At 44.9% G+C, this 230,686-nt stretch carries 208 protein-coding genes, 3 tRNA genes and 1 other RNA gene (2 of these 212 cut by a window edge); 109 read left to right on the top strand and 103 right to left on the bottom strand.

What is annotated here, in order from left to right; genetic code table 11:
• A protein-coding gene (locus tag VL525_RS21715) for a bifunctional alpha,alpha-trehalose-phosphate synthase (UDP-forming)/trehalose-phosphatase (protein WP_325389665.1) crosses the window boundary here: on the top strand, positions 1-2,142 show its 3' portion. The gene continues 63 nt to the left of window position 1, outside the view; 2,142 of the gene's 2,205 nt are visible here — the last part of the coding sequence; the start codon falls outside the window, past its left edge; its stop codon occupies positions 2,140-2,142.
• A 78-nt stretch (positions 2,143-2,220) separates the two neighbouring features.
• Here VL525_RS21715 and VL525_RS21710 read toward each other — a convergent pair whose 3' ends face one another.
• Entirely contained in the window at positions 2,221-4,005 is a 1,785-nt protein-coding gene (locus VL525_RS21710; protein WP_325389663.1) for a glycoside hydrolase family 15 protein, read from the bottom strand.
• Positions 4,006-4,325: 320 nt separating this feature from the next.
• Between VL525_RS21710 and VL525_RS21705 the strand changes: the two genes are divergently transcribed.
• From VL525_RS21705 to VL525_RS21665, 9 genes are all read left to right on the top strand, one after another.
• A complete protein-coding gene (locus VL525_RS21705; protein ID WP_325389661.1) occupies positions 4,326-4,961 on the top strand; it encodes a peroxiredoxin in 636 nt (211 codons plus the stop codon).
• Positions 4,962-5,110: 149 nt separating this feature from the next.
• Positions 5,111-5,308, top strand: coding sequence for a cold-shock protein (locus VL525_RS21700; RefSeq protein WP_325389659.1), 198 nt, complete (start codon positions 5,111-5,113; stop codon positions 5,306-5,308).
• A gap of 100 nt (positions 5,309-5,408) precedes the next feature.
• Positions 5,409-6,668, top strand: a complete 1,260-nt coding sequence (locus tag VL525_RS21695; RefSeq protein ID WP_325389657.1) for an MFS transporter — start codon at positions 5,409-5,411, stop codon at positions 6,666-6,668.
• 39 nt (positions 6,669-6,707) lie between these two features.
• Positions 6,708-7,604 (top strand): oxygen-dependent coproporphyrinogen oxidase, encoded by an 897-nt coding sequence (hemF, locus tag VL525_RS21690; RefSeq protein WP_325389655.1) that lies wholly within the window; start codon positions 6,708-6,710, stop codon positions 7,602-7,604.
• Entirely contained in the window at positions 7,604-7,996 is a 393-nt protein-coding gene (locus tag VL525_RS21685) for a hypothetical protein (RefSeq protein ID WP_325389653.1), read from the top strand. Before hemF ends, VL525_RS21685 begins: the two co-directional genes overlap by 1 nt.
• A 28-nt stretch (positions 7,997-8,024) precedes the next feature.
• Positions 8,025-8,711, top strand: a complete 687-nt coding sequence (locus VL525_RS21680; RefSeq protein ID WP_325389651.1) for a DUF1295 domain-containing protein — start codon at positions 8,025-8,027, stop codon at positions 8,709-8,711.
• Positions 8,712-8,881: 170 nt separating this feature from the next.
• Positions 8,882-11,452, top strand: coding sequence for a DNA gyrase subunit A (gene gyrA, locus VL525_RS21675; RefSeq protein WP_325389649.1), 2,571 nt, complete (start codon positions 8,882-8,884; stop codon positions 11,450-11,452).
• A 29-nt stretch (positions 11,453-11,481) separates the two neighbouring features.
• The gene (locus VL525_RS21670) at positions 11,482-12,675 is read left to right on the top strand and encodes a hypothetical protein (protein ID WP_325389647.1); all 1,194 of its coding nucleotides are present in this window, start codon (positions 11,482-11,484) and stop codon (positions 12,673-12,675) included.
• Positions 12,676-12,678: 3 nt separating this feature from the next.
• On the top strand, positions 12,679-13,962 hold the full coding sequence (locus VL525_RS21665) for a tetratricopeptide repeat protein (RefSeq protein WP_325389645.1): 1,284 nt from the start codon (positions 12,679-12,681) through the stop codon (positions 13,960-13,962).
• A gap of 143 nt (positions 13,963-14,105) precedes the next feature.
• On the opposite strand, the gene VL525_RS21660 is transcribed toward VL525_RS21665, so the two are convergent.
• The 7 genes from VL525_RS21660 to VL525_RS21630 all read right to left on the bottom strand — a co-directional run bounded on the left by VL525_RS21660 (position 14,106) and on the right by VL525_RS21630 (position 17,908).
• Positions 14,106-14,573, bottom strand: a complete 468-nt coding sequence (locus tag VL525_RS21660) for an SRPBCC family protein (RefSeq protein WP_325389643.1) — start codon at positions 14,571-14,573, stop codon at positions 14,106-14,108.
• Positions 14,574-14,660: 87 nt separating this feature from the next.
• Positions 14,661-15,296, bottom strand: coding sequence for a DUF1080 domain-containing protein (locus VL525_RS21655; RefSeq protein ID WP_325389641.1), 636 nt, complete (start codon positions 15,294-15,296; stop codon positions 14,661-14,663).
• Positions 15,297-15,380: 84 nt separating this feature from the next.
• Positions 15,381-15,962, bottom strand: a complete 582-nt coding sequence (locus VL525_RS21650; RefSeq protein ID WP_325389639.1) for a YdeI family protein — start codon at positions 15,960-15,962, stop codon at positions 15,381-15,383.
• 33 nt (positions 15,963-15,995) lie between these two features.
• A complete protein-coding gene (locus VL525_RS21645; RefSeq protein WP_325389637.1) occupies positions 15,996-16,562 on the bottom strand; it encodes a DUF4256 domain-containing protein in 567 nt (188 codons plus the stop codon).
• Between the two features lie 160 nt (positions 16,563-16,722).
• Complete coding sequence (locus tag VL525_RS21640; RefSeq protein WP_325389635.1) at positions 16,723-17,103, bottom strand: DoxX family protein; 381 nt, start codon at positions 17,101-17,103, stop codon at positions 16,723-16,725.
• Positions 17,104-17,110: 7 nt separating this feature from the next.
• Positions 17,111-17,578, bottom strand: coding sequence for an SRPBCC domain-containing protein (locus VL525_RS21635; RefSeq protein WP_325389633.1), 468 nt, complete (start codon positions 17,576-17,578; stop codon positions 17,111-17,113).
• Between the two features lie 6 nt (positions 17,579-17,584).
• Positions 17,585-17,908 (bottom strand): metalloregulator ArsR/SmtB family transcription factor, encoded by a 324-nt coding sequence (locus tag VL525_RS21630; protein WP_325389631.1) that lies wholly within the window; start codon positions 17,906-17,908, stop codon positions 17,585-17,587.
• Between the two features lie 155 nt (positions 17,909-18,063).
• Between VL525_RS21630 and VL525_RS21625 the strand changes: the two genes are divergently transcribed.
• Positions 18,064-18,858, top strand: coding sequence for an SDR family oxidoreductase (locus VL525_RS21625; protein ID WP_325389629.1), 795 nt, complete (start codon positions 18,064-18,066; stop codon positions 18,856-18,858).
• A 431-nt stretch (positions 18,859-19,289) separates the two neighbouring features.
• On the opposite strand, the gene pnp is transcribed toward VL525_RS21625, so the two are convergent.
• The gene (pnp, locus tag VL525_RS21620; RefSeq protein WP_325389627.1) at positions 19,290-21,425 is read right to left on the bottom strand and encodes a polyribonucleotide nucleotidyltransferase; all 2,136 of its coding nucleotides are present in this window, start codon (positions 21,423-21,425) and stop codon (positions 19,290-19,292) included.
• Between the two features lie 125 nt (positions 21,426-21,550).
• Positions 21,551-21,829 (bottom strand): 30S ribosomal protein S15, encoded by a 279-nt coding sequence (gene rpsO / locus VL525_RS21615; RefSeq protein ID WP_325389625.1) that lies wholly within the window; start codon positions 21,827-21,829, stop codon positions 21,551-21,553.
• Between the two features lie 588 nt (positions 21,830-22,417).
• Between rpsO and VL525_RS21610 the strand changes: the two genes are divergently transcribed.
• Positions 22,418-22,831 carry an acyl-CoA thioesterase gene (locus VL525_RS21610; RefSeq protein ID WP_325389623.1) on the top strand — a complete coding sequence of 138 codons (414 nt, stop codon included), beginning with the start codon at positions 22,418-22,420 and terminating at the stop codon, positions 22,829-22,831.
• A 485-nt stretch (positions 22,832-23,316) separates the two neighbouring features.
• On the opposite strand, the gene VL525_RS21605 is transcribed toward VL525_RS21610, so the two are convergent.
• From VL525_RS21605 to VL525_RS21590, 4 genes are all read right to left on the bottom strand, one after another.
• A complete protein-coding gene (locus VL525_RS21605) occupies positions 23,317-23,466 on the bottom strand; it encodes a hypothetical protein (protein ID WP_325389621.1) in 150 nt (49 codons plus the stop codon).
• Between the two features lie 217 nt (positions 23,467-23,683).
• Complete coding sequence (locus VL525_RS21600; protein WP_325389619.1) at positions 23,684-24,481, bottom strand: AraC family transcriptional regulator; 798 nt, start codon at positions 24,479-24,481, stop codon at positions 23,684-23,686.
• 429 nt (positions 24,482-24,910) lie between these two features.
• Complete coding sequence (locus tag VL525_RS21595) at positions 24,911-25,795, bottom strand: SDR family NAD(P)-dependent oxidoreductase (protein WP_325389617.1); 885 nt, start codon at positions 25,793-25,795, stop codon at positions 24,911-24,913.
• 515 nt (positions 25,796-26,310) lie between these two features.
• On the bottom strand, positions 26,311-27,294 hold the full coding sequence (locus VL525_RS21590) for a D-alanine--D-alanine ligase (protein ID WP_325389615.1): 984 nt from the start codon (positions 27,292-27,294) through the stop codon (positions 26,311-26,313).
• Positions 27,295-27,413: 119 nt separating this feature from the next.
• Between VL525_RS21590 and VL525_RS21585 the strand changes: the two genes are divergently transcribed.
• From VL525_RS21585 to VL525_RS21550, 8 genes are all read left to right on the top strand, one after another.
• On the top strand, positions 27,414-28,187 hold the full coding sequence (locus tag VL525_RS21585; RefSeq protein ID WP_325389613.1) for a PASTA domain-containing protein: 774 nt from the start codon (positions 27,414-27,416) through the stop codon (positions 28,185-28,187).
• A gap of 96 nt (positions 28,188-28,283) precedes the next feature.
• Positions 28,284-29,309, top strand: a complete 1,026-nt coding sequence (gene mltG / locus VL525_RS21580; RefSeq protein ID WP_325389611.1) for an endolytic transglycosylase MltG — start codon at positions 28,284-28,286, stop codon at positions 29,307-29,309.
• Entirely contained in the window at positions 29,309-29,716 is a 408-nt protein-coding gene (locus VL525_RS21575; RefSeq protein WP_325389609.1) for a thioesterase family protein, read from the top strand. Before mltG ends, VL525_RS21575 begins: the two co-directional genes overlap by 1 nt.
• An 11-nt stretch (positions 29,717-29,727) precedes the next feature.
• Positions 29,728-30,711, top strand: coding sequence for a YihY/virulence factor BrkB family protein (locus VL525_RS21570; RefSeq protein WP_325389607.1), 984 nt, complete (start codon positions 29,728-29,730; stop codon positions 30,709-30,711).
• Between the two features lie 59 nt (positions 30,712-30,770).
• Complete coding sequence (locus VL525_RS21565; RefSeq protein WP_325389605.1) at positions 30,771-31,253, top strand: GNAT family N-acetyltransferase; 483 nt, start codon at positions 30,771-30,773, stop codon at positions 31,251-31,253.
• 147 nt (positions 31,254-31,400) lie between these two features.
• A tRNA-Ser gene (locus VL525_RS21560) sits at positions 31,401-31,485 on the top strand.
• A gap of 61 nt (positions 31,486-31,546) precedes the next feature.
• Positions 31,547-32,377, top strand: coding sequence for a LytTR family DNA-binding domain-containing protein (locus VL525_RS21555; RefSeq protein WP_325389603.1), 831 nt, complete (start codon positions 31,547-31,549; stop codon positions 32,375-32,377).
• A gap of 129 nt (positions 32,378-32,506) precedes the next feature.
• Positions 32,507-33,676, top strand: a complete 1,170-nt coding sequence (locus tag VL525_RS21550) for a serine hydrolase domain-containing protein (RefSeq protein ID WP_325389601.1) — start codon at positions 32,507-32,509, stop codon at positions 33,674-33,676.
• 80 nt (positions 33,677-33,756) lie between these two features.
• On the opposite strand, the gene VL525_RS21545 is transcribed toward VL525_RS21550, so the two are convergent.
• The 9 genes from VL525_RS21545 to kduI all read right to left on the bottom strand — a co-directional run bounded on the left by VL525_RS21545 (position 33,757) and on the right by kduI (position 41,155).
• Positions 33,757-34,350, bottom strand: a complete 594-nt coding sequence (locus tag VL525_RS21545; protein ID WP_325389599.1) for a dihydrofolate reductase family protein — start codon at positions 34,348-34,350, stop codon at positions 33,757-33,759.
• Between the two features lie 296 nt (positions 34,351-34,646).
• Positions 34,647-35,072 (bottom strand): VOC family protein, encoded by a 426-nt coding sequence (locus VL525_RS21540; RefSeq protein ID WP_325389597.1) that lies wholly within the window; start codon positions 35,070-35,072, stop codon positions 34,647-34,649.
• A 76-nt stretch (positions 35,073-35,148) separates the two neighbouring features.
• Positions 35,149-35,640, bottom strand: coding sequence for an SRPBCC domain-containing protein (locus tag VL525_RS21535; protein ID WP_325389595.1), 492 nt, complete (start codon positions 35,638-35,640; stop codon positions 35,149-35,151).
• Complete coding sequence (locus VL525_RS21530) at positions 35,640-35,957, bottom strand: metalloregulator ArsR/SmtB family transcription factor (protein ID WP_325389593.1); 318 nt, start codon at positions 35,955-35,957, stop codon at positions 35,640-35,642. The genes VL525_RS21535 and VL525_RS21530 overlap by 1 nt, the downstream gene beginning before the upstream one ends.
• Before the next feature lie 194 nt (positions 35,958-36,151).
• Positions 36,152-36,238 (bottom strand) — tRNA-Ser (locus VL525_RS21525).
• Between the two features lie 94 nt (positions 36,239-36,332).
• Positions 36,333-37,115, bottom strand: a complete 783-nt coding sequence (locus VL525_RS21520; protein WP_325389591.1) for a hypothetical protein — start codon at positions 37,113-37,115, stop codon at positions 36,333-36,335.
• 127 nt (positions 37,116-37,242) lie between these two features.
• On the bottom strand, positions 37,243-39,381 hold the full coding sequence (locus tag VL525_RS21515) for a DNA/RNA non-specific endonuclease (protein ID WP_325389589.1): 2,139 nt from the start codon (positions 39,379-39,381) through the stop codon (positions 37,243-37,245).
• Between the two features lie 117 nt (positions 39,382-39,498).
• Positions 39,499-40,314, bottom strand: coding sequence for an SDR family oxidoreductase (locus tag VL525_RS21510; protein WP_325389587.1), 816 nt, complete (start codon positions 40,312-40,314; stop codon positions 39,499-39,501).
• Between the two features lie 10 nt (positions 40,315-40,324).
• Positions 40,325-41,155 carry a 5-dehydro-4-deoxy-D-glucuronate isomerase gene (gene kduI, locus VL525_RS21505; protein ID WP_325389585.1) on the bottom strand — a complete coding sequence of 277 codons (831 nt, stop codon included), beginning with the start codon at positions 41,153-41,155 and terminating at the stop codon, positions 40,325-40,327.
• Between the two features lie 119 nt (positions 41,156-41,274).
• Between kduI and VL525_RS21500 the strand changes: the two genes are divergently transcribed.
• From VL525_RS21500 to gmd, 3 genes are all read left to right on the top strand, one after another.
• Positions 41,275-41,886 carry a YhcH/YjgK/YiaL family protein gene (locus tag VL525_RS21500; protein WP_325389583.1) on the top strand — a complete coding sequence of 204 codons (612 nt, stop codon included), beginning with the start codon at positions 41,275-41,277 and terminating at the stop codon, positions 41,884-41,886.
• A 428-nt stretch (positions 41,887-42,314) separates the two neighbouring features.
• Complete coding sequence (locus VL525_RS21495; RefSeq protein WP_325389581.1) at positions 42,315-45,107, top strand: right-handed parallel beta-helix repeat-containing protein; 2,793 nt, start codon at positions 42,315-42,317, stop codon at positions 45,105-45,107.
• A gap of 183 nt (positions 45,108-45,290) precedes the next feature.
• A complete protein-coding gene (gene gmd / locus VL525_RS21490; protein ID WP_325389579.1) occupies positions 45,291-46,403 on the top strand; it encodes a GDP-mannose 4,6-dehydratase in 1,113 nt (370 codons plus the stop codon).
• A 335-nt stretch (positions 46,404-46,738) separates the two neighbouring features.
• Here gmd and VL525_RS21485 read toward each other — a convergent pair whose 3' ends face one another.
• From VL525_RS21485 to VL525_RS21350, 28 genes are all read right to left on the bottom strand, one after another.
• On the bottom strand, positions 46,739-48,139 hold the full coding sequence (locus VL525_RS21485; RefSeq protein ID WP_325389577.1) for an undecaprenyl-phosphate glucose phosphotransferase: 1,401 nt from the start codon (positions 48,137-48,139) through the stop codon (positions 46,739-46,741).
• Positions 48,140-48,537: 398 nt separating this feature from the next.
• Positions 48,538-49,326, bottom strand: coding sequence for a WecB/TagA/CpsF family glycosyltransferase (locus VL525_RS21480; RefSeq protein WP_325389575.1), 789 nt, complete (start codon positions 49,324-49,326; stop codon positions 48,538-48,540).
• Positions 49,299-50,027 carry a ChbG/HpnK family deacetylase gene (locus VL525_RS21475; RefSeq protein WP_325389573.1) on the bottom strand — a complete coding sequence of 243 codons (729 nt, stop codon included), beginning with the start codon at positions 50,025-50,027 and terminating at the stop codon, positions 49,299-49,301. Before VL525_RS21475 ends, VL525_RS21480 begins: the two co-directional genes overlap by 28 nt.
• Positions 50,028-50,281: 254 nt before the next feature.
• A complete protein-coding gene (locus VL525_RS21470; protein ID WP_325389571.1) occupies positions 50,282-50,827 on the bottom strand; it encodes an acyltransferase in 546 nt (181 codons plus the stop codon).
• A 1-nt stretch (position 50,828) separates the two neighbouring features.
• Positions 50,829-51,737 (bottom strand): sugar transferase, encoded by a 909-nt coding sequence (locus VL525_RS21465; RefSeq protein WP_325389569.1) that lies wholly within the window; start codon positions 51,735-51,737, stop codon positions 50,829-50,831.
• A 24-nt stretch (positions 51,738-51,761) separates the two neighbouring features.
• Entirely contained in the window at positions 51,762-52,949 is a 1,188-nt protein-coding gene (locus VL525_RS21460) for a glycosyltransferase family 4 protein (protein ID WP_325389567.1), read from the bottom strand.
• An 86-nt stretch (positions 52,950-53,035) separates the two neighbouring features.
• Positions 53,036-54,247, bottom strand: coding sequence for a glycosyltransferase family 4 protein (locus VL525_RS21455; RefSeq protein ID WP_325389565.1), 1,212 nt, complete (start codon positions 54,245-54,247; stop codon positions 53,036-53,038).
• 135 nt (positions 54,248-54,382) lie between these two features.
• Entirely contained in the window at positions 54,383-55,645 is a 1,263-nt protein-coding gene (locus tag VL525_RS21450) for a glycosyltransferase family 61 protein (protein ID WP_325389563.1), read from the bottom strand.
• A gap of 12 nt (positions 55,646-55,657) precedes the next feature.
• Positions 55,658-56,524: a glycosyltransferase family 2 protein gene (locus VL525_RS21445; protein WP_325389561.1), complete on the bottom strand. Its 867-nt coding sequence runs from the start codon at positions 56,522-56,524 to the stop codon at positions 55,658-55,660.
• A 19-nt stretch (positions 56,525-56,543) separates the two neighbouring features.
• The gene (locus tag VL525_RS21440) at positions 56,544-57,242 is read right to left on the bottom strand and encodes a hypothetical protein (RefSeq protein ID WP_325389559.1); all 699 of its coding nucleotides are present in this window, start codon (positions 57,240-57,242) and stop codon (positions 56,544-56,546) included.
• 681 nt (positions 57,243-57,923) lie between these two features.
• Positions 57,924-58,547 (bottom strand): acyltransferase, encoded by a 624-nt coding sequence (locus VL525_RS21435; protein ID WP_325389557.1) that lies wholly within the window; start codon positions 58,545-58,547, stop codon positions 57,924-57,926.
• Positions 58,548-58,566: 19 nt separating this feature from the next.
• Positions 58,567-59,928, bottom strand: coding sequence for an oligosaccharide flippase family protein (locus tag VL525_RS21430; RefSeq protein WP_325389555.1), 1,362 nt, complete (start codon positions 59,926-59,928; stop codon positions 58,567-58,569).
• 160 nt (positions 59,929-60,088) lie between these two features.
• Positions 60,089-62,470, bottom strand: a complete 2,382-nt coding sequence (locus VL525_RS21425) for a GumC family protein (RefSeq protein ID WP_325389553.1) — start codon at positions 62,468-62,470, stop codon at positions 60,089-60,091.
• 4 nt (positions 62,471-62,474) lie between these two features.
• A complete protein-coding gene (locus VL525_RS21420) occupies positions 62,475-63,266 on the bottom strand; it encodes a polysaccharide biosynthesis/export family protein (RefSeq protein WP_325389551.1) in 792 nt (263 codons plus the stop codon).
• 447 nt (positions 63,267-63,713) lie between these two features.
• Positions 63,714-64,151, bottom strand: a complete 438-nt coding sequence (locus VL525_RS21415; protein ID WP_325389549.1) for a GNAT family N-acetyltransferase — start codon at positions 64,149-64,151, stop codon at positions 63,714-63,716.
• 103 nt (positions 64,152-64,254) lie between these two features.
• Positions 64,255-67,626, bottom strand: a complete 3,372-nt coding sequence (locus tag VL525_RS21410) for an amino acid adenylation domain-containing protein (RefSeq protein WP_325389547.1) — start codon at positions 67,624-67,626, stop codon at positions 64,255-64,257.
• A gap of 238 nt (positions 67,627-67,864) precedes the next feature.
• The gene (pgl, locus tag VL525_RS21405; protein WP_325389545.1) at positions 67,865-68,590 is read right to left on the bottom strand and encodes a 6-phosphogluconolactonase; all 726 of its coding nucleotides are present in this window, start codon (positions 68,588-68,590) and stop codon (positions 67,865-67,867) included.
• 6 nt (positions 68,591-68,596) lie between these two features.
• On the bottom strand, positions 68,597-70,111 hold the full coding sequence (gene zwf, locus VL525_RS21400) for a glucose-6-phosphate dehydrogenase (RefSeq protein ID WP_325389543.1): 1,515 nt from the start codon (positions 70,109-70,111) through the stop codon (positions 68,597-68,599).
• 21 nt (positions 70,112-70,132) lie between these two features.
• Positions 70,133-71,557 (bottom strand): NADP-dependent phosphogluconate dehydrogenase, encoded by a 1,425-nt coding sequence (gene gndA, locus VL525_RS21395; protein ID WP_325389541.1) that lies wholly within the window; start codon positions 71,555-71,557, stop codon positions 70,133-70,135.
• Position 71,558: 1 nt separating this feature from the next.
• Positions 71,559-72,182, bottom strand: a complete 624-nt coding sequence (locus tag VL525_RS21390) for an HAD-IA family hydrolase (RefSeq protein WP_325389539.1) — start codon at positions 72,180-72,182, stop codon at positions 71,559-71,561.
• A 1-nt stretch (position 72,183) separates the two neighbouring features.
• Positions 72,184-73,281 carry a transaldolase gene (gene tal / locus VL525_RS21385; protein WP_325389537.1) on the bottom strand — a complete coding sequence of 366 codons (1,098 nt, stop codon included), beginning with the start codon at positions 73,279-73,281 and terminating at the stop codon, positions 72,184-72,186.
• Positions 73,282-73,311: 30 nt separating this feature from the next.
• Entirely contained in the window at positions 73,312-74,019 is a 708-nt protein-coding gene (gene rpiA / locus VL525_RS21380) for a ribose 5-phosphate isomerase A (RefSeq protein WP_325389535.1), read from the bottom strand.
• Positions 74,020-74,087: 68 nt separating this feature from the next.
• Positions 74,088-76,091, bottom strand: coding sequence for a transketolase (tkt, locus tag VL525_RS21375; RefSeq protein WP_325389533.1), 2,004 nt, complete (start codon positions 76,089-76,091; stop codon positions 74,088-74,090).
• A 31-nt stretch (positions 76,092-76,122) separates the two neighbouring features.
• Entirely contained in the window at positions 76,123-76,884 is a 762-nt protein-coding gene (locus VL525_RS21370; RefSeq protein WP_325389531.1) for an ROK family protein, read from the bottom strand.
• A gap of 333 nt (positions 76,885-77,217) precedes the next feature.
• Positions 77,218-77,288: transfer RNA gene (locus tag VL525_RS21365), tRNA-Cys, on the bottom strand.
• Between the two features lie 54 nt (positions 77,289-77,342).
• Entirely contained in the window at positions 77,343-77,960 is a 618-nt protein-coding gene (locus tag VL525_RS21360; RefSeq protein ID WP_325389529.1) for a redoxin domain-containing protein, read from the bottom strand.
• Positions 77,961-78,082: 122 nt separating this feature from the next.
• Positions 78,083-78,976: an SMP-30/gluconolactonase/LRE family protein gene (locus VL525_RS21355; protein ID WP_325389527.1), complete on the bottom strand. Its 894-nt coding sequence runs from the start codon at positions 78,974-78,976 to the stop codon at positions 78,083-78,085.
• A gap of 8 nt (positions 78,977-78,984) precedes the next feature.
• On the bottom strand, positions 78,985-80,487 hold the full coding sequence (locus tag VL525_RS21350) for an alpha-L-fucosidase (protein WP_325389525.1): 1,503 nt from the start codon (positions 80,485-80,487) through the stop codon (positions 78,985-78,987).
• Positions 80,488-80,592: 105 nt separating this feature from the next.
• Here VL525_RS21350 and VL525_RS21345 point away from each other — a divergent pair, with 105 nt between their 5' ends.
• The 3 genes from VL525_RS21345 to VL525_RS21335 all read left to right on the top strand — a co-directional run bounded on the left by VL525_RS21345 (position 80,593) and on the right by VL525_RS21335 (position 84,956).
• Entirely contained in the window at positions 80,593-82,758 is a 2,166-nt protein-coding gene (locus VL525_RS21345) for a glycoside hydrolase family 3 N-terminal domain-containing protein (protein ID WP_325389523.1), read from the top strand.
• A 5-nt stretch (positions 82,759-82,763) separates the two neighbouring features.
• On the top strand, positions 82,764-83,225 hold the full coding sequence (locus VL525_RS21340) for a DUF4268 domain-containing protein (RefSeq protein ID WP_325389521.1): 462 nt from the start codon (positions 82,764-82,766) through the stop codon (positions 83,223-83,225).
• 528 nt (positions 83,226-83,753) lie between these two features.
• Complete coding sequence (locus VL525_RS21335) at positions 83,754-84,956, top strand: DUF763 domain-containing protein (RefSeq protein ID WP_325389519.1); 1,203 nt, start codon at positions 83,754-83,756, stop codon at positions 84,954-84,956.
• 340 nt (positions 84,957-85,296) lie between these two features.
• Here VL525_RS21335 and VL525_RS21330 read toward each other — a convergent pair whose 3' ends face one another.
• Positions 85,297-85,851, bottom strand: a complete 555-nt coding sequence (locus tag VL525_RS21330; protein ID WP_325389517.1) for a dihydrofolate reductase family protein — start codon at positions 85,849-85,851, stop codon at positions 85,297-85,299.
• A gap of 82 nt (positions 85,852-85,933) precedes the next feature.
• Complete coding sequence (locus tag VL525_RS21325; RefSeq protein WP_325389515.1) at positions 85,934-86,620, bottom strand: hypothetical protein; 687 nt, start codon at positions 86,618-86,620, stop codon at positions 85,934-85,936.
• Positions 86,621-87,267: 647 nt separating this feature from the next.
• Between VL525_RS21325 and VL525_RS21320 the strand changes: the two genes are divergently transcribed.
• Positions 87,268-88,830: a serine hydrolase domain-containing protein gene (locus tag VL525_RS21320; protein WP_325389513.1), complete on the top strand. Its 1,563-nt coding sequence runs from the start codon at positions 87,268-87,270 to the stop codon at positions 88,828-88,830.
• A 30-nt stretch (positions 88,831-88,860) separates the two neighbouring features.
• On the opposite strand, the gene VL525_RS21315 is transcribed toward VL525_RS21320, so the two are convergent.
• Positions 88,861-89,394 (bottom strand): DUF4142 domain-containing protein, encoded by a 534-nt coding sequence (locus VL525_RS21315; RefSeq protein ID WP_325389511.1) that lies wholly within the window; start codon positions 89,392-89,394, stop codon positions 88,861-88,863.
• A 194-nt stretch (positions 89,395-89,588) separates the two neighbouring features.
• On the opposite strand from VL525_RS21315, the gene VL525_RS21310 reads away from it, so the two are divergent.
• The gene (locus tag VL525_RS21310; protein ID WP_325389509.1) at positions 89,589-89,882 is read left to right on the top strand and encodes an RNA polymerase alpha subunit C-terminal domain-containing protein; all 294 of its coding nucleotides are present in this window, start codon (positions 89,589-89,591) and stop codon (positions 89,880-89,882) included.
• 2 nt (positions 89,883-89,884) lie between these two features.
• Positions 89,885-90,160, top strand: coding sequence for a DUF1905 domain-containing protein (locus VL525_RS21305; RefSeq protein WP_325389507.1), 276 nt, complete (start codon positions 89,885-89,887; stop codon positions 90,158-90,160).
• A 112-nt stretch (positions 90,161-90,272) separates the two neighbouring features.
• Here VL525_RS21305 and VL525_RS21300 read toward each other — a convergent pair whose 3' ends face one another.
• Positions 90,273-92,849 (bottom strand): phosphoenolpyruvate carboxylase, encoded by a 2,577-nt coding sequence (locus VL525_RS21300; protein WP_325389505.1) that lies wholly within the window; start codon positions 92,847-92,849, stop codon positions 90,273-90,275.
• A gap of 192 nt (positions 92,850-93,041) precedes the next feature.
• Here VL525_RS21300 and VL525_RS21295 point away from each other — a divergent pair, with 192 nt between their 5' ends.
• A complete protein-coding gene (locus tag VL525_RS21295) occupies positions 93,042-95,186 on the top strand; it encodes an FUSC family membrane protein (protein WP_325389503.1) in 2,145 nt (714 codons plus the stop codon).
• A gap of 306 nt (positions 95,187-95,492) precedes the next feature.
• On the opposite strand, the gene VL525_RS21290 is transcribed toward VL525_RS21295, so the two are convergent.
• The 7 genes from VL525_RS21290 to fdhD form a co-directional block, all read right to left on the bottom strand.
• Positions 95,493-96,260 (bottom strand): hypothetical protein, encoded by a 768-nt coding sequence (locus VL525_RS21290; protein ID WP_325389501.1) that lies wholly within the window; start codon positions 96,258-96,260, stop codon positions 95,493-95,495.
• A gap of 23 nt (positions 96,261-96,283) precedes the next feature.
• A complete protein-coding gene (locus VL525_RS21285; RefSeq protein WP_325389499.1) occupies positions 96,284-97,621 on the bottom strand; it encodes a PhoH family protein in 1,338 nt (445 codons plus the stop codon).
• Between the two features lie 844 nt (positions 97,622-98,465).
• Positions 98,466-99,224, bottom strand: a complete 759-nt coding sequence (locus VL525_RS21280) for a TIGR03915 family putative DNA repair protein (protein ID WP_325389497.1) — start codon at positions 99,222-99,224, stop codon at positions 98,466-98,468.
• Between the two features lies 1 nt (position 99,225).
• A complete protein-coding gene (locus VL525_RS21275; protein WP_325389495.1) occupies positions 99,226-100,482 on the bottom strand; it encodes a putative DNA modification/repair radical SAM protein in 1,257 nt (418 codons plus the stop codon).
• Positions 100,483-100,543: 61 nt separating this feature from the next.
• Complete coding sequence (locus tag VL525_RS21270) at positions 100,544-102,865, bottom strand: FdhF/YdeP family oxidoreductase (RefSeq protein ID WP_325389493.1); 2,322 nt, start codon at positions 102,863-102,865, stop codon at positions 100,544-100,546.
• A complete protein-coding gene (locus VL525_RS21265) occupies positions 102,862-103,218 on the bottom strand; it encodes a DUF7009 family protein (RefSeq protein ID WP_325389491.1) in 357 nt (118 codons plus the stop codon). The genes VL525_RS21270 and VL525_RS21265 overlap by 4 nt, the downstream gene beginning before the upstream one ends.
• Positions 103,202-104,068, bottom strand: coding sequence for a formate dehydrogenase accessory sulfurtransferase FdhD (fdhD, locus tag VL525_RS21260; RefSeq protein ID WP_325389489.1), 867 nt, complete (start codon positions 104,066-104,068; stop codon positions 103,202-103,204). Before fdhD ends, VL525_RS21265 begins: the two co-directional genes overlap by 17 nt.
• A gap of 235 nt (positions 104,069-104,303) precedes the next feature.
• Here fdhD and VL525_RS21255 point away from each other — a divergent pair, with 235 nt between their 5' ends.
• A complete protein-coding gene (locus tag VL525_RS21255; protein WP_325389487.1) occupies positions 104,304-104,855 on the top strand; it encodes a dihydrofolate reductase family protein in 552 nt (183 codons plus the stop codon).
• Between the two features lie 85 nt (positions 104,856-104,940).
• Here the strand turns inward: VL525_RS21255 and mdh are convergent, their stop codons facing one another.
• Positions 104,941-105,879, bottom strand: coding sequence for a malate dehydrogenase (gene mdh / locus VL525_RS21250; RefSeq protein ID WP_325389485.1), 939 nt, complete (start codon positions 105,877-105,879; stop codon positions 104,941-104,943).
• Between the two features lie 493 nt (positions 105,880-106,372).
• Between mdh and VL525_RS21245 the strand changes: the two genes are divergently transcribed.
• Positions 106,373-107,380, top strand: a complete 1,008-nt coding sequence (locus tag VL525_RS21245; protein WP_325389483.1) for a glutamine synthetase beta-grasp domain-containing protein — start codon at positions 106,373-106,375, stop codon at positions 107,378-107,380.
• A 65-nt stretch (positions 107,381-107,445) separates the two neighbouring features.
• Here VL525_RS21245 and VL525_RS21240 read toward each other — a convergent pair whose 3' ends face one another.
• Together VL525_RS21240 and VL525_RS21235 are read right to left on the bottom strand one after the other, a co-directional pair.
• Positions 107,446-107,805, bottom strand: coding sequence for a hypothetical protein (locus VL525_RS21240; protein WP_325389481.1), 360 nt, complete (start codon positions 107,803-107,805; stop codon positions 107,446-107,448).
• A 128-nt stretch (positions 107,806-107,933) separates the two neighbouring features.
• On the bottom strand, positions 107,934-108,317 hold the full coding sequence (locus VL525_RS21235; protein WP_325389479.1) for a gamma-glutamylcyclotransferase family protein: 384 nt from the start codon (positions 108,315-108,317) through the stop codon (positions 107,934-107,936).
• Positions 108,318-108,444: 127 nt separating this feature from the next.
• Between VL525_RS21235 and VL525_RS21230 the strand changes: the two genes are divergently transcribed.
• The 10 genes from VL525_RS21230 (at position 108,445) to VL525_RS21185 (ending at position 118,323) form a co-directional block, all read left to right on the top strand.
• Positions 108,445-109,803, top strand: a complete 1,359-nt coding sequence (locus VL525_RS21230) for a glutamine synthetase family protein (RefSeq protein WP_325389477.1) — start codon at positions 108,445-108,447, stop codon at positions 109,801-109,803.
• Positions 109,790-110,236: a GxxExxY protein gene (locus VL525_RS21225; RefSeq protein ID WP_325389475.1), complete on the top strand. Its 447-nt coding sequence runs from the start codon at positions 109,790-109,792 to the stop codon at positions 110,234-110,236. The genes VL525_RS21230 and VL525_RS21225 overlap by 14 nt, the downstream gene beginning before the upstream one ends.
• Positions 110,237-110,276: 40 nt before the next feature.
• Positions 110,277-111,341, top strand: coding sequence for a hypothetical protein (locus tag VL525_RS21220; RefSeq protein WP_325389473.1), 1,065 nt, complete (start codon positions 110,277-110,279; stop codon positions 111,339-111,341).
• Positions 111,342-112,175, top strand: a complete 834-nt coding sequence (locus tag VL525_RS21215) for a hypothetical protein (RefSeq protein WP_325389471.1) — start codon at positions 111,342-111,344, stop codon at positions 112,173-112,175.
• A 21-nt stretch (positions 112,176-112,196) separates the two neighbouring features.
• The gene (locus VL525_RS21210) at positions 112,197-113,066 is read left to right on the top strand and encodes an HAD-IIA family hydrolase (RefSeq protein ID WP_325389468.1); all 870 of its coding nucleotides are present in this window, start codon (positions 112,197-112,199) and stop codon (positions 113,064-113,066) included.
• 60 nt (positions 113,067-113,126) lie between these two features.
• Positions 113,127-114,419, top strand: coding sequence for a hypothetical protein (locus VL525_RS21205; RefSeq protein WP_325389466.1), 1,293 nt, complete (start codon positions 113,127-113,129; stop codon positions 114,417-114,419).
• 63 nt (positions 114,420-114,482) lie between these two features.
• The gene (locus tag VL525_RS21200; protein ID WP_325389464.1) at positions 114,483-115,526 is read left to right on the top strand and encodes a glycoside hydrolase family 43 protein; all 1,044 of its coding nucleotides are present in this window, start codon (positions 114,483-114,485) and stop codon (positions 115,524-115,526) included.
• Positions 115,527-115,530: 4 nt separating this feature from the next.
• Entirely contained in the window at positions 115,531-116,601 is a 1,071-nt protein-coding gene (locus tag VL525_RS21195; protein ID WP_325389462.1) for a 1,4-beta-xylanase, read from the top strand.
• 10 nt (positions 116,602-116,611) lie between these two features.
• Complete coding sequence (locus tag VL525_RS21190) at positions 116,612-117,784, top strand: aldose epimerase family protein (protein WP_325389460.1); 1,173 nt, start codon at positions 116,612-116,614, stop codon at positions 117,782-117,784.
• A 59-nt stretch (positions 117,785-117,843) separates the two neighbouring features.
• Positions 117,844-118,323 carry a hypothetical protein gene (locus tag VL525_RS21185; protein WP_325389458.1) on the top strand — a complete coding sequence of 160 codons (480 nt, stop codon included), beginning with the start codon at positions 117,844-117,846 and terminating at the stop codon, positions 118,321-118,323.
• Here the strand turns inward: VL525_RS21185 and VL525_RS21180 are convergent.
• Positions 118,320-118,535, bottom strand: coding sequence for a (4Fe-4S)-binding protein (locus VL525_RS21180; RefSeq protein WP_325389456.1), 216 nt, complete (start codon positions 118,533-118,535; stop codon positions 118,320-118,322). The genes VL525_RS21185 and VL525_RS21180 overlap by 4 nt on opposite strands.
• A 79-nt stretch (positions 118,536-118,614) precedes the next feature.
• Here VL525_RS21180 and VL525_RS21175 point away from each other — a divergent pair, with 79 nt between their 5' ends.
• The 4 genes from VL525_RS21175 to VL525_RS21160 are packed head-to-tail and all read left to right on the top strand — an operon-like array spanning position 118,615 to position 121,837.
• Positions 118,615-119,703 carry an aromatic ring-hydroxylating dioxygenase subunit alpha gene (locus tag VL525_RS21175; protein ID WP_325389455.1) on the top strand — a complete coding sequence of 363 codons (1,089 nt, stop codon included), beginning with the start codon at positions 118,615-118,617 and terminating at the stop codon, positions 119,701-119,703.
• 1 nt (position 119,704) lies between these two features.
• The gene (locus tag VL525_RS21170) at positions 119,705-121,126 is read left to right on the top strand and encodes an APC family permease (RefSeq protein ID WP_325389453.1); all 1,422 of its coding nucleotides are present in this window, start codon (positions 119,705-119,707) and stop codon (positions 121,124-121,126) included.
• A gap of 20 nt (positions 121,127-121,146) precedes the next feature.
• The gene (locus tag VL525_RS21165; protein ID WP_325389451.1) at positions 121,147-121,386 is read left to right on the top strand and encodes a MoaD/ThiS family protein; all 240 of its coding nucleotides are present in this window, start codon (positions 121,147-121,149) and stop codon (positions 121,384-121,386) included.
• 31 nt (positions 121,387-121,417) lie between these two features.
• Entirely contained in the window at positions 121,418-121,837 is a 420-nt protein-coding gene (locus tag VL525_RS21160; RefSeq protein WP_325389449.1) for a molybdenum cofactor biosynthesis protein MoaE, read from the top strand.
• A 60-nt stretch (positions 121,838-121,897) separates the two neighbouring features.
• Here the strand turns inward: VL525_RS21160 and VL525_RS21155 are convergent, their stop codons facing one another.
• The 11 genes from VL525_RS21155 to VL525_RS21105 form a co-directional block, all read right to left on the bottom strand.
• The gene (locus VL525_RS21155) at positions 121,898-122,950 is read right to left on the bottom strand and encodes a HesA/MoeB/ThiF family protein (RefSeq protein ID WP_325389447.1); all 1,053 of its coding nucleotides are present in this window, start codon (positions 122,948-122,950) and stop codon (positions 121,898-121,900) included.
• On the bottom strand, positions 122,950-124,116 hold the full coding sequence (locus VL525_RS21150; RefSeq protein WP_325389445.1) for an NTP transferase domain-containing protein: 1,167 nt from the start codon (positions 124,114-124,116) through the stop codon (positions 122,950-122,952). Before VL525_RS21150 ends, VL525_RS21155 begins: the two co-directional genes overlap by 1 nt.
• Positions 124,097-124,570, bottom strand: coding sequence for a cyclic pyranopterin monophosphate synthase MoaC (moaC, locus tag VL525_RS21145; RefSeq protein WP_325389443.1), 474 nt, complete (start codon positions 124,568-124,570; stop codon positions 124,097-124,099). The genes VL525_RS21150 and moaC overlap by 20 nt, the downstream gene beginning before the upstream one ends.
• Before the next feature lie 2 nt (positions 124,571-124,572).
• Positions 124,573-125,775 (bottom strand): molybdopterin molybdotransferase MoeA, encoded by a 1,203-nt coding sequence (locus VL525_RS21140; protein WP_325389442.1) that lies wholly within the window; start codon positions 125,773-125,775, stop codon positions 124,573-124,575.
• A gap of 3 nt (positions 125,776-125,778) precedes the next feature.
• Positions 125,779-126,768, bottom strand: a complete 990-nt coding sequence (moaA, locus tag VL525_RS21135; RefSeq protein WP_325389440.1) for a GTP 3',8-cyclase MoaA — start codon at positions 126,766-126,768, stop codon at positions 125,779-125,781.
• 127 nt (positions 126,769-126,895) lie between these two features.
• The gene (locus VL525_RS21130; protein WP_325389438.1) at positions 126,896-128,824 is read right to left on the bottom strand and encodes a beta-N-acetylhexosaminidase; all 1,929 of its coding nucleotides are present in this window, start codon (positions 128,822-128,824) and stop codon (positions 126,896-126,898) included.
• Between the two features lie 110 nt (positions 128,825-128,934).
• A complete protein-coding gene (locus VL525_RS21125; protein ID WP_325389436.1) occupies positions 128,935-129,669 on the bottom strand; it encodes a ThuA domain-containing protein in 735 nt (244 codons plus the stop codon).
• Between the two features lie 50 nt (positions 129,670-129,719).
• A complete protein-coding gene (locus VL525_RS21120) occupies positions 129,720-131,435 on the bottom strand; it encodes a GMC family oxidoreductase (RefSeq protein ID WP_325389434.1) in 1,716 nt (571 codons plus the stop codon).
• A 63-nt stretch (positions 131,436-131,498) separates the two neighbouring features.
• Complete coding sequence (locus VL525_RS21115) at positions 131,499-132,881, bottom strand: DUF1080 domain-containing protein (RefSeq protein ID WP_325389432.1); 1,383 nt, start codon at positions 132,879-132,881, stop codon at positions 131,499-131,501.
• A 6-nt stretch (positions 132,882-132,887) separates the two neighbouring features.
• A complete protein-coding gene (locus VL525_RS21110) occupies positions 132,888-133,730 on the bottom strand; it encodes a sugar phosphate isomerase/epimerase (RefSeq protein ID WP_325389430.1) in 843 nt (280 codons plus the stop codon).
• A gap of 1 nt (position 133,731) precedes the next feature.
• Complete coding sequence (locus VL525_RS21105) at positions 133,732-135,048, bottom strand: Gfo/Idh/MocA family oxidoreductase (RefSeq protein WP_325389428.1); 1,317 nt, start codon at positions 135,046-135,048, stop codon at positions 133,732-133,734.
• Positions 135,049-135,152: 104 nt separating this feature from the next.
• Between VL525_RS21105 and VL525_RS21100 the strand changes: the two genes are divergently transcribed.
• The 24 genes from VL525_RS21100 to VL525_RS20985 all read left to right on the top strand — a co-directional run bounded on the left by VL525_RS21100 (position 135,153) and on the right by VL525_RS20985 (position 167,039).
• The gene (locus VL525_RS21100) at positions 135,153-136,031 is read left to right on the top strand and encodes an MOSC domain-containing protein (protein WP_325389426.1); all 879 of its coding nucleotides are present in this window, start codon (positions 135,153-135,155) and stop codon (positions 136,029-136,031) included.
• Between the two features lie 65 nt (positions 136,032-136,096).
• The gene (locus VL525_RS21095) at positions 136,097-136,501 is read left to right on the top strand and encodes a hypothetical protein (protein ID WP_325389424.1); all 405 of its coding nucleotides are present in this window, start codon (positions 136,097-136,099) and stop codon (positions 136,499-136,501) included.
• Between the two features lie 54 nt (positions 136,502-136,555).
• A complete protein-coding gene (locus VL525_RS21090) occupies positions 136,556-136,963 on the top strand; it encodes a VOC family protein (RefSeq protein WP_325389421.1) in 408 nt (135 codons plus the stop codon).
• A gap of 402 nt (positions 136,964-137,365) precedes the next feature.
• Positions 137,366-137,644, top strand: coding sequence for a SelT/SelW/SelH family protein (locus VL525_RS21085; protein WP_325389419.1), 279 nt, complete (start codon positions 137,366-137,368; stop codon positions 137,642-137,644).
• 83 nt (positions 137,645-137,727) lie between these two features.
• Entirely contained in the window at positions 137,728-138,162 is a 435-nt protein-coding gene (locus VL525_RS21080) for an RrF2 family transcriptional regulator (RefSeq protein WP_147033222.1), read from the top strand.
• A 339-nt stretch (positions 138,163-138,501) separates the two neighbouring features.
• A complete protein-coding gene (locus VL525_RS21075) occupies positions 138,502-140,595 on the top strand; it encodes a nitrite reductase (RefSeq protein ID WP_325389416.1) in 2,094 nt (697 codons plus the stop codon).
• On the top strand, positions 140,592-141,383 hold the full coding sequence (gene cobA, locus VL525_RS21070) for a uroporphyrinogen-III C-methyltransferase (RefSeq protein ID WP_325389414.1): 792 nt from the start codon (positions 140,592-140,594) through the stop codon (positions 141,381-141,383). Before VL525_RS21075 ends, cobA begins: the two co-directional genes overlap by 4 nt.
• Positions 141,361-142,875: a TSUP family transporter gene (locus VL525_RS21065; RefSeq protein WP_325389412.1), complete on the top strand. Its 1,515-nt coding sequence runs from the start codon at positions 141,361-141,363 to the stop codon at positions 142,873-142,875. The genes cobA and VL525_RS21065 overlap by 23 nt, the downstream gene beginning before the upstream one ends.
• A 1-nt stretch (position 142,876) precedes the next feature.
• Positions 142,877-143,581 (top strand): phosphoadenylyl-sulfate reductase, encoded by a 705-nt coding sequence (locus VL525_RS21060; protein ID WP_325389410.1) that lies wholly within the window; start codon positions 142,877-142,879, stop codon positions 143,579-143,581.
• 82 nt (positions 143,582-143,663) lie between these two features.
• Entirely contained in the window at positions 143,664-144,569 is a 906-nt protein-coding gene (gene cysD, locus VL525_RS21055) for a sulfate adenylyltransferase subunit CysD (RefSeq protein WP_325389408.1), read from the top strand.
• A gap of 2 nt (positions 144,570-144,571) precedes the next feature.
• Positions 144,572-145,822, top strand: coding sequence for a sulfate adenylyltransferase subunit 1 (locus VL525_RS21050; protein WP_325389406.1), 1,251 nt, complete (start codon positions 144,572-144,574; stop codon positions 145,820-145,822).
• Positions 145,823-146,219: 397 nt separating this feature from the next.
• Positions 146,220-147,359, top strand: coding sequence for a porin (locus tag VL525_RS21045; RefSeq protein WP_325389404.1), 1,140 nt, complete (start codon positions 146,220-146,222; stop codon positions 147,357-147,359).
• 23 nt (positions 147,360-147,382) lie between these two features.
• Entirely contained in the window at positions 147,383-148,360 is a 978-nt protein-coding gene (locus VL525_RS21040; RefSeq protein WP_325389402.1) for a PstS family phosphate ABC transporter substrate-binding protein, read from the top strand.
• A 77-nt stretch (positions 148,361-148,437) separates the two neighbouring features.
• Positions 148,438-149,331, top strand: a complete 894-nt coding sequence (gene pstC, locus VL525_RS21035) for a phosphate ABC transporter permease subunit PstC (RefSeq protein ID WP_325389400.1) — start codon at positions 148,438-148,440, stop codon at positions 149,329-149,331.
• Positions 149,328-150,176 carry a phosphate ABC transporter permease PstA gene (gene pstA, locus VL525_RS21030; RefSeq protein WP_325389398.1) on the top strand — a complete coding sequence of 283 codons (849 nt, stop codon included), beginning with the start codon at positions 149,328-149,330 and terminating at the stop codon, positions 150,174-150,176. The genes pstC and pstA overlap by 4 nt, the downstream gene beginning before the upstream one ends.
• A complete protein-coding gene (locus VL525_RS21025; RefSeq protein WP_325389396.1) occupies positions 150,177-150,938 on the top strand; it encodes a phosphate ABC transporter ATP-binding protein in 762 nt (253 codons plus the stop codon).
• A gap of 1,020 nt (positions 150,939-151,958) precedes the next feature.
• Positions 151,959-153,038, top strand: a complete 1,080-nt coding sequence (proB, locus tag VL525_RS21020) for a glutamate 5-kinase (RefSeq protein ID WP_325389394.1) — start codon at positions 151,959-151,961, stop codon at positions 153,036-153,038.
• Between the two features lie 122 nt (positions 153,039-153,160).
• Positions 153,161-154,411 (top strand): glutamate-5-semialdehyde dehydrogenase, encoded by a 1,251-nt coding sequence (locus VL525_RS21015; RefSeq protein WP_325389392.1) that lies wholly within the window; start codon positions 153,161-153,163, stop codon positions 154,409-154,411.
• A 114-nt stretch (positions 154,412-154,525) separates the two neighbouring features.
• Positions 154,526-155,386, top strand: a complete 861-nt coding sequence (locus tag VL525_RS21010; RefSeq protein WP_325389390.1) for a PAS domain-containing protein — start codon at positions 154,526-154,528, stop codon at positions 155,384-155,386.
• 60 nt (positions 155,387-155,446) lie between these two features.
• Positions 155,447-156,814, top strand: coding sequence for an NAD-dependent succinate-semialdehyde dehydrogenase (locus VL525_RS21005; RefSeq protein WP_325389388.1), 1,368 nt, complete (start codon positions 155,447-155,449; stop codon positions 156,812-156,814).
• Between the two features lie 231 nt (positions 156,815-157,045).
• On the top strand, positions 157,046-158,134 hold the full coding sequence (mnmA, locus tag VL525_RS21000; RefSeq protein ID WP_325389386.1) for a tRNA 2-thiouridine(34) synthase MnmA: 1,089 nt from the start codon (positions 157,046-157,048) through the stop codon (positions 158,132-158,134).
• A gap of 165 nt (positions 158,135-158,299) precedes the next feature.
• Positions 158,300-160,630, top strand: coding sequence for a type I DNA topoisomerase (topA, locus tag VL525_RS20995; RefSeq protein WP_325389384.1), 2,331 nt, complete (start codon positions 158,300-158,302; stop codon positions 160,628-160,630).
• Positions 160,631-160,750: 120 nt separating this feature from the next.
• Positions 160,751-161,155 carry a hypothetical protein gene (locus VL525_RS20990; RefSeq protein ID WP_325389382.1) on the top strand — a complete coding sequence of 135 codons (405 nt, stop codon included), beginning with the start codon at positions 160,751-160,753 and terminating at the stop codon, positions 161,153-161,155.
• A 289-nt stretch (positions 161,156-161,444) separates the two neighbouring features.
• A complete protein-coding gene (locus VL525_RS20985) occupies positions 161,445-167,039 on the top strand; it encodes an alpha-2-macroglobulin family protein (RefSeq protein WP_325389380.1) in 5,595 nt (1,864 codons plus the stop codon).
• A gap of 271 nt (positions 167,040-167,310) precedes the next feature.
• On the opposite strand, the gene VL525_RS20980 is transcribed toward VL525_RS20985, so the two are convergent.
• On the bottom strand, positions 167,311-168,036 hold the full coding sequence (locus tag VL525_RS20980; protein WP_325389378.1) for a glycosyltransferase family 2 protein: 726 nt from the start codon (positions 168,034-168,036) through the stop codon (positions 167,311-167,313).
• Positions 168,037-168,243: 207 nt separating this feature from the next.
• Here VL525_RS20980 and pbpC point away from each other — a divergent pair, with 207 nt between their 5' ends.
• From pbpC to VL525_RS20965, 3 genes are all read left to right on the top strand, one after another.
• Entirely contained in the window at positions 168,244-170,637 is a 2,394-nt protein-coding gene (gene pbpC / locus VL525_RS20975; protein ID WP_325389376.1) for a penicillin-binding protein 1C, read from the top strand.
• A gap of 129 nt (positions 170,638-170,766) precedes the next feature.
• The gene (locus VL525_RS20970; protein WP_325389374.1) at positions 170,767-171,477 is read left to right on the top strand and encodes a 3'-5' exonuclease; all 711 of its coding nucleotides are present in this window, start codon (positions 170,767-170,769) and stop codon (positions 171,475-171,477) included.
• Positions 171,477-173,180: an ABC transporter ATP-binding protein gene (locus VL525_RS20965; RefSeq protein WP_325389372.1), complete on the top strand. Its 1,704-nt coding sequence runs from the start codon at positions 171,477-171,479 to the stop codon at positions 173,178-173,180. Before VL525_RS20970 ends, VL525_RS20965 begins: the two co-directional genes overlap by 1 nt.
• Here VL525_RS20965 and VL525_RS20960 read toward each other — a convergent pair.
• Entirely contained in the window at positions 173,146-174,210 is a 1,065-nt protein-coding gene (locus tag VL525_RS20960) for a DUF2235 domain-containing protein (RefSeq protein ID WP_325389370.1), read from the bottom strand. The genes VL525_RS20965 and VL525_RS20960 overlap by 35 nt on opposite strands.
• 171 nt (positions 174,211-174,381) lie before the next feature.
• Here VL525_RS20960 and rnr point away from each other — a divergent pair, with 171 nt between their 5' ends.
• From rnr to VL525_RS20925, 7 genes are read left to right on the top strand one after another with little or no spacing between them, the layout of a single operon-like run.
• On the top strand, positions 174,382-176,517 hold the full coding sequence (gene rnr / locus VL525_RS20955) for a ribonuclease R (protein WP_325389368.1): 2,136 nt from the start codon (positions 174,382-174,384) through the stop codon (positions 176,515-176,517).
• A 52-nt stretch (positions 176,518-176,569) separates the two neighbouring features.
• On the top strand, positions 176,570-177,544 hold the full coding sequence (locus VL525_RS20950; protein ID WP_325389366.1) for a polyprenyl synthetase family protein: 975 nt from the start codon (positions 176,570-176,572) through the stop codon (positions 177,542-177,544).
• 13 nt (positions 177,545-177,557) lie between these two features.
• A complete protein-coding gene (locus VL525_RS20945) occupies positions 177,558-177,965 on the top strand; it encodes an energy transducer TonB (protein ID WP_325389364.1) in 408 nt (135 codons plus the stop codon).
• Between the two features lie 18 nt (positions 177,966-177,983).
• Entirely contained in the window at positions 177,984-178,463 is a 480-nt protein-coding gene (locus tag VL525_RS20940; protein ID WP_325389362.1) for an energy transducer TonB, read from the top strand.
• A gap of 29 nt (positions 178,464-178,492) precedes the next feature.
• Complete coding sequence (locus VL525_RS20935; RefSeq protein ID WP_325389360.1) at positions 178,493-178,939, top strand: energy transducer TonB; 447 nt, start codon at positions 178,493-178,495, stop codon at positions 178,937-178,939.
• Positions 178,923-180,530, top strand: coding sequence for a M1 family metallopeptidase (locus tag VL525_RS20930; protein WP_325389358.1), 1,608 nt, complete (start codon positions 178,923-178,925; stop codon positions 180,528-180,530). The genes VL525_RS20935 and VL525_RS20930 overlap by 17 nt, the downstream gene beginning before the upstream one ends.
• 3 nt (positions 180,531-180,533) lie before the next feature.
• Positions 180,534-180,953 (top strand): energy transducer TonB, encoded by a 420-nt coding sequence (locus VL525_RS20925; protein WP_325389356.1) that lies wholly within the window; start codon positions 180,534-180,536, stop codon positions 180,951-180,953.
• A gap of 56 nt (positions 180,954-181,009) precedes the next feature.
• Here VL525_RS20925 and rpmA read toward each other — a convergent pair whose 3' ends face one another.
• The 4 genes from rpmA to VL525_RS20905 all read right to left on the bottom strand — a co-directional run bounded on the left by rpmA (position 181,010) and on the right by VL525_RS20905 (position 184,013).
• Positions 181,010-181,495, bottom strand: coding sequence for a 50S ribosomal protein L27 (gene rpmA, locus VL525_RS20920; protein WP_325389354.1), 486 nt, complete (start codon positions 181,493-181,495; stop codon positions 181,010-181,012).
• Positions 181,496-181,546: 51 nt separating this feature from the next.
• Positions 181,547-181,855, bottom strand: a complete 309-nt coding sequence (gene rplU, locus VL525_RS20915; protein WP_090467954.1) for a 50S ribosomal protein L21 — start codon at positions 181,853-181,855, stop codon at positions 181,547-181,549.
• A 66-nt stretch (positions 181,856-181,921) separates the two neighbouring features.
• On the bottom strand, positions 181,922-182,434 hold the full coding sequence (locus VL525_RS20910) for a hypothetical protein (protein WP_325389343.1): 513 nt from the start codon (positions 182,432-182,434) through the stop codon (positions 181,922-181,924).
• A 208-nt stretch (positions 182,435-182,642) separates the two neighbouring features.
• Positions 182,643-184,013, bottom strand: a complete 1,371-nt coding sequence (locus VL525_RS20905; protein ID WP_325389341.1) for a dicarboxylate/amino acid:cation symporter — start codon at positions 184,011-184,013, stop codon at positions 182,643-182,645.
• Positions 184,014-184,439: 426 nt separating this feature from the next.
• Here VL525_RS20905 and VL525_RS20900 point away from each other — a divergent pair, with 426 nt between their 5' ends.
• The 5 genes from VL525_RS20900 (at position 184,440) to VL525_RS20880 (ending at position 187,003) form a co-directional block, all read left to right on the top strand.
• Positions 184,440-184,967, top strand: coding sequence for a hypothetical protein (locus VL525_RS20900; protein WP_325389339.1), 528 nt, complete (start codon positions 184,440-184,442; stop codon positions 184,965-184,967).
• 44 nt (positions 184,968-185,011) lie between these two features.
• A complete protein-coding gene (locus tag VL525_RS20895; protein WP_325389337.1) occupies positions 185,012-185,509 on the top strand; it encodes an RNA polymerase sigma factor in 498 nt (165 codons plus the stop codon).
• Positions 185,496-186,083 carry a hypothetical protein gene (locus VL525_RS20890; protein ID WP_325389336.1) on the top strand — a complete coding sequence of 196 codons (588 nt, stop codon included), beginning with the start codon at positions 185,496-185,498 and terminating at the stop codon, positions 186,081-186,083. The genes VL525_RS20895 and VL525_RS20890 overlap by 14 nt, the downstream gene beginning before the upstream one ends.
• A 100-nt stretch (positions 186,084-186,183) precedes the next feature.
• Positions 186,184-186,708 (top strand): GNAT family N-acetyltransferase, encoded by a 525-nt coding sequence (locus tag VL525_RS20885; protein WP_325389334.1) that lies wholly within the window; start codon positions 186,184-186,186, stop codon positions 186,706-186,708.
• 61 nt (positions 186,709-186,769) lie between these two features.
• A complete protein-coding gene (locus VL525_RS20880; protein ID WP_325389332.1) occupies positions 186,770-187,003 on the top strand; it encodes a hypothetical protein in 234 nt (77 codons plus the stop codon).
• 4 nt (positions 187,004-187,007) lie between these two features.
• On the opposite strand, the gene VL525_RS20875 is transcribed toward VL525_RS20880, so the two are convergent.
• The 3 genes from VL525_RS20875 to dinB form a co-directional block, all read right to left on the bottom strand.
• Entirely contained in the window at positions 187,008-187,421 is a 414-nt protein-coding gene (locus VL525_RS20875; protein WP_325389330.1) for a hypothetical protein, read from the bottom strand.
• A gap of 267 nt (positions 187,422-187,688) precedes the next feature.
• The gene (locus VL525_RS20870) at positions 187,689-188,408 is read right to left on the bottom strand and encodes a hypothetical protein (protein ID WP_325389328.1); all 720 of its coding nucleotides are present in this window, start codon (positions 188,406-188,408) and stop codon (positions 187,689-187,691) included.
• 71 nt (positions 188,409-188,479) lie between these two features.
• Positions 188,480-189,664 (bottom strand): DNA polymerase IV, encoded by a 1,185-nt coding sequence (gene dinB, locus VL525_RS20865; protein ID WP_325389326.1) that lies wholly within the window; start codon positions 189,662-189,664, stop codon positions 188,480-188,482.
• A gap of 184 nt (positions 189,665-189,848) precedes the next feature.
• Between dinB and VL525_RS20860 the strand changes: the two genes are divergently transcribed.
• The 13 genes from VL525_RS20860 to VL525_RS20800 all read left to right on the top strand — a co-directional run bounded on the left by VL525_RS20860 (position 189,849) and on the right by VL525_RS20800 (position 200,630).
• Positions 189,849-190,364, top strand: a complete 516-nt coding sequence (locus VL525_RS20860; RefSeq protein ID WP_325389324.1) for a 2'-5' RNA ligase family protein — start codon at positions 189,849-189,851, stop codon at positions 190,362-190,364.
• Positions 190,365-190,523: 159 nt separating this feature from the next.
• Entirely contained in the window at positions 190,524-191,138 is a 615-nt protein-coding gene (locus VL525_RS20855) for a 2'-5' RNA ligase family protein (RefSeq protein WP_325389322.1), read from the top strand.
• A 179-nt stretch (positions 191,139-191,317) separates the two neighbouring features.
• An RNA gene (ffs, locus tag VL525_RS20850) (signal recognition particle sRNA small type) lies at positions 191,318-191,416 on the top strand.
• 159 nt (positions 191,417-191,575) lie between these two features.
• Positions 191,576-191,869 (top strand): GNAT family N-acetyltransferase, encoded by a 294-nt coding sequence (locus tag VL525_RS20845; RefSeq protein WP_325389320.1) that lies wholly within the window; start codon positions 191,576-191,578, stop codon positions 191,867-191,869.
• 92 nt (positions 191,870-191,961) lie between these two features.
• Positions 191,962-192,921, top strand: a complete 960-nt coding sequence (locus tag VL525_RS20840; protein WP_325389318.1) for a YpdA family putative bacillithiol disulfide reductase — start codon at positions 191,962-191,964, stop codon at positions 192,919-192,921.
• Positions 192,922-193,035: 114 nt separating this feature from the next.
• Positions 193,036-193,686: a hypothetical protein gene (locus VL525_RS20835; RefSeq protein ID WP_325389316.1), complete on the top strand. Its 651-nt coding sequence runs from the start codon at positions 193,036-193,038 to the stop codon at positions 193,684-193,686.
• A gap of 475 nt (positions 193,687-194,161) precedes the next feature.
• On the top strand, positions 194,162-194,884 hold the full coding sequence (locus VL525_RS20830) for a GNAT family N-acetyltransferase (protein ID WP_325389314.1): 723 nt from the start codon (positions 194,162-194,164) through the stop codon (positions 194,882-194,884).
• Positions 194,885-195,007: 123 nt separating this feature from the next.
• Positions 195,008-196,207 (top strand): argininosuccinate synthase, encoded by a 1,200-nt coding sequence (gene argG / locus VL525_RS20825; protein WP_325389312.1) that lies wholly within the window; start codon positions 195,008-195,010, stop codon positions 196,205-196,207.
• Positions 196,200-196,550 carry a cupin domain-containing protein gene (locus VL525_RS20820; RefSeq protein WP_325389310.1) on the top strand — a complete coding sequence of 117 codons (351 nt, stop codon included), beginning with the start codon at positions 196,200-196,202 and terminating at the stop codon, positions 196,548-196,550. Before argG ends, VL525_RS20820 begins: the two co-directional genes overlap by 8 nt.
• The gene (gene argC / locus VL525_RS20815; protein ID WP_325389308.1) at positions 196,531-197,562 is read left to right on the top strand and encodes an N-acetyl-gamma-glutamyl-phosphate reductase; all 1,032 of its coding nucleotides are present in this window, start codon (positions 196,531-196,533) and stop codon (positions 197,560-197,562) included. Before VL525_RS20820 ends, argC begins: the two co-directional genes overlap by 20 nt.
• Positions 197,563-197,721: 159 nt before the next feature.
• Positions 197,722-198,858: an aspartate aminotransferase family protein gene (locus VL525_RS20810; protein WP_325389306.1), complete on the top strand. Its 1,137-nt coding sequence runs from the start codon at positions 197,722-197,724 to the stop codon at positions 198,856-198,858.
• A gap of 123 nt (positions 198,859-198,981) precedes the next feature.
• Complete coding sequence (locus VL525_RS20805; RefSeq protein ID WP_325389304.1) at positions 198,982-199,932, top strand: N-acetylornithine carbamoyltransferase; 951 nt, start codon at positions 198,982-198,984, stop codon at positions 199,930-199,932.
• 86 nt (positions 199,933-200,018) lie between these two features.
• On the top strand, positions 200,019-200,630 hold the full coding sequence (locus VL525_RS20800; protein ID WP_325389302.1) for an FMN-binding negative transcriptional regulator: 612 nt from the start codon (positions 200,019-200,021) through the stop codon (positions 200,628-200,630).
• Positions 200,631-200,636: 6 nt separating this feature from the next.
• Here the strand turns inward: VL525_RS20800 and VL525_RS20795 are convergent, their stop codons facing one another.
• Positions 200,637-201,962: an NAD(P)/FAD-dependent oxidoreductase gene (locus VL525_RS20795; RefSeq protein ID WP_325389300.1), complete on the bottom strand. Its 1,326-nt coding sequence runs from the start codon at positions 201,960-201,962 to the stop codon at positions 200,637-200,639.
• Positions 201,963-202,141: 179 nt separating this feature from the next.
• Here VL525_RS20795 and argB point away from each other — a divergent pair, with 179 nt between their 5' ends.
• Complete coding sequence (gene argB / locus VL525_RS20790; protein WP_325389298.1) at positions 202,142-202,942, top strand: acetylglutamate kinase; 801 nt, start codon at positions 202,142-202,144, stop codon at positions 202,940-202,942.
• Between the two features lie 68 nt (positions 202,943-203,010).
• Positions 203,011-203,829, top strand: coding sequence for a pyrroline-5-carboxylate reductase (proC, locus tag VL525_RS20785; protein WP_325389296.1), 819 nt, complete (start codon positions 203,011-203,013; stop codon positions 203,827-203,829).
• Positions 203,830-203,935: 106 nt separating this feature from the next.
• Here proC and VL525_RS20780 read toward each other — a convergent pair whose 3' ends face one another.
• The 3 genes from VL525_RS20780 to gpmA all read right to left on the bottom strand — a co-directional run bounded on the left by VL525_RS20780 (position 203,936) and on the right by gpmA (position 205,270).
• Positions 203,936-204,208 carry a hypothetical protein gene (locus VL525_RS20780; RefSeq protein WP_325389294.1) on the bottom strand — a complete coding sequence of 91 codons (273 nt, stop codon included), beginning with the start codon at positions 204,206-204,208 and terminating at the stop codon, positions 203,936-203,938.
• A gap of 8 nt (positions 204,209-204,216) precedes the next feature.
• The gene (locus VL525_RS20775) at positions 204,217-204,492 is read right to left on the bottom strand and encodes a hypothetical protein (protein ID WP_325389292.1); all 276 of its coding nucleotides are present in this window, start codon (positions 204,490-204,492) and stop codon (positions 204,217-204,219) included.
• An 88-nt stretch (positions 204,493-204,580) separates the two neighbouring features.
• On the bottom strand, positions 204,581-205,270 hold the full coding sequence (gene gpmA, locus VL525_RS20770; RefSeq protein ID WP_325389290.1) for a 2,3-diphosphoglycerate-dependent phosphoglycerate mutase: 690 nt from the start codon (positions 205,268-205,270) through the stop codon (positions 204,581-204,583).
• Between the two features lie 155 nt (positions 205,271-205,425).
• Here gpmA and VL525_RS20765 point away from each other — a divergent pair, with 155 nt between their 5' ends.
• Positions 205,426-206,013, top strand: coding sequence for an acetate uptake transporter (locus VL525_RS20765; protein ID WP_325389288.1), 588 nt, complete (start codon positions 205,426-205,428; stop codon positions 206,011-206,013).
• Positions 206,014-206,128: 115 nt separating this feature from the next.
• Positions 206,129-206,515: an SRPBCC domain-containing protein gene (locus VL525_RS20760; protein ID WP_325389286.1), complete on the top strand. Its 387-nt coding sequence runs from the start codon at positions 206,129-206,131 to the stop codon at positions 206,513-206,515.
• On the opposite strand, the gene VL525_RS20755 is transcribed toward VL525_RS20760, so the two are convergent.
• From VL525_RS20755 to VL525_RS20740, 4 genes are all read right to left on the bottom strand, one after another.
• The gene (locus VL525_RS20755; protein ID WP_325389284.1) at positions 206,512-207,879 is read right to left on the bottom strand and encodes a DUF6089 family protein; all 1,368 of its coding nucleotides are present in this window, start codon (positions 207,877-207,879) and stop codon (positions 206,512-206,514) included. The genes VL525_RS20760 and VL525_RS20755 overlap by 4 nt on opposite strands.
• A 75-nt stretch (positions 207,880-207,954) precedes the next feature.
• Positions 207,955-208,794 (bottom strand): maleylpyruvate isomerase N-terminal domain-containing protein, encoded by an 840-nt coding sequence (locus VL525_RS20750; RefSeq protein WP_325389282.1) that lies wholly within the window; start codon positions 208,792-208,794, stop codon positions 207,955-207,957.
• A gap of 226 nt (positions 208,795-209,020) precedes the next feature.
• A complete protein-coding gene (locus VL525_RS20745) occupies positions 209,021-210,202 on the bottom strand; it encodes a trans-sulfuration enzyme family protein (RefSeq protein WP_325389280.1) in 1,182 nt (393 codons plus the stop codon).
• Positions 210,203-210,235: 33 nt separating this feature from the next.
• A complete protein-coding gene (locus VL525_RS20740) occupies positions 210,236-210,736 on the bottom strand; it encodes an OsmC family protein (RefSeq protein WP_228462536.1) in 501 nt (166 codons plus the stop codon).
• A gap of 40 nt (positions 210,737-210,776) precedes the next feature.
• On the opposite strand from VL525_RS20740, the gene VL525_RS20735 reads away from it, so the two are divergent.
• The gene (locus VL525_RS20735; protein WP_325389277.1) at positions 210,777-211,250 is read left to right on the top strand and encodes a hypothetical protein; all 474 of its coding nucleotides are present in this window, start codon (positions 210,777-210,779) and stop codon (positions 211,248-211,250) included.
• On the opposite strand, the gene VL525_RS20730 is transcribed toward VL525_RS20735, so the two are convergent.
• The gene (locus tag VL525_RS20730) at positions 211,241-211,672 is read right to left on the bottom strand and encodes a DUF3052 domain-containing protein (RefSeq protein ID WP_325389275.1); all 432 of its coding nucleotides are present in this window, start codon (positions 211,670-211,672) and stop codon (positions 211,241-211,243) included. The two genes, VL525_RS20735 and VL525_RS20730, sit on opposite strands and share 10 nt — an antisense overlap.
• A complete protein-coding gene (locus VL525_RS20725; protein WP_325389273.1) occupies positions 211,669-212,109 on the bottom strand; it encodes a DinB family protein in 441 nt (146 codons plus the stop codon). Before VL525_RS20725 ends, VL525_RS20730 begins: the two co-directional genes overlap by 4 nt.
• Before the next feature lie 66 nt (positions 212,110-212,175).
• On the opposite strand from VL525_RS20725, the gene VL525_RS20720 reads away from it, so the two are divergent.
• The 4 genes from VL525_RS20720 (at position 212,176) to VL525_RS20705 (ending at position 220,105) form a co-directional block, all read left to right on the top strand.
• On the top strand, positions 212,176-213,420 hold the full coding sequence (locus VL525_RS20720) for a nucleoside recognition domain-containing protein (protein ID WP_325389271.1): 1,245 nt from the start codon (positions 212,176-212,178) through the stop codon (positions 213,418-213,420).
• A 307-nt stretch (positions 213,421-213,727) separates the two neighbouring features.
• Positions 213,728-218,647, top strand: a complete 4,920-nt coding sequence (locus VL525_RS20715) for a PKD-like domain-containing protein (protein WP_325389269.1) — start codon at positions 213,728-213,730, stop codon at positions 218,645-218,647.
• 2 nt (positions 218,648-218,649) lie between these two features.
• Complete coding sequence (locus VL525_RS20710; RefSeq protein WP_325389267.1) at positions 218,650-219,684, top strand: PorP/SprF family type IX secretion system membrane protein; 1,035 nt, start codon at positions 218,650-218,652, stop codon at positions 219,682-219,684.
• Between the two features lie 13 nt (positions 219,685-219,697).
• The gene (locus VL525_RS20705; protein WP_325389265.1) at positions 219,698-220,105 is read left to right on the top strand and encodes a hypothetical protein; all 408 of its coding nucleotides are present in this window, start codon (positions 219,698-219,700) and stop codon (positions 220,103-220,105) included.
• Positions 220,106-220,297: 192 nt separating this feature from the next.
• On the opposite strand, the gene VL525_RS20700 is transcribed toward VL525_RS20705, so the two are convergent.
• From VL525_RS20700 to VL525_RS20675, 6 genes are all read right to left on the bottom strand, one after another.
• The gene (locus VL525_RS20700) at positions 220,298-220,915 is read right to left on the bottom strand and encodes a TetR/AcrR family transcriptional regulator (RefSeq protein WP_325389263.1); all 618 of its coding nucleotides are present in this window, start codon (positions 220,913-220,915) and stop codon (positions 220,298-220,300) included.
• A gap of 77 nt (positions 220,916-220,992) precedes the next feature.
• Positions 220,993-221,484: a DUF4126 family protein gene (locus tag VL525_RS20695; RefSeq protein WP_325389261.1), complete on the bottom strand. Its 492-nt coding sequence runs from the start codon at positions 221,482-221,484 to the stop codon at positions 220,993-220,995.
• 203 nt (positions 221,485-221,687) lie between these two features.
• Entirely contained in the window at positions 221,688-225,110 is a 3,423-nt protein-coding gene (locus VL525_RS20690) for an efflux RND transporter permease subunit (RefSeq protein WP_325389259.1), read from the bottom strand.
• 20 nt (positions 225,111-225,130) lie between these two features.
• A complete protein-coding gene (locus VL525_RS20685) occupies positions 225,131-226,240 on the bottom strand; it encodes an efflux RND transporter periplasmic adaptor subunit (protein WP_325389257.1) in 1,110 nt (369 codons plus the stop codon).
• 31 nt (positions 226,241-226,271) lie between these two features.
• The gene (locus tag VL525_RS20680; protein ID WP_325389255.1) at positions 226,272-227,618 is read right to left on the bottom strand and encodes a TolC family protein; all 1,347 of its coding nucleotides are present in this window, start codon (positions 227,616-227,618) and stop codon (positions 226,272-226,274) included.
• A gap of 79 nt (positions 227,619-227,697) precedes the next feature.
• Positions 227,698-228,315: a TetR/AcrR family transcriptional regulator gene (locus VL525_RS20675; protein WP_325389253.1), complete on the bottom strand. Its 618-nt coding sequence runs from the start codon at positions 228,313-228,315 to the stop codon at positions 227,698-227,700.
• A gap of 149 nt (positions 228,316-228,464) precedes the next feature.
• On the opposite strand from VL525_RS20675, the gene purB reads away from it, so the two are divergent.
• Positions 228,465-229,808 carry an adenylosuccinate lyase gene (gene purB, locus VL525_RS20670; RefSeq protein WP_325389251.1) on the top strand — a complete coding sequence of 448 codons (1,344 nt, stop codon included), beginning with the start codon at positions 228,465-228,467 and terminating at the stop codon, positions 229,806-229,808.
• Positions 229,809-229,963: 155 nt separating this feature from the next.
• A complete protein-coding gene (locus tag VL525_RS20665; protein WP_325389249.1) occupies positions 229,964-230,512 on the top strand; it encodes a NifU family protein in 549 nt (182 codons plus the stop codon).
• 80 nt (positions 230,513-230,592) lie between these two features.
• Here the strand turns inward: VL525_RS20665 and VL525_RS20660 are convergent, their stop codons facing one another.
• On the bottom strand, positions 230,593-230,686 hold the final stretch of the coding sequence (locus VL525_RS20660; protein WP_325389247.1) for an inositol monophosphatase family protein. The gene runs 695 nt beyond the window's last position; 94 of the gene's 789 nt are visible here — the last part of the coding sequence; its start codon lies off the right edge, out of view — the gene reads right to left on this strand; the stop codon is at positions 230,593-230,595.

Here is a 230,686-nt window from a genome sequence, read left to right as displayed (position 1 = left end):
TATCAGCTATCGCCCAGTGAAGGCGGGCTGGCAACCGGTTTAGGTTCTATCTACAAACAAAACAACAATTTATGGATCGGCTGGCCGGGCCTGGAGATAACGGATGAGAACGACCGGCAGAAAGTAACGGGACAGTTAAAAGAGCTGAGCCTGGTGCCTGTCTTCCTCTCGCAGGAAGAAATAAACCAATATTACGAGGGTTTTTCCAATTCGGTATTGTGGCCGGTGTTCCACTATTATGTTTCTACCTATGCCAATTATGAGCAATCCAACTGGGATTATTACCAGCGGGTGAATAAGATATTCATGGAGGCGGTGCTCAACGTAGCCGAACCCGGCGATACCATTTGGGTGCACGATTATCAATTGCTGCTGCTGCCTGCGCTTATCCGCAAAGCACAGCCTGATATCTCCATCGGCTTTTTTCTGCATATACCATTCCCTTCGTATGAAATGTTCAGGCTGATCCCATGGCGCGCCCAGCTGCTGGAAGGTGTGCTGGGTTCCGACCTGATCGGCTTTCATACCTACGACGATGTACGGCACTTCATAAATGCTGCTACCCGCATATTGCCGGTCAATTCATCGGCCAATATTATAACCGCAGATGACCGGACCATTGTCGCCGAGGCTTTTCCCATTGGTATAGATGATAAGAAATACAGCTCGCTGCCGGATGACCCCGAAGTACAGAAGAATATTAAACTGATACAGGCCAATTTCGGCAATACGAAGCTGATATTATCAATCGACCGGCTTGACTACAGCAAGGGAATTATACAAAGGCTGCACGCTTTTGAATATCTGCTTAACCATTACCCCGAGGCTAAAGGCAAGCTGACATTTTATATGATCGTGGTGCCATCGCGCGACACGGTTCCGCAGTATGCGCACCTGCGCGAGGAGATAGATAAACTGGTGGGCAATATCAATTCGTTACACCGTACGGTGGAATGGACTCCCATACATTATTTTTACCGTTCGTTCCCGATAGAAATGCTTTCGGCGCTGTATTCATCAGCCGCTGTTTGCCTGGTATCGCCCATGCGCGACGGCATGAACCTGGTGAGCAAGGAGTATGTAGCAAGCCGTGTTTACAACGATGGGGTGCTCATCCTCAGCGAAATGGCAGGCGCATCCAAGGAACTGATCGATGCATTGATCGTTAACCCGAACAATACCGAGGAAGTAGCTAAAAGCATTGTAAAAGCTGCTTATATGCCATTGCAGGAACAACGCACGCGAATGACCCAAATGCGCCAGATCGTTTCAAAATTCAATATCAGTCATTGGGTAAAAATATTTATGGATAAGCTGGAAGAGGTAAAGCAACTGCAGCGCTCCATGCAAACCCGGTATGTGAGCGAAGGCACCGAGCAATCCATCATCAATCGCTATATAAAAACGCGCGATCGTATCATCTTTCTCGATTATGATGGCACTCTGGTCAATTTCAATTCGGATATCGACCAGGCCAGCCCAGATGGTGATTTAAATGACCTGTTGAAAGCCCTCTGCGAGGACTCATCAAATCATGTGGTGCTCATTAGCGGGCGCAAGCACGAGAACCTTGAAAAATGGTTTGATGACTACGATATCGACCTGGTGGCCGAACATGGTGCATGGTTCAAAAAACAAGGCACCCGCTGGCACAAGCTGCCCGGCCTTTCGGCGCAGTGGAAACAGGAAATAGCGCCGATACTGGAAACGTACGTCGATCGCACGCCAGGTTCGTTTATCGAGGAAAAGAGTTACTCGCTGGTATGGCACTACCGCAAAGCGCAAAAAGGTCTGGGCGAATTAAGGGCTGGAGAGTTGATGAACAACCTGAAATACATTGCTATGGACAAAGGTTTGCAGCTGCTGCCCGGTGATAAGGTGGTGGAGATCAAGAATATCGAGATCAATAAAGGTAAAGCGGCGCTTACCATGGTCGATAATGAAAACTATGATTTCATTATGGCCCTGGGCGATGATTATACGGACGAAGATATTTTCAAATCGCTGCCTGATGATGCGATCACCATAAAAATTGGCACTAATGTATCCGCAGCAAAGTTTTACCTGCGTACGCCTGCCGAGGCCCGCAAATTGCTAAAAAATCTTACCGAACACCACCTGGTCGCACATACCGATAAATAGTGGTGAACAGTCCCAATATAACTCTGTTTAAAAAGCAGCAGGTTCAAAAAAACTTTGGAGTTGCTGCTTTTACTTTAGCTACAAAAATATCGGTTTATCCAGCTTCATCGCTATGCGGTAGGCGGCATTCATTAAACCTACATGGCTGTATGCCTGTGGGAAATTACCCCACTGACTACCGTCGTTTTCGTCCACATCTTCGCTGAAAAGCAACAGGTGATTGGAAAATTGCAGCAGGTTCTCAAACTCTTTACGGGCATCATCCAGCCGCCCAACGGTGGCTAACGCCTCGACATACCAAAACGCGCATATCAGGAAGGTGGTTTTAGGTTTGCCAAAATCATCCTTATACAGGTAGCGGTAAAATAAACCCTTGGATGCCTTTAATTCTTTCTCCAGCGCTGCCAGGTGATCTTTGGCCCGTTTTGAGTTGGGATCGAGGTAGTGCATCACGATCAACTGCAATGTACTGGCGTCCAGGTTCGAGCTTCCCGCCGAATTGGTGTAAACTTTTCGTTTCGGATCGTAACAGCTTTCAATGTGTTTTGCCGCCCGTTTTTTTAGCGAAATTGCCTTGCGTATGAGTGGTTTATCGTTGATCGCTATCGCCATTTTTTCGGCCGCCGACGCGCCAGCCCACTGGAACAGGTTGCTGTAACAATGTATATTGGCCATGTTACGGAACTCCCATATCCCGGCATCCTTCTCGTCGATGGTTTTTTCTATTTTCCCAAGCACGAAGCTTATCCACCTGGCCGAATCTTTTCGTTCGGAAAAAATAAAGCGATGGTCAGTATACAAAGGCAGTAACGAGATCATCACCTGCCCGTAAATATCATTCTGAATATGCTCGTAGGCCTGGTTGCCAATGCGCACGGGTTTATTACCCATATATCCGTCCAGGTCCTCAAGGATATTTTCTGTGAGCCTGCTTTTGCCGGTTATGCTGTAAAGGGGTTGGTACCTGAAATCCTCCGATACCGAAATATCCGTCACATAGTTAAAATATTTCTCCATCTCTTCGAAATGGCCTATGTGATTGAGCGAAGTAAGTACATAATAAGTATCGCGCAGCCAGCAGTACCTGTAATCCCAGTTGCGCCCGCTGCCGTCCGACTCTGGCAAACTCGTCGTGCTGGCCGCTATGATGGCGCCGGTATCCTCGAACTGGTGTATTTTTAAAGCCAGCGCCGACCGTATCACATAGGGCTGGTAAAATGTTGCAATAGACGAGTGTTTGATCCAGGTTTGCCAGTACCGCGTGGTCTCGCGCAAAAAATGATCGGCAGTGCTTATCAGCGGCGCTTCCAGCGGTTCGCCGTAGGTCATTACCAGGTATTTGCACTCGTTCAGTACAAAATACTGCTCGTCAAACACATAGCTCACCGGGATATTGGTTGTCAGCCTGATGCGTTCGTCGCCGCCAAGATACTGGATATGGTTGCTTCCCCGGTTTACATCAAGCTTTATCTGCCCATATTCGGATACCGGTTCACATTTCACTTTTATTCGCGGGGTACCTTCCAGGGCCTCTATTTTCCGGATCAGCATCAGCGCTTTATAATAGCGCTGGTTATGGTAAAACCGCGGGGCAAAATCGGTAATGCGGTATTTGCTGCCGTTTTCGGCAGTTATCTCCGTACAAAGTACATTGGTATTTTCAATATAGTATTGGTGCGAGGTAAATTCACCTTCGGGCAAAATGGAAAATTCGCCGCCTTTGTTTTTATCCAGCAGGCCGCCAAAAATGAAGGTACTGTCGAACTTAGGCCAGCAAAGCCAATCGACATTGGTATTTTTATTAATATGGGCAAGATAGGCGCAATTTCCTATGATGCCGGTTTGATAAGTGTGACGTGCCATCAGGTAGTATCGGATTGTAGTTTAAATAAGTTCAACAATAAACAGGGTATAATGTTTAGGCGTGGCGCGCAGCTGTTGATTTTGCTTCCTGGCACAGCCTCCTGAAATCAGAATTGAAAAAATTTACGTCCAAGATTACAAAACTCTTTCTTTAACCTTAAAAAGGGTGGGTAAAACTTCCAAATATAATCCCTGCGTCAATTAAAACTACAAAACACACCAAATTAGTAGTTTATTTTAATTTTGTCTTTTGGATATATCAGTAATCACAGTAACTTTATATTCAAATCATATTTGTAAACCACAAAATCATTAATATTATGAGCTTAAGATTAGGCGACGCGGCCCCAAACTTTAAGGCCAAAACATCAGAAGGCGAGATCGACTTCTACGAATACCTTGGTGATAGCTGGGGTGTATTATTTTCGCACCCGGCAGATTACACACCAGTTTGCACAACAGAGCTGGGCAGAACGGCATCGTTAAAAGACGAATTTGCCAAACGTAATGTAAAAGTTATCGCTTTGAGTGTGGATTCGGTAGAATCGCACAAGGGCTGGATAAACGACATCAATGAAACACAGGGCGTCGAGGTAAATTTTCCTATAATTGGGGACGAGAACCGTGAAATAGCGCTGGCGTACGACATGATACACCCGAATGCTTCACTTACAGCAACCGTTCGCTCGCTGTTTATTATCGCACCCGATAAGACCATCAAACTGATGATAACTTACCCGGCATCGACCGGAAGAAACTTCCAGGAAATTTTACGTGTTATCGATTCGCTTCAATTAACGGCCAATTACAGCGTGGCCACACCGGCCGACTGGAAGGAAGGAGAGGATGTGGTTATAGTGCCCGCGATAAAGACGGAGGACATCCCGGCAAAATTTCCTAAAGGTCATAAGATAATAAAACCATATCTTAGAACTACGCCGCAACCAAATAAATAATTTTATTTTATTTTTTAATTAATTTTATATATTTGGTGTAGTATAGGGTTAATACATGTTGCTTTCTGAGTTACAATACCTTAGTATTTTCAGTTGCGCTATTGTTTTTTTAACTTTTGAACTAATTCTTTTAATACTATAACAATATTATGAAAACTGGAAAAGTAAAATGGTTTAACACACAAAAAGGCTACGGTTTCATCATTACCGATGAGGGCAAAGATCTTTTTGTACATTTTAAAGATGTACAGGGAGGCGTAAATGCCATTAAGGACAATGATAACGTGGAGTATGAAGTGGAAGAAGGCAGAAAAGGATTACAGGCAGTAAAAGTGAAAAAGATATAAAAGACTATTCTGATCAAAACGAGGGAACCTCTTCGCCATGCGGGGAGGTTTTTTTATGTAAAAAATTTTATCAAATTAGCCCAGCCAATTATTGCAATATATGACCGAACAACTCCCTTCCAAACTTACCCGTAACGCCATTTTCCTGGTGCTCGTAGCTTCCTTAGGTTATTTTGTTGATATCTACGATCTTTTGATCTTCTCCATAGTCAGGGTTCGGAGCCTGCGGGAAATTGGGGTGCCCGATAGTCAGCAAGTGCCAACCGGGCAATTTATTATGAACGTTCAAATGTTTGGTTTGCTTCTTGGCGGGATACTTTGGGGCGTTATTGGTGATAAACTTGGGCGCATCAGGGTACTGTTTGGCTCTATTTTATTATACTCCCTTGCCAATTTTGCGAACGGTATGGTACATAATGTAAATACCTATGCCATCATCCGTTTTGTGGCGGGTATTGGCCTTGCCGGCGAATTAGGTGCAGGGATAACACTGGTAAGCGAAACTTTAAGCAAACAAAACAGGGGATGGGGAACAACCATAGTTGCCGTAATAGGTCTTTTTGGGGCCGTTGCCGCCGCAATAGTTGGCAAGCAGGACTGGCGCATAGCTTATTACGTTGGCGGAGGACTGGGTATTATTTTACTATTGCTGAGGTTGGGTACGTTTGAATCGGGCATGTTCAAAAATGTTGCGGAAAAAAATGTATCGAAAGGGAATTTCTTTATGCTGTTCACAAACTGGGGACGCTTTTCGAAATACCTGTATTGCATCCTGATAGGCGCACCATTGTGGTATGTTGTGGGTGTACTTGTCTTTCTTTCACCCGAATTTGGTACGGCCCTGGGTGCAAAAGAAACTTTAAGCGCAGGAACGGGTGTTCTGTATACCTATGTGGGTATATCGGTAGGAGGGGTTTTTGCCGGCATTCTATCGCAGATCACCAAATCTCGCAAACTTACAATGCTGATATTCCTGCTGGTATCTGCCGGAACGGTTGTGGCCTATTTAAGCGCGAGGGGATTAACCAATAACCAATTTATCTGGCTATGTTTTTTTATGGGCTGTGCTGTTGGCTATTGGGCGACATTTGTAACCATTGCTGCCGAGCAATTTGGCACCAATATACGTTCTACCGTAACTACAACCGTCCCGAATTTTGTTCGCGGTTCGCTGATACCGATCAGTGCGCTTTTCAATGTTTTTGTAAAACATTACGGCATGATCACCAGCGGATATATTGTAATGGGCATACTTACCGTTGTTGCACTGCTCTCGCTTAGCCAGTTAAAAGAGAGTTTTCATAAGGATCTGGATTATATTGAGGATATTAACCTGAGTGAGGTGTCAGAAAAAATATAATCCGGGTGGTTTCAGCAATATTTCTGCAAATTTGCGCCGATGATAACCAAGGAACAAATAGCTGCCGATTACCAAACCATACAGGACGAAATATGCCTCGCGCTTGAACTGTGCGACGGAAAAGGGAAGTTTGAAGAGGAACTTTGGCAACGCGACGGGGGCGGCGGCGGCCGCACCCGCATAATGCAAAACGGCAATATTTTAGAAAGGGGAGGGGTTAACTTTTCGGCAGTGGAAGGTAAATTGCCGCCTGTAATGAAAAAAGCTTTGGGCGTGGAGCAAGATGACTTTTTTGCTACGGGCGTATCCATTGTTATCCATCCAAACCATCCGATGGTGCCTATCATCCACATGAATATCCGGTATTTCGAAATGCCGGGTTCAGAAGTGCGGTGGTTTGGCGGTGGTATCGACCTGACCCCTCATTATGTTATTGAAGATGACGCGCGTTTTTTCCATGGCCATTTAAAATCAACCTGCGACAAATACAGCGCTGATTTTTATCCGCGTTTTAAAAAATGGGCCGACGATTATTTCTTTATCAGGCATCGCAACGAAACGCGGGGCATAGGCGGCATATTTTATGACAAGCTTGCGGCGAACAGCGAATTGAGCTGGGATAATATCTTTGAATTTTCCAAAGCCGTCGGTCGTACTTTCGCGCCGGTTTACACCGAACTTATCAACCGCAACCGCGATAAACCGTTTACCGAAGCGCAACAGCAATGGCAGTACCAGCGCCGCAGCCGCTATGCAGAGTTTAACCTGGTTTACGATGCCGGCACCAAATTCGGACTCGAGACCAACGGCCGTATCGAATCGATACTGATGAGCCTGCCCCCAACCGCCAAATGGGTGTATAATTATCAGCCGCAGCCGGGAAGCGGGGAGGAGAAAACATTATCTTTGCTTAAAAAGGGGATAGATTGGGTTTAATGAAAGTATTTGCCGGAATATTTGTTATAGCTGTGTTGGCAGCGTTTTCGGGCCCAAAAACCCTAAAGGGAACATGGCGCTACGCCGGGGGTATTTATAACGGCAAAAAGGAGGGGGCGCCAGCCGGTTATACCCTGCGCCGCAATTACAGCGACACAACTTTCGAAGCCTTTGTAATAGACAAGGGCAGCAAACCCGAAAAATTTGAATCGGGCTATTATTTCCTGAAAAGCGATACCTGTATTGAAACCGAAACATTCAGCAAACAACCTTCTAAACTCACCGGCCGCCCGGTTGCTTATCATTACGAAGTACGCAAAGACTCGCTTATCCTTAGCGGTACACTGCCAACCGGAATGATCATTGAAGAATATTGGAAAAGGGTAAAATAACGCTGCTGCGCCGTTCGTTTATCAGTATATGGACCTGTACGGACAAAAAAACAAAAGCTTACCCCAAAAAATAGTCATCCACCTGCTCGAGGTTGTTTTCCTTTGGCTATCATGGTGGATACTTTTTGGCCCCGGTGGCGAATGGGTGCAACAGCACCTGCATATCCGCAATACCGCAGTTACGGCGCGCCGTTATATCGTTTTTATTTTCAATGTCATCATTTTCATGCGTATGGCTTACACGATGTTTTTCCTGGTGAAGAGAAGGATACCGTGGGGCGAAAGTATCGACGTGCCTTTTGCATTTGCGATGTATTATATTGGGTTTACATTATTTGCGTTGCCGGGTGGGTACGCGGTCGATATTTTCGATTATTTGGCCATCGGCCTGTTTTTTACGGGTTGTGTATTGAACACCGCCGGAGAAACCCTGAGAGATGTTTGGAAAAAGCAGCAGGCGAATAAAGGCAAACTGTATACCGGCGGCTTTTTTAAATACTCCAGGCATATCAATTATTTCGGCGACCTGTTGTGGGTTACGGCTTATGCAATTATATCGCGCAACTGGTACGCTTCGGTTATCCCGCTGTTCCTTTTTTGCTTTTTTGCCTTTTATAATGCCCCAAAATTGGAAAAATATCTTAGGTCGAAGTACTGTAAGGAGTTTGACGAATATGCCAAAAGCACCAGTATGCTTATACCGTTTATTTATTAATATCGTCCGTTTTCCGGCACAGCGATTTTGTTATCTTATTACTCACATTTTGGCTTCAATGTGCATAAAAAACTGCCCGGCAAACCAAGTATTTTCGTAACTTCGCAAGTCGCTTTGGAAAACATCCCATAGCACCGCTATAAACAAATTTTTTCTACACTAATTATACAATGGCTGAAGAAACAGAAAACGGCAATTCCACCCCTGAAGACAGAATAATTCCGATAAATATTGATGAAGAAATGCGATCTGCGTACATTGATTATTCAATGTCGGTGATCGTTTCGCGTGCTTTACCCGATGTGCGCGACGGCTTAAAACCGGTACACAGGCGTGTGTTGTACGGCATGCTCGACCTGGGCCTGAACAACAACAAACCCTACAAAAAATCGGCCCGTATCGTGGGTGAGGTTTTGGGTAAATATCACCCGCATGGCGATACTTCGGTGTACGATGCCATGGTGCGTATGGCGCAGGACTGGAGCCTTCGCTATCCCTTTGTGGAAGGGCAGGGAAACTACGGTTCTATCGACGGCGACGAACCTGCGGCAATGCGTTATACCGAGGCCAGGCTGCAAAAGATAGCGGAAGAAATGCTGGCCGATATCAACAAGGATACTATTGATTACCAGCTTAACTTCGACGATTCGCTCGAGGAGCCTACGGTTCTTCCGGCGAAGATCCCGAACCTGCTTGTAAACGGAGCATCGGGTATTGCAGTAGGTATGGCCACCAATATGGCCCCCCACAATTTAACCGAAGTTATCGATGCTACCCTGGCATTGATAGATAACCGCGAAATAGAGGTGAGTGAGTTGATGAAACACGTAAAGGGCCCCGATTTTCCTACAGGTGGTATTATTTACGGTGTTGATGGCGTTCGTGAAGCTTTAGAGACTGGTCGTGGCAGGATAGTGATGCGGGGCCGTGCCGAGATAGAAGTACATGGTAACGACCGCGAGCGTATAGTTGTTACGGAAGTGCCTTACCAGGTTAATAAATCGACCATGATAGAGCGTACTGCCGAACTGGTTGAAGAAAAGAAAATTGAAGGTATATCCGCAATTCGCGATGAGTCCAACCGCGAGGGTATCCGCGTGGTTTACGAAATAAAACGTGATTCGAACGCGGCTATCGTACTGAACAACCTTTATAAATATACAGCGCTGCAAACATCGTTCAGCGTAAATAATATTGCCCTGGTACACGGCAGGCCGATGATGCTGAACCTGAAGGACCTGATCCATCATTTTGTCGAGCATCGTCACGAAGTTGTTATACGCCGTACCAAATATGACCTGGCTGAGGCAGAGAAGCGAGCCCACATACTCGAAGGCTTATTGATAGCCCTGGATCACCTGGACGAGGTAATAAAACTCATCAGGGCATCGAATACCCCGGAAGAGGCCCGCGATGGTTTGATGACGACTTTTGGTTTATCAGAGATACAGGCACGCGCCATACTGGATATGACCCTGAGAAGGCTGACAGGACTGGAACGCGACAAGATCAAAGACGAGTATGCCGAGCTGATGAAAACCATCGAGTATTTAAAATCTGTTTTAGCTGATGAAGGCTTGCGTATGCAGATCATCAAAGATGAGCTGACGGAGATAAAAGATAAATACGGCGATGAGCGTAAAACCGAGATCGTTTACTCGTCTGCCGAAATGCAGACCGAGGACTTTATCGAGGATGAGGATGTGGTAATAACCATATCGCACGAAGGCTACATCAAACGTACCGCACTTACCGAATACCGCAGGCAGGGCAGGGGTGGCAAAGGATCATTGGGCAGCAATAGCCGTGATGAGGACTTTATCGAACATTTGCTGATAGCATCGAACCATAATTATATGCTGTTCTTTACCGAAGCCGGCCGTTGTTTCTGGCTCCGCGTATTTGAAATTCCGGAAGGTACACGCGTCTCTAAGGGTCGTGCTATCCAGAATATCATCAATATTCCGAAAGAAGAAAAGATCAAGGCTTACATCAAAATTGTAAACCTGAAGGATAAAGAATATCTCGAAAATAACTTTATCATCATGTGTACCAAGAAAGGTACCATCAAAAAGACTTCGCTCGAAGCATACTCACGTCCGCGTGCCAATGGTATCAACGCCATCAACATCAACGAAGGCGATACCCTGCTTGAGGCTAACCTGACCAGCGGAAGCAGCGAGATCGTAATGGCATTGAAATCGGGCCGTGCGATACGGTTTAACGAGGCAACGGTAAGGCCAATGGGCCGCACCGCCACCGGTGTGCGCGGTATCAGCCTGGAGAATGACAGCGATGAGGTTGTAGGCATGATCAGCATCGATAATCCTGAAACGACGGTACTGGTGGTGTCCGAAAAAGGTTACGGCAAACGTACCGATATCGACGACTACCGGGTAACAAATCGTGGCGGCAAGGGTGTAAAAACTTTAAATATTACTGATAAAACAGGAAAACTTGTTGCCATAAAAGGTGTTACTGATAAGGAAGACCTGATGATCATCAACCGTTCGGGTATTATTATCCGCATGGCTATCAGCGAGTTAAGGACGATGGGCCGAGCCACGCAAGGTGTAAGGTTGATAACATTAAAAGAAAATGACGAGATCGCATCGGTTGCGAAAATAGAACATGACGATTCGGAAGATGAAATAAACGAAAACGGGGAGAATGCTGAAAATACCGGCACCACTGAAGATCCGGGAACCGAAGCTTCACCTCATGACACAACGGAAGAATAAATAGTTTAAACTACCTTAATAAACAAACAATGAAACTGTGCGATGCCCCCCTCCAAAAGAGGGGCAGAGTGCCTTTTGCCATCAGCACAGTTATAGGAATAAATATGACAGGCCGCAAGCTCACATTTCTGCTATTGATCTGCTTGTTCCCGGTAACACATGCTTTCGGCCAGTCGGAAGTATTTAAAAGCGTGGTAAATAACCTGGCTTTTTACAAGCAAAAGAAGGACCTCAAATACCTGGCAAGCGCCAAAAAATCGGTCGATAGCCTCATCAAAACGCATAAAGATTCGGTCGATCTGCGCAAAAACGTGTATAAGGCTGTTGTTTATTCAAGCATCGCTTACATCGATTCATTAAATAAGCTGAAAGAACCGGTGACATTTTTCGACCAGGTGTGCCGTGATGTCGATAAGCTGCTGGCCAATAAGCGCATTTATAAGTACCAGCCCGAAATGGATTTTTCGAGACGGTGCCTGGCAAATGTTTTCATACGCCATGGTTTCGGCTATATGCGCTTAACAGATTATTATAATGCCATGTCCGCCTTCCGCCAGGCTAAAAAATATGCACCGGAGTTTAAAGAGCTGAATGCCTATATCGGCTATGCCAACAGTCACCTTGGTAACCTCATTGAATCGGCGAGAAACTATACCGAACTGCTTAAAACCGATAGTACAAAAGCCGACATCATTGAAGCTGCAGCTAATACTTATAAAGCCATCGGCGATACTTCAAAAGCGCTCCAGATATTACAAAAAGGGCGGAAATATCTGCCTGATGACCGGTTCCTGCTGCTGGACGAAGCAAATATTTACAGCAACAAAAGAGATTATAGTTCCCTTCACGGTTTGCTTCCAAAGCTGATGGATCAAAATCCGAATAATGCAGAGGTTGCGTATGTTGCCGCAAATTGTTATGATCATTTGAATGATTTTAATAAAGCAGAATCGCTATATTTACGTTCCATTGAATTGAACAGCGCTTTATATGAACCGGTTTACAACCTTGGTTTGCTTTATTTTAAAGAATCAGTTTCAAAACATGGCGAAGAAGAAAGTAAAGATGTGGCAAGAGCTGCACAGTGGCTGGAAAAAGCAAATGAAATATCGCCTAATGATGTTAAATGCCTCCAGTTATTACAATTGGTATATGCAAAAACCGGCGACCAGGACCAAATAGACAAAATAAACAGTAAACTTAAATTATTAACCAATCAATAAAACATGAAAATCAAAGTTTTGATGACAGCGCTTGTTATGTCGTACACAGCATTAGGCGCTTTTGCTCAAAAAAGAGAATTGGACAACGCCAATGAGAATTATACAAAATTCCAGGGCCTCAGAGCAAATATGACGCTGGCTAAGCCCTCGCTTACCCTGGCAAAAACCAGTATAGACAAAGCCGCGGAAAACTCAAAAACATCCGGGTTACCACAAACTTTCGCCTTGAAAGCAGCTATTTATGCGTCGTTATCTACTACAGATGCCGATGCATCAGCTGCTGCATCTGATTATGCTACTGCCGCCGATGCGCTGAAAAAGGCCCGCGAGCTGGACACGAAGAATGAGAACACCGCCCTGATACAGAATGCAGGCCGCGAAATGGCCCAGGTTCAGTTAGACAAGGGTGTAAAAGCATTCCAGGCCAAAAATTACGACGAAGCCTATAAAGCTTTCGACGAAGGGCGCCAGATACTGCCTGAGGATACCACAATGATCCTTTATTCGGCTATTTCAGCATCCAACGCAAAAAACTATCCTGCAGCTATTACTAATTACAATAAGCTGGTTACCACCGATTATAAAAATAAAGTTCAGGCATATAACGACCTGGTTACCTTGTACATGCAAAATAAGGATACCACAGCAGCTATAAAAGCGATAGGATCTGCGGTAGAGAAATATCCGGCAGATAATGACCTGCGCAAGCGTGAAATAGAAGTTAGCCTGCTGGCAGGCCAGGGAAGCGAACTGATCGGCAAAATTGAAACAGCTATCAAGGCCGATCCGAATAACAAAACTTTGTATTATTATGAGGGTTTAACTTATTCACAAATTGCTGAAACCAAAGCATCGCAGATCAAAAAGATGGAGAAAGCAGCTAAAGGGGCGAAAGCAACCGCACCTGACCCGCAGCTTGTTAAATTGAAACAGGAAAGAAACGACAACCTGACTAAGGCTGCCGAACAGTACAAAAAAGCCGTGGCCATTGATCCGAATTATTTTGAAGCGGTTTTGAACCTGGGATACGTAACCATGGCGCCAGCTATTGACATGTACAATGATGCACAGCAAATACCGGTAACGCAAACCAAAGTTTACGATGCGCAAATGGCCAAAGCAAAGGCACAGTTTGACCAGGCCAAACCATATTTACTAAAAGCGGTTGAATTGAATTCTTCATCGCTTGATGCGCTTACCAATTTAAAATCTTTTTATCTCGGAACACGTGATGAAGCCAATGCCAACGCCGTTCAAAAGAAAATAGAAGCGCTGCCAAAAAATTAATAGTCCCACGATAAAAGGAGGGATATTTTATAAAGCCTGTTAAAAGCAGGCTTTATAAATTTTGATATTACTTAACATAATATTAATTATGAGAAAAATATAGCAAACCGAAAAACTGGCTGTTAATTGGGGTCGTCGCTATGCTATTCGGCCTCGATGGCGTTTTTCATAGCATTCAGCATTTGCTGTATTTGTGGGGCAATTTTTCTTTTGATGTAAAAGTTAAGCAGTTTAACTTTCCATTTTGAACTGGAATAATAATGAGCAATATCAAGCCGCGTGGTATTTTTATCAATTTTTGTGAGGCTGGATTCCACAATATAATCGGGCAGTAATTTTGCCAGGCCCATAGTGTCGGATGGAAAAACAGTTACAATTTTTTTCATCGGCACAATCTCTATATCTTTTTCAATACAAGTGTGCCGGCTGCCAGCAATATGACATTGATACGCTACGCCGGCTTCGCGAAATCGCTTACCCGAAATAAGATCCACCTTATCAACCTGCGGATGATATAAAGGGATATTTGAAAGGTCCTGGTTAAATTCCCAAACTTTTTCGACGGGTGCCTTGATGATAACTTCCTGTTTTGATTGAAATTTGGGTTTCATAAGTCAGGCCCGGGCTGCAACACTGATAAATTTATACGTACAAATGTAACAGCCCAATTGTATTATTTGCAACCGGACAACAACCTGTTAAGGCAGAGGCTTTACCATGATATTCCTGAAAAAAACCAGGCTGTTGGGGTCGTGCCCCTGCAGGGCAAAAGTGCCGCTGGAAAGCACACGTTCGGCATCACCGCCGGTGCGGTGCAGATCGGCAGGTTCGGTATATTCATTTACAACCTTATCATTTATCTTAACAGTGATCGTTTTTCCGCTGACGGTGATATCCATCGTAAACCATTCGTTGTCCTTCACATAAACCTCCTTAATGTCCTGGATGCCGTAAACGCTGCCTGTCCTGCGCCAGTCGGTATGCGAATTATTTACCTGTATCTCGTAGCCTTTTGCCGGCCATCCGCTTTCCTGGTAACCCGTATGGATATAAATGCCCGAATTGGCACCCTGGTGCGTCATAACATCGGCCTTAAATTCGAAATTCTTAAAATTATGGTCCTGCACGTTACCCACGTAAAAAAGGTGGGCCGTTTTTCCGTGAACAATGATCATGCTATCCTTTACCGAAAAAGTTTCGGCATTGTCGCCAACTTTCCAGCCATTGAGGGATTTGCCATCAAAAAGCGATATCCAGCCGCCTTGCTGAGCCTGGCTTTTTACAGAACAAAAAAGCAGGCAGGAAATAAAAAAGAAACGGGTAAGATTTTTCATAAATAGTCAATGGGTTTTTCAAATCTACTATTTCTGATCGGTATTGATCGCTTGGCGGTGTTTTTTAACCCTCAAATAATATCATCATTCGTCGTCGAGCCCTTTTCCGCTGAGTATTTGCGGGATGCATTTTTCAACCCGTGCCTGGCGTGTTTCTGATCGTTTGGCGTGGGAAAAATAAAACAGGTAGCCACGCTGCCTGCCCGGCGTTAATGCCTCAAAAGCAGCTTTCAATTGGGGTATATGATCTAATTTATACTGAAACTCCGCAGGCACTTCATAATCTGAAGTTTTTTTAAGTTCTACTTTTAACCCTGCTTTTTCCACTTCGACGGCCTCTGCAATATACGCTTTCAGGATATTCTCCTGCTCAACAATTTCAAGCAAATTGCTAAATCTTACCTGGCGCGGGCTCTGCACATTTTCGGTTTGCTGTATCAGTATGCCTTCAGGGTCGTTCATCAATGCACCTTTAAAAAACAGCAGGGCGCAATATTCCTTAAATCCGTGAATTAAAACGATGTTTCCGTTGTTATAGGTATAACAGGGCTGGCCCCATTTCAATTCCTCTGTAAGCCCGCAACCGAGGATGATCATTCTCAATTTATCATACTCTTCCTGCCACTGCGAGGGCTTGTTAAAAAACCAATCAACCTTTGGGTTCATACTGCTCATGGTTTACTATTTATTGTACAAATATCAAATTCTTAAACAGCCACGAAAACCCCTCGCCGCATAGTAGGATTCCGCCCCGTTGTGGTAAACAAAAACCGTATTGTAACGGCGGTCGCAAAAGATGGCCCCGCCAAGCTTCCGGATAGTGGCAGGCGTTTGTATCCAGCTTGACGTTTTCAGGTCGAAATTGCCCAATTGCTGCAATTCCCGGTATTGTTCTTCTGTTAAAAGCTCAATTCCCATATCATGAGCCATATCGACAACGCTGTTTTCCGGTTTAAATTCTTTTCTTGCATCCAGCGCCTCACGGTCATAACATAGGCTCCGGCGACCTTTGGGGCTTTCCGAGGAGCAGTCATAAAAGAGGTATTCGCCGGTCTTTGCATCCCGGCCGACCACGTCGGGCTCCCCTCCTGTCCGTTCCATTTCATTAAGCGACCACAGTTTTTCGGCACCAGCTTCCAGCTTTGCCGATATTTTGGCCCATTCAAGACCTTTGTGGCGGGTCATGTTTTTCTCAAAACGGGTTTTCAACGTATCGAGTAATTCTTTGGCCTGTGCCGGAGACAATTCCTTTTTCATGTTGTTCATTTATTGGTTGAAATATCGCTTTGCTAAGCTTGCCCCGGGCATGCATTAAGTTTCGCCTCACCTAAGTCCTCTCCAAAGGAGAGGATTTTAATTCAAAATGTCTATTTTTTCCGGTTTCAGCATCTCTTTTAAAGGGGTTTCGGCTGAGGCTGATACGGCCCTATTTAACCGCAAATATTTTCCGGTCCGCCGGCCTCAGATACCATGACAACACTGTAAATATCGCAAGTATGAACGGAGCTATGATTTGCGCATGAATGTCGTTGCTGGCAATGTGCGAGATCACCGCGCCGGTCATTACAAAAAAGATACCTGCATACGCCCATTCCTTAACCAATGGATAGCCGGGTATCAATATCGCAATTACACCCAGTACTTTCCAAACGCCAATGACCGATATAAAATACGTTGGATAACCAAGCGGTTTAAAACCCTGCACCACACCCTGCAGTTGCATAGTTTGCGCCAGGCCGCCCGAAAAGATGCAAAAGGATAACAATAGCGTAATTATCCAGTACCAAAGTTTTTTTCTCTTTTCCATTTTTTAATTATTTGAGTTTGCTTACTATTTCCTCTAACCGGTTGTGCGCCCAGTTAATGCCCTGGGTAAACGGCAGTTTCAGTACCTCGTCGCGCTGTGCTGCAGATTCGTAGATCACATGCATGCTTATCTTGCTGGTGTCATCGGTGAGGCTTTCAAATTCTGTTACCTCCAGTTGCACGCCAAAAGGTGTGTTCGACATTTCGAATGTCCGGGTTATCTTGTGGTTGGGGATAAACTCATGTATCACCCCGCTGGCCTGGAAAGCTACATTACCTTTGGGGTCTTTTGTTTCGAATTGCCAGCTGCCGTGCTTTTTACTTTCCAGTTTCAGCACTTTAGTTCCCATCCATTGCTCAATAAGTTCGGGCTCCGAAAAAGCCTTGAAAAGCAGTTCCAACGGCAGGTCAAATTCCCTGGTGATCATTATATCCTGCTTGCCGTCTTCGGCATTTACTTTTGTTTTTAGTTCCATATCGGTTTATTTTTTGGTTTTGTATTCTTTCATAATATCTTCCAGCAGGTTAAACCTGTCGTCCCACATTTTGCGGAACGGTTCGATAAATTCGGCTACTTCCTTCATTTTTTTTGCATTGATGTGATAGTGGATCTCCCTTCCATTTTGCTCCTGTGCAAGCAGTTCGCATTCGGTAAGTATTTGTAAGTGCTTTGAAACTGTCGGCCTTGCCGTATCAAAGTTTGCGGCAATTGCCCCTGCTGTAAGCGATTGCGAAGCAACCAGCAGCAGTATGGCCCTCCTGGTTGGGTCGGCTATGGCCTGGAAAACGTCCCGTCGTAAATTCATTATGTAGCTATTTGACTACAAATATAAATGTAGTCATTTAACTACGCAAGTTTTTTTGAAAATTTTCAAAACAGTTTGTCATTGGTTAGGCATCTTTCCATTTGTCAGCCGTTCGTTTTCAAATAAGCATTAATTTAGTATCAAACATTAATACTATGGATCTGCAATTAAAGAACAAAAAAGCCCTGGTTACCGGCTCGACAGCCGGTATTGGTTACTCAATAGCAAAAGCATTGGCCAATGAAGGTGCCGAAGTTTATATCAACGGCCGTACTGCCGAACGCGTTGACACCGCCATTAAAAAATTGAAAGACGAAACCGGCAATCCAAACATTAAAGGTTTCGCGGTAGATTTTGCTGACGGCAGGCAGGTGGAAAATCTTATCAGCCAGTTACCGGAAGTGGACATACTTGTAAATAACGTGGGTATATTCGAACCAAAAGCATTTAAAGATATACCTGATGCCGATTGGATCAAATTTTTTGAAGTGAACGTGTTAAGCGGCGTCCGGCTGTCGCGGGCGTACTTTGATAAGATGATGGCCAATAACTGGGGGCGCATCATTTTTATCTCCAGCGAGTCGGCGGTGCAGATACCGGCTGAAATGATCCATTACGGCATGACCAAAACCGCCCAACTGGCCATTTCACGCGGCCTGGCTGAATTAACTGCCGGTACCAATGTTACGGTAAACACGGTAATGCCCGGCCCCACCTATTCTGAAGGAGCGGGCGATTTTGTGGAAAGCCTGGCTAAACAGCAGGGAAAAAGTGTAGCTGAAATTGAGAAGGAATTTTTCGAGCATGTGCGCCCTACTTCGCTGCTGAAGCGTTTTACCAGCACGGATGAGATAGCCAGCCTGGTGACTTTCGTAGCCAGTCCCCTATCGTCAGCAACCAACGGGGCAGCTTTAAGGGCCGATGGTGGGGTGGTTAAGGGTATTCTTTAACTATATTATTGGGCTAAAGCTATTTTTTCTTTTCATTTGTCCGTTGGCTAAAGCCCAATGTCATTAAGTTAAGGAAAAATGGCGATAATGAACGCGCTCCGTTGACTCACCCCGACGACGCTACGCTGGTCGGCCCTCTCTTTGCTGCGCATAAAGAGGGCATTTAAACCCTCTTTACGAAGTAGAGAGGGTGGTCGAGCGAAGCAACGACCGGGTGAGTCGAGTAGACGACTTGCTTAACTTAATGACATTGGGCTAAAGCCAACGGCAGTGACGGTGTCAAACATGCTTCATTGCCGTCCCATTTATGGGGCGGAATAAGAACAAAGGTAAATTGGCTTTAGCCAAAATTTACCAGCCGTCCACAAAAAAAGCCCTCAAATTTCTTTGAGGGCTCACTGTAGAGAACAAAATCTTGCGTCTCTAACAAATTATTTTGCAGGCTCGGTTCGTTCCGGCTTCGGCAATAAAGCTTTACGCGAAAGCTTCAGTTTACCTTGCTTGTCGATGTCCAGCAATTTCACACGTACTTCGTCGCCAACCTTGAATATGCCATCCATGGTTTCGAAACGTTTGTGATCGATCTCTGATATGTGCAATAAACCATCCTTACCAGGCATAATTTCAACGAACGCGCCAAACGGCATGATCGATTTCACTTTACCTTCGTATATCTCGCCTACTTCCGGACGTGCGGCAATGGCGCGGATGCGCGACACGGCAGCGTCGATAGCGGCTTTGTTATCGGCAAACACCTGTACAATACCCTGGTTGTCTTTTTCCTCGATATTGATAGTAGCGCCGGTTTCACGCTGCATTTCCTGGATGATCTTTCCACCGGGGCCGATAACGGCGCCAATGTATTCTTTGTCGATCTTCAGGGTTACAATGCGTGGTGCATGTGGTTTGTAGTCCTCACGCGGAGCACTCATTGTTTTGCTGATCTCGTTCAGGATATGCAAACGGCCATCCTTGGCCTGATCTAAAGCTTTTGTTAATACTTCGTACGATAAGCCGTTGATCTTCAAGTCCATTTGAACAGCGGTAATACCAGTCGAAGTACCGGTTACCTTAAAGTCCATATCGCCTAAGTGATCTTCATCACCCAGAATGTCGGACAGGATAGCATACTTGGTTCCCATTTCGTTGGTGATCAAACCCATGGCGATACCGGTTACCGGCGCCTTGATCTTCACACCGGCATCCATCAGCGCCAATGTACCGGCGCAAACCGTTGCCATTGATGATGAACCGTTAGATTCCAGGATATCAGAAACTACACGGATAGTGTATGGGTTCTCGTCGTCCGATGGCAATACCTGCTTTAACGAACGCATAGCCAGGTTACCATGACCTATCTCGCGGCGGCCTGCTCCCCTGTTCGGGCGAACTTCGCCGGTTGAGAAACCAGGGAAATTGTAATGTAAAAGGAATTTCTGGTAACCGTTGATAAACGCACCGTCGATCATCTGCTCGTCATCCTTGGCACCTAAAGTAACGGTGGTTAACGATTGGGTCTCCCCTCTCGTAAATATTGCCGAACCGTGCGCCGATGGCAAATAGCCAACTTCGCTCCATATCGGGCGTATCTGGGTGGTGGTACGACCGTCCAAACGTTTGCCTTCGTCTAATACGAGGTTACGGATAGCGTCATACTCTACATCGTGGTAATATTTCTTAGCCAGGAATTTGGTAACGTCGTCTATTTCGCCCAAAGTTTCGATATAAGTATCGCGCACTTCTTTGAACTTAGCCGAACGCTCGTCTTTTGCCGATGCAGAAGCTGCGATAGCGTAAACCTGTTCGTATGTAGCGGCGTAGATAGCCTTTTTCAGCTCTTCGTTGTGGTTTTCGTGGCTATAGGTGCGTTTTTCGGTCTTGCCAACCGCAATGGTCAATTCTCTTTGAATCAGGCAATGGATCTTTATATGCTCGTGGGCAAATTTGATAGCTTCAACCAGTTCAGCTTCCTGAATCTCTTTTGATTCGCCTTCAACCATGTTGATGTCGAATTCGGAACCTGCAACGATGAATTCCAAAGTGGCATTTGCCAGCTGGCTCAGGGTTGGGTTGATCACCAGTTTACCGTCGATCTTGGCAACACGAACTTCGGATATCGGCCCGTTAAAAGGGATATCAGAAACCGCCAGGGCAGCCGAAGCAGCCAAACCGGCCAGGCAATCCGGCATAATATCCTTGTCAGCCGAAATTAACGTGATCATCACCTGCGTATCTGCATGGTAATCATCGGGGAACAATGGGCGCAAAGCACGGTCGACCAAACGCGAGATCAAAACCTCGTAGTCTGATAAACGCGCCTCGCGGCGTAAGAAACCACCGGGGATACGGCCTGTAGAGGCATATTTTTCCTGGTAGTCAACAGATAATGGCATAAAATCAACACCCTCTTTCGCTTCGGGCGATGAAACAACAGTGGCGAGCAACATCGTATCGCCCATTTTTACAACTACAGACCCATCGGCCTGTTTGGCCAGTTTGCCGGTTTCGATCTCAATGGTGCGGCCGTCACCTAAATCGATTACCTTTTTAATTACATTTAAACTCATCTTTTTTTTGTTGTGATGTGCTTTTCATCTTTTGAGCACACCAGTTGTATATATAAATTTTTACTTTTTCAAAAGTAAAAAAGCCACCCGACATTGCGGATGGCTTTTATTGAAAACCTGGAAGTTTACTTAATGATATCCCTTAGCTGTAAAGCCTTAATGATAGCACGGTATCTCTCAATGTCTTTGTGATACAGGTAAGCCAGCAATGCGCGGCGTTTACCTACTAATTTTTGCAGCGAAAGCTGGGTCGAAAAATCATGTTTGTTCTTTTTCAAATGCCCGGTCAGGTGCGCTATACGTGTTGTGAATAATGCTACCTGCCCTTCTGCCGAACCTGTGTCGGTAGCAGCCTTGCCATGTTTTGCAAAGATCTCTGCCTTTGCTTCTTTACTTAAATACATTACCTGAATAATATTAAAGCGTTTATACTTGTGTTAATTGAGGGGCAAAGGTAGTTGTATTATTGCAGAATTACAAGAGTTGCGGCGAGAATAGTTGATTAAATTAAATGGTTGATTGAGCAGTGGTTTTTTAATAAAAAACTATTAAAAATACCCTATTTATTGGTGGGCAATTTTAAATCAAAGCTGTTTTGTATGGCGTTTTAACGCGCTATCCGCTCATACTGCACAGGCGTTATTCCAATATCATTAACTTAAGGAAAAATGGCGATAATGAACGCGCTCCGTTGACTCACCCCGACGACGCTACGCTGGTCGCCCCTCTCTTTGCTGCGCATAAAGAGGGCATTTAAACCCTCTTTACGAAGTAGAGAGGGTGGTCGAGCGAAGCAACGACCGGGTGAGTCGAGTAGACGACTTGCTTAACTTAATGACATTGGGCGTTATTTACGGGCCGGTATACCTGCCTGCCGGCAGGCAGGCGCTTCTATCGTTAACGCGGTGTTTTGATATATTTTTTTCGGATAAAGTGAGTAACTTTCCGACTTTACAACTCCCGGTAGCTGATCGGGGCCAACTTTATAACCAATGCCTGCATATTCCTCCTTCGAAACCGAATTCCGCGTGCGGCCTGATGATATTGATATGTTTCAGCATGTGCACAACAGCAAATATTTCGACTACGTGCTGGCTGCACGGTACGACCAGATGGAGCGCTGTTACGGCATGCCGATGGAAAAGTTTATGGAACGCGGCTTTGGCTGGGTAGTGCGCACCGCCCATGTCGATTATAAACGCGCCTTAGGCATGGGCGACTATTTTATTGTCAAAACCGCTATCGAAAGTATCGACGACAAAGGCTGCCGGGTGATATTTGCCATCACCAACAAGGCCACCAAAAAAATCTGTTGCGACGGCTGGTTCGATTACACCATGATCGACTTGCAAACCGGTCGCGCTGCTAAAGTGCCGGAGGATATTATCGAGCATTACCTGATTTAATGTGTAAATGTACGGATTTCAGATGTGCAGATGAGGATACGACAAACATTTGCACATCTGCACATTTGAAATCTGCACATTCAAAAGCAGGATTGCACAACCCGCCCACCCCGTCCTGCTTAATTAACTCTTAACTGACAGTGATCTATTCTGTTAGTTTCTTATTATCATTACGGTAAGGCCATTTAAAATGCTACAGCCGTGACGTTTAAAATTTTATTTTTAAGAAAATTTCACCCCACCATGTCATTTCGGCGAACGAAGGGGCCAGACGGCTAAGGGTGAGGAGAAAACTTATGCGCCTTACATTGTCGCCTGTTCGCCTGGTTAGGACTTTTATCTCCCACAATTCTGTGCCAGTCCCTCGTTGAAGATTTTTTCGCTCCCGCAAGCCAGGCACTACCCGCTCAAGAAAACAGTTCTCTTTCGCCCCACCTCACACGTCAGCGCTCGCTCTATCGGAATGACATCTTTATTAATTGAGTTTAATGATGCTTGAAATACTGAATTTCCTTTTCGTGCTTTTTGGCGGCTTCCATGGTATCGAATGTGCCCAGATTCCTGCGTTTATGCGTTTCAGGGTCTACTTTCCTGGAGTAGATGCGGTATTGCCCTGATTTTAATTTCCTGATCATAGCTGGTTAAGTTTATTAGTAGGTTAACAAGTTTGTGGGGCGGTGGTTTTGATCTATCTTCGCTGCTTTTAACCAGCCCATTCAAGCGTCCTCCGCTTGAATGCCGGAACTTTTAAGCGTGGACGCTTACAATTATTATTATTCAAGTGTGGACACTTGAACAGGCGCGTAAAGACAGGCGCATTTGCACATCTGCACATTTGAAATCTGTCCATTATCACACCCTCGTCGGTGCCATTCCATATTGTTTTTTAAAGGCAAATGAAAAATGCGATAGGTCCTCGAAACCAAGATCGAGGTAAATATCTGAGGCGGTTTTGCCTTTTTGTTTGATGAGGTAATGTGCTTCCTGCAACCGGCGCTGCTGCAGCCAGCGGCTGGGTGTATTATGGAACAGCTTTTCAAAATCGCGCTTAAAAGTAGCCAGGCTGCGACCGGTAAGGTAGGCAAAGCGGTTCAGGTCGACATTGAAATGGAAGTTTTTGTTCATAAATGCTTCCAGGTCAATCTTTCCCGGTTCGCTGAAATCGAAGAGTATGTCTTTCAATTCCGGGTTTACTTTCAGCAGCAACATTGCCGCTTCGCGTAATTTCAAACCAAGCAGATCCGCGTCTTCTATACCATTCAGCTGCATGTAAGGCATCAGGGAGTCGAAGTAATTTTTGTATAAGGGGTTTGCTTCCAGTTCCAGCACTGCATCCCCGTTAATATGGTGGTCCGACTTATACCCCGCCTCCATGCCGAAATTCCGCAGGAATGGTTGATCGAAATGAACCGACAGTGACTTGAACTCCCCTCCTTCCGGCGGCATTTTGTTGAATTTGATGAGGTTGTTGCGCCTGCTGAAACGGAAACTCCCCGGCCTAAAGAAATACTCCTTGTTGCCGTCATTCATTGTCATGCTGCCGGCAACCTGGTAACTGAAAACAAACTCGGGTATAAACTGCTCCCCTTCCCGGCTGCGGGTTACGTAGCAGGAATAGGCTATGGCGGGTTTTTTAATTGGTGTTGGCATTGTTCAACTGCAAATATCTATAATAAAATATTGTCATTTCGATGATCATGCGTGGGCCGAGTACAGGAGCGAAGAGAAATCTTCGACGCCAGGATGGTTCGAAAAGATTTCTCCTCGCCCCACCACCCGGCTCGTCGAAATGACAAGTTTTCGTTCTATTTTACCCCTCCCGGCCTCCCCTGATTCCAGGGGAGGAGCTTTTGTTTTAATTCAATTCAAAATTCTCTTCCTAAATTTAGGGAGAAATGTCGGCGTAGCCGACAGAGTAGGTAATTATCTCTGCGACGCAAAAAACGCTTTACCCGCCTCATCTATTTTACCCCTCCCAGCCTCCCCTGATTCCAGGGGAGGAGCTTAATAAAGTAAAACAAAATCAACTCTCTCCCTAAATTTAGGTAGAGATGTCGGCGTAGCCGACAGAGTGGGTAATTATTTCTGCGGAGCGAAAAACGCTTTACCCGCCTCTGTTTCCAGGGGATTTTCAGCGTCATCGGCATTGGTGGAAAGGCTGACCGAAAGCCATTTTTCCATTTCCTGGTCGCGCAGGATATTAGCTTGTTTTATCATCCCAATGGCCTCGCCGCCTAATACCAGGTGTACGGGTGGTTCGGAGCTTTCAACCAGTTGCAGCATCGCTTTTGCAGCTTTATCCGGGTCGCCCATTGGGATAAATTGTTCGCTGGTGAACAACGCTTTACGTGCGCCGACGGTTTGCTCATAGCCTTCCACCTCAGGCGCGAAATTTACCGCAGTAGCCAGCCAATCCGTGCGGAAGCCGCCGGGCTCAACACTGGTTACATATATTCCCAGCGGTTTCACCTCTTTTGCCAATGCCTCGGTAAATCCGCCCAAGCCGAATTTAGCTGCCTGGTATATGGTGAGGCCCGGGTTACCTACCCTGCCGCCTATCGAGCTGATCTGTAATATCCTGCCCGAACGCTGCTTACGCATGTGAGGCAATACGGCGCGGGTGATGGCGATGGGAGCATATAAATTGGTATCGAGCTGGCTCAGTACCTGCTCATCTGTATAACCTTCGGCAGCGCCGATAATGCCGAAACCGGCATTGTTAACCAGTACATCAATGCGCCCGAATTTGCCGATGGTATTTTCAATAGCCGTAACTATTTGCTCGTGGCTGGTCACATCCAGCTTTAAGGGAAGTACCTGGTCCGGGTATTTTTCCGTTAGCTCTTTTAATTGTTCGGGGTTGCGTGCCGTGGCGGCTACCTTGTCGCCGGCGGCCAAAACTGCTTCTGTGAGGCTGCGGCCCAATCCGCGGGAGCTGCCTGTTATAAACCAAATCTTTGTCATGTCTTTTTATGTTTTGTTAAAGCAAAGGTCGGTACAATCCGCAGTCTGCGCTTTGTTGAAAAGTTCAAGTTACTTTGCTAAAAAGTTCAAAACAAAAGCTTTACAGACACATAGTGTACCGGTTTTGATATGTCTTATTCAATATCTCCGCCATTTAAGCAACACTAAGCCTTATAAATCACGACATTATATCACAAATATGGCCATTTTCGGCAGTAAATGGACTATTTTGGCCTGGTTTGGAATTACCTGTATTTTACCATGCAAATACAAATTGCTGGTAATGAACTAATATACAGACCGGTGTTCACCAAACAAGTAAAATTGATGCAAAAATGGCACTTAGTGTATTAATTAATACATTGACGACATGCTATTTATGAAATTTCAACAAAAGAAAGGCACCCGCGCGTGAACACTTGGTGTAATGAGTCGTCGGATATGCGAATGAATGATTATGCAGATGCATATCGATTACTCATCATTTGCATATCTGCACATTTGAAATTTGCAGATCAAATAGCGCCTTCAATCAGTTCGCCGTAAAACTCGCCCACATCCATCCCCATGGCCCGCACCTGTTGCGGCACCAGGCTATTGGCCGACTGCCCAGGCGTTGTATTGATCTCGATAAAGTAAAAATCGTCGGTATTTTCAAGTATGATAAAGTCGATGCGTACCATACCCTTGCAGTTCAGCCGCAGGTAAACCTCGGTTACGATATTGGCTATCTTCTCATTCATTTCAGCGCTCAGGTCGGCGGGTGTGATCTCTTTTGACACACCGGGTGTGTACTTGGCTTCGTAATCAAAAAAGTCTTTGGAACTGATGATCTCGGTAGCGGGCAATACGGTGATATGCCCTTTCAATCGTGCCACACCGATACTGAATTCGCGCCCTTTGATAAATTCCTCTACCAAAATCTGATCGTCCTCCTTAAAGGCCCTTTCAAAAGCATCATGCAGACCGGCAACATTTTGCACCTTGCTCATGCCCACGCTGCTGCCACCGTTATTTGGCTTAATAAACAGTGGAAATTTTAAAGATGATACCACATTCGAAGCCTCGTGTATGCCGGTCTTGAATAATTGAATGGAATGCGCGGTATTCAGCCCGTGTATGCCATGTACGATCGCTTTGGTGTAAGCTTTATTCATAGTAATGGCCGATGTGGTGGCATCGCAGGTATTGTAGGGGATGCCAAGCATATCAAAATACCCTTGTAGTTTGCCGTCTTCGCCGGGCGTGCCATGCACGGTTATAAAGGCAAAATCGAATGTTATCTTCTCCCCTTTCAGTGTCAGGCTGAAATCGTTTTTATCTACATCAAACTTTCCGTCTTCCGATTCATGAAACCAGCGGTCGCGGGTGACCAGGATGGTATATACGTTATATTTTGCAGCATCCAGGTTAGCTTTGATATTTTGTGCGCTGTTGATGGAAACTTCATATTCGCCGGTAAATCCTCCGGCAATAAGGGCTATATTTTTGCGTGGCATGTTTTTAATGTCGGTTTGAAATTCCGAAATTAAGTATTAAAGTGACTAAATCCGAAATTGAACATTCGAAATTCGAAATAAATGCCCTATGTTTGATAACTGAATATCTCGCAGATTCAATGAGTAAATTTGGTTCCTACTTAAAAACAAAAAGTTTCCGTAATACCATCCTGTTGGCCATCGGCTCCGTCATCATTGTCGTGATGATCGCCTTTTACAGCCTTAGCTATTATACCCGTCACGGTTCTGGTATCCCGGTTCCAAAAGTAACAGGCATACAGATAAACAAGGCGCTTGATGTACTCAAGGGCCAGGGTTTTGGTGTCAGCATCGACTCCGTTTATGTGCTCGACCAGGCGCCCGGAACGGTTGTTGAACAGGATCCGGATGCAGGTACCAATGTAAAAGAGAACCGCATTATTTATCTGAAGATTGTTAAAAACGTGGCGCCTCCTGTATCCTTGCCGGATATTATGGATGTGTCTTACATATCTGCCGCGGCAACACTTTCTAATTATGGATTGAAGATTGGCGATACCACCTATAAGCCGGATATTGCACGAAACCACGTGTTGGAAGTACTCTTTGGTGGCGAGAAGATAGAAGCCGGAACTAAACTACCCAAAGGTTCAAAAGTGGACCTGGTGCTGGGCGATGGCGCCGGAGCAAGCGAGGTGGAGATACCGGACGTGATGAACCAGGACTTTGATGCGGCAAAATTTGCCATCAAAGGCGCCGGCTTAAACATTGGGCTGATAACCTACCAGGGCACTATCACCGATTCGACCAGCCTGGTAGTGGTTTATCAAACACCGATGAGAACAGATTCGTTGCCTAAAACCGCGCTTGGCACCAAAATAAATCTCACTGTCACCCAGGGGAAAAAGCAATAAATTCAGATCATATCCCGTTGCAAATCAATTTAAAAGTTTAATGGTTATCAATATCATATTATCAAGTAAATGACCGGGGAAAAAACATCGTCAGGTATGACAAAAAAGATCATCATAGCCCTGGTGGTCGTATTAATTTTATCGTTAGGGCTCACAGGTGTTTTCTATTACCTGCGTTATTATGGCCCGAATGTTACCGGTAAACAGGAATACCTGTATATCCATACCGGCGCAACCTATGCCGACGTGTATAAAACCATACAGGATAAGGGAATAGTAAAAGATACTGCTTCCTTTAATGTATCCGCACATAACATGAAATACATTAACCGGGTTAAACCGGGGCGTTATCATTTACATGCAGGCATGGGTAACCGCCGGCTTATTAATATGCTGGCCTCGGGCAGCCAAGAGCCCATACAGCTTTCTTTTCATAACCTGCGACTAAAGGAGGATTTCGCTGGCTTTGTATCCAAAAAGATCGAACCTGATTCAGTTTCCATCCTTCGCCTGCTCGATTCAGATCAATTCCTGCAACAATACGGGTTTACACGCGACAACGTGTACTCGGTATTTATTCCCAACACCTACCAGCTTTACTGGAACACCACGCCCGAGAAGTTTTTCAAGCGCATGTATGCCAATTATGAAAAATTCTGGACGCCCGAACGTAAACAGCAGGCAAAGGAGATCAACCTGACGCCGGTTGAGGTTTCCGTTTTGGCCTCAGTGGTGGATGCTGAAGCGCTGCATGATGATGAAATGCCCACCATTGCCGGTTTATATCTTAACAGGCTAAAAAAAGGCATGAAGCTGGAATCGGACCCGACGGTGATATTTGCGTTGCACGATTTTACCATCAGGCGCGTGCTGAACCGGTATTTATCTTATAATTCGCCATACAATACCTACCTGCATACGGGTTTACCACCGGGGCCTATAATGATGCCATCAGTTAATGCATTGGATGCCGTGCTTAATTACAAAAAGACCGACTACATTTACATGTGTGCCAAGGAGGATTTTTCGGGCTATCATAATTTCGCTACCAACCAGGCCGATCATTTGATCAACGCACGAAAATTTCAACAAGCGCTAAACGAAAGGAACATCAAAAAATAATGTTTGAGCACACTACCAAAGTACGTGTACGTTACGGCGAAACTGACCAAATGGGCTATATGTACTATGGTAACTACGCCGAATTTTACGAAGTCGGCCGTGTGGAAATGTTACGCAGCCTGGGTATGACCTACAGCGGCATGGAAGCATCAGGTATTATGATGCCCGTGCTGGAGATGCATTGCAAGTACCTGAAACCCGCTCTTTACGATGAGGAGATCAGCATTAAAGTGATCATGGCAAAAATGCCGGGCGTGAAAATTCACTTTAAGTATGAGCTGTATAATCCTAATAATGAATTAATTAATATCGGTGAAACCTTATTGGCATTCATCAATATGAAAACCAGTCGCCCTTGCCTTCCCCCGCAGGATTTTATCGACGGACTAAAGCCCTTTTTTCAGTAGATTTGGTTTGAATGAAATGGTTACATCGTTTTTTACGACGGTTTGTGTTTTACCGTTACCTGGTTGAGTGTACCAAGTACATTGAATTTCCGGGATTCAAACCTATCTCACTATACACTGTTGCTGTTTTCTTTTTCGATGAATTGAGCCGTGGAACTGTTGCCAACAAGGCGTCGTCGCTGGCTTATAACTTTATGCTGGCGCTATTCCCGGCAACTATATTCCTGTTCACGCTTATCCCTTACATACCTATTCATCACTTCCAGGATAACCTGCTCAACCTGTTGGAACAAATAATGCCTGGCGATGCCTACGATGCTTTTCAAAATACCATTACGGATATCGTCAAAAATCAGAATGGTAAATTATTTTCGTTCGGTTTCCTTACTACTTTATTTTTTGCCACAAATGGCGTAAACCGCCTTATGCAAGCTTTTAACAAATCATCTTTACAAAATGAAACCCGCAGCTATCTGCGCCGCCGATGGGTTGCTTTGGTGTTAACTGTGGTTATAAGTGTATCGCTGCTGGTGGCTGTGGCCATTATGATAGCAGGGCACAAAATATTGATATTCCTGCAATCGCACATCGCCAGTTCGGCCCATGCCTGGATATTCGTGATAGCGTTGTTAAGATGGCTTATCGTTATACTTATTTTCTTTGTTACTGTTGCTTTGCTTTACCGCTACGGCCCGGCTCATAAACAGCGATGGAAGTTTCTTAGTCCGGGTGCGATAGTTGCAACTGCTCTTGCGGTGCTCACTTCCGTTGGCTTTACCTTTTATATCAATAATTTTTCCTCGTACAACAAGATATATGGCTCTATAGGCACACTTATTGTCGTCATGATCTGGCTCTACCTCAACTCGCTTATCATCCTTATTGGCTACGAGCTGAACGCCAGTATCGAACTCTCCAAACGCAGCATCAAGATCGTCAAACCGAAATTCAACACTTTCCGCACCGGTCATACTGAAAACAAAAGCAGTCATTAGGCTGAAGATGTAAGGAAGTTACAGCACTTGCTACTAATTCCCAGAAAGCGACGTTTTATATGACTTTGGATATTGAAAAGTCCCTGCGAATTGAACGAATAACATCGACAGACAGGATACCATTTGACCTGCTGCTGCTGGCCGACGAAACGATGGAGGCTATTGAGAGATACGTTAATGATTCTGATATCTATGTCGCCAAACAACATAATTCGTGCAATCCGGTTGCCGTATTCGTATTTCAATTGTTAAACCCTGTTGAGCTCGAGATAAAAAATATTGCCGTGGCTGAGAATTTTCAAGGAAACGGTGTAGGAAGCTGGCTAATTAAAAAGATATGGCAAATAGCTATGCAATATGGCAGAGCGATCATTTGGGTCGGTACGCCCGACTGCGCCAGTAGAGAAATCAGTTTCTATGAGAAGAATGGCTTCAAAAAAGCGGGAATGAAAAAGAATTTTTTTATCGATAATTATCCTGACCCGATATTCGACAATGGAGTACAATTGACAGATATGGTTATGCTAAAGATGGAAATCTGATAATCATAACAACTCCGGCTTTCCGTCTTAGCAATACAAGGGCAGGGTAACCTCTATTAATTAACTGTTTTTCAGACAATTACATATTGTTTAAAAAAACTTAATATCATATTTGGCAATTCGGCCCGGTTTTGTACTTTTGCCCCCGGAGAGATGGCAGAGTGGTCGATTGCGGCGGTCTTGAAAACCGTTGACTGTTAAAGGTCCGGGGGTTCGAATCCCTCTCTCTCCGCTAAAATTACCTACCCTGTATTTGCAGGGTATTTCTTTTTGCAGGTAATGAACCCGTTGCCGTGATAATCAAAAAACAGGAAGAAAAAATATCGTACAACGACGTCTCTTTTTTTCTTATTCTTATCCCTCTTATCAATGCGCTTAATTATTACTTGACATATACTGGCATAACGTTCAATACTCACACATTAATAACATTCCTTATCGATACATTTGACGGCTATGCTGCCTGGTGGTGTTTACGGTTAGTGATATTGTACATGGATAAATGCCTGCCGTACGAAAAGGGGCAGTGGAGGCGTATAATAGCGCAGTTATTTTTGACGTCTGCGGCGGGATTAACAGTAATTATTACACTAACCGAGCTGGCAAACCTAATAGCGAAGCATAAGCCTGTCCCGGCAAGCTTTTATCAATTCGACCTATTTATTTTCCTGATCTGGTTCTTCGTCATTAATGGTATTTATATCGCACTTCATTATTACCGGGCTATGCAGCGGTTGGAAAAACTTAGGCAAGAAGAAAAAAAGATCAGGGCGGAAGGTTTTCCAATAAAGGATGGCAGGCAGAATGTACTCCTGGGGTTTGATTTGATAGTCGCTTTTCTTGCGGATGATGATTATACTGCGGTGGTAACAACTAATGGAAACAGGTACTTACTCGACAAATCACTTGATAAAATTGAACGAACACTTCCCTCAGAATTGTTTTTCAGGTTAAATCGGCAATATATTGTTCAACGGAAAATTATCATGGGTTTTGCAAAACTGGAGAACGGGAAGCTCCGGGTTCACCTTTCCGGTTTCGAATATATGCCTGCGCACGTGCAGGTCAGCCGTACAAAGGCTCCAGACTTTAAAAGGTGGCTCGAAATCGAACCATTCGATTAGACATTTGCTGTGTTTCGACCCAAGGCCAATACATTTCAGCGGAAAGTCTGCTACAATTCACCGGAATAGTCAATTCGAGCATTAATAGTAATGCCTTAACGGGATAGTTTTGCCTCAAAAAATATCAAGATGAAAAAAATTTTATTAACTGCGATGGTTATCCTTACTACCGCCATTTTATTGACAGCACAAGACAAAACTACGCCTGTTTGCAATATTGGTATCACCATTAACAATAGTTATTCAAAAGCAGACAGTCTGCAGGCTATTATGAAACGTTACGTGCAAGCAGGGCTACCAGGGGTGGCGATGGCTTTGTGGAACAAAGAGAGTGGCTGGTGGGCTGGCGCGGAAGGTTTTGCCAGTATAGAGCAAAAAAAAGCAATGAAAAATTGCCATCTGCAATACCTGCAGAGCATTTCCAAATTGTACATGGCTGTTGCCGTTATGCAATTGCGTGAACAAGGGAAAATAAGTTTGGATGACGCCATAACCAAATATCTGCCGGAAAAATACGTGCGCGATGTAAGAAATGCTGCTCACATTACGGTGCGCATGCTATTGAACCATACGTCCGGAATAGCGGAATATTCAACTGATCCGGCTTTTGTTTCCTACGTAATGAAACATCCGACACAAAAACTGTCAACCGAATTTGTTTTAGGAACTATCAGGGGCAAACAACCTATGTTTACCCCTGGCACCCGGCATGGTTATTCCAACACCAACTATGAATTACTTGCTGTAATAGGTGATGCGGTCACCGGCAATCACGCGGCTTACATTGCCAAAAACATTTTTGCAAAACTCCGGCTTAACAATACATTTTACCGAAGCGATCCGCATTATCTGCATTACATCAATTTGGTTGACTCGTACTGGGATGTGTTGAATACAGGGCAGCCAGCTAATATTAGTGATATACAACGCGCTAACGTTGCATCCTATATTGGCGATGATGGAATAGTTTGCACGCCGGTTGACGCTGTGGAATTTTTAAAAGGGCTTAACGAAGGAAAACTGGTGTCTGCGGCTTCGTTTAAAGAGATGCAAGAATGGGTAACCGGCGCTGATGGTAAGCCGATCTATGGTTTAGGGCTCGAATTTTTTGAAGCCGGTGGTATACAAGTTTTTGGGCATTCTGGTGGCGGAATTGGAGCCGGATGTATATTATTATATGTTCCCGTCGCCAAAACTTACGTATTTATTTCAACTAATCTTGGAACACTGTTCGCAGGCGATCTCCCTGCAAAAGCCGATCAGCTTAAGAATGAGTTATTATTAACCATATTACGATGATCGTTATTGAAAAGCAAGAAAGACCTTCAGCTAATGCAGGTCCTTCTTGTTTATGCTTTAGCAGACCTTTTTGGACGTTTTTAAGCGCCAACTGTGCCGGTTTTAACTTCCCCGCCGCGTTTGTAGTTGGCCATTATCAAGCCAGTTGGTGTGGAATGGCTTTCAACCAGTTCAAAGGCTGCCGGCATTGCATCGTCACCAAACAATTTTTTACCACGACCCAAAATTACCGGATGGATGTTTAACCAAAATTCGTCCACCAGGTCATGTTTTAATAACAACTGTACCAGCTTACTGCTACCCCATATCTTGATGTCGCCACCGTCTGAGTTTTTAAGTTTTTCGATTTCTGCAACGCTTGTAAGGAACACTACATTTTGCCAATCTGACTTTTTTATAGTATTAGAGAAAGCATATTTTGTGACCTCGTTAACGCCAGGCCAATAATCAGCGTGCTGCGGCCAGTAGCCGGCAAAAATTTCAAATGTTTTTCTGCCCAGCAACAGATCTGCCCGTTCCATCTGTTTTTGCATTACTTTACCGGAAACTTCGTCACTATAAGGTGCGCTCCAGCCTCCGTATTTGAAACCGTCCGACGGATCTTCTTCAGGGCCACCCGGAGCCTGTACTACACCGTCTAATGTTATAAACAATAAAACAATTATTTTTCTCATAATAATTCGCTTTCCTTATTTTTTACTGATCTACATATCGATGTAAATCTCGCGAATAATTGCAATAGCGCTTACGGTGTATATGCGACAAAGCAAGGGTTACTTTGCGACTGATTTCAAGGAACGAGTTTGCGCTTTAATTTGCACAAATTTTCAAAGCGAGCCCCAACTTGTTAATTTAAAAATACGTTATTACCCTAATTTCAATCTTTAAGGGATGCCGGGCTTTACTGTATGACATGGCAGCCCGCCACAACGTTGAGAACCACTTTTTCTTCCGTTATATCTGTCCGTTTTTAACTTGGGTCAAATTCCACAATCCATTCAATGCCATACTTGTCTCTAAACATGCCGGCGTATGTACCCCAGGGGCTGTCACCAATCGGGCCTTCTACTTCCCCGCCTGCCGACAGGCCGTTAAATATATTGCCTGCTTCTTCACGGCTTTCGGCATTCACGTATATTTTAGACCGGTTCTCGTTTTCGCTTACCCGCCCCAAAAATCCGGGAACGTCGTTGGCTATTAACACATTGTTTTTGCCAAGCGGCAAGCCGATGTACATTATTTTGCTTGCGTCTTTTTCGTCGACAGGGATCTCAGCGCTCGCTATGTCCTTAAAACGAATGATCTTTGTGAATTCGCCGCCAAAAACCGACTTGTAAAAAGTGAAGGCTTCTTCGGCATTGCCGTTGAAGTTGATCCAGGGATTAATTGCTCTCATGATTTTTATTATTTTATGGTTATTTTGTACCTACGGTTTTCAGTATGCTTATATGAATACGGTTGGAATTTATTTTTTAAGATAAAGTAGCTAACAGATCTTCCAGATTTTTTAATGTCATGGTAAAACCTATCTTGAAGCCTTCTAATAATTTTTCCATTCGCTCAAACGATTCGTTATAAATGGTTATATTCACTTTGGTTATGCCGTTTTGTTCGCTAAAATTGTGATCCCATTCCGATCCCGGCAGTTCGCGGTTTTCATCTTTATCTGAAAACGCATTGTACATCTTAAAATTCGTTTCCGGTGTAATGGAAGTATATTCCTGGACCGCCCAGCGCTCTTGCCCGTCGGGACTTATCATCGCATAAAACCGACGCCCCCCTACCTTAAAATCCATATACTTTGTTTTGGCGCGCATTGGTGCAGGCGCTCCCCATTGATCCAGTAGTTCGGCTTTGGTAAAGGCATCCCATACTAAAGATTGCCCGGCGTTAAACTCCCTGGTTATATAAACCGTCTTCGCGGTTTTGTCAACATTAAAATCGAATAGCAAATCGTTGTTCATTATTTCTGTTTTTTTATTGTTGTTAATAATTGGTCGAGTTGGTTAAACTGAGTTTCCCAGTTCTGCCTGAATTGTGCTAACCAGCGGTCAAACTCCTGCATTTTTTTTGCATTAAAGTGATAATAAATCTCCCTACCGTTCTGTTCAGGCTTAATAAGTTCGCATTCGTGCAATACTTTAATATGCTTTGATACTGCCTGACGAGTCATATCAAATTTTTCCGCCATTGCATTGGGTGTCAATGCCTGGATAGCGATCAACGTTAAAATAGCCCTGCGTGTTGGATCTGATATGGCCTGAAATATATCTTGTTTCATTGTTAATTGTAAATGCGCAACCTTGAGGTTGCAAATATATATGCAACTTTTGAGTTGCGCAAATTTATTTTCATTTTTTTTGTAGTAAAATGAAGAGAAGCTTAATGGTGATTGTTATTGCCCGCTCGTTCACGTGCACATGTCACTTTTACTGAGCAATAAAAAAGCCCGCCATTGGTTTTTGGTGGGCTGAGCGGAGAGAGAGGGATTCGAACCCCCGGTACCTTTGACAGTACACCTGATTTCGAATCAGGCACATTGAACCGCTCTGACATCTCTCCTGTTAGATTATCGGGTTGCAAAAATAGAAAAATCCCGTTGTTCGCCGAAATAAAAAGAGACGAACAACGGGAAATAAGATCAGGTTCAAATAGCTTAGTGCTTTGTCGGGTCAAACGGCGCCGCATCCTGGCTATCAGGCACACCATCTCCATCTGAATCAAGCTCACCATTACCTGTATAAAGCAACTCATAATCGATAGGCAGGAAAATATTCAGAATTTCATTGCTGAACTCATTAGTCGGCGCCGCCGTTACCGCAATATTGATCTGCTCGGCGCCCAGTCCTGTTTCTGTGGTGATGCTTACGCTCAAAACCGCCGTAAAACCATCAAAGGTGATAAAGGCAGATGCGATATTGGACGAAATTCCGGCCGCACGCGGCAATGTACTTTGCTGGGAACAAACGGTTGCTACGGCGCCGGTACTTCCTAAAAATGCCCTTAATTGCGTTACCTCATTATTAAGCACTTGCGATGCCGAGGCGTTCCCATTATAAAAAATACTGGTATAGCGCCAAATGGCCTTTTGGTCATTCCGGATAAGGTTCACCCCTACCGCGCCTGACGTCCCATCTGTTTGCGGGGTATAACCTGCCGGGTAAATAAAGCTTAACAGTGGGAATTGCGGGTGGCTATAAGTACCGCCAATATTTTTGATAGTAGGTAATCCGCCTAGAATATCTGTACGAGGTATACCATTCATCAGGTCCCAGTAAATAGCCTGAACGCCATTTACCTGCCCGCAAATGTGCGAAGTAGCATTTGCAGCTTGTTTTTGAGGGTCAGTACCTCCTTTTTTGCAGGTATAAAGCCAGCCGCATACACTTAGCAGCAGCATTGAAAGAATAATTCTTCGGAAACTTTTCAGGGTTTTCATATTGTGCACGTTTAAGTATTCTTTGATACTTAATAGCACAAAAACCTAAAATGTCGTCAAGTCCATACATCCAAAAGCAGTCGTTATTTGGCTAGAGGATGTCCTATACTACTGACTACAGACTATTCTATTTATGTTTGCTTACATGGGCTATAACCTCGGCAGCGGAGTTTAAAGGTATGTCAGCGTGCCCTTCGAATGTGTCAAAAGGAATAATGGCTGAAAAATCGATAGATGTATCATCCTGCAACGACTTGATGCTGCATTGAAACTCCTTAAACTCTGTATTCTGATCAAGATCCAGTTCTTCAAAGTCAATGTCGCTAACCAGTAACTGTTGCGATAATTTAAAGGCCGTAGCTTTTAACTTTCCATCGTCCGACAGCCATAATACGATCTTGTAGAAATCCATTGGCACCTGTATGCCTTTATACACGGGGTCGTCGCTTTTAAATATAGGACCGTTGAACACTGATATTTTATTGGTGGAATTAGTTGTTTCAGCTTCCGCGCCTTTTTCAAGTACTATTTTTTCCAGAATACCCCATAGCCCATTTTTCCCGCTTTGGTTGATCTTGGCCACCTGCGGGCAGGCATTGGTGTACATACAGGTAAGGTCAGCATTGCGTTTTGCGTCTTCGGCTGTCGCGCCCCAGTCCGCATCTTCCCTCCTGCTCATGTGACCTCGGTCGAAACCGCTATTTTTATAATAATTGTCACTCAACTGAATATCAAGGCTAAGCCGCTTGTCGCGCAGCCAGGTATCTTTTCTTTCAGCGTTGTCTTTCCTTTTTGCTTTGTCCCCATCAACATTTATCGCACTAACGATCGGCATCATTCGTACCGAGTGAAAAATGGTGCTGTAGTTATAATATCGCAGCACTATGCTATCCGTTCCATTTACCTTGGCGATAAATTTTCGTATGGCGGTTTTTGGCCTCGGAAGTGCTATATGACGGCCGCTGCCCAAAAAACCAGGCTGGTATCCCTTGCAATTTGAAAAATCTGTTGAATCTTCCAACAGTTTTATTTCCAGCAGAAAAGCCTCATCATCCGATAGTGCCGGCGGGGCTACTATAACTTCAGCGGGGGGGACCATTAGGCCCTGGCTAATGGTAATGTTAATATTGCCGTTTCTTTCGACCAATGAAGCCGGAAAAGAAATATTTACATTGTTTGATGTCGTTTCAATATCGCTCATCTCGTTTACTGCTTTGGGTTTTGCATTGGTTTGTTCTTCATTTACGGGAATGGCAACTGTACCGGGCATGGTTTGTAAGCTATCTAATATTTTTTTGTCCGTTATATTATTAAACAGATCTTTAAGTATCACACTCACGCGTATACCCTCATTCGCCTCCCACACTATTTTCGACGTATCTATTTTGCCACCGATCACCGGAATCTCGTTGCCATCTTTATCAATATATCTGCCTGCTTCATTTTTCTTTGCTACTCCCATATGATGCAGCGCGACTACCTGCCATTGGTCGTTAAAAACCGGGCTGCCGCTGCTGCCCGGTGCGGTGTCTGTCTCATACCAAACGGATGTTGATGTGAGTCCCTTAAATAGATTTTCGCGAATAGAAAGCTGCATGTAATCGCCATCCGGATGATGAATTATATTTAGCGCTTCTCCGTCGCCCGCAATTTTACCTAAGGTGGGGTCAAGGAAAATATAGCCTATGTCTTTTATATTTATTTTGCCGGAGATATCCATTGAATTGATGGCAACAAAGCAATAATCCAGGTCTTTATTGGCGTAATAAAACAAATCGCTCCTGAATTTAAACGAAACCGGGTTAGTTGGGTCGCCCGATGTATTCAGTTCATAAAAAAATTGCATTTCGCTGTCTGCTACATCAACTATGGTTTGAAATACATGCCAGTTGGTAAGCACAACATTTTCGGCAACAACAAAGCCGGTGGCATATCCAGTATTCCTGGCGCCCACCTTGATGGCAATGCGGCCAACTTTTCGTTTTGCATTACTGATCAGCTCAACAAAGTTGCTGTATACCGAATCATTTTTACCGATAACGCGCTCAAAAGCAAAATCGAGTGGTTCCGGGCTAACGGTTTCGAGCATTTCCTTTCTCTTTTCAAGATCGCCCTCTGTATCAATTATACTACCTCCAGGTAGCCCTGGCGAAAATTTAATGAAAGTCTCATTGCTCACATCCCCTGCAGCGCCGGCAAGCCCGGGCTCAACGGACGAAGCATAGCGCTCTTCCGACTTTTTCAGTTGATCTACAGATATATACATGGCAAAAAGGTTTATTAAATCTACACAAATGTTATCGTGTATCAGGAGGGTATTTTCACGGTATTTTATTGCCAATAATACGTAAACAGGGACGTGGTTTTACCTAAGGTTGCAGCACTACACGCCACTAAACACTGAGAATCCGCCATCCACGGAAATCATTGCTCCGGTAACAAATGCAGAAGCATCGCTTAACAACCAAACCAATGCCCCTATCAGTTCGTCAGGATGACCGAAACGTTTGAAAGGTGTATTGCGGATAACCGATTCGCCGCGGGGAGTATACCCACCCTCAGGTTTGGTCAATAAATTGCGGTTTTGCTCGGTAAGGAAAAATCCAGGCGCTATGGCGTTCATCCGTATTTTATCGCCATAGCGGTTAGCCAGCTCAACAGCGAACCATTGGTTATAGCAATCCATCGCCGCTTTGCCCATGTTGTAACCCAATACCTTGGTTACCGCCCGCTTGGAGTTCATTGACGAAATGTTGACGATGCTTCCCTTACCGGTTTTGGCAATTTCTTCACCAAATACCTGCGTTGGCAGCAAGGTTCCCCATAAGTTCAGTTCCATTACCTTTTTCATGCCATCAAGATTCATGCTGAAAATATCTTCATCCGGTTGCAAAACGCCTTCCGGCATGTTGCCCCCCGCCCCATTCACAAGCCCGTCTATCCGCCCGAACTGGGCAAGCGCCTTTTCTCTTGCACTTATCAACTGGTTTTTATCCATCGCATCAGCGATCAGCGCAACCGCCTTACCCCCATTTTTATTGATGGCATCGGCTCGTTCATTAGCCACTGCTTCGTTTCGGCCTAAAATACCAACTGTTCCCCCTGCTTCGGCAATGCCTTTTATAAAAGAGTTTCCGAGTATACCTGTACCCCCGGTAACTATAATTACCTTATCTTTTAACGAATAACTATTTTTCATTGGCTTATTTTTATCTAATGTCGGGTATGGTTATCGGGTCCATATCGGTGTAATCCTGGTTCTCACCTGCCATACCCCATATAAACCCATAACTTGCTGTGCCACAACCTGAATGTATGCTCCACGGGGGCGAAACAACGGCTTCATAATTATTAACTGCGATATGCCTGGTCTCATCACCTTGTCCCATATAATGAAATACTTTTTGTCCCTGCGGCAGATCGAAGTAAAAATAAGCCTCCATACGACGGTCATGCGTATGAGGTGGCATTGTGTTCCAAACGCATCCCTCCTGCAGGGTGGTGAGCCCCATCACTAACTGGCAGCTTCGGATACCATCCATGTGGATATACTTATTAATGGTGCGCCGGTTAGCTGTCGATACATCGCCTGCATTTACCCTGGCAGCTTCGTCATGTGTCATCAATGTCGTCGGATAGCCAGTATGAGCCGGTGCTGAAAGCAGATAGAACACCGCTGGCTGCTGGTAGTTCCTGCTCGAAAAGACAATACTTTTTACACCCTTTCCTGCGTAAAGGCAATCGAGTTTATTGACAGTATAAACTTGCCCGTCAACACTGATTTCGCCATCTCCGCCCACGTTGATTATACCTATTTCGCGTCGTTCCAAAAAATATTGCGATCGCAGGTTTGGGTAGTTGCCTAACTCAAGGCTTTTATTCACCGGGTGTGCCGCGCCTATGATCATCCTGTCGTAATGGGTATAAACACAATTGATCTTGTAAGGCTCCGCAAGGTGGTCTATCAAAAACCTCTCGCGTATTTGCTGGGTTTGATACGATCTGAAATCATCAGGATGAACGCTGTGTAATATTTTCAAGGCCGAAAGACTGAATTGATGTTAAGTACACAAACCTTGCAAAAGATTAAATATTTACCAAACAAATAAATTTATATTTTGCAAATTATAGATTTGCTACACCAATTAAACCCACTTAGATGAAAACATTTCGCATTTTCCTTGCCTTGCTACTGGCTGTTGCCTTAAGCAACCTCGTTATGGCACAACATAAAGTTACTACTGAAGATGCCAAAAAATGGGCAGCAAAACGTGCCTGGGCAAAGGGATCGACCCCGAAATTAAGCCCGTCGGTCGATTATATTGAATTTGCAATGCAATATCATGCTAACAAGCGTTACTGGGCCGAAGCCATTGCTTTTTTGAGCGATAAAAAACTGGACACCCTAAAACCAGGGAAATATATCATCGACGGCGACAATGTTTACGCAATGGTAACCGACGCACCTTCAAAGGAATTTGACAAATCGGCCTGGGAATCGCACAAAAATTATATCGACCTGCATTATCTCATTAAAGGGGAAGAAAAAATTGGCGTTGCCCCCGTTGCAACCGCAACAGTTGTAAATCAGTATGATGCCGTCAAAGATGTTGCCAACTACAATGCCGAAGGCAAATATTATATAGCGGGCCCGGGTGAATTTTTTTTATTTTTTCCGGGCGATGCGCATCGTCCTAATATTAAAGTGGACGGCTATGATTCCGTTAAAAAACTGGTTATAAAAATACGATACACAAGCCCGGGCAAGTAGGCTTTTAACTTCCCTATCTAAAATGCACGCCACAAATCATTACATTTGTATTATCTGTATGTTAGCTATTGATTAAAGAATGAAAAAAATCCAGATGTTCAGAAACTTTCTGTGGTTTCCTATCATAAGTATTGCTCTTTTTAATCTGACTTTCAAAATCCAGGATAAAAACTACCACGTTCCACAGCTGCATTATATCATTTTAGGGGTCCTAATACTCCTGTTTTTTGCCACTTTCCTGTTCAAAAAGTCATCGTAAGCATTTTTTTTCTTCGTTAAGTAACATTTTACACCTGCCTAATTCATTGATAGTTATGCAATTAGCATTGTAAAAACACATAGAAAATTCCTTAAATCTCTAAACCAAAAAAGCCAAATTTCGTAAAAAAAGCCACTATTGATTAATTCTACCTCTTGATTTGAGCTATATGTTGCCGAGGTTTATAACATTCACTGCAGTATTTTTGCTGGCTATACAATGCCATGCCATAAATTATTATTTATCGGCAAGCACCGGTAATGATACCTATACCTACCTGCAGGCTCAAAGCAAAACTACCCCCTGGAAAACAATCGCTGCTTTAAATACAAATTTTTCGAGGATGAAACCCGGTGATTCCATCCTCTTCAAATGCGGCGAAACGTTTACCGGAAGCATAAGCATAACAAAATCAGGCATCGCAGGGTCGCCTATTGTTATTTCGTCGTGGGGAACCGGCGCGCGGCCAATCATCACGGGACTTGTTTCAACCGGCGCATGGGTTAGTATGGGCGGCGGTATATACTCAGCAACGTGCCCGTCTGCAGGTGCAACAGTTAATATGGTTACCCTGAACGGCGTTTCGCAAGCCATAGGCAGATATCCCAACGCGAGCGCCACAAATGGTGGCTATCTTAATATTGACAGTCATACAGCCAATACACAGGTGGTAAGCAGCCAGTTAAATACCGCTGTGAACTGGGCCGGCGCCGATATCGTATTTCGGAAAAATCATTGGGTAATAACGCATGGTACGGTAACGACTAACACCGCTACCGTAGTAAACTATACAGAAACGTCTGCATACCAACCTATCAATAACTGGGGGTTCTTTTTCCAAAATCACCCATCAACGCTCGATTCACCCGGTGAATGGTATTACGATGCTGTTAACAAAAAGATACTGATGTATTTCGGCGCAACCACACCGACAAACGGAAGCGTTATGGTTGCAGGCTATGATTACCTGGTAAATTTCAGCGTACAAAATTACATCACGATAAAGGGGCTGGCACTTATTGGAAGTAACTTAAGCTTGATTAATCTGTTCACGTCTACCGGATTTATCGTTTCTAATTGCACCCTGAGTAACGCTGGTCAACATGGTTTGTACGCAAATGTTACCACTAACCTGGTTGTCTCCAATTGCAATGTTCAAAACACCGCCAGCAATGGAATAGTAAGCAGAAACCAGACAAATACAACTGTTAGTAACGATACGCTGACCAATATCGGCATTGTTGCGGGTATGGGCGTTCCTAACGATGCCGCAAGTTATGAGGGTATTATTGTAACCGGGCCAAACACAGGGGCAACCATTTCAAATAACTCCATAGTTAATGTTGGATACAACGGTATCGACTTTGGGGGCGATAATACAATTGTAAAAAATAATTATGTTAATAATTTTGAACTAATTAAGGATGATGGCGGCGCTATCTATACCTATGCAGGCGACGTAGATTCATTAACTAATCACGTAGGTATACAATTAACTGGTAATATTTTAGTCAACACGGTGGGTGCCCCGGCCGGATCGACAGGCGTGTTCCCGGGTTGTGCATCGGGCATATACCTCGACGACAATACTACCGGTGTTACAATGACCGGTAATTCGATAGCCAATTGCTTAACAGGGGTATACTTCCACCATGCGCGCAATAACGTCCTAAATGGCAACACGTTGTTCAATAATAAGCTTTGCCAGGTCCTGTTTCAGCATAATGGAACTAAATATACTATCAAGAATAACACAGTCACAAACAATATCATTTATTCAGCTTATAAAACGCAGTTTACATTATCGTTGCAATCAATTATGAACGACATTCCCCGATTTGCTACCTGGAGCGGGAATTATTATTCAAATACAATAGATAACATATTTCCCATCAGTTATAATGGTGTTTTAATAAACCTGGTTTTATGGCAACACAACTATAACAAGGATATTTCATCATATAATGCTATTTCGCTACCGCTTTATAACGTCACTTTGACCACTAAAAGAACATTTTTTAACAATGGAGCATTTAGCAAAAATATAAATGGCGGTGTGTCATGGTCAGCCAATGGTAACTTTAAGGCAAGCTGGGATAATACCGGCGTATTAGACGCAGGAACATTTAAAGGATATTTCTCCTTTATATCCGGCTCCGCAGGAAATAATCCTATGCTTCAGTTCAACGTAGGGCCGGTTACCACAGCTGCACCCTACATGGTCAAATTCAGCATGAAGTCTACCCATGGTTACAGAAGGCTGGCTATTTTCCTGTTAAACAACAGCGCCCCGTATAACCAGGTGTCCGAAACAAAATACTTATTGCTGGATAGCAACCGGACGGAAAACACTCTTATGATAACGCCAACCTCTGCTTGCGCTAACACCGCAGTAGTGTTAAGGCTTGAGAATGAGGACGTAAGCATTTATCTTGACAATTTGAATTTTTATTCGACCACCGCAACGTTGATCGACCCCAATACGCAATTACTTTTTGCCTACAACAATACCACTAGCAACAAGGTGGTTAAGCTTGCGAGTACCTATGTGGACGCTAAGAATACCGTTTACAAGGTGAGTACAACACTCGCCCCGTTCACTTCGGTCTTATTGATAAAAAAACAGGATACTACCGTTACTAAACCCCCAATCATTTATTCTGAGCCCAAAGCTGCGAACGATATCCTGGCCTTCAATGCAGTGCAAAAGAGTAACGCAACCATCGGGGTTTACCCTAATCCGGCGAGTGAATATATCATTATCAACTTTAACGGTGCTGATGTCAAGAATCTTAACATCAAATTACTGAACACCCGCGGAGACGTGATCATGAATCAGCAGGTGCAGGTAACGGATACCAGTTACCGGCTTGATCTTAACCAAAAGCCCAAACCGGGAACTTACTTTTTGCAACTAAGCGGCGACGGCCTTAACCAGGCGAGCAAAGTCGTTATTATTTAACTTGTTGTATACCAAAAGTTAAGTAATAAAATTTCGTCTCAAATAATTTTTTCGGACAGGATAAAAATTTATCTTCGTAAAAGATAAAGGCGCTTTATTTTGTTATTATGTAAACAAAATTGGTCTTATTACGTAAAAAAGATAATTAAAAAGAATATCCACCTTAGCAAAAAGTAATAAATAATGAAAAAAGCATTAATTACAGGGGTAACCGGACAGGACGGCGCCTATTTAACCGAATTTTTATTAAATAAAGGCTACGAAGTGCACGGTATCAAGAGAAGAAGTTCCCTGTTTAATACTGACCGTATCGACCACCTGTACCAGGACCCGCACGAGACTAATGTAAAGTTTAAGCTTCACTACGGTGACCTTTCGGATTCCACAAACCTCATCAGGATCATTCAGCAGGTACAACCCGATGAAATATACAACCTGGGCGCCATGTCGCACGTGAAAGTGAGCTTTGATACTCCTGAATATACTGCCAATGCTGATGGTATTGGTACACTGCGGTTGCTTGAAGCTATCAGGATACTCGGTCTGGAGAAAAAAACGAAAATTTACCAGGCTTCTACTTCTGAATTGTACGGTTTGGTACAGGCTGTTCCTCAGTCAGAAACTACACCTTTTTACCCCCGTTCGCCTTACGCGGTAGCAAAACTTTACGCTTACTGGATCACGGTTAATTACCGCGAAGCCTATGGCATTTACGCATGCAACGGTATTCTTTTTAACCACGAGAGTCCTTTACGCGGCGAAACGTTCGTAACACGTAAGATCACCAGGGCCGTAGCCAAAATCGCGCTCGGCCTGCAAGGCAGCCTTTTCCTGGGTAATCTTGATGCGCAGCGTGATTGGGGCCATGCAAAAGATTATATTGAAGCAATGTACCTGATCCTGCAACAGGAAGTGCCTGAGGATTATGTAATCGCAACCGGCGTTACTACCCGTGTACGCGAGTTTGTACGCCTTGCCTTTAAAGAAGTGGGTATTGAAGTTGAATTCCGCGGTGAAGGTGTTGATGAAAAAGGATACGTAGTATCTTGCGCTCATCCAGATTATCAATTAGAAATTGGGAAACAAGTTGTAGCCGTCGATCCAAAATACTTCCGCCCTACCGAAGTTGAATTGCTGATCGGCGATCCTACAAAATCAAATACCAAACTTGGGTGGAAACCCAAATACGACCTTGCCATGCTGGTAAGCGAAATGGTTGCAACCGACGTCGACCACTTTAGGAAAGAAAAACTACTGAAAGAATATGGCTACGCTATAAAGAATCAGTTCGAATAAGATTTGTACCTTGTAAATTTTAAAAAAGCCCTTTCGGAGTTTCCGGAAGGGCTTTTTCTTAGGGAAGATTTCCTTTATATTGGTTGATAAATTCGTTCGCCTTAAAGCATTCGCCTAACTTTATTTGCGTGGTCTGCTACACCAGGTTGCAGTTACCAATAAGCAACCGCGTTTATCGTGCACTGGTCACAGGATGCCTTGTCCGTTCGCACCTCATTACTCAAACCAAACTAGCCATCATTAAGTGCCTTAAATGGACAACCCTCACCTTTAAGAGACTGGACATAAATATCCAGCTCAAAGATGAGGGTTTAAAATTGTTATAAAGCGCAGGTTTAGTATGCGTTTTTATCGCCGGTTATCGATTTTAAAAGCGTATTGACTACGATCTTAAGGTCAAGCAGGAAAGTCCAGTTTTCAAGATACCAAACGTCAGCTTCAACGCGTTCAAGCATAGCCTCCGTTGTCCTGGTTTCACCGCGAAGGCCGTTTATCTGAGCCCAGCCCGTAATACCAGGTTTCATAAAGTGACGAACCATAAACTGGTCAATCAACTGTGAATATTGCTCGGTATGGCTAAGCATGTGCGGGCGCGGGCCGACTACCGACATATTGCCCAATAATACGTTAAAGAATTGCGGCAATTCGTCAAGACTTGTTTTACGCATAAAAGTACCGATTTTGGTAATGCGTGGATCGCCCAGGGTTGCTTGCTTGTGCTCAAGATCTTTGTTGATCCGCATACTTCTGAATTTATAGCACAGGAAAGCATGGTTATCGCGTCCCGAACGCATTTGCTTGAAAAATATAGGCCCTTTCGACTCTAATTTGATCAATATAGCAAGGACAGGAAACAACCAACTGAACACGAATAAAATAATCATCAGTGAGAATACAATATCAAAAGCACGTTTCAATGCCCTGTTTAATATATTTTCCAAAGGTTCCGCACGTACAGAAAGAATAGGAATGTTGCCAAGGTTCTGCAAGTATGAGGTATTCTTGAAATATTCATGGTATTCCGGTACAATTTTGAAACGGATAAGGTTTTTGTCCGAATCAGACATTAGCCGTTCAATAGTTTTATGTTCAGAATAAGGTAACGCACAAAATATTTCGTCTACATTGTTCTTCAGCACGTAATCCATGCACAGGCTGGTATTACCCAGGTACAAATGCTGCTGTTTTACTTTTGAAGGTTCATCATCAAAAAATCCAAGCAGATCATAACCCTTCAATACTTTATTGTTAAACTGGTTATAAAGCTCGTTCCCGGCGCGGCTTGCTCCTACTATAATGGCTTTGCGCGAATTGCTAAGCAATACCCTGTCACTTTTTCGCAAAGCAAAAAATACCACTTTCCACGCGCCCAAGAGAACGCCGAATAGCGACATAGAGTAAAACAGGTATTCTTTAGTAATAAAATAAGTTTTGGTGCCTATAACCAGTAATATTATAGTGCAAATTAAGCTTAGGTATAACAGGTATGTTTTAATAGCGCTATGGTAAACTTTAAGATCGTCGTCAGAAACCGAATTATAAAGACTCGTGATATTTGACGATAGCAGCCATAAAAGATTGAACACTAAAACTACAGGAAGATAGCTCTTATTGTTCATCCACGGTATTAGCGAGCTGTCCAATAAATTATACACCACAATCAACGAAATATTGAGAACAAGATAGTCCAGAGTTAAATTGATCGCGTTATAAAATTGTTTGTACCTGTGTACCATATTTTCAAGGGTTTTGTGACTAAGGGTATGCAATAACTATGCTCAAATTAAATTATACCCGTCCTAATACGTTTTTTTTGCATTTTCCCGTAAATACACGCACGGGTTATGCGTAAAAACCGAGTATAGATTTAGCCTTTAATACATACTCCTTATACTCTAACTCGTTGCCTGTATGTGAACTCTGTGTAATAAACTCCCCATTTGAGTAATTTAATACATGATAAAATTAATACTATAAAGTCTATTAAATTAATAGCATTTTTTTAATCCTTACGCAGTTTTATTGCCAGATTGTAAACAAAACAATGTATTAAATACTAAACACCGAAATTGCGAACAGGCAAATTTATGTAAGAACATCTGTGCGAACTAATACGGATTACAGGGTTGTGAGGTTATGATTTGGAGCCGTTAAATACACCACCGACTCTCCTGCTTATGATCATCCAAACAAATGGGGCACCGTAGTATATATATCTTTTACTCATGCGTTTAGGTTCTTTTAACAGCCGGACAAACCACTCGAGCCCCAGCTTTATCCAAACCTTGCCGGGGCGCGTGATGGTGCCTGCATAAAAGTCGAATACCGCCCCTATCGAGCATATTACATTAGCCTCAAGCTTATCTTTATTTTCATCGTTCCATTTCTCCTGCTTGGGTGCCGTCATACCAACGAAAAGTACGTCTGGTTTAAAGTCATTTACAGCGCTGATCATTGCAGCGTTATCCTCGTCGCTAAATTTGGGCTTATATGGTGGGGAATAAAATCCCGCTTTTATATTGGGGTATTCCCGTTCAAGGCGTTCCTTAATCTTTGCAAGCGTTTTCTCTGATGAACCAAGATAAAAACAGCTTCCTCCTTCTGTATTTAACTTTTCAAGCAAATATTTATGAAGATCCGCTCCTGCAACTTTTCTTATCTTTTTCTTCTCCAGTACTTTAGCGGCCACAACAATCCCTATTCCATCCGGGAGCAAAATATCTGAGTTTTGCAACGCTTTTTTGAACGCAGGGTCTTTTTCTGCAATTATATAAGAATATTGGTTTATGGTATTAACAACGCATTTTGCATCGGTCTGTAAAAAGCCGATCTCAGAAGAAAGTATAGAATAATCAAACAGTTCTATTGTTTCGAATGGAGCCATTTCGTTTACGATTACTGATTCTTCAAAAAAGTTATCCATCTTGTTAATGTGTCTTTATCATAGTGATCTTCAAGTAAGCCGGAACCTGAGATCCAGGGATGCAACATCACTTCTACCTTTAAGTTTTTGTCTGCTCGGCTTTTATACTCCAAAAACCTTTCCACCGTTTCAAAACGGTTGGAATAATTACAATTGTTTTTTCTGAAAAGGTTATTGATATATTTCCTGTAATAAAACTTTACATAGCTTCCCTCATTATAAGTTTGGGCGAGCCTGATCTTCAATTTATGTTGTTTGGCAGCCGCCAGAAACAATTTATAAAAAGCAGGTAACGTATGCAGGTGCAAATGCGAGTCGATATGTATAATATTTACTTTTCTTGATAACGCCCTTTCTATTTGCGCGTTTATTTCTTTTGCAAACGCGCTTTTACCCACGTCGCTTAGATTTATCAACACCTTATTTGTTTTGCCGACGTCAAAATTTCCTGCCGGATCCAGGAAATCCTCTTTAAAATCGGTTAACGGCTTACCTTCCGCCAGGTTAACATGGACGCCAACATTTCCGATTATACGGCTTGAATGTATCAACTCCACAGCTTCGTCAAAACCGTCCATATTGGTCATTAACGATGTGCTGTTAATGTAACCCCGTTCAAAACATTGTAAAATGCCTTTGTTTACAAATTCGTCATAGCCCAGGTCATCCGCGTTGGCTATTATATTACCGGGTAACTGCATATTATATTTTAAAACGGTGCTAAAAAGTGATCAAACCTGGTTTAGAGACTTTTCCGAGATATGATCACTGGCCTCAGCCATTCGTCGCCCTCATCGGGCAATTCAAATATACTATCTGAACTCTGAATGTAACAGAAATAGTGCAGACTTGGTTTCAGTATCAGGATATTATTTTTGCGATTAACAGCTACTCTCTGTCTCTTGCCTATTACCTCTTTAATAGATACATAACCTTTACTTTTATACCAGTTTATCTATTGATAATTAAGCTTGTACAATTGTTTATGCTTTTCAAGATCCTCAATTGAATCGAAACGGTCTTTTAACTTTACCGCAGGGCTTCCCGCGTAAATGGAGTACGGTTCCACATCTCTTGTTACAATAGAGCCTGAAGCGATTATGCTTCCAGTACCTATCCATACACCGCCCATTATTACCGTACCATAACCTATCCAAACATCGTCTTCCACAATGATCACATCGTGTAATCCACGCCATTTATAGTCGTTATCCCGCACCTGGCTTGCCAGCCTTATCGGCGTACCTGGTTGTTGGAAGTTATGGTCGTACCTGCCAATCATCGCCACTTTATTACCGAGCATTACATGATTACCTATAATGCAATCGGTTTCTATTAACGAATCGCGTCCAATATAAAAATCATCGCCTATGATCAGCGTGTCGCGGGCCCACAAGCTCACGCGGGCCCCTGCGTGGAATCCTTTCCCTATTTTATATTGCGACCACTTAACTTTCACCAGGTAAAGGTCACGCAGCTTTTTTAAATAGTCGATCAGCATACTATTTGAAAATTTTTCTAAAAATGTTGTTCAACCTATACTTTATTCGCTCCAAAACCCCCATCTTCTTCTGAAACTTACTTTGATAATAAGGATTTATCGCAACTACTTCAGGGAATTTAAACTTTGTCAATTGTTCTGCATCGAGCGACGGAGCAAAGCGATAAGCTGCTCCCGTTGTGTGTGTGGCATACTCATCAAAACCATTATTTCGCACTTTGGAATGAACAGGGTACAGCGTAAGCCCTCCAACTTTATATTGATGATAAAACCAGCGGATGGCCCAGGAATCAATTAAACCGCTCACCTGCCTGTGTAACATAATGTTCAGATCAGTTCCGCCTTTGGCAAATTCTTTTCTCCTGCGTTTATCGTTCTTAAAATTCTCGTAATCCTTTACCTGCCAATCAACATCATCCCACCTGTCCTTCCATGTGCCCCATCCCCATGACCATCCCCTATTGACGAAATAGGCATCGTCCGTGTCAGCTTTACTTTCTCCCAGATCAAATGAGTATGCAGAGACCGAAAAAACCTTTGGTTTACTTGCATAAAAGTCAAGCGCATCATTCATGAAATTCAGGAAATTTGGAGTGGTATACAAATCGTCCTCCAAAACGATTACTTTGTCCGAAAATTTCATAACTGATGTGACACCATCGATTATAGAATTGGCGAGGCCTTTGTTTTTTTCCTGCTCGGTTATTGTTATTTTTTTAAAACCGGTTATCGTCTTTATAAACTCCCGGACCTTTGTTACCTGCTCCAGGTCTTCGTTTTTCTTGCACCCGTCAGAAAAAATATAAAGATCAGATTCTGCAGCAAGAGAATTCTGCTGCAGTGCCTGCACGGTATCCTTTAGGCTTTCAAACCTTTTGTAAGTGAATAATAAAATAGGAGCCAGTTTCATATGTAGATGCAGAAGATTTTAAATTTACAATTTATCCCAGCCCGACGTGTTATACCTGCCGTGCCACCTGTTGATAAGCACCGAAGCTAATGCACTTGGCTTTTTGTTGGGAACTGTTTCCGATCTCGAGAGCGCACAAATTAACTCCTTGCCCATGTTTTCATAATCCATTTCACTTATAATACTGGATGAATTCTGAGACATTTTCCTCTTGTCCTCCAGGCTTAGATCGATGTACCTGATTATATTTTCGGCTATACTTTTTACATTTGACGGCTCGAAACCAAAGCCGTTTACCCCCTCTTTCAAAAGTGTATTTGCGGCGTTTATTTTGTTGCTGATCAGTAAGGGTAAGCCTGAAGCCATAGCCTCGTTTACAACCAAGCCCCAGCTTTCCGAAAGGCTTGGCAAAACAAATGCTGATGAATTATAGAAATAGGTTGGAATATCGCTGTTATTAACTGCGCCAAGGAAAACAATAGTTTTCAGGCCCATGTTCAGGGTCAGCTCATTTAAATTAACAAATTCAGGGCCATCACCAATGATCACCAGGCGGTAATTAGGTCTCCTTTTTTCAATCAGCTTCCAGGCCCTCAGCAGGTAGTCTATATTTTTTATCGGCACCAGCCTGGCAACACAGATAACGGTTGTAAAGTCGATCGATCTTTTTTCTTTGTATCGAAACAAATCGTTATCAATACAATTATACCCATAAAATACAATGGAGTTCTTGTCTATAAACTTTTCGTAAGCTTCATCGTAATCTTTTGAAGGAAGCCAAAGGCCATCAATTTGTTTCGTAATAAGGTCTTTCACCCATTGCACAACAAAGTTTCTTTTTATTTGTGATGGCTTTGCATCATCAAACATGATGAACTTCTTATGATTGTTTTTGGCCCACCGCAAACCTAATGCCCCCGCAAAAAAAACGATCGACCCGGCTATTACAACGTCAGGATTTATTTCATCCAGCTTTTTAAGGAAGGTTTCTTTAATAACACTGATAGAAATTTCATCATAACTCCGGTCCGGGAACAGGCAGGTCCACCATTGTTCTTTGTTCTCGTAAGTATCAAATGAATAAGGCGATCCTTTTCCAAAAAGCTCTATGGCATAAAAATCTATATTTCTATCCGAAAGATAGTTTTTCAGATATAGTAATCTGCCTTTCCAATATACCCTAAAGTCGTTATGTACAATTAAAACTTTCACTTATTATTCAGTTCCTTCCTGATATTCTTTATTTCCGGCTAATTTACTAACCGAAAGGCTTAATTTTAAATAAACCGATCTTTTAATTAAACCGGGTAATGACGCTTTACCAACTCATCGATCCGCGCCGCCCAGGTCTGTTTTCTTGCAAATTCAAATGCAGCCTGGCTCATCTTAGTCACCTTTGCGGGGTTATTATATAAATCCATAATACCCTTTTCTAATTCATTGATAGCTATTTCCGGCGTATCGCAGTTGCAACGGAGACCTGTATCATCGTTTACCACAAACCCCTGTCCGTGAAGGTTTATCGTTACCACAGGCATACCAAAGGCCATTGCTTCGGTAAGTTGAGCGGGACACGAGTCGCGCAGGGAGGTAAAAAAGAAAACATCACAGCTCGAATAGTATTCTCTAACTTGCTCGTATGGGATCATTCCCGTCATTGTCACCGTATCCCCAAGTCCGTCATCATTTATCTTTTTAATGATATCTTCTTTCATTTCCCCATCGCCTACTATGGTAAGCGTAATGTTAGGATATGCTTTCAGCCTGGTCATAACATCAAGCGTCATCAATAAGCCCTTCCTGGGCATAAAACGGCCTACCCACAACATTTTTAGTGTACCGGGCACTGGAATTTTCGGAGTGAATTTTTCCGGGAAAAAGCTATCCGGCAACGCATGGTCGATAGACAATGAAACGTTTTTTGCACCGATATCTTTTACAAATTCCACGGTTTCCTGGTTAGATGCAATAACGGCATGTGCGTTTCTAAGCATTTTTTTGCATGCAGGGTTGTTCTTCACCAAAAAGTCAGAAACTTTCTCTCTTTTTATCTCTGATGCCCAATGGCCAAGGAAATATTTCTTAAAGGCTTCAGGTGCCTTTTGTCCGCCACCTGCAGGGCCAAAAATAAAAGGGATATCCAGTTTATATAAAAACGAACCCATTTGCGGGCTTCCCCAACTAATATGGTGCGCCAGGTCGAATTTGAACTTTTTGTGCAGCCGCTTTGCTATTTTATAGGCAAGCCGTTGCCACATAATGTAATGCAAATAAAGTGTGGGCTGCGACCACCTATGCATTGCCTGCAATTTGAACGGCATCTCAACATAATGGAAATGAAGGTTTGCCGGTGCCTCAACCTCCTCAATAAAAGGACGATTGGTCCGTAGGGTAAGGCAATGTACTTCATAACCTTTATTTGCAAGGCCAATAGCCCAGTTCCAGCCGTTGCTGAACTCTGATCCCTTTTTTGGTTGGCATGCAAATACAGACAGAAGTACTTTTTTCATTTTTCATTATTTATAAATCCTGCCTTTCGTTGCCAAACATCGGTTTTCCAACTTTAGTACGCACTTCCATCAGCAAGAACAGCAGCCATTTATACGGTCAAAATTGAGTTTTAGTTAATAAAAACAGTTAAAAATTTAATTTATAGCCGCCAACGCTAATAAGTCCTTTAGCTTATCTATACTGATGGTCATGTCATTACCGTTTAGATAAGGGTTAACGAAATCGGGCGGAGCATCTCCTTCTGACAGGAGATAATGATATTTGTATCCCATATCGGCGGCTATAGTCCAGTACATTACATTTACAGCACCCGGGTGTAAAAATTCGATAATTGTGGTTCCTGGTTCACTAAATACAATATTGGTCAGCCCGGCTCCGTGCGGTGCTATAATCACCTCGGCCGTTGCCATTACGGCTATCTGCTCTAACAGCGACATTGTTTCGAGGGCTATACTTTCAAAACCGTATTGTTGCAGCAGTTCAACTATTTGAGGTTCATTTGTCACGCGCCGGTGCACCACTTGCCCCCTGTTAACATATATTCTTTTCGAATGATTCTTATTCCTATCGATCTTGGGAAGGAATTCGGCCCTTAAAAAATCACAGGCGTATTTAGGTATACTGCCTGTATCGCCAACCAGCGAGGGAACTATTAACTTTTCGGCCTGTATGTGCGGGTTATACTGGCTCTCCATGATCTTATTCCTTGGTATGCCAATCATATTCAGCGTTTCGATATGGAACCTTGATATATAATTATTTACCAGAAATTTATCGATCTTATTAAAATCGTAGCCAGCATTTCTAAGCAACTGTATCCGTGGTAAAACATCAAACATCCAGTGATAGTATCCCCTTCCCGATGGTGCAGACAATACCGCTATAGTACCCTTTACTTTCTTCAATGGCGGCAGCTCTTTTTTTGAAAATATGGGGTGTTGCGTTAGATCTTTAATATACTCACCTACTTCAATAAATTGTGAGACACTACCGAGCATCAGGTTATCCGGAGTAATAACTATGCCATCATCATATACCCTGCAGTCCTTTAGTTCCATCACATAAGTGGCCGGATCGGTTACGGATTGTTTTTGCCGGAAGTTCCAATGCGGAATTTTATCTATGGTAACAGGAAGGTCCCTGCTAACGCTTATTGGTTCCGATACCTCAGTAAAAGCCGTAACACATGCAAGGTTACCTGTTCCTATGTTATTTTTAAAGTCGGATTTATAGTCGATAATGCCAATCGGGGGTCCGAATGTTTCGGCTCGTGTAATTACGCGTATAGCAAAATCCTTCGTTTTCATAAAAACACCCAGCACGGCCATCGCAGCATTACGTATACGGGGGTTTTTCTTTACAAAGGCGTAGATAGCAGGCTTTAGGCTGTCGAGCATACGGTAAATATCTTATTGCTTTTTAAACTTATCGTAAAGTATCGGAAATAATGTTTTTAACCATGCTTTTACAAATACGCCTGGTAATATCAATGGGAAATGGCGGCGCGTATATAGCAGGTATTCTTTATAGGATATTCCCGTCGGGCTATATAAATAAGCTATCCTTTTTTTCAAGGGAACACTACCAGGCAACCAGCTTTTTCCATGATCGTTAATACAATAACCATAATAGCCCGGCGCCACCCACGCTTTGCCACCACTCTTCACAGCCCGCAACGTATAGTCAAAATCCGCAAGACCATGTGTGAACGAATCCGACAATATACCAATTTTCTCAACAGTAGCCTTATCCACCATCATGATATTCGCATTACCGAGATCGCATTCGAGCAATTCTGTATCGCTTGGCACAACAGTGGTCACCTTTCCGGTTTGCTTTTTAATCAGTTTGTGCCCACCATAAGTAATCGTTAACTTCTCGTCGTCTTTTACAGTACCCACTAAAACATTCTGCTCATATTTTGACAGTTTATAAGCCTCCAAAAGCCTTGCAATAGTATCGTCGAACAAGCGGACATCATCATTCAGCAGAAGATAAAAATCATAATCAGCCCTTTTCCTGGCAACCGCCCATACTGTGCGCATACCCCCTGCCCAATATAACGAGCCGGTACCTTCAACTAAAGTGACGGAAGGAAAATTCGCCCTCACATATTCCGCTGTGCCATCAGATGAATTGTCATCCAGCAAGTACGGGTCTAATGTATATCCGCCCGGGATTTTTTGCGAAAGCAGGCTTTTTAAAAATGCGGCTGTTTTTTCTTTCCTGTTATAGGAGCATGCGAGCGATGCGATCTTTATTGGGGTAGCTGACACTATTATTTTTTTTATCGAATTAATTTGAATTTTTTAAAGATAGATTATCATATTCCACTTCCTCAATTTCATCTTCGTCTTCCTCTTCTTCATTCCATCCCAGAGTCTCCGGACTTACGTAATGGTATAAAAACAAAAACGCCATTGTAAAATTAAATATCAACATTGGCTCGCCAAATGCCAATACAATTATAATCAACACACAATAAATCATGTATTCATTTTTGTGTATAAAACTTTTTAAAAGGAGGATATATTTGTGCATCAGGTATGCGAATCCTACAACCCCGAATTTAGCAAAGAAGTCGACATCGCCATTGGAAATATTAACGTTATGCAACACCGGAGTTACGCCCTGGTAACCATTTGATATTCCCCAAATCAGTTTCCACCGAAAGAGGTTCCAGAGAATGATAGCGCTACCAAAGCGGTTGAGATGGATTTCGCCTTCCCCTGTTTTATCGTACCAGCCTGCCAATTCATCCAGCGAGCTAATATCATGCATATCGCCTGAGTATGTCTTTTCAATCTTATCCAGGAGGAAAGGCAATTGTGTAGCGACAACGGCCAGTATAGGTACGGCAATTACAAGAAATGGCAGAAGTTTGCCGCCACGGACTCGATAGTACAATAAAAAGACACAAAGCAATCCCAGGTAAGCTGTTGTAGATAATGTCGTAATGCCGGATATAACCAATATCCATGCATGCTTGTCCATTTTAAACCTGTTTAATAAAAAATGCAGGAGTAATCCCATTACGATATAGCACCCCCAGGCACCCGGTTCCCACGCGAAACCGCAATTTCGGATATGATGTCCGCCGTCATAAGTAAAAATGAGGAAATTCGTATATTCAGGATTACCAACCCGTGGCGGGAGGTGGATGGCACTCCCTATAGCGAAAACCATTGGTCCGTTGATCAATTGCAACGGGTAAAAGAAAAGCGACACCATGGCGCCATGAACAATGATTTTTGCAAAATACTCAACAGCCTTTTCCTTAAGAACAGCACAATACAAAAAAGCAAATAGAATACGTTTAAATAAAAAACTAAGATCACTGAAATAAAAAAACGAACCGACGTTGTTTAAAAACAAAAACCTCACCGTTATAAAAACCAAATACACTACTGCAAATTTTGCAAAAAGACGAAAATCAGATTCGGTAAATCTCCTTAGTTGTACCCCGGCTACAAAGAAAATACCAGATATGATGATAGGAAATGCCTCGATATAAGAAATGAAGTTCGCTCGAGACGAAACCAGCATAAATAGTATAGTGAGGAAATAATACATAATGATCCGATCATCCAGGCTGTAGCCTTTCTCTATTTCTGATGTTTAACGATTTTGGCGGGTTGTAAGTTTAAATTAATTAACATCGTACAGCTATATAGTTTAATAAGTAACGCTTTTTATAAATTTGGCCGGGTTGCCCGCCCATATCTCATTCTTTGGAACTGATTTTGCAACGACAGATCCGGCACCAATAATTGCACCTTCGCCGATAGTAACACCCTTTAAAATGGTAGAATGTGCGCCAATAAATACATCATCCTCAATAATAACTTTTCTGCTTTGCGTATTTGCTATATCTAATTTCCCATCCCGCCTGTGATATTTATTAAGTGAATGGAAATCAGTATCATAAACGGCCACATTACCGCCAATGCGTACGTTATTCCCAATGCTGATTCCTTTAAAACAAATGAAGGCGCTTCCGCTAATTCCCACGTTATTACCGATTTCCAGCACTGCATTATTATATACAATAAAGTAGCAAGGCTGTTGCCTGCCTATTACATTGAATCTTTTTCCATTATTCATCAGAAAATTTTCACCTATCGAAAACTTGCCTGTATCCCATACATCTATAACAGGAACACCGTTTGACCGGAGACCTTTACCAACCTGCACGTCGTTTACCTTTAATTTGAACCAAACAGGTATTTTTACCCATTTTAAATAGCTAATAATATATATCTTTTTTAACTGCTTATATATGTATACGTGTGTTTTCATTACAATAAGAAGAGTATAGTTATTTATTCCAGACCCCGGCCGCCTTTTGTTTGACTATCAAATTGACCTGGTAGGTAAAAATCACATTCATAAGTAACACCATAACTGTGTTTGCTATCACAGAGCCAGAGACACCTATCCAATGTATCAGTACAATAGACAACGGAATATTCAATATGGCTGTACCGACTACAAATATCAGTTGAATCCGCAATTTCCCAATACCGTTGAGCGTATAGGCGTAAATAGACTGCCAGGCCACTGTCAGAACAAATATGGCCATATTAAGAGATAAAAAATTCGGGACGTCAACTTTGCCATGCAGCCACAGTTGATAAAAAATTGACGAGAACAAATAAAGTATAGTGGTAAGCACACCGACGTATACCCATATCATCCGCATTTTTTTTAACGAGTGCTTTATCCAGCCCCAATCATTTTTGGCAGCGGCATCTGTAAATGCGCTCCAGTAAGGCGTCATAATAATGCTGAATATGACCGAAATAAGCGAAAAATATTTATAGGCTACATTAAAAGTCGTTACTTCGTCGGGACCGAGCGTACGTGTGATCAGGATATTATCGGTTTGATATAATACCACTGCACCCATCTGAATAAAAAAGAATACCCCGCCGGTACTGAGCAGACTTCGGGCGCTGCCAAAGTCGATAAAACTGAATTTGGGCGCATAAAGCTTAAATTCAGTACTGTAAAGATAAATATTAGCAAAAAGGAATACCACCAAGGGCGACCCAGCAACAGCAAAAACCAGGAAAAACAGGCTGCCATGTGTAAACATGGTAAGCAGTAAAATAATAACAAATGTTAAGACCTGGCCCAATAACAGTATCAATGACGACTTAAATGGCTGATGTGCGGCCATCAGCACACTATTTATAGGTTGAAGGAAAAATTGAACGCAAAACGACCCTATTGCGATAAGAACTATCGGCCAAATATTGTAACTCACTGTATCTTTAACATTCAGCATTTGATTCCAATCAAAAAAGGAACCGACTAGAAAGAAAGCTAGAAAGATGGTAACGGATATCAGAAATAAAATAGCGTAAGTAGTGCTGATATATTTTACTATGTTGTCCCGTTCGCCCAGGGCAAGCGAGTGGGCCATTTTGTTTCGCAATCCATTACTTAATCCGATATCGAAAGTATTCATCCACATTACCAGGGAAGCTATGGTGAGCCAGATACCGTATTGACCTTTAGTCACATAACCAATAGTCATGGGGATTAAGATAAACCCTATCAGAACGCCCGCACCTTTTATAAGGAGCGTGTAGATAATATTTCTTTTTATCTTAAGAGTACGCTCATGACCGCCGTTCCAAAAACCCTGCACCTTACTTTTCAAATACGATATCATCAGTTATCTATTAAATTATATATAAGAATCCATCCGCTTTAAATCTGCTACGCTAACTTTTATTACCTGGACATCTGGATGGAAGGCAGTAAAAATCTTCCGGACGTGAATGATGAATCGATACCCAAAGAAAACGGAACACTTGAATTAAGTGCCTTACTTAAAACCTCTTGAAAAAATCACTGAATATTCCCCGTGAATATTTTTTCCTGGCTTCTTTACTTTCAATATAATCCCCGTAACCATATGAAGTATAACCGCTATATCCATACCGTCCTTTTTCGATTCCGTTGAATACGATATTCAATTTCGGAAAATGTTGCTCTTCTTCAAGGTTCTTCATAAAAGGCAGAATGGTTTTCGGCGTATAGCCCTGGCGTACTACATAAAGTGTTACATCAACCAAGCGCGAAAGTATAATTGCATCGGTAACGATACTAACTGGCGGCGTATCCACTATAATATCATCATAGTGTTCCCGAAGCCAATCAAATAACTTAACTGTACTTTCCTGCTCAAGTAATTCCGACGGATTAGTATCGATGGTCCCGCTTCCCATCACATCCAGGTTGGGATACAATTCTGATTTTTGAATAATCTTGGTTTCTGTAGCCTCGCCGATAAGGTAATTTGAAATACCCACATGGTCTTTCTGGATGTCCAAAACGGCGGTAACCCTTGGTTTACGCAAGTCCATTTCCAGGATGATCGTTTTCCTCCCTGATGCAGCCAATGCCACAGCCAGGTTAGTTGCCACAAAACTTTTTCCTTCTGTAGCTATGCTCGAAGTAAGTAATGTCACCCGCCCTTTATCTGTTTTTTCATGCAGATAATGAAGTTTTGTCCGCAGGGTCCTGAATTCTTCCGCAAGTGCAAATTTACCCCTGTCATGTACAACTATAGGGTTTTTCGACTTTTCAAAGGTTAATTCACTCAATATCGGAATGGATACCGCCCTTGTAATATCTTTATTTGTGCTTATCCTGTTACGAAACGTGTGTCTGCCGAGGATCAAACCCGTAGGGATAAACAAACCTAATGCAAGCCCTGCGGCGAGAGGGATCAATCTCTTTGATCCTTTGGGAGGCACCACATAAGCAGTGTCTACTGTTCGTGCATCAACCTGAGTGGAAGCATAGCTTAGTGCTACCTCCTCCCGTTTCTGCTGAAGGTAATTATAAAGTGTTTCTTTTAATTGCTGCGCGCGCATCAGGCTCACTAATTCTTGCTCTTGTTTCGGCACATCCCTTATTTGTGTCTGTGCCTTGTTCCCGTAACTTTGTAACTGACGCTTTTTTGCGAGCAAGGTTGACTTTGTGCTCGCGATATTTTCTTTTATAGCTGAGCGGGCTGCTTTTATCTGGCTGTTTATAGGGTCGAAGATCGGGTTACTTTCAGGGGTGTTAGCCAGCATCCTTTCCCGTTCCTGCTGAAGATCTACCAGTTTTTGCACCAGCGACGACAGTCCCTGGTCTGTTATGCCTGCTGTTGATGGTACGCTTGATCTGCCCGGCGAATTCACATAGCTTTCAATTGCCTGCACTGTACCAAGCTGGATATCAACATCCTGCATATCCCGATCGTTTACCTGAGTATTCTGCAGATATGAATCTGATTGTTTGCTGATATCATTAATACCGCGACTACTTCTGTAGCTTTGCACATCATTTTCCGCTGTCGACAATTCGCCCTTTAGCGAAGCAAGGCGCTTATCTATAAAATCGAGCGTATTTTGTGTAAGGAGATTTTTAGCATTCATATTCTCCTCGTTGTATCGGTAAATCAAATCGTTTACCACATCCTTCCCTCTTTGCGGGAGTTGGTCGGTATAACTTAATTCTATAGTTGAAGCTTGCTTATCTACCAATGTAACCGATATGGCGCCCTGGAAACCATTGGCAACGGCATTAGGGTCTGATACGGTAATATTTATTGTCGAACCAATATAGTCCTTAATATCCTTCGTCGGATTCAATTTCCAGGTACCAAAGCTGTTTGACAGGACGTTCGAAAAATGGAACAATTTTGCCTTATCAAAAGCGCCCTTTAATAAAAATGTACTCGTATCCTGTATAACAACCTGGAACTTATGATCGCCCAAAAGCTGGCCGCTTAGCAATTCGAATTCAACCGGGCTTTTCTTGTAAAGGTCCTCTTTCTTAACGAGTTTTGAATCCCGGCTGTAATTGATATACAACTTGAGATCATATACAACCTTACCAACAAGGTTTCTCGATTTCAATATTTCAATTTCGTTTTCAACAACCTGCGGGGCGTCAGTAACCTCCAGTTGATCCAGCACATCCTTATGACTTGTTTTGTTATCCCTGTCATCGGTCAGTACAATGGAGGCTTTTATCTCGTATCCCGGTTTTACGATTTTTGAATATATAAAGCCTGCACCACCGCATATAACCAATAATAGAATATATAATGGCCAGTGATAGAGATACTTACCTATTATTTCACGAAAATTTAATAATTCTTCGTTATTAACCGGTTTGGGTTTATTTCGACTTGTAGCAGATGTTTGGGCACACATATAGTTATTTGTGGTATAGTATTACGGTGATAACGAGTGATACGGCCGACACAGCTGAAATTATAAGCGATGCGGTTCGGTATCCCGTATCGTATTGAGCAAATTTTGTACGATCGGGATCCACATAAAGTATGTCGTTATTTCGTAGATAATAGTAAGGCGATTCGAATAGCTTTTTAGAGGTAAGGTCGATAGGTATAAATTCCCGTTTGCCGTTAACTTCCCTGATCAGTAACACGTTCTGACGCTTACCGGTTATCGTCAGATCTCCTGCGCTGCTTAGGGCATCGAGTATTGACACTTTTTCATTTTGGAAAGTATAGACGTCCGGCTTCATCACATCGCCCATAACGCCGATTTTAAAATTAAGAATGCGGATGTTTACTACTGGCAGGTTAACATATTTTACCAACGATTTTTCCAGCTGATCTCTTAAATCAGTTGTAGTATAACCAGCCACTTTCATCGTACCCAGGTAAGGCACCTGGATATTACCCTTGCTGTCAACAAGGTAGCCTACAACCGCGTTACTTGGAGTAAAATCGGAGTTGACACCATTTACCCTGTTTAAGTTATAGTTGAAAACGGCCACGGCCGATGGATCGGAATTACTTGTGACGCTGATACCCAATATATCACCTGATTGTATGGTAAATGGTGAATAATTTTTAATTTCCTGCGATACAACAGACGAACGGTCAAGATCCTGGAAATACGGTACCTGCTTGTAAGTACCGCAAGATGCCGCGAAAAACAATAAACCTACGATAACAAGGTTGATAAAAGTACGCTTCATTTTATCTACGTTTTAGTTTAATTAATTAAGCCCACCGAAAATAAGTAAAAATATTTACATAAAAGGTACAAAGACGCTGGGCCACAAACGGCTTCTTTCTACCGCAACTTAAACGTAATTTCAATAAATAAGTTTGAATAATTCGAATTAAATGCATTCCAAAATATTGCTTTACTCTATCAAAAAATATTTTTCAAATTCTTTTCAAAAAACTGTAACCCCCTCGTATTAACTTCCGTAAAAATTAAATAGAAAGTTAACCAGCTATTAAAGTTCAATTTCCAATTTATGACCACCCCAGCTCAAATGACAAAAACTGATCGAATCCTTATCGTGTCGATATACACTATCAGCATTGGCGTCTTCTGCTTTGCATGTTTTATGGCTATCCGGCATTTTCTGTTTTAAATCTCCGCTTTATTATACGCGTCAAAACCTATTTAATTCCTAAACAGGCTTAAACAGAAATACAAAATGTTCGGCCGGTATATAGTCTATATGATTATAGAACTCGAACGCAGGCATGTGCTTGTTGGTCATTAGTGTAATTACTTCATATCCTTGTTCGCGCGAATAATCTTCGGCATGATCGAGCAAGCTTTTTCCATAACCTTTTCCACGGCTTTCAGGGCTCACAAATAATTCATCGATATATAAAAGGTCGTTTGTCCACCAGGTTTTAGAGTGTCCCAGCATTGCGCCGGCAATATTATCTCCCTCCGTTAATACAAATCCCACAAACCTGCTTCGTTCCGTATATTCAGTAAGATATTTTACCGCTTTCTCATGGCTGAAATTGTAGTTCCAGGGGGGCCTGTTATATGCCTGCACATAAATTCGGGCGCATTGCTCTATATCATCTTGGGTTAGGGGCCTTATCGTCATTTGGAATATATTATCAATAGTTGTTTTAATTCTGTCCGGTTTTCAGCTATATGCTTTTCCGGAGACTTTTGTCGTTTAACACGGAATTCAAAAAATTGTTCGGTCAGGCGTTATTTAATACTTGCTGTAACTCTTCAGCCAGATTGGAAACATTTGGCGGAACCATCATGGTCAGGTGATTACCAGGAACCAGGTATCGCTTTACATCCTTTGTTGTATATTTCTTCCAGCCAAGATAAACTTCGTCATCGTTATAATGATCATTAAAATCAGCCTTAAAAAGATGTATATTAACATTTACCGGGGTCAGCTTATAATCTTTAAATGCAGCAAAATATCTCCCCTTAATCGAATCAAGTAAGGCATAATATTCTGCTGATTCAGGTTTTCCCTGAAGGCCAACCTTGTTGGTTAATATTTCTTTATTGGATCTGAATTTATAGGCCAACTGTTTCCTGAGCGACTTTTTGCCACCCAGGAACCTTGGTAAATAGCGTTTCATCACTTTCGGCATGATGACGTACCACGGTTCGGTTTCACGGGCATTGTCAGCGTCGGTATCGAAAATAATGAGCATTTTTACTTCCTTACCCATCTCCTGTATTTTACGGGCCATTTCCACTGCCAAAAATCCGCCGATCGAATATCCGGCAATGGCGTAAGGACCGGTTGGGTTATGTTTTACAAGCTCATTTGTATAAAAAGATGCGATATCTTCAATGTTTTTAAACACCGCTTCTTCCCCATCAACACCTATCCCTTGTATACCGAAAATAGGCTGTTCAGAGTCTGCCATCGACGCCAGGTCGTGAAAATTAAGCACATTTAAGCCTGCCCCGTGCACGATGTATAACGGCATTTTGCTGCCGGTAGGTTTTATTGGCACGATGGTGCGCCATTTGATATTCTTCGTATCTTCCTTTTCTATAAAAGAGCTCAGCTGGGCCACGGTAGGATATTGAAACAAAACAGCGATAGGGTGCTTTTTGCGTAATTTCTTTTCGATGCGCGTCATTATCTGCACGGCAAGCAGCGAGTGCCCGCCGATATCGAAGAAATTGTCATCAATACCTACGCGTTGTAGTTTTAATACAGCCTGCCATATTTCAGCAACCGCCTTCTCTGTTTCCGTTCGCGGAGCAGCATAATTATCCTTTAGCTGTTCTTCTGCATCAAAATCAGGGAGTGATTTCCTATCGATCTTACTATTAGATGTTAAGGGCAATTCGTCCAGCTCCATCCACAGGGTAGGCACCATGTAATCAGGCAGTTTCGCCTTCAGAAAGTCGATAACCTTATCGCGGCTGTAATCTCCTTTGCCAACCACGTAACTCACGAGGCGTTTTTTCTTGTCTTTATCGTCTTTGGCCAAAACAACTGCCTGCCTTACCACATCACATTGGGCCAAAACGCTTTCGATCTCACCTAATTCAATACGGTACCCACGAATTTTCACCTGGTTGTCCTTGCGGCCTATAAACTCCATATTAATACTGGGCAGCATTCGCCCAAGGTCGCCGGTACGGTACATACGGCCACCAGCTTTATCGCTAAATGGGTCTTTCACGAACGAATAGCTAGTTTTGGCTTCGTCGTTGGCATAACCCCGCGCAACGCCTACGCCGCCGATATATAATTCACCCGGTATGCCTACCGGCTGCGGCTGCAATTGATCATTCAGAATATAAAAGAAATTGTTTGCCAATGGCCTTCCATAGGGTATGCTATTCCAATCCTTGCCTACCTCATTTACCGGGAAAAAATTCGACCATACCGTGCCTTCAGTTGCACCGCCCAGGCTGATAACTTTTGTTTGAGGGAAGTATTTTTTGATCCTGGCGGGCAGGTTGACCGGTATCCAGTCGCCGCTCATAAAAACAACCCGCAGAGTTTCCTGTACGTAGTCGTTATCGCGGCTTTCCAATTCCCTTACCAGGTAATCCATGGTTGTTGGCACAGAATCCCAGAATGTAATGCCATAATTAAGCATCATATCTTTTAGCTTCGGAACATCCATCAACTCCTGCTGCTCTACTATTACAACCGAGCCGCCCGCTGCCAGCATACCGAAAATATCATAAACCGATAGGTCGAAACACATCGATGTAATAAATAAAAGCCGGTCATCTGGGCCTACATTATATTCCTTATTCACCCAAAGGCACAAATTAACTGCCGAATGATGTTCTATCATCACCCCCTTTGGCCTGCCTGTTGAGCCGGATGTGTATATCGTATAGCCTAATTGGGTGCTGTCTATTTCAAGCCCTGGATTTGCATTGCTGTAACCACTAAGGTCAAGCGTGTTTATCTTAATAAATTGATCTGGCGGCACCAGGTCCTGCAAAGGGTAGTCACCGTCAGCGATCACTTTTATTGCTGCAGAATTTTGCAGGATATATTCCTGCCTGTCTATAGGATATTCAGGGTCGATAGGCACGTAAGCTCCGCCGGCCTTCATGATACCGAACATGCCTATGATCATATTGAAACCACGCGTTGCTATAATGCCGATATTATCGGTACACTGTACACCGTGTTCAATAAGGAAATGGGCAAGCTGATTGGCTTTTTCGTTAAGTTCAGTATAAGTCAGCGTTTTATCATGCTGACGCAGCGCTATACCATCAGGCGTTTTAGCAACCTGTTCTTCAAAAATGTCAACAAGGGTTTTTTCTGCCGGGTAGTACGTTAAGGTATCGTTAAATTTTACAAGAATATCTTCTGCTTCAGATGCGGTCAACATAGGTAATGCACCTATTTTACTGCCCGTATCTTCAACTATCGATTTCAGGAGTTGCCCGTAGTGACCCGCCATACGCTCAATAGTTTGCTTTTTGAACAAATTAGCGTCATAAAATAATTCAGCTTCCAATTCTGGTGAAGAGCCATTAATAACCAATGAAATATCATATCCGGCAGCATTTTTCTTTAAAGGTTCATTAACCGAATGCTGTATCGAAAACAATGTATTAAAAAATGGATTCGCACCTGTGTGATCTTTAGCCAAACTATTCACTACCAAATTAAAAGGAACGCGTTGATTTTGGTACGCCTCAACTGTGGTGTTTTTTACCCGGTTTAATAAGTCGCTGAATAAGTCTTCCCCATTTAACGTATCGCGTAAAGCGACCATGTTAATTCGCCCGGTTTCTGTATCATCCGCATCCATCTTTTGCGTAATAATATTGCCAACGCAAATATCTTCCTGGTTACTATACCTGTACAATAAAACTTTAAAAGTGGCCAGCAAATTCGCAAACAATTCATTGTCAGTATTTTCCCTTAAGGACCTTAAGCGTTCTACCAGGCCGGCGTCAATTGTAAACTTAAAAGAGGCGTTATTACGGTTTGCGGCAGATGTACGGCTAAAGTCGGTGGTCAAAACCACAGGTGCGGCGCCCTGTAATTTCTGCTTCCAGTAACCTATTTCAACATCATAAGATTTTTCATCGGATAAGATAAGATCAAGCATTATTTTCTTTTTGGGGTACGGGTTGTATTAATTATAAACTAAAATTAACAATTATATCTAAACAGTGTTCGTCAAAATTAAGCACGGTGCTAAACCTATTTTTGACGTAAAGTAACAATTATTATACCAACAGTTAAAGCGTACTTTTTCTTAATTAGAAAGCGTATTTATACGTGTACAAACAAAAAATGTCTCAAAAATTTGAGACATTTTTTGTTTTTTTATTAAAATAATGTTTTTAGTTCTTCAACAACGAAGCCGCCGATGTATCCAGGAACCATTGCAGGTCACCATCGGTAGGTTTTATGAGTTGTGCCGGATAGTTCTCAATATCCCTTTTATCTTCTATCACGTGATGCACCGCTTCGGCTTTGCCGGCGCCATAAACCAGGTAGGCAATATGATGTGCCTGGTTGATCAACGGGGCCGTCATCGTGATACGGAAAACTTGCTGATCATCCAAAAATACTTCTTTTACTGACGCCGTTTTATCGTGCAAAACGGGTGTATGCGGAAATAACGATGCGGTATGTGAATTATCGCCGAGGCCCAGCAAAACAAGGTCAAACCGGGCATCGAAGCCCGCAAAATATAAATTAATGTCATTTGTATAGCGGGCTGCTGCTTCCTCAGGTGATACCGATGTATTTACAGGGAAAATCTGGCGGTAACTCAGGTCCAATGGTTCCAATATTGCTTTTTTGGCCATCAGGTAATTACTTTGCGGATCAGTATGGGGTACGTAACGCTCGTCGCCAAAAAAGAAATGTACCTTTTTCCATTCTACTTTGTCCCTGAATTTCGGTGACGCCAATAGTTCGTATAGTTTTTTGGGCGAATTACCGCCTGATAATGCTACCGAAAACTGGCCATGATGTTTGATCGATTTTGCCGCTACTTCAACAAAATAATCAGCAAGGCCATCTAATACCTCATCCTCCGTTTTAAAAACGTTTATTTTCATCAGTATTTATTTTTTGCCATTAACAGGCAAGGTGAACCAATTGAACCCATCTCGCGCGATAAGCGCCTCAGCGGCCTCGGGTCCCCACGAATCGGCCGAATAATTCGGGAAATTCAGGCTCTTTTTGTTTTGCCAGGTGCTTAGGATCGGCATTACCAATTCCCATGCAGCTTCCACCTGGTCACCACGCATAAACAGAGTCTGATCGCCCAGCATCGTATCTAATATCAGGGTCTCGTAAGCTTCCGGCGCCTGCTGACTGTAAGTGCCTTTATAGTCAAACACCATATCAACCACATTTAGTACCATATCGATACCCGGGCGCTTAGCCTGAACCTGCAAACGAATACTCATTTCGGGTTGTATGCTGATGATGAGCCTGTTTTGCTGCCAGCTTTCCGCAGCCTCGGTTGGGAATATCAGGTGGGGCACATCTCTGAACTGTATGGAAATTACGGATGATGACTGGTGCATCCTCTTGCCGGTGCGCACGTAGAACGGCACACCCTGCCACCGCCAATTATCGACAAAAAATTTAAACGCGGCAAAGGTCTCTGTGTTCGATTGCGGATCAACTTTGGGCTCGTCGCGGTATGCAGGTACTTCCTTACCCTGCATCCATCCACTGCCGTATTGGCCCCTCACCGCAGACATGCGTACGTCTTCCGGTGTAAATTTGCGCATAGCTTTCAGCACGTCAACCTTACGGTCGCGGACCTCATCGGCGTTAAAGCTTACCGGTGGCTCCATGGCAACGTGGCAAAGCAATTGCAGCAAATGGTTTTGTATCATGTCGCGTAAAGCGCCCGATCCGTCGTAATAGTCGCCACGTTCCTCAACACCCAGCTGTTCTGTAACCGATATCTGCACGTGTTCGATATAGTTCCTGTTCCAAAGCGGTTCCATGATGGAGTTAGCGAACCGGAATGCCATAATATTTTGAACGGTTTCCTTGCCCAGGTAATGGTCAATGCGATATATCTGGCATTCATTAAAAATGCTCGACAACAGTTGATTAAGCTCTTTAGCCGTATCCAGATCGTGCCCAAAAGGCTTTTCGATCACTATCCTTGTTTTCAGCTTGTCCTCCGCAAGTTTTGCTTTCGCCAGGTTTGATGCAATAATCGGGAACAGATTTGGAGAAACAGCCAGATAATAGATAACGTTGGCCTTGGTTTTCCATTCGGCATTGTGTCCGTCTATCTTCTTTCCAAACTCCTTATAAGTTTCAGCATCCTTTACATCCGAAGCCTGGTAATAAATATTCTTTTCAAATTCGGCCCATTTCTCCTTATCGGCCTTACCACTCCGCGAAAATTGGTTAATATCGTCCAGCATATTTTTCCTGAACTGTTCGTCGGTCAACTGTGTGCGGCCGGTACCGATGATCGAGAATTGTTTTGGCATCCAGCCGTCCAAAAACAGGTTATAAAGGGCCGGTGTGATTTTTCTTGCATTCAGGTCGCCTGTTCCACCAAAAATGATGAATATGGTAGGCTCTGATGTTGTATTTGAGCTCATGATAATGTCTTGATCAAATTGTTAATCATTCTTTTTTGTCCATTGCGTATGGAAAACGCCTTCCTTACCTATCAGCTCATAAGTATGCGCACCAAAATAATCGCGCTGTGCCTGGGTTAGGTTCGATGGCATTCTTTTATTGCGGAAATTATCAAAATAGCTTACAGAAGCAGCAAAAGCCGGTGCAGCTATTCCTGCGCTGATAGTAGCAGACAATACTTTCCGCGTACCTTTTACACTTTCCGAAACCAGGTCCTCTACCCCGCCGTCGAGCAACAAATGAGCCAATTGCGGATTATTTTGATAGGCATTGAAAATATCATTCAGGAATGCCGAGCGTATGATACACCCGCCGCGCCATATCTTGGCTATTTCCCCAAGTTTAAGATCATATTTATATTCTGTCGATGCGTTTGTCAGCAAATGCATGCCCTGTGCATAGCTGATGATCATGCTGAAATAAAAAGCCTGCTCCAACGCAGCAAGAAATTCTTCTTTATCCACATCCATTTCCGGCTCGGCCTGGCTATACAAGGTTGACGCCTGTTCGCGCAGTTGCTTGTATTTGGACAGGTCGCGCATAGACACCGCGGAATCGATAGTTGGTATTGGCGCCTGCAGATCCATCGCTACCTGCGATGTCCACTTACCGGTACCTTTGGCCCGGGCCTCATCTTTAATATCGTCTATCAGCAAATGATCGGTACCGGGCGCATTGAATGCGAAAATATCCTTCGTAATATCCATCAGGAATGACTGCAATCTGCCTTCGTTCCATTTAGTATATACCTCGCCAATGGATGCATTATCCATTTTGAGGCCCTTTTTCATGATCTCGTAGGTTTCTGCTATCAGTTGCATCAACCCGTATTCGATACCGTTGTGCACCATTTTTACAAAATGCCCCGAAGCACCCGGACCTATGTAAGTAACACATGGCTCGCCGTTAACGTGGGCAGCAATGGCTTCGAAAATAGGCTTCATCACATTATAAGCTTCTTTATCACCGCCCGGCATCATGCTGGGGCCGCGGCGGGCGCCTTCTTCGCCACCGGAAACCCCCATACCGAAGAAATGCAGGCCTTTGGCCTCCAATTCGTCTACACGCCTGTTGGTATCCGTAAAATGCGAATTACCGCCGTCGATCAAAATATCGCCTTTGTCCAACAATGGGGTCAGTTCATCAATAACAGCATCTACGATCTTCCCGGCAGGGACAAGCATCATGATAGCACGCGGCGTAGTAAGGCTATGAATAAACTCTGCTACATCACCAAAACCTTTAACATCCTTGTCCTTGCCCTCTTCGTTTAACGACGCTACTTTCGACGCATCTTTATCGTGGCCGGCTACGGCAAAACCATGATCGGCCATGTTTAGCAGCAAGCTGCGGCCCATGGTACCCAAACCTATCATGCCAAAGGCATATTTAGTTGTATCGCTCATTTTAGTTTGATTTTTCTTTTTTTAATTCTTCCAATATTTTTTGGGTCGATTCAAAACTGGTGTGCTGGTACGACCGGATGCCCAGTTTTTGTGCTGCATTAGCAAACATGATCCTGTCGTCGAAATAAACACATTGCTGGGGCAATGCCTGGGCTATACCCATCGCCAGTTTGAAAATGCCGGGATCGGGTTTGCGCATGTTCACCTCACACGATGACACGAAAGCATCGAAAACCTCGTGCAGTTTAAATTTTTTAACCCGGTAGTCGTTCAGTTCCTTGCCTTCATTGTTGATCGAGATGATCCTGAAACCGCAATCCTTTTTCCATTGTTTCAACCACGCCAGTGTATCTGGAAGCTCTTTGGACCGCGAAAACATAAACTCTTTAAAGTCCTCCCGTGTAAAGTCCCGGGGGTGATTAAAGATCACTGTATCAAGGTATTCGTCGAGGTCGATACTGCCTATTTCATAGACATTGAAAATAAAATTGTGTATCTCATTTACCTCGTCGTAATCCAGCCCGAATTGTTCGGCGGCGAGCTTTCTTGAATCACGGCCCCAGCCGTTTGTCAAAAGCACACCACCAATATCAAAAAACAGGACCTTTAAAGCCGCTGCCTCCATGTTATTTTACTTTAGCTTTCTGATCCTCGATAGCCTGCAGTAATTTTTCGAACGGCTTATTGAATTTGTCGATACCCTCGTCCTCCAATTGCTGGGTGATCTGGTCGATATCGATACCTGCTTTTTTAAGCCTTTCGAGTGTTTCAGTTGCTTTGTCTAAACCTTCCTCCAGGGTGTTTGCTGCAATTCCATGATCACGGAAAGCTTCGACAGTTTCCAAAGGCACGGTGTCAACAGTATCAGGACCTATCAGAGCTTCTACGTATTTAGTATCTTTAAAAGCGGGGTTCTTGCTGCTGGTGCTTGCCCATAGCAACCGCTGAGGTTGTGCACCTTGTGCCGCCAGTTTTTCCCAGCGCGGGCCGCTGAATACGCGTTTGTATATTTCATAAGCCTTTTTTGCTGACGCGATGGCTACTTCACCCTTCAAGTCACCAAGGCCTTTTTCATCCAGCATCGGGTCAACCAACACGTCAATACGACTCAGGAAAAAGCTCGCTACTGATGAGATATGACCAATCTTATGCCCCGCAGCTAAATGATCTTCCAAGCCCGAAATATAAGCCTCGGTTACCTCCTCATAGCGTGGCAAGCCGAACAACAGGGTTACGTTAATATTGATCCCTTTGCCGATAGATTCGCGGATAGCTGCCAAACCCGGCTTGGTTCCCGGAATTTTTATCATCACGTTTTTGCGGTTAACCTGTTTCCACAATTTTTCGGCCTGCTCTGCTGTTTCCTTTGTTTTCAGTGCCAGGAAAGGCGATACTTCTAAGCTAACATAGCCGTCTCCGCCCTTTGATTCCTCATAAACGCCTTTGAACAGATCGGTAGCTGCCTGTATGTCTGTTACAGCCAAACCGAAGAAAATCTCTTCATTGTCATCCGTTTTTTCCGACAATTCCCGGATATCGGCGTCGTAATCAGAGCTGCTGGTTATCGCTTTTTCGAAAATGGCCGGGTTTGAAGTTACGCCCCTGATACCATCCTCGTCGATCAGATTCTTCAATTCGCCCGATTTGATAATGCTGCGGGCAATAAAATCCAGCCAAATGCTCTGGCCGAAACTGTGTATCTGTTTTACTTTATTAGTTGCCATGATTATGTGTTTTAAATTTCAAAACTCTTGTTAATTATTAGCGGCCATCAATATTTCAGGCTTATAGCCTATGAAAAGCCCGCTTTCGATAACCCCGGTAATGGATTTAATATCTTTTTCAAGATTATGGTACATCTCCTCAAAATTACAATCTAATACCAGGTTATTATTTTCAGTTATGATAGAACCGTCCTTACCCTTTGCCGGCCGTAACGTGATGCTGTTAGCGCCCAGTTTTTTCAGTTCCATTTCCACATGCAATAATGCCTGCGGAAAAACCTCTACCGGAACCGGGAACTTTGTGTTCAGCTTTTCAACCATTTTAGATTCGTCGACGATAATGTAGCTCACCGGGCTCGAACTCATCAACAGTTTTTCTTTGAACATGGCGCCTCCCCTCCCTTTGATGAGGTTCTTGTCCGGGTCAACCTCGTCCGCACCATCAAATAACCAATCGGGCCGGTGTTCAAACAAACTGGTCTGTGGTACGCCGAGCTTGCTGCAAAACATCGATATTTCTATAGATGTAGTTATCGCCTTTACATTCAGTTTTTCGGATTTTATCCGTTCGGCTATTGCAACCAACGCCAGGTACGATGTCGAACCAGATCCTACTCCAAGTATGTCACCATCCTTAACCTTCGCGGCTATCTCCTGCGCTACCTTCCTTTTGCCGTTGATGTTAATGATCTCTCCAGACCATTCAAGCCGCGATATTAAACTGTTAGTCCAGTTCATTCAATTAGATTTGAGATATTAGATTTGAGATTCGATTGTGCCCGCGTCTCAAATCTCTTATCCTATTTCTACAACAACGCTTTAGCTTTCGCCACCACGTTATCCACAGTAAAGCCAAACTCCTTATAAAGCTCCTCAGCCGGGGCCGATTCACCAAAGCCATGCATAGCCAGCACATCGCCTTCATCTGTTACATATTTATGCCAGCCAAGCGGCGAGGCCATTTCTACCGCCAGGCGTTTCTTAACAGATTTCGGGAACACCTTTTCCTTGTAAGCAGCCGATTGCTTTTCGAAAAGTTCCCAGGATGGCATACTTACCACACGTGCATTAATGCCATCGGCTTTCAGTTTATCCTGCGCAGCCATAATTAAAGAAACTTCGGAACCGGTAGCTATCAAGATCACATCCGGTGTTTTTTCCGAATCTGACAGGATATAAGCGCCTTTCTCTAATTCAGATGCTTTGGTATATTTATCCTGATCGATAATAGGTAAGCCCTGCCGGGTAAACACCAATACAACCGGTCCGTCTTTATGTTCTAAAGCCACACGCCATGCATGTGCAGTTTCGTTGGCATCAGCAGGACGAAGTACAACAATATTTGGTATCGAACGTAATGACGCTAATTGTTCTATCGGCTGGTGGGTTGTTCCGTCCTCGCCCAATCCAATACTATCGTGCGTGTAAACAAATATCGGGCGTATTTTCATGATGGCAGCCAGGCGTATCGGCGGGCGCATGTATTCCGAAAACATCAGGAATGTGGCGCCAAATGGAATAATACCTTTGGTTAAGGCCATACCATTCAGGGCCGAGCCCATCGCATGTTCGCGTATGCCAAAATGGAAGTTACGTCCGTCTCTATGTTCGACGGTAAAAGAGTTATACTCTTTCATGTTAGTTTCGGTAGATGGGGCCAGGTCAGCCGCGCCGCCGATCAATGTAGGTAATTTCGAAGCGATCGCATTCAACACCTTGCCCGATGCCTGGCGGGTTGCCATTTTGCCTTCCGCCTTAAATACCGGTAAACTGTCCGCCCAACCTTTCGGTAATTCGCCGCTTGTTACCTGCTCGTATTCAGCAGCCAATTCCGGGAATTTCTTTTTGTATTCTGCAAAAAGATCGTTCCATTTCTTCTCGGTATCAGCACCTTTCGCACCGCAATTGCGATAATATTCCAGCACTTCATCCGGCACCACAAACGATTGCTCAGGATCAAAACCAAAGAATTTCTTCACCAGCTTTAACTCATCAGCGCCCAGTGGCGAACCATGCGCACCGGCTGTATCCACTTTATTGGGACTGCCATAAGCAATGTGCGAACGAACTTTAATGATGGACGGTTTGCTGGTCTCTATTTTTGCATTGTTAATAGCATTTGAAAGTGCATGGGTATCGTTAACATCGTTAACTACCTGCACATGCCAGCCATACGACTCGAAACGTTTGGCAACATCTTCGTTAAATGTAATATCGGTATCACCCTCTATCGAAATATGGTTGTCATCGTAGATATAAATGATATTACCTAATTCCAGATGCCCTGCCAATGAAGCGGCTTCGGAAGCAACACCCTCCATCAGGTCGCCATCACTGCAAACCGCGTATATTTTGTAGTTGAAAAGATCGAAACCAGGTTTATTGTAACGCGCCGCAAGATATTTCTGACCTATAGCAAAACCTACGCCATTGGCAAATCCCTGTCCAAGCGGTCCGGTAGTTACCTCAATACCATCCAGCAGGCCATATTCGGGGTGGCCGGCGGTTTTGCTATGCAATTGCCTGAAATTTTTCAGGTCATCCATGGTCAGGTCATACCCCGTCATGTAAAGGAAGCTATACTGGAACATACAGGCGTGCCCTGCCGATAAGATAAACCTGTCGCGATTGGCCCAATGCGGATTCTTAGGATTATAATGCATAAACTGTGTCCAAAGTACATGGCCAACGGGGGCTATGGCCATGGGTGTACCAGGATGTCCGGAGTTTGCTTTTTGTACAGCATCGGCTGATAATATCCTTACGGTATCTATCGCTAACTGTTCTATGTCTTTTTTATCTGTAGCCATCTTGTGTATTGAAATTGTTGTGTCTTGTTCTTTAGTTTACTTCTTCTACGGGTGTTGCCGTTATCAGGTCGTGGCGATGATCCGATTGCCAAAGCCTTGCGCCCCCTCTTATTCCTTCGATATTCGATACTATTTTGATATCCTTATCCAGCTTAAATTTTAGCTTATCCGAATTACCACCCCCTATATACAGCGTATCGTAATTAACTACCGTTTTAATCACGCTGAGCACTTTTTTCATGCGCCGGTTCCATTTCTGTACACCCTCTTTTTGCAGCGCCTTGTCACCGATATATTCATCATAATCCTTGCCTTTGGAAATCGGGTGGTGGGATATCTCGAGGTGAGGCATCAGCTGACCGTCGACTAATAATGCCGTTCCAAAGCCCGTTCCCAGTGTTACAACCATCTCCAGCCCCTTGCCGCTTACAAGGCCAAGTCCTTGCATATCGGCATCGTTTACAACGCGCGCCGGCGCTCCAAGCTCTTCTTCCAGCTTCTTGCTTAGATCGAAATCTTTCCAAGCCTCGGTTCCGAGGTTCGGAGCTGTTTTGATCACACCGTTTTTTACATAGCCAGGAAAACCTACCGAGATCCTGTCATATCCCGGGAATGATTTAGCTAATTGTTTGATCGCATTCACCACACTTTCAGGTGTAGAGGGTTTGGGCGTTGGTATTTTTTCGTAGTTCATCTTCAACTCCCCTTTGTCATTCAAAATGGTGGCTTTGATGTGTGATCCACCTATATCGATGGAAAGAAATTTTAGTGGAGAACCTTCGGTTTTTTTCATGAAATATTTGATAGTGGTTTGAATTGGCTGGTGATTGTTGCTACGAAGTGACCCTGTTAATAATTAAAAGCAAAATTAGGATAACAATGATTTAACTAATGTCTATTCCGCTTTGTTTTTTATTTATCTAAAGTAATTTTTTCAAAGCGTTTCATTCTAAACAGGCTTTCGACCGGGTAGATACTGCAATATTAAACAAATTAGATTTTGTAACAATATTAAGCGTGAATTTATATATGAATGTGCATAAAATTCACATTGGCGAAGAGTAACAGGCGGGCAATAACTAAAGGAGCGTATGAGGGGTAAAAATGATACGCCCTGATAAATGAGACGTCGGGGGCAGATTCGAACTGCCGTAAAAGGTTTTGCAGACCATCACCTATCCGCTCGGTCACCCGACTAAATTTGGCGGGCTGCGTGGGCAACCCGCCTGTTCAAACCAAAAAACTAATAAATCACTGTATTAAAGTCGTTCTGCTCACAGCAGCTAATATTTCCTTCGACGGGAAAATTTCTGAGAAATTCCAGTCGATATGATCGTATTCTATTTTACCCGAAGGCGATATGACATAAGTTGCCAGCAGCGGGACATTAGTATCAATTCCTGATACCCGGGTCCAAATCGGGTCGTTTTCGGAATAAACACCAAAGCATTCGGCTACCTCTTTTTGCGTGTCGAAATAGAAACTTAACGATAAACCGTTATCCCAGGCCACTTTTTCAAGTTTTCTTTCTTTTTCAGAGCCTACGACCAGCAGGTTCGCATCAAATCTTCTTATATCCTGTTGTATATTATTTAATTGCTTTAACAGATCAAAGCCGTATTCGCGCCAATGACTTGAATAGAAACTGATAACCAGCGGCTTGTTCAGCATTTGTCGGAGCATGATGGGATCATGCGTTTCCACTCCGTTGAAAAACTGCTGCCAGCGAAAGTTGTCTTTCTCCAATGTAAAGTCAGGAATTGCATCACCTGTTTTCACTGGCTTCAGTGCATAAGTTGTTCTAAACACGTAATTATGGTCGGGTGCGATCTCGGACATGTCAAACTGAGGATATCGATATGAGTTCATAGCTGCTATCATAATTTTGTATTAACAGGGACAAATGTATATAAATTCTATCTATTTAGTAGAATTTTAATAAATAAAATCACATCTTACTGTATTTCAGTCGAATAATTTAAACTGGATGGTTATTCCACTCCACTAACCTTCATTTTCATAATATAAACAGCCTTAGACGCCGTGATAAAAAGCTGATCTTTCTTTTTCCCCGCAAAGCACAGATTTGCCGTCCAGGGTTCAGGAATATCGATGTGGCCTATTTGGGTACCGGAGGGATTAAAAATAGTCACCCCCTTGCCGGTCAGATAAACATTCCCCTGTTCATCCAGGGTCATGCCATCCGATCCTAATTCGCAGAATAATTGTTTATCAGAAAGCTTACCATCAGGCTGAATGGTGTATTTGTAAGTTTTATTGGCGGCTATATCGGCGATATATAAATACTTGCCATTTGCAGTGCCGACTATCCCATTGGGCTGTTTCATATCGTTTACCACCATAATGGGAATATGTGAGCCTTTAGGCAGGTAATAAACATCCTGGCTTTCCAGGTCGGGCTTTTTACGTTCCCACCAGTCGCGTTGGTAGTATGGGTCAGTAATGTACATGTCGCCGTTAGGCGCTACCCAAACATCGTTTGGCCCATTCATCAGGCGCCCGTTATAATCATTGACCAAAACCGTGATCTTCTTTTTAGGGCTGATGGATATCAGCCTGTCATGTTCGTCGGCACAACTAACCAGGTTTCCTTTCGCGTCAAAGTAAGTACCGTTCGACCGCTGGGTGTTTTCCATCCAAAGTGAAAGTTTACCGTCGGCGCTATATTCCCATATTTGATTATTGGGCTGATCGGTAAAGAAAACATTACCCTGTTTATCTACCGACGAGCCTTCTGTAAAGCTGAATTGTTTGGCTATTAGTTTCGGCTTTTCTGTCGTATCAAAAAGCGTTTGCTGTGCAGATGACTTTATAGCAACTAAAATTGATAAAGCTGCTATGAATATTTTCAGGTTCTTCATCATTTACGATCTCAGGGTGAATGTACAACTGGCGGTGGAAATTTGATCTCCTCAAATAAACCAAAATCACTGAGCGCTATACATACAGGTGCCTTAGTAACGCGAAGCCTCACTTTACTGGTCTTAATGCTTTGGTCAAGACGGATCAACCTATTGCCGCCAATGCTGGTCGCCGAGGCGACTTGCTGCCACTTGCCGTTCTGCCAGGCATCAACAGCTACTTCATCAATACGTTGGCCTAGTTTAATATTCTCCCTTAACCTAATAACATTAAACGATTTAGGTTTATGCAGATCAAGTATAAGTTCAGGTGTTCTTATTTTGTCATCAGTCGCCCAATAGCTGTAACGGTCGTTGTCAAGCAAATGTGCCGGGCCGAATTTAACAAGGTTCCCTCCGCGTACGTTGCTTGCTTTCAGCGTGGCACCTTTGGCCAGGTTAACTGCAAATGTCGCTTTAAGCATATTGCCAAATTCTTTAAGCTTTTGCACATCATCGTCGTTCAGCATTCCGCGTTGGTCGGGCTCCAGGCCAAGATCAAGGCAGGCCCCCCTGCCGGTGCTTTTATAATAAAGGTTTAGCAATGAATCCGCTGATTTTGCCTTTCCATCCTGCGCCTTATGATAAAACCATCCCGGCCTGAATGGCACATCGCACTCGGCCGGCATCCAGAACTCGCCGTCACGCTGCCCTTCGGTACCTTCCGAATCTTTAGTAAACCCGTTCCCTGGTTTTTTACCCGGTTCAGGAGCATGAGGGGTGTATGTGGCCCAGCTGGTTTCGCCGGCATGCCCCTCTTCGTTACCAACCCACCGCACATCCGGGCCAACATCGCCGAAAATAACGGCATTTGGTTGCAGTCTCCGGGCAATTTCCCAGGTTATGTCCCAGCCATAATAGGTAGAACGATCTATTTTACGAACTTCTTTTGCACCACCATAATAACCATCGCCCCCATTTGCGCCATCGTGCCACACAATAAACAGCGGGCCGTAATTGCTGTACAATTCTTCCAGTTGCTTTCTATATACATCGGTAACATACTCAGGCTTGCCATACAGGGCGCTATTCCTGTCCCATGGCGAACAATAAACGCCCATTTGCATACCCAACTTGTCGCAGGCTTCGCGGTACTCTCTCAAAATATCGCCTTTACCATTTTTGTATGGACTTTTTGAAATATTATGCTCTGTGGTCTTGGTCGGCCAAAGGCAAAACCCATCATGGTGTTTTGCTACTACGATGATACCCTTAAAACCGCCAGCTTTTGCCGCGCCAACTATCTGCATCGCATCAAAATGGCTGGGGTTAAAAATTTGAGGGTCTTCATCGCCATAACCCCACTCCTTGTCCGTGTAAGTATCCGGGCCGAAGTGTATTATGCAATACATGCCCATTGCCTGCCAGTTCAACTGGCCTTTGGATGGTAAAGGGCCGTATGGTTTTGGCGCGGACTGGCTAAAAGCTTGTATAAATAAAAAGCAGGCTAAAATTGCAAGAATGGTTCGTTTCATGGGCGGAGCAGTTAACTTGTGGTTGCTAAAATAACAGTTTTCTGTTTTAATTGTACGATAAACATTTTTAGATAATATTATTTTTCTGCTTATGTTTATCCTGTTATGAAAAATAGCCTTAAATATAATATTGCCGCAGGGATCATTTGCTTTCTGAGCCATGTTGCCCTGGCCCAAACTCCCATTTATAAAGACAGGAGTAAACCGCTTGACGAACGGGCGAAAGACCTTGTATCCAAATTGACTTTAGAAGAAAAAGCCTCCCTGCTCGGATATAATAGCAAAGCCGTTCCGCGACTGGGCATACCCGCATATAACTGGTGGAACGAAGGTTTGCACGGCGTAGCGCGCGCCGGCGAGGCTACCATATTCCCGCAGGCTATAGGTATGGCGGCAACTTTTAACGACGATCTGATCAAACAGGTATCCACGGTCATTTCGACCGAAGCAAGGGCAAAATACAACCTTGCTATTGCGCAGGACCGCCATCTGCAATATATGGGTCTTACTTTCTGGACGCCCAATATCAATATCTTCCGCGATCCGCGCTGGGGCCGCGGGCAGGAAACCTACGGCGAAGATCCTTACCTGACGGCCACCATCGGCAGCGCCTTTGTAAGGGGCCTGCAGGGCGATGATCCGCATTATCTGAAAACATCAGCGACAGCAAAACACTTCGCCGTACACAGCGGGCCAGAAGCCGTGCGTGATAAGTTTGATGCGATTGTGGATGAAAAGGACCTGAGGGAAACTTACCTGTACGCTTTTCACGCGCTGGTAAGCGGGGCGCACGTCGAATCAGTGATGAGCGCGTACAACCGGGTAAATGGAGTGCCTAATTCCGTCAACAAAATGCTCTTGACCGATATCCTGCGCAAAGAATGGGGTTTTAAAGGCCATGTGGTTACCGATTGTGGTGCACTGGATGATGTGTTTTCGACCCATAAAACTTTACCGGGACCCGTGGAAACAGCCGCTGCCGCGATCAAGGCCGGTATTAATCTCGATTGCTCCACCGTATTGCAGAACGATGTTGTTAAAGCTATCAAACAGGGACTACTTACCGAAAATGAGGTTGATCAAAGGCTCACCGAATTGCTTAAAACCGAGTTCAAACTTGGATTTTATGACGATCCCAATAACATCCCTTTCCATACCTACGGTGCAGACAGCGTACATAATGCGGCGCACGTCGCCTTGTCGCGCAAAGTAGCCGAACAAAGCATGGTGTTGCTGAAAAACAACAATAATGTATTGCCGCTTGATAAGGCGAAATACCCAAGCATGATGATCATCGGCCCTAACGCCGCCGCGTTTGACCCTATGATCGGTAACTATCACGGTGTAAGCAGTAAAGTGGTCAATTTTGTGGAGGGTATTACGGGCGCCGTCGGCCCGGAAACCAGGATCGAATACGACCTGGGCGCCAATTATGATGATACCACCCATTTTGGCGGTACCTGGGCCGCCGGCAACACCGATGTAACCATCGCGGTAATAGGCCTCTCCCCTGTTTTGGAAGGCGAAGCCGGTGACGCGTTCCTGTCCAAATCAGGCGGTGATAAAAAAGACTTGAGCCTGCCCGAAAGCGAGATAAAATTCATGAAAGCATTAAGGCAAAGCGTCAGAAATAAGCCGGTCATAGCGGTTATTACAGCCGGCAGCGATGTTGATGTTTCGGCCATTGAGCCTTATGCCGATGCCATTGTATTTGCGTGGTATCCCGGCGAACAGGGCGGCAATGCGTTCGCAGATATTCTATTCGGTAAAACATCCCCTTCGGGCCATTTACCGTTGACTTTTTATAAGTCGATCAACGATGTACCCGACTACCAGGACTATTCCATGAAGGACCGCACCTACCGCTATTTCAACAAGCCCGTTCAATACCCTTTTGGTTTTGGGATGAGCTATACTTCGTTCGAATATAAAACCCAAACAGCACCCGCGAAACAATATAAACTGAAGGATTCGGTATCCGTTACGGTCAACGTAAAAAACACCGGAAAAATGGCGGGCGACGAAGTGGTACAGGCTTACATCGAATACCCCAATATCGACCGTATGCCGCTGAAGGAATTGAAAGGCTTCAAACGGGTCGCCGTTGCGCAAGGCGGCGAACAGGCCGCCAGCATCAGGATACCGGTATCCGACCTGCAAAAATGGGATATGAAAAAACATGCATGGCAGCTGTACCCGGGCGAATACAAACTGGTGCTCGGCAGCAATTCGCAGGATGCGAAACTGACCTATTCGTTTACCATAAAATAGCCGTTTTGTATTCGAAAGACGAAGCATCACAGCTTAAGCAAGCCTTCTGGACAACATTCGGGCAATATATCTCGCCGCAGTTATCTGCCGAGGGCCTGAAGGTGAATTGGGTGAACTACAAAACCGGCATCAAATACCTTTACTTCCGTATGGAAGCCGGTAAGCGGTCGGCCGCTATTGCTATCGAGATCGCCCACCCCGATCCGGGTATGCAGGAATTGTTCTTTGAGCAATTCCTCGAGCTTAAAAACATGTTGCACAGCGCCCTTAACGAGGATTGGGAATGGCAACTGCACGAGATGACCGAAGATGGCAAAATCATCAGCCGCATCGTACGAAAATTGCATAACGTCAGTATCTTCAATAAAAACGACTGGCCGGCGCTGATCTCCTTTTTCAAACCGCGTATTATTGCGCTGGACGAGTTTTGGAGCGATGCAAAATATGCATTTGATGCATTGAAATGACAATTATAACCCGCCGGGCATGAAGAGCCATAGGTTCGGCTAATCCTGTAGCGACGGATTGAAATCCGTTGCTAAATACAATACACTAAGTGTTCACGCCACCGCCCTTTGCCAACCGCAGTGGATCGTAATTTGTTAATTATCAGCACATTGAGAATTTACAAAGAGCAAAAAGTGCCCTATTTTTGCAGTTTTCGTGAACACCTAATTTATAAAAATTTGTTTATCAGCAACTTACGCATTTACAACATACCCAGATAACCGCCGTATTTTTTATGTAAAAATCAACAAAAAGCCAAAACAGGCAAAAAAAGCCACATTAGGACATTTTTAAACCGCTTGCTTTCCTTTTTTTCAAAATGCCGATCTATAAAAATATCTCATTTTAATTCAGGGTTATTAATTTTCGATACACTAAGTGAAATACTGTATGAATCAGAATTTTCAAAATTCAAGAATTAACAGAATTCTGAAATTTATTAATTCTGAAAATTCTGATTCAGATGATATTTTGCTAAATTTGTTAGCATGAAGCGTTCGGGAAGTGCTGATCTGCCTTTACATTACGGTTATGTGCCTAAATGGCTGGCAGAGCGTATGGCAAGGCTGGGTTTGGCGGTGGTGGAAACTATTGTGATGGATTACGGGAAAAACGAAGTGCTGACCCGCCTCAGCGATCCGTTCTGGTTCCAGAGCCTGGGTGCGGTAATGGGTATGGACTGGCATTCGTCGGGCATAACCACATCGGTAATGGGTGCGCTCAAAAGGGCCATCAATCCGCATAGCAAGGAATTAGGTATCTATATCTGCGGCGGCAAGGGCAACCACTCGCGCGAAACGCCAAACGAGTTGCTGAAGGTTAGTGAGAAAACCGGACTTAATGGTACCGAACTGGTGCGATGCAGCAAGTTAAGCGCCAAGGTAGATAACACCGCTATACAGGATGGTTTCCAGCTTTACACCCACAATTTTATTGTAAGCGACGAAGGCAAATGGGCAGTGGTGCAGCAAGGCATGAGTGCGCAAAGCAAAACCGCGCGCCGGTATCACTGGCACTCGGATGCACTGGCCTCGTTCGTGAATGATCCGCATACTTCCATCTACGGGCAAAATACCGGGTATATCCTGAATATGACCGATAAAACCGCAGCGCCGTCGCGCGATGGGGTGATGCAGATAGCGGGCGAAAATCCGCAGCAAATGATCAGCGAGATAAGCAAACTGACCATGCCGTCGCACCACGACGTACGTTCAAAAGATGTCGATCTGAAGCGCCTGGGCGCGGTGTTGTGGCTGGCGCATGAAAAACGACCGTCAGATTTTGAAGAGCTGCTATTGCTGGAAGGACTCGGTCCGCGTACTTTACAATCCCTGGCGCTGGTAAGCGAAGTGATACATGGCACGCCGTCACGTTTCAAGGACCCGGCACGATTCTCCTTCGCCCATGGCGGCAAGGACGGTCACCCCTTCCCCGTCCCCACAAAAGTTTATGATGAAACTTTAGGCGTACTGCAAACCGCCATCCATAAAGCCAAACTGGGGAACAACGAAAAAAGCGAAGCCATCAAACGCCTGCATACCATTGCCGAACGTGCCGAAAAGGATTTTATCCCCAACGCCAATTTTGATAAAGTGATAGAACAGGAGCGCAACGACTCGTGGAAATATGGCGGGCGTACAGTTTTCGGGAAGGCAAAGCCGCCGGTGGAGGTGCAGTTGAGGTTGTTTTAATACGCAAATTAAAGTCCTCTCCTTTGGAGAGGATTTAGGTGAGGCAAAAGCTAAGCCACCAGCGGAAGCGCAGTTGAGGGTGTTTTGAGACACAAATCTAAATCCTCTCCTTTGGAGAGGATTTAGGTGAGGCGTAGGCTAAGCCGGCGGTGGAGATGCAATTGAAGTTGTTTTAACATGACACTGTAGTTGCAAACTACATGCATAGTCGTCCGAAGTCTCTGACTTCGGACAGCGGATTTGTCTGTAGTAGAGACGCAAGATCTTGCGTCTCTACTCATTCCCGGCAATCCTGACCATCACAAAATGCAATGTTTTATCGTTTTAAAAAGATAAGCCATTATTCACTTTTTTGATAATGCAACGCCATTGCGCCGGATTTAAACAGCCGGGTGTATTCCAATCGATAGTTGAGCTTTTCCGGCACCAGGAAGTTGTCAAATAAGCGCTTGTTCTCTCCTACCAAAACCGGGTGGACAATTAAATAAAGTTCATCGATCAAACCAGCTTCCAGAAGGCGCGGAAGCAGGCTGGTGCTGCTGAAAGCGATTTTTTCACCGGGTTGCTGTTTTAATTCGCGGATGAGACCTTCCGGATCGCCACGGACTATTCTTGTAGTTTCATCCGCATTTTCGAGTGTGCGCGAAAGAACTATTTTTTCGATACGGGTCATGGCATCGGCAAAAGCAACATCACAAGGTCTGCCCGTTCGGTTTTTAGCAACTTCCGGCCAAAAAGGAACCATTAACTCGTACGTTTTACGCCCATAAACGATAACACCGGTATCCTGCATCAGCCCGGTAAAATAGTCCATCAAATCCTCGCCGGGGTTGAAATGCGTATGTTCATGACAACCGTCGATACTGATATTCATCGCGAACATAACTTTTCTCATAGGCTTGATTATTTAAATTTAGGTTAGTTGGTTACAAAGGAAAATGACCAAAACAGGATTTTATATTATCAACAACCATTGCTCAACCTTTAATTTTGCTCATCAAGTCGTTTGCAAGCGCCCTGGTTTTGCCATTGCCCGGGGGTATAGCATTGACCAGGCTATCCAGCTGTGGCTTCCATTTCGTCAACATTTTAGTGGGGTAGTTTTTAAATACTACAAGCGAATTGTATACCCCATTGTTTTTGTCGATCAACATATCGCTGGAACCTAACGCGCGCCTGGCCTGCGCGATGAGCGCAGCGAGCATCTGCTCATCATTCAGCCAACTGGTGGTTATTTCAGTATAAGCTGAAAGCCTGGTCGCAGCGCTGGTCGAAAATAGCCTATTGATCAGGTCGGCCCGCTTTCCGTCATAAATGTTGGCAACCACCTCCTGCGAACTTCCGCCCTTCCTGGCAACCAGGTCGGCAATATTCTTTCCCAGTGCCGGGGCCGAATATACCAGCGTAGCAAGGGCGATATCACTTGTCGTGCGGTCGGCGCTGGTCAATTGTTGCATTAGGTCTTTCGTTAACTGCGCTTGGGCCACCTGCAATTTTATGTTCTCTATGTCATTTTGTTTTTCAGCGCTTTTACTTTGCAGATCTAACTGATTTTGATTGTAACGTTCGGTAAAGTGCCAGCCAACAACGGCGATGATAAGCGGAATAAGGAAAGTAGAGGAAGCCTGCAGCTTATCCCAGAAATCTTTCTTTTTGTCGTCCATGATAAATAAGGTCTTAAATAATACGAACCGAAGTTAGCACGATTGGCGAATAAACAAATAAGTATTTTTACCTGGTTTACAGGGTACTAATACCCAAATATGTATTAACCTGGCAAGTCCCATCTTCCTTGAAGATGGATTTAAATGAGTCGCCCAAAATCATTGTCGAAATTGCCACCCCTTGCTGGGCAAGTCCCTCTCCTTTGGAGAGGGATTTAGGGTGAGGCGAAAAAACCCTACCAACAAAAAACGCCACCCGTGCCTGCACGAATGACGCCAACCTATGAAAAACCTAAACCTATCTTAGTAATTGAAACCACCCAAAGTTATTTTGGGATTGAAGGGGGTTCTTGTCCGCCTCTTAAATATGTCCATCCCATTGCTGGCGGGCGCAGCTACTGCCTTTAACAGGGGGGTTGGAAAGAATAATTGCTGTAAAAATTTCATGTTGTCGTTTTTTTAAAGCCTTTGTACTTATTGATTATAGCTTTTTATACGTTACGGCGAATAACCATTTTTGTAAACCTTGATTGGAAAGGTTTGTAGTGGTTTCGTCTACAAGCAAGTGTTTTATTTAATTGATTTCGTATCTTTTCTATACAATTCCTATTTTCAATCTCATTATTAACCTTTAACATCATTCGGTTATGCCTGCCACCTTTTTATCTGCCTGCAAACGCTGCCTTTCATCTGTCGCCCTGTGTTTGTTTCTAACCATCCATCTTTTCGCCCAAAAAGCAGGTCTTCCCGCCAGTTCACCCGAAGCGCAGGGCGTTTCATCCGCTGGTATAGACAGCTTTTTAACGGCAGCATCGCGCAGCAAAAACGAGTTCCATAGTATTATGGTGCTTCGGCACGGCAAGGTGGTTGCACAAGGTTGGTGGAACCCATACGGACCAACATTGAGGCATAGCCTTTATAGCTGTAGTAAAAGTTTTACTTCTACAGCCATTGGTTTTGCTGTTAGCGAAAAGTTGCTGTCAGTAAATGATAAAGTGGTATCGTTCTTCCCGAACAGCTTGCCAGATACCGTAAAACCATGGTTAGCCGGGTTGACGGTAAAAGACTTGCTGACCATGAGCGTTGGCCAGGACCCCGACCCTACCGGAAAGGTGCCTTTCACTACGGATGACTGGATAAAAGGGATGCTGGCTACACCGATATTGAATAAGCCGGGCAGTAAATTCCTGTACAATTCAATGGCAAGCTTCACCCTTTCGGCGATCGTTCAAAAAGTGACCGGCCAAAAAGTAGTCGATTACCTTAAACCACGCCTGTTCGATCCGCTCGGCATTGCTGGTATGGATTGGGAGGTTAATAAACAAGGCATCAACACAGGCGGCTGGGGCTTGCGTGTAAAAACAGAAGACCTGGCTAAAATGGGACAGCTTTACCTGCAAAAAGGAATGTGGAACGGCAAACAGGTATTGCCTAAGGAATGGGTAGAAGAAGCTACCACCTATAAAATCGACAACGCACCCGGTGTTCCGCAAAGTAAAAAGGACTCGAGCGACTGGATGCAGGGTTATTGTTACCAATTCTGGCGCTGCCGCCATAATGGTTTCAGGGCCGACGGTGCTTTCGGCCAGTATATCATTGTTTTGCCAGATGAAGATGCGGTTATTGCCATCACATCCGAAACAGCCAACATGCAGGACGAACTAAACCTGGTATGGAAATACCTGCTGCCCTCGATGCACCCACAAGCCCTACAGGCCAACAAAACCGCCGAAACCACCCTTCAGCAGCATTTAGCCGCCCTCAGGCTGCCGCCGTTGCAAAATACAGGTGATCCTGCTGTTATCAGTAAAACTTTTGAGATACAAAAAAATGACCTCAACATTAGTTCAATAACCCTGAACACCGATAAAAATACGTGCCGTGTTACGCTGAAAAAGGGAGGCAACAGCTATACTTTTAACCTTAGCAGCGGCAAATGGCAGCCCGGTCAAACGCAATTGCCCGGCCCGGGCTTGACCGCTGGGGCGCGGGAAGATTTTTCGTTATTGCTGCCATATAAGGTGGATTGCAGCTATGGGTGGAGCGACGACAAAACTTTACAGTTAAAACTCCGCTACATCGAAAGCCCGCATACCGAAACCATAACCTGCCATTTTAATGGTGATAAACTAAATGCCGACGTAGAATACAGTTTCAACTACGGCTCGCACAAAATTGAACTGCATGGCGATGAAGTGAAACAGCGATAAAACCGGTACTGCAACTGCCTCCCCGATTATTTATTTCAGCGAAGCTAAGATCGATTTGCCCGAATGCAGGTGGTCTTTTATTTTAGGCAGCAGGTCCCTGGCACAGGTTTGTACAGCATTCGTCCTGTCTTCTTCACCTTCTTTAAACAGGTCAACTGCTTTCTCATGGCCGGTAACCATAGCCTGCATATAAGCTTTGTCAAATTGATCGCCGGAAAGTGCCGACAGGCTATCGATCATTTTTTGATCCTGTTGATCAGGTTGGTCCGGCCCTTTTACAAGCTCTTTAGCCTTCAGTTTTTTCAGTTTTTCCAATGCGGCAGTATGATCGGTCACCATCATTTTAGCAAACGCCCTCACCCTCGGGTTCGTTGCTTTACTTTCAGCAACTTCCGACGCCTTGATTTCTGTACTGCTGCCCTCTATCGCTTCCTTTATAAAGTCGTGGCCAGGGGTGTCAACGGCCGTTTCATTATTATATTTGTTTGCTGTCAGGGGATCGTCGCACGATTGTACCAGCACGAGAACAGGGAACAACATAGTTACTAAGGTTATCTTTTTCATTTTATCGGTATTTAAGGGGCTGTATGGTAAGGAACAATCATTGCAGCAATTGGTTTTCCGTCATTAACCCGATCGCGGGTGTGCTGTTCGTTCACCCGGTATCCCTGCTGCGATCTCCCCGCTATTTTGTCGGATACATACCTCACCGGCCCGCACCCACTTAACTATCTTTGATTTGTATTAACTTTCAAAAGATGAGCGCATTAAAAACTCTGCGTACCTGCAATCAGGGCCATCAGTATTATAAAAGCAGCGACTGCCCAACCTGCCCTGTGTGCGAAAATGAGCGCAAAGCTATAGCGGGCGTTTTCGGCGAACTTTCCGCCCCGGCGCAGCGGGCGCTCAGAAACAGCGGCATACTCACACCACAGCAACTGGCAACGTTTACAGAAAAGGATGTATTAAAGCTTCACGGCGTGGGGCCGGGATCGCTGCCTAAGCTGCGCGAATTACTAAAACAGCAAGGTTTATCGTTCAAAACAAAATAATCATGGAACAATTAAATAAGGAATTTACAGCGACGTTGAAGAAAAGCCCGAACAAAGGCGGCTGGACCTATGTCATCTGGCCCGAATCCGTTGCATTCTTCGGGACAAGAGGATTAGTAAAGGTGCGCGGTAAGGTAGACGGTCACCCTTTCCAAAGTTCCTTTATGGCTTTAGGTGATGGTACGCACAAGCTATCGTTCAAAACCGAAACCCGGAAACTAATAGGCAAAGAAGCCGGCGATACGATAACCGTAGTTTTGGAAGAGCGGATAAATTAATGGGGGCAAATGAAAGTCTCTCTCTCTTTCCCGGAGACAGATTTAGGGTGACGCGAAACAGCCCCCAGCTAACAAGTCCTTCTCCCCTGGAGAGGGATTTAGGGTGAGGCCACTACGCCAAATTCCGCCCCGCATTTACAATACCGTATACTGTTCGGATTACCAGTTTATTGTAAATATCGGTCAGCTCTTCGTCCTTCTTTTTATTGATGCATTGCAAAGCATAGTGCTGTACAATAACCAGTGGCAGCACAATACGTTCGCGCACCGCTATGGAGCGTTTTTCAACCGGGTATTCTTCCATCAATACAGCGCTGTCGGTTAGTTCAAGCAGCATGGCCTTCGTCAGTTCAAACTCGTCCTTCAGTTGCTGCCATAAAGCCGCAAATTTCTTATCGTTAAGCAGGTATCCGGTCACTCTGAAATCCGATTTCGACATCGACATCATGCAGTTATCCAGCATGGTTTTGAAAAAACCTGATTTATGATACAGCTCTTTCGCCTCTTCCCATTTATTATCCTCTTTGATCTTTTTCAAAGCCGTGCCCACGCCATAAAATCCGGGGATATTTTGTTTCAGCTGGCTCCACGAAGTAACAAAACTAATGGCACGCAGATCTTCTAACTTAAGCGCCGATCCCGTATTTCGTTTGGTTGGCCTGCTGCTGATATTGATCTTCGAGAGCAAGCGTAAAGGGCTGTATTTCTCCAGGTACTCTAAAAAGTGCGGATGTTCGCGCAGTTCCATAAACAGCCGGTAGCTCTCATCCGCCATCTCACATATCAGGTCCTTATTTTCCGGTGTAAGCAGGTCATTATCATTTGGGTTCAACGCCGAAGTAATGCCGGCGCTTATCAATTGCTCGATATTAAACCGAGCAGTTTCTACCGATCCGTATTGCGAACTAACCGTCTGCCCCTGTATCGTCAGCTGAATATGCTCATTCGCTATCTCGCTGCCCATTGAAGCATAAAAACGATGTGTTTTACCACCACCGCGTGCCGGCGGGCCACCCCTGCCATCAAAAAACGCCAGGTCGATGCCATACCTGCGCGCCAAGGCGGTTAGTTCGACTTTTGCCTTATAAATAGACCAGTTGGCCATAAGGTAACCACCATCTTTGGTACTATCCGAAAAACCGAGCATAATAGTCTGCCGGTTGCCCCTGCGTTTCAAGTGTTCTTTATAAAAAGGATGCACGTACAGGCTTTCCATTACGTCGGCTGCATGGGTTAGATCATTCACGGTTTCAAACAATGGCATAAAATCCACCGTCAACGATTCCTTTTTCCAGCCGCTCCACAGAAACAGATTTATCAACTGCAATATATCCGATGCACGCTGGCAATTACTGATAATAAACCGCTGGCAGGCTTTCTCGCCGTTGGAGTATTGTATCTGCTTCACCAGCCGGATGGTATCCAGGGTATCCTTGGTCAAATCTTCCGCATCATCCGGGCAGTGGTAATCAGCGTCGTTGAACGGTATGGATTTTAATTTATCCTCTTCACTTAAGGCATCGTAACCCTTCAGACCAGATTTTATCTGGGATTGTTTGATGCAATGCTGGAACACGCTGCGCAGTACGCGGCTGTCCTGCCTGATATCGAGCGTTGCGAAATAGCAACCAAACAACTTAACTTTTTGAATAAAGTGATCTACAATATCAACAAACAAACCCAGGTGGTCGTTCACCAGGGTATCCCTGATAGACGTAAGCAGCGATAATAACTCCCCCTGCAGATCTTTCGGGCTGGCTTGTACATTAAAGGCATTCTGGTAAAGCAGTTTCTCCAGCCTCGACATCGTTTTTTCTACGCCACGGAAGGTAATACGGCGTTTCAGCAACCTGAAATCACGATAATAACACCGAAAAATGATCTGCCTCAAAAGCGCCGCTACCGAAGCTGTGGTCTCAGCATGCACATTGGGGTTGCCATCCCTGTCGCCGCCCGGCCAAAAGCCAAGCTCCAGCACCTGGTGCGCTGCGTCGAAATCAAACTCATCTTCCAGCTTAGCCTGTATAGCCGCCGCTGCGTGGTAAAAAGTATTTTCGAGGAACCAAACCAAACTCGTGGCCTCATCAACCGGCGTCGGCGATGTTTTATTAAAAAACGGTGTCTTACCTAATTGCTGCAACAGATCGTCAATACTATTCAGGTCGTTTATCTTCAGCGCCTCTATCAGGTCGGTTATAATACCCAATACCGAACCAGGGTAAAACTGCGTCGGGTGAGCGGTAAGAACCAGCCGCAGCGAGAAATCCTCTAACTTTTTGCCGATCTTATCCCGTACCTTATCACTTTGCGCTGCCTGCTGTAAAAGGCTGCCGAGTGAGCCGCTATCATCCATCTTCCCTATTTTGCTGAAAGACGAGTCCTCTATCGCATCAAACAAAACCACCTGTCTTTCGATATACTGGATAAAACGGAACAAACGGTTGATCTGCTCGCGGTGATCTATCCCCGGCACATACTTTTCAAAAAATGATTCGATGATCTCCGTCGGCGATAACTGCGCCGCCGTACCTTTTTCGCAATGCGAACTAAAGAAAGGCAGCAAAATACCGGTATCCTTCACCTGGTAAAAAGGCAAAGTCTGGAACAGGCTGTTATACAACTCAAAACGGGTAACAACTTCCTGGTTGAAGATAGTTTCCTTATTGCTGAGTTTTAGAGTAGAGGACATAAAATAAATAACAGAATGGTTGATGTATTGGTTTGATTAGAATATCGGCGTGAATTTAATAATTTTACTGATAAAACCTATAAAAAAATGAGTATTTAATAATATAAAATCAATATTAATGCAATAATTATTAAAATAGGTAGCCAAGATTTAATTTTTGTAAATTTGCACTGAAAAATATCACCCTATTTTATGAATATCCAATTAAGGGAAATAAGAGGCTTTTTTTACAGTCAGTATTTTTCTGATGGATTAAGGATGTGCCTGGGTATTTTGATACCGGCATTGGTTCTGAATTATCTTAACCGGTTCGATCTGGGTGTTACCCTATCGCTCGGCGCCTTGTGTGTTTCGGTAGTTGATACACCCGGGCCGCTGGTCTACAAGCGCAATGCCATGCTGGCCAGCACCCTGTGTGTATTCCTGGTTGCTATGGCGACAGGCTTTGCCCGCCTGAATACGGTCACGCTGGGTATTGGCATTACCATCATCACTTTTATTTTTTCAATGCTTGCGGTTTACGGCACCCGTGCGGCAGCAGTTGGCACCGGTACGCTGCTGGTAATGGTATTCATGATCGAAAAAGCCACACCGCCTGCCCAGGTGCTCCCCTACAGCCTTGCCCTTACCGCAGGCGGTGTATGGTACCTGTTTTTTAGTGTGCTGTTTTTTAGCATCCGCCCATATCGTGCCGCCCAGCAAGCTTTAGGCGAGAATATCATGGATGTGGTGAAATTTTTGCGCATCAAGGCCGACTTCTACCTGCCGCACACTGATATCGACGAAAATTACCGCAAACTGGTATCGCAACAAATACAAGTGAGCCAGCACCAGGACGGTATCCGCGAGCTGCTTTTCCGGAGCAGGGTAATGGTGAAGGAATCTACCAACGCCAGCCGGGTGCTGGTGTTGATATTTATTGACCTGGTGGACCTGTACGAACAAATACTGGCTACGCATTATGATTATGGCGAAATACGCAAGCGCTTTGGTAATACGGGCATACTGGAAGAAATTGCACGTGTGCTGCGGCAAATGGCGCACGAACTGGAAAATATAGGCTACGCCGTAATGTCCAACAGGCGGTATATGCACTCACACGATTTTAATGCCGAACTGGAACATTTGAAACTAAAGATAGATGCTGCAGCATCCGCAGAAACCGGTACCAGCAACATCGTGCTGAAAAAAATACTGATCAACCTGCGAGATCTGAACCAGAACATTCATAATATTTTCAGCTATTACAATTCGCGCTCTTCAAAAGAACTTATCAAAAAGCCGGAGGAAGTGGAGTATTCCAAATTTGTTACCCGGCAGGATTACGCCCCGCACGAGTATTTTGATAATCTTTCATTTTCATCAGCTTCGTTCAGGCATGCGGTCAGGGTATCCATGTCGTGCCTCATCGGATTTATCGCCTCAAAAATGTACCTGCATGGGCATCACAGTTATTGGGTGCTGCTTACCATTATTGTTATACTGAAACCGGGCTTCAGCCTGTCCAAACAGCGGAATTATCAACGGCTTGTGGGTACGATAGCCGGGGGTATTATCGGCATTGTGATATTGAAATACATACCCAATGAAAAGGTACAGTTCATTCTCTTCATCACGCTGATGATAGGCACCTACAGCTTTACGCGCCTCAATTATATAGTCGCGGTCATTTTCATGACACCCTATGTGTTCCTGCTATTCAAATTCCTTGGCGTTACCGCAACAAGCCTGGTACAGGAGCGTATTATCGATACGGCTGTTGGGTCGGGTATAGCCTTCATCGCCATGTACATTATTTTGCCGCGCTGGGAGTTTGAGGATGTAGAGGCATACCTTGCCGGGGCAATCCATGCCAACGCCAATTACCTGGCTAAAATAGCCGAAACCATCAGCGGGAACACCGTCAGCGTTACCGACTATAAACTGGCGCGTAAAGACATCTACGTCAAATCAGCCAACTTATCTGCGATGTTCGAGCGGATGACATCGGAACCCAAAAGCAAGCAAAAAAAGTTGAAGGACATACACAAATTCGTGGTGCTTAACCACATCCTTTCCTCCTACCTAGCTAACCTATCTTCAGCTATATCAGCTAAACAACTTGATTATGCACAACAGGATAATATCAGGCTTATCCGCAAAAGCATAGCCGTACTGAACGAAAGCAATAGAAAATTAGGCGAACAGCAGGTTGAACTTATATGCGATAAAATACCGCAAAATGTAACCGAATCAAAGCAACTGACAGCAAGCGAAGCTTTATTAAAAGAACAGTTAGGGTTTGTAAATAAGATCAGCTATGATATTGCAAAGGTGACGGATAGTATACTGGCGTAGTTCATAGGTAATAGTTAATGGGCCCTACTGTAAGCCAATAGGTTGTTTAGACCCTTATATTTCGGACATGTCATTTCGACGAGGAACGAGGAGAAATCTTAAAAAGCAGGCTGCAGACTTTGCAAGGTGTACAAGATTTCTCACTACCGCTCGAAATGACATACAGGAGCCGCCTTGTAACCTCTCCGTCGCCAAATTAGCCAGCTCATCTTGCCGTTGGTATCTCCGATTTCGAAGGGGTATGCATGTAGTCTGACCTAGATATTTAGCAAACGGCTGACAATATATTAAACCTTAGTTTATCTGTCAATAGTATTCGATTCTTCTCTTGACAATTACATAGTGCAATTCGAATAAATAATCGTGTGTGTGGCTTGCTCTTGTAATTATTCTTAATTGCCAATTATCGTTCTGATCCCGGTTTCTATCACTGAAAAGCTGCTTTTCTGACAAATATCCATTGGGGAAGTATTGTCTATATTCAACGATGTTTTTTAGTGAATCATAATCAAAAGATTCACTATCCATAATTTCGCCTTTTACACCGTAAGTTTTACGACTCTTTTTCAATCCATTTTCGCCATATGTAATAAGGGTCTTTGAACCGATAACCTCATCATCCACAAAGTTGTCTATCTCTGTGCAAAACCCCTTGTCATCGTTTTTGAATGTTTGACGCGGAGGGCCTGCCATTGAATTTTCTCGTCGAATTTCGATTAACGAACCAAGGCTATCATACCGAAAAGTTATTCCGCCTATCAGGTCCCCATCCGAATCATGTTTTTTTCCTGTTATTGTGTTATCTGAATTATTTCGATAGTCAATTTTGTAAGAAATGATCTTATTACCCGGACGTGTTTCTTTGGTCAGGTTGCCTTTCTGATCGAATTCCAGTATAGTTATGAAGGGTGCGCGTGAAGTGTCTGTTTCACTATCTCTATCAGTGTACAAAAAAACGTTAACTTTCTTTACCTTTCCTTTTAAATCATTTTCTGTTAAAAATGCGCCTTGTTTTTGTGCGTTAGAAAAAAGCGCCAGGCAAAGTAATACTGCTGAAAGAAAAAAAGGTTTCATGGTTTAGGTTATGCAAATTTAAATTACAATCGTTCCGTCGCCAAATTAGCCAGCTCACTCCGCTCCCCTTTTTGCAAAGTGATATGCGCATACAACGGGTGCCCTTTAGCCTTGTCTATTAAATACGACAGCCCGTTACTTTCAGCGTCCAGGTACGGTGTATCTATCTGGTAAATATCGCCGGTAAATACAAACTTGCTGTTCTCCCCCGCCCTTGATATGATGGTCTTGACCTCGTGCGGGGTAAGGTTCTGCGCTTCATCCACAATAAAAAATATTTTGGCCAGGGTACGCCCGCGAATAAAAGCCAGCGGTGTGATAGAAATTTTGTCGTTGGTTACCAGTTCATCTATCTTGGCCTGCATCTTCTCATCATCGCTGAACTGGTCCTTGATAAATTTCAGGTTATCCCATATCGGCGCCATGTAGGGGTCTATCTTGGATTTCACATCACCCGGCAAAAAGCCGATATCCTTATTGCTTAACGGAACTATCGGGCGTGTTACGTATATCTGCCGGTAATATTTCCGTTGTTCCAACGCACAGGCAAGCGCAAGCAGGGTTTTACCTGTACCGGCATTACCTTGTATGGTAACCAGCTTAATATCCGGGTGCAAAAGGGCATGGATGGCAAAAGCCTGTTCCTGGTTTCTCGGGTGAATATTAAATACTGGCTGACCGGTTACTTTCTCCAATCCACCCGTTTGATTATTATGAAAGGCCGTAACCGATTGCTTTTTGCCATGCAGGCTATAGAAGTGATTGTTTTTATCTGGTAATAGTTCTCCCAGTTCTTCGCCCGGTATAAAACCCATTTTATTCAGCTGAACAATGGTTTTATCCGTTATTTTGGTCAGGATGGTTTCACCGGTATAAAGGTCCTCCAGGTTTTTGATCTTGCCGGTTTCGTAATCCTCGGCGTTCAGGTTCAGCGATTTGGCTTTCAGCCGGAGGCAAATATCTTTGGATACCAGGATAACCTTCTTTTCAGGGTATTCTTCCTGCAAGCCAAGCGCGGCATTTAATATCCGGTGGTCTATTTTATCGCTCCCAAAAACTTCTTCAGCATTTACTGAGGTCGTTTTAACATCCATCACCACCTTAAAGCTGCCCTTATCTTTTCCTTTAAGCGGCACCCATTTGTTCAGCAGGTTTTTTTTGGAAACGATATCCATCAGCCGGATAAAGCTGCGGGCCTCGAAATTGCGGGTATCGTTGCCGCTTTTCATATTATCCAATTCCTCCAACACCTGGATGGGCAGCGCTACATCATGCTCCTGGAAGTTTTCAAAGGCATTATGGTCATACAAAATGACCGAAGTATCCAATACAAAAATTTTTTCTCTCCCGTTAGCTGACATAGAAGGCTAAATTAGGGAAAAGCCCCCACTAAATCTCCCCCGGGAGGAGAGACTTTTTAATTTTTTTAACGCCCTCCCTCCCGTGGCGGATTTAGGAGGGGCTAAAAAACGAAAACGGAAGCGTACTCTTGCGAATATCTTCCGTTTTCTGACTCTTGCACAACCGTAGTTGTTCAAAAGCATCAAGTTTTGTGTAGTTGACCGATCCTTTACTTTCGTCGTCCTTGCGGATCCCGATTTCTTTTTTCTTCTGCGTCCGTCTTCGCGTTACTCCGTAAAATACCGCGATCGTGTTGCAGTGCTTGTGTCTGGCTTCGCATCGTTGTCGGCGGCTTGCGCCGTTTCGGTCCTGTGTGTTGTCAGCAGCTTGCGCTGTTTCGGTTTCTTTGTGTTGTCAGCGGTTTGCACCGTTTCGGTTTCTTATAGGTCTCAGCAGCTTGCGCTGTTTCGTTCCTGCTATGCTTTTGTAGTATCACTCAGATTCCGGTGACTCTCGCCATCGTGGTCTTTGTGTTACCGAGGTGACTTTCTGTGATCTTTAGCTCTTCCGAAGATTCGCCCGATTCACTTTCTGTTTCCCTGCCAAGCTGTCAAAGTACGTCGTTCTTGATGTTATCTAAGGTAGTGTATGAAGTAACCCGTGTCAAGTTTTTTTTGTCATTTTTATAAACAGTTTCTTAACACGAAACAGGCTCTTTGTTAACAACAATTTAGTGCTGATTGATAGCTGATTGCCGTAAAAATAAACGCGTTTTTAATACCTTCCCAACATCCGGCCTATCCACAAAAATCCGAAAAAACCGTCATCACCCACATCGAAAAAATGCGCAAAACGAATAAAACTTCAAATTTTCTCTGTTAAATGCTTCCAGTATCGCTTGGGAATATGGCGCAAATGCAGCCTCGTATTTTTGCGCGATGAGATGTTCGAACTGTTAAAATAGTTTTTCCAAAGGTGCTGGTACAAGTGTTCATCCTCAAAATAAACCGATGCCTGTTTGCCTTTATCGTTCGCGGTTGAAAAATCAAGCTCCACATATTCAACTTCGTGCAGGTCATAATAGATACCGTATTTTCTTTTCAGATCATAAATGATCCACTTCTGATCGGCATACCTGTTTTTAAAATGTTTAATGAGCAGCGGCAATACATTGTAATCAGGCTCAACGGCCGCGTAAAAAATATCGTCCTTCAGTTTCTGGAAACGAACAAAGGCCTCCATCCTATGCCTCTCGCGCCTCACCTGGTGAACAATTTCTGACACGCGCAGCACATAACGGTTACCGTAATCCTCCTCAACATTATATGGGCTATCAAAAGCGTGCCGGATATAACCTACTATAATTTCGTCGCAGGTTTTGGTTTCAGCCAGGTACGCCGCATATAATTGCTGTATCCCGTTGGATGATACCTTCTTTTTCAACCCATTTAAAACGCGGTCGTATTTGCCCGTATCGCTAATAACCTGTACCACATCTTCAAACAGCGCCGTATTGCGCCACTCGCCTTTAAATAATTTGATATGCTGCAGCTTACGCTCGTATATTTCAAATACGGCGGTCAGCAGTCCATCAAAGGTTCCATCGTAAACCAGCGTTGTCATATCAAAAAAGACTTAATTGGTCTTGTTTATTCTTCAGGTATTTGCTTTGCGACTCGGCTAAAATAAATTGTTTGATCGCTGTGCCAGCCAGGTCCTTCTTTTCAAATACACTGCTGTTACAGGTGATAAAATATTTTGCGCGATTTAGGGCCACGCCCAAAGCTTTCAAATTCTCCCAATTCAGTTTCCTGAACTGCCTCGCACTGACGATCTTGTGGGCCGACTGCACACCAATACCCGGAATACGTAAGATAAGCCGCAGATCCGCTTTATTAATATCCACGGGAAATACCTGTAAATTGCGTATAGCCCAGGCCAGTTTAGGGTCGATGTCCAGTTCAAGGGATGGATTATCGTTATTGACGATCTCATGCACCTTAAACCCATAAAAACGCATTAGCCAGTCGGCCTGGTAAAGCCGGTTCTCACGAACCATCGGCACAGCCGTATTTAAACCCGGCAAGCGGTTATCTGCCAGCACAGGTACGTACCCCGAATAATAAACCCGCTTCAGACTGAAATTTTTATAAAAGTAATTCGCCGAATTCAAAACCTCCAGGTCATTCTCCTTTGTCGCACCGACAATCATTTGTGTGCTTTGCCCTGCCGGCGCGAAAATGGGTGCCTTTTTAAATAATTTCTTTTCTTCGGTACGCTGGATGATCTCCTTTTTTAAATAGTTCATTGGTTTGATCATATCCTGCCGGTTCTTGTCGGGCGCCAAAAGCTTTAAGCCTGATTCCGTTGGCATTTCCAAGTTGATACTTAGTCGGTCGGCATACAAGCCTGCTTCCTGCATTAACTCGTCACTGGCACCGGGAATGGATTTTAGGTGGATATAGCCATTGAATTTATGTTCCGTTCGCAGTTTTTTAGCAATCCGCACCAGGCGTTCCATGGTGTAGTCGGCATCCTTAAATATACCCGAGCTTAGGAACAGGCCCTCGATGTAATTCCGCCGGTAAAAATTGACAGTGAGATCTACAACCTCCTGCACCGTAAAAGCCGCGCGCTTTATATCATTACTTTTCCGCGAAACGCAATAGGCGCAATCATAAATGCAATGGTTGGTAAGCAGTATCTTTAACAGGGAAACACAGCGCCCATCCTCGGTGTAGCTGTGGCATATACCATTACTGGCATTGCCTAATCCCTTGTTCTCATTTTTCCGTTTACTGCCGCTTGATGCACATGATACATCGTATTTGGCGGCATCGGCCAGTATATTTAATTTCTCCGTTATCCTGTCTGCATCCATAAAACAAATTTACTAATATTTTTAGCAATTTGTTTTATTTCGTACAACCGGGAGTGGTATTTTATTTGACAGGCTGATGTTGCCTGATTTTGATGATCACCCGTTTTGATACCGGTGTATTGCTCCCTTTAGCCACATCATCGATAGGCACAAGCACATTGGTCTCAGGAAAGTAAGTTGCTGTGTTACGTTCCGGGATATTATAAGGTACGATGACGAATAGTCGGGCCACCCGCTCCCGACCATTGTGCGTATTATAAAGGTCGACCTTATCCTCTGCCTTAAAACCTGCCTTTTCAATATCCTTAGGATTCATGAATATTACCCGGCGTTCATTATGAATGCCCCGGTACCTGTCTTCCAATCCGTATATAGTGGTATTGAACTGGTCGTGGCTGCGAATACTGGCCATCATGTATTCATCGGCAGCCAGTTTATGGTTTGGTAATTTGACGACCGAAAATGCTGCCTTATCCCCATATTTCTCTGTTTTGAATTTACGTTCGCGCGGGGCATTAGGCAGGTAAAACCCGCCAGGTTCGCGTATTCGTTTATTATAATCCTCACAACCCGGAATCACTTTTTCTATCAGGTCGCGAATATGGTCATAGTTCGTTGCATATTTATCCCAGTCCACTTTAGTTTTCTTGCCTAAAGTAGCCAACGCCATGCGGCAAACAATCTGCGTTTCACTTAAAAATTGGTCAGATACCGGTTTTAATACCCCTTTGGACGACTGTATAACACCCATCGAGTTCTCGCAGCTGACGATCTGTTCCACACCATTTATAATATCCTTATCGCTGCGCGCATAACAAGGCAGTATCAGCGCTTCTTTACCATGCACCAAATGACTGCGGTTAAGCTTGGTTGATACATGAACGGTCATATCCAGTTTTCGCATGCCTTCGGCCGTGTAATTGGTGTCCGGCGTAGCCGAAATAAAGTTGCCACCCATGGCGAAAAAGAATTTCAGTTTTCCAGCATGCATCGCCTTGATCGAATCAACCGTATCCAGGCCATTTTCTTTCGGCGGATCAAAACCGAAAACTTCCTTCAGCTTTTTCCGGGGACTATCTTTCAGCTTTTCCCATATCAGCATCGTGCGGTTACCCTGTACATTGCTATGGCCGCGCACAGGGCAAAGGCCCGCGCCGGGTTTGCCGATACTGCCTTTCAGCAACACCAGGTTAGTTATTTCTTTGATAGTGTCCACACCGTTCTCGTGCTGTGTTATACCCATGGCCCAGCAAATAATGATGCGGTTCTTATAACGCAGCATTTCAGCCGCCTCCTGCACCTGCTCAACGGGTACGCCTGCCAGTTTGCACAATTCGGGCACATCCTGCTTATCAATATCTTTCAGCAGGTCATCGTAGCCAACAGTGTATTCCTTAATAAATTCCTGGTCGAACACCTTGCCGGGATTTTGCTTTTCCGCATCAAGCAGCAACTTCTCAACAGCCTTAAACAGCGCCATATCACCGTTGATATTCACCTGCAGGTACAAGTCGGCCAGCTTAACACCCATCCCCAGAAACCCTTTTACTTTCTGTGGATCTTTAAACGCCGTCAGACCTGCCTCATGCAGTGGGTTTATGGCGATGATCTTCGAGCCGTTCTTCTTAGCTTTTTCCAAAGCCGTCAGCATACGCGGATGGTTGGTGCCCGGGTTTTGACCCATGATAATGATGACATCAGTATCATAAAAATCGTTCAGCGTAACCGTGCCCTTGCCTATGCCGATAACTTCCGTCAATGCTGTTCCGCTTGATTCATGGCACATATTGGAGCAATCGGGCATGTTATTGGTGCCAAACTCCCGCACAAACAATTGGTACATGAATGACGCCTCGTTACTCGTACGGCCCGAGGTATAAAAGGCCGCTTCATCCGGCATTTCGAGACTGTTCAGTTTGTCCGCTATTTTTTTAAAGGCATCATCCCAACTGATAGGTTGATAATGTGTAGCACCGGCCGGCAAATAAACCGGCTGCGCAATACGTCCCTTCTTTCCTATCTCATAGTCATTCAATTTTGCCAGGTCTGCAACCGAATTTTGAGCAAAAAATTCAGCCGTTAGCTTTTTGGTGGTAGCTTCTTCAGCTAACGCCTTCGCGCCGTTCTCGCAATATTCAGCAAGTTGCGAACGGTCGTCATCCGGGTCGGGCCAGGCACAACTCGAGCAATCAAAGCCGCCCTTCTGGTTCATTTTTAATGAGGCGCCCAAACCCCGCAACAATCCTGTTTCGTGCACCAGGTCCTTAAATGCTTCATAAACTGCAGGCACGCCTGCCGCCCAATCTTTGGGTTCGGTTACCTTCAGATCAAGCAGTTCTTCTGGATTCTCTTCCGATGGCTGTCCTTCCTTCACTTTAGTCATTTCACTTTCTCTGTTAATGGGTTCGGATAATTATCGCTTTGGTCTTCAGCAACGTTGTCTAAACAGGTGAAATCTTTTTCAACCAGCAAAAACAGCCTTCCCTGTTCATTTTCAAAGCCCACTTCATCCGTATTGGCCAACCTGTCTATCATCGTATGCGGTACAAATAAGGTGATCCTGTTTTCATGAAACGTTGCACCCAGGTCATAATCGGGTGTGGTTTGCAGGGCATAGACCAGGGTTTGGTGGCCAAACTCCGTACGTTCTTCCAAACGGCCATCTTTCATAATCGTATTGACATCGGTTTTGGTTAACCGGTACCGCAGCGAATTTCCTTTAATACGAATCTTCATACTTTGATAATAATATTCTTTGTGGCTGGGTATAAATATTAAAACGCTTCCCGCGCAGGAAACCAACCAGCGTTATTTTAAATTCTTCGGCCAGCTGCACTGCCAAACTTGACGGCGCACCCACTGCTGCAATAATATTGATGCCTGCCATGGCAGCTTTTTGCACCAATTCAAAACTGGCCCGCCCGCTTAGTAACAATATATGATGGCTAAGCGGTAACAATCGTCCATTCAATGCAGCGCCTATGAGTTTATCCAAAGCGTTATGCCGGCCCACATCCTCCCTCACCAAAATCAACTCGCCTTCCTTATCAAATAACGCCGAAGCATGTAACCCGCCGGTATCGGCAAATACTTCCTGGTGTTTCTGCAGAATGGCAGGCAGTAAGTAAAGCATATCGGCGCTAACCTGGTTTTCGATATCCCGGCTGTCATAAGCGCTTACCGTGCGAATGGCATTGATAGACCCTTTGCCACAAACCCCGCAACTGGATGTGGTATAAAAATTTCGTTCTGCAGTATCCAGTTTTGGGGCAATGCCCGGCCTCAATTCAACCTGTATCACATTCTCCTTGTTTTCGGCGCAGGCTATAAAGCAATGTTCGGCCGAAAGTATGTCATCCGGCTGCTTGACAATGCCTTCGGTGAACAGGAAGCCTACAGCCAGTTCTGCATCGTTACCCGGCGTACGCATGGTTACCGATACATTTTTTATCCGCCGGTTATCTGCAGGGCCATGCCCAAGCCTTATCTCCAAAGGTTCTTCCATAGCAAGCGAATCCAACGAATGATCTGCTTCCTCGTCATGCACTTTGACGATGGACAATTGTATACTCGAATCTGGAGGCATAGCGGCTCTAAATAGGTTTGACTAAGTTAACCATTTATTAAGAAACGCAGTATCCGTGGGAAAGTTTGACCAGCTTTCGAGTTCCGTTTTAAGGGCTTTTATCGGTTGATTTCCTATATTTAGGCGTCAGCGGCACCCTCAATACATTGCAGACATTAAATGACAAACAATAAAACGAGCGGACAAATAACATAAACACTTAACCAAAAATAGAATGAGAAATTTAATTTTTTTTATGCACACTTCACTCGACGGCTTTGTAGCTGGGCCTAACGGCGAAATGAACTGGATAAAAGTAGATGAGGAGATATTTGACTTTGTTGGCACGATGACGGACAACGCCGACACCGCACTTTACGGACGGGTAACTTATGAAATGATGCAAAGCTATTGGCCAACAGCTGGTGATGATCCCAACGCATCAAAACACGACAAAGAACATTCGGCCTGGTATAACAAAGTTGCAAAAATTGTTTTGTCAAAGACAATGAGCGACGAGGGACTTGATAACACCACAGTTATTAGCGACCAACTTGCAGACAACATCAACAAGATAAAAAAACAGAACGGGGAGAACATTTTGATCTTTGGAAGTCCGGGAGCATCCCATTCATTACTGGGTCAGGGTTTAATAGACGAGTTTTGGTTATTTGTCGTTCCGGTTTTACTTGGAGAAGGAATTCCGCTATTTAAAAATGTGAAGGAAACGACTGAACTGAAACTTATAGAATCGAAAACATCCTCCTGTGGAGTAATTGCACTTCACTACGAAACAAAATCAAATTAGGCGCAATAAAAAAGAGGGAGCCTTTTTTTGAAACTCCCTCTTTATATGGTAACGCCGGATTTCAACCTGGCGCTATTGACAACAATTAGATCACTTTCGTATCATAAAGCACCTGGTTCATGTTACGAACTGCATCGGCGCTTTTGTTAAACTCTGCCTGTTCGGCATCGCTCAGTTTAAAGTCAACGATTTTTTCCCAGCCGCTTTTACCGATAACAACCGGCACCACCAGCGAAATATCTTTCTGGCCGTATTCGCCATCCAGGGCAACACCACAGCTGATGAGCTTTTTCTCATCGCGGACGATGCTTTCAACCATCGACATCGTGCCTGCACCCGGCGCATACCAGGCCGAAGTACCTATCAGTTTGGTCAATGTAGCTCCGCCAACCATAGTCGCTGCAACAATTTTATCCTGCTGCTCCTGGCTTAACAATTGCGTTACCGGGATGCTGTTCCAGGTTGCGTGTTTGATCAACGGGATCATGGTAGTATCACCGTGACCGCCAATAACGACAGCGTTCAAATCGGCCGGCGAGCAGCCCAGTTCCTGGCTCAGGTAATATTTAAAGCGTGATGAATCCAGTGCGCCACCCATACCAAGGATACGGTTCTTTGGTAAGCCAGAAGTTTTCAGCGTCAGGTAATTCATGGTATCCATCGGATTGGATACTACGATAATAATAGTGTTGGGCGAATATTTTAAAATACTTTCGGTAACGCTTTTTACGATACCGGCGTTGGTGCCTATCAGTTCCTCGCGCGTCATACCGGGTTTACGCGGCAAGCCCGATGTGATCACAACAACTTCCGAGTCGGCAGTAGCAGCATAATCATTCGTAACGCCTTTTACTTTGGTATCAAAACCAAGTATGGCCGATGTTTGCATAATGTCGATCGCTTTGCCTTCGGCAAAACCTTCGCGGATATCTAACAGGATAAGTTCTTCGGCTAATTCTTTTCTTGCGATGTTATCTGCGCAAGTAGCGCCCACAGCCCCGGCGCCAACGACTGTTATTTTCATAATGACATATTAATTTATAGAAGAGGACATATATTTAAGAGCCGGAAAGATACTCCGGTCAAAAATTCCACGCAATTTTAAGAAATTTTTATAACTGAGATCGATTTAATTGAAAATATAACAATAAGGTTATCAAGTGTTACTTTTTGCAATATTGATGATTTCACCACTCAAAATAACCAGATTTTTGCCAATTTTATAAATCGCGTTAAAAAACCGGGCATTAGTAACACAATTAAATAGATTTACCTAATGATTATCCTTTTTTTTTAACAATTCCACAAAGTGAAATACGGCCTTAACTGAAAATTGCCACTTTTTTACAAATTTTTATTCATTTGGACAGTGATTATCCACATAATTGAAAAAAATTCTAATTTTTTCTAACAATTATGATGAAATTTGTAAAAAATATTTACATTCGCCTTTGATAATTGAATACTGATTATAAAACTGACATTTGAATCCCAATCCAAAAAAAACAAACTAAACAATGGCAAAATTAGAGTACATCTGGCTTGATGGCTACAAACCAACTCAAAGCCTCCGTAGTAAAACAAAGATCGAAGGTGATTTCAGCGGCAAATTAGAAGATTGCCCAAACTGGAGCTTTGATGGTTCTTCAACCGAACAAGCGCCAGGAGGTTCATCTGATTGTATCTTGAAACCCGTTTTTATTTGTCCTGATCCACAGCGTAAAGACGCTTATTTGGTAATGTGCGAAGTACTTGACTCAAAAGGCCAGCCTCATGAATCAAATGGCCGCGCCCACATTGAGGATGATGATAATGATTTTTGGTTCGGTTTTGAGCAGGAGTATTTCCTGTGGGACCCTGAAACCAATAAACCGCTTGGCTTCCCCGCCGGTGGCTACCCTGGCCCGCAGGGCCCTTACTATTGCTCTGTAGGTGCAAATAATGCTTACGGCCGCGAAATTGTTGAAGAGCACCTGGATGTTTGCCTGGAAGCAGGTCTGAACGTTGAAGGCATCAACGCCGAGGTTGCAGCAGGACAGTGGGAATTCCAGATATTTGCTAAAGGCGCCAAAGAAGCCGGCGACCAAATATGGGTTGCACGTTACTTGTTAGAAAGAATTGGCGAGAGCTACGGCGTTTCTATCAACTGGCATTGCAAACCATTGGGTCAGCTTGACTGGAATGGTTCGGGCATGCATGCTAACTTCTCAAATACAACCTTGAGAACTGCAGGCAGTGAAGACGTATACAAAAAAATATTGGAAGCTTTCCGCCCGGTAGTAGCAGAACACATTGCCGTTTACGGTGCTGATAACGATCAGCGTTTGACCGGCAAGCACGAAACTGCTTCTATCCATGACTACAGCTATGGCGTATCCGACCGCGGCGCTTCTATCCGCATACCTTTATACACGGTACAAAAAGGATGGAAAGGTTACCTGGAAGATCGTCGCCCTAACTCAGCCGCCGATCCGTACAAGGTTGCTGCACGTATCATCAAAACTGTTAAATCAGCAGGAGTTTAATCAAACCCTAATTAATCTATACCGGCCCTGTGGATATATTTCCGCAGGGCTTTTTTAATTGAAATCTACTCCTCTTTGGTAAAATAGTACCTGAATACCTCTGTATTAGTATTCGGTACAAACTCGACCGCCGATGTAACAAGTTTCCAGTTATCTTCATAATATGGCTTTAACAGTTTCATCAGCATACGCTCATAAGCAGCAGGCTCGTCTCTTAATTTCACGTGTAAATTCAAGTCAACTAACTTTTGTACCTGGGCGGTGTCGTCCCGCGTTATGAACATATTATTGATCCCACGACCGATCCTGAATGCAACATGCTCGTCAACTATGGTCACAGTCATGTGCCTGGTCTTGTTTTTTTGTTGGGCCGTTGCTGTGCAGCAGGCAGCTAAAGCCAAAAAGATGATGATAAGTTTTTTCATGGTAGGTTAATTTTAAGCAGTTAAATATATACCGGCAGTATTAATACAGTATTGTTTTGATGTAGTATTACCCGGAAGGATTAATGGACTATGTTATATAATACAAATGTTACAGGCGAATGCCCGGCTTATTTAATATACCGGCCGCTTTCGATAAGAATAAGGCCGTATACCGATAAATTATAGAGGTATATCCAGCAATTAACCGGTCCTGAGGGCGTTTGCGCTTCTGACTGCACTCTTACAAATTCGTTAGGTTGCGGCTGGCTGGCGCCAAAGCCTTCATAAATATCAAGCAGTGTAAGGGCAGTTTCGGGATCATCCATTTGCAGTATAACGCCGTAGATAAGGCCGCCACCGCCCGAGAAAACTGCTCCCGGATACTCGCCTATATCATACAACTTACCTTTCACGGTAGCCTGCGAATAAAATTTACTGTTATCGCGCAGGTAAACGCCATACTTATTGTCATCGTCAAGAAGCGTACCGTAAACAAAAAGCAGGTCGTTCATCGTCAACAGCGGCAATTATCATTAACTTTAACTACAGCTAACAATATATCAATTAAAACGCAACTAATCAACAGCGCAATTTGATATTATCCTTAACTTGTGCGCGCCTTTTTCGTATTAACTTATTATGAATAAACAACAAATCATAGCCTATCTAAAGGAGAAAAGTGTTGACAAGATAAAGTTTGCGTTTGCGGATATCGACGGCATTCTTCGTGGCAAGATCATTGACACTGAGAAGTTTACCGATGGCCTCCAGGACGGTTACGGATTTTGCGATGTTGTTTTTGGCTGGGACAGCAACGATGCATGTAATAATGATATTGAACTTACAGGCTGGCATACCGGCTACCCCGACAGGCCGGCAAAAGTCGATCTTTCCACCTTTCGCACCATTCCATGGCAGGATAATATTCCTTTCTTTTTGGCCGACTTTAGTAATCCCGATGGCACAGGTTTACCCGCTTGCTCACGTAGTTTACTGAAGAAAATTTCGGCTGAATGTGAATCTATGGGTTACCATCCCGAATTTGCACAGGAGTTTGAATGGTTCAATTTCCGGGAAACACCGCAAACTTTAGCAGATAAAAGCTTTACCAATATACAAACGCTTACCCCGGGCATGTTTGGCTACTCCATCCTGCGGACATCACAAAACAGCGGGTTTTATTATGATCTGTTCAATTTGTTAAAGCAGTTTAACATTCCTTTAGAGGGTTTGCATACCGAAACCGGGCCGGGTGTTTACGAAGCCGCCATCTGCCACGACCATGTTTTAGCCGCTGCCGACAAGGCCGTACTATTTAAAAATGCGGTAAAAGAGATCGCGAATATACACGGTATCATGGCCTCGTTTATGGCTAAGTGGAACGAGAGTCTGCCTGGCTGCAGCGGGCATATCCACCAGAGTTTATGGAACAAAGATCAGTCAAAAAATTTATTTTATAGTACTGATAGCGAACACAATATGAGCGATTTATTAAAGCATTACTTAGCTGGTCAATTGTATTGTTTACCACATATTTTACCGATGTATGCCCCCACTATCAACAGCTATAAACGATTAGTTGAAGGCGCCTGGGCGCCAACCACCGTTACCTGGGGAGTGGACAATCGTACAACAGCCATGCGAATACTGCATCCGTCGGAAAAATACACGCGGCTGGAAACTCGCATCCCCGGATCGGACAGTAACCCGTACCTGGCTATGGCCGCAGCACTCGCTTCCGGGTTATATGGTATCAAAAACAAATTGCCTTTAAATATAAAACCAACCGCCGGTAATGGTTACCAGGATAAGGGCAACGGCGTTTTACCGGCAAACCTCCACGAGGCTACCGTGGCTATGCGTAACTCACCTATTGCAACAGAACTTTTTGGCGCCGATTTTACCGGGCATTTCACCCAAACCCGCCTGTGGGAATGGAAACAATATGCCAAGGCAGTAACCGATTGGGAATTGAAACGGTATTTTGAGATCATTTGATTTTTTCACCACGGAGAACACTGAGAATTTCACAGAGAGACACAGAGAAAAAATGATTGAGAATGAAATTTCAGGGTCTATTATTGGAGCAGCAATTGAGGTTCATAGGGCTTTAGGGCCAGGCTTGCTCGAAAGGGCTTATAAGGAATGCCTATATTATAAATTATTTCAAAGTGGGTTAAATGTGGAAAAGGAACGACCGATGCCTTTAATATTCGAAGAAGTTATTTTAGAATGTGGTTACAGAATTGACTTACTTGTTGAGAAAAAAGTAGTAATAGAAGTAAAAAGTGTCGAAGCATTGAATGATGTTCATATGGCACAAACATTAACTTATATGAAGCTTGGTAATTATAAATTAGGTTTACTTATTAATTTCAATGTTTTAAGATTAAAAGACGGAGTCAAAAGAATAATAAATGGCACTCTGTGATTCTCTGTGCCCTATCTTTGTGCCCTCTGTGGTTAAAAAAATGGATTACTCTATAATATTGAAAAAAGCCTGGCAAGGCTACGATTCTTCTAAAACTATCCGCGACATCGAAGATATCAGCGCGATGGTATCTACCAACCGCGTCTTCAAGATCACGTTTGATGACGAGGATATGGTTATTGCCAAACTATCCCATTTCGGCAAATTCGAATATTTTAAGGAAGATCACCGCATCATCCATAGCCTTTGCAATAATCTGCTTTATCCTTTTGAGAACGTATTGTCAAAATCGCTGCTAAAAAATAACCGCGTTTATATTTACCACCATAAACAGGGTAAAATGGATGCCTGGGTGGTGTTTTATAACCCTACCCGCATAGATCAGCGTATGCCCCGCCGGCTGGACGAAAATCATATCCGCAAACTTGGCCGGCAGATAGGCAAATTTCATAAGGCCTGCTCGCGGGCAAGCAATGTTTTGCCCAAATCCATTAAAACATTACGAACCGATATCTACGCGCTGCAGCAGCAACTGGAAAATAACGAAAAACAATTCGGATCTGCTATGCAGGCCGACTTCCTGAAATACCACTGCGACCTGTTCCTGAAAAACCGCTCCAAATACGATGTGCGCTCGTTCGACATTATGCCGGTATTTATCGATTGGAACATCGGCAATTTTTCGGTTACCAAAGACCTCGAGCTATTCTCGCGCTGGGATTACGATTGGTTCCGCATGAGTTACCGTGTACTTGACTTTTATTTCCTTAGCCGCGTGGTTTCCGACCGGGGCGACCGTACCGTTTTCAGCTATTACATTAATACTTTGATGGAAGACCGGTTTATCATGTTCCTGGAGGAATATCACAAGGTAAACCCGCTTACAGCAAACGAGATCCGCTTTATGAAGGAAGCTTACCGATTTTTTATCCTGAACTATGTGATAAAAGATGGCAAGCGTTTTTTCAAAGAACAATACGCCGAAAAATTGCAGGCCGAAGCATTTGATGTCTACCTGCCGTCGGTCGACCGCGACTTTGACGCTGAAAAAATAATTGAAGCACTTAAACTCGAACCAAAAAGCATTAATCTCGCCCCGTATTAAATGAAGCTGATCAGTTGCGTCCTTTTCTTGCTTATTTTCAGTGTAAGATTATTCGCCCAGGATAAGTCTCTTGCTGAAAAAGCCTACCTTCATGTGCTGCAAAATGGCTTTTCTACTGCCCCGGAATTTGTGGTAATTACAATTACAAACGCGAACACAGGTGAATCAAAAGAAATATGTGTAACTGCAACGGTTTGGTTCAACGCCTTGGAAATGGAATATCTCCCAAATTCTGAAAAATCATATATAGAATACCTAAGATCAAATTCTCATTCTAGGACCTTCGCATTAACAAAACCGGATGCTTTAAAAAACATCGGCTTTGTTAACTACCATTTAAAACATGAGAAACGTATTAGCGAAATTATAGTTAAAAATCACTTAAGAGATAGTTTGAAAAAAATTAATTTATTGAGAGAGGCCGCTTACAAGGAAGGTAATCTCTATCGCCGAAATAGGCGCATAATGTTGCTTACGTTTACCGATAGTATCAAAAAATACAGGAATTTGAACCCGGAAGAAGACCAGATTATAAAAGACCTCAATGAATCAGTTAGTTACGAAGAAAGTTTTGATAATCCAAAATCTTTCGATTATAAGAAATTGTCGGAAAAAGGATTGCACTTTATGGCATTATGGAGAACCCAAATACGAAGCAGCAAGCAAAAATATAACGAACTTTCAAAAGAATCAAATCGGTTGTACGAGAAATTCTTCCAAAGGTACTATAAGAAATATGGAATGAATTTTTGCCATGTTGGTTTTAAACACGGGATCATAACATTTTTGGGCGATGAAGTTGCATATGTTGGTTATGGCATTATTATAGATTAAATTATTTAATACACCACTTGCATGAAGCGCATAGACAATTTCAAATCAATCATAGATAAATACAAGATCGTTTTCTTCGATGCTTTCGGGGTACTTAAAACCTATTCGGGCTTGGTACCGGGTATCGAAAAGACGTTTGATTACCTGGCAAAAGAGGGCAAAGAATATTACATTGTTACTAATGATGCTTCGCGCGGGCCACACCAATTGGCCGAATCCTATCATCGTATGGGTTTGCATGCCATCACCGAAGACCGTATAGTTTCATCGGGGATGCTGACCAAGGAATTCCTGGACCTTAAAGTTCCGGATGGTATCGTCGCTTACCTGGGCACCCCTAATTCGGCTCATTACATCGAGGGCTCGGGCCTGCAAACGCTGCCGATGAGCCAGGTAAACGAAAGTAATATCGATAAAGTGAGCGCGGTAATATTTCTTGACGACGAAGGCTTTGACTGGTGCAGCGATTTAAATAAAACGGTCAACCTGCTGCGTAAAAAGCCCCTGCCGGCTATTGTGGCAAATACCGACCGTGCATATCCCCTAACCGCAAACAACGTATCAATAGCCATTGGCGGCATCGCAGCCATGATAGAGAGCGTGGTAGGCAAGCAATTTATCCGTTTTGGCAAACCTGATTCGCAGATGTTTATGTTCGCTTATGACCTTATCCGCGAGTACCGGCAAATAAGTAAAAGTGATATTGTGATGGTCGGCGATACTTTGAACACCGATATTTTAGGTGGTAATAAGTTTGGTCTCGATACGGTTTTAGTACTCACCGGCAATACCCAAGCCAAAGACTACGAGGCCCGCATAAATTCGGCCGGTATTGTACCTACTTATATTTGTGAGTCGGCCGTGGTGGATCTGAGTGAGCTTGATCTCTGATAATTAGGATTTTCCGTTTCCGGTTTATTATATTTATTCCGTCACAACTTAATCATACTGATGGAAACAACCATACCTAACACCACCGACTGGGCACTTTGGAGAAAACTGATCTTCCGCTTCTTTTTCATTTATTTCCTGCTATATATTTTTTTTAACCCAAATGGCGTACTGCCTTATATTGACGAGGTATATGGTTTTTACATCACGCCATTCCACAGTTTGGCAGCCTGGATAGGCAAACATATTCTGCATTTAAGCCAGCCAGTAACAGTTTTTACCAATGGCAGTGGCGATACTACTTACGATAATATAATCATCCTGTTCATGGCGTTCCTCGCCTTTGTGGGTACAGCGCTGTGGTCGGCAATTGACCTGAAAACCGGGAACTACAGCAAATTATTTTACTGGCTCACGGTTATCCTGCGTTATTATGTCGCCATCACCATGCTGTCGTACGGTTTCTTCAAGGTGATCAAATTACAGTTCCCCTTTCCATCCTTCGGGACTTTGATGGAACCTTACGGCAATTCGTCGCCAATGGGGCTTGCCTGGAACTTTATGGGTTACTCCACGGGCTATAACTATTTTACCGGTATAGCTGAATTGAGTTGCGGTTTCCTTTTGCTTTTCCGAAAGACTACTTCGTTAGGCGCAGTAATGACATTGATAGTAGCCGGAAATATTATGGCAATAAATTATTGTTTCGATGTTCCGGTAAAGCTACTTTCCACTACATTGGTAATGATGGCCCTATTCCTGATATTAAAAGACATCAAGCGTTTCAGCAACTTCTTTCTCTTCAATAAGGTGGCGGCCTCATCGGATATCGCACCGCACCGGTTCCGGAAAAAATGGAAAAATATCACACTTACAACCATAAAATACATCCTTATTGGATACACCGTGATTTTTGATTTGAAAGGTGTGCTGGAAGCCGAAGCGCAATACGGCCCCAAAGCGCCCAAGCCGGCACTTTATGGGTTGTATGAGGTAAAAACCTTCGTGATCAATAAAGACACGCTGCCGCCGCTAACTACCGACACCATCCGCTGGAATAAAATGGCCATTTCCTATCCCGGCAATGCTATGCTCAAATTTATGAGCGATAGCACCAACTATTTCGCTTTTAAAGTAGATACCCTTAAAAAGAAGATCGTGATGAATAAATATTCAGATACGGTTCATAAATGGCAGTTTACCTATATTCAGCCTAAAAAGGATTCGCTGGTTATTAGGGGTACTTACAAAAATGATTCAGTTAAAATTACGTTCCACCGGTTTGATGCCAGTAAGTTCCTGCTGGTAAGGCGTGGTTTCCACTGGATAAACGAATATCCGTACAACAGGTAGTTTTTTGAAATAAAAAATTACCTTTGGTTTTAAACCTGGATTGTACATCTGCCTGATATACCAATGCGAATACCGATAACTGTACTTTTTACAATTCTATCATTTTTATCTGCTTCCGTCAGGGCGCAAACATCCACTTTTACTAACCCGCTTTTGCCTTCGGGCGCCGACCCATGGGTGATACAGAAAGGCGGCTGGTATTACTACACCAATTCTACCGGGCAAAACATCACGCTTTGGAAAACAAGACATATTACCGATCTGAGGTCGGCACAAAAAAAGGTTGCCTGGACCCCTCCTGCAGGCACCGCTTATTCCAAAGAATTATGGGCGCCCGAACTGCATTTCATTAACAAAAAATGGTACGTCTACTTTGCTGCCGACGATGGTGTTAACGACCATCATCGCATTTACGTACTGGAAAACAGTTCGGCTGATCCGCTTGAGGGCACATGGGTATTTAAAGGAAAAGTAACGGACCCTACCGACAAATGGGCCATAGATGCCTCTGTATTCACCAACAAAGGGCAACTTTACATGATCTGGTCAGGCTGGGACGGCGACATCAATGGCGAACAGAACATCTTTATTGCCAAACTCAAAAATCCCTGGACGGTAGACGGCGGGCGCGTAAAACTATCTTACCCGGTTTACGATTGGGAAAAGAACGGCGACCTGCACGATGCGTCCAACCCGCCGCATGTAAACGTGAACGAAGGCCCCGAAATTTTGAAACATGGCAATAAATTATTCCTGGTCTACTCGGCAAGTGGTTGCTGGACCGATTTTTATGCCTTGGGTATGCTGACAACCGGCACTGACGATTACCTGCTCGACCCGGTATCGTGGATAAAATCGAAAGAGCCCGTATTTAAACAATCGCCCCAAAACAGGGTTTATGCTCCGGGGCACAATTCGTTTTTCAAGTCGCCCGATGGGACGGAAGACTGGATAATATACCACGCCAATTCGCAACCCGGGCAGGGTTGCGGAAAAGACAGGTCGCCACGGGCGCAAAAATTTACCTGGAACAAGGACGGCAGCCCTAATTTCGGCCTGCCCGTAAAAGAGAATACAGCTATACCTTTACCATCTGGAACAAAATAAGCTTATGAAAATAAAATATATAACCTTAATTCTCCTTTCATTTTCGCTCGCTGTGGCGAATGCGCAAAGTAAAGCGCCTGCAACGTCAGTCTGGCCTGCTTCAAAAGCAAATGCCTGGTATGCCAAACACAAATGGATAAACGGCTCCGACTTTATACCAAGTTCGGCCATTAACCAATTGGAAATGTGGCAGGCCAATACGTTCGACCCCAAAACTATCGACCGCGAGTTAGGCTATGCCGAAGGCATAGGCTTTAATGCCATGCGGGTTTTTTTACACAGCATGGCCTGGCAGCAGGATCCAGGCGGCTTTAAAAAACGGGTGGGCCAATACCTGGCAATAGCAGACAGGCACCATATTCAAACCATTTTCGTTTTCTTTGACGATTGCTGGAATCCGACTGCCAAAACCGGCAAACAGCCGGAACCAAAAACAGGCGTTCACAACTCGGGCTGGCTGCAGGACCCGGGCGCAAGGCTCAACGACGCCGGCGAAACCGTAATGCTTCAAAAATATGTTACCGATGTGCTGAGTACCTTTAAGCATGACAAACGCATTCTTTTATGGGACCTGTACAACGAACCCGGTAACAGTGGCAAAAAAGATAAATCGCTCGATCTCTTATCAAAGATATATTCGTGGAGCCGTGCCGTAAACCCCGACCAACCACTTAGTATGGGCCTGTGGGACTGGAGTTTTGAAAAATTGAATGCTTTTCAACTGACACATTCAGATGTTATAACTTATCATGATTATGAAGAACCGGATAAACACGAGCGTGTAGTGCAGCTATTGAAAGCCGGCGGCAGGCCGGTAATATGTACCGAATATATGGCACGCCCGCGCGGAAGCACCTTTGCCAATACCATGCCAATGCTGAGAAAAGAGAACGTTGGCGCAATAAACTGGGGCCTGGTGGCCGGCAAAACCAATACCATGTATGCCTGGGATACGCCAATGCCCAACGGCGAGGAACCAAAAGTATGGTTCCATGAGGTTTTTCGCAAAGATGGAACCCCATACAGCCAGGAGGAGGCCGATCTGATAAAAAAATTGAACAACAAACAGCAATAAATAACCAACCATGAACTTAAGGACTTTATCTTTAGGCGTTTTTACAGCGGGTATCGCCGCACTCAGCGCCTGCAATCAACCTGCAGCTAAAACAACCACAAATACCACAATGAAAGATACTATCACTTACGGACAACTACCACCCGATTCTGCATTTGAAAAAACTATCGACGGGAAACAAACACACCTGTATACACTGAAGAATAAGAACGGTATGACAGCGACCATTACTAATTTTGGAGGTCGCCTGGTAAACCTGCTGGTACCTGACAGCGCGGGTAAGATGATCGATGTCTCCGTAGGAATGGCGAGTGTGGATGACTATATCAAATCGACCGAGCGGTACTATGGGGGCACCATCGGCAGATATGGCAATCGCATAGCAAACGGTCATTTTACGCTGGATGGCAAGCAGTACACACTGGCAACAAATAACCCGCCCAATACATTGCACGGTGGGAAAAAAGGCTACCAGGATGTTGTTTGGGATGCTAAGAAATTAAACGATCAGACACTTGAACTTACTTACCTGTCAAAAGATATGGAGGAGGGTTTTCCGGGTAACCTGCAGGTTAAGGTTACCTATTCTATAACGGATGACAATTCGTTCAAATGCGAATACGAAGCTACCACCGATAAAACCACCGTGGTTAACTTAACTAATCATGCCTATTTTAACCTGAATGGTGAAGGCAGCGGCACTATCCTCGACCATTTGGTACAATTTAAAGCTGCCAATTATACCCCCGTTGACTCTACGCTGATACCGACCGGAAAAATTGAGCCTGTTAAAGGCACGCCTTTTGATTTTGAGACACCGGTTACTATTGGCGCCCGTATTAATGACAATAATGTACAGTTAAAAAATGGCAAAGGTTACGATCATAATTTTGTGCTGGATAAGCATGATATGGCCACACCCGTTGCTATAGTTAAAGGCGATAAAACAGGCATTGTGATGGAAATTTATACTGAAGAACCTGGTCTGCAGTTTTACAGCGGGAACTTTATGCAGGCTAAAAATATAATGAAGTATGGTGAAAAAGATGACTATCGCACCGCCTTCGCGATGGAAACCCAGCATTTCCCTGATTCGCCCAACCAGCCGCAGTTTCCGTCGACGGTTTTAAAACCCGGACAAACCTATAAAACACAATCGGTTTATAAGTTCAAAACAAAATAACGCGGAACACAAGTTTTTAATTCACAATACGTTATAAAGGAACTAAAACCCTTTTCACCATGAAAAGATCACAGTTCCTTTTTTCGTTTGTATGGATGCCGCTCCTGCTATGCAGTTGTACCCATACGCTTTATACCCATCAGCAGGTTTTGCAGGGCGCCCGCTCAAAAGATGATGTAGTAAAGCAGTTTGGCCAGCCGGACGAGATAAATAAAGGCGCCGGCCTTGAGCAGTGGACTTACAATATGGAAAACCGCCCGGCAAAAAGAGCCAAAAACAATAAAATTGTCCAAACCATGCCGGATACCCTCGTCAAAGATTCGGCACAGCAACTAAAACAGGAGAAATTCACAAAGTATGTGAAGTTTATGTTCGACGACAACGGTAAAGTGGTTGGCTACAAGGCTGAAGGTGTCGACCTAACGGAGAACAAAAAAGATAATTTTGGGAAAAGCCTGCTAACCATTACAGGCGGCATATTGGTTATATCGGCAGTGGTCGCCCTGGAACTCTATAACGACGGGGCTTTCAGCAATTAGCTTTTCTCATACGATAAAGCGCCGGATGGGCATTTGCTAACCTGGCTAACTATCGCCTCCGTATCTGCGCCATTTATATTGATCCAGGGCTTTTGAGCCAGGTTAAATACACCGGGCAAACCTTTTACGCAGTTGGCTGAATGGGCACACAATTGCGGTTGCCATACCACTGTTATATCGCCGTTATCATATTTCTTGGTAATGTCTTCCATATCCTCTAAATTACATTTTTTAAGCCGAAAGCCAAATGCTGTAAGCTGAAGCCATTATCGCACAAAACGCACTATTTATATGCCTGATTTTACCGTCGACCCGGATATTGCCAAAGCCAAAACCATTGATGCCGATTTTTACACCAGTAACGAAGTTTTTGAACAATGCCGGGAGAAAATATTTGCACCGTCGTGGCAGTTCGTTGGCAATACGGAGCTGGTGACCGAACCGGGCGATGTTTACCCTTTTACCCTGCTGCCCGGCTACCTGGATGAACCTTTGTTGCTGACAAAAGATAAAGGCGATAAAATAAATGTACTATCAAACGTTTGTACCCACCGGGGTAATATCGTAGCCGAAAAGGCATGCAAATTGAACAATCTCCGCTGCCGCTACCATGGCCGCCTGTTTGGTCTTGATGGCAAATTTGCATCAATGCCCGAATTTAAAGAGGTCGAAAATTTCCCTTCGAAGGATGATGACCTGCCTGCCTTACCCCTCTTCAAATGGAGTAGCTGGCTTTTTACTTCAGTCAACCCTATGTACGCTTCCGAATTATTTTTCAGGGACATGATAGAGCGGGTTAGCTGGCTGCCGTTGGATGACTTTAAATTTCAGCCCGAATTATCGCGCACCTTCAACGTAAAAGGCAACTGGGCGCTGTATTGTGAGAATTACCTGGAAGGCTTTCACATACCCTTTGTACATGCCGGCTTGAATGCTGTTATCGATTTTGGCGAATATGCAACAGAATTGTTCTTCCCTTACTCCAGCCTTCAGCTTGGTCTTGCCCGTAATAACGAGAATTGTTTCGACCTGCCTGCCTCCTCGCCTGACTACGGTAAAAATGTGGCCGCTTATTATTTCTGGGTGTTCCCTAATATGATGTTCAATTTTTATCCCTGGGGATTATCGGTCAATGTCGTCGAACCCGTTTCCGTCGCCGAGTGCCGGGTGCGCTTCATTTCCTATGTTTGGGACGAAACCAAACTGGACAAGGGTGCGGGTTCGGGGCTTGATAAGGTGGAGATGGAGGACGAAGAGATCGTCGAAAATGTACAGCGTGGGGTTCGGTCGCGGTTTTATAAACATGGGCGCTATTCGGTAACACGCGAACAGGGTACACATCATTTTCACCGCATTTTAGCCGAATTCATCAGCAAATAGCATGGCTCACCTCGAACGCAAACTGGGGCTGTGGGCCGCCGTTTCCATCGTCATCGGTTCGGTAATTGGCAGCAGCATCTTCATGAAACCAGCTACGATGGCTGCCCAGCTAAGTTCCCCGTTAATGCTGCTGGCCGTTTGGGTTGTGGCCGGCGTTATATCATTGTTTGGCGGGATGATCAATGCGGAGGTTGGTTGCGCCATGCCCGAAACAGGCGGCCAGTACACTTATTTTAAGTATATGTACGGCAATTTTTTTGCCTATCTGTTCGGCTGGTCATCCTTCGTTGTCATCGATACGGCTTCTATTTCGGCTATCGCATTCGTATTTGCGCAGTATTCAGAATATTTTGTTCGCTTACCTCATTTTTCTGCCGCCATCGAACGCTCCATACCTGTCGTCATTCCTTACATCGGCAGGTTCTACCTGCTCGAAAACATCGGCGTAAAGGGCGTAGCCATTGTACTCATCGTAATATTTTCCTGGATCAACGTCCGCAGCGTAAAAGCCGGCGGCGCCGTGCAGGTCTTTTTTTCGATACTAAAGGTAGCAGCATTGATGTTCCTGATCGCTTCGATCTTTTTCTCAGGAAAAGGCCATTTGGGTAACTTAACTACAGCATCCTCCGCTTTCGACCATTCCTACTGGCACCAGTTTACGGCTTTTATCGCAGCTACCACAGGTGCATTAGCTGCCTATGACGGATGGAATAACCTGGGTTTTATCGGGGGAGAGATCAAACAGCCTCAAAAAAATATCCCGCGCGGACTTATCATCGGCCTGCTGCTTTGTATGCTGCTGTATGTTTTGACAACGGAGGCCTACCTGTACATGATGCCGGTAGACGAAATGAAAAATTCAAAGCTGGTAGCTTCCGATGCATTGTTCAAGATAATGGGGGTCGGCGGCGGCGGACTGATAGCGGCATTGGTATTGATCAGTACTGCCGGTTGCACCAATAGCAATATCCTGCCTTGCTCAAGAGTAATTTATGCCATGTCGCATGAGAAGAATTTCTTCGCCTTCGCAGGCAAGGTCAATCCAAGGTATAGCACACCATCAAATGCCTTATGGTTCCAGGCTGCCTGGGGAACCATCCTTGTTTTGATAGGCTCGTTCGACATGCTGATGGACATGTTCGTATTCATTACCTGGATATTTTACGGCTTTGCGGCTTACGGCATATTTATTCTTCGTCGCAAAATGCCCGGCAGGCAGCCCGGCTACCGATTAAAGGGGTATCCTTATCTCCCTGTCATATTTATCCTGTTCTCGGCACTCTATGTCGTCATAACCCTTTACAACGATATCAGTAACTACATTGCGGGAACTTCCCAAATAATTGTTTCTGTTTTCGGCCTGGTGCTTGCTGCCATCGGCATACCACTTTATTGGTATTTCAATAAGCGAAAGCTTAGCTAAACATTGCTTATTTTTGTACGATGAAAGTAAACGTGCTGGCATTTGGCATAGCTAAGGATATATTCGGCGGAAGTTCCGTCACTGCCGAATTAAATGGAAATACCACCGCTGATCTAAAGCAATCATTGGAAACAAGGTACCCGCGACTGAAGCAACTGGCCTCCTACATGGTAGCTGTAAATAATGAATATGCACCGGATGAAAGCGTTTTAAAAGAGCACGATGAAATAGCCATTATTCCGCCGGTAAGTGGTGGATAAACACGATTAAAGGATTTAATAGATTGGAACATTGGATATCCATATAAACATATCGCACAAGCCTTTAAATATGCAGTCATGTATTGATTGGGTAATGTCGCCGCAGTCGGGCGGTATTGATGTATTTATTGGTACGGTGCGTAACGCCACCAAAGGTAAAGCGGTCGTCAGGCTCGATTTTGAGGCTTATGAGCCGATGGCGTTAAAAGAAATGGAAAAGATAGCCGCCCAGGCTTTCGAAAAATGGCCGGTTCAAAAGCTGTTGATCCATCACCGGGTTGGCACTCTTGCCGTTGGCGAGATACCCGTTATCATTGCCGTGTCCTGCGCACATCGCGATGCTGCCTTCGAAGCCTGCCGTTTTGTTATCGATACCCTGAAGCAAACCGTACCTATCTGGAAAAAAGAAGTATTTGAAGATGGTGAAGTTTGGGTGGCGGCACATCCATAAGACACGATTAAAATGATTTAAACGATGATCAGGATCTTGATTGGCGAATCCTAAATCAATCTAAACCGGAAATTGGTTCAGCCCACCTTCCAATGAAAAAATCTTTGCATCCGGGTATTTTTGCCTGATCAGTTTTACCGCCTCAGCGCTCCGGTTACCCGTAGCGCAGTATAAGACCTTTGCACTGTCCGAATCAAAATAAGTTATGTTTTCTTCGATCTCCTCTACCGGAATATGAACGCCACCAATATCAAAAAGATCACGTTCCTGCAGGGTACGCACATCTATCAATTCAATCCGATTTTCCGCCAGCCCTGCTTTCAAATCTTCAGCCGTAATCGTTGGAATATCCGCCGTTTCAACCAGGCTCGTGATATTTATTTTAGTCGTTTTACCTATCTTGATAACCCTGCTTTGTAAACTCTGTGCATCAAATACCAATATCTTGCCTGATAATAATTCGCCGGTTTTAGTAATATATTTGATCACTTCGTTGGCTTGTATACAGCCGATAATGCCGGCTAATGTTGGGATAACACCGCCCTCGGCGCAATTAGGTATTTGGGTGGCATCAACTTCCGGGTACACGTCGCGATAATTAGGTGAATAGCTGCCATCCGGGTTCTTAATATTCCATACCGCTACCTGGCCCTCATATTGATAAATAGCCCCAAACACCAAAGGTTTGCCAAGCATCACAGCCGCATCATTCAGCAAATACCGCGTTTCGAAATTATCTGTTCCGTCAACCACGATATCATATTGGCCCATGATATCTAATACATTATCCGATGTGATCTTAATATCAACCGCAATGAGTCTGATATCCGGATTTTGCTTCTGCAGACGTTCGGAAGCCACTATAGCCTTTTTTAACCCTGCATCTGCGGGGGTATAAAGTATCTGGCGGTGCAAATTGCTTACGGAAATGACATCATGATCCGCCACGCCTATCGTTCCCACACCTGCCGAAACCAAATATTGCAGAGCCGGGCAGCCTAAGCCACCCGCGCCAACCACCAGCACCTTTGAGTGCTGCAACAGCTTTTGTGCGGCTTCGCCAAAGCCGGGTAAGGCTATCTGGCAACTGTACCGGGTAAGATCAGCTGACATCAGGCGCTGGCGATCTTTTGATGGATGGTCCGCTTTACTTTTTCCAACTCATCGGGCGTATTGACGTTGGTTAGCGCATCGGGGTTTTGAACATCCAGAAGTTTAACATCGCTGTTTATCAGCACCTTTCGCGGACACGAATACCCCTGAGACAGGAACGCCAGCAACACCGGGTAACTTTTTGGCTCCCATATAGTGATCAAAGGTTCGGGAAATTGGTCATGAGTACTGTTAAACGCTGTTGCAATTTTAGACACATCGCGTTGACCGGCCAAATATTGGATAGTATCCAATTCCAGTAAAGGCAGGTCGCAGGCGATAACCAACCAGGCTTTATCCGGTTCATTTCTGAACGCCGACAATATTGCCCCAAAAGGTCCCAGGCCAGTAAAGGTATCTGGTAAAACATTATAATTGGCAGGTATCTGCTGCCGCTGATCTTCCCGGCACGAAATGAATACCTCGTTACACAAGGGCTTCAGCATATCCGCCATAAAGTAACGCTGTTCCTTACCAAACCAATTGACCGCACCTTTATCAAAACCCATTCGCTCGCTTTTACCGCCCGCCAGCACAAGACCGTTCAGCGCCGGCCTTGCTTCTTCGAGTTTCGACCTGAAAAAAGATATGATCTTATCTGTTTCTTCCAGCCTGTAAACCGGTATATCCTGGAAATTGGTTAAAGACCCCTGGATAAAGTCGAACACACCTTCCGCATTTTCGGCTAACAAAATTAGTTCGACATTGGTTAGTTGCTCCAATCGTTTTTGAAGCGACGCCCGCTTATTTTCATAAATGATAACTACCTGCGACTTTGCCTGCTGATGATTGCCATTTACCAACACCAGATCGGCTCCATTAAATTGCTGGCGAAAAGGAACCGGCCTCAATGGTTCAGCGTAATTAAATTGCTGGTGATTGATCATATCGGCATATTCCAGTAGGGCTCCGCTTGCGAGTTTGCCCGGGGCCAGTATCACCTCGTCGTTGTGGGAGGTATCCGCATAGGCGCATTTGTAAACCGGCGATAAGGCGCTTATAACTTTATCAGCCAAAGCTTTGATGTAAACGCATGGAGCGCCAACAATCGCCCATTCATTCCTGCCGAAGTTACCCAGTGCCGGTCTTTTAAGGTCGGCATGTTTTTTATGCTCTTTTGAAGTCACGCTTCCCTCCTGTTTTTTCCATCAGTTTGGTCTCTTTGATCACGATATCGTGACTCAATGCCTTGCACATGTCGTATATCGTCAACGCAGCTATCGATGCACCAACAAGTGCTTCCATTTCGACCCCCGTTTTAGCGGTGATGGTAGCTGTGCAGTCAATAACAACCTCCTGCTCATCATTCAAATGAATATTCACATGGCAATTATCCAGTCCAAGCGGATGGCACAGCGGTATCAGGTCGCCGGTTTTCTTAGCTGCCATTATACCAGCTATGATCGCTGTTTGAAATACAGAGCCTTTTTTGGTTTGAATATCGCCGTTGTTAAGTTGTACAAGTACCCCGGGCGGCAAAGAAACTATACAGCGTGCAGTAGCTGTACGTCGCGAAACTTGTTTCTCGCCCACATCAACCATCGTCGCCCGCCCTTTGTCATCTAAATGCGTAAACTCCATATTCAAATATTATTAAAGGGCCACACCCTGAAAACCTCGCCTCTTTTGAATTCACTCCGTTCCATCGGAAGCTCCATAAAAGCATCTGTATCTGCTAAGTTAGCAAAATCGCCCGAACCATTTCCTTCAACCGGGATGGCCAGCAATTTGCCTTCTTCCGAAAATTTTAAAGTAACCTGTAAAAAATATTGCAGTTCGGGTTTAAAGGTAAAGTCCTTATCCAAAACCGCATAAACCGGGGGCTTGGCGCCAAGCCTCTGACTGGCGCGCAACCATGGCAAAAAATAACGGTGCAGGCACATGAAGGTAGCTACCGGGTTCCCCGGGAATGCAAATACTAAAACGCCGCTTTCATGTTTGCCGAACCAAAATGGCTTGCCCGGCCGCTGGCTTACCTTGTGGAATACAGTTTTCACCTGCATTTCTTCCAGCGCTTTGGGTATAAAATCAAACTTACCCATGCTGATACCGCCGGTCATCAATATCACGTCGTAATTTTGGAGGCAGTTACCGATCTTTTCGCGTGTTATTCGCGGGTCATCAGGTATATGTGCCAATTCGGCCCGCAGATAATGCTGAGCTAAAACTGCTTGTATCGTATAACTGTTTGATTTCCTGATCTGCACGGGTGAGGGTTCCACACCTATGTCAACCAGTTCGTCGCCCGAAGAAACCACAACTACACGGGGTAATTTTCTTACCATCAAGTCCCGTTTTCCGACCGAGGCAGCTACACTGATCACTGCCGGCGTAATAATCTGACCTGAACATACAACTATATCCCCTTCTCTCTTATCAGCCCCCTTTAGGTGCAGGTTTTGTCCTTTTTTTATTTCAGTATTTAAAATAGTCGCCTCACCATTATTGATCCGGATGTTTTCGTATTGGATCACCGTGTCTAGCGATGGAGACAGGGCCGCCCCGGTCATGATCTCAATGCATTCGTCAACGCGACCTGTCTCTACTGGTTCGTCGCCAGCTGCCTGGGTTGTTTTTATCTTGAAAACCGATATGTTACTTTGAATGGCCTTGTAATTAATCGCTATGCCGTCCATCGTCACCCGGTTAAATGGCGGCAGGTCGCGATCGGCCTTAATATCTTCCGCCAAAGCCCTGTCTAACGCTTGTTCAAACGGGATCGTCTCCATTCCGAAGTCCTTAGCTTCCGCAAGGATCAGTTTTTCCGCTTGTTCAACTGTAGTCATGGCTTATCCTCCTATAGTCGCCATAGATTCATGCGCCGGGTCGTTCAGTGCGCGGTTCCGTTCAGCTTCCCACCCATCTTTAGCACGATTATTCATAGCTTCCTGTAGCTTGGCTTTCAACTCATCATCTGAAAAACCAGAGCGTATAATGTCTTTGATATTCATTACGCCATCATCGTATAAGCAGGTTTTCAAAACGCCGTCGGGCGTTATGCGGATACGGTTACACGTTCCGCAAAAAGTGCGCGAATAGGCCGCTATTACTCCAATATCACCTTTATGGCCGGGTATATTATAATTATACGATGTCGAGTAAGATTCATCGTGCAGTTTTTGAATAGCCGGATATTTAGCTGTGATCTCGTCCAATATGCGTTTATAATCCCATTTTAAACCGCTGTAAATATGCCCTTCGCCGTTAAATGGCATTTCCTCGATAAAGCGCACACTAACCGGCGTATCTTTGGTCATTTCCACCAATGGGATAATGTCCTGCGTGTTTTTGCCGTCCATCACTACAGCGTTTATCTTGACGTTGATATCATACTTAAGCAACTGATCAAGGGTTTCCATCACTTTGTCAAACTCATCGCGGTGGGTTATGGCAAAAAACCGGTTGGCATCCAGCGTATCGAGGCTAAGGTTAACTGATTTTACGCCTATTCTTTTTAATTCAGGCACCAGCGACGCCGTTAAAACGCCATTGGTTGTGATGGTTAACTCATTTAATCCCTGTATTTTTGACAAGGCCGAAAGGAGCTTCATCATATCCTTCCGTACAAAAGGCTCGCCGCCGGTAATGCGTATCTTTTCAATGCCCATTTTCACCAGCAGGTGGCAAGTTCGCAGCATTTCCTCGTAAGTCAGCAGTTCCTTCCGCGACAGCCAGTTCAGCCCCTCTTCTGGCATGCAGTAAAAGCAGCGCAGGTTACACCTGTCGGTCACCGCAAGGCGCAGGTAATTGATCTTTCGTCCGTGGTTATCTGTTAGCAATGTATTTCCCTCTAATCTGTAAAGGTAAATAATACATTTTAGCTGAATGTTTTTGAATTGTCGTTTTGTAAATAAAAAACCCGGCAATTTATTTACTTACCGGGTTTTCAAATTTTTCTATAATCTATCAATCATAATTTCTCCCTTTAGCGCGTTTTTTCATGTCGTCCATCGGCAAAGTGATCAAACGGCCAACCGGTTTACCATCCTTGTAGGTGATCACCTTTAGCTGTGCCGATTCTTTAGGTACCAGTAATGGCTCGGTATATTTTGGATAGAAATTATCTGGGAACGAATTATCGAACGTATAATAAATATCCAATCCCTTCACTTCGGTTTCCATCGATACCTGCAGCGTACTGTCGGGCATCATCTTCACGTTAAAGCTCGGGTCGTAAACGCTTGGCGCATATTTTATCTGTGCTTCGTCAAAACGGCCGAAATGTTTTTCAACCCGGTTAAAAAAGTCGTCCCAGTTCTTTTTTGCCTTAGGTGTCCACAGATCTTCAGAAATTGCGAAAGCCCGCGGCCAGGTCATGTATTCCAAATGGCGGACGTTATAAACCTGTTCGGTCCACAAGTTGGCCTGCCCGCCTATGATCAATTTTGAATCCACGCTATCCGGCACCGGTTCAAACTGGTAGGCCTTGCTCAAACGCAAGGTAGAATAAACATGCGGTTCAATTGCAGGGTCGCCCTGCATATAATCCAGGTATGCAAAAGTGGTAGGGCTCATTACTACTTCGTGCCCCATTTTGGCAGCCTGTATGCCGCCCTTCATCCCACGCCAGCTCATTACTATGGCGTCGGGAGCTAAGCCGCCTTCCAGTATTTCATCCCATCCTAAAAATTTCTTTCCTTTTGATTCTACTATCTTCTCCACACGTTTTTCAAAATAAGCTTGCACTTCCTCCTGGGTTTTCAACCCTTCGCGTTGCATCAGCGCCTTTACGGAATCGCTTTTCTCCCAGAAATTCTTGGCGCATTCATCACCGCCCATGTGGATATAGCCAAACGGGAACAGTTTAGCTACCTCGGTCAATACTTTATCCAGGAAAACATAAACCTTCTCATTGGCAGGGCATAGTGTATTATCTATACCGGCTTTAATGCCATCCTTCGTAAAATTCATAAAATGTTCGCCCGACCTTACCTGGTATTGGTCGGCGCCTGGTGTGCACGACAGTTCAGGATAGGCTACTACAGCAGCCAAACTGTGGCCCGGAACATCGATCTCGGGCAAAATATTCATAAACCTGTCTTTTGCATACTGTACTATTTCCCTGATATCGTCCTGGGTGTAAAAACCCCCGTAATTGCGCGGTTCGTCGGGCTTTGGAGCCGGGAAACTGCCGAAATAACCAACCTTTTTTACATTGTAGGCACCAACTGTGGTCAATCGCGGCAAGCTTTTGATCTCAATGCGCCAGCCCTCGTCGTCGGTCAGGTGCATGTGCAGCAGGTTGTATTTATACTTCACCATGTTGTCGATGTATTGCTCTACTTCAGCTTTGGTGAAGAAGTGGCGCGAAACATCGAACATCAGCCCACGCCATTTAAAGCGCGGGTAATCGGTTATCTGCACACATGGCATCGCCCAGCTAACACCGCTGACGCGTTTGTCGCTCACGATCTCCTTAGGTAATAATTGCATCAGCGTTTGTGTGCCATAGAACAATCCTGCCGGTTTATTGGCACGAATAACAACACCCTTCTTAGTTACCGACAAATAATATCCTTCTTCCCCTATTACGGTATCAGTTTTTGCATTAAGCGTCAGTTTAATGGCTGGTTTTGCCGCGCTGTTCAGTATGGTAACATGATTGCCGGTTGGGATGGAAAGGCTCTTCAGCGTTGCTATGGCCTCTTTCATTTCCGGGTTCACACGTGTAGCCACAATTATCGTCTTTGGCAATACATACTGGCCCTCGCCTTGTGTGATGCTAACAGGTTCGGGAATAATGGCAATGTGCTCTTTGCCTGTTTGGCTGAATGCATTAAGCGCCAGCACCCCACAGCACATCATCCCTAAAAGTCTTTTCAGGTTGTTGTTCATTGTTTAAAAGGATTTATAAATTGGAAACTGTCTGCAAATTATGATTTTAGCAGCAGAAATAAAATGTTTTTATATAAGCTATTGTAACTTTTTAAAAATATTTCAAATCTTTATTTGTGTTTGCCTATAGCATACTCAATTCCGCCTAATAAATGCTTTAAATACTGGGGATCGGCGTAGGATTCATCAGTGTGCCCCAGGGCCGTATAAAAAGCACGCCCGCCATCATAATTATGGTACCATGCCATTGGATGATAATCGCCATCGTTACCGCCCTCATAGCTCTTTTCGTCGATAGTGATCAGCACATGAACATCTTTATCGCTGGGGACCACTTTAAAATTATACCATTCGTCCAATCTTTTCCACTCGGCAGGCAGATGTTTTGTAGCTATGAAACTCCTGTCAACAACGTGTAGCGTGGCCACTTGCTGTTTGCTTGGATGATTTTTGAAATAGGCGCCAACCAGCTCGCCGTACCATGGCCAGTCGTATTCAGTATCAGTTGCCGAATGTACGCCGACAAAGCCGCCGCCCGCTTCTATATATTTTTTGAAAGCATCCTGTTGTGCATCGTTCAATACGTCGCCTGTGGTGCTTAGGAATATCACCGCGGCATATTGCCCCAGGTTTTGCTGAGTGAATTTGGAAGCATCAGTTGTGGTATCCACATCAAAATTATTTTCCGCGCCAAGTTTGATAATTGCAGGAATGCCAACTGCTATCGAGTTGTGATGAAAACCGGCTGTCTTGCTAAATATCAGCACTTTTGGTTTGGCCATAACGCAAACCGAGCTTACCAAAAGAACGATGATCGTCACCTTAAAATAGATGAATATTTTCATGATAATTAAATTATACTAATGTTATAAAATTCAAAATCGAATAACCAAAATCAGATATTCCCCTTTTTCAGCTCATCTGCGGCAAAATTTGCAGCGCGCGCCGTCATTGCCATATAAGTTAGCGATGGGTTCTGACAGGCTGATGAAGCCATCATTGCGCCATCGGTCACAAACACATTCTTCGCATCCCAAACCTGGTTATGCTCATTTAATACTGATGTTTTTGGATCGCGGCCCATACGTGCCGAACCCATTTCGTGTATACCATCGCCTATGTTGTGGCCCCTGTCCCAGGTTTGCACATTTTTCACACCCGCACTTTCGAGCATGGCTTTGGCTTCGGCAACTATATCAATGCGCATTTTCTTTTCATTATCCTTCAGCTCGGCATCCATTGCTAATATCGGCAGGCCCCATTTATCCTTGTTGTTATGATCGAGGCTGATCTTATTTTCATGATAAGGCAATAACTCGCCAAAACCGCCGATTCCCATTTTCCAAACCCCGGGCTCGGTCAGGGCCTCCTTAAATTGTGCACCTACATGCAATTCAGCTATCTCACGGCTCCAGCTATCGCGACTTGCGCCGCCCTGGTAACCAAAGCCGCGCAGGTAATCGCGTTTATCGCCAAACAGGTTCGCAAAACGCACCACGTAAACACCATTCGGCCTTCTGCCGAAATAGTATTTGTCGTCGTACCCTTCCATTACCCCCGAAGCGCCTAAATTATAATGATGATCCATGATGTTATGCCCTAATTCGCCGCTGCTGCTGCCCAAACCGCCGGGCCAAATATCAGTGGCTGAATTCATCAGCACCCAGGCGCTGTTCAGCGCCGAAGCATTAACAAATACAACTTTGGCGTGATATTCATAGGTTTGATTGGTTTCTGCATCCAGAACTTCTACACCGGTTGCTTTTTGCGTGTTCTTATCATACAACACCCTGGTAACAATAGAAAATGGCCTCACCGTCAGGTTGCCCGTCTTAACAGCGGCGGGCAGGGTTGATGACTGAGTACTGAAATAGGCGCCGAATGGACAGCCCTCCCAGCACCGGTTACGGAACTGGCAGTTAGTGCGACCATTGATGGGCGCAGTCAGGTTTGCCGACCGGCCAATGATCATGTGGCGGCTGCCCTTGAAATTCTTTTTTATTCGTTCAGCCACGTCCTTTTCCACGCAATTTAGTTGCATTGCTGGCAGAAACTGGCCATCGGGCAACTGTTCCAGCCCTTCATGCGAGCCATTTACGCCAATAAACCGTTCTACATGATCGTACCAGGGGGCAATATCTTTATAGCGGATAGGCCAGTCAATTGCCCAGCCGTCCTTCAGGTTGGCTTCAAAATCATGGTCGCTCCAGCGGTAGCTCTGGCGCCCCCACAAAATAGAGCGGCCACCCAATTGGTAAGCTCGCCACCAGTTAAAAGGTTTTATTTCGGTATAGGGCGCATCCTTGTCGTTCGCCCAATAGTCAATGATCGGCTCATAGGCACCCCATGTGCGTGCTATATACTTATGCTCTTTTCGCTGTTCCTGTGTAATACGGCCGCGGTGCTCAAATTCCCATGGACCCTTTGAGGCCGATTTGTAATCCTTCAGGTGCTCAAAATTCCGCCCGCGCTCCAGCATGATAGTTTTCAGGCCGCGTTCGGTAAGCTCTTTGGCCGCCCAGCCCCCGCTGATACCCGATCCGATGACGATAGCATCGTAGGTATTCTGAGCCGTGGCTTTATTATTTACATTAACAGTATCTGCTGACATAATTGATATAATTGGTTAGACAAGATATATAAAATAATTAAATGTCTGAATCACAGATTTAGACTATTTCAAAGGCTTTATCTTGATACTCCTGTAATTCACATCGAAGCCATGATCCTGCAGCAGAATATGCCCCTGCTGAGCCTCGCCAAAGTTTTTCCAGATAATAAATTTGCTTATAGCGACCAGGTCTTTAAACTCCTTTGAACCGCGCTCATATTCAAGCACTTTAATGCCATTCAGGTAATGCTCTACATGGTTATTCGGATATACTACAATGCGCCCTGTGTTCCATTCGCCTATCGGGTGAACAAAGCGCGGCGGTTTATTTGCCGGGATGAGGTCATATAAGGATGCCAATGTACGGTCGCCATTGCGACCCAATTTGGCATCGGGGTGCACTGCGTCATCCAGCACCTGGTATTCTAAACCGATGGCTGATCCTTTGGTATCCTCGTTCAACGTCACAAAATATTTTACCCCGCTATTGGCCCCCCGGCTCATCCTGAACTCAAATGAAAGATCGAATGCGCTAAACTCTTCCTTCGTCACAATATCGCCAACATTAGCGGACTCGCCGCCTTTTGATCCCAATATGGTCATTGTGCCATCGCGTATCACCCAGCCGCCCGGCTTCGTGGGGAATTCTTCACTTGTTGCGCTACGCCAGCCGGTATTGGTTTTCCCATCGAAAAGCAAGCGCCAGCCGTCTTTCTTTTCGTAAGGGGTCAAATGGTTCGATACATAATTAACCACGTATACACCGGGCGGGAACGGCGCGGGTACAAGCCCGGTTATTTTGATACGTATATTTTTAAAATAGAATTTCTTGCCGGCATCTTCCGCTTTATACACGGCATGCACCTGCAAACCGATAAATCCTTTGGTATCGATGGTATCGACCACGTATGCAGCGGCAACGCCATTTACCCAGGTTTTAGTAGAATTGCCGATACACTCAATTTTGATATGGTTCCAGTCGCCTTGTTTGTAGGCCGGCTGCCCTTTGGGATTGAGTTGCATGGTATATAACCAATCGCGCCGGGCCTCGTCCTCTATTCCACCCGACCAACGGCGATCAGAGGGATCGATCTCCACTTGTCGCCCGTAAACCTTACCTATCCCTTCGTTGCCGGTCGCATCGAAATGGCTGCGCGTCTGCACACCGGAATTGCTGGCATTGCTTTCCAGCTTCACATCCAGTTCCAGCACGAAATCACCATATTCCTTTTTTGTCACCAGGAACGAATTATACTTTTCCATCGCCGATGTACCGACGATCATGCCGTTCTGTACCGAAAAGCTCGCTTTACCGGTGGCCTGTTTCCAACCGTTCAATGTTTTTCCATCAAACAAGCTTACCCAACCGGTTTGTTTTTGAGCCTGCGCCGGCAGAAAACTGCCAAACAAAAAAGCAGCTAAAATTAAATAATGATATTTTTTCATGGTAGATTATTGCTTTAAACTCTTAAGGTACGCAAGGCTTTGAGGAACCTGTTCCATTACATGGGTGCTTTCATCCTCGATATAATAATGCTCCACACCCGCTTTTTTAGCAGCTTTCAACACAGCCGGAATATCAATTTGCCCCGTGCCCAAAACCACATCATTATCCTGGTTGGTACCTCCTGTAAGATCGCCTTTAACGCCTTTTTTCAAATCCTTGAGATGCAGCGCCTTATAGCGATGTCCGTATTTGTCAAGCAACGCCGCCGGGTCCTGCCCCGGGAAAAAGGCCCACATAATATCCAGTTCGAGGCTCACATAGCGCGGATCGGTGTTTTTTACGATATAATCATACAACGTTCCGTCCTGGTATGGCTGAAACTCGAAACCGTGTTCGTGATAAATAAAACCAAGGCCATATTGTTCCTTTAATATTTTACCTACCCGGTTAAAATCGGCAACAGCTTTTTGTGCTTCTTCCAAAGTCAGGGCCGATTTATGCGGTATGCCTGCTACCCTGACATATTGCGCGCCGAGTGTCTTTGCATTTTGGGCAACTTCTTCCGTCTTATTCACAAAGTCGTTATAACTGACGCCGAATGACGAACATTTGATGCCGCGTTCGTCAAGAAGAGTTCGCAATTCTGCTGCAGTTTTGCCAAAAAGGCCCGAAAACTCCATATCCGTAAAGCCCAACTGTTTTATTTTATCCAAGGTGCCGGGAACGTCTTTTGATAAATAATCGCGGTAAGTATAGGAAACCACGCCCGGGTGTTGGGGGAATAATGGCTTTTGAGCGAAAGTCCACGACGCAGCCATTAAAAAAGCAAGGATCAGTCTATATTTCATACTAAACCAATTTTGGTTCCCAACCAGGCTGGTAGGTTCGCTGCCATAATTTCATTGCAGCCGGGCTATTAGTAATCCGGCCGTTCTTTGGATCGCATTTCAGGGTGACGCCTGTCCGCTGCGCAATATTGGCTAAATGACAAAGTAGTACGCTTTTCGACGCCTCGTCCACCGGAGCCGTTAATTGGGTTTCACCCCGCACCGCACCAACAAAATTCTTGAAATGATAAAAGTCGAGATTGCCGTTCGCGCTTTGGGTGTTATTTGGATCAGGCGCTACTTCCGATTTTACTTCTTTCAGCACTTTATTTTTTATGTCTAGTATCTTATAATCACCACCGCCAAGATTCACCAGGCTGCCATTCTTTCCGTAAATAATAAAACCCCTGCTGCTGCCTTCAACCGGGAAATTATTGCAACTGCGGCCTTCCCACGTAATCGTTCCTTTATTACCAAACTCGAATGAGGCTACCTGTGTATCGGGTGTCTGCCAATCGTCTTTATAAGCATATCGTCCCCCCGACGAATTTACTTGCGTCGGATAATCGGCGCCTAAAAACCAGCGGCAGCAATCAATTTCGTGTGTACCGTTGTTACAGGCTTCGCCTGTACCCCAATGCCAAAACCAGTGCCAGTTGTAATGCACCAGATTATCCTGGAACTCCTTACGCGGCGCCGGGCCCTGCCACAAATTAAAATCCAGCGTTTTTGGTACCGGAATATGTTTACCCACACCAATAGACTTACGGTCGTTGGTGTACCATGCTTTGGCAAAATACACATCGCCTATGGCGCCACCGCGGACTTCTTTCACCGCTTCAATAAGCGATGGCATGGAACGGCGCTGGTTGCCCATCTGGATATGTTTGCCATATTTATGCAGCGCCTGAGAGATCAGTTCACCTTCGTGCGGGTTTTGCCCGCAGGGTTTTTCCACATAAACATGTTTCCCGTGCGATGCGCCTAAAATAGCAGCCGGCGTGTGCCAATGGTCGGGTGCAGCGACTACCAGCCCGTCAAAATCCTTTTTTTCAACTAGTTTGCGTATATCATGTATCAATTCAGGTTTCCGGGGTGCATCTTTGAGTGCTTCGAAGCCTTTTTTTATTGCCCCTTCTTCTACGTCGCATATATAAGCGACTTCCACATTAGGTAATTGCGAATAACAATTGGCCAGGTAACTACCTCTGCCATTAAGGCCCATTACGCCCAAAACAACTTTGTTGCTTGGTGCATTTTTGCCGAAAACGGGAAAATTGAGAATGGTGAGCCCGGCGGTAGCCAGCGAGGCGTCCCTGATGAATTTTCTGCGATGCATAAATCAGATGTTTAGAAATTGGTTTCTAAATGTAGAAATAAAACTGTTAAACCGACAGGACTGTTGATGGAATGTAACGAACTTGTTATTAAGTAGCGGCCTTGTTGAAAGATGAATTTGCTGCCCACAAAACAGTCAGGTATCTTTACCGCATGCTGCAAATAAGCGGATTATACATCTATCCCATCAAGTCGATGGCTGGTATTTCGGTTAACAGGGCACAAGTGACCGACCGTGGTTTCGAATACGACCGCCGTTGGATGCTGGTTGATGAAAATAACCTGTTCATATCGCAAAGGGAAGTTGCCGAATTGGCCTTGATGAACATTGATATAAACGAGAAAGGCCTGTCAGTAACCTACAAACGGGGCAACACCTCGATATCCATACCATTTCAGCCTGAAACGAGTGAGTTTGCAGAGGTGACCATCTGGGATGACACCTGTACCGGCCAGTTTGTAAGTCAAGCGGCGGATGAATGGTTCAGCAATATGCTGAATATCCGATGCCGCTTAGTTTATATGCCTGATGCGACCCATAGGATAACTGATCAGCGTTACACGTCTGCGAACAGCGTTACTTCTTTTTCAGATGGCTACCCCTTTCTCATTATCGGTCAGGCATCGCTTGACGATCTGAACAGCAGGTTGGAAAAATCAGTACCCATGAACCGCTTTCGTCCTAATATTGTCTTTACCGGCGGCGAACCTTATTCAGAAGATATGATGCATACTTTTGAAATTGGAAACATACAGTTTCACGGAGTAAAATTATGTGCCCGCTGTCCTATCCCAACGATAGATCAGCAAAGTCTTGAGCGGGGCAAAGAACCTTTGAAAACACTTGCCAGGTATCGTTTCAAAAATAACAAGATCATGTTCGGGCAAAACCTGGTGCACAACAGTGCGGGCCAAATTGCTGTAGGTGACGAGTTGAAAGTATTAAAGCTGAATTACGAAGAACGATTTTTGATTGGCAACTGATAATTTTACGGTGACTGTATCGTTATAGGTTAACATCGCGTATATGTACCTAAAACCAGCATCAAATGAAAAACCTTTTCCTTATTGCCTGTTCTGTTATCCTGCTCTCAGCTTGTTCAAAAAAAGACAATGTACCACCGGGGCAAACTTTCCGAAATAAGAATGGCTTATATGTTAACTTTTCGGATGAAAAATGGTATGTTACCAGGGACGGCACCTTTGCAACCGTCAATCTTAAACTGGCCGGCACTACCAATGGCGACAAGATCACGATGCGGACAAGTGGTGACGGACTACTCCTCGACAACAACCTGCCACTAAAATCAGGCAAATTTACTACGGATGGCGGTATTTGGTTTACCCATGCGGCGCCAGATACGGGAACCGTTCATGGCAGTACCGAAATAACGGTTTACAGAGGGTCGGACACACTCGTGGTGCATTTGGTAAGCGATGACCTTAGTTATTGAAATCTGTATCTTTTCTCCCGCCGGTTGCCCGATTTTTAGTATGTTGCTTCGCAAATGGCACAACACCTCACTCATGTAACCCTGGTCGTAAAAGACTATGACGATACCATAAAATTCTACACTGAAAAGCTTGACTTTGAACTGGTTGAGGACACCATTTTAAGTGAAGCAAAAAGATGGGTATTAATTTCCCCAAAGGGACCGGGCGGATGCTGCTTGCTTTTAGCCAGGGCAGCCAACGATGACCAGGCAAAATGCGTTGGGAATCAAACGGGTGGCAGGGTATTTCTTTTTCTCCACACTGATGAGTTTTGGCATGATTATTTTGCTATGCTTGACAAGGGTGTACACTTTACCAGGGAGCCTATTGAAGAACCCTATGGAACAGTAGCAGTATTCGAAGACCTGTACGGAAATCTATGGGATCTTATCCAAACAAAAAAAATAATTTTCAAGGTTTAGGTATCTGTGCATAACTCCCTTATTATTAATGAGATTTGAATATTTCGTTAAAGTTAAATTTGGCGGAAAAACCGCCTAAATATAGCGGAAACGCAATTTTATTAAAACTTTTGATTTCGAAAAATCGTAATAGTGGGTGTATCAAAATAGTGAACATGAAATTGATTGAGACTTTACTATCCCCCGTCCTGAAGGCAGTGGCTGCGTTAGCAAACAATGGCGGAATATTTAAGAAAAGGAAAAAAGCAGGACCATTTAACCCTAAGATAACTTTAGGTTTCAACTTCTAAAAACAACGCTAAAAATTTAAATTACTTTATTACAACTACCTAACATCTCCTATGTGTTTCAGCTTCACATTTGTGGTGTTTTTTGTTTCATGGTGTTTAGTAAATTAGCAAAATGAAACCCCTTGTAACAATAGAATATTGCCCCAAATGTGGATGGCTTTTACGGGCAGCCTACATGGCGCAGGAATTGCTGACTACCTTTGCCGATGAATTATACGGCGTTACACTGCAGCCCAGCGAAACCGGGGGGCATTACAGCATCCGGATAAATGACGAAGTGATATTTGACAGAAAAGACTTTGGAGGCTTTCCAGAGATAAAAGAATTAAAACAAATGGTACGTGATATGGTAAGTCCTGAAAAAAATCTTGGACATTCGGATAAAAAATAAATATATTTACATTAATTACCCCAACCATACCAATTATATCGACTTAATATATTTCCTTATCTTTGTAAGTTTTATTATATTAAATGTTATCGAAAAAAACGAAGTATGCCATTAAGGCCCTGGTGATACTGGGGAAAAATGCAGATAAACCTCCTATGCAGATCTCTAAGATCGCTGAAGAAGAACGTATCCCTAAGAAGTTTCTTGAACAAATATTGCTTGATCTTCGAAATGCAGGTTTCCTGTATAGCAAGAAAGGTGCGGGTGGCGGCTACAGCCTCAATAAAGATCCAAAAGATATTTACCTCGTAAGTATAATGCGCATAACCGATGGGCCAATCGCCATGGTTCCGTGCGCGAGCCTTAACTTTTATCACAAATGCGAAGAATGCAAGTCGGAAACAACTTGCGGAATTCGTGACGTGTTTGTCGAGGTGAGAGACGCCACGCTCAAAATACTTACCGAGACCAGTATAGCGGATGTCATTGCCCGCGAGAACACGCTGATCAACGTTTAACCAACAGCTTTAATTTAAGAGCAACCCCTGTTGTCGCAATACGAAAGGGTATTTATTTCCACACAAACTGTTGGGTTAGGCATAGCTTTGCACGGATGTTTACGCCGTGGCGTAGCTAATTGCTTGTTTTTGTATCTATACGCGCATCATTTGCGTAAAACAGGTGCCGTAAAATTTTTGGCGCGTAATTTGGCTGTTATCACAAAAAGTATCTTTGTAATTAAACTGTAAAAGAAAGATATTTTTTAACATACACTACTATTTCTCTATACTATACATATATTTGGGAAATAATTGTAAAACCAGTACCCGCTTGGGTCAAATACTAATAAAGAGGATATGCAAAGTTTCCGTACCGAACTTGAAAACCCTGTAGTTGAAAAGGATATTATCGACCTTGAGAAAAAGATCAGGGCTTTTCGCGAAGGTAAGATACACGACGAGAAATTCAGGAGCCTGCGCCTGGCACGTGGCATATATGGCCAGCGTCAGCCTGGGGTGCAGATGGTGCGCATAAAGCTGCCCTTTGGTAAGGTTACTTTTAAACAGTTACTGCGCATTGCCGATGTTTCGGACGAGTATGCAAGCCATAACCTGCATTTAACTACCCGCCAGGATATACAGATACATTACGTGAGCCTCGAGCGTACCCCGCAACTTTGGGCCGACCTGGAGCGCGACGATGTTACCCTGCGCGAAGCCTGTGGCAATACAGTACGTAATGTAACCGCCTCCCCTACTGCCGGTGTCGATCCTAAAGAGCCTTTTGATGTTTCACCGTATGCTCATGCTACTTTCGAGTTTTTTCTGCGGAATCCTATTTGCCAGGAGATGGGCCGTAAGTTTAAAATATCTTTCTCATCAAGCAGCGAGGATACTGCCTATGCCTATATCCATGATATAGGTGTAATTCCCAAGATCAACGAAAAAGGCGAACGTGGCTTTAAAGTTTACCTGGGCGGCGGCCTGGGTGCACAACCCCTGCTGGCATCGCTGGTTGAGGAGTTTTTGCCCGAAGATCAGCTGATACCTTACATCGAGTCGGTTATCCGCGTGTTTGACCGTTACGGCGAAAGAAACAACCGTAACAAAGCGCGTTTAAAATATGTGATCCAAAAACTTGGCCTTGACGAAGTTGTTCGATTGGCTAAGGAGGAAAGAATCGCCAATAAAGTTAAAACCTATCCAATAAATCGCAACGGTATTGACGAGCCTGTTATTCCGGAACCTGTATTGATCCCAGAAGTAACGATCGATAATCCTTTGCGTTACGAACAATGGCTTATAACCAACACCTTCGAGCAAAAGCAAAAAGGTTTTTATGGCGTATATGTAAAGGTTCCTACCGGAGACATCCCGACTGACGTTGCCCGGAAATTTGTAGCTGCCATTCGCCCCTATGTGGCCGACGAGATTCGCGTAACCCAAAATCAGGGCTTATTATTGAAATATGCCAGGAAAGAGGCCCTTCCGGCTTTGTATGCCGGGCTAACCGAACTGAACATGTCGGCCCCGGGTTTTGACAGCGTGGCTGATGTTACCACTTGCCCGGGCACCGATACCTGTAACCTGGGTATCTCCAACAGTATGACATTGGCCAGGGTATTAGAAGACCTGGTTTACAACGAATATGAAGAGTTTGTTTACAACCGTGATATTAAGATCAAGATCAGTGGCTGCATGAACTCTTGCGGTCAGCATGGCCTGGCACATATTGGTTTTCATGGCAGTTCGTTAAAAGCCGGCTTGAAAGTATTGCCATCGGTACAAGTATTGCTTGGCGGCGGCACCGTTGGCGACGGCGTGGGCCGCGCTGCTGATAAAGTAATTAAAGTACCTGCAAAGCGCGCCACCGAGGTATTGAGGTGGGTTTTAAATGATTATCGTGCAAACTCGATAGAGAACGAGCCCTTCCACAATTATTACGACCGGCTTGGTAAAGATTATTTCTACCAGCTGCTTAAACCGCTTGCGGACCTGACAACCCTGAAAGACGATGAGTTTGTAGATTGGGGGCACGAAGAAACTTTTGCTACCGCTATAGGCGTTGGCGAGTGCGCCGGTGTGGTGATAGATCTTGTTGCCACCCTGCTGTACGAATCTGATGAGAAAAAAGGCTGGGCCGAAGAATCATTTAACAACGGCGCATGGGCCGATGCTATCTATCATTCGTACAATGTATTCATCAGCTCGGCAAAAGCGTTGTTGCTGGATAAAGGTATCAACCAGGGCAGCCAGATCGGCATCATCAAGGAGTTTGATGCACAATACGTTGATAAGGGTGAATTTATACTCGACGGCACATTCAATGATCTCGTTTTACAGATCAATAAGAATGAACCTTCGGAAGAATTTGCCCGTACATACCTGGCCGCAGCAAATGGCTTTTTAAGTGCAGTTAAAGTTAAAAGAGAGGCATTGGTACAGTCATGATAGATACTAAAACAAAAAAAGAAATTAAGGAGCCGCGCATTACTTTGGTTGGCGCAGGTCCAGGCGATGCCGAATTGATCACTATAAAAGGTATCAAGGCGCTTAAAACTGCCGATGTGGTGCTGTATGACGCGCTGGTGAATGAAGAATTGTTAGAGTTCGCTCCCGAACATGCTACCAAAGTTTACGTGGGCAAACGCTCGGGCGATCATTCCCACTCACAGGAGTCTATCAACAAATTGATGATCGATTACGCTTTGAACTATGGCCATGTTGTCCGTTTGAAAGGCGGCGACTCATTCGTTTTTGGGCGAGGGTATGAAGAATTGGACCATGCGGCATCTTATAGTATCCCTGCCGAAGTTATACCGGGTATTTCAAGCTCTATCGGTGTACCCGGTTTGCAGCAAATACCCGTTACCCATCGTGGACTAAGTGAAAGTTTCTGGGTGGTTACCGGCACAACCATGGATGGGCAGGTATCCGGCGACTTATACGACGCGGCAAAAACCAAAGCAACTGTTGTGGTGCTAATGGGCCTGCGTAAGCTTGCTGAGATAGTGAAGATATACCAGGGCGAAGGTAAAAACCGTTTGCCTGTGGCGGTGATCCAAAGCGGATCGACAGATAATGAAAAAGTGGCTATCGGCGTTATCGATACCATTGTTGAATTGGTTGAAGAGAAAAAGATCAAATCGCCGGCGTTAATTGTTATTGGTGACGTGGTTTCGCTTCACCCCCAATTTCAACCTATCAGGGAATTTTATGACATCGTCGCCGAAGAATAACGGATTGGGAACAATTCAGTACGAGAAAACGGAAGGCAATCAATTGTTTCCCGTTTTTTTGAAACTGAACAATCTGCACACGGTGCTGATCGGCGGCGGTAACGTCGGCTTGGAAAAGCTGACGGCAATCGTAACCAACAGTCCGTCGGCGAGGGTTACCGTTATTGCCAATAAATTTTTACCCGAGGTCCACACCCTTGCGTCTGGCTGCAGCGGCGTGACAGTTATTCAAAAGGCATTTGTTGATACCGACCTGGATAAGGCAGATATCGTAGTGGCTGCCACAAATGACGCAGAATTAAATACCTATATCAGGGAGTCGGCGCATGAGCGCAAACTTTTGGTGAACGTAGCCGATAAACCCGACCTGTGCGATTTCTATTTAGGGTCTATCGTACAAAAAGGCGACCTGAAACTCGCCATATCTACCAATGGAAAATCGCCGACGGTGGCAAAAAGGCTTAGGGAAGTTTTGGACCAAAGCCTGCCAGGGGAACTGGACATTACATTACAGCAGATGAATCAGCTTAGAAATTCCCTTTCCGGCGACTTTGCCTACAAAGTAAAAACACTTAACGACGTAACTGCCGTACTTGTAGACGAAAAACCGGTAAGCAATAAAAACGTCATCTGGCTAATCTGGGGAACAATTGTCTTCGCTATAACCATTACGGCTTATGCCTTATGGAGCAACGATCCGGATTTTAGAACCTACGTAGAAGGCATCAGCCCTAATTTTTATTATTTTCTTGGTGCAGGCTTTGTGTTTGCCCTGATAGACGGCGCTATAGGCATGTCGTATGGCGTTACCTCAACTACATTTTCCTTATTAAGGGGTTTCACTCCTGCTGTAGCAAGTATGGGTGTGCACCTGTCAGAAGTGCTGAGCAACGGAATTGCTGGCTGGATGCACTACAAGATGGGTAACATCAATTGGAAATTGTTTAAGATGCTGGTTGTATGGGGAACGCTTGGCGCTTTTTTGGGTGCTTTTTTATTATCATCGCTCGAGCACTATAGCCAGTATACCAAGCCATTCATATCAACTTATACATTAATATTAGGCATCGTCATCTTACGGAAAGCTTTCCAGGTAGGTAAAAAACATGCTAACGGTAAGATAAAAAAAATAAGGCAGTTAGGTTTTGGGGGCGGCTTTATCGATGCAGTTGGCGGCGGTGGCTGGGGCTCTATTGTATTATCGAGTTTGATTGCCGGCGGGCGTCACCCGAAATTTTCCCTGGGCACAGTAAAGCTTTCGAGGTTTTTTGTGGCCATCGTAAGTTCCACAACATTCATTATCATGCTTATGCGGCATGGTACCGCTCATTGGGAACCGGTTGCAGGTTTAGTTATTGGCAGCGCTTTGGCTTCGCCAATTGCAGCCAAAATATCCAATAAACTTTCAGCTAAAACTTTAATGGTTTCAGTGGGGATCATTGTTATCATAGTAAGTGTTTACAGCATCTATAAATTTTTGATCAAGTTATAAAATGACCGCTTTAGAAAACATAAAGCAACATATAGACGGATTAGAACCGGTGCAGGCTTTGGCTTTATTAGCTGAAAGGTTCCCGGGCAAGATGGTGTTTTCAACCAGTTTCGGCTGGGAGGACCAGGTGATCACACACATGATATTCACCAACGACCTACCTATCAAAGTATTTACACTGGAGACCGGCCGCCTTTTTCCCGAGACCTACTATGTGTGGAACCGGACAATGGAAATGTATGGCAAACCGATTCACGCTTATTATCCAAACAACGAGCTGTTAGAGCAAATGGTAAATGCCAAAGGTCCAAGCAGTTTTTACGAATCAGTTGATAACCGGAAAGAATGCTGCGGCATACGCAAGGTTGAGCCATTGAACCGCGCACTTGCCGGCAACCAATGCTGGGTAACAGGTATCCGTGCTGAACAATCGGCCAACCGCCAGCACATGGGTAATTTAGAGTGGGACGAACAGCATAATTTGCTTAAATTTCACCCGATTTTCGACTGGTCTTTGGACCAGGTAAAAGAATATATCAGGATACATAATGTGCCTTATAATACATTGCACGACAGGGGTTTCCCGAGCATAGGCTGCCAGCCTTGCACGCGGGCTGTTCAGCCGGGAGAAGATTTCCGGGCCGGGCGCTGGTGGTGGGAAGACCAGTCAAAGAAAGAATGCGGTTTGCATGAGGTAAGTAAATAATGACTGAATTATTGAATTATTGAATTAATGTTTGACCTATTCGATAATTCAATAAATCAGTAATTCAATAAATCAATAATTAATGACTAAACAGCAGTTGGATTATTTAGATGAATTAGAGGCGGAAGCCATACATATCCTGCGCGAAGTTGCCGGCCAGTTCGAAAAGCCTGCCCTCCTGTTCTCAGGTGGTAAGGATTCGATCACCATTGTGCACCTGGCGCTAAAAGCTTTTCGCCCGGGTAAATTTCCTTTTCCGCTGGTACACATCGATACCGGCCATAATTTTGAAGAAACTATCATTTACCGCGATCAGATGATCGAACGTATTGGCGAAAAATTGATCGTTGGTTACGTGCAGGAAGATATCGATGCGGGTCGCGCGGTTGAACAGAAAGGTAAAAACGCCAGTCGTAATCAACTGCAAACCGTTACCTTGTTGAATACTATTAACAAACACCAGTTTGATGCCTGCATTGGTGGCGCCCGCAGGGACGAGGAAAAGGCAAGAGCTAAGGAACGTATTTTCTCGGTTCGCGATGAGTTTGGCCAATGGGATCCAAAACGCCAGCGCCCTGAATTGTGGAACCTTTATAATGGTAAGATACATAAAGGCGAAAATGTGCGCGTATTCCCTATCAGTAACTGGACAGAGCTGGACGTATGGAACTACATCCGCCGGGAAAACATACCGCTGCCAACTATCTACTTTGCCCATGAGCGCGATGTGATCACCCGTGGAGGCCAGTATATGGCAGCATCGCCATTCCTGAATATGGATGACGAGGACGTGGTAGAGCGTAAAAATGTGCGTTTCCGCACTGTTGGCGATATGTCATGTACGGCGGCCGTTGAATCTTACGCAACATTGATAGACGATATAATTGACGAAATAAGCGCCTCGCGCGTGAGTGAACGTGGCGCACGTATGGATGATAAAGTGAGCGAGGCTGCCATGGAAGACCGTAAGAAAGGGGGCTACTTTTAACTATGAATATTCTAAAATTTTTAACAGCCGGCAGTGTTGACGACGGCAAAAGTACCCTGATAGGCCGCCTGTTGTATGATAGCGAAGCTATTTTAGTTGACCAGTTAGAGGCCCTTCAACGTTCAAACCGTAAAAACGATGACGGTACTATCGACCTTGCTATCCTGACTGACGGCCTGAAAGCCGAGCGCGAACAGGGTATCACTATTGATGTTGCCTACAAATATTTTCAGACCGAAAAACGCAAGTTCATTATAGCCGATACCCCGGGACATATACAATATACCCGTAACATGGTTACCGGCGCTTCCAACTCAAATTTAGCTATCATCCTGATCGACGCCCGTAAAGGGGTTATCGAGCAGACCATACGCCATTCTTTCCTGGTGGCCCTGCTTGGCCTGCCACAGGTGGTGGTTGCAGTGAATAAAATGGATATGGTTGATTTCAGCCAGGAAGTTTTTGATAAGATCGTTGAGGATTATAAAATACTGGCCGGTAAAGTTGGCCTTAAAAATATCACCTATATCCCGGTAAGTGCATTAAAAGGCGATAACATCGTACATCCATCAGTCAGGATGCCCTGGTATAAAGGCGACAGCCTTTTGGCTCATCTTGAAACGGTAGAGATACCTGTAGATACGCAAAGTGATCATGCCCGTTTCCCTGTGCAATGGGTAGTTCGCCCTCAAACCGAGGAACTGCACGATTACCGTGGGTATGCAGGCCGGGTATCAAGCGGTTCGTTCCGTGTAAACGATAAAGTGACCGTATTGCCATCAGGTTTCAGTTCTACCATCAGTAAAATTGAATTGCTGGATAAAGAACCGGAGGCCGCTTTGGCGGGTATGTCGGTAACCTTGCATCTGAAAGATGAGATCGACATCAGTCGCGGTGATATCCTGGTAAGCTCAGCAAATCAGCCCCATACCTCGCAGCGGATTGAAGCCGACCTGTGCTGGATGGACACCAAAGCATTGGATACCACTCATACTTACCTGGTGCAACATAACAGCAAAGTAACCCGCTGCCGCATACAGGAAATACTGTACAAGGTGAATATCAATACACTTGAACAAGAATTTGACGAGGATTTCAGGCTGAACGATATAGGCCGCATCGTTATTAAAACTGCCGACCCACTGGCGTTCGACCTTTTTCAAAACAATAAGGCAAACGGCGGCGCTATCCTAATCGACAGCCGCACCAATGTTACCGTAGGCGCACTGATGTTCCGGGCCAATGCCGACTAATACGCAATCATCAATCTAAAACAATAAATCAATCAACTGAAAAGCCCTGACACCAGGGCTTTTTTATTGTGCCAGCGCTAAATTTCTTCTCGAAATCTACCGGCATATTTGATACTGGATGGCCTGTTTACTTTAGCTAAGTAAATTATTATATTAACAATCAGTTATTTAAAAAATATTTTGAGCGATTTTTTCAAAATAAGTTTATAACTCATTATCTTTACACTACTAAATTGATAGACAATATAGATTTAATAGAATAAATAAAATTAATATTAGCAAATCGTCAACAAGCTATGCAATATAAGACATGCTGAACGTATCGCCTGATTGGTGCAGCACCATCCTCCTTTAATAATCATCCTGATCATTTACTCACAAAAAACTCAAACAACAAATGAAATTATTTTACCCCAAAACAATTCTGCTCATAGCAATCTTTATCATCTCGGCTGTCGCGGCAAAAGCGCAGCAGAATGAGGATCTTTTAAATATCCTGATAAAAAAGAACCTGATCACCCAGGCTGAAGCAGATTCGATCCGTTCGGAACAGGCATTACGCGACCAGGCCAAACGCGACAAAGACAAACAGAACGAGCACAATATTTCTATTGGCAGTAAAGCGCTGCAAATAAGTGGCTTATTGCAGCCACGTTACCAGGGTTTTCAGCAAAAAGGCGCGAACGATGCTTTCGATCTGCACCGTGCCCGTTTGGACGCTAAAGGCAGTATTACCGATAACTGGAGTTACGAGGTATATGTTGAATTTGCCTCCTCCGTTAAACTGATCGATGGATATACAGCTTATAAATTTGCCGACTTTGCAAAGATCACAGCCGGTCAGTTCAAGATCCCGTTTTCAAACGAGAATCTGGTATCGGATAGCCAGCTCGAGTTTATTGACCGATCGCAAGGTGTCGAAGCGTTGGTCGGCCGTTCTAAGGACGTTATCGGCAACTCCAATGGGCGTGATATTGGTTTGCAGCTTGGCGGCAGTTTTGCAAAAACCGACGATCGTTACCTTTTTGACTATGCCGTCGGAGTATTTAATGGCGCAGGCTATAACGTAACTACCGATAACAACTACCATAAGGACATATCTGCCCGATTGGTTATTCACCCCATAAAAAACCTGGATTTTGGCGGCAGCTGGTATAGGGGTCAGGATATCCCGGCAGGCGGAACCAAATCGCAGGCACGCAACCGTTATGGCTTTGACAGCCGCTATACCCTGGGATTACTTTCATTGAATGCTGAATATATCCACGGTACCGACGCCGCTATACAAAAAGATGGCTGGTTTTTCCAGGCAGGTTATTTCGTATGGCCCAAAAAGATACAGCTGGCTGCCAAATATGACACATTCGATCCTAACAAAACCATCACAACCGACCGCACCAATATTTATACCGGCGGTGTAAACTTCATATTTAACCGGTGGACCAAATTAGCGGTGGACTACCTCTTTAAGCATGAAGAGACGGCTGTGCCTACTAGAAATAACGTTTTTGAAGCCCAACTGCAGATCGCATTCTAATCAACCCCATAAAACTGAAGAACATGAAAACAATATTTTCCCAATGGAAAACCATCCTGGCAGCTGTCGCGACGATAGGTGTACTGATTATATTATCCTCATTCAAAAAGAATGAGCCAAAACCTGCACTTGACGACCTGAAAGGCACTATCAATATATCCGGCGCCTTCGCCCTCTACCCTATTACTGTTAAATGGGCGCAGGAGTTCAAAAAGATACATCCCAACGTGGTGTTCAATATTTCTGCCGGCGGCGCGGGTAAAGGCATTACAGATGCACTTTCAGGCCTGGTAGACATCGGCCTTGCGTCACGCGACATCAATCCTGAGGAAATTAAAAAAGGGGCCTATACCATTTACGTTACTAAAGATGCCGTGGTGCCGACATTTAATACCGGCAACCCAAATGCTGCCCTTTTGGAATCGAAAGGCGTAAAACGCAACCAGTTTTTGGACGTATTTGTCAGCGGTAAAGTTACCAACTGGAACCAATTGGGCGGAAAAGTATCCGTCCCTATTCATATCTATACCCGTTCGGACGCTGCAGGTGCAGCAGAGACCTGGGCCAAATATTTTGGCAAGAAGCAGGAAGACCTGCTTGGCGTAGGTGTTTACGGCGACCCTGGTTTAGCCCAGGCTGTTAAAAAGGACGTTACCGGCATAGGATACAATAATTTGGCATACCTGTACGATCTGAAAACCCGCAAACAGGTTGCGGGTGTACATGCATTGCCTATCGACGTAAACGGCAATGGCAAAATTGATGAGAACGAAAACTTTTACGACACCATCGACCATCTGACCGACGCCATTGCAGATGGCAGGTATCCTTCACCGCCGGCACGCAACCTTGGGTTTCTGTTCAAAGGAAAACCTCGTAGGCCCGAACTGGTAGCCTTTGTAAAATATGTACTGACCGATGGGCAGAAGTTTGTTGATGAGAATGGTTACATCGTGCTTTCAAAGCAAAAACTGGCTGAGGAATTAAAGAAAGTAAATTGATTTTAACCGGTCAATTAAGATAACAGCGATGGGTTTAAAATCCATCGCTATGCCCATGTAATACAACCTGATCACTAATGCAATTTCGTTTAATAAAAGATAAGGTCTATTCCAAACTAATGCTGGGGCTCACAGTACTGTCGGTATCGGTAGTGCTGGTAGTCGGCATAGGCTTGTATCTCAAATCCGGGCCAGTTCTTGAGCATTCTTCCTGGTGGACACTGCTCAGCTCAAGTCAGTGGAAACCCCTTAAGGGACTCTTCGGGTTTTTCTCGTTCATCATGGGCACACTTTGGGTGACGGCCATCGCCATCATTATCGCGCTGCCGCTATGCCTGCTTACTTCGTTTTACATTACCGAATATGCGCCCAATCGCGTTAGGAAGATATTGGTACCCTTTGTAAACCTGCTATCTGGTATACCGCCTGTTATATTTGGCGTATGGGGTGTGCTGTTTATCATCCCATTGATACAAAATCATATCGCACCGCATTTTGTCGAATTCTCTACTGGCTACAGTGTACTGGCAGGCGGTATAGTGCTGGCGGTAATGATATTCCCGCTCATCGTCAGCATAGTTTGCGAGGTATTGAACACCATTCCGCGCGAATTAAAAGACGCTTCACTGGCTTTAGGTGCAACCAAATGGGAAACCATTAAAAAGGTACAACTGCGTAAAGCCAAGCCGGGTATTATTGCTGCTACGGTATTAGCCATTTCGAGGGCCTTCGGCGAAACTATTGCGGTGCTGATGGTTTGCGGCAACAACGCCGTAACGCCGCATTCAGTGTTCGATCCCGGGTACCCGCTGCCGGCGCTTATTGCCAATAACTATGGCGAGATGCTGTCTATACCAATGTATGAATCTGCATTGATGTTCGCAGCCTTGCTTTTATTCATCATCATATTGCTCTTTAATATTATATCAAGGGTGGTGCTTGCCCGTTTGGAAAGGAAACTGGCCCTATGATACGCCGCAAACTGGAGGAGAATTTCTTCCGCATACTCATGGTGCTGGCTACCCTTATCGTAGGCGGCAGCTTTTTCCTCATCGTGGGCACCATAGTCTACAAAGGCGCGCCCTTTATGAACTGGGATATGATAACCAAAATACCCGGCGGCGGCTTTTATATCGGCAAAGAAGGCGGCGTATTGAATGCCATCATCGGTTCGCTGTATGTTGCAGGCGGAGCGACCATCCTGGGTTTATTCATCAGCATACCGGTCGCCATTTATATCAATATGTATTTGGGCGGAAAGAATTTCATTGCGAACGGCCTGCGCATAGCATTTGATGTTTTATTCGGTATACCGTCTATCGTCTATGGCGCTTTCGGCTTTCTCATTATGGTATACTTCGGCATTCGTGCCTCGCTGCTGGGTGGTATAGTGGCGGTTACGTTGCTGGTTATCCCCATTCTTGTGCGTACGCTGGATGAAGTGATCCGTACTGTACCCAAAGAGCTACGCGATGCCTCGCTGGTCCTCGGCGCCACGCGTTGGGAAATGTCCAAAGTCATCATCCGGCAAATACGTCCCGGTGTTTTTACCGCTATCCTGCTTTCGTTTGGCCGCGCTATTGGCGATGTAGCCTCTGTGCTGTTCACCGCAGGCTTCAGCGATAATATACCCACATCGTTACATCAGCCTGCGGCAACGCTGCCCCTGGCTATTTTCTTCCAGCTTGGTAGCCCGGTGGAGGAAGTGCAGGGTCGTGCTTACGCCTCGGCCCTGATATTAACCGTAGTAGTACTCATCATCACCGTTCTTTCGTCAGCTCTGGCCAAACGGTTCTCAAAAAACAACATCAGGTAAATGACAAATAACCCGCATATCAGCATACAAAATCTGAATGTCACCATCGGCAACCAGCAGATACTGAAGGATATTTCCATCAATATCCCCAACAAAAAGGTGATCTCTATTATAGGGCCTTCCGGGTGTGGTAAAACCACTTTACTAAAATCCTTTAACCGCCTGCTGGACGATACCGCCGACGTGAAGGTAACCGGCAAGGTTCTAGTGGATAACGAGAACATTTACGACCCGAATGTAGAAGTTACCCATATCCGCAAAAAGATGGGACTACTTTCGCAGCGGCCCTATCCCCTGCCTATGTCCATTTATGATAATGTGGCTTACGGTCCGCGTATACACGGTACCCGCAAAAAAGCCGACCTGGACGAGATAGTAGAAACACAGCTAAAAGCAACCGGCCTGTGGAACGAAGTGAAGGACCGCTTGCATGCGCCCGCTACACGCCTGTCTATCGGTCAGCAGCAGCGCCTGTGCCTGGCCCGCGGGTTAGCTGTGGAACCTGAGATCATCCTTGGTGACGAATCAACCTCGGCACTCGACCCGGTCTCGACAAGTATTATTGAAGACCTTTTCATCAAACTGAAAGAAAAATACACTATCGTGCTGGTTACCCACATTCTGCGCCAGGCCCGCCGCGTATCCGATTATATCATCTTCGTCTACATGGGCAGGATCATCGAGTTCGGCCCGACGGAAGAACTACTACTTAACCCGAGAGAAGAACTGACCAAGGATTACGTAAAAGGCTTTATTAGTTAAAGAGGACGTCGTGCCGAACTTGTTTCGGCATCTCACAGGCAAATCCTTCGCCTGCCAAATAGGGTTAACATGGTTAACACATTTTATCGCTATTATTTCATAAATTATTGGTTAACAATTTGTTATGTTAAAATTAATAAAAAGCGTGCTAACCATAAATTGATAAGCCGGTTCATTTATAACCTACACTTCGCCGGCGGCCAGTACCTGGTAGCTGCCAGGGCAGAAAGCTCCGTTTTGGCCCTTCTTGCCTTAAACTGACCAAAGTTGTCCTAAGCTGCCGGATCATAACTTTTTGTTGGACAATGCCGTCTCTACCCGCATGTTGCCACTGCGACCGCCGTCACAGTTCAAGTTGTTCTTGCCTTAAACTGGCTAATGTTGCCTAAAACTGACTGGTCATGACCTTTTATTGAAGAATGCTGTTCCCGATAGAGACGCATAATCATGCGTCTCTATCCGCATGCTGCCACTGCGCCCCCCGTCAGCGCTCTGTGCTTCGGCCAAAAATAAAACAGAACACAGGGGCAGTGCGGCTGTAAAGCTTTTGAAAATGTTGCCCTGCCGGGTAATGAACATACAGGGTAGTCATGGGCATCATTTTCCAAGCTTAGGTTCTGTTTTATTGTGCGCATAAGGCCCGTGCCCCGCCTGTGCGCCGGCAAGGGCAAAGAAGCCATTAGCGCTGACAGCGTTTTTGGTTACTTTTGTCGCGACAAAAGTAACAGGCCCCCGCGCCAATTGAGCGGGGTGATCTAATCAATTTAACGAAAAGTGTTTTTTTCCGTGAATATCCTGTGAAGAGATGGCTTCGTACCCTCGCCATGACGTAGTGGTTAATAGGTCTATCCCTGCCTGCCTAAATAAATCCCCCACGTTACCCACCCCAAAAGCGTCGACCACTCATGCTGACAATAATGAGTGTAATCACAGCAACTTATCTGTGTAGTTATAAACTATACAATTCCTATCGGTATAATCATAAAAATATTTAATATTGGGGTTTCAATTGCATACCCCATGTCTGCCAGTTACCACCGCATCGTTGTCAAAATAGGCTCCAACGTTTTTACCCAAGCCGATGGCCTGCCCGACAATGCCCGTATCGCGCATTTGGTAGAGCAGATAGCCGCCATTAAAAAGCAAGGCAAAGAGGTGATATTGGTATCCTCGGGTGCCGTCGCTTCAGGCCGGAGCCTGATTTCTGTATCGGAAAAAGCAGATGCAGTGGCCGCAAGGCAGCTTCTGGCATCCATCGGCCAGGTAAAGCTCATCAATACTTATTCGGCCCTGTTTGGCAATTTTGATATGCTTTGCTCGCAGATTTTGGTGACCAAGGAGGATTTCCGCGACCGGCTGCACTACCTGAACATGCGCAACTGCCTGGAGGTATTGCTGCAGCACCAGGTAATACCGGTAGTGAATGAGAACGACGTGGTATCGGTAACTGAGCTGATGTTCACCGATAACGACGAATTGGCCGGGCTCATCGCCTCCATGCTAAATGCCCAGGCGCTGATCGTGCTGACCAACGTGGACGGCATTTATAACGGCGACCCAAAACTGCCCGGCTCAAAACTGATAGAAGAAATAGATAGCGAAACACCCGATTTTTCAACGTTCGTAACTTCGGGCAAATCACAGTTCGGACGTGGCGGCATGATCACCAAATCAACCATGGCTCACAAAACGGCCCAGTTGGGTATTGCCGTTCATATTGCCAATGGTACAAAGGATAATATCCTGACTGATGTGCTTAATAACAAAGCGCCGCACACCCGTTTCGCGCCGGATAAATCCAAGTCAGGAAAGAAGAAGTGGATAGCGCATTCGGCGCATACTGCAACGGGGGCCGTGGTAGTGAACGAGGGCGCTAAAATCGCTTTAACTTCCAGTAAGGCAACGAGTTTACTACCTGTTGGTATAGTAAAACTTCAGGAAAATTTCAACAAAGGCGAGATCATTAAGTTGCTGGATGAGGAGGGTAAACTGATCGGTCTTGGTATAGCCGAATACGGCTCGGATAAAGCAAAAGAACGTATCGGCCAAAAAAAGCAAAAGGCGCTGGTACATTATGATTATCTTTACTTGAACGGGTAAAAAAACAGCTTGTCATTGCGAGGAGGCACGACGAAGCAACCTCGTCGCATGTATAACGGAGAGGTTGCTCGTCGGCCCGATGCGCCAACCACCCTGCGCCCCGCAATGACAATTTGATAGATATGAACTATAAACAATATTTCGAAGATGCCCTCGCAGCCGGCAGGAACATTATTGGTATTGCCCCAGAAACCATTGTGGCGGTGCTGAATGACGTCGCCGAAGCCGCCATTGACAATATGCCCCACTTACTGGCGGAAAATCAGAAGGATCTTGACCGGATGGACCCCTCCGACCCTAAATACGATCGCCTGAAACTAACCGAAGCACGTATAAAAGATATCGCTAAAGATATGGTGAATGTGGCGAACCTGCCCAGCCCGCTTGGTCATATCTTGTCCGAAAAAGAAATGCCCAACGGACTTCATATCAGCAAGATCAGCGTGCCACTCGGCGTAGTTGGGGTGATCTACGAGGCCAGGCCGAACGTTACTTTCGATGTGTTCGCCCTATGTTTCAAAACAGGCAACGTTTCTGTGCTGAAAGGCGGAAGCGATGCGGAATATTCCAATAAAGCTATCATCGGGCTCATTCATTCCGTATTGCAAAAACATGGCATCGACCCGAACGTGGTCGTGCTGCTGCCACCTGAACGCGAAGCCACCGAAGCTTTATTTAATGCAATAGGTTATATCGACGTACTTATACCCCGTGGCAGCCAGTCGCTTATCGACCGGGTCCGCCAGCAAAGCAAAGTGCCAGTGATAGAGACCGGCGCCGGTATTGTCCATACTTATTTTGACGAAACCGCCGACCTGCAAAAAGGCGCTGATATCGTTTTCAACGCCAAAACGCGCCGCGTAAGTGTTTGTAATGCCCTGGATTGCCTGATCATCCACTCCTCGCGCCTTGCTGATCTGTCGACCCTGGCAAACCCTTTGGCTGAAAAAGAGGTGGAGATATATGCCGATCCGCAAGCTTATGCGGCTTTGTTGGGGCTTTACCCCACTGCATTACTACACCAGGCGCAGGAAGAGCATTTCGGCACCGAATTTCTATCCTATAAAATGTCTGTCAAAACAGTACCGGGCCTTGCCGAAGCGCTCGGCCACATCGCCCGGCACAGTTCCAAACATAGCGAGGCCATCATTACCGAAGATGCCGGGAACGCAGCGGCATTCCTCAACAAAGTTGATGCGGCGGCCGTTTATGTCAACGCATCAACGGCCTTTACTGATGGCGCTCAATTCGGTTTAGGCGCCGAGATAGGCATCAGCACGCAGAAACTGCATGCCAGGGGCCCGATGGGTTTGGACGAGCTAACGAGTTACAAATGGCTGGTAAAAGGCAGCGGCCAGGTGCGAAACCCGTAAGAAACCTATATATCTTGTTGATTTTTAGCTTCCTAAAATTTTTTAAAAAGCTAACTTTTGAAATCGCGCAATCGTATAGATTGTAAGAAATATTCAAATTCTTCAAATCTGTACATGAAGTCCGGCGCGCTAAGGATTGCTTTAATTTACCTTGCTGTTTCCCTGGCATGGATATTTGTTAGCGACAGGATGCTCACCGTTTATCAGCACTTCCTAAGCCCGGCATGGTTTATTATTTTTAATAACTCCCGCAGGTTTGTATTTCTTTCTGTAACCGGTTACCTGCTGTACCGGATGATAAGGGCAAACGAAAAAAAACTGATCGAAAGTGAGCGTCATTCCCGCATCAGGGACGACGAGAACCGTAAGCTGGGCAACATCATCACCAAGGTTAATAACCTCATCATCATCACCGATAAAAACAACTATATCAGTTGGGTAAATAAAGCGTTCGAGGATTTTACAGGCTATACGTTTGACGAAGTTGCCGGGTATACCCCTGCTACTTTTTTTATCGACGGAGAATCGGGTATCGATGAACTCAGCGTTATCCTGGGCCATAAGAAAGTAAGGGAAGCCTTCTCTACCGAGGTTAATTGCCGCAAAAAGAATGGTGAAAAATTTTGCGTGCATAGCGAATACACCCCGTTGTTTGATGACAGTAATGTATTTACTGGCTATATCGGCGTTTATAACGACATCACCGGCCTTAAGCAAAAACAAATTGAAGCAGGCCGCCAGATCGAAAAATTAAAGGAAGTTGCCTGGCTCAGTTCGCACGAGGTACGCAGGCCGCTCGCCAATATTATCGGGCTCACCAACCTGATGAAAGTTACGCCTTTGATGGACGAAAAGATCAGGATACTCGAGAGTATTAACCGGTCTGCCGATGAATTGGACAAGATCATTCATGTGGTAAACTCCACTGTCGGCACCGAACTCGAGAACGCTCCTCCTCCCGCGCCAACCTCCTGAAAAACTAAATGCAACTATTTTTATGTGCGGGTGTTTTACATTTGACATAAAAAACCGGTTATGAGCATCATAGCAATAGATCCAGCCAACGGGAAAGTGATCAGGAAATACCGTCCGAATACCCTCAAACAAGCCGATCAAAAGATAAAGCAAACCCATAAAGCCTGGCTTAATTGGAGAAACACAACCCACCAGGAACGATCAGCCCTGCTAACGGCAATGGCGGGTGTGCTGCAAACCCGAAAAACGGAGCTTGCGATACTGATGGCACAGGAAATGGGCAAACCAACCAGCCAGGGCGTAGCGGAAATTGAAAAATGCGCTTCGGTTTGCGAATACTATGCTGCAAACGCAGCCAGCCATCTCGCCGATCAGATGATAGAAACAGACGCATCCAAAAGCTTTGTCACTTTTCAGCCCGTTGGCGTCGTATTAGCGATAATGCCGTGGAACTTTCCGTTCTGGCAGGTATTCAGATTTCTCGCGCCTGCTTTGGCAGCAGGCAATTGCGGGGTATTGAAACATGCATCGAACGTTCCGGGTTGTGCTTTAGCGATAGAAGATATAGTGCGGCAGGCAGGTTTCCCTGAAAATGTTTTTCAAACCCTGCTGGTTGAAAGCCCAATGGTGGAAAAGATCATTGAAAACCCATTAATACAGGCCGTAACCCTTACCGGCAGTACCAATGCCGGCAAACAGGTTGCCCAAAAAGCAGGCTCCCTGATCAAAAAAACCGTGCTGGAACTGGGCGGTAGCGATGCCTACGTGATATTGGAGGATGCTGACCTGGAAAAAGCCGCCGAAATTTGCGTCAGCAGCCGCATCATTAACGGCGGGCAAAGCTGTATTGCTGCCAAAAGGTTTATTGTGGTTAAATCAGTTGAAAAGGAATTTACCAGGTACTTCATAGCTAAAATGAAGGCGAAAAAGCTTGGCGATCCGTTAGATACCCTTACTGATATTGGCCCCCAGGCCCGCACCGATCTGCGTAACGAACTGCATGAGCAGGTAAAGCTTTCCGTAAAAAAAGGCGCAAAATGTATTTTAGGCGGCACCGTACCCAAAGGCAAGGGCGCCTATTACCCGGCAACCATCCTTACAAAAGTAGAGCCCGGCATGCCTGCTTACGACGAAGAACTATTCGGCCCGGTAGCAGCTATCATATCAGCAAAAGATGAAGCTGATGCCATCCGCATTGCCAATGACAGTAGTTTTGGTCTCGGCTCGGCCGTGTTCACCAAAGACATAGAGCGGGGCGAAAGTGTCGCTACAACACAATTACAATCCGGCTCGTGCTTCGTCAACGCACTTGTCAAATCCGATCCACGCCTGCCTTTTGGCGGCATCAAACAATCAGGTTACGGCCGCGAACTCGGACTGTTTGGCATCCATGAATTTGTGAATATCAAGACGATTTTTGTGGCGTGAGTAACCGAACTCATGAGCTTTTTAACAAAGTTAATCAAGTTTAAATATTATATTAAATATTGACTATGAAATATTTAAAGATTTTATTTACTGTGTTACTTTACTAATATATCTCAACGAACTCCTATCGACTATTGATTATTCACTATTGACTATTCACCATTCACCATTCACTAAATTACCCTCCCCTGACCCAACCACAAATTTCAAAACCGTATCTTTGCAGCCAAAATGAGTAAGCACGGCAGGATATTGGTTGCGATGAGCGGCGGGGTGGATAGTTCGGTAGCATCAGTGATGCTGCACGAGCAGGGCTATGAAGTGATCGGTCTTACTATGAAGACCTGGGATTACGCCTCTTCTGGCACTAATTCCAAGGAAACCGGCTGCTGTAGTTTGGATAGCATTAACGACGCACGTGCATTAGCGGTTGGTTATGGCTTCCCGCATTATATATTGGATATCCGCAGCGAGTTCGGCGATTTTGTGATCGATAATTTTGTGGATGAATACCTGGCCGGTCGCACCCCAAACCCCTGCGTTTTGTGTAACACACACATCAAATGGGAGGCTTTGCTGAAACGTGCCGATAAGCTCGACTGCGAATTTATTGCTACCGGGCATTATGCCAACATCCGCAAGCATGATAACGGCCGTTATGTTGTTTCCAAAGGACTTGATGAAAACAAGGACCAATCTTATGTATTGTGGGGTGTTTCACAGCAAAACCTGGCCCGTACCAAATTCCCCTTAGGCAGCTTTACCAAAGCGGAGATACGCCAAATGGCGATGGACATGGGCCAGATGGAATTAGCCGCCAAAAGCGAAAGCTACGAGATATGCTTTGTGCCTGATAACGACTACCGTGCCTTTTTAAGGCATAAGGTGGAAGACCTGGAAGAACGTGTTGCCGGTGGTAACTTCGTACTCACAGACGGCACCGTAGTGGGCAAACACCAGGGATATCCTTTTTATACCATCGGTCAGCGTAAGGGCCTGGGCATTGCATTGGGCCATCCGATGTTTGTTACGCGTATCGATCCGGCCACCAATACCGTTGTTTTAGGCACGCAGGACGAATTAGAGCGCAAACAGGCATGGGTGCGTAACCTTAACCTGGTGAAATACGAAAGCATTGCCGAGCCCATTGAAGCGGTAACTAAAATACGCTATAAGGACGCAGGCACACAAAGTACCATTGTGCAAATGGGCGAGCACATGAAAGTGGATTTCCATCATTTGGTATCCGGCATTGCGCCCGGCCAGTCGGCCGTATTTTATGAAGGGAACGACCTTTTGGGCGGCGGTTTCCTGATGTGATTTCCTTTGTTTTAAGGTTGAAATGTTGTAAAGTTGAAAGGCTACTTTCTGCATTTGTAATAGTGCAACCGCTCCTGTTTTCATTAACAAATTAAAACGTTAAAACTTTTCAACCTTGCAACATTCCAACATTTTATGTTTTATTTGCAAAAAATAATCGCTTAAATGGCTAAAAATCTACTGATCGTCGAGTCTCCGGCTAAGGCAAAAACTATTGAAGGCTACCTTGGTAAAGACTTTACCGTGAAGTCGAGTTACGGGCATATCCGCGACCTGGTAAAGTCGGAAGACGCGATAGATATAAAAAATAACTTTGCACAAAAATACGAGGTGCCGGCTGATAAGAAGCAGGTAGTAAGCGAGTTGAAGAAACTGGCGAAGGAAGCTGAGACTGTATGGCTGGCATCGGACGAGGACCGCGAGGGAGAGGCTATTTCGTGGCATTTGTTTGAGACTTTGGGCCTGAAAGACGCTAACACCAAACGCATCGTATTTCACGAGATAACAAAACCGGCTATCCTAAAAGCGATAGAGAGCCCGCGTAAAATTGATTACAACCTGGTAAATGCCCAGCAGGCACGCCGGGTATTGGATAGATTGGTGGGCTTCGAGCTCTCCCCTGTCCTCTGGAAAAAAGTAAAACCGTCACTTTCGGCAGGCCGGGTACAATCGGTTGCAGTAAGGCTGATCGTGGAGCGTGAGCGCGAGATAATCAAGTTTACAGCTGAAGCTGCCTTTAAGATAGTTGCCATATTTGGCAAAGGCAGGGAGGCATTTAAGGCCGAACTACCAGAACGTTTTGCAAAGCAAGGAGACGCTGAAAAGTTCTTACAGGACTGCATAGGCGCTGATTTCACCATCAATTCTTTAGAAACCAAACCTGCTAAACGTTCGCCTGCGGCGCCGTTCACCACCTCTACGCTGCAACAGGAAGCCAGCCGCAAGTTGGGTTTCTCGGTTTCGCGCACCATGACGGTAGCTCAGAAATTGTACGAATCAGGTAAGATCACCTATATGCGTACCGACTCGGTTAACTTATCCGATACCGCACTGAACGCAGCTGCTAAAGAGATCAATTCGGCCTGGGGCGAAAAATATCACCAGTACCGTAAATATAAAACCAAAAGCGCAGGCGCCCAGGAAGCGCACGAAGCCATCAGGCCCACTTATTTTGATGTACATTCAGTCGACGGTGATCCTTCTGAAAAACGCTTGTATGATCTGATATGGAAGCGCGCCATTGCTTCGCAGATGAGTGAAGCTTTATTTGAAAAGACCACCGCAAAAATCGCTATATCAAGCCGTAAAGAAGAATTGGTTGCCAATGGCGAAGTAATGAAATTTGACGGCTTCCTGAAAGTTTACCTGGAATCATCCGATGAGGAAGACGACCAGCAGAGCACAGAAGACAACGCCATACTGCCGCCATTAAATAAGGGTCAAAAACTCGATCTGCAGGAAATGACCGCGACGGAACGCTTCTCGCGCCCTGCGCCGCGTTATACAGAAGCAAGCCTGGTGAAAAAACTGGAAGAGTTGGGTATCGGCAGGCCGTCTACCTACGCTCCTACCATATCTACTATACAAAACCGCGGCTATGTGGTTAAGGAAGACCGCGAAGGCAAGGCGCGCAGCTTCAAGGTGATGACGCTGAAAGGGCAGAATATCACCAAAGAAGAAAAATCGGAAAATACCGGGGCCGAACGCGGCAAACTGTTCCCAACCGACATCGGTTCGGTGGTTAATGATTTCCTGGTTCAATATTTTAAGGACATCGTGGATTACCACTTTACTGCGGGCGTCGAAAAGCAGTTTGACGAGATAGCCCAGGGCATGGAAGAATGGACCAATATGATCCGCAATTTTTATGATCCATTTCATAAAGGTGTCGAGAATACTATCGAGACAGCCGACAAGGCTACCGGCGAGCGCGAATTGGGCATTCACCCCGAAAATGGAAAGAAAATTTCTGTACGCATTGGCCGTTTTGGGCCGTTCGTACAAATTGGCGATAGCGAAGGCGAAGAAAAGCCGCTGTATGCCAGCTTAAGGGCCGGGCAAAGTATCGAGACCATTACGATAGAAGAAGCGCTTGAACTATTTAAGCTGCCTAAAAAGGTAGGCATGTTTGAGGATAAGGATATGACGGTGGCCATCGGAAAGTTTGGCCCTTATATACGCCACAATAGTGCTTTTTATTCCTTGCCGAAGGATGTCGATCCGCATGATGTTACCGAAACACAGGCAATTGATATCATCGTAGATAAACGCAAGCGCGATGCCGAAAGGGTGATCAAAACCTTTACCGAAGACGCCGAAGTGAAAATTTTGAATGGCCGCTGGGGCCCGTATATCGAATTTGGGAAACAGAACGTTAAAATACCAAAGGATAAAGACCCGCAAACGCTTACCTATGCAGAATGCAAAGCATTAGCCGATGCCGAAGCAAAAGCACCCAAAAAGCCCGGCGCTAAGCGATTTGCGAAGAAGAAATAAGTTGAAGTTCTTGTTGAAAAGTTGCAAGGTTATTTTATAGGGCGGGCAATGCCACTACCGACCAATAGCAGCATCAAGCATTCCAACTTTAGAACCTTTCAGCTTTACAACAAAAAAACAATGATCAAAGACCTCCCCGAAAACGTTGTAAAAGATATTGCGATAGCGGTGGCGCTTGAGGGGGAAAATATTGAGGCGAAAACCTGGTACGTTTACCTCATCAACCTGAAAAACCAGCCGATAGAGAACGTGCTGATCACCTCCAAAGGTTATGGTGAAAAAGACGGCGAGCAGATCAAAACCTCTACCCTGCGTCACATGTTCCCTGTGGTGAATAACGGGGCCTTCGTTTTGATAGAACCTATCGACGAAGCCACTTTCGGCCTGAATAACGAGTATTGGCTCAGTTATTATATCGGCAAAGATATCTACGACAAAAAGTTTATCTTCCTTCCTGAAAGCATTGTCGAATCAAACTTCATCAAACTGCCTATCGTCAATAAGCCGGGCGTTATGATACGGTAGGTTGTGATTAGCGATCAGTGACCAGTTAATCTTATCAAACTTGTTTGCTTTAAATTACTCCATTTCATTAGGGTTATAATATCTATGCTCATTGGCTTCAGCCAAAATACCATGCAACATCTGCTATAAAATAGACAATGTTCGGAAATTGCAAATTAAACATCGTCATAATTTTGTAATCATATAATAATACAGAACATAATTTTATTATCAAAAAAAATATTTGTTCAAATATTTGGAAGAATCATTTTTTTATTTCTAAATTTCATTAATAAATTAACCTTAATCAATGAAAGATGGAGAGACGCCTCTGCCCGCTGGCAAGCGTCCAATTATCGCTGCTGCTTCGATCATTCTTGTAATCATCGCTGCTTATTTTATTTACCACCTGCGCCACAAAAAAAGCAGTGTCGACCCGGCCTTCAGCAAGTACATCGAGTCGTACACAACAGGCATTATTTCAAAAGAAAACACTATTCGCATCCGGCTCGCCAGCCAGGTTACGACAACTCATGTGCAGAACGATCAGCTGCCGGATGGTGTGTTCGACTTTTCACCTGCCATTAAAGGCAAGGCGTATTGGGTCGACGAACGAACGATCGAGTTTCGCCCCGAGGCGAAATTAGTCTCGGATCAAAGCTATTCGGCCGACTTTAAGCTAAGCAAGGTAACGGAGGTGCCTTCAAAATTCGAGGATTTCAAATTCGGCTTCCAGACGGTTAAACCTGATTTCACCGTTTCCTTCAATGGACTGGAAACCGCCACTAACACGTCCATTGATAAAATGAAGCTGCACGGCGTTGTACAAACGGCCGACGCCGAGGATGCTGCAGCGATAGAAAAACTCATCAGTACCAGTTTCGAATCGCCCGTGCAGGTCACCTGGCAGCATAATAGTATCAGCCGTATGCATAAATTTACCATTACTGATATTACCCGTGCAGCCGATAAAGTTAACACACTATCGGTAAACTGGGATGGCGCCAGCCTCAACGTCGACAAAAAAGGAGGCCAGGAGTTTGAAATACCAGCGGTTGGAGATTTCAAAGTGCTTAACATCTCCGCCGTTCAGGATAACGACCAGTATGTGCTTGTCCAGTTTTCCGATGCCATTATGGTGGGGCAGGAATTAAAGGGCCTTGTCGGCATAAAAAACATAGATGACCCGGCTTACACCATTGAAGGGAGCAAAGTAAAAATTTATGCACCGGACCGTCTGGAAGGTAATTTTACCGCTTACGTAAACGAAGGGGTGGAAAATATCTCGCATAAAAAGATAACACAGCCTTATACGGCAAACGTGTTCTTTGAAAACCGCCTGCCTTCGGTAACCATTCCCGGCAAGGGCGTTATCCTGCCCGACTCAGGCAAACTGGCTATGCCTTTCGAGGCGATAAACCTGAACGCCGTGGACGTAAGCATTATCAAAGTATATGAGAATAACGTGCCGCAATATTTCCAGTCGAATGGCTTCGATGGCGCGTCTGAATTACGCATGGTTGGCAAGCCTATCCTGCAAAAAACCATCCGCCTCGACCAGGACAAAAGCGTCAACCTGAATAAAAAGAACAGGTTCAAGCTCGACCTTGACCAATTGATACGCACCGAGCCCGGCGCCATTTACCGTGTGGTACTTGGGTTCCGTAAAGAATATTCGCTATATAATTGCACCCTCGGCGGACCGGCCGTTAAAAAGAATGATTCGGACGACGACGACTATGGGTACGACGGCAGCGACCGCGACAATGCCGGTAAGGTAAGCGACGAGGACGATGATTTTTGGCAGCGTTATGATAATTATTACCCGGACAATTATCGCTGGAACGACCGCGGCGACCCATGTACCAACTCGTATTACACCCGCGACCGTTGGGCCATGCGCAATATCATAGCGTCAAACCTGGGCCTGGTAGCCAAGCGTGGTAATGATAACAGCATGGTTGTAGCGGTAACCAATATTATGACTGCCAAACCTATGGCGGGCGTAACGCTTGAGTTCCTGGACTTCCAGAAACAGGTGATGTTTAAAACCACCTCGGGTGCGGATGGCATGGCTAAGTTCGATCTGAAGCGTAAACCTTACCTGCTGGTTGCCCGGCAGGGTGCCGAACGCGGCTACTTAAAACTTGATGATGGCAGTTCGCTGCCCCTCTCCCGCTTTGATGTTGGCGGAGATGACATTAAAGATGGCCTCAAAGGTTTTATTTATGGCGAACGGGGCGTATGGAGGCCGGGAGATTCCATATTCCTGACCTTTATTTTACAGGATAAGCTGCATACATTGCCTGCCGATCACCCGGTGGAGTTTGAGTTGGACGACCCCGATGGTGGCGTGTTCAAGCATATTACCGCCAACAAGTCGGTGGATGGATTTTACAGCTTCCACACGGCCACAGAACTTTCCAGCCGGACAGGTAACTGGACCGCAAAGGTAAAAGTCGGCGGCGCCTCTTTCGAGAAGAAAATAAAAATAGAGACCATTATGCCAAACCGGCTAAAGCTAAACCTGAGCTTTGGCGGCGCAACGCAATTGACCAAAGGCGGCGATGTAAGCGGCAGCCTGGATGCCCATTGGCTGTTCGGCGGCATTGCGCAGAACCTGAAGGCTAAGGTGGACGCCTTTCTATCGCCGCAGCATACTACCTTTAAAGGTTACGACGACTATATTTTCGACGATCCTACGCTTAATTTCACCCCGCAAAGTCAAACTATATTTGACGGGCGGTTGGATGCGAACGGCAAAGCGGGCGTCAAAACAGATATTGATGTCGACAAAGAAGCACCGGGTCAGCTGAGGGCTAATTTCCTGGTGAAAGTATTTGAACCGGGCGGTAACTTCAGCATACAAACACTTTCCATGCCATATAATGTCTACGATGGTTATGTGGGCATAAAAACAGCAAAGGGCAGCGATATTTCGGGCATGCTGTATACCAACCGCGACAATGTGGTTGATATAGCCGATGTGGATACTAAAGGTAATCTCTTCGCCGGCTCAAGAAATGTTGAAGTGGAACTTTACAAGATCCAATGGCGCTGGTGGTGGGATGAGACCGGTAACGAGTTCAGTAATTTTACGCAGGATCGCTATAATAAGCTGATAAAAACCGAAAATGTCCGGCTTACCAACGGGCGCGGCAAATGGACCCTTCATGTTGATAACGATGGCTGGGGCCGTTACCTGCTGCGTGTTAAGGACCCGGAAACGGGTCACTCGACCGGGAAGATAATTTACCTGGATTGGCCGAACTGGGCTGAGCGCCTGCAGCAAAGCAACCCGACCGAGGCTGCCATGCTATCCTTCACCTCCAACAAAACCAGCTACAGGGTTGGCGAACAAGCCACATTAACCATCCCTACGGCATCGGACGGCCGCGCGCTGATCAGTATCGAGAACGGCAGCAAGGTGTTGCAAACCAACTGGATAGATACACGGAAGGGCCAAACGCAGTACACATTCAAGATCGACAAAACGATGGCGCCGAACATTTTTGTGAACGTAACGCTGCTGCAGCGCCACTCGCAAACCATTAACGATCTGCCTATCCGCATGTATGGCGTTATCCCCCTGACGGTGGACGACCCGCAAACTATCCTGAAACCTGTCATCAATATGCCGGATAAGATAAGGCCGGAAACAAAGTCATACATCACTGTTTCCGAAGCATCGGGCAAGGAAATGACCTATACTGTAGCCATTGTGGACGAAGGCTTACTGGACATTACCAATTACCACACGCCTAACCCGCACGAAACATTTTATGCCCGCGAGGCGCTTGGTGTAAAATCGTGGGACCTGTTCGACTATGTTATCGGCGCCTATGGCGGCAGTTTGGAACGCATTCTCAGTATCGGTGGCGACGGCACCAATGGCATGAACCGGAACGTAACCGTTAACCGCTTTAAACCAGTGGTGAAATTCATGGGCCCTTATCATCTTAACGCCGGGCAAAAGCAAACTACCCGCTTCACCTTGCCGCAGTATATCGGCTCGGTAAAGGCAATGGTAATTGCCGGACACGATGGTGGCTACGGTTTTGCTGACAAAGCAGTAACCGTTAAAAAACCGCTAATGATACTGGCCACCCTGCCACGCGTGCTCGGCCCGTCGGAAAAGATACAATTGCCGGTAACCGTATTTGCATTGGAGGATAACATCAAAACCGTGAGCCTTGAGATACAATCAAATGCATTCAGTAACCTTGCGGGTAACAATAAGAAGACAGTCACTTTCGCTAAGACCGGCGATCAGTTGGTGACCTTCGACCTGGATGTAAAAGATTTTGTGGGTATAGGAAAAGTAAAAATAATTGCCAAAAGCGCGGGGGAAACGGCAGATTATGATGTTGAATTAAATGTGAGGAACCCAAATCCGCCGATTACAAGGGTAATTGAGAAGGAACTGAATCCCGGTGAAACCTGGAGCAGCTCCTACAGCCCTGTGGGTATGAGCGGTACTAACAAGGCTTCGCTGGAGGTGGCTACCATCCCGCCGCTGAACCTTGCCAAACGGCTGGATTACCTGATAGAATATCCTTACGGCTGCGTGGAACAAACCACCTCGTCTGGTTTCCCGCAATTGTATTTGAGCCAGGTGCTCGACCTGTCGCCAAGGCAATCTGCGGAGATCGATCGTAATATAAAATCGACCATAAACAGGTTAAAAAACTTCCAGGTAACGGATGGCGGCCTCAGCTACTGGCCAAACCAGGGCGAAGCTGATGAGTGGGGAACCAATTACGCCGGGCATTTTATGTTATCGGCACAGGCAAAAGGCTATGCCATGCCGATAGGCTTTCTCGAAAACTGGAAAAAATACCAGCGCATGAAGGCCCTTACGTGGGGTCCCGATACCCGTAGCTTCTATGGCTCCGACCTGATCCAGGCCTATCGCCTGTATTTGCTGGCGCTCGCCCGCGCTCCTGAGCTTGGCGCCATGAACCGCCTGCGCGAGTTTAAATACATGAGTGAGGAGGCGCGCTGGCGCCTGGCCGCGGCCTATAAGCTGGTGGGCCAGCCCGAGATAGGCCTGCAACTGATCAATGGCTTATCCACCACCATCAAACCATATTACAGCTTATACGGCACCTATGGTTCCGACCTGCGCGACGAGGCGATGATACTGGAAACGTTAACCCTGCTCGGTCAGCATCAAAAAGCTGCCGCGCAATTCAAAACCGTGGCTTACCGGTTATCTCAAGACGATTGGTACAGCACCCAAACCACGGCTTATTCGCTTGTGGCTATAGCTGAATATTGCGGAGTCAATCACTCGGCGGGCAAGTTACAGTTCAATTATAATTCGGCAAACGTCACATCAAAATCTTACTTGTGGCACGCCGATCTGAATGTAACCGGTGGTAAAGTAACGCTAAAGGACAATGGCAATAACAAACTTTATGTCAGGATCATACAGCGAGGACAGCCATCGTCCGGGCAGGATGTACAGTCGGTAAGCAACCCGGATGTGCTGGAGATGCGCATAGGCTATTTCAGCTTGACCGGGCACCCGGTAGACCCAACCAAATTGAAACAGGGCACCGATTTTGTAGCGCAGGTAAATATCAAAAACCCAGGCAAAAAGGGCAGGTATGATAACATGGCGCTCACCCAGATATTCCCCTCGGGCTGGGAGATCATCAACACCCGCATGTCGGATACTACGGAGGCGTTTAACTCGTCGCCTTCGGATTATCGCGACATCAGGGACGACCGGGTAAACACCCATTTCAGCGTTGCAGAGGGTAAGGAAGTGACCTATTACGTGATGTTGAATGCGGCTTATTTGGGCAGATATTACCTGCCTGCAACCTATTGCGAAGCCATGTATAACCATAGTATCAATTCCGTGCAGAAAGGAAAATGGGTGGAGGTGGTGAAGTAGTGACTGGTGGTTAGTTAATTAGTGATTGGTTATGAAACACTGATCACTAATTAATTAGGCTAAAGCCATTGTTGCCTGATTATTATTCCGTTGGCTAAAGCCAACGGCAATATGGATGCCGAAAATGATGGTAATTAACGATTTCAATTTTCATTGCCGTCCCATTCATGGGACGGATAACACAAAGCGACAAACCGGCTTTAGCCGAAACCCAACTAATCACTAATTAACTAATCACTAATTAACTAATCACAAGTTAACCAATCACAAATCACTTAACCCCCAACAACCCGTACTTCAAAATACAATAAATGGCCCGCACACCGTCCTTCCATCCTATTTTCTTGCCATCGTCGTAGGTTCGGCCGTAATAGGATATGCCAACCTCGTAGATGCGGATCTTAGGAACGCGGGCTATTTTTTGGGTTACTTCCGGCTCAAAGCCGAAACGTTGTTCGGTTAGTTTGATGGACTGGATAAGTTTGGTATCGAAAAGTTTGTAGCAGGTCTCCATATCTGTCAGGTTCAGGTTGGAGAACATATTGGATAAAAAGGTTAAAAAATTGTTGCCGATAGTATGCCAGAAGAACAGGATACGGTGCGGGTTGCTGCCCATAAAGCGCGAACCATACACCACGTCGGCAAAGCCGTCGCATACGGGTTTCAGCAGGTCGTTATATTCGGCAGGGTCGTATTCAAGGTCGGCGTCTTGTATGATGAGATATTCGCCCGTTGCTTTGGAAATACCGGTATGGAGAGCGGCCCCCTTGCCCCGGTTGGTATCGTGCTTAAAGTACTGTATATCCAGATCGGGGTGGGTAACCTGGTAATTGTGAATAGTTTGTTCGGTATCATCGGTCGAACGATCGTTCACAATAATAAGTTCTTTCTGAATATTATGAATAAGTTTAACCCCGCTGATCTTATCAAGTATCAGGTGGATCGTATTGCCCTCGTTATAGGCAGGAATGATGATTGATAATTTTTTAATTTCCATTGATATTTTCAGAACTATGTCATTTCGAACGAACCAGGGTGGAATCGAGCAAGGCGTGAGGAGAAATCTTATACTACATGCATCGTCGACAGGTATTATGTATAAGATTTCTCCTCGTTTTCCTTCACACAACCCATTCGAACTCGTTCGAAATGATAAGTCTTTTATTTTTTAGTAAGATAGTCCTCACACTAATTAAGATCTTTAATGCGAACCAGGCTAAATAAGGTAATAAACTACTTCAAAAAACCAAAAGTAATAATAATACTCTCGTTTTTGGTGCTATGCCTTATATGGTTCTGGTTTTGCCTGCCCAAAAGGTTGTTCACCTATCCCACTTCCTATGTTATTGACGATGAAAAGGGCCAGTTGCTGGGTGCGTCGATAGCCAGAGACGGCCAATGGCGTTTCCCTTATGACACCAACGTACCTGAAAAATTTAAACAGTGCATCATCGCTTTCGAAGATAAACGCTTTGAGCACCACCCCGGCGTGGATATTGTGGCGCTTGGCCGCGCCTTCAAACAAAATATTGGCGGCAGGCACGTGGTCAGCGGCGGCAGCACCCTGACGATGCAGGTTATCCGGCTGGCCACCAAAGACAAACGCACCTACTGGAATAAATTCACTGAAATTTTCAAAGCGTTGCGGCTGGAGATCAAGTACAACAAAAAACAAATACTGGCCATGTATGCCAGCAATGCACCATTTGGGTCGAATGTTGTAGGGCTCGACGCCGCATCGTGGCGGTATTTTGGGCGCAGCCCGGATAAACTTTCCTGGGGCGAAATGGCGGCAATGGCGGTGCTGCCCAATTCACCTTCATTGGTGCATCCGGGCAAAAACCGGGCAATTTTACTTAAAAAACGCAACCTGCTGCTGGACAAATTGCACGAACAAGGCATCATCGATGCTTCGACAGCATCGCTGGCTAAACTGGAACCCATCCCCGACCAGCCTGTGCCGCTACCACAGCTTGCCCCTCACCTTCTGCAGCGTTTTAAAGCTGACCTGCAAAATGAGCCCGACAGTTCGACGCGTATCACCACCAGCATACGGTCAACCCTGCAACGCCAGGTGAACCTGGTATTGGAGCGCAATCACGATGTGCTGAAGGGGAACGACATCAACAACATAGCGGCTATTGTACTTGATGTGGAAACCGGGCAAACTTTAGCCTATTGCGGCAACATATCGCACCCGGAAGATTCAACCATGCAAAGCGATGTGGATGTCATCAGCGCACCGCGCAGCCCGGGCAGCACGCTCAAACCGCTGCTGTTTGCCAATATGCTTCATGATGGTTTGATTTTGCCCAATAGCCTGGTACCCGACGTCCCAACGCAGATCATCGGTTTTCATCCAAGAAATTTCGACCTGGCGTATGATGGCGCGGTTCCGGCTTCAAAAGCTTTGTCTCGCTCCCTAAATGTTCCGGCAGTAAAAATGCTCCAGCAATTTAAATCGGAACGCTTTTATGATTTCTTACACCGCATAGGTATCACCACGTTAAATAAACCGGCGACTCACTATGGTTTGTCACTGATACTCGGCGGCGGGGAAAATAACTTGTGGGAGCTTACCGGCGCCTATGCCGATATGGCCCGTGTGCTAAATCATTATAACGGCATCTATGGCGGCAAATACGATACTGCCGATTACCACAGTCCAGTTTATGCCCCGCAACCAGCAAAAGAACATCACCTGGAAAAGAACGGGATGCTCGACGCTGCTTCGATCTATTATACCTTCCAGGCAATGGAGGAAGTAATGCGGCCCGGCGAGGAAATGTTGTGGCAACACTTTAGCTCATCGCAGCGGGTAGCATGGAAAACGGGTACCAGCTTTGGCTTCCGCGATGGATGGGCCATAGGTATTACTCCCCGGTATGTTGTAGGGGTATGGGTGGGTAATACGGATGGCGAGGGCCGGCCTGGCTTAACAGGTATCACTACAGCGGCGCCGGTCATGTTCGAGATATTCAGGCTGCTGCCGGTCTCGCGCGAATGGTTTACGATGCCCGTTAACGATATGGTGAAGATAAAGATATGCCGGCAAAGCGGCTACCGCGCAGGCGTTTATTGCGACGATACCTACCAGATGTGGGTGCCGCAAGGCGGATTGAGGGCTGCGGTTTGTCCATGGCACCAGCCCGTTCACCTGGACAAGACCGGTAAATGGCAGGTTACCGGCGACTGCGAACCGCCTTCGGAAATGATCACTAAAAACTGGTTCGTTCTGCCGCCATCGATGGAATACTATTACAAAACAAAGAATTACCAGTATCATGTTCTGCCGCCGTTCAGGCCCGACTGCGCCCTGAACACAAAAAGCAACCCGATGGAGCTTATTTATCCCAAAGAAGGTGCGAAGATATATGTGCCCCTGGAGGTTGACGGCAAACGGGGACGGATGGTATGCAACGCTGCGCACCGGCAGCCGGGCATCAAAATTTTCTGGCATTTGGATGATAAATATGTGGGCGAAACCGCCGATTTTCACCAAATGGCTTTGAGTCCGCCGCCCGGCTTGCATAAACTTACGCTGGTGGATGCCAACGGCAACTCGGTGCAAGTTAATTTTGAGATACTGGAGAAATAAGTCAACGGTGGACAGTTTGCAGCAGGCAGTAGTTATATAGTTATCCTATTCTGAAAAACTAAATTGCAAACTGCCAACTTGAAACTGCCAACTCAAAAAATATTATCTTGGCTTCCGTAATTAAAGAAGATGCTTGAACAATACGACCTGCACAACCTGATGGTGCTCGACATCGAGACCGTACCACAGTACAGGAACCATGACGAGGTGCCGGAACATATCCGTAAATTATGGGATCAGAAAACACTTAATACCCGCAAGGATGAGACTGCCGAAGACTTTTATGGGCGCGCCGGTATCTGGGCGGAGTTTGGGAAGATCATCTGTATATCAGTTGGCATATTTACCCGTGGAAAAAGTGTTGGTTTGAGAGTAAAATCGTATTACGGGCACGATGAAAAGGAATTGCTCACCAGGTTTTCAGACCTGTTGAATTCCCAGCCTCCTTCACTGGTGCTTTGTGCCCATAACGGTAAGGAGTTCGATTTTCCGTATATCTGCCGCCGTATGCTGATCAACGGCCTTAAATTCCCGTCGCAGCTGGAAATAGCCGGCAAAAAGCCCTGGGAGATAAACCACCTGGACACGATGGAACTGTGGAAGTTCGGCGATTACAAGAATTTCACCTCGCTCAGCCTGCTAACCGCGATATTTGATATCCCAACCCCGAAGGACGACATAGATGGCAGCATGGTGGGACAAGTTTACTGGCTTAACGGCGACCTGGAACGCATCAGTACATATTGCCAGAAAGACGTGGTAGCTACTGCGCAATTGATACGCCGCTACCGTGGCGAACCTTTGATAACAGACGATAGCGTAACAATGGTTGGAGAATAATGCTGCAGGTAAACAATTTAAAAGTTCAGTTTAAAACCCCAAACGGTTTGGTCGAAGCGGTTAAGGGAAGTTCGTTCACCCTGAAGAAAGGTGAGACAATAGGTATTGTGGGCGAATCAGGCTCCGGCAAATCAGTCACTTCTTTGGCCATTATGCGCCTGCACGACCCGGCTAATACGATGATAAGCGGAGAGGTGTTTTTTAACGATACCGACCTGCTTGAGCTTTCGGAGGATGCTATGCGCGATATGCGCGGCAACCGTATCGCCATGATATTCCAGGAGCCCATGACCTCGCTTAACCCGGTGCTTACCTGCGGGCACCAGGTAACGGAGGCTATCCGCCTTCACCTCGGCACGAACAAGCAAGAAGCCAAACGGCGGGCCATAGCGTTATTTAACGAAGTGCAGCTGCCCCGGCCCGAAATTATGTTCAGCAGTTACCCGCACCAGCTTTCCGGCGGACAAAAGCAGCGTATCATGATAGCCATGGCGCTCTCCTGCAATCCGGAGATACTGATTGCCGACGAACCTACGACAGCCCTGGACGTAACTGTACAAAAAACAATCATCGAACTATTGCAACGATTAAAGACCGAACGCGACATGAGCCTCATCTTCATCTCGCACGACCTAGGCGTGGTGAGCGAGATAGCGGATAAGGTTATCGTGATGTATAAAGGTGAAATAGTGGAACAGGCTGAAACAAAGGATATATTCTCCCACCCAAAACATCCGTATACCAAAGGCTTGCTGGCCTGCCGTCCGTCGCCCGAACATCATTTGAAAAAGCTGCCTGTTGTGTCCGATTTTTTAGACGAAGCAGAAAAAAACGGTGGCTCCATCGAAAAGATGAGAGAACAGTACGCTTATAAGCCCGAAGAAATTAAAGAGCGCCGGAAAGCGCTGTACGCTCAAAAGCCTATTCTAAGGATCAATGAATTGTGCACCTGGTTCCCGGTTGGGGGCGGCTTGCTGGGCAAAAAGAAAGATGTGGTGAAGGCCGTAAACAAGGTCAGTTTTGATGTTTACCCGGGCGAAACCCTGGGACTGGTTGGAGAGTCGGGCTGTGGTAAGTCCACCCTGGGGCGCAGTATTTTAAGGCTGATCGAACCAACCTCAGGCGATGTTAGCTTTGAAAATACCGATCTGCGGAAGCTCGATAAACACGATATGCGTAACATGCGGCGCGATATCCAGATCATTTTCCAGGACCCTTATTCCTCTTTGAACCCGCGGCTTACTGTCGGCGATTCACTAATGGAGCCTTTACAGGTGCACCAGTTGTATGAAAATAACGCCAAACGCAAAAAAAGGGTGTTAGAATTATTAGAACGTGTAAACCTGCCTCCCGGATATTTTAACCGCTACCCGCATGAATTCTCGGGCGGCCAGCGGCAGCGTATTGTGATTGCCAGGGCTTTAGCTTTGCACCCAAAGTTCATTATTTGTGACGAATCTGTATCGGCACTCGATGTTTCCGTGCAGGCGCAGGTACTGAACCTGCTGCGCGAATTACAGCAGGAATTTAACCTGACCTATATTTTCATTTCGCACGACCTGTCGGTTATCAAACACATATCCGACCGGGTGATGGTAATGAACAAAGGCGAGATCGCCGAAACCGGCGACCCGGATGATATTTATTATCATCCTAAAATGGAGTACACTAAGAGACTGATTCAGTCAATCCCCGGGAGATGATATTTTCGGGCCTGTACTCGGCATATTCGTGCATTCGTTCCCAAACCGAATCATCAATTTGCTCGTTGGCGTGTTCGGTTTTCATAACAGGCCTGGTATAATCGGGCAAAAAGCTAAAAAGCCCCGTTTTCGAATCGTACATTTTAGCTGTACAATTGGGCCTGATACGGTGCAATACATAAGGTTCGTCAAAACCAAGACCGCATTTCTGTGCTTTCTTCACCATCCAATCAAGCGTAACATCACTTAAACCCTCTTTTGGATAGCCACCCCCAACGTTGGAATGTACCCCGGGGAACCACACCTGTTCCATTTCCTGTTTTACATGTCCAAATTTAACTTTGTCACTTTTTTGCCAAAGCGTGGGTTTAAAATTATCACGATGTTCATCCACGGCAAGCGCCTGGTAAGCGTTTTCCACCAGACTGCTCAAGGTGGTGTCATGAAATTCATATTTGCTTTTATTGATCCACTGAAAGGCGTGTACCGGAATGCCCAATGCCCCAACCGTGTCCCAAACACCAATGAATTTTATCGGCTTAAGCGGATGGCTGTATTTCTCCCTGAAAAGTTTTGCCTCTTCTCCGTCGGGGTTTAGCGCCTCATTTGTCCTGTCCCTGTATATGTCATAGGCACGGTCGATAAGCTGAAGATCATTACACTTCAGTATACCGCAATTGCGTATCAGGCCCGCCAGACTGCGGGCCGTGTATGCGCCCCTGCTAAACCCAAACAGGAACAATTCGTCGCCCGGCTCATAATTCCACACAATAAATTTGTAGATATCTTTTATATTGTCGTCAATGCCTTTGCCCGTTGCACCGTCTATCATTTTACTCCAGGCCGTTCCTTCGGCCCCAACGCCTTCATCATAATATTTCACCTGGTAAATGATCTCGTTACGCTCGTTACGAACGCGTTTACAAATAGCCTCAAATATTTTTTGGACGTTGGTTTCGACATATTCCCCCTCGTATTTGTCGCCCGGTTTATTCCAGGTGCCGTCGCTGCAGGTTATTATTCGTTTCATAGTGCTGATGTATTAGATGACAAGGTCCATCGGTTTAGAAAGGCAGTGTTCAGCACTTCCCCTCAGGATTCAAAGTTATCACTTATAAACCTGCTATGAAACCCGTGTTTTAACGGTATTTTTAGCGTTAAATAACGCATTCTTCGTACCTTTGCCTTATATATTCTATCTATGTCTAAAAAGAAAAGCAATTCCTCTATCAAACTGGTACTCACCCAATTGGTATTGGATATATTTGAACAAAGCGGCAATGCGCCGCTTAATTACAAACAAGTTTCAGCAAAATTGAATGTCCGCGACCCCGAATCACGCGAAACCATTCTCGAAATATTAAAAGAAGAGGCCCAAAAGGGTACACTCAAAGAAGTATCGCACGGCAAGTTCCAGCTGCGCGAACTGAAAACATTTATTGAAGGCGTAGTCGACATGACCAATGACGGTTCGGCCTATATTGTTACTGACGACCCGGACGAAACCGATATTTATGTAGCTCCGCGTAAACTAAGAAACGCCCTAAATGGCGACCGTGTGAAAGTGTACGTTTATGCTAAGAGCAAGGGCCAGCGCCAGGAAGGCGAGGTAATAGAAATATTGCAGCGCTTCAAAATGGAATTTACCGGCATTGTAAAGGTATCCGAGCGGTTCGCCTTCTTTATTCCTGACGACCGCAAAATGATGCACGATATATTTATCCCCCTGAGCGACCTGAATGGTGCTAAGAACGGGATAAAAGCCGTAGCTGAAATAACCGACTGGCCCGCGGGTGCTAAAAACCCCATAGGCCGCATCAAAAATGTGCTGGGTGTCCAGGGGGAAAATGACACCGAAATGAACGCGATCCTGGCGGAATATGGCTTCCCCCTTTCCTTTCCAAAGGAAGTGGAACATGAGTCGGAGGAGATACCCGATATCATAACAAAAGAAGAAATAGCACGCCGTCGCGATTTTAGAGAAGTACTAACTTTCACCATCGACCCATTTGATGCAAAGGATTTTGACGACGCCATATCCTTTAAAAATCTGCCGAATGGCAATTATGAGGTCGGCGTTCATATAGCCGACGTATCCCATTATATCCAGCCTGATTCGGCCCTGGATAAAGAGGCTTTGGAACGCGCTACATCAGTTTACCTTGTCGATCGTGTGATCCCTATGCTGCCCGAACGTTTATCCAATGGGCTGTGTTCGTTACGTCCCAAAGAAGATAAGTTATGTTTTGCGGCTGTTTTTGAACTGGATGAAGATGCCCATGTGGTAAACGAATGGTTTGGCAAAACCGTCATACATTCCGACCGGCGCTTTGCTTACGAGGAAGTACAGCAGATCATCGAAGATAAGGCCGGCGAGTTTGCCGGGGAGATATTAAAGCTGAACGCCCTGGCTTACAAGCTGCGCGAACGCAAATTTAAAAACGGCGCTATCAGCTTCGAGACCACCGAAGTAAAATTCAAACTGGACGAAAGAGGTAAACCTATTGGCGTGTATATAAAAGAACGCAAGGATGCCCACAAACTGATAGAAGATTTTATGCTGCTTGCCAACCGCAAGGTGGCCGAATATGTAAGCAAAATGGGCAAAGGCAAACATAAATATACTTTTGTTTACCGTACGCACGATTCGCCGAAGGCGGATAGCCTGGCCAGTTTTGCACAATTTGCAGCAAGGTTCGGTTATCGCATCAATATGAAATCGGACAAAGAGATAGCCAAATCGCTTAACTTTTTGATGGAGGATGTGGAAGGGAAAAAAGAGCAGAATGTGCTTACCCAATTAGCCATCCGCTCCATGGCAAAGGCCATTTATACCACCAAATCTACCAGCCACTACGGCCTGGCATTTGACCATTATACGCATTTCACTTCTCCCATACGCCGTTACCCCGACGTGATGGTGCACCGGCTGCTGTTTCATTACCTTAACAACGGGCAGTCGGCTAATGAGGCTTATTATGAAAAGTTGTGCCAGCATTGCTCGCAAATGGAGAAAAAGGCTGCTGATGCTGAACGTGCCTCGGTCAAATACAAACAGGCCGAGTTCCTGCGCGACCAGATCGGCAGTATCTACACAGGCATCATATCAGGCGTTACCGAATGGGGCATGTATGTAGAGATCATCGAGAACAAATGCGAAGGCATGATACGCCTGCGCGAAATAGCCGACGATTTTTACACCCTGGACGAGAAGAATTACGCCATTATTGGTCAGCGTAAAAAGAAGATATACCGCCTGGGCGATGAGGTGAAGATCAAGGTAAAAAATGTGGATCTTACCAAAAAACAGATCGATTTTTCATTAATACAGGATTAGATTAAGTTGATTGAGTTTGTTAACATTGCATCCTGTTACAAATCGCCCCTGAATGAGGACTATTAACCAGTTGCAGGAAATAATTAACCGGGAGGTTGATCATCTTGAATTTCCAACTTATCCCGCCGACCTGTACGAACCCATAAAATATATTCTTGCGCTTGGTGGCAAGCGCATAAGGCCCGCCTTGTTGCTGATGTCGTGCGATATGTTTGGCGGCGATGTTCAACAGGCCGTTCCCCCTGCGCTGGCGATAGAGGTGTTCCATAATTTCACGCTGATGCACGACGATATTATGGATAACGCCCCCTTGCGCCGCGGAAAGGTGACCGTGCACGAAAAGTGGAACAAAAACGTGGCTATCCTTTCGGGCGATGTGATGCTGGTGAAGGGTTATGAACTGATGATGAATGTGGAGGACCGGCTGCTGCGTCCCATCATGAATATCTTCAACGAAACAGCCGTGGGCGTTTGCGAGGGCCAGCAGATAGATATGGAGTTTGAAACGCGCAGCGACGTCAGCATCAGCGAATATATCAACATGATACGCCTGAAAACAGCTGTTGTGCTCGGCGGCGCGCTTAAAATCGGCGCGCTCATCGGCGGATCAACTCCTGAAGATGCGTTATTACTCCAAACCTTTGGCGAGCAGTTAGGCGTTGCTTTCCAGTTACAGGATGATATACTGGATGTTTACGGCGACCCCGAGAAATTCGGCAAGCAGGTGGGCGGCGATATCTTGTCGAACAAAAAAACCTTCCTCCAGATCAAAGCGCTTGAACTGGCAGATGAACAACAAGCCGTAGAACTGGGCAAATGGTTCGCGGGAATCCAATTCGACCCGAAAGAAAAAATAGAGGCTGTTACTGCCATTTATGATCAGCTGAATATCCGCCATTACGCCTGGGAAACTATGCATACCTATGCTGCCAAAGCGTTCGGGGCATTGGACGCCATCGGCCTGCCCCCGACCCCCAAACAATACCTCCGCGACTTTGCCGACGGATTGATGGTGAGGGAGAATTAAGTATATTTAGGGGATGAAGTGGCTTATATTATCTTGTTTGATTTTTTTGCCTGCCGCAGGCATTAACGCCCAGTCAAAATCTTCTGCTAAGCCGTCTGGCGACGCAGCTTTTGTTGAGCCCGTAGAAATAAACCCCATGTTTCCGGGTGGTGATAAAGCGTTTCGTAAATTCCTATCTGATAATTTGAAATGGCCGAAGGATGCTCCGGACGTCCAGGGGAAGGTTTTTATTTCTTTTATTATTGAAAAAGACGGAAGCTTAACTCACTTTAAAGTGGAACGAAGTTTATGGCCTTCCATAGATGCAGAAGCGTTGCGGGTGTTAAAAAAATCTCCCAAATGGAAACCCGGGGTACAAGATGGCAAATCAGTAAGAGTATCTTATACATTGCCTGTTTCATTCGCGATATCATATGAATAGAACAACTATATTTAATTCATGAAAAAAACCTTATTCGTATTACTATTTACGGCAACAACAGGGATTATTCGCGCCCAGCAACCAACCACGCCCCCACCACCGCCGCTGCCGGCAAAACATGCTGACCCGGATGCTGTGATCGCCGTTGACGGCCTGGACACGACCACATTAAAAGACGATAAGGTTTTTACTGCCGTGGAGCATGAACCGGAATACCCGGGCGGCATGATGAAATTTTACCAATACATAAATGAGAACCTTAAATATCCCGAAAAAGCAAAAGACAGGAGTATAGCGGGCAGGGTGATAATTGGATTTATTGTGGAAAAAGATGGTTCATTTTCCGATATAGTTATAAACAGGGGGGTATCCCGCGAATGTGATGCCGAAGCAATAAGATTGCTTAAAAGCACACAAAAATGGCAGCCCGGAGTTCAAAATGGGCACACTGTCCGTGTGATGTATAATGTTATTATTACTTTTAAAATGCCAGAGTAATTGGATCCTGTTCCTTCTGAATAAACCATATGAAAACCTTTGGAATTCTTCTGCTTCTGGTAGTGCCGGGTTATTTTGCAAAAGCGCAGGGTAAAATAAAGGCTTCCAAAGCTGCGCACGTTAATAAAACTTTTGTGGAATGTGATGATGAAGTATTAGCCTCATTTCCGGGTGGTATGCATAACTTTAATAAATACATCAAAAAAAGCCTGCATTATCCGGCCCGGGCCATGAAGCATCATATACAGGGAAAGGTGTTATTAAATTTTATCGTCGAAAAAAACGGCAATATCGACGCTATAAAAGTTGTCAAAAGCGTATCCCCCGACCTCGATGCGGAAGCTATACGAATACTCAAACATTCGCCCAAATGGCGCCCCACAACCGAGTGCGGAAAGCCGGCGAAGACCGAATTTAACTTACCTATTAATTTTTCTTTAAAGAAGTCAAAGTATAAACATGAAAAAGCTATTTAACATTTTGTTCGCATTGGTTTGCTGGTGTTCATTCGCCCACGCCCAAACTGAAGATACCGTCCTCACATCGGGCGGTAAACTAAAACCGGAGCAGGCTATTATGGATGTGCGGCATTATACCATCGCACTCAATATTGATTTTAAGCAGCACACCATCGAAGGTTATACTGTGATCGATGTGGACATGGCGACGCCCACTAATGTATTGTTGTTCGACCTGATGAATGATTACAGCGTGCACAGTGTATTAGTAAATGGCAAAAAACAGGCTTTTGATTTCAAACACAAGCTGATAACCATTAACATGGATAAGGAGTTACCCGCAGGTAAAGCCAGCGTAAAGGTATTTTATGGTGGCAAGCCACATGTTGCCCGCCGTCCGCCCTGGGACGATGGCTTTACCTGGACGCAGGATTCGACCGGGCACCAATGGATGGCTATTACTGCCGAAGGCACCGGCGGTAAGTTATATTTTCCATGTAAGGACCATCCTTCGGATGAGCCCAATGAGGGTGTGGATTTGATGATAACCGTACCAAAAGATCTGGTAGTCGCTGGACCGGGGTTATTGAAGGATGTCAAAAAGCACGGCGAAAAAGCCACCTATCATTGGAAAACCAATTATACTATCAACAACTACAGCATACTGTTCAATGTGGGCGATTATCAAGTGTTCAGCCGGCCTTTTACTACAGTTAACGGCACCAAAACCACCGTGCAGTTTTATGTATTGAAGGAACACGCCGATAAAGCAGAACACTTCCTGGATGTTTTCGAAAAAACCATCCACGAACAGGAAAAGTATTTCGGCGAATACCCCTTCGCCAAAGAAAAGATAGCCATGGTGGAAACGCCGCACCTTGGCATGGAGCACCAGACCATGGTAGCTTATGGCAACAAGTTCCGCTACACCAAAATTGGCGGCGAAGATTATGACTGGCTGATGCACCACGAGTTCGGGCACGAATGGTGGGGCAATAAAGTAACTGCCAAAGACTGGGCCGATTACTGGATACACGAGGGTATCTGCTCTTTCGGCGACGCGCTTTATACCCGCGAGTTTGAGGGCGAGGCGGCTTATAACAAGATATTTCAGCATAGCATTTTCGGCATACAGAATAACCTCCCAATCGTTCAACACCCTGATATGGACGAGGAAGCAGCTTATATTAATGACATCTATTCCAAAGGCGCTTTCTTTATGCACACACTACGTTATGTAATGGGCGACAGCACATTCTTCCCGGCATTGAAAACCTTCGTCACGAGTCCGCAGTACACTTATGATAACCTGGTGAACACCGATGATGTGGAGCAGTTTTTCACCAAAGCAGCAGGTCGCGACCTGAAACCATTATTCAACCTGTACCTGCGCACAACGGATAAACTGGAAGTACATGTAAAAGCATTGCCCGGCAATAAATATCTTGTCCAATTACAAAATATCAGTATTCCGCTGCCGCTGGATATCACCACTGACGCAGGTGTTAAACATATCATTGCCGATAGCAAAGGTGTTAAGATTGACAGCAAAACTATGCCGGTTATTGATCCGGAGGTGTTTTATATTAAGAAGGTAATTATAGAATAACATATGAGAGCAACGATTATTACAATTATACTTTCGGTCTTCTTTGCCGCTGCCAAGGCGCAGAATACTGACACAAGCAAAAAAGCCGGTACCGATACGACAAAATGGTTTCCTGTCGATGTAGAGCCTGCTCCTACTGGCGGAATGGGCGGGTTCTATATGTATCTGCAAAAAAACTTAAAATACCCTAATGTCGCAAAAGAGAGCAATATTCAAGGGAAAGTACGGATAGAATTCGTGATAGAAAAGGATGGGACTTTAAGCAATATCCGGGTTACTGAAAGTTTGACACCTGAAACCGATGCCGAAGCGATCAGGTTAATTCAGAATTGCCCTAAATGGAAACCCGGTACGGCACGCGGTATGCCGGTTCGGGTACGGTATAGTGTACCAATAAAATTTGAATTGCCCGGCGATAATTAAATACAAAGCCCGCATTGTTAAATGCAGGCTTTGAGTTTTATTTTGAAAGGCCTTACTTACTCAGCGCCTTCTTCTTTGTCAGCTTTCTTTGCTTTTGGTGCAGTGGCTTTCTTTGCCTTTGGTGCTTCTTCGGTTGCTTCAGCAGCAGGTGCAGCCTCTTTAGCCGGTTTTGCTTTTGGAGCTTCAGCTACCGGAGCAGCTTCTGCTGCTGGTTCAGCCTTAGCTTCTGCCTTTGGAGCAGCTTTAGCAGCTGGTTTAGCCTTTGGTGCTTCCGCAACAGGTGCAGCTTCAACTGGTATTACCGATACGTATGAACGGTTATCAGCTTTCTTTTTGAAAGAAACGATACCGTCGGTCAATGCGAATAAGGTATGATCTTTACCGATCCCTACATTCAGGCCCGGGTTGTGCGGGGTACCACGCTGGCGAACGATGATATTGCCTGCGATGGCAGGCTGACCGCCGAAAATTTTGATACCTAAACGTTTGCTATGTGACTCACGACCGTTCCGGGAACTACCGGCTCCTTTTTTATGTGCCATTTCTTATATTTTTTATGGTCCCGGTTTCCCGGAACACGTTAAAACCTTTGTTTATAATGTGATACCGGTGATCTCGATCTTGGTAAACTGCTGGCGGTGGCCATTTTTCTTTTTGTAACCTTTTCTTCTTTTCTTTTTGAAGATAATTACTTTATCACCCTTTAAATGAGACACGATCTTAGCCGATACTTTAGCGCCCTTCAAATCAGAACCTAATTTGAATTTACCTTCGTTTTCTGCTAATAACACACTGTCAAATTCAATACTAGCGCCTTCATCTCCCTGTAAACGGTGTACAAAGATCTGCTGGTCTTTAGCAACTTTAAATTGCTGTCCGGCTATACTTACTATTGCGTACATGGTTATTAATTAATGTTTTTAAAATTCGAGGTGCAAATATAGAAATTTCAAATTCAATTATCAACACTAATTATTTTTTTGATGAGAGGCTTCTTCGGATAATACGGACTGGATGGTTTTTATCAACTCGCGATTGGCCGCCTTCAGCTTCGGGTCGCCCTCGAATGATTCGTCAAACACCACCTTTTTGCTTTTTCGCTGGTAGTTAAACTGGATAACATACCGCGGCGCGGGGTGCCCGTTACGTCTGAGCGTAGTGTCTCCCCTTTCATCAGATGGCCAGTCCCACAAACCCTGCTCGGCTGCCTTGCGATGGAGCACCAGCAGCAACTCTTTGGGCAGGTGTACGTTCATTTTTATCAATGAATCGTGCGTATCCACAAACTGGTAGTCGCCGGTGGCCGAGTTATATTTATTGATCAGCGTATCCCCCGGGCCATACTCAAACGTAAACGATTTAAACTCCGCAAACCGGTAAGGCGCATTCTTGAATACATGCGCATAGTAATAAACGCAGTAGATCATAAATGGCACGATCACGCTGGCAATTAGAAATATTTTTTTTGTTGTCTTGTTCATTTTAATTATTGAATTACTGATTTATTGAATTATCGAATTCATTTATTTGATACCGTTTTCCGGGATGCTGCGGTTATTTTCAATATTTCAAACTCTATGCGTTCAAGGTTTTCCATTTTAATAAGTTTAGGAATGTTACATAATTATAGACCATTAGTTAATCTCATAAATCAATATTCAGCAAATCAATAAATCAGTAATTCAATAATTAATTCAGCTCCCCTTCCCATTTACTCACCACCGCCGTAGCCAAAGTATTACCCAATACATTGGTAGCCGAGCGCCCCATATCCATTATCGGGTCGATGCCAAGTAACAGTGCTATACCGACTTCCGGGATATTGAACATCGAAATAGTTCCGGCTATCACAACCAGCGCAGCGCGCGAAACACCGGCCATGCCTTTGCTGGTCAGCATCAGTACCAGCAGCATGGATAATTGCTGCCCGAAGCCGAGGTGAATACCGTAAGCCTGCGCCAGGAACAATGAACCAAAGGTCATGTAGATCATGGAGCCTACCAGGTTGAACGAGTAACCCAGCGGCAGCACAAAGCTTACTATCTTATTGCTGCACCCAAAGCTCTCCAATTCCTCCAGCACACGCGGGTAAGCCGCCTCACTTGTCGAGGTGCTGAAGGCCACCAGGATAGCATCCTTTACATTCCCCACCAAAGTCCAGGCTTTACCTTTCAAAACCCCATAGCTTGCAAAGAATATCATGGTCCAAAGAATAGCCAGCCCCAAATAGAATTCTCCGATGAAAGTGGCGTAGGTGGCTATAATACCCAGACCTTCTTTAGCAACAACAGCGGCTATGGCGCCAAATACGGCAATGGGCGCCAGCTTCATCACGTAGCCAGTTATCTTCATTACCACATGGGCCACGGCGTCCATAAACTTGATGATGATCTCCCCTTTTTCACCAATGGCCGCTGTCGCAATGCCGAAAAACAGGGAGAATACCACTATCTGCAGCATATAGTTATTCGCCATAGCCTCGGTAAAGCTTTGGGGCACCATGTGCGAGATGAAATCTTTCAATGATATAGCCGATTTTTTAATATCGGTACCTAAGGCACTGTCGGGCAACGAAAGGTGCATGGCGCTGCCCGGAGAAAACAGGTTGACCAGCAGCATACCCAGCAATAATGAAACAAATGTAGCCCCGATAAATAACAACAGTGTTTTGCCGCCTATCCTGCCCACGGCTTTAATATCGCCAACTTTGGCCACGCCGACTACCAGGGTGCTGAATACCAGCGGGGCGACGATCATTTTGATCAGCCGCAAAAAAATGTCGCTTAAAATAGTAAAGCCGACGAGTTTATCGTCCCTTTCGGTACTGTATTGCTGCTTCGCTTTCAGCTGGGTTTTCCGTTCCGTTTTTAATTGTGAGTATATGGCGCTGGTAGTATCCGTTGTCGCGGTTATTTGGGCATCAATGGTTTTAATACTTGCGTCGGCTGTGCTTATGTTGGCATTGATCTCGCCGATAACATTGGTGTTATAAATATAACCCGCGGCTACACCCAGCACCAGGGCGATAATGATATAGAGAGTTATCCGGCTTTTTTTCATTTGAAACGGGACTGCGAAACTACAATTATTTGGCTACAAATGGGAAGTCTGCAAGGGGCTTTTTTGGGTGGGGTATTCCCGTGACTACAAACAGGTTGTCTTTGCGGGCAATATCATTAAGTTAAGGATTGACCCCGGCGGGGTCAAAGGTCGGTAGAAAATAAATAACAAAAATACCGTGCCATCGGTACGGAACTTCGCGAGGTTGCGTACCGATGGCATGCTAAATTATCTAACAAAATTGATCTTCTACCGACCTTTAGCACCTACGGCGCTATCTGAAGGGCGTGAAGTTTCGCTAAGACATTGCCTACGGGATATAACGATCGATCTTGCTCCGTAGGAGCTACCTGTTTGTAGAATTTTCCAACACAAATATTAAGCTCCGTAGGCGCTTCCCATTATATTTGCTGTTTATATCAACAAATGAGCATAAAAGTTTACGGTTTGGCCGATATTAAAAAAGAGATCCAATTCCAGGATAAAACTGTTTTGATGGAATTGGTGCTCCGCCTTGCCCGTTATAAAAAGGAGAATAAGGAGCTGCTGGCCTACCTGTTGTTTGAGGCTGATAACGATCGTGGCTTTATCGACAGCGTCATCGCCGAAAACGGCTTTATGTTCAGCCAGCTGCCCTCCAACAATTACCAGATGGCAAAAAGCATGCGCAAAATACTGCGGCTGCTTAACAAATACATCAAATTTATGGGCTCGAAAGAGGCCGAGATCGAGTTCCTGCTTAGTTTTTGCCGCAATTATATACAATATGCCGACAAACGCGGATCGTACAAGCCGATGCGGCTGATATTGACACGCCAGTTGGAGAAGATCAAAAAAACGATAGAGAAACTGCACGAGGATCTGCAGTTTGATTACACGCAGGATTACAACGCCATGCTGGACGATGCACAGGCGCAATTAAAATGGTTTTACAAGGATGATTATCTGCTGTAACATTCCAGCCGAGCCAACATCTAACCCGTATAAATTTAACTGATTTGAACACCAGGGAAGCGGCATTCAAGCAAATATTTGAAGCTAATTCAAAAAAGATATACCATCTGTGCTATGGTTATACCGGCGATGACGATGCCGCAAACGACCTGTTGCAGGAAACTTTTTTAAAGGTGTGGCAAAACCTGGATAAGTTTCGTAACCAGGCGCAAATATCAACCTGGATCTATCGCATTGCTGTAAATACTTGTCTTACTTATCTGCGTTCAGAAAAAAGACAGGCAAAAGACGAGCTGACCCCACAGATCGCTGAGAATAAGAGGGAGGAGTTTTCGGAGAAGAATGAGCAGGTGGCACTGCTGTATAAGTGCATATCAAAATTGGAAGAATCGGAGAGAATTATCATTACCATGGTATTGGATGAAATGCCATACCCCGAAATTGCCGATATATCGGGTATATCCGAAGGCAACCTGAGGGTAAAAATACATCGCATTAAACAAAAATTGACAGAGTTATTTAACCACTATGAAAGACTTTGATCATTTGATGTCTGTTTGGCAGGGACAGCCAAAGCAGGACCAGTTTTCGGTGGATGAGGCGCTGAAGCAGGTTAAGAAAGGCGTGCGTGGTATCAAGAACCAACTGTACTGGGGCATTGTGGCTATGATGGCCGTATTGGTGCTCACCTTTGTTATCACCTTCTTCTTTGTTTTCCAATGGCTAACCTACCTGGGGCTTTTTATCATGCTTTTCACCATGGTGCTTTACGCCGCTATGATCATACGCAACTACCGTATTCTTAACCGCCACGATGCCACGCAAAACCCCTCTGATTACTTACAGGACCTGAAAGAATACCAGCGCAACCGCACCAAAATATCCGGATGGTTCTTCTATATATACTTGTTACTTATAAGCCTGGGGCTGTCGCTTTATTTTATCGAGATATTGCAAACCGCATCTGCCTTTTATAAGGCCTCGGTATATACCATTACTATTGCCTGGTTCCTGTTCCTCACCTTCTGGTACAAGAAACGTATTTTCAAAAACGAAGAAGAAAAGCTGAACCTCATCATCGACAGGTTAGAGCGGCTGCAGGGGCAATTTGAATAATAGGAGGTGAAAGGTTAAAGCTGAAAAGTAAAAGGTTTTTAAATTTAGTGAGGTCAACCTTTCGCCTTTGTCCTTTAACCTCATTAAAATACCTTTATACATGCTTTCTCCCGTCACTATACAATTAGTCCGTCCGTCCGAAGTTGACCGGTTGCTTGCCCTTAGCCGAAAAACCTTTTATGATGCTTTTGAGCATTTGAACAATCCTGATGATTTTGAGGCCTATACGTCCAAAGCGTTTACTCGCGAACAGCTGTTGTCCGAGATAGAAAACCCTGATTCTGCGTTTTACTTTGCTGTTATTGATAACGAACCAGCAGGTTATATTAAACTGAATTACCGTGCTGCGCAGGCCGAGTACCAGGATGCAGATGCCGTCGAGATAAGCCGTATCTATGTTTTGGCAAGCCAGCAGGGTAAAAAGATAGGCAACCGCTTACTGGATTTTGCCATTGACAAAGCTATTGAATACAAGTTGCGATACCTATGGCTTGGCGTATGGGAGCACAATCTAAATGCGCAGCGCTTTTATGAACGCAATGGATTTATCAAAACAGGCAGTCATGAATTTCTGGTGGGACATGATGTGCAGACCGACTTTTTGATGAAAAGAATGTTGATTTAACCAACTGCAACAATTGGCCCGGGTATTTGTTATCTTTATGATAACCTGTTGATCCACTGCCATGAAAGCCATAAATTCCATTATTGTAACCACTGCTTTGCTGGTTACATTTTATATCCTGCTGCATTTTGATGCCAGCCCGGTGCTTACCGTTCTGCTATATTTTTCAATACCAATTGCTATGGTGATTATGGCACTTTCCATCCTGCTCGATGACAGTACGCCCTATCCTGAATTAGGTGACGAAGAATGGGGTTACCGCGATAAAGGCTACAGCGAACTTAGTATGTTTTAGCTATTTACACCCCTAACACTGCCCAAAACGACTTTTTTGGCAAAACTGTTGCTGCCGGCCTTGCATCAGCTGCGAGCCTGGTCAGCGTCGATGTTAACAGGTCAATGTCAAATGGCTTGTGCAGGCAGGCATCAGCAAAGTTTTCGCAGGCTATTTTAGGAATATGCCGGTCGGTTGAAGTAAGTATTACTTTGATAGCCGCCGTCCTTGGGTCGGTTTTAAGTTCCTTGCACAGGTCGCCGCCAAAACCAAAAGGGGGCCGGTAATCAATAACGATCACATCGGGTTTTATAGCAAGTATTTCGTGTAACGGAATTAGCCTGGTGGAGCTAATGAATTCTAAATCAAGTTCTCTGATCGTTGCCTCAAATAGTTGGTTAACAGCGTCGTCACTTTCAATCACCAAAATCTTTTTCATAGGTATTATTAGCTAATGGTTAGTGAATCCTTACTTCCGGGAAGTATTGTTGCCTCGTAGTTAGCAAATTTGTATCATAAAGATAGAAATAATTTTATTGTAACAAAATCATTACAGATTTTTTCATTCCAGAATGAAACGTTTATTGACCAATTCCATACTAATTAAACTTAAAGTTCAACGCTATTAACGCAATGTTTCTTCCGTTCGATTTCCGCTGAGAACTCCAGCAAAACATGAATCGCAAGGCGGTGCACTGTAGGAATTTCAGGTCGCCCAAAATTTAATTGAAATTGATTGGCCGTCACAAATACCAAAAACGTCAAAAAATAGCCGGGATAAAAGTATTTTAATCTCTGTTGCATCCCTGAAATTCTGCAGGTTGTATTTGTAAACAAAAACCTGCTTATCTGCATCATATTTAAACCCCAGCCCTTTTAGCGGATTTGACACTCTGCCGTCGAACACAAAGTCTGGTTCTTGGGGATTAAACATATTTACGCAGATCGATAAAAAATCAACATCTATTTCAAATGTAATTTGCACGTCATCGTCATCATATATACTGAAAACAATTTGAAATTTATCAATCTTCCGGGCTACAATATCGAAAATGAGGTCGTCTATTTGTTGACTGTCATTAAAAACTACCTTTTTTTCGGATTCCAACTCCAGGTCCAATCTGTTCTTTTTAAGTTCCGCAGCCTGTCTATCTGTAAAAAACTTCCACAACATTTTATTTTTCCTGAAGTATTCTGGCGGCTTCTTTAGTGAACGCTCTTGTCTTTTTAGTTCTTGCCGCCGGTTGTGAAGAGGATCTTTGAATGTATATAGTTTATTCAGCCTGCTTTCTAATTTTATCAACGCTTCAGAATGATGGTAGGCAATAAGATAATCATAGTCTGACATGCTTTGCTTCATCATTTTTTGAATTGATCTTTTTTCAGCTTCTAAAGCGGCAATAACAAGGTCTAAATCGCTTTTCATCAGGATAAAAATAGTAATTACGACCACTTATTCCCTAAATTCTCATTCATTTTTTCCTTTCACATTTCCTATCAATCCCTCATAAACGGATTGAAGTTCCGCGTGCCTATGTTCATCCCCGCAGCCCGGCAGACGGTTTTATCACCGAATTTAAAATTGATCTTGTCCATAGCCTGGTAAAGCTGCAACTGGCGTTCGTTATCGTCAAAAAGGTTTATCTGGTAACTGCCTGTGGCCAGGTTGCTCAACCTTACTCCTATCAGCCGTACAGGTCGGTTCTGGTTCCAGGCCTTGGTTAACAGGTTTTTGATTCCCGGTATCAATATATGTTCGGCCGCGGTCAATGGTATTTTTTCCTGCTGGGTGTGCGTCTCAAAATTGGCAAAACGTATTTTTATCGCCAGGCATGATGCCAGCTTGTTCTCCCGCCGCAGTTTCGACGACAATTCCTCGGTCATCGATACCAGGGTAGTTTCCAGCGTGCGGCGGTCACTCACGTTATTGCCAAAGGTGCATTCTGTGGATATCGACTTACGGTCCGAATGCGGCACTACCTCGCCGTAATCGACACCCCTCGCCTTTTCGTATATCCACAGCCCATTTTTGCCAAACACCGTTTGTAAAAAACGCAGCTGCACTTTTTGCAGATCGCCTATTTTCTCGATGCCGTACTCATAAAACTTTTTGCAGGTGCTTTCGCCCAGGCCCGGCATGGCCGATATGGGCAGCGGCGCCAAAAAGGCCATTTCGCTGCCATGCGGCACAAAAAGCTGACCGTTGGGTTTGGCGCGATTGGTAGCCATTTTAGCGATCGTTCGGCCCGAACCCAGCCCGAACGATATAGGCAATTTAGTTTCTTTGATAATGCGCTGCCGCACCTGAGCCGCCAGCTGATAGGGGTCGTAAAAGCGGTCGGTGCCGGTAAGGTCGATATAAAACTCATCAACCGAAGCCTTTTGGTACAGCGGCACCATCTCGTCGATGATCTTTGTAACACGTTTCGAATAATCCGAGTAACGTTCGTGATTGCCCCGCACGCTGATGGCATGCGGGCACAACTTAAAAGCATCGCGGCTCGACATACCCGAATGCACCCCAAACCGGCGCGCCTCGTAACTGCATGACGCCACCACTCCCCGTTGTGCATTGCCGCCGATTATGATGGGTTTGCCTATCAGCGACGGATCGTACAGCCGCTCAACCGATACGAAAAACGAATCGAGATCGATATGCATGATATACCGTTTGAACGACATGATACAAATGTGAAAATAATTTTGATATTTTACTAATATTTTTAGCAAATTTGAATGCATATTAAATTATTAAATGATGAAAAGATGTGATTATTTGTTGGTGTTGTCACCCCCCAGAAACTTTGAGAAATTCGTTTCGAGTGAAAAAAGATTCGCGAAACGAATAATAGGTAGATTCGATAGTATGGGTTCTATCGGACATATAACAATAACTAACTTTTTTAATAAAAATGATTATCAGATTGAACCTCAATTCAATTCTCTGCAACGAAAAATATCGACCCTGCCGCGTTTGAATTTAAGAATAAATGGTTATGATTATTTTGAAAGTACTGGTGGAAAAACAATTTATATTAAACCCATCGTTGGGAAATTTGAACAGGAATGGTTTAACCAGATAAGCGATCACGTAAAAAGGAGTGAAATCGTGCCGCATGTAACTATTGCTAAGGGAATTTCAGACGAGCAATTTGATAAATTATGGCCGATCTTTAAAGACAAAGAGTGTTCAGATTCGTTTTTTGTTGACTATTTAACCATCTTAAAAAGAAACACCTATGGGCCTGATAATTACTACATCGTTTTTAAAAAACTAAAATTCAAAAACGAAAGACTCCTTGCTCCATTTGTTTATAAGAACAGGAAAAGGAGGAGCGCACCAAGAAATTCTTTTTGGGGAATACAAACTTTCTTATTTTAATAGATTTCCTGTCATTCTGAGCGCAGAGAAGAATCTATCGATGGGTTCCTTTTGTTCCGGAAATATTTTGCAATAGATCCTTCACTACGTTCAGGATGACAATACGCGGTGGATAGTTAACCTTTCAGCTTTAACCTTTCGCCTTTAACCTCGAAGCAAATGGAAACCTACAAAGACTATATGATTATCCTGTCGCCGCCGATGTCTATCGCTGAGCAGGTAAAAAAATACAAACAGGCTGCGCACCGGCTTATAGGCGATTTTGAAAGTTTGCATAGCAAAGCGCATATCAGCCTGAAAAGATTGCACCGCCAAAAACCTTACTGGACGGAGCCACAGTTTGATAAACTGGAGAAGGAGCTATCACTTTTGGAGCCTGCCGCTTTGCAACTGAACGGCTTTGCTACCTTTTTGCCGACGGATTATACCACCATTTATGCCGCCATATTATCCACACCCGAAATGGAAGATTGGTTTAAACGCCTGCGCCAATGCCTGGGCGAGAAAAAATTTGTGCCGCACATTACCATAGCCCGGCAAGTGTCCAATGACCGGGCGCGCAAGCTGTGGCCCAAATTTAAGGACCGCCCCTGGAGCGACCAATTCGAGATAAAATACCTGACCATATTGGAGCGCAGCACTTACGAACACGATAGAAGCTGGCAGGTACACCGGCAAATACCTTTCAGGGGAAAAGCGGAATGGTATGTATTACCGGATAAGCGGAAAGAAATTGTTAAGGCCGTGGATGAGAACCAGATTTCGTTATTTTAGAGTGGATCGAAATGGGCGGAAATGTCATGCCGAACTTGTTTCGGCATCCCACGAGGCAAGTAGATATCATGCTGTAAATTAGCTGATGAGATGCCGAAACAAGTTCGGCATGACGTCTGCTCCTTACCTTTTTTAACATTTTCTTAACCCATATCAACCTTTTGCCTATATTTGCGCCAGGGTAAGTCTTTTACGACCAGCTCCTCTTGAACTCCCCCAGGGTGGGAACGCAGCAAGGGTAGAGGGTTGTAGCGGTGCGATAAAAGTAGCTTACCCTATTTTTTTTCTTTTTTGTCAGAACCGTGATTCAACGGATTTTCCAGATTTTCAGGATAATATCATTTTACTTTTCTGATTAAATTATAATGTGGATTAGCATTATATTTCGCTGTTGATTCGTGTGGATCAATTAAATCGTCCAAATCCCGGTTCAGACAATGGAAATTAAAAACGAAGAGCGCCATCACGCAGGTTCATTTTATGTGGAAGAGGATGGAAAACGCGTTGCGGAGATGCGCTACCTTATTCGTGATAGTATCATGAATATTTACCATACCGAGGTAAAGCCCGATCTTGGCGGTCACAAAATAGGTTTTCAATTGGTGGAGACCGGTGTAAAGTTCGCCCGCGAAAACAATTTACAGATACTGCCCACCTGCAGTTTCGCGCGTTCGGTTTTTGACCGTACGCCGGAGTTCAGGGATGTAAGGGTAATGGAGGAAGAAGACTGAGGTGAAAGGAGAAAGGTAAAAGGATAAAGGTTTTGTTTATTGCATTCTTTTACCTTTCACCTTTCTACCTTTGACCTTTTACCTTAAAAAAAATGCTCGATATATTTATCATAGGCGGTGGCCCCATAGGTTTGGCATGTGCTTTACAGGCGCAGAAGGCCGGTTTAAGCTACATTATAGTGGAGAAAGGCTGCCTGGTTAATTCGCTGTACAACTACCCCACTACCATGACCTTCTTCAGCACGTCGGAGTTGCTGGAGATAGGCGGCATACCCTTCGTTACCATCAGCAACAAGCCCAAACGTGCCGAGGCTTTGGAGTATTACCGCAGGGTGGCATTTTCAAATAGCATCAAAACAAACCTGTTCGAGGAAGTGCTTTCAGTAAATAAAACGGACGAGCATTATACCATCGGCACCTCAAAAGGGACTTATGAGGCTAAAAATATAATAGTTGCCACCGGCTTTTATGACATTGCCAACAAATTGAACATTCCAGGCGAGGAATTACCCAAGGTAAAACATTATTATGATGACCCGCATTACTACGCCCTGCAAAAAGTGGTGGTAGTGGGCTCCAGTAACTCGGCAATTGACGTGGCTTTGGAAACCTGGCGCAAAGGCGCCGAAGTAACGCTGGTGATACGCGATGCCGAGGTGAGTCACCGGGTAAAATATTGGGTAAGGCCGGATATACTGAACCGCATAAAAGAAGGCAGTATCAAAGCTTATTTTAACTCGAACCTGACCGCCATACGCGAGCAGGATGTGGAAATACAAACTCCTGAAGGCAAAATAACCATCCCCAATGATTTTGTAATGGCCATGACCGGCTACCGCCCCAACTTTGAGTTTTTGAAAAAGATCGGCATCAACCTATCCACCGATGCTAAGTTACTGCCCGAGTACAATAAGGAAACCATGGAGACCAACCTGAAAGGCATTTACCTGGCGGGCGTGGTTTGCGGTGGTATGGATACCCATCTTTGGTTTATCGAAAACTCGCGTATTCATGCGGAAATGATCGTTGGTGATATAGTGAGGAAAAGATAATTGTTGGGATGTCGCGTTTGAGCTCATCCAGAAAATAACATTTCAACTTTACAACCTTCCAACCTTTCAACACCAAAAATAACTACTTTAGCGCCCTAAATACCGTTTACGATCATGCTGATAAGCTTTTTACGCCCCGATGCGCCACCCATATCCTCTTATAGCGATGAAGAACTAAGGGGGCGTATTGATAACCGCGAGAATTACCTGCCCGAAACCGTACTGAATGCTGTAGCCGAATTACAGCGCCGCGGTCATGAATTTTCGGATGAGGAATTGCAGGTGATCAGCGAGGATATGCAGGCGAGGATAGAAATAGTATCTGAAACCACCCCTGCTTTCGGCATAATAAATGATAACTACAAAGACGCCCTGGTAGAAGATCCGGACGCTTACGAATTCTATTCGAGGCGGGTTATCAAAGTATTTACGTTTTTCTTCAGTGCACTCTTCGGCGCTATTTTAATGGCCATAAATATCGGAAAAACAAAGGACTACAATGGGGTAGTATTAGTTTTGGTTTTTGGGATGGGCATATCTGTCGTCGAACGAGTGCTGGCGGGCGCTATTGGTCTTGGAGCCGGTGCAACGATATTTTTTGCATTTATAAATGCCTCTCTCATCGATGCTTTATTTTGGAACAAATACATCGGCAATACTACACTTTACAAGGCACGGGCCTATGTAGCTCCTTTGATCATCGGGCTGCTGCTCACTGCAATCGTTGTATGGTCAACGTTCCAGCTAAATGGCATCGTGAAATAATTCCGGCTTTTCCGCACCAAAAGCAGAAGGAAAAATTAATTCTCAGCTTTGAACACCTTCAGACAACCTTTCAGCTTTACAACCTTTTAACCTTTCAATAAAATTGGCCAAAAGTCAACCTATTCACATTAAACACATTTTTTCTTGCATAAGTTAAAATTAATGCGATAATTTGCACCCAAATTAAAAAATACCAAAAACACGCATTAAAGTGATACAGCAAGGCATTATAAAGCACATTTTGAGAGCGATATTCGCTCCGCTTGCAACTGTTGCGGTTTCTCCTGCACCTGTGTTTGTACAGGCAGGTTTGCCAAATATCCCTTCCCGACGAAGGCTCTACATCCCCCGGGTTTAATTTTTGCTATTCAGTATTAACCCAGGAGACGCAAAATGTTGCGTCTCTGCCATCAACAAAATTCATCAAATTACGTATTGGCCTGCAGGGTCAAAAATTTAACGTTAATTTATTTCAATGACAATACAAGATTTTGATATTCAGGTTGCCTCGGCACAGCACGTTGATTTTGCGCAGATGATCTGCGACGAGATGGCTGAGTCGGCAAAAGCGCGCGGTACCGGCATAGCCCAGCGTTCGCCTGAATACGTTGCTAATAAAATGCTGGAGGGCAAAGCGGTTATTGCCCTGCATAAGGATGGTACCTGGGCGGGCTTTTGCTATATCGAAACCTGGAGCCACGGCGATTTTGTGGCGAATTCGGGCTTGATCGTAAACCCGGTGTTCAGGAAATCGGGGTTGGCGAAGGCGATAAAGCAGAAGATATTCCAGCTGTCGCGAAACAAATATCCGCATGCCAAAATATTCGGTTTGACAACTGGTCTGGCGGTGATGAAGATCAACTCGGAATTAGGTTATGAGCCGGTTACGTATTCGGAGCTGACCCAGGATGAGAATTTTTGGGCGGGCTGCAAAAGCTGCGTGAACTACGACATACTGATGAGCAAGGACCGCAAAAACTGCATGTGCACCGCCATGCTGTTCGACCCGGAGGAGAAGCAGAAAGAATTTGAAGACAAAATGAAAAAGATAACGCATAAGGCCACGTTGCTGGAGCGTATCGAGAATGCCATTAAGAAACGAATGGATAAATTTGTTGGGGGTGAAAGGATAAAGGTTAAAGGCGAAAGGTTATCCTGGTTAACTATGAGGCACACGGACATTGGAGGGAAACGTTAAACCGTCATAACTGTGAACGGCCAGGATGATGGGATGCTGAAAACAAGTTCAGCATGACATATTTACGTTCTGACGCGCAAAAAAATATCATTAATAAAATTAGAGCATACGCTCACAAAATATATGAAGAAAAAAGTAGTACTGGCATATAGCGGCGGACTTGACACCTCGTTCTGCTGCATTTACCTGACAAGGGATTTGGGTCTTGAGGTTCATTCGGTTATTGTAAATACCGGGGGCTTTAGTCACGATGAATTATACGCCGTTGAAAAACGCGCTTATGAAATGGGCGTAACATCGCACCATGTAGTTGACGAGACCGAAAATTTTTACAATACCTGCGTACGCTACCTGATATACGGCAATGTATTGAAAAACAACACCTATCCCCTGTCGGTTAGCGCCGAGCGGGTAAGCCAGGCTACAGCTATTGCCAATTATGCCAAAGAAATTGGCGCCGAATACGTGGCGCACGGCAGTACCGGCGCCGGCAACGACCAGGTGCGGTTTGATATGATATTCAATATCCTGGTGCCGGATGTGCAGATAATGACCCCTATCCGCGATCTGAAACTGAGCCGGGAAGAAGAGATAGCCTATCTGAAAAAGCATGGCGTGGAGATGAATTTTGAGAAGGCGAAATACTCCATCAATAAAGGCATTTGGGGCACATCAGTTGGCGGTAAGGAAACCCTGACATCAAATTTAGGTTTGCCGGAAGATGCATGGCCTACGCCGATGACAGAAACCGGGACCCGGAATATAGAACTGACCTTTGAAAAAGGCGAACTGGTAGCGCTTGACGGTAAAAAATACGACCACCCTACCCAGGCTATACAGGCGTTGCAGGCCATTGCACAGCCTTACGGCATTGGCAGGGATATTCACGTCGGCGATACCATTATCGGCATTAAGGGCCGCGTTGGGTTTGAGGCAGCCGCTCCAATGGTTATCATCAAAGCACACCACACGCTGGAAAAACATGTATTGACCAAGTGGCAGCTTTCGTGGAAGGATCAGTTATCTTCGTTCTACGGTAACTGGCTGCACGAAGGGCAGTTCCACGACCCTATTATGCGTAATATAGAAGCATTTTTAAATGACACGCAACAGAATGTAAGCGGTAAAGTATTTGTTCAGCTAAACCCATATCGTTTCCAGGTAACCGGTATTGAGTCGGCACACGACCTGATGTCGAATAAATTCGGCAGCTATGGCGAAATGAACAACGCCTGGACCGGCGAGGATGTAAAAGGTTTTTCCAGGATATTTGGCAACCAGGTAATGATCTACCATAAAGTAAACAGCACCAGCAATGAGTAACCAGGCATTTTCAAAAAATGATTGTGCAAGCCATTATAAATGGGGCGACGATTGTTACGGCTGGAATTACATAGATACCGATGCACTATCGGTAAAGCAGGAGCTGATGCCGCCGGATACATCCGAGCAATTGCATTATCACGAAAAAGCCACGCAGGTGTTTTTCATATTGAAAGGCCGGGCTGTTTTTACAATTGATGGTGTTGAAACCGAATTGAAGCCCGAACAGGGCATCGAGATAAAACCCGGTCAGCAGCACCTCATCAGCAATAAGGAACAAAGCGACCTGGAATTTATATTATACTCATACCCATCTACAAAAAATGACCGCATCAACCTCTAAAATACGGGCAGGCATAGTTGGCGGCGCAGGTTATACCGGCGGCGAAATGCTGCGCATATTGGTGAACCACCCCAATGTGGATATCGCCTTTGTGCACAGCAACAGCAACGCGGGTAATTATGTGTACGAAGTACATACCGACCTGTTTGGCGATACCGAGCTTAAATTTGCCAGCGATATATACGATGAGATAGACGTGCTGTTTTTGTGCGTTGGCCATGGCGATGCCCGGAAGTTTTTGGAGGCTAACGAGATACCGGACAGCATTAAGATAATTGACCTGAGCCAGGACTTTCGTTTGAAATCAGAAGCCGGAAGTCGGAAGTCCGATGTGCTGACTCAGGACTCAAGACTAAAGACACGTGACTTTATTTATGGGTTACCGGAATTGAACCGGGAGGCTATTAAAAAGGCACAAAATATTGCCAATCCCGGCTGCTTTGCCACTTGCCTGGAACTGGGTATGCTGCCATTGGCAGCCAAGGGAATATTAGCTAACGAGATACATATCACAGGTACCACAGGTTCAACCGGTGCGGGGCAAAGCCTGCAGGCCACCACGCATTTTACGTGGCGGAACGATAACCTGTCGATATACAAGGCATTTGAGCATCAGCATTTGAACGAGGTGGGGCAATCGCTGAACCAGCTTCAACCTGCTGCCGAACGGACGATCAATTTTATTCCTTACCGTGGTGGTTTTACACGAGGGATCATCGCGTCCATCTATATGGATTGCGACCTGTCAGCAGATGAGGCATTGAAGGTTTTTGAGGACTATTATGCCGGTCACCCTTTTACCCATGTTACCAAAAGAAACATCGACCTGAAACAGGTAGTCAATACCAACAAATGCTTTATACAGGTTGCAAAAAATGGAAATAAAATACTGATTACAAGCATTATAGACAATTTACTTAAAGGAGCATCAGGCCAGGCAGTTCAGAATATGAATTTGTTGTTTGGCTTAGATGAAACGGCGGGCTTGAGATTGAAAGCAGCTGCTTTTTAACAAAAAATTTAACCACCATGTCATTGCGAGACCTGGTGCGAATGCAAGTGCGTCGGCGGTCGCGGCAAACTCGTCGCCTATGCATAAGAGGCAGTATTACGACGAGGTTGCTTCGTCGTTCCTCCTCGCAATGACAAATTGAATATTTAGCTTAAGGAAATGAATTTATTCGACGTTTATCCAACCAATCCGATCAACATTGTAAAAGGTGTTGGCAGCCTTGTTTATGACGACAAGGGCACGGAGTATCTTGACCTTTACGGCGGTCATGCGGTTATTTCTATTGGTCATACCAACCCGCATTACGTAAAGCGATTGGAGGATCAGCTGCACCAGATAGGTTTTTATTCAAACTCTATCGAGATCCCCTTGCAAAAGGAACTGGCTGAAAAATTGGGCCATGTATCAGGCAAGGAGGATTACCAGTTATTTTTATGTAACTCAGGTGCCGAGGCGAATGAGAATGCTTTGAAACTGGCTTCGTTTCATAATGGCAAAAAGAAGATCATCGCTTTCAAAAAATCATTTCACGGGCGTACTTCTTTGGCGGTTGCAGCTACTGACAATCCGAAAATAGTTGCCCCGGTAAACGAAACCGACAATGTAGTATTTCTGCCCTGGAACGATGAAGCTGCTTTGGAAAAAGCATTTAACGAATACGAAGTTTCATCTGTAATTATTGAAGGTATACAAGGTGTTGGCGGTATCATTATGGCAAGCGAAAGCTTCTTGCAAAAGATCAGGTCGCTTTGTAACGCGCATAATGCGGTATTCATAGCCGACTCGGTACAATGCGGTTACGGGCGGACAGGTAAGTTCTTCTCCCATGATTTTGCGGGTATAAATGCCGACATCTACACCATGGCTAAAGGCATGGGTAACGGTTTCCCAATCGGTGGTATTATTATATCGCCTAAAATTCAGCCATCTTATGGTATGCTGGGCACTACCTTCGGCGGTAACCACCTGGCCTGCGCTGCCGGTTTAGCGGTACTGGAAGTTATGGAGCGCGACAATTTATTGCAAAACGCCGCTACTGTTGGCGGTTATTTGATTGGAGAACTGAAGAAGTTTGAACAGGTGAAGGAAGTACGGGGTCGCGGACTGATGATAGGCATTGAAATGCCTGAAGAACTGGCCAATGTACGCAAGGACTTACTGTTTAAGCACCGCATTTTTACCGGTGAGGCTAAGCCAAACGTGATCAGGCTTTTGCCGGCACTGAATTTAACCAAAGCACATGCCGACAGGTTTTTGGAAGCGTTTAGTACCGTTTTAAATTATCAATTAACATAAATTAAGAAATACTGTCATTTCGACGAGGAACGAGGAGAAATCTTATACAAGCGAATAGCGGGTTATGCATAGCCTATAAGATTTCTCGTTATCACTCGAAATGACATTGGTTTTATAAGACCCATGAAACTTTTTTCCTCCGTTCACGATGGTACCGATATCAATGCCCTGGCAAAAGAGGCATTGGAATTGAAACGTAACCCCTATTCTCACGCACATTTGGGTAAGAACAAGACCATCGCGTTGGTATTTATGAACCCCAGTCTGCGTACCCGCATGAGCACGCAAAAGGCTGCCATGAATTTGGGTATGAACGTAATGGTGCTGAATATCGACAAAGAAGGCTGGGCGCTTGAGCTGAAGGATGGGGCGGTGATGAACGGAACTACCGTCGAGCACATCAGGGAAGCTGCGGCAGTGATGGGAGAATACGCCGATATCATCGGTGTACGCTCGTTCCCGGGCCTGAAGGATCGTGAGCTGGATTACAGCGAGGATATATTCAACAAGTTTGTAAAATACTGCGGCGTACCCGTAGTCAGTTTGGAGTCTGCCACCCGCCACCCGCTGCAAAGCCTGGCCGATTTGGTAACCATTGAAGAATTAAAAACAAAAGCCCGCCCTAAAGTAGTATTAACATGGGCGCCGCACGTAAAAGCATTGCCACAGGCGGTGCCTAACTCTTTTGCCGAATGGATGTGTAAGGCTGATGTGGATTTCACCATAGCACATCCCGATGGGTACGAATTGAACACCGATTTTACCAATGGCGCAACCATTACCCATAACCAGGATGAAGCGTTAAAGGATGCCGATTTTATATATGTTAAAAATTGGTCGGCCTACGAACCTTACGGAAAAGTAATGCCCGGCAACGAAGACTGGATGCTGACCAACGAAAAACTAACAGCCACCAACAACGCCAAGGTAATGCATTGCCTGCCGGTACGCCGTAACCTGGAACTGTCTGATGAGATACTGGACGGACCAAATTCTGTAGTGGTACATGAAGCCGGTAACCGCGTTTGGGCCGCGCAGGCGGTGTTGAAGAGGATGCTGGAGAATTTGGGTTGATTAAGTTATACCAGGGTCAAAATTGCAAATGGGATTTTAAACCCGGTCAACTTAATCTAACTTAGTCAGCTTAAGTGACATAAGCTATGTACGTCCCTTCATTCAATTCATTTACCGACAAAAAAGAGATCATCGCCTTCATGCAACGGTACAGCTTTGCATCAATTGTCACTGTTATTGATGAAATGCCCGTTGCTACTCACCTGCCCTTTTTGGTGAAGGAAGAAAATGACAGGTTGCTGCTTTGCTCCCATTTTGCGAAGGCAAATCCACAGGCCAAATCGATTACAGATAACAACTCCCTTGTAATTTTTACAGAGCCCCATGCTTATATCTCACCGTCCAATTACGAAAAGGAAACCAACGTACCTACGTGGAACTATATAGCCGTGCACGCTTATGGCAAAGCAACATTGCTGGAAAGCCCTGAGCAAAAGGCCGAACTGCTAAAACATACCATCAATACATTTGAAGCAGGTTATTTTAAGCAATGGGAAGGTTTGCCGGAAGAATACCGCTCGCGGATGATGAACGGCATTGTAGCTTTTGAGATAGAAGTAACCGATCTGCAGGCTAAAAAGAAATTAAGCCAAAATCGCACGGGCGTCGAAAAAGATAACATCATCCAATCTCTCGAAAAAAGCAGCGATACCAATGAGCGCGAGATAGCCGACTACATGAAGCAGCTAAAACACTAATATTGCTTAAGACTCCCGGCCTGTGACTTCAGGCTCCAATTCAGCCACCGGCATTCGTGTTTTAGCATTGTAAAAACGCACGATGAGGCGGTTATCCGTGTTTCGGGTAAAATACTTCACCGCCCAGCTTACAAATACGCTCAGCTTGTTGGAGAAACCTACCAGCGACATCAGGTGCACAAACATCCATAATATCCAGGCCACCAACCCGCCAAAATGCAATTTCCAGATATCGGCAACTGCCTTGCTCTGCCCTATGGTGGCCAGCGAACCTTTGTCGAAATATTTAAATGGTTCAGTAGGTTCCCCATTGATCAGGTGCAGGATGTTTTTGGCCAGGTGCTGGCCTGTCTGTATAGCGCCCTGCGCCATACCCGGTATGCCGTTGGGTGTTTCGGGTGTTATCATGGCCGATACATCCCCAATGGCAAAAATATCACGATAGCCCACTACCCTGTTTATTTCATCGGTTTGTATGCGGTTACCCCTGGTCAGCGCGCCTGCGGGCAAGCCGCCGGGCATCTCGCCCATTACGCCTGCGGCCCAAAATACATTGCGGGTTTTAATCACCGTGCCATCGTCTATTTTAAGTTCATTCCCATCATAACTTTGCACGTGCACGCCATTATGTATCATAACACCCATTTTCAACAGGTCCTTTTTTGCTTTTGCCGAAGCATAGGCCGACATCGCCCCAAGCACAACGGGTTTCCCTTCAACCAGGTAAACTTTCATATCCTCTTCACAAAGGGATGGGTAATCTTTACACAGCACATGGTTACGCAGTTCGGCCAGCGAACCGGATAGCTCCACCCCTGTCGGTCCGCCGCCAACCACTACGAAGGTGAGCAGCGCTTCCCGCTCTTCAAAGCTTTTTTCTACAACCGCTTTCTCGAGGTTCTGCAGCATATAGCTGCGGATGTTCAATGCCTCGCCGACATTTTTCATCGGCATGGTGTTGTTTTCCAGTTGTTCGTTGCCAAAGAAATTGGTGTCCGCGCCGGTAGCTATTACCAGGTAATCGTAAGGGACATCGCCCAAACTGGTTGTAACGGTATGCTTTTCCGGGTTGATGGTTTTTACCTCGCACATGTTGAAGGTAAAATTCTTTTGCCCGGTAAATATCCGCCTAAACGGGAATGCGATGGAATCTGCCTCGATAGATCCCATGGCCACCTGGTAAAGCAGGGGCTGAAACGTATGGTAGTTATGTTTATCGAGCAGCAGGACATCTACGGGTTTATTTTTCAGTTTTTTAGCAAGGTTTATCCCGCCAAAACCTCCGCCAATAATTACAACGCGTGGCCTTGCCGCCGATTTGGTATTATCCATAGATATTTTGTTTTCATTGCAAAATAAGGCATAAAACCTGTTTAATAAACAAATAGCCGTTAGATTTAATATGTTTTAAATAAATACGACCTAATTAGTATTTTTAGCGGCTTTATGGCCTCTCCCTAAATCCCTCTCCAAAGGAGAGGGACTTTCAATTGCGGTCTGCAACAAGATAAATGAGTAAAAAACAACTACATATCATCAAGATAGGCGGGAACGTGATAGACAACTCGGAAAGCCTGTATCATTTCCTGAAGGACTTTACCGCGCTTGATGGCTATAAAATACTGGTGCATGGCGGCGGCAAGGTGGCCACGCAGTTGGCAGAAGAATTAGGCATCGAATCGAAATTAGTGGATGGCCGCCGCATAACCGATATTGAGACACTGCGCGTAGTTACCATGGTATACGGCGGCCTGATCAATAAAAACATTGTGGCCCAGTTGCAACGCTTCGGCACCAATGCCATTGGTTTAACCGGTGCCGACGCTAATTCTATCCGTGCTAAAAAACGCCCGGTAAAAACAATAGATTATGGGTTTGTGGGCGATATTGATGAACAATCCATCGACCCGAAAAATATCGAAAGGTTACTGGAAGCCGGCTTCACCCCTGTTTTTTGTGCGATAACGCATGACGGCGAAGGTCAATTGCTGAACACTAATGCCGATACCATCGCTTCGGCGCTGGCTGTTGCATTATCAAAATTGTATGAAACTACGCTGATCTATTGTTTTGAAAAGAAAGGCGTTCTGCATGATATTAACGACGAAGAGTCCGTGATCCGTGATATTGACCCGGAGCGGTATGAAGAATTGAAAAAGCAGCAGATCATCCATAGCGGTATGCTGCCAAAGCTGGATAATGCTTTTACGGCAATCAATTGCGGGGTTAAAGCGGTTATCATTGGCCGATCAGATGACCTGGGCGCTCTGAAAAACAAACAACCATTTGGAACAACTTTGTATAAGAGGTAAAAGGCGAAAGGTAAAAGGATAAAGGTAGGGCAGGTAGATATGTTTAATAAATTATTACAAATCAAAAAATGAGCACTAAGCAAACAATAGCCATTCTGGGCAGCGGCAATATCGGGCTTTCATTAGCCAAGGGGTTGGTAAAAGCAGGCATTTACCAGCCTGAACAGATCACGCTGACCCGCCGGAACGTAAAGGCCCTGTCGACACTGGCTGACAACGGGTACAAAGTTACTGCGGACAATTCTGCCGCGGTAAAGGATGCCGATATCGTGGTACTGGCCGTGCTGCCGCAGCAGCTAAACAAACTATTGCACGAGATAAAACCTGCTATATGGGAACAGAAGCATTTGCTGATCTCGGTAATATCCGGAGTAACCTGTGCCGATATCCGCCAACAATTGGCACTGGAGGTGCAGGTAGTTCGTGCTATGCCGAATACGGCTATCGCCATTGGTCAGTCTATGACCTGTATCGCTACCGATAACGCTTCGGCAGAAAATATGGGCACGGTAAAATCGCTGTTCGATACGGTTGGTGTTACCATACAGATCAACGAAGAACTGATGACTTCGGCTACCGCGCTTTGCGCCTGTGGTATAGCTTTTTTCCTGCGGTCCATCCGCGCCGCTTCCCAGGGCGGAACCGAAATAGGTTTCCATGCACATGATGCTTTGAAAATGGCCGCGCAAACCGCCAAAGGCGCCGCCGACCTGCTGTTGCAATTAGCCTCGCACCCCGAACAGGAAATTGATAAAGTAACATCGCCCAAAGGCTGTACCATTGCCGGGCTGAATGAAATGGAACATAACGGCTTTAGCTCAGCTATGATCAAAGGTATCAAGACTTCGGCCGAGAAAGCTGCGGTGTTGTATGATAAGGAAGGGTGATTTTGAGGTGAAAGGGAAAAGGTGAAAGGATAAAGGTTTTCTATTTCAAATGTTCAACCTGCCGGCAGGTTGAACATTTGATCAAAATATTTTCATCAGACCAGTATCACGCATCTGCGTTGTCAATATGACTGTTGATATTGTGCGGGTGGTACGCCTCTATCTGGTCGGCTAAAAGATGTAGTATCTCCTCATCTAACTCGGCAGAGCTCTGGCAGATATGCAGGATATGCCCCGCATCCGGCTCAAAACTGGCTACGAACATCCCTTCTTCAAACACCCTGTACTTGCAGCGCCCGTCCTCGTGGTGCGGGTATTCTGCCACTTCAAAGTGATGAACTTCTTTATCCTTACTGATGGTGATGGTATAATTTTCCATTCCCCGGTTTAAACGCCCGGCTGTTCATTAATTATCCCATGATGCAAGAGCTCTTCCTTGTCAGTCTTAGGTGCTTTATGCGGTTTTTTCAGATAGTCGGTTTTATGTTCGGCCACCGGTTCTTTTTTGGCAAACAAACCTGCGAAACGATCGGCGATACTCCGGCGGGTATTTGAGCCGTCTTCTGTCAAAAATAAATAAGCGGCGGCGCCGGCAATGGCCGAGCCCACGGCCACCGATACAATCAGTGGGCCGTTATTTTCCTTAGCAAATGGATTTTTCATAGTATATGGTTTATATACTCTAAACAGAATCCCGGCCATTTGGTTCTGTCAAATAAATATTAGAGGCTGCCTTATCAGGCAATCAATTCTACTCCAGGTAGTAATGCTTTATCCTGTTCAGATCATCATCCAGTTCATAGACAAGGGGAACGCCGGTTGGCAGATCGAGTTGGGTAACCTCTTCGTCCGACAGGTGATCAATGTATTGGATCAAAGCACGCAGGCTGTTGCCGTGCGCCGATACAATTACCTTTTGCCCGGCTTTGATTGCGGGCACAATGCTTTCGTGCCAGAAGGGTAAAACCCGGTCCATGGTTTCGGCCAGGTTTTCGGTCAGCGGCAATTCGCGTTCTGTCAGGTGTTTGTAGCGAATATCCTTACCCGGGTAACGGTCGTCATCTTTGGTTATTGCCGGGGGCAGTTCATGCGGGTCGCGGCGCCACTTGTGCACCTGCTCTTCACCATACTTTGCGGTAATTTCTGCTTTATTTAGTCCTTGCAATGCGCCATAAAACCGCTCGTTCAATCGCCACGATTTTTGTACGGGTATCCACAGCAGGTCCATTTCCTCCAGCACAATATGCAGGGTTTTGATGGACCGCTTAAGTACCGAACAAAAGCCGGCGTCGAAAGTATAGCCATTCTTTTTTAAAAGCTGCCCGGCATGTTTTGCCTGCTGATAACCGTTTTCGGACAGATCGACGTCGGTCCATCCCGTAAAACGATTTTCCTGGTTCCATATACTTTCGCCGTGGCGCATCAATACGAGTTTCTGCATTTTGTAAAGGTAAAAGGTGAAAGCCGAAAGGCGAAAGGTATTTTACCGCGAAATTTAGAAGCCCGGTAACAGGATCAGGAAGCTTTAACCTTTATCCTTTTACCTTTCACCTTTTTTACTATCTTGCATTATAAACCAACTAAACCCAAATTACTATGATACCAACAACCCCGGTTCCGGTAAAGGAAGGGACCGCCAACCCTGCGCCATTGGGCCTGTGCGCCTTCGGCATGACAACTGTTTTGTTGAATCTTCATAATTCCGGTGTTTTCGAACTAAATTCAATGATACTGGCCATGGGGATTTTTTACGGCGGCCTGGCACAGGTTGTAGCCGGGATAATCGAAGCCAAAAAGAATAACACCTTTGGCCTTACGGCATTTACTTCTTATGGCTTTTTCTGGTTGTCGCTGGTGGCGCTTATTGTGATGCCCAAATTAGGCTGGATAGATAAAACCTCCGAAAAAGGAATGGTGGCCTACCTGTTAGTTTGGGGCCTGTTTACCTTCTGCCTGTTTTTCGGTACGCTTAGGTTAAACCGGGCATTACAGTTTGTATTTGGTTCGTTAACCATATTATTTGTGTTATTGGCATGGGGCGATGCCACCGGGAATGATGCTATCAAGCACCTTGCCGGTTACGAAGGTATAGTTTGCGGCTTATCAGCAATTTATACCGGTATCGCGAATGTATTGAATGAGGTGTACGGAAAAGTGGTGCTGCCAATTGGGCCGGTTAAGTAATCTGAATCAGAATTTTCAGAATTTAAGAATTAACAAAATGGATAGTTGCCGCCTGACATTAAGAATTGATCAGATTCTGAAAATTATAAAATTCTGTAAATTCTGATCCCGACAAATGAAAGATTTTAAAAAATACTATACGATACAGGCGCCTCCCGACGAGGTGTACCTGGCGTTAACCAACCCGATAACGATTGAGCTATGGACCGGCGACGATGTTGAAATGAGCACCGAAACCGGTTCAGAATTTTCCTTATTCGGTGGCAGTATCGTCGGCAAAAACCTGGAATTTGAAGAAAACAAAAAGATAGTACAGCAATGGTATTTCGATGGCGAACCCGAGGAATCCATAGTTACGATCAAGCTTCATCCGGGAAAAAATAATTCCACATCAGCCGAAGTGCGGCACACCAATATACCTGATAACGTATACGATGAATTTGCCACCGGCTGGGACGAATACTACTTCGGCGCCCTTGCGGGATTCTTTGAGGAAGACTAATACAAGCTCAGATCGACCCGGCGGTTCAACCGCCTGCCTGCAGCCGTTTTGTTGCTTGCAATGGGGTGTTCGCCCCCAAAACCATAGGTTTTGATCTGCGATTCGTTAACTCCCCTGCTAACCAGGTAGGCTTTTACAGCTGCCGCCCGTTCTATGGATAGTTTAAGATTAGCGTCCGCATCCCCCACATTGTCCGTATAGGCTTCCACCTTCAGCGAAAGCCCTTTATCTGTTAATAGCTGAGCTACACGGTCGAGGTTATACAATGAATAGGATTGTATGGTGGCTTTGGCCGGGTAGAACTCAAGATTAACACTCGCTGTAGTCACTATCCGTTTGTCCTGCTCGGTAATATTAAATTTTACTTCCGGCTTAATAACAGGTAGCGGGCAACCGGTGCCATCCACTTTAGTGCCAGCCGGCGTACCGGGACATTTATCGTTCAGGTCAGGAACGCCGTCACCATCTTTATCTGTCGTTAAACCGGCGATATTCGCGTTAGCGGCATCAAGGTCGTTCTGCAGCTTTATATTTTTCGCATTTTCCGCGTCGAGGCCCGACTGCGCATCGGACAGGGCATTCGACATGAGCTTAGTTTGCGCCGCATAGCTGATGATCAGCGCATCGACACGGCTTTGTGAAGTTAACTGACGCTTTGCACGTTTGCCCAGGGCAAATTCCAGTCCGACGTGGGTGTAGGAAAACCTGTCGTTGGATGGGCCGTATTTATAACCATCCAGGTCATCTGCAAAAACATAATTTACCTGGTAGCCGAGATCGAGATTAAGGCCGGGGGTAAGGTTGAACTTCAACCCCGCGCCTACCGGCACGAAAAACTGGCTTTTGCTGCTTAATGTTGTGAACTCTTTTGCGCGGTCGGGCAGCAGTGATGCCGTATAACCAACAACACCGCCACCAACACTAAGATAAGGCTGCATAAAGCCTTTATTTCCCTTGCCTTTTACATGCGCGACAATGAAGTTGCCGCTCAAACTTGCCGACCAATTCAATTTTGTATTGACCGTTGAATAGACCTGTGCGCCCCTGGCGTTCTCTTCGTAAGCGTGGTCGGCTTTAAGTTTACCGCCCATAAGATCGGCCTGTAAACTGAAGGAATGCGAAAGCTGTTTCCTGATATACAATCCGTAACCCAATTGCGCGTCGGGAGATGTAAAGTCCTGTCTTGAATTGTAACCAATTATAGTGTATGGGGTTGATATGCCGCCGGAAACCCCGATGGACCAGGTGCGGTATTGACTAATATTGGTAGCAAATTTGCTCGTATCGGCTGTTATTGCGGACGCTTTACCAAAACAAAAAATGGTTAAAGATAATAAGACGATCCGCGAAATTTTAGCATTCATAATTGTGTTAAGGTAATTTAACCGGAAAGTTAAGAATTATTTTCTTTTAGAGAAAAGAAAATAATCATTTGTTTATCAAGCCATTACAGAGATCATCTGAAGCGCTATCGCTGCAAGGTTCCCATCGCCGGAAATAATTGTCGTTTCAAGCGCCGATCCTGGTGTAATGCCTTTGGTAAAAAGCTTCCATGCAATAGCAGGTTCAAGGCTAACAGATGCCTCGATCTTGGCCTGTTTACAAGTTTTATCTAATATCCAGTTCGCGTTGGTTTTTGCCAGGAGCCAATCCCCGCCTGCCTCACCGGTGATAATGATCTTTATGGTTGTGCCGGGTTCAGCAACAACATCCCGGTAAGTATGTGGCAAACCCTGCATAAAAGTATCAATACAGGGATAAAACAGTTCGCGTGTCATCAAGGGGGCCGTTTTGCCTACCGCCTCGCGTATCTGCTGCTGGTGGTGCCACTTTTCAGTATAGTCGCGGGCAATGTGGAACCAGTTCATCGAGAGCTCCTCGCCTGCCCAGGCAACGCTGTATAGCGCCGGGGCAAACGGATCGAGCGACCGGTAATACTCAACTCCGCGCGGATCAGCATTTTCGAGCATTTGAATGATTTGCTGCGGACTTATCCTTTTCATAGCCCTAACCCAGGTACCGTTCAGGTCGTTCAGGTAACCAACCAGGTCGCGATAGCTGTTGATCTCACGGTCGGGCACCAGGTTATGCCCATCGATCAGCGAGACAGTGCGCATACTGGTATCAAGCAAATGTGCAGCAACATCCTTTACTGTCCATTGCCCGGCAAGCGTAGGTTTGTTCCAGTCTTCCGGGGAGAGCGAACGCAGCAATTCAACCAGCATGGAATTTATCCGCGGGAACAAATGAAGCGTAGGAATTGGAATTATGCGGCTCATTGTTGGCTATTATGGACTATTGTTGCTTCCCGATGTCAAAAATATGGCAAGAACCGTAGCTTTACAAACGCTTGTAACTTGCTGATAATCAACTTTTGGGCATCGAAATTAAAAAATTACATTTCAAATTACCCCGGTTTTTGGAAACACGAGCACCGGAAACGCCTGGTTACCAATACATTGCTAAAATGGCAAGCGCCGCCGCGTGAACACTTAGTGTATTGGGCTATTTCGAGCTTTTTTCGAGCGCCTGTTCTATGTCGGCCAGTATGTCTTCAGCTTTTTCCAAACCGGTCGAGATGCGTATCAACCCGGGTGTAATCCCTACGGATAAGCGTTCGGCATCGGTCAGTTTACTGTGCGTTGTACTTGCCGGGTGCGATGCGATGCTGCGGGTATCGCCCAAATTGGCAGTTACCGATAGCATTTCGAGTGCATCCAAAAATTTGCGACCGGCTTCCAAACCGCCTTTTATCTCCATGCAAAATACCCCGCCGCCCAGCTTCATTTGCTTTTTGGCGATCTCGTATTGCGGGTGCCCGGCCAGCAAGGGATATTTAACCCATGATACATTGGGGTTGCTTTGCAGTGCCGTGGCTATCTTAAGTGCATTTTCAGCGTGGCGCTGCATGCGTACATCCAGCGTCTCCAAACTTTTGCTCAGCACCCAGGCATTAAACGGCGACATAGCCGGACCTGTGTTACGGCAGAACAAGTAAATATCTTTTATCAGATCGGCACGGCCGACTATAATACCACCCAATACCCTGCCCTGCCCGTCTATCCATTTGGTAGCAGAATGCACGACCAGGTCGGCGCCAAAGTCTATCGGCCGTTGCAGCAACGGTGTTGCAAAGCAATTATCTACGTTTAAAATCAGGTTATGCTTTTTAGAAAATTGTCCCACCCACTCCAGGTCGATGATCTCCAGCTGAGGGTTCGTCGGCGTTTCCAAATAAACCATTTTGGTATTCGGCTGCACGGCGGCTTCCCAGGCGGCGTTGTCACCCACGGGAACCAGCGTAGCGCTGATGCCATATTTTGGCAGGTATTTAGTAACCATGGTAAAAGTGCTCCCGAACACCGAGCTGCAGCAGATCAAATGATCACCTTGTTTCAGCAAAGCAAACATCGACGAAAATATAGCGCTCATCCCTGTCGAGGTAGCAAAGCCGGCGTCAGCTCCTTCGAGGGCGCACATTTTGGCTATAAATTCATCAACATTGGGATTGCTGAAACGGCTGTAGATATTATCGTCGGTCTCATCGGCGAAAGCCGCGCGCATAGCCTCGGCCTCATCAAAAGTAAAGCTGCTGGTGAGGTAAAGCGGCGTAGAGTGTTCTTGCTGTTGCGACCGGGGTGTTTGAATGCGGATAGCCTGCGTAACAGGATCTAACTTTTTAGACATGGTGAATGTGAATGTAAGAGATGTAATTTTTATTTATTCCGCGGGGTGAACAAATACCTGCGTTTTTATTTCGGTTCCCGATCCCATCAGGGTTGCGGCAACTGAACAATATTTGTTGACAGAAAGATCGACCGCACGGCTGGCCTTATCCGGATCGATATCGCCATACAAATGAAATTCGACATTGATCGATTTCCATAAAGAAGGCTCCTTCCCGGCTTCACGCTCCCCGCTGATGGTCATCTTATAGTCCACTATTTCCTGGCGCTGCTTTTTCAAAATACTGATCACATCGATAGCAGAGCAACCGCCCAAACCCATTAATAAAGTTTGCATCGGGCGCACGCCAAAGTTCTCGCCGCCGCTTTCGGGGCTGCTGTCCATTTTAATGGAGTGCCCATTCTGGTCGGTGGCAACAAAACCAAAATCGCCGTTTACACGGGATAGCTGAATAGTAGGCATATTATTATCTAAAAGTTTCAAATTTACAACTTTTACACGTGAATACTGTGCCTGGTACATCGATTGCGACATAATCTGACTTTTTATAAATAAATCCCTTACTTTTAGCTGAATGAAGAAATTGGTAATATTGGTTTATTTAGGTTTTTCGGCTTCGTTATGCTTTGGTCAGAAGCATCTGTTGTCCTATGACGATCTGAAATTTATGATCATCAATAACCTACAAAGGACTGATACGTTTATGATGGCAAAAGGTTATACCATCACCACTAAAAATAATAAGAATAATAACCGGACATACAGTTCTGTATCAGGCGATTCGCATGTGGATATTAATGTGAGGCAGGATGGAAAGCGCCTGATGATAGAAATTGAAACGAATGTACTGTCGCAATACGACCTGATACATAATTCGATAGCGCAATTCGTGGACAAACAGGCTACCACTCCTGACGTGCAAACTTACGTGGTTAAGGACCTGGGCAGCATTTATATTACTGTTACCGATACCACGCCATATGACCCCTTAAAGCGTGAATATGATATCCACGTGGTACCGGACAAAAGGATAACAGCCTACAATTGATTTGTTGTAGTTCTATCTTTCACCGGGATCACCAGCTTCAAACCGGACCATACTTCATCCACTGCACATACTTTTATATCAACTAAACCTATTTCAATGGCGTAGTTCCGGATAATATCTTCCGTAATATCTGTAGGTATTTTCGATGCTTTTTTGGGCCACGAGACCCATATTGTGCCGTTGGGTTTGATCTGTTTTTTTAAGGACGGCAGCAGGCTTTCGTATTCGGCGCGGCTTTTAGTAAAGAAATGGATAAAATCCACATTGGCCGTATCCCGCTCAAAATAAAGGTTAGGCGGCAGATCAGAAAAAAGGCCAAGGTAATGATCCGGCGCGTTGATGAGGCTAAGGTGAAATCCGTCCTTTATTCCTAATTTTTTCGCAAGCGGCGTATCCGAATATCCGGCTGTTTGGGCGCTCATATTCTGACCTGGTTAAGATGATGTTGTAGATGCTCCACATAATCCTGCGCCAGAAATTCGACCGTATGCAATTGCACTTCGGTCTTGCTGTTATCACATTTCACCTGCCAACGATCTGCAGGGTACAAGGTTAGTACCCTTGCTATTTGCAGGTTAAGCAGGCGCCACAGTTCAAGCAACGGCTCCACATCCATATCCTGGTACCTGTTTGCCTTTACTAGCTCTTCCTGTGCATAGGTCAGCTTAAAATTTTCCTCGTAAGTGCAGCGCAAAAAGCGTTGCAGGTTTATCATGGCGCTATCGCACAAATGCCCCATAATTTCCTTATTTGACCACTTACCAGGCGCAGCTTTCCCATCCCAGTCAATTGGCTTGCTATGAACAAGTTGTATAAACCGGTCAACTTCGGGCGTAAGGTTATCAACAAATGAGGGCATGATATGGAAAAGTTTGACTTAAAGATAGCGATGTTTTGTACTACCTTCAAAGCCTGAACTGTAAGCATGGCACTTAATTACATTTGGGTTGCATTTTTCGTTATTGCCTTTGTTATTGCCCTGGTAAAACTGGTATTTTTAGGCGATACCGATGCATTTAAATTGATAGTCGACAGTCTGTTCAGTTCGTCACAAGCAGCTGTAATGGACATTGCCCTGCCCCTTGCCGGGGCCATGACCCTTTGGTTAGGGATTATGAATATCGGCGAAAAAGCAGGCGCAATACGTGTGCTTTCCCGCATTGTCGGGCCATTTTTTCAACGCATATTTCCTGAGATTCCAAAAGACCACCCTGCTATCGGCAACCTGATGATGAGTTTTTCCGCGAACCTGCTCGGCCTCATTAATGCCGCTACGCCACTTGGGTTGAAGGCCATGGATAGCTTACAGGAATTGAATCCCAAAAAAGACGAGGCCTCGAACGCCCAGATTATGTTCCTTGTGCTGCTCACCTCCGGCATGCAATTGCTGCCCGTTACCATCATTGCGCAGCGGGCTATCATGCATGCTAAAGACCCAACCGATATTTTCATACCCTGCATAATAGCAACCTATATTTCAGCTGTGGTGGGCATGATAGCGGTGGCGATCAAACAAAAGATCAAACTATTTGACGGGGTTATCATCGCCTGGCTTGGGGGTATTACTTTGCTTATTTCTTTGCTGGTATGGTACATGACCACTCATTTGACCAAGGAGGAGATCAGCACTTTTTCTAAAGTAACCAGCAATCTTTTGTTGTTTATTATCCCCGTCCTTTTTATTGCCGGAGGATTAATAAAAAAAATCAATGTATTCGAGGTTTTTATTGATGGCGCAAAAGCCGGTTTCGAAACCTGCATCAAGATCATACCTTACCTGGTTGCTATGCTGGTAGGCATTGCCGTATTTAAAAGCTGTGGAGCGCTGGGGTATATGAATGACGGATTAAGGTGGGCTGTACATAGCGTCGGGCTGGATACCCGTTTTGTAGATGCCATGCCTGTGGCCTATATGAAACCACTTAGCGGTTCCGGCTCCAGGGCTATGATGATCACACTTATGGAGCCGAAGAACTTTGGCCCGGATAGTTTTGTTGGTCGCCTTGGCTGTATTTTTAACGGATCGGCCGACACAACCTTTTACATTGTCGCCCTGTATTTCGGTTCAGTGGGTATCAAGAGATCGCGATACGCAATCCCATTCGGGTTAATAGCAGACCTTGCCGGCATCATTGCAGCGATATTTGTCGGATATTTATTCTTTGGTTAATAAAATTTCAAACTTGTTTTACTCAGTTTAAATAAAATACTGAAAATCAACTATATTGATACTCATGTCAGCCGAACCCAGCAGTCCCCCTTCCATTAACTTTAAGTCAAGTGGTTATTATGCTGTGATACAGTATGATATTTTTAAATTTTTATACGCCTCCAGCCTATCGTTGCGTAACAAGAAACCCCTTTTTTCCGTACAAAAACAGGAAATTTTCGCTGACGGGTGGCTTGTAAAAAAATTTAACTCACATGATCAGCAGTAATGGGTTGGGTTCAAAATTTATGTAAACGATTGGGTATTAATGATTAAGACTTACGCTGCGCGCTTATTTTTCATAGTACTTTTCACACTGCAAATGGCTGTGGGCGCTTTCGCCCAAACCATAACTACAGGCGCCGTCGACCCGGGTCCTTACGGGCAAGGCTCCAATATAGCCGTTCCAATCACTATAAATGATGCTGCCGGCTGTATTAGCCAGGGCAGTACTTTTAATCTTTATTTATCAGATGCTTCAGGCAATTTCGTAGCCGGCGGAAAACTGATAGGTAGCTATACAGGCTTTTACACTTCCTTTGTGAATGGTGTCATACCTGCCAGTACGCCGGCAGGCGCAGGCTACAAGGTAAGGGTTGTATCAACCAATCCTGCCGTCACAAGTACTACATCGGCGGCTTTTACGGTTAGCGCCACTGGCGCCGTAACCGCAGCCGTGTCTTCTCAGATCATCAGCCCGACTTATCCCGAGGTTTTTGGACAATGCGAGGGAACGGCGGGCGCATCTTTTACTTTCCAGGATAAATCAACCGGTAGTACATCCACCACGGCAACATTTATAAACGAGTTAACCAAAACCACTGAAGTAAGCAACATTGCTATACCGCCCGCAACTTATACTTTCAATGCCAATACTGGCAACTATACAGTGCTTGTAAAAGCCAAATCGGCTGGCGGAATAGTAGGTACCCATGCTTATTTGTTATTAAATAATGTTATTAATACCAATATAGGCGCTACAGGTTCGTTAACCGTTTGTCTGATCAATGGAAAAGGCGATCTGACGGTCAATATAGATATTTCATCCCCTACGGGTATCCAATACAATTACCCGGGTAACTTGTATACCATAAGCTGGGGCGACGGATCAGCTCCTGATGTTTTGACGCTTTGCCAGATAGTAGCACAAAATGGACAGGTAACCCATACTTTTACCAAAGCGTCCTGCGGCAACTCTGTGATATTTCAACCCAGTAATGCCTTCTGCGGACCTATCGGCGCGGCGCCAAGTAACGATGCTAAGGTTATTGTACCTCCGACGAATTTATTCACTGTACCCGCCGTGGGATGCGCGGGACAGTCTTACACGATTAAGAACCAGTCTGACCCGGGTATCGATCCGGCAACCTGTGCAAAAAACGCCAAAGCTTTATACACCTGGTTGGTTGATGGTGTACCGGCGGCTACAAACTACCAGCTTAGCCAGGATTTCATATTACCGGCTACTACCCCGGCAGGTTCCCACGTTATTACCCTTCACTTGCAAAACCCGATCAGCGGCTGTGGCACCGCAGATGTATCGCATAATATCTGCTTGCAAAATCCGCCGCAACCTATATTTAGCTTGCCATCGGCAACATATTGTTTAACTGCCGGGCCATTTAGCCCAAATAACACGTCAATAGTTGATGCTACCTGCGATCCAAATAACACTTATATCTGGACCATTACCGGCCCCGCGCCTGTTACTTACGCAGGTGGTACAAACAAAAACAGCAAAACCCCTCAATTTGTATTCACAGCTCCCGGTATTTATCAATTGCAATTAGCCATCACTACGGCTACCTGCGGGCAGGTTGTATCGGGGCAGCAAACGATCATTGTGAACGATATGCCACAGGTTACATTATCGCCCAATACAACACTTTGCGGCAGTAACCAGCTTCTGACGTTTGATAAAAACCCCGGCCCTACACAATCAACCCTGACAGGTACTGCACAGCCGCAAGCCAACACCTATACCTGGACAGTTACCGGGGGGGCGTTCACCTTCCAGGGTGGTACCACTGTTAATAGCCAGTACCCGCAAATATTGTTTACCGATTTTGCCACATATACGATAAAAGCAACCGAGCAAAATACGTGCGGTACAGTTACCAAAACCCAAACCATCACATTTGTTCAGGCGCCAACGGTAACGGCAGGAGCCAATCAAACTATTTGCGCCAGCAGCCCGGTGGCGCCGTTGGCAGGGAAGATAACAGGCGCTGTGGTAAGCCAGCAATGGGTAGGCGGTACGGGAACATTTTCGGCAGGGCGGGGTTCGTTAAATACTAACTATACTCCTTCTGCTGCCGAAATAGCGGCCGGTTCGGTTACGTTAACTTTGCAGGCCACTACATCGTTGCCTGCTCCGTGTAACATTATCGGCAGCAATATTACCATTACTATTACCCCTATTGACAATGTAACCAGCACGCCTGCCGAAACTATTTGTACCGGCCAGCCTCTTAACTATGCTATTACCTCGACAAGCGGTGGCACAAACTTTACCTGGACAGCTTCGGTAACTTCAGGAACTGCTACCGGCGTTGCAGCCACCGGTAGCGGAAACACCATTAACGATATCATTACGAATACCAATGCCAGTACGCCGGCCGTAGTAGTTTATAAGATAACCCCGCAAAATAATAGCTGTACCGGGAATGTTTTCACGCTAACAATTACGGTTGACCCCTTACCAAAAATTACGGCAGTACCCGTCAGCTCGCCCATCTGTAGTAACCAGCCTGCTGCTATCACGCTTACTTCAAATATCGCTAACACCAGCTATACGTGGACGAGCGTCGCCTCTGCGGGTATCACCGGTAACACTAACCAGGCCAATGCAGTAGCAACCAATTCGATACAAGATATTTTGATCAATAATGGCACAGCAGCCGGAACTGTTACCTACACTGTTACGCCCTACAACGGCACATGCCCCGGCCCGGTTAAAACAGCAACCGTAACGGTGCAGCCTTTGCCGGTACAATCAAACCCGGGGCCTGATGACGAAGTTTGCAGCACAACAACTTATACTTTACAAGGAAATAATCCATCGCCCGGAACAGGCAAATGGACTTTGGTGAAAGGGCCCGCGGGCGTTACTTTCTCCGATGATACCAAACCGAATGCCGTGGTAAGCGGATTAAAGGCTGGCAACCTGTACCAGTTTCAGTGGACGATTACAGCTACGGCCACCTGCCCGCCAAGCAGCAACGCTGTTAATATAACTATCGACTTGCCAACAATTGGCGGCACCACCACCGGCGATGCTACGGTTTGTTCGACAGGTAACGCCGGGCAGGTAACGCTTGCCGGTTACCAGGGGAACATCGTTCGCTGGGAGTCATCTGCTGATAACGGGGCGTCGTGGCAGCCCATAGTGAACGTAAGTACCACACAAAGCTATTCCAACTTAACGCAAACCACCCAATACAGGGCTATTATTCAAAGCGGTGTTTGCAGCCCGATGCCGTCGACCGCAACTACGATAACCGTTAATCAATCACCAATACAAGCCGATGCCGGTACCGATATGAATGTTTGTAACTCCACGGTTGCCACTTTACAGGGCAATAATCCCGCTCCTTTTAACGGAGTATGGACGCAAACTGCCGGGCCTGCAGTAACTATTGTCGACCCGACCAACCCTAATACACAGGTTACCGGTTTAGCAAATGGAAACACCTACACGTTTACCTGGACCATCAAAGGGCTGCCTCCCTGCGGCGATACGCAGGCATCGGTAAATGTTAATGTTGCTGCGGATGTTACCGCCAGTTTTACCATGGATAAGATACAGGGGTGCGGGCCAACCACGGTAACTTTTGTTAATACATCGACTCCAGCGCCTACGGGAAGCTATCTGTGGGATTTTGGTGACGGAACGCCAACATCGACAGCCACTACCCCATCGCCGCATACATTTGCGCCTTCGCCTGATGGGAAAGAGATAACCTACACCATCACCCTGACCCCGGTAAGCAACTGTAACCTGAAAACACCTTTTACTGCGATTGTGAAGATCAGCCCGGCTGTTCCGGTAGCTATCATCAACCCAAGCCAGACAACAGCTTGCGGCGGTTTTGCACTGACGGTTCAGAACCTGTCGCCGGGCAATAATATACAGTACGATTTTTACCTGACTGATGTGGACGGTAATATTATGCAGCACGTGCAGAAAACCGATAAGACCGACGTGACTTTTCAGCCGGTAAACCCGACCAAAGTAACCGACTACACCGTGTATCTGATAGCGCTTGACCAGTGCGGAAATAAAGGCAAATCAACGCCTATTATTATATCGGCTTCACCATCATCGGTTATTTCCTTAGTACAGATCAAAAATGATCAGCAAAAGGTCTGTTTGGGCGGATCGCTTACATTCCAGAATATATCCACCGGCGGCGACCGTTTCACTTATACCATTTATGATGCCGATCAGAAACCGATAACAACTATACCAGGTAGCCTGGGCGATTTCAACTACACCCCAACAACACCCGGAACTTATTATGTATCTGTCACCGCAGGAAATAACGGCTGCGGCGATGCAGCGGTGTCGGCATTAAAAATGTTTACGGTATACCCCAATCCTGAACCGGACTTCACCTATACGCTGGATAATGACTACAATGTCACCTTTACCAATACTACGCCCGATGATGGCAACACGCCGGCTTCATCGCTCAGCTATTATTGGGTGTTCGGCGACGGCGCAACCAAAAATACGACCAATGCCCCGGAGTTACATCATTATGATTATGAAAAGTCGCCATTTACAGTAACACTTACAGCAACCAACCTGGCAAGCGGGTGTATAGGTTCTGTCACCAAAACTATCGAGGTGAAATTCCTTGGCAACCTGTACCTGCCTAACGCCTTTACGCCCAGCAGCACCAACAGCGAGCTAAACATATTTAAAGCCAAAGGCACACAGATAAAGGAATGGAAAATGCAGGTATTCAACAACTTTGGCCAATTGGTTTGGGAAACAACCAAGCTTGACGGAGACGGATCGCCCACCGAAGGATGGGACGGCACATTCAATGGTGTGCCGGTACAACAGGGCGTCTATGTATGGCAGATATCCGCCACATTTATTAACGGTACCGAGTGGAAAGGAATGTCGTACAACCACTCATTGCCAAAACGTACGGGCGTAATACATTTGATCAGATAACGATGAAGAATATAGCCCGGCTTATTTTACTTTTCATAATACTCCTGCGTTGCGCCCCGGGCTTCGCTCAGGATCACTTATATTCCCAATTTTTTAACTCTCCCTTATATCTCAATCCCGCACTAACGGGGCAATTTAAGGGCGATCTGAGGATGAATCTCATCTACCGTAACCAATGGACCTCGGTACCGGGAACATTTTCTTATATATCTGCTTCTATCGACTATAACGTTCCGCGTTTTGGTGGCGGTGTAGGATTATTGGTGACCAGGAGCAGCGAAGGTACCGCCTATCTTGACAAAACAAACATATCGGCCCTGTACTCCTATAGTGTTGGCTCCGAGGATTTTGTACTCTCATTCGGTCTGCAGGCGGGGGTAACAAATCGTACTATCGACTTTAGTAAACTTGTGTTTGGTGACCAGATAGACCCTACGCTGGGCATCATCTCGGGCTCATCGTCGGCGGCGGGTTCATTCCCTTTTAACAATAAATTTTATTTCGACTCGGGTGTTGGCACAAACCTTGCAATAGGTGATTTCAATATCGGCGCCGCGGTGCAGCATATTAATAAACCAAATGAGTCTTTTACCGGCACACCCGTTAAATTGCCCATCCGCACCAATGCGCATATAAGTTACCGGTACGATCTGAACCAGTTTGATAATATGGACGATGATGAAAAATCATACGTAATACCGTCGGTTGTGTTTTACAAGCAATCCAACGCTACATCATATAGCGCTGGCATGCAGTATAAACACAAAAGCGTGAACGTGGGCATTTGGTACCGTAGCGGTAACGAGACCGGTCCGAGTGCGGTTGTGGTGTCATTGATATTCGATCTATTCATTAACCGCGATGGTGGAGAGAAATTGAGGTTCGGAGTAAGTCATGATGCCGCCGTTTCAGGCCTTACCTATGGTAATACCAGCGGGTCATCGGAAGGCAGTATCGGATACGAAACAACATTGCCCGGCAACGGCGACAGGTCGCAACGCTTTGAAGGCGCAAGGCGTTGTTATGAATTTTATTGACGTAGTAAAAAAAATGACGGAAACCTACTTAAAGGATAAAACAGCGAAAAAAAGATTTTTTCAGAAAGGTATGGTCGTATTAGTTGCACTTGCGGTCATATTCACTGTCTTCTTAACCCGCTTTGCGCTGTCAGGTTCGCGTGAGGCCCTGCTAAACGGAGCCCCGGGCAGCGAAGATGCTTATAAGGTCGCAAAGCTGTTTGTAAAGCCTACTATTAAGTCCAATGATATTTTTTTTCCCGAATCGGGGTATCAATGCGCACAAAAGCCAGACTCTGTTTTTGTTATTAAATCATACGCGGAAGCGAAAGATCAACCGAAGCCGGAAAATGTAACCCCATTTGAGATAACACTGAAGTTTATCGGCGGAGCGATTGCTGATAAAAGAAACTGGAAACTCATCAGCATCAATAAGGACTAAAAAAACACCCCGGTTATGGAACCAGGGTGCTCAATCACTCTAAAACAATCACCTCTAAATTAAGAAGTACCTTTAATAATTATATTTTTGAATAGTTAATTATTGACTAAACTAAAATAATAGTCAAATATACCAAGTAACAATCTTTGTTTGATAGAAATACAGGCTTTTTTACCCTGATGTGACAGAATATCAGTGTTTTAAACCCCTGATGAATATATCAACCAGCAACAGGCGTTTGCGGTGTATTTCTTCCAGGTGTTCCTTCTTGGGGAAGGTAGTTTTTCGGTACCCCATAGTCCCTACCCTTACACCTTGCAGGGCATCCAGCAGCAGGTCGACAATTTCACCAGGATTGTCTACCTTGCTGATATTACCTTTTTCGGCGTCTGTTTTTATTGCATTACCCAACAGGGTCATTTCAGTTTGCCTGATATGTTCCACTATTTCCCAAATCGTATCGGGTAAACTTTGTTCGTTCAGCCTGATAAAATCGAAGAAGTTATAATTATTGACAATAAAGTCGTGATGGGTATCTATCTGGCATACAAAAGCGTCCTTAAGGTCGCCGGTTTTCGACAATTTTTCGTCCAATAGTTTCAGGTAATCATCAGCCAGCTTACGCGTAACGGCAATATATAATTGACTTTTATCGGGGAAATAGTAATACAAAAGGGCCTTCGACATAGAGAGAGCCCCTGCTATTTCATTCATGGTTGTTTTAGAGTAACCGTAGTGCAGGAATTGCTGGTATGCAGCTTCTAGTATTTTTTCTCTTTTAATATCCTGTTGATCGGCGACGTTACCCACTTATGAAATTATAATATGATGTATTCCTGACTTTTTAAACAAAATTATCAAAAATTCTATACATAATAATGTCATTTTTACATTTGATAGCTTTCGCTCAAATAAAAACTGCCTGCAATAGCTGCCAGATCTTCCACGGCGCCTGTAATCGGATCATAAATTTCAAGCCGGTTGGTTATCATTTTACGGAGGTAGTAAAATGCATAAGCAGAGGCTGTTGCGGCAACAATACCCAAGCCGGCTCCCATTAACGCGTTTTTCCCATTAGCTTTTGTCAAAACGCCCGCCGAAAGAGCGCCTGATAATCCACGTGCGACGACGCCTCCGAACTCGATACGGGCCGGGGCGAAGGGTAATTTGTCGGCTACGAGCTCGCCTGCAGCTAAAACCTTGAGCGCCACGGCACATTTACCGGATTGTATAAATGAGAGCTGCGATTTTGCCAGTCGGCCAGACTTGTTCCTGCTCAAAATATGGCTAACCACTGCGGGTGCCAGTATAGAACGCATGCCAGCAACAACGCCTATACCTATAGCCTGCCAAACGGGGCTTGCTTTTTTTAATTTCATATACTTATAACCCACCTTTCGTATTTAGGTTTTACAAAAGCTGAATACCATTTATTGCGATGTGAGTAATCTCATCATGACATTGCTGCCTTCTGAATACTAATGGCATTCACCGATATTCCACATATCCGTTTTCAAGGTACTGGTCAAAATAAAAGCCGCCCAGGTTGACCTGAAAGCGGCTTTGCATTTATATGGTTTGATTAAGAAATATGGCTCAACTCTGGTTCGGTTTTATAGGTTTCTTCTTCCTTTTTACCAAAAAACCTCGATTTTAAACGTACCCTGATAATATACATACATGGTACCACGATAAGCGTAATGATGGTAGCAAATCCTAAACCGAAGATCATTGTCCACGACAATGGTCCCCAGAAAGCGTTGTTGTCGCCGCCAAAATAAATGTGCGGCTTAAACGAGCTGAACAGCCCGGCAAAGTCGATATTGAAACCCAAAGCCAATGGGATCAACCCGAGTATTGCCGCTGTAGCTGTTAGTAATACCGGCGTCATACGGGTACGTGCAGCTTCAACTACCGCATCGTGCAAGCTTGCGCCCTGTTCTATCAGCATATCGGTAAATTCGACCAGCAAGATACCGTTTCGCACTACAACCCCCGCAAGGGCAATAATACCAATGCCCGTCATTACAATAGAAATGGTCATTTTGAAGATAGCCACTCCCAGGAATACGCCGATGATACTAAAAAATATCTCGCTCAATATAATAAGTGTTTTTCCGATCGAGTTGAACTGCGCCACCAGGATGATCAGGATCAACCCGAAAGATATAGCTAAAGCAGTGCCTAAAAACGTTGCGGCTTCCGCTTGGTCTTCCTGGCCGCCACCCATTCTTATCGACACTCCATCAGGGGTCCTGAAGGTATTGATAGCCCGTTGTATAGCTGCGTTCACCTCGTTTACATTACTGGTTTTCAACACGTTTGAGCCCAGCGTAATAATACGGCGCTGCTGCTTATGGTTAATATTAGCATAAGTGTTGGTGTACCGGATATCAGTGAATGCGGAGATCGGCACCTGGCGGATAGTACCACCCGTAGCAATGTCCCGATACGTTATTTTCAGGTTGCGGATCGCGTCAATGTTATTTCGCTGATCTTCCTGCGAACGAACGGTTATTTCATAATTGTCCTCTTTTGTGTTTCGATAGTCAGAGGCTTTTGCTCCGAATATGGTGGCTCCCAATGCCTGATTTATCTGGTTAGTAGTTATACCTTCCCGGTTGGCCCGTTCGCGGTTAACGTCGAATACGATCTCGGGCTTATCGGCCTGCAGATCGGGTACAAGGCCTTCGATTCCGACAATGCCCTGCTTACCAATGTAATTGGTGAGCCTGCTGGCTGTATTTACAAGGGTATCCAGGTTATCACCTGTAATTTCGATACTGATATCTTTTTGCACCGGCGGGCCGGAATTTTCCTGGGTTACGGCTATCTTGGCGCCGGGGTACCCCAGTACCGACTGGCGTATCCGCTCCATTATCTTTTTGGTGTCCTTGCCGTTACGTTTGCTAAATTCGGCAAAGGCCACGGTTATCTTTCCTTTATTAGGATATTTACCCAGATCCGCATCTGTAGGGTCGGTAACACCCACAGTAACGTTCGAAATAATAGAAGTTACGATATCTTTATCAGGCTCCACCACTGCAGCAACTTTCTTTTCCAGTTTGGCAATTACCGAGCTGGTCTGTGCCTGATCGGTCCCTGTGGGCAACGTTACGTACACGTAGGTAAAGTTTGGATCGCCAGATGGAAAGAATTCCACTTTTGGGCTCCTTACAGCCACGAATACGAATGTAAAAAAGAATAAAACAACTATGCTGAACAAAACCCACCATGGTGATTGTACTGCTTTTTCCAGCCGCCTTGCATACCAGTGCTGGAAACGCGGCCATGCATTTTTCTGAAACCTGTCAATCAACCGTAGCAGCACAAAGTGATTAAGCAGATAAAGGAATGCGGCAAATACCACAAAGTTTCCAACTCCGCGGTTAACCAGGTAACCTAAAATAGCTATACCACCCATAAAAGCCAGCGTGCGCAGCACCTTCTTGTCAAATCTTGGATTGTCATGCTCGCCTTCGTGGTGCGGCTTCATGAAATCAACGGCAAAAACCGGGTTCATAATGTAAGCCACTACCAGCGACGCCAGCAAGGTAATAATGAGCGTTATCGGCAGGAAGAACATAAAGTGGCCAATCAAACTGTTCCAGAAAGCCAGCGGGATGAAAGGTGCCAAAGTGGTCATAGTACCTGAAAATACCGGAAGGAAAACTTCACCCGCAGCCATCTTCGCTGCTTGTTTAATAGGCACTTTACCATTGGCAAAAATACGGTGTGTATTTTCGATTACCACAATAGCATCATCCACCACAATACCCAGCGCAAGCAGAAACGAGAATAATACGATCATGTTTAACGTGAAACCAATCGCCGGCATCACAAGGAAGGCAATAAAACAGGATAATGGCACCGAAAGGGCAACAAATATAGCGTTGGTGCTGCCCATAAAAAACATCAGGATGATGGTTACCAATATAAAACCGATAACAATGGTGTTGATCAGGTCATCCAGGGTTGATCGCGTTTTGTCCGATTGATCGCCGGTAACTGTAATATTCAATCCTTTAGGGAATACAGTTTTTTGCTTGTCCTTTATCAGTTGATTTATCTTATCCGACGCTTCGATCAGGTTTTCACCTGCACGCTTGCTCACGTTCAACGTGATCACATTCTTAAAGTTGGGATCATCATTCGTTTTTAAACGCGCATAGCTTTCCTGGTCTTTAAAGCCGTCCCTGATATCCGCGATGTCACGAAGGTAAACTGCTTTTCCCAACGGGTTCCTGATAACCAGCGCGGCAACTTCTGCTGCATTTTTAAAGTCTTCTTTCACATCAATGGCCCGCTGTTTGCCGTCAATGATGACGTTGCCAGCAGACGATATGATGTTTTCGTTCCCAATAGCCTGAATAATGTCGCCATATCCAATTTGCGCTGCGGTCATTTTATTCATATCCACATTAATCTGGATATTTGGGGTAAGCGCCCCTATTTCGTCCACTTTGGATATTTCCTTCATGCCCTCTATATCATCCTTCAGGTTGTCGGCATATTCCTTCAATTTCTTAAGGTCATAATTACCGGATAGGTTAATATATAAAATAGGCAGGTCGGCAACATTGATATCTGTTATTTGAGATGCCTGTAGGTTATTGTCGTTTTGAGGCAAGTCTTGTGCAGCTTTATCAACTGCCTCACGTACATCAATTTTCGCGTCCCTTATCTTGACATCGGCGTTGAATTCTGCTGTTATTATAGACAAATTCTGCTGAGTTTTCGAGGTCACTTTCTTTAATCCTTTTAAGGACTTCAGCTGCTTCTCTATCTGCCGTGTTACCAGCAATTCAATATTTTGCGGCGACTGGCCTATATAAGGCGTAGTTACAAAAACCTTTGATTGCGCTATATCGGGAAAATTCTCTTTAGGTAGCCGGAAATAGCTTACCAATCCCAATGCCATGATCAGGAATACGATCACATACACTGCGGTTTTATTATCAATGGCCCAACTCGAGGGCTTAAATTCTTTTTCCAGGTCCTTCATATCAAATCAGTTTAGTATGATTAATTACCAGTTTGTAAAACCTTTACTTTGTCGCCGTCCTCTACTTCTGTCGAGCCATCGGTTATCAGCTTATCGCCAACATTCAACCCCGTTTTTACTTCAACAAGTCCGCCGTATGAAGCTCCTTCGGTTACTACTTTTTTCTTTGCAATGTTGTTCACGTTAATGAATACATAATCGCCATTTTCTGATTTTTGTATCGCGTTTATCGGCACAACTATCGCATTCGCTTTTGAATAGTCGGCGATTTTCAGAACGACCGTCATATTAGGGCGCAATGTTTTGCGGCCCGGCAATTGGATCTCTATCGGGAAGCTGCGCGACGAAGGGTCGATCACCTTACCGGCAAAAGTAACTTTAGCCATCAGCGAGTCGTTCGCATCCGGAACAACCACTTTTACTTTATCGCCCTGCTTGATATTTGATGAATAGGATTCAGGCACATCAGCTTTTACCTTCAGGTAATCGGTATTCACTATTCTGATAAAGGTAGCGGCCGGCGACGCCGCTTGTCCCAGTTTAAGGTCCATCTGATCAACCGTGCCGCTTATTGGCGATACAATACGGTAAGTTGCCGACTGTTCCTTTAACGAAGCTACTTGCTTCACTGCCGACTGGTAATCAGCCTGCGCCTGCAAATATTGAACTTCAGTACCGATTTTTTGATCCCAAAGATTTTTCTGGCGGTCAAAAAGAGTCTTCTTTAAACTGGCCTGGGTTTCGGCCTGGGCTATATTTTGCTTTAGCACGCTGTTATCAAGTTGCACCAGCGTCTCGCCCTTGCTCACGTGGTCGCCAACCTTCACGTTAATGGCTGTGATAACGGCCTGTGCCTGCGGGTATGCCTGCACATTATCCTTTGCATCTATTTTTCCCTGCAAGTTGATGTAATTGGTGAAAGGCGATTGCTTCACCTCCATTTCCGCCACATCGGTTGATTTCACCGAATCTGTCGACCCCACCTCTGCTTGCAACTTTGCAATTTTTGAAGAAAGTTCAGCTTGCTGTGTTTTTAACTTATCCAGTTCCGCTTTCTTGGCTTCTTTGCCTGTTGGCTTGCTGCAAGCGGCTAATAACAATATTGCCGGTATATAAAGTAATTTTTTCATTTTATTGTGGTTGTTGTGTCTGTGATCGTGTTTATTGTATTTTGCCGTATGCTTTGTCCAGGTCTACCTTGCTTACCAAAGCATCATATAAGCTTTGTATATATTTATTATCAGCATCTTCTAATGCTGTTTGTGCCTGCGTAACTTCAATGCTGGAGCCTACACCCTGCTGATATTTGATTTTGGAAACCCTCAGAACTTCCTGTGCCAATTGCTGGTTTTGTTTTTGATTGTCGAGAGACCTGAGGCTATTGACAAAAGTGATATGAGCCTTGTTACCTTCAAGCAGGAGACCATTTTTTGCATTTTCCAGGTCGTTCTGGGATTTTAATACGCTAATTCTGGATTGCTTAAGCTGGTTAGAACGTTGCCCACCATTGAAGATAGGGACATTCAACGTAAGGCCGAAAAAGCTTGACGGAAAACTACGGCTATAAAGATCGCTGAAATTATTATTCTGATACGACGAGTTATAACTTCCATTCAATGTCAGTGTAGGATAAAATTTTGACTTCTTGTTTTCCACATCAAGTTCATTTAATTTCTTTTTCGTTTCCGCAAGATTATATTCAATCCTATTGTGATAAAAAGTAGTATCAGCACCTATATCGGCTAAATCAGCCAGCTTGATGTTTTCCAATTTATCGGTCAGTACTAATTGATCATTCACATCCATCCCCATTTGAAATTTCAACAATTGATAATTTAATGCGAGTAATCTAAGAGTGTTCTCGCGATTGGTTATCAAATTATTGTATTGCACCTGAATACGCTGCACATCTACCAACTCGACAAGACCTTGCTTATTTTGTGCCGCTGTTTGGTCTACTTGTTGTTTAAGTTGATTAATATTTGCGTCTAACAACCTTATTTGTTCATTGCTTACTAAAACCTGGTAATAAGCCTTAGTGACGCCAATATTTGCATCAATTTTTGACCTGGTATAATTGCGTTGTGAAAGCTCTTTATACGTTTTTGAAGCCTTCAAGCCAACCAAATAGCTGCCGTCAAAAAGTATCTGGCTCAAATTAAGCCCCAAAGCCGACTGATATTTAACCCCAAATTGAACCGGTATAAAGGTCCCTGCCGGTTGCCCGAAGAACTGGCCTGGTATAAGCGTGGTCGGAATTTTTACATAGTCAGTAAAACTGGCCGAACCACTAACTTGGGGCAGCCCGATCCCGGTGGTCTCCTTAACCTTATATTCAGCGCTTTTTACATCCAACTGGGCGTTTAAAACCGAATCCTGGTGCTCGTAAGCATAATTGATACATTCCTGCAACGAGAAGTTGTGTACTCCTTCCGGCACCGCCTGCTGGGCGCTACTGTCCGATGCGATACCGATAATTAGCAGTGATATTAAAAACAGATGTTTCATATATATAGTGAGTTGTTGTTTTCCGATTTCTTCACAAATATTTAAAAGCTTTGTGACAGCCCTATGTCAATAATGTTAATTAATTCGTTTCCTGGTGTGCCGTTTTGTATTCGTCGAGCAATTTGTAGCCTTTAAGCGTACATATACCAAAATTGAAATGCTCCAGTAGCTGCTGCTGCACTTTCCAGATATTAAATTCATTTGCCGGGAAGATGGAAGTATTAAATCCCATTTCTACCTGCATTACCCTCATCCTGGCAATTACCTTTACGTCGATATCGGGGCGTATATAACCTTGCGCTATACCTTTTGTCAATAATTCTTCCAGTGTGCGCACAATCACTTCCGATTTAAAGTTTTGAAACTCCTTCCACGCTTCCGGGTGGTATTTTTGCAGGTCATGTATCACTATCGGGTTCGCCCTTGAAAATATCTCTTCCGAACACTTCATCATATTGATCATTTCCTCTATCACGTTCGACGACTTTCCAATTATCTCGGCCATGTCTTTTTCGTCATCCTCCAGCCGCTTTTTAATCAGCGCTATCACCAGCTCATTTTTGTCTTTAAAAACCTGGTATATCGTCTTCTTCGACATGCCCAAATGTTTGGCGATGTCGTCCATCGTTACGCTTTTGATCCCTGCCTGCAAAAAAAGCTCGAGGCTGCCTTCTATTATTCTCTCTATTTGACTCATTGACTTTTCGGGTCAAAACTATGGAAACATTTTTTGATTTCAAAGTTTCCTAAACAAATGACAATTTCCAGACATTTAAAGCTCAAAGAACTGCTGTGTTACCTAATACGGTACCGAATTAGTACCTTTGCCGAAATTCAATTCCATATATGACGCTTACGCCACTTTCAGCAATTTCCCCTATCGACGGACGTTACCGTAACACCACCGAAAAGCTGGCTGATTACTTCTCTGAATATGCGCTGATCAAATACAGGGTATTTGTCGAGATCGAATATTTTATCGCCCTGTGCGAATATCCTTTGCCCCAGCTTCAGGATTATGACAAAAATGTATCAGAAAAGTTACGGGGCATTTATCAAAATTTTTCTGAAAACGACGCGCAGAGCATAAAGGATATTGAAAAGATAACCAACCACGATGTTAAAGCGGTTGAGTATTTCATTAAAAAGGAATTTGACAAGCTTGGCCTGGAAAAATACAAGGAGTTTATTCATTTCGGCCTTACATCGCAGGATATTAATAATACATCCATACCTTATACCTTTAAACTGGCAATTGATGAAAGCTATTTGCCGGCAATAAATGAACTGGTTAGCTTGTTGAAGAAATACGCCACCGACTGGGAGAAGCTGCCCATGCTGGCGCATACACACGGACAGCCCGCATCGCCAACACGCCTGGGGAAAGAAATACAGGTATTTATAGAAAGGCTTGAAAATCAGCTGACATTATTAAAACAAGTACCCTATTCCGCGAAATTTGGTGGTGCAACCGGCAACTTTAATGCACACCATATTGCATACCCGGAAATTGACTGGAAAAAATTCGGGAATCACTTTGTGAATGATATACTTGGACTCAGCCGATCGCAATACACCACTCAAATAGAGCATTACGACAATTTTGCCGCACAATGCGATGCCTTGAAACGAATCAATACAATCCTGATAGACCTTGACCGGGATATTTGGTCCTATATCTCTATGAATTATTTCAAACAGAAGATTAAGGAAGGTGAAGTTGGTTCGTCGGCTATGCCGCACAAGGTTAACCCGATAGATTTTGAAAATTCGGAAGGTAACCTGGGGATTGCCAACGCCTTGTTTGAACACCTGGCCGCCAAGCTGCCTGTATCACGCTTGCAACGTGACCTGACAGACTCGACCGTGCTTCGTAATATTGGCGTACCTGTGGCGCATACGCTGATCGCCATTAAATCAACAATAAAGGGTCTCAATAAATTGCTGCTTAATGAACCTGTGATCACCGCGCACCTGGAAGCCAACTGGGCGGTCGTGGCCGAAGCGATACAGACCATCCTCCGCCGCGAAGGCTATCCTAATCCGTACGAAGCATTAAAGGACCTTACCCGCACCAATGCAACTATTAACGCCGATACGATTGCTGCCTTTGTGGAAACGCTGGCTGTGAGCGATATCGTCAAAAATGAGATCAGGAAGATCAGTCCTTCGACTTATACGGGTATTTGAGCTGAAAGCAGAAGTCTAAAAGCAAAAAAGCTTTGGTCTTTCGGCTTTCTGCCTTTAGCTCAAAACGATGTCATTAGTCAGTAAAAACTATGCCATTATAGTATATAAATCAAAAACGTGGTTAAATTTGTCGCTGGATTTTAGAATAGAGCAAGATGAATATCAACGTATATACCGAATCGACACCTAACCCTGCAACCATGAAGTTCATTGTGAACAAGTTGCTGATCAATGGCAGTGTGGATTACCCTACCAAGCAAAGCGCCGAAAACTCCCCTTTCGCAAAGGAACTGTATAAATTTTCATTCGTTAACGGCGTTTTCTTTGCCAGCAACTTTGTTACGGTTACCAAAACCGAAGGCAGCGACTGGAACGATATTGAGCCTATCCTGAAGGAGTTTGTAAAAGGCGCAGTTGAATCTGAATTAAAAGCTCAGATCGAAGAAAAGGCGGCTGTCGCTTTTGAGGGCACTGATGCTGAGATTAAAATACAACAAATTTTAGAAGACTACGTTCGCCCGGCTGTTGAACAGGACGGCGGTGCCATTACTTATAAATCATTTAACGAAGGCGTTGTAACGGTCGAACTCCGCGGTTCGTGCAGCGGCTGTCCGTCATCAACCGTAACCCTGAAAGCGGGTATTGAGAACCTGCTGAAAAGAATGGTACCGGAAGTTACCGAAGTGGTATCGGAAGCATTATAATTTTGTGATTGCACCAATCTTGATTTGATTCCACTCATTATCGGTGCAATCAAATTGTTAATCGGTGTAATCTCTCCGTCCTAAAAATATTTCTGAATTATTCCCAGCGCTTCCTGTGTTATTTTTCCATTCGTGGCCAATAACTCACGCGTATTTAATACTTCACTTCCGCCT

Source organism: Mucilaginibacter sp. (assembly GCF_035492695.1).
Classification (GTDB): domain Bacteria; phylum Bacteroidota; class Bacteroidia; order Sphingobacteriales; family Sphingobacteriaceae; genus Mucilaginibacter.
Note: the sequence above shows the minus strand (reverse complement) of the source record. Positions and strands in the feature narration are given on the sequence as shown.

Coding starts and splice junctions, on each gene's coding strand:
- VL525_RS21265 (WP_325389491.1), bottom strand. CDS start 103,218: ATGAAGATTCGTATTAAAGGAAATTCGCTGCGGTACCGGTTAACCAAA.
- VL525_RS20925 (WP_325389356.1), top strand. CDS start 180,534: ATGAGAGCAACGATTATTACAATTATACTTTCGGTCTTCTTTGCCGCT.
- VL525_RS21045 (WP_325389404.1), top strand. CDS start 146,220: ATGAAATTATTTTACCCCAAAACAATTCTGCTCATAGCAATCTTTATC.
- VL525_RS21280 (WP_325389497.1), bottom strand. CDS start 99,224: ATGACAACGCTGGTTTACGATGGAACCTTTGATGGACTGCTGACCGCC.
- VL525_RS20855 (WP_325389322.1), top strand. CDS start 190,524: ATGGAAACCTACAAAGACTATATGATTATCCTGTCGCCGCCGATGTCT.
- VL525_RS21165 (WP_325389451.1), top strand. CDS start 121,147: ATGAAAGTAAACGTGCTGGCATTTGGCATAGCTAAGGATATATTCGGC.
- VL525_RS20820 (WP_325389310.1), top strand. CDS start 196,200: ATGAGTAACCAGGCATTTTCAAAAAATGATTGTGCAAGCCATTATAAA.
- moaC (WP_325389443.1), bottom strand. CDS start 124,570: ATGGAGTTTACGCATTTAGATGACAAAGGGCGGGCGACGATGGTTGAT.
- VL525_RS21480 (WP_325389575.1), bottom strand. CDS start 49,326: ATGGATAACTTTTTTGAAGAATCAGTAATCGTAAACGAAATGGCTCCA.
- mdh (WP_325389485.1), bottom strand. CDS start 105,879: ATGAAAATAACAGTCGTTGGCGCCGGGGCTGTGGGCGCTACTTGCGCA.
- VL525_RS21115 (WP_325389432.1), bottom strand. CDS start 132,881: ATGAAAAAATATCATTATTTAATTTTAGCTGCTTTTTTGTTTGGCAGT.
- pgl (WP_325389545.1), bottom strand. CDS start 68,590: ATGAAAATAAACGTTTTTAAAACGGAGGATGAGGTATTAGATGGCCTT.
- VL525_RS21420 (WP_325389551.1), bottom strand. CDS start 63,266: ATGAAGCGTACTTTTATCAACCTTGTTATCGTAGGTTTATTGTTTTTC.
- VL525_RS21105 (WP_325389428.1), bottom strand. CDS start 135,048: ATGCATCGCAGAAAATTCATCAGGGACGCCTCGCTGGCTACCGCCGGG.
- tal (WP_325389537.1), bottom strand. CDS start 73,281: ATGGCAACTAATAAAGTAAAACAGATACACAGTTTCGGCCAGAGCATT.
- VL525_RS21670 (WP_325389647.1), top strand. CDS start 11,482: ATGAAACTGTGCGATGCCCCCCTCCAAAAGAGGGGCAGAGTGCCTTTT.
- VL525_RS21275 (WP_325389495.1), bottom strand. CDS start 100,482: ATGGATGCAGACAGGATAACGGAGAAATTAAATATACTGGCCGATGCC.
- VL525_RS21435 (WP_325389557.1), bottom strand. CDS start 58,547: ATGAAAACACACGTATACATATATAAGCAGTTAAAAAAGATATATATT.
- VL525_RS21695 (WP_325389657.1), top strand. CDS start 5,409: ATGACCGAACAACTCCCTTCCAAACTTACCCGTAACGCCATTTTCCTG.
- VL525_RS20870 (WP_325389328.1), bottom strand. CDS start 188,408: ATGAAAAGCGATTTAGACCTTGTTATTGCCGCTTTAGAAGCTGAAAAA.
- VL525_RS20710 (WP_325389267.1), top strand. CDS start 218,650: ATGAAGAATATAGCCCGGCTTATTTTACTTTTCATAATACTCCTGCGT.
- VL525_RS20890 (WP_325389336.1), top strand. CDS start 185,496: ATGAAAGACTTTGATCATTTGATGTCTGTTTGGCAGGGACAGCCAAAG.
- VL525_RS21455 (WP_325389565.1), bottom strand. CDS start 54,247: ATGAAAAAAGTACTTCTGTCTGTATTTGCATGCCAACCAAAAAAGGGA.
- mltG (WP_325389611.1), top strand. CDS start 28,284: ATGACAAAAAAGATCATCATAGCCCTGGTGGTCGTATTAATTTTATCG.
- VL525_RS21060 (WP_325389410.1), top strand. CDS start 142,877: ATGACCGCTTTAGAAAACATAAAGCAACATATAGACGGATTAGAACCG.
- VL525_RS21320 (WP_325389513.1), top strand. CDS start 87,268: ATGCCTGCCACCTTTTTATCTGCCTGCAAACGCTGCCTTTCATCTGTC.
- VL525_RS20795 (WP_325389300.1), bottom strand. CDS start 201,962: ATGGATAATACCAAATCGGCGGCAAGGCCACGCGTTGTAATTATTGGC.
- proC (WP_325389296.1), top strand. CDS start 203,011: ATGAGCACTAAGCAAACAATAGCCATTCTGGGCAGCGGCAATATCGGG.
- VL525_RS21370 (WP_325389531.1), bottom strand. CDS start 76,884: ATGAAAAAAACCGAAGGTTCTCCACTAAAATTTCTTTCCATCGATATA.
- VL525_RS21015 (WP_325389392.1), top strand. CDS start 153,161: ATGAACTATAAACAATATTTCGAAGATGCCCTCGCAGCCGGCAGGAAC.
- VL525_RS20875 (WP_325389330.1), bottom strand. CDS start 187,421: ATGAAAAAGATTTTGGTGATTGAAAGTGACGACGCTGTTAACCAACTA.
- VL525_RS21010 (WP_325389390.1), top strand. CDS start 154,526: ATGAAGTCCGGCGCGCTAAGGATTGCTTTAATTTACCTTGCTGTTTCC.
- VL525_RS20835 (WP_325389316.1), top strand. CDS start 193,036: ATGCTGATAAGCTTTTTACGCCCCGATGCGCCACCCATATCCTCTTAT.
- VL525_RS21535 (WP_325389595.1), bottom strand. CDS start 35,640: ATGAACAACGATTTGCTATTCGATTTTAATGTTGACAAAACCGCGAAG.
- VL525_RS20810 (WP_325389306.1), top strand. CDS start 197,722: ATGAATTTATTCGACGTTTATCCAACCAATCCGATCAACATTGTAAAA.
- hemF (WP_325389655.1), top strand. CDS start 6,708: ATGATAACCAAGGAACAAATAGCTGCCGATTACCAAACCATACAGGAC.
- VL525_RS21210 (WP_325389468.1), top strand. CDS start 112,197: ATGAAGCGCATAGACAATTTCAAATCAATCATAGATAAATACAAGATC.
- VL525_RS20990 (WP_325389382.1), top strand. CDS start 160,751: ATGATCAAAGACCTCCCCGAAAACGTTGTAAAAGATATTGCGATAGCG.
- VL525_RS20675 (WP_325389253.1), bottom strand. CDS start 228,315: ATGAGTCAAATAGAGAGAATAATAGAAGGCAGCCTCGAGCTTTTTTTG.
- VL525_RS20765 (WP_325389288.1), top strand. CDS start 205,426: ATGATACCAACAACCCCGGTTCCGGTAAAGGAAGGGACCGCCAACCCT.
- VL525_RS20705 (WP_325389265.1), top strand. CDS start 219,698: ATGACGGAAACCTACTTAAAGGATAAAACAGCGAAAAAAAGATTTTTT.
- VL525_RS21450 (WP_325389563.1), bottom strand. CDS start 55,645: ATGCTCGACAGCCTAAAGCCTGCTATCTACGCCTTTGTAAAGAAAAAC.
- VL525_RS21515 (WP_325389589.1), bottom strand. CDS start 39,381: ATGTATATATCTGTAGATCAACTGAAAAAGTCGGAAGAGCGCTATGCT.
- VL525_RS21700 (WP_325389659.1), top strand. CDS start 5,111: ATGAAAACTGGAAAAGTAAAATGGTTTAACACACAAAAAGGCTACGGT.
- VL525_RS21025 (WP_325389396.1), top strand. CDS start 150,177: ATGACAAATAACCCGCATATCAGCATACAAAATCTGAATGTCACCATC.
- VL525_RS21605 (WP_325389621.1), bottom strand. CDS start 23,466: ATGATCAGGAAATTAAAATCAGGGCAATACCGCATCTACTCCAGGAAA.
- VL525_RS21255 (WP_325389487.1), top strand. CDS start 104,304: ATGCACACTTCACTCGACGGCTTTGTAGCTGGGCCTAACGGCGAAATG.
- VL525_RS21430 (WP_325389555.1), bottom strand. CDS start 59,928: ATGATATCGTATTTGAAAAGTAAGGTGCAGGGTTTTTGGAACGGCGGT.
- VL525_RS21345 (WP_325389523.1), top strand. CDS start 80,593: ATGAAAAATAGCCTTAAATATAATATTGCCGCAGGGATCATTTGCTTT.
- argB (WP_325389298.1), top strand. CDS start 202,142: ATGAGTAAAAAACAACTACATATCATCAAGATAGGCGGGAACGTGATA.
- VL525_RS21200 (WP_325389464.1), top strand. CDS start 114,483: ATGCGAATACCGATAACTGTACTTTTTACAATTCTATCATTTTTATCT.
- VL525_RS20780 (WP_325389294.1), bottom strand. CDS start 204,208: ATGGAAAATTATACCATCACCATCAGTAAGGATAAAGAAGTTCATCAC.
- VL525_RS21545 (WP_325389599.1), bottom strand. CDS start 34,350: ATGAGAAAAATAATTGTTTTATTGTTTATAACATTAGACGGTGTAGTA.
- VL525_RS20945 (WP_325389364.1), top strand. CDS start 177,558: ATGAAGTGGCTTATATTATCTTGTTTGATTTTTTTGCCTGCCGCAGGC.
- VL525_RS20905 (WP_325389341.1), bottom strand. CDS start 184,013: ATGAAAAAAAGCCGGATAACTCTCTATATCATTATCGCCCTGGTGCTG.
- zwf (WP_325389543.1), bottom strand. CDS start 70,111: ATGAGCTCAAATACAACATCAGAGCCTACCATATTCATCATTTTTGGT.
- pbpC (WP_325389376.1), top strand. CDS start 168,244: ATGCGAACCAGGCTAAATAAGGTAATAAACTACTTCAAAAAACCAAAA.
- cobA (WP_325389414.1), top strand. CDS start 140,592: ATGATAGATACTAAAACAAAAAAAGAAATTAAGGAGCCGCGCATTACT.
- VL525_RS21220 (WP_325389473.1), top strand. CDS start 110,277: ATGGATTACTCTATAATATTGAAAAAAGCCTGGCAAGGCTACGATTCT.
- VL525_RS21500 (WP_325389583.1), top strand. CDS start 41,275: ATGAAAACATTTCGCATTTTCCTTGCCTTGCTACTGGCTGTTGCCTTA.
- VL525_RS20805 (WP_325389304.1), top strand. CDS start 198,982: ATGAAACTTTTTTCCTCCGTTCACGATGGTACCGATATCAATGCCCTG.
- VL525_RS21410 (WP_325389547.1), bottom strand. CDS start 67,626: ATGCTTGATCTTATCTTATCCGATGAAAAATCTTATGATGTTGAAATA.
- VL525_RS20910 (WP_325389343.1), bottom strand. CDS start 182,434: ATGAACAAGACAACAAAAAAAATATTTCTAATTGCCAGCGTGATCGTG.
- VL525_RS21600 (WP_325389619.1), bottom strand. CDS start 24,481: ATGCCAACACCAATTAAAAAACCCGCCATAGCCTATTCCTGCTACGTA.
- VL525_RS21520 (WP_325389591.1), bottom strand. CDS start 37,115: ATGAAAACCCTGAAAAGTTTCCGAAGAATTATTCTTTCAATGCTGCTG.
- VL525_RS21245 (WP_325389483.1), top strand. CDS start 106,373: ATGGCAAAATTAGAGTACATCTGGCTTGATGGCTACAAACCAACTCAA.
- VL525_RS21235 (WP_325389479.1), bottom strand. CDS start 108,317: ATGAACGACCTGCTTTTTGTTTACGGTACGCTTCTTGACGATGACAAT.
- VL525_RS21710 (WP_325389663.1), bottom strand. CDS start 4,005: ATGGCACGTCACACTTATCAAACCGGCATCATAGGAAATTGCGCCTAT.
- VL525_RS21175 (WP_325389455.1), top strand. CDS start 118,615: ATGCCTGATTTTACCGTCGACCCGGATATTGCCAAAGCCAAAACCATT.
- VL525_RS21330 (WP_325389517.1), bottom strand. CDS start 85,851: ATGAGAAAAGTTATGTTCGCGATGAATATCAGTATCGACGGTTGTCAT.
- VL525_RS21570 (WP_325389607.1), top strand. CDS start 29,728: ATGAAATGGTTACATCGTTTTTTACGACGGTTTGTGTTTTACCGTTAC.
- VL525_RS20985 (WP_325389380.1), top strand. CDS start 161,445: ATGAAAGATGGAGAGACGCCTCTGCCCGCTGGCAAGCGTCCAATTATC.
- VL525_RS20830 (WP_325389314.1), top strand. CDS start 194,162: ATGACAATACAAGATTTTGATATTCAGGTTGCCTCGGCACAGCACGTT.
- VL525_RS21065 (WP_325389412.1), top strand. CDS start 141,361: ATGACATCGTCGCCGAAGAATAACGGATTGGGAACAATTCAGTACGAG.
- VL525_RS21310 (WP_325389509.1), top strand. CDS start 89,589: ATGAGCGCATTAAAAACTCTGCGTACCTGCAATCAGGGCCATCAGTAT.
- VL525_RS20940 (WP_325389362.1), top strand. CDS start 177,984: ATGAAAAAAACCTTATTCGTATTACTATTTACGGCAACAACAGGGATT.
- VL525_RS20960 (WP_325389370.1), bottom strand. CDS start 174,210: ATGAAACGAATAATAACCTGCAGCGACGGCACCTGGAATAAACCGGGC.
- VL525_RS21485 (WP_325389577.1), bottom strand. CDS start 48,139: ATGGTACACAGGTACAAACAATTTTATAACGCGATCAATTTAACTCTG.
- rpiA (WP_325389535.1), bottom strand. CDS start 74,019: ATGAACTGGACTAACAGTTTAATATCGCGGCTTGAATGGTCTGGAGAG.
- VL525_RS20725 (WP_325389273.1), bottom strand. CDS start 212,109: ATGCCCTCATTTGTTGATAACCTTACGCCCGAAGTTGACCGGTTTATA.
- VL525_RS21465 (WP_325389569.1), bottom strand. CDS start 51,737: ATGAAACTGGCTCCTATTTTATTATTCACTTACAAAAGGTTTGAAAGC.
- VL525_RS20800 (WP_325389302.1), top strand. CDS start 200,019: ATGTACGTCCCTTCATTCAATTCATTTACCGACAAAAAAGAGATCATC.
- rpsO (WP_325389625.1), bottom strand. CDS start 21,829: ATGTATTTAAGTAAAGAAGCAAAGGCAGAGATCTTTGCAAAACATGGC.
- VL525_RS20950 (WP_325389366.1), top strand. CDS start 176,570: ATGAGGACTATTAACCAGTTGCAGGAAATAATTAACCGGGAGGTTGAT.
- fdhD (WP_325389489.1), bottom strand. CDS start 104,068: ATGCCTCCAGATTCGAGTATACAATTGTCCATCGTCAAAGTGCATGAC.
- VL525_RS21085 (WP_325389419.1), top strand. CDS start 137,366: ATGAAACCCCTTGTAACAATAGAATATTGCCCCAAATGTGGATGGCTT.
- VL525_RS21040 (WP_325389402.1), top strand. CDS start 147,383: ATGAAAACAATATTTTCCCAATGGAAAACCATCCTGGCAGCTGTCGCG.
- VL525_RS21640 (WP_325389635.1), bottom strand. CDS start 17,103: ATGGAAAAGAGAAAAAAACTTTGGTACTGGATAATTACGCTATTGTTA.
- VL525_RS21650 (WP_325389639.1), bottom strand. CDS start 15,962: ATGAACCCAAAGGTTGATTGGTTTTTTAACAAGCCCTCGCAGTGGCAG.
- VL525_RS21470 (WP_325389571.1), bottom strand. CDS start 50,827: ATGCTGATCGACTATTTAAAAAAGCTGCGTGACCTTTACCTGGTGAAA.
- VL525_RS20970 (WP_325389374.1), top strand. CDS start 170,767: ATGCTTGAACAATACGACCTGCACAACCTGATGGTGCTCGACATCGAG.
- VL525_RS21510 (WP_325389587.1), bottom strand. CDS start 40,314: ATGAAAAATAGTTATTCGTTAAAAGATAAGGTAATTATAGTTACCGGG.
- VL525_RS21270 (WP_325389493.1), bottom strand. CDS start 102,865: ATGACTAAAGTGAAGGAAGGACAGCCATCGGAAGAGAATCCAGAAGAA.
- VL525_RS20740 (WP_228462536.1), bottom strand. CDS start 210,736: ATGTCGCAATCGATGTACCAGGCACAGTATTCACGTGTAAAAGTTGTA.
- VL525_RS21390 (WP_325389539.1), bottom strand. CDS start 72,182: ATGGAGGCAGCGGCTTTAAAGGTCCTGTTTTTTGATATTGGTGGTGTG.
- VL525_RS20695 (WP_325389261.1), bottom strand. CDS start 221,484: ATGAAATTAAAAAAAGCAAGCCCCGTTTGGCAGGCTATAGGTATAGGC.
- dinB (WP_325389326.1), bottom strand. CDS start 189,664: ATGTCGTTCAAACGGTATATCATGCATATCGATCTCGATTCGTTTTTC.
- VL525_RS21595 (WP_325389617.1), bottom strand. CDS start 25,795: ATGACAAAGATTTGGTTTATAACAGGCAGCTCCCGCGGATTGGGCCGC.
- VL525_RS20840 (WP_325389318.1), top strand. CDS start 191,962: ATGCTCGATATATTTATCATAGGCGGTGGCCCCATAGGTTTGGCATGT.
- gndA (WP_325389541.1), bottom strand. CDS start 71,557: ATGAGCGATACAACTAAATATGCCTTTGGCATGATAGGTTTGGGTACC.
- VL525_RS21295 (WP_325389503.1), top strand. CDS start 93,042: ATGAATATCCAATTAAGGGAAATAAGAGGCTTTTTTTACAGTCAGTAT.
- argC (WP_325389308.1), top strand. CDS start 196,531: ATGACCGCATCAACCTCTAAAATACGGGCAGGCATAGTTGGCGGCGCA.
- VL525_RS21335 (WP_325389519.1), top strand. CDS start 83,754: ATGAAGCGTTCGGGAAGTGCTGATCTGCCTTTACATTACGGTTATGTG.
- VL525_RS21630 (WP_325389631.1), bottom strand. CDS start 17,908: ATGAATTTACGACGGGACGTTTTCCAGGCCATAGCCGACCCAACCAGG.
- rpmA (WP_325389354.1), bottom strand. CDS start 181,495: ATGGCACATAAAAAAGGAGCCGGTAGTTCCCGGAACGGTCGTGAGTCA.
- VL525_RS21660 (WP_325389643.1), bottom strand. CDS start 14,573: ATGAAACCCAAATTTCAATCAAAACAGGAAGTTATCATCAAGGCACCC.
- VL525_RS20775 (WP_325389292.1), bottom strand. CDS start 204,492: ATGAAAAATCCATTTGCTAAGGAAAATAACGGCCCACTGATTGTATCG.
- VL525_RS20680 (WP_325389255.1), bottom strand. CDS start 227,618: ATGAAACATCTGTTTTTAATATCACTGCTAATTATCGGTATCGCATCG.
- VL525_RS21645 (WP_325389637.1), bottom strand. CDS start 16,562: ATGAACAACATGAAAAAGGAATTGTCTCCGGCACAGGCCAAAGAATTA.
- VL525_RS21170 (WP_325389453.1), top strand. CDS start 119,705: ATGGCTCACCTCGAACGCAAACTGGGGCTGTGGGCCGCCGTTTCCATC.
- VL525_RS20980 (WP_325389378.1), bottom strand. CDS start 168,036: ATGGAAATTAAAAAATTATCAATCATCATTCCTGCCTATAACGAGGGC.
- VL525_RS21415 (WP_325389549.1), bottom strand. CDS start 64,151: ATGACGATAAGGCCCCTAACCCAAGATGATATAGAGCAATGCGCCCGA.
- VL525_RS21705 (WP_325389661.1), top strand. CDS start 4,326: ATGAGCTTAAGATTAGGCGACGCGGCCCCAAACTTTAAGGCCAAAACA.
- VL525_RS21110 (WP_325389430.1), bottom strand. CDS start 133,730: ATGAAATATAGACTGATCCTTGCTTTTTTAATGGCTGCGTCGTGGACT.
- VL525_RS20845 (WP_325389320.1), top strand. CDS start 191,576: ATGGAAATTAAAAACGAAGAGCGCCATCACGCAGGTTCATTTTATGTG.
- VL525_RS21290 (WP_325389501.1), bottom strand. CDS start 96,260: ATGAAACCTTTTTTTCTTTCAGCAGTATTACTTTGCCTGGCGCTTTTT.
- pstA (WP_325389398.1), top strand. CDS start 149,328: ATGATACGCCGCAAACTGGAGGAGAATTTCTTCCGCATACTCATGGTG.
- VL525_RS20745 (WP_325389280.1), bottom strand. CDS start 210,202: ATGTCTAAAAAGTTAGATCCTGTTACGCAGGCTATCCGCATTCAAACA.
- VL525_RS20965 (WP_325389372.1), top strand. CDS start 171,477: ATGCTGCAGGTAAACAATTTAAAAGTTCAGTTTAAAACCCCAAACGGT.
- VL525_RS21685 (WP_325389653.1), top strand. CDS start 7,604: ATGAAAGTATTTGCCGGAATATTTGTTATAGCTGTGTTGGCAGCGTTT.
- VL525_RS21050 (WP_325389406.1), top strand. CDS start 144,572: ATGAATATTCTAAAATTTTTAACAGCCGGCAGTGTTGACGACGGCAAA.
- VL525_RS20935 (WP_325389360.1), top strand. CDS start 178,493: ATGAAAACCTTTGGAATTCTTCTGCTTCTGGTAGTGCCGGGTTATTTT.
- VL525_RS21190 (WP_325389460.1), top strand. CDS start 116,612: ATGAACTTAAGGACTTTATCTTTAGGCGTTTTTACAGCGGGTATCGCC.
- gpmA (WP_325389290.1), bottom strand. CDS start 205,270: ATGCAGAAACTCGTATTGATGCGCCACGGCGAAAGTATATGGAACCAG.
- VL525_RS20860 (WP_325389324.1), top strand. CDS start 189,849: ATGGGTTCTATCGGACATATAACAATAACTAACTTTTTTAATAAAAAT.
- VL525_RS21575 (WP_325389609.1), top strand. CDS start 29,309: ATGTTTGAGCACACTACCAAAGTACGTGTACGTTACGGCGAAACTGAC.
- VL525_RS21315 (WP_325389511.1), bottom strand. CDS start 89,394: ATGAAAAAGATAACCTTAGTAACTATGTTGTTCCCTGTTCTCGTGCTG.
- topA (WP_325389384.1), top strand. CDS start 158,300: ATGGCTAAAAATCTACTGATCGTCGAGTCTCCGGCTAAGGCAAAAACT.
- purB (WP_325389251.1), top strand. CDS start 228,465: ATGACGCTTACGCCACTTTCAGCAATTTCCCCTATCGACGGACGTTAC.
- VL525_RS21540 (WP_325389597.1), bottom strand. CDS start 35,072: ATGAGAGCAATTAATCCCTGGATCAACTTCAACGGCAATGCCGAAGAA.
- VL525_RS21360 (WP_325389529.1), bottom strand. CDS start 77,960: ATGAACTCATATCGATATCCTCAGTTTGACATGTCCGAGATCGCACCC.
- VL525_RS20685 (WP_325389257.1), bottom strand. CDS start 226,240: ATGAAAAAATTACTTTATATACCGGCAATATTGTTATTAGCCGCTTGC.
- VL525_RS21125 (WP_325389436.1), bottom strand. CDS start 129,669: ATGAAAATATTCATCTATTTTAAGGTGACGATCATCGTTCTTTTGGTA.
- VL525_RS21155 (WP_325389447.1), bottom strand. CDS start 122,950: ATGTCAGCTGATCTTACCCGGTACAGTTGCCAGATAGCCTTACCCGGC.
- VL525_RS20760 (WP_325389286.1), top strand. CDS start 206,129: ATGAAAGATTTTAAAAAATACTATACGATACAGGCGCCTCCCGACGAG.
- VL525_RS21285 (WP_325389499.1), bottom strand. CDS start 97,621: ATGTCAGCTAACGGGAGAGAAAAAATTTTTGTATTGGATACTTCGGTC.
- VL525_RS21140 (WP_325389442.1), bottom strand. CDS start 125,775: ATGACTACAGTTGAACAAGCGGAAAAACTGATCCTTGCGGAAGCTAAG.
- VL525_RS21120 (WP_325389434.1), bottom strand. CDS start 131,435: ATGTCAGCAGATACTGTTAATGTAAATAATAAAGCCACGGCTCAGAAT.
- tkt (WP_325389533.1), bottom strand. CDS start 76,091: ATGGCTACAGATAAAAAAGACATAGAACAGTTAGCGATAGATACCGTA.
- VL525_RS21565 (WP_325389605.1), top strand. CDS start 30,771: ATGACTTTGGATATTGAAAAGTCCCTGCGAATTGAACGAATAACATCG.
- VL525_RS21635 (WP_325389633.1), bottom strand. CDS start 17,578: ATGGAACTAAAAACAAAAGTAAATGCCGAAGACGGCAAGCAGGATATA.
- pstC (WP_325389400.1), top strand. CDS start 148,438: ATGCAATTTCGTTTAATAAAAGATAAGGTCTATTCCAAACTAATGCTG.
- VL525_RS21230 (WP_325389477.1), top strand. CDS start 108,445: ATGAATAAACAACAAATCATAGCCTATCTAAAGGAGAAAAGTGTTGAC.
- VL525_RS21655 (WP_325389641.1), bottom strand. CDS start 15,296: ATGAAAAATCTTACCCGTTTCTTTTTTATTTCCTGCCTGCTTTTTTGT.
- VL525_RS20880 (WP_325389332.1), top strand. CDS start 186,770: ATGAAAGCCATAAATTCCATTATTGTAACCACTGCTTTGCTGGTTACA.
- gmd (WP_325389579.1), top strand. CDS start 45,291: ATGAAAAAAGCATTAATTACAGGGGTAACCGGACAGGACGGCGCCTAT.
- VL525_RS20750 (WP_325389282.1), bottom strand. CDS start 208,794: ATGAGCCGCATAATTCCAATTCCTACGCTTCATTTGTTCCCGCGGATA.
- VL525_RS21475 (WP_325389573.1), bottom strand. CDS start 50,027: ATGCAGTTACCCGGTAATATAATAGCCAACGCGGATGACCTGGGCTAT.
- VL525_RS21550 (WP_325389601.1), top strand. CDS start 32,507: ATGAAAAAAATTTTATTAACTGCGATGGTTATCCTTACTACCGCCATT.
- VL525_RS21180 (WP_325389456.1), bottom strand. CDS start 118,535: ATGGAAGACATTACCAAGAAATATGATAACGGCGATATAACAGTGGTA.
- VL525_RS20735 (WP_325389277.1), top strand. CDS start 210,777: ATGAAGAAATTGGTAATATTGGTTTATTTAGGTTTTTCGGCTTCGTTA.
- VL525_RS21240 (WP_325389481.1), bottom strand. CDS start 107,805: ATGAAAAAACTTATCATCATCTTTTTGGCTTTAGCTGCCTGCTGCACA.
- VL525_RS21090 (WP_325389421.1), top strand. CDS start 136,556: ATGGCACAACACCTCACTCATGTAACCCTGGTCGTAAAAGACTATGAC.
- gyrA (WP_325389649.1), top strand. CDS start 8,882: ATGGCTGAAGAAACAGAAAACGGCAATTCCACCCCTGAAGACAGAATA.
- VL525_RS21495 (WP_325389581.1), top strand. CDS start 42,315: ATGTTGCCGAGGTTTATAACATTCACTGCAGTATTTTTGCTGGCTATA.
- rnr (WP_325389368.1), top strand. CDS start 174,382: ATGTCTAAAAAGAAAAGCAATTCCTCTATCAAACTGGTACTCACCCAA.
- argG (WP_325389312.1), top strand. CDS start 195,008: ATGAAGAAAAAAGTAGTACTGGCATATAGCGGCGGACTTGACACCTCG.
- VL525_RS21300 (WP_325389505.1), bottom strand. CDS start 92,849: ATGTCCTCTACTCTAAAACTCAGCAATAAGGAAACTATCTTCAACCAG.
- VL525_RS20885 (WP_325389334.1), top strand. CDS start 186,184: ATGCTTTCTCCCGTCACTATACAATTAGTCCGTCCGTCCGAAGTTGAC.
- VL525_RS21130 (WP_325389438.1), bottom strand. CDS start 128,824: ATGAACAACAACCTGAAAAGACTTTTAGGGATGATGTGCTGTGGGGTG.
- pnp (WP_325389627.1), bottom strand. CDS start 21,425: ATGAGTTTAAATGTAATTAAAAAGGTAATCGATTTAGGTGACGGCCGC.
- VL525_RS21625 (WP_325389629.1), top strand. CDS start 18,064: ATGGATCTGCAATTAAAGAACAAAAAAGCCCTGGTTACCGGCTCGACA.
- VL525_RS20730 (WP_325389275.1), bottom strand. CDS start 211,672: ATGAGCGCCCAAACAGCCGGATATTCGGATACGCCGCTTGCGAAAAAA.
- VL525_RS21530 (WP_325389593.1), bottom strand. CDS start 35,957: ATGAAACAAGATATATTTCAGGCCATATCAGATCCAACACGCAGGGCT.
- VL525_RS21590 (WP_325389615.1), bottom strand. CDS start 27,294: ATGCCACGCAAAAATATAGCCCTTATTGCCGGAGGATTTACCGGCGAA.
- VL525_RS21665 (WP_325389645.1), top strand. CDS start 12,679: ATGAAAATCAAAGTTTTGATGACAGCGCTTGTTATGTCGTACACAGCA.
- VL525_RS21215 (WP_325389471.1), top strand. CDS start 111,342: ATGAAGCTGATCAGTTGCGTCCTTTTCTTGCTTATTTTCAGTGTAAGA.
- VL525_RS21440 (WP_325389559.1), bottom strand. CDS start 57,242: ATGGACAAGCATGCATGGATATTGGTTATATCCGGCATTACGACATTA.
- proB (WP_325389394.1), top strand. CDS start 151,959: ATGTCTGCCAGTTACCACCGCATCGTTGTCAAAATAGGCTCCAACGTT.
- VL525_RS20900 (WP_325389339.1), top strand. CDS start 184,440: ATGAGCATAAAAGTTTACGGTTTGGCCGATATTAAAAAAGAGATCCAA.
- VL525_RS21350 (WP_325389525.1), bottom strand. CDS start 80,487: ATGAAACGAACCATTCTTGCAATTTTAGCCTGCTTTTTATTTATACAA.
- VL525_RS21185 (WP_325389458.1), top strand. CDS start 117,844: ATGAAAAGATCACAGTTCCTTTTTTCGTTTGTATGGATGCCGCTCCTG.
- VL525_RS21075 (WP_325389416.1), top strand. CDS start 138,502: ATGCAAAGTTTCCGTACCGAACTTGAAAACCCTGTAGTTGAAAAGGAT.
- VL525_RS20715 (WP_325389269.1), top strand. CDS start 213,728: ATGATTAAGACTTACGCTGCGCGCTTATTTTTCATAGTACTTTTCACA.
- VL525_RS21305 (WP_325389507.1), top strand. CDS start 89,885: ATGGAACAATTAAATAAGGAATTTACAGCGACGTTGAAGAAAAGCCCG.
- VL525_RS21585 (WP_325389613.1), top strand. CDS start 27,414: ATGAGTAAATTTGGTTCCTACTTAAAAACAAAAAGTTTCCGTAATACC.
- VL525_RS20755 (WP_325389284.1), bottom strand. CDS start 207,879: ATGAATGCTAAAATTTCGCGGATCGTCTTATTATCTTTAACCATTTTT.
- VL525_RS20690 (WP_325389259.1), bottom strand. CDS start 225,110: ATGAAGGACCTGGAAAAAGAATTTAAGCCCTCGAGTTGGGCCATTGAT.
- VL525_RS21610 (WP_325389623.1), top strand. CDS start 22,418: ATGCCTGCATATTCCTCCTTCGAAACCGAATTCCGCGTGCGGCCTGAT.
- VL525_RS21680 (WP_325389651.1), top strand. CDS start 8,025: ATGGACCTGTACGGACAAAAAAACAAAAGCTTACCCCAAAAAATAGTC.
- rplU (WP_090467954.1), bottom strand. CDS start 181,855: ATGTACGCAATAGTAAGTATAGCCGGACAGCAATTTAAAGTTGCTAAA.
- VL525_RS21425 (WP_325389553.1), bottom strand. CDS start 62,470: ATGTGTGCCCAAACATCTGCTACAAGTCGAAATAAACCCAAACCGGTT.
- VL525_RS21005 (WP_325389388.1), top strand. CDS start 155,447: ATGAGCATCATAGCAATAGATCCAGCCAACGGGAAAGTGATCAGGAAA.
- VL525_RS21205 (WP_325389466.1), top strand. CDS start 113,127: ATGGAAACAACCATACCTAACACCACCGACTGGGCACTTTGGAGAAAA.
- VL525_RS20665 (WP_325389249.1), top strand. CDS start 229,964: ATGAATATCAACGTATATACCGAATCGACACCTAACCCTGCAACCATG.
- mnmA (WP_325389386.1), top strand. CDS start 157,046: ATGAGTAAGCACGGCAGGATATTGGTTGCGATGAGCGGCGGGGTGGAT.
- VL525_RS21355 (WP_325389527.1), bottom strand. CDS start 78,976: ATGATGAAGAACCTGAAAATATTCATAGCAGCTTTATCAATTTTAGTT.
- VL525_RS21325 (WP_325389515.1), bottom strand. CDS start 86,620: ATGGACGACAAAAAGAAAGATTTCTGGGATAAGCTGCAGGCTTCCTCT.
- VL525_RS21095 (WP_325389424.1), top strand. CDS start 136,097: ATGAAAAACCTTTTCCTTATTGCCTGTTCTGTTATCCTGCTCTCAGCT.
- cysD (WP_325389408.1), top strand. CDS start 143,664: ATGACTAAACAGCAGTTGGATTATTTAGATGAATTAGAGGCGGAAGCC.
- VL525_RS21080 (WP_147033222.1), top strand. CDS start 137,728: ATGTTATCGAAAAAAACGAAGTATGCCATTAAGGCCCTGGTGATACTG.
- VL525_RS20720 (WP_325389271.1), top strand. CDS start 212,176: ATGGCACTTAATTACATTTGGGTTGCATTTTTCGTTATTGCCTTTGTT.
- VL525_RS21195 (WP_325389462.1), top strand. CDS start 115,531: ATGAAAATAAAATATATAACCTTAATTCTCCTTTCATTTTCGCTCGCT.
- VL525_RS20930 (WP_325389358.1), top strand. CDS start 178,923: ATGAAAAAGCTATTTAACATTTTGTTCGCATTGGTTTGCTGGTGTTCA.